The 227,086-nt window shown below is 45.4% G+C and carries 249 protein-coding genes, 1 other RNA gene and 1 riboswitch (2 of these 251 cut by a window edge); of the genes, 133 read left to right on the forward strand and 117 right to left on the reverse strand.

Translation table 11 applies throughout. The features are described from left to right. Positions 1-947 carry the 5' portion of an AbgT family transporter gene (locus BLQ44_RS01240; RefSeq protein WP_093191073.1) on the reverse strand. It extends 574 nt beyond the left edge of the window, so 947 of the gene's 1,521 nt are visible here — the first part of the coding sequence; the start codon lies at positions 945-947; its stop codon lies beyond the left edge, outside the window. A 185-nt stretch (positions 948-1,132) separates the two neighbouring features. Here BLQ44_RS01240 and BLQ44_RS01245 point away from each other — a divergent pair, with 185 nt between their 5' ends. The 4 genes from BLQ44_RS01245 to BLQ44_RS01260 are packed head-to-tail and all read left to right on the forward strand — an operon-like array spanning position 1,133 to position 3,476. After that, the gene (locus tag BLQ44_RS01245; protein WP_093191075.1) at positions 1,133-2,092 is read left to right on the forward strand and encodes an MBL fold metallo-hydrolase; all 960 of its coding nucleotides are present in this window, start codon (positions 1,133-1,135) and stop codon (positions 2,090-2,092) included. Further along, positions 2,082-2,870: an SDR family NAD(P)-dependent oxidoreductase gene (locus BLQ44_RS01250; RefSeq protein WP_093191078.1), complete on the forward strand. Its 789-nt coding sequence runs from the start codon at positions 2,082-2,084 to the stop codon at positions 2,868-2,870. Before BLQ44_RS01245 ends, BLQ44_RS01250 begins: the two co-directional genes overlap by 11 nt. Before the next feature lie 58 nt (positions 2,871-2,928). Continuing rightward, the gene (locus BLQ44_RS01255; protein ID WP_093191080.1) at positions 2,929-3,267 is read left to right on the forward strand and encodes an iron-sulfur cluster biosynthesis family protein; all 339 of its coding nucleotides are present in this window, start codon (positions 2,929-2,931) and stop codon (positions 3,265-3,267) included. Further along, the gene (locus BLQ44_RS01260; protein WP_093191083.1) at positions 3,264-3,476 is read left to right on the forward strand and encodes a DUF3886 domain-containing protein; all 213 of its coding nucleotides are present in this window, start codon (positions 3,264-3,266) and stop codon (positions 3,474-3,476) included. Before BLQ44_RS01255 ends, BLQ44_RS01260 begins: the two co-directional genes overlap by 4 nt. A 41-nt stretch (positions 3,477-3,517) precedes the next feature. Here BLQ44_RS01260 and BLQ44_RS01265 read toward each other — a convergent pair whose 3' ends face one another. Then, a complete protein-coding gene (locus tag BLQ44_RS01265; RefSeq protein ID WP_093191086.1) occupies positions 3,518-4,432 on the reverse strand; it encodes an aldo/keto reductase in 915 nt (304 codons plus the stop codon). A 78-nt stretch (positions 4,433-4,510) separates the two neighbouring features. Here BLQ44_RS01265 and BLQ44_RS01270 point away from each other — a divergent pair, with 78 nt between their 5' ends. From BLQ44_RS01270 to BLQ44_RS01425, 32 genes are all read left to right on the forward strand, one after another. Then, on the forward strand, positions 4,511-5,062 hold the full coding sequence (locus BLQ44_RS01270; protein ID WP_093191088.1) for an NUDIX hydrolase: 552 nt from the start codon (positions 4,511-4,513) through the stop codon (positions 5,060-5,062). A 54-nt stretch (positions 5,063-5,116) separates the two neighbouring features. Beyond that, complete coding sequence (spoIIM, locus tag BLQ44_RS01275) at positions 5,117-5,737, forward strand: stage II sporulation protein M (protein ID WP_093191091.1); 621 nt, start codon at positions 5,117-5,119, stop codon at positions 5,735-5,737. Positions 5,738-5,855: 118 nt separating this feature from the next. Next, on the forward strand, positions 5,856-6,320 hold the full coding sequence (gene fur, locus BLQ44_RS01280; RefSeq protein ID WP_093191094.1) for a ferric iron uptake transcriptional regulator: 465 nt from the start codon (positions 5,856-5,858) through the stop codon (positions 6,318-6,320). 76 nt (positions 6,321-6,396) lie between these two features. Continuing rightward, complete coding sequence (gene xerD, locus BLQ44_RS01285; RefSeq protein ID WP_093191097.1) at positions 6,397-7,284, forward strand: site-specific tyrosine recombinase XerD; 888 nt, start codon at positions 6,397-6,399, stop codon at positions 7,282-7,284. 96 nt (positions 7,285-7,380) lie between these two features. Next, a complete protein-coding gene (gene deoB / locus BLQ44_RS01290) occupies positions 7,381-8,559 on the forward strand; it encodes a phosphopentomutase (protein WP_093191100.1) in 1,179 nt (392 codons plus the stop codon). 12 nt (positions 8,560-8,571) lie between these two features. Next, on the forward strand, positions 8,572-9,387 hold the full coding sequence (locus BLQ44_RS01295; RefSeq protein ID WP_093191102.1) for a purine-nucleoside phosphorylase: 816 nt from the start codon (positions 8,572-8,574) through the stop codon (positions 9,385-9,387). Positions 9,388-9,562: 175 nt separating this feature from the next. Further along, entirely contained in the window at positions 9,563-10,864 is a 1,302-nt protein-coding gene (locus BLQ44_RS01300; protein WP_093191999.1) for a pyrimidine-nucleoside phosphorylase, read from the forward strand. 175 nt (positions 10,865-11,039) lie between these two features. Further along, a complete protein-coding gene (gene spoIIAA / locus BLQ44_RS01305; RefSeq protein ID WP_093191105.1) occupies positions 11,040-11,393 on the forward strand; it encodes an anti-sigma F factor antagonist in 354 nt (117 codons plus the stop codon). Continuing rightward, positions 11,390-11,830: an anti-sigma F factor gene (gene spoIIAB, locus BLQ44_RS01310; RefSeq protein ID WP_093191107.1), complete on the forward strand. Its 441-nt coding sequence runs from the start codon at positions 11,390-11,392 to the stop codon at positions 11,828-11,830. The genes spoIIAA and spoIIAB overlap by 4 nt, the downstream gene beginning before the upstream one ends. 12 nt (positions 11,831-11,842) lie before the next feature. Beyond that, a complete protein-coding gene (sigF, locus tag BLQ44_RS01315) occupies positions 11,843-12,586 on the forward strand; it encodes an RNA polymerase sporulation sigma factor SigF (protein ID WP_093191110.1) in 744 nt (247 codons plus the stop codon). Positions 12,587-12,718: 132 nt separating this feature from the next. Further along, entirely contained in the window at positions 12,719-13,306 is a 588-nt protein-coding gene (locus tag BLQ44_RS01320) for a stage V sporulation protein AA (protein WP_245688082.1), read from the forward strand. Continuing rightward, on the forward strand, positions 13,296-13,697 hold the full coding sequence (locus tag BLQ44_RS01325) for a stage V sporulation protein AB (protein ID WP_093191115.1): 402 nt from the start codon (positions 13,296-13,298) through the stop codon (positions 13,695-13,697). Before BLQ44_RS01320 ends, BLQ44_RS01325 begins: the two co-directional genes overlap by 11 nt. Positions 13,698-13,709: 12 nt before the next feature. After that, positions 13,710-14,165, forward strand: coding sequence for a stage V sporulation protein AC (spoVAC, locus tag BLQ44_RS01330; protein WP_093191118.1), 456 nt, complete (start codon positions 13,710-13,712; stop codon positions 14,163-14,165). Then, positions 14,156-15,169 (forward strand): stage V sporulation protein AD, encoded by a 1,014-nt coding sequence (gene spoVAD, locus BLQ44_RS01335; protein WP_093191121.1) that lies wholly within the window; start codon positions 14,156-14,158, stop codon positions 15,167-15,169. The genes spoVAC and spoVAD overlap by 10 nt, the downstream gene beginning before the upstream one ends. After that, entirely contained in the window at positions 15,166-15,516 is a 351-nt protein-coding gene (gene spoVAE, locus BLQ44_RS01340) for a stage V sporulation protein AE (RefSeq protein ID WP_093191123.1), read from the forward strand. The genes spoVAD and spoVAE overlap by 4 nt, the downstream gene beginning before the upstream one ends. A 6-nt stretch (positions 15,517-15,522) precedes the next feature. Continuing rightward, on the forward strand, positions 15,523-16,971 hold the full coding sequence (locus tag BLQ44_RS01345) for a spore germination protein (RefSeq protein ID WP_093191126.1): 1,449 nt from the start codon (positions 15,523-15,525) through the stop codon (positions 16,969-16,971). 93 nt (positions 16,972-17,064) lie between these two features. Next, positions 17,065-18,357: a diaminopimelate decarboxylase gene (gene lysA, locus BLQ44_RS01350; protein ID WP_093191128.1), complete on the forward strand. Its 1,293-nt coding sequence runs from the start codon at positions 17,065-17,067 to the stop codon at positions 18,355-18,357. A gap of 12 nt (positions 18,358-18,369) precedes the next feature. Further along, on the forward strand, positions 18,370-18,804 hold the full coding sequence (locus BLQ44_RS01355; RefSeq protein ID WP_093191131.1) for a peptidylprolyl isomerase: 435 nt from the start codon (positions 18,370-18,372) through the stop codon (positions 18,802-18,804). Between the two features lie 209 nt (positions 18,805-19,013). Beyond that, entirely contained in the window at positions 19,014-19,367 is a 354-nt protein-coding gene (locus tag BLQ44_RS01360; protein ID WP_093191134.1) for a GNAT family N-acetyltransferase, read from the forward strand. Between the two features lie 70 nt (positions 19,368-19,437). Next, on the forward strand, positions 19,438-20,178 hold the full coding sequence (locus BLQ44_RS01365) for a segregation/condensation protein A (protein WP_322787510.1): 741 nt from the start codon (positions 19,438-19,440) through the stop codon (positions 20,176-20,178). Then, a complete protein-coding gene (gene scpB / locus BLQ44_RS01370) occupies positions 20,168-20,725 on the forward strand; it encodes an SMC-Scp complex subunit ScpB (protein WP_093191136.1) in 558 nt (185 codons plus the stop codon). Before BLQ44_RS01365 ends, scpB begins: the two co-directional genes overlap by 11 nt. A 74-nt stretch (positions 20,726-20,799) precedes the next feature. Then, entirely contained in the window at positions 20,800-21,663 is an 864-nt protein-coding gene (locus tag BLQ44_RS01375; protein WP_245688074.1) for a D-alanyl-D-alanine carboxypeptidase family protein, read from the forward strand. Further along, the gene (locus tag BLQ44_RS01380) at positions 21,651-22,241 is read left to right on the forward strand and encodes a nucleoside recognition domain-containing protein (protein WP_093191141.1); all 591 of its coding nucleotides are present in this window, start codon (positions 21,651-21,653) and stop codon (positions 22,239-22,241) included. The genes BLQ44_RS01375 and BLQ44_RS01380 overlap by 13 nt, the downstream gene beginning before the upstream one ends. Continuing rightward, complete coding sequence (locus tag BLQ44_RS01385) at positions 22,238-22,750, forward strand: spore maturation protein (protein WP_093191144.1); 513 nt, start codon at positions 22,238-22,240, stop codon at positions 22,748-22,750. The genes BLQ44_RS01380 and BLQ44_RS01385 overlap by 4 nt, the downstream gene beginning before the upstream one ends. A 77-nt stretch (positions 22,751-22,827) precedes the next feature. Then, complete coding sequence (locus BLQ44_RS01390; RefSeq protein ID WP_093191146.1) at positions 22,828-23,556, forward strand: pseudouridine synthase; 729 nt, start codon at positions 22,828-22,830, stop codon at positions 23,554-23,556. A 53-nt stretch (positions 23,557-23,609) separates the two neighbouring features. Next, positions 23,610-24,161 carry a thiol-disulfide oxidoreductase ResA gene (resA, locus tag BLQ44_RS01395; RefSeq protein WP_093191149.1) on the forward strand — a complete coding sequence of 184 codons (552 nt, stop codon included), beginning with the start codon at positions 23,610-23,612 and terminating at the stop codon, positions 24,159-24,161. A gap of 26 nt (positions 24,162-24,187) precedes the next feature. Beyond that, positions 24,188-25,864, forward strand: a complete 1,677-nt coding sequence (gene resB, locus BLQ44_RS01400) for a cytochrome c biogenesis protein ResB (RefSeq protein WP_093191152.1) — start codon at positions 24,188-24,190, stop codon at positions 25,862-25,864. Then, positions 25,842-27,029: a c-type cytochrome biogenesis protein CcsB gene (gene ccsB / locus BLQ44_RS01405; protein ID WP_281241384.1), complete on the forward strand. Its 1,188-nt coding sequence runs from the start codon at positions 25,842-25,844 to the stop codon at positions 27,027-27,029. The genes resB and ccsB overlap by 23 nt, the downstream gene beginning before the upstream one ends. 52 nt (positions 27,030-27,081) lie before the next feature. Continuing rightward, positions 27,082-27,798 carry a response regulator transcription factor gene (locus BLQ44_RS01410; protein ID WP_093191157.1) on the forward strand — a complete coding sequence of 239 codons (717 nt, stop codon included), beginning with the start codon at positions 27,082-27,084 and terminating at the stop codon, positions 27,796-27,798. Further along, positions 27,798-29,546: an ATP-binding protein gene (locus BLQ44_RS01415; protein WP_093191159.1), complete on the forward strand. Its 1,749-nt coding sequence runs from the start codon at positions 27,798-27,800 to the stop codon at positions 29,544-29,546. Before BLQ44_RS01410 ends, BLQ44_RS01415 begins: the two co-directional genes overlap by 1 nt. Before the next feature lie 40 nt (positions 29,547-29,586). Beyond that, positions 29,587-29,757, forward strand: a riboswitch (cobalamin riboswitch). Between the two features lie 141 nt (positions 29,758-29,898). Beyond that, positions 29,899-30,303, forward strand: coding sequence for a DUF4430 domain-containing protein (locus BLQ44_RS01420; RefSeq protein WP_093191162.1), 405 nt, complete (start codon positions 29,899-29,901; stop codon positions 30,301-30,303). 6 nt (positions 30,304-30,309) lie between these two features. Continuing rightward, the gene (locus tag BLQ44_RS01425) at positions 30,310-30,822 is read left to right on the forward strand and encodes an ECF transporter S component (RefSeq protein WP_093191165.1); all 513 of its coding nucleotides are present in this window, start codon (positions 30,310-30,312) and stop codon (positions 30,820-30,822) included. A gap of 47 nt (positions 30,823-30,869) precedes the next feature. On the opposite strand, the gene BLQ44_RS01430 is transcribed toward BLQ44_RS01425, so the two are convergent. Further along, a complete protein-coding gene (locus BLQ44_RS01430; RefSeq protein ID WP_322787511.1) occupies positions 30,870-31,136 on the reverse strand; it encodes a ferredoxin in 267 nt (88 codons plus the stop codon). A gap of 148 nt (positions 31,137-31,284) precedes the next feature. On the opposite strand from BLQ44_RS01430, the gene BLQ44_RS01435 reads away from it, so the two are divergent. The 3 genes from BLQ44_RS01435 to BLQ44_RS01445 are packed head-to-tail and all read left to right on the forward strand — an operon-like array spanning position 31,285 to position 34,312. Further along, positions 31,285-32,238, forward strand: a complete 954-nt coding sequence (locus BLQ44_RS01435; RefSeq protein WP_176757385.1) for a helix-turn-helix domain-containing protein — start codon at positions 31,285-31,287, stop codon at positions 32,236-32,238. A gap of 6 nt (positions 32,239-32,244) precedes the next feature. Then, positions 32,245-33,747: a RecQ family ATP-dependent DNA helicase gene (locus tag BLQ44_RS01440; RefSeq protein ID WP_245688075.1), complete on the forward strand. Its 1,503-nt coding sequence runs from the start codon at positions 32,245-32,247 to the stop codon at positions 33,745-33,747. Further along, a complete protein-coding gene (locus BLQ44_RS01445; RefSeq protein WP_176757386.1) occupies positions 33,737-34,312 on the forward strand; it encodes a CPBP family intramembrane glutamic endopeptidase in 576 nt (191 codons plus the stop codon). The genes BLQ44_RS01440 and BLQ44_RS01445 overlap by 11 nt, the downstream gene beginning before the upstream one ends. On the opposite strand, the gene BLQ44_RS01450 is transcribed toward BLQ44_RS01445, so the two are convergent. The 3 genes from BLQ44_RS01450 to BLQ44_RS01460 are packed head-to-tail and all read right to left on the reverse strand — an operon-like array spanning position 34,306 to position 35,335. Continuing rightward, positions 34,306-34,875: a manganese catalase family protein gene (locus BLQ44_RS01450; RefSeq protein ID WP_093191173.1), complete on the reverse strand. Its 570-nt coding sequence runs from the start codon at positions 34,873-34,875 to the stop codon at positions 34,306-34,308. The genes BLQ44_RS01445 and BLQ44_RS01450 overlap by 7 nt on opposite strands. An 11-nt stretch (positions 34,876-34,886) precedes the next feature. Beyond that, complete coding sequence (locus BLQ44_RS01455) at positions 34,887-35,135, reverse strand: spore coat protein CotJB (RefSeq protein ID WP_093191175.1); 249 nt, start codon at positions 35,133-35,135, stop codon at positions 34,887-34,889. Continuing rightward, positions 35,132-35,335 carry a spore coat associated protein CotJA gene (locus tag BLQ44_RS01460; protein WP_093191178.1) on the reverse strand — a complete coding sequence of 68 codons (204 nt, stop codon included), beginning with the start codon at positions 35,333-35,335 and terminating at the stop codon, positions 35,132-35,134. The genes BLQ44_RS01455 and BLQ44_RS01460 overlap by 4 nt, the downstream gene beginning before the upstream one ends. Positions 35,336-35,468: 133 nt before the next feature. Here BLQ44_RS01460 and BLQ44_RS01465 point away from each other — a divergent pair, with 133 nt between their 5' ends. The 4 genes from BLQ44_RS01465 to BLQ44_RS01480 all read left to right on the forward strand — a co-directional run bounded on the left by BLQ44_RS01465 (position 35,469) and on the right by BLQ44_RS01480 (position 39,294). After that, a complete protein-coding gene (locus BLQ44_RS01465) occupies positions 35,469-36,191 on the forward strand; it encodes a metallophosphoesterase (RefSeq protein ID WP_093191180.1) in 723 nt (240 codons plus the stop codon). A gap of 50 nt (positions 36,192-36,241) precedes the next feature. Further along, positions 36,242-36,817 carry a genetic competence negative regulator gene (locus tag BLQ44_RS01470; protein WP_093191183.1) on the forward strand — a complete coding sequence of 192 codons (576 nt, stop codon included), beginning with the start codon at positions 36,242-36,244 and terminating at the stop codon, positions 36,815-36,817. A 147-nt stretch (positions 36,818-36,964) separates the two neighbouring features. Continuing rightward, positions 36,965-38,230, forward strand: a complete 1,266-nt coding sequence (locus tag BLQ44_RS01475) for a Glu/Leu/Phe/Val family dehydrogenase (protein ID WP_093191185.1) — start codon at positions 36,965-36,967, stop codon at positions 38,228-38,230. A 71-nt stretch (positions 38,231-38,301) separates the two neighbouring features. Beyond that, the gene (locus tag BLQ44_RS01480) at positions 38,302-39,294 is read left to right on the forward strand and encodes a YpdA family putative bacillithiol disulfide reductase (RefSeq protein WP_176757387.1); all 993 of its coding nucleotides are present in this window, start codon (positions 38,302-38,304) and stop codon (positions 39,292-39,294) included. 59 nt (positions 39,295-39,353) lie between these two features. Here BLQ44_RS01480 and BLQ44_RS01485 read toward each other — a convergent pair whose 3' ends face one another. Further along, positions 39,354-40,322 carry an asparaginase gene (locus BLQ44_RS01485; RefSeq protein WP_093191188.1) on the reverse strand — a complete coding sequence of 323 codons (969 nt, stop codon included), beginning with the start codon at positions 40,320-40,322 and terminating at the stop codon, positions 39,354-39,356. Between the two features lie 90 nt (positions 40,323-40,412). Between BLQ44_RS01485 and prsW the strand changes: the two genes are divergently transcribed. The 38 genes from prsW to BLQ44_RS01675 all read left to right on the forward strand — a co-directional run bounded on the left by prsW (position 40,413) and on the right by BLQ44_RS01675 (position 71,819). Further along, complete coding sequence (gene prsW / locus BLQ44_RS01490) at positions 40,413-41,057, forward strand: glutamic-type intramembrane protease PrsW (RefSeq protein WP_245688076.1); 645 nt, start codon at positions 40,413-40,415, stop codon at positions 41,055-41,057. 137 nt (positions 41,058-41,194) lie between these two features. Next, positions 41,195-41,878: a spore cortex-lytic enzyme gene (gene sleB / locus BLQ44_RS01495; protein ID WP_093192008.1), complete on the forward strand. Its 684-nt coding sequence runs from the start codon at positions 41,195-41,197 to the stop codon at positions 41,876-41,878. 12 nt (positions 41,879-41,890) lie between these two features. Then, positions 41,891-43,204 (forward strand): germination protein YpeB, encoded by a 1,314-nt coding sequence (ypeB, locus tag BLQ44_RS01500; protein ID WP_093191193.1) that lies wholly within the window; start codon positions 41,891-41,893, stop codon positions 43,202-43,204. 155 nt (positions 43,205-43,359) lie between these two features. After that, on the forward strand, positions 43,360-43,998 hold the full coding sequence (locus BLQ44_RS01505; RefSeq protein ID WP_176757388.1) for a flagellar brake protein: 639 nt from the start codon (positions 43,360-43,362) through the stop codon (positions 43,996-43,998). An 83-nt stretch (positions 43,999-44,081) separates the two neighbouring features. Then, entirely contained in the window at positions 44,082-44,762 is a 681-nt protein-coding gene (gene cmk / locus BLQ44_RS01510; protein WP_093191197.1) for a (d)CMP kinase, read from the forward strand. Next, on the forward strand, positions 44,759-45,343 hold the full coding sequence (locus tag BLQ44_RS01515) for a lysophospholipid acyltransferase family protein (RefSeq protein ID WP_093191200.1): 585 nt from the start codon (positions 44,759-44,761) through the stop codon (positions 45,341-45,343). Before cmk ends, BLQ44_RS01515 begins: the two co-directional genes overlap by 4 nt. A 106-nt stretch (positions 45,344-45,449) precedes the next feature. Continuing rightward, complete coding sequence (rpsA, locus tag BLQ44_RS01520) at positions 45,450-46,592, forward strand: 30S ribosomal protein S1 (RefSeq protein ID WP_093191203.1); 1,143 nt, start codon at positions 45,450-45,452, stop codon at positions 46,590-46,592. A gap of 74 nt (positions 46,593-46,666) precedes the next feature. Continuing rightward, positions 46,667-47,680, forward strand: a complete 1,014-nt coding sequence (fni, locus tag BLQ44_RS01525) for a type 2 isopentenyl-diphosphate Delta-isomerase (RefSeq protein WP_093191205.1) — start codon at positions 46,667-46,669, stop codon at positions 47,678-47,680. Between the two features lie 200 nt (positions 47,681-47,880). Beyond that, positions 47,881-48,762, forward strand: a complete 882-nt coding sequence (locus BLQ44_RS01530; RefSeq protein ID WP_093191207.1) for a YIEGIA family protein — start codon at positions 47,881-47,883, stop codon at positions 48,760-48,762. After that, the gene (locus BLQ44_RS01535; protein ID WP_093191210.1) at positions 48,759-48,944 is read left to right on the forward strand and encodes a capping complex subunit for YIEGIA; all 186 of its coding nucleotides are present in this window, start codon (positions 48,759-48,761) and stop codon (positions 48,942-48,944) included. The genes BLQ44_RS01530 and BLQ44_RS01535 overlap by 4 nt, the downstream gene beginning before the upstream one ends. Before the next feature lie 94 nt (positions 48,945-49,038). Further along, the gene (gene der / locus BLQ44_RS01540) at positions 49,039-50,349 is read left to right on the forward strand and encodes a ribosome biogenesis GTPase Der (protein WP_093191212.1); all 1,311 of its coding nucleotides are present in this window, start codon (positions 49,039-49,041) and stop codon (positions 50,347-50,349) included. Positions 50,350-50,367: 18 nt separating this feature from the next. Beyond that, entirely contained in the window at positions 50,368-51,408 is a 1,041-nt protein-coding gene (locus BLQ44_RS01545; protein WP_093191215.1) for an NAD(P)H-dependent glycerol-3-phosphate dehydrogenase, read from the forward strand. A gap of 57 nt (positions 51,409-51,465) precedes the next feature. Then, the gene (locus BLQ44_RS01550; protein ID WP_093191217.1) at positions 51,466-51,714 is read left to right on the forward strand and encodes a stage VI sporulation protein F; all 249 of its coding nucleotides are present in this window, start codon (positions 51,466-51,468) and stop codon (positions 51,712-51,714) included. A gap of 120 nt (positions 51,715-51,834) precedes the next feature. Then, complete coding sequence (locus BLQ44_RS01555; protein WP_093191220.1) at positions 51,835-52,032, forward strand: DUF2768 domain-containing protein; 198 nt, start codon at positions 51,835-51,837, stop codon at positions 52,030-52,032. A gap of 13 nt (positions 52,033-52,045) precedes the next feature. Further along, entirely contained in the window at positions 52,046-52,768 is a 723-nt protein-coding gene (locus tag BLQ44_RS01560) for a hypothetical protein (RefSeq protein ID WP_093191222.1), read from the forward strand. 134 nt (positions 52,769-52,902) lie between these two features. Then, positions 52,903-54,381: a stage IV sporulation protein A gene (spoIVA, locus tag BLQ44_RS01565; protein WP_093191225.1), complete on the forward strand. Its 1,479-nt coding sequence runs from the start codon at positions 52,903-52,905 to the stop codon at positions 54,379-54,381. A 224-nt stretch (positions 54,382-54,605) separates the two neighbouring features. Beyond that, the gene (locus BLQ44_RS01570; RefSeq protein WP_008587486.1) at positions 54,606-54,878 is read left to right on the forward strand and encodes an HU family DNA-binding protein; all 273 of its coding nucleotides are present in this window, start codon (positions 54,606-54,608) and stop codon (positions 54,876-54,878) included. A 112-nt stretch (positions 54,879-54,990) separates the two neighbouring features. After that, the gene (gene mtrB, locus BLQ44_RS01575; protein ID WP_093191227.1) at positions 54,991-55,218 is read left to right on the forward strand and encodes a trp RNA-binding attenuation protein MtrB; all 228 of its coding nucleotides are present in this window, start codon (positions 54,991-54,993) and stop codon (positions 55,216-55,218) included. A 57-nt stretch (positions 55,219-55,275) separates the two neighbouring features. Continuing rightward, on the forward strand, positions 55,276-56,025 hold the full coding sequence (locus BLQ44_RS01580; RefSeq protein WP_093191230.1) for a heptaprenyl diphosphate synthase component 1: 750 nt from the start codon (positions 55,276-55,278) through the stop codon (positions 56,023-56,025). A 15-nt stretch (positions 56,026-56,040) separates the two neighbouring features. After that, positions 56,041-56,745, forward strand: a complete 705-nt coding sequence (locus tag BLQ44_RS01585) for a demethylmenaquinone methyltransferase (protein WP_093191232.1) — start codon at positions 56,041-56,043, stop codon at positions 56,743-56,745. A gap of 24 nt (positions 56,746-56,769) precedes the next feature. Beyond that, entirely contained in the window at positions 56,770-57,744 is a 975-nt protein-coding gene (gene hepT, locus BLQ44_RS01590; RefSeq protein ID WP_093191235.1) for a heptaprenyl diphosphate synthase component II, read from the forward strand. An 80-nt stretch (positions 57,745-57,824) separates the two neighbouring features. Beyond that, the gene (gene ndk, locus BLQ44_RS01595; RefSeq protein WP_093191238.1) at positions 57,825-58,271 is read left to right on the forward strand and encodes a nucleoside-diphosphate kinase; all 447 of its coding nucleotides are present in this window, start codon (positions 57,825-57,827) and stop codon (positions 58,269-58,271) included. A gap of 127 nt (positions 58,272-58,398) precedes the next feature. Further along, entirely contained in the window at positions 58,399-59,175 is a 777-nt protein-coding gene (locus BLQ44_RS01600; RefSeq protein ID WP_093191240.1) for a CheR family methyltransferase, read from the forward strand. Between the two features lie 101 nt (positions 59,176-59,276). Then, positions 59,277-60,443 carry a chorismate synthase gene (gene aroC, locus BLQ44_RS01605; protein ID WP_093191243.1) on the forward strand — a complete coding sequence of 389 codons (1,167 nt, stop codon included), beginning with the start codon at positions 59,277-59,279 and terminating at the stop codon, positions 60,441-60,443. 1 nt (position 60,444) lies between these two features. Then, positions 60,445-61,509, forward strand: coding sequence for a 3-dehydroquinate synthase (gene aroB, locus BLQ44_RS01610; protein ID WP_093191245.1), 1,065 nt, complete (start codon positions 60,445-60,447; stop codon positions 61,507-61,509). Beyond that, complete coding sequence (aroH, locus tag BLQ44_RS01615; protein ID WP_093191248.1) at positions 61,506-61,877, forward strand: chorismate mutase; 372 nt, start codon at positions 61,506-61,508, stop codon at positions 61,875-61,877. Before aroB ends, aroH begins: the two co-directional genes overlap by 4 nt. Positions 61,878-61,879: 2 nt before the next feature. Further along, positions 61,880-62,965, forward strand: a complete 1,086-nt coding sequence (gene hisC, locus BLQ44_RS01620) for a histidinol-phosphate transaminase (protein WP_093191250.1) — start codon at positions 61,880-61,882, stop codon at positions 62,963-62,965. Between the two features lie 10 nt (positions 62,966-62,975). Then, complete coding sequence (locus BLQ44_RS01625; protein WP_093191253.1) at positions 62,976-64,073, forward strand: prephenate dehydrogenase; 1,098 nt, start codon at positions 62,976-62,978, stop codon at positions 64,071-64,073. Positions 64,074-64,095: 22 nt separating this feature from the next. After that, the gene (gene aroA, locus BLQ44_RS01630; RefSeq protein ID WP_093191255.1) at positions 64,096-65,385 is read left to right on the forward strand and encodes a 3-phosphoshikimate 1-carboxyvinyltransferase; all 1,290 of its coding nucleotides are present in this window, start codon (positions 64,096-64,098) and stop codon (positions 65,383-65,385) included. Between the two features lie 148 nt (positions 65,386-65,533). Further along, on the forward strand, positions 65,534-66,784 hold the full coding sequence (locus BLQ44_RS01635) for a tetratricopeptide repeat protein (protein ID WP_093191258.1): 1,251 nt from the start codon (positions 65,534-65,536) through the stop codon (positions 66,782-66,784). A gap of 26 nt (positions 66,785-66,810) precedes the next feature. Then, on the forward strand, positions 66,811-67,380 hold the full coding sequence (locus BLQ44_RS01640) for a ReoY family proteolytic degradation factor (protein ID WP_176757389.1): 570 nt from the start codon (positions 66,811-66,813) through the stop codon (positions 67,378-67,380). 172 nt (positions 67,381-67,552) lie between these two features. Beyond that, positions 67,553-68,005: a DUF2487 family protein gene (locus BLQ44_RS01645; RefSeq protein WP_245688083.1), complete on the forward strand. Its 453-nt coding sequence runs from the start codon at positions 67,553-67,555 to the stop codon at positions 68,003-68,005. Between the two features lie 120 nt (positions 68,006-68,125). Then, positions 68,126-68,623 (forward strand): QcrA and Rieske domain-containing protein, encoded by a 498-nt coding sequence (locus tag BLQ44_RS01650; protein WP_093191266.1) that lies wholly within the window; start codon positions 68,126-68,128, stop codon positions 68,621-68,623. A 13-nt stretch (positions 68,624-68,636) separates the two neighbouring features. Then, positions 68,637-69,311 carry a menaquinol-cytochrome c reductase cytochrome b subunit gene (gene qcrB / locus BLQ44_RS01655; protein WP_093191268.1) on the forward strand — a complete coding sequence of 225 codons (675 nt, stop codon included), beginning with the start codon at positions 68,637-68,639 and terminating at the stop codon, positions 69,309-69,311. Between the two features lie 30 nt (positions 69,312-69,341). Beyond that, positions 69,342-70,169 carry a menaquinol-cytochrome c reductase cytochrome b/c subunit gene (locus BLQ44_RS01660; RefSeq protein WP_093191271.1) on the forward strand — a complete coding sequence of 276 codons (828 nt, stop codon included), beginning with the start codon at positions 69,342-69,344 and terminating at the stop codon, positions 70,167-70,169. Between the two features lie 71 nt (positions 70,170-70,240). Further along, entirely contained in the window at positions 70,241-70,819 is a 579-nt protein-coding gene (gene lhaT / locus BLQ44_RS01665) for a lipoprotein heptaprenylglyceryl N-acetyltransferase LhaT (protein WP_093191274.1), read from the forward strand. 55 nt (positions 70,820-70,874) lie between these two features. Beyond that, a complete protein-coding gene (locus BLQ44_RS01670) occupies positions 70,875-71,105 on the forward strand; it encodes a sporulation protein YpjB (RefSeq protein WP_143004685.1) in 231 nt (76 codons plus the stop codon). Between the two features lie 39 nt (positions 71,106-71,144). Next, complete coding sequence (locus tag BLQ44_RS01675) at positions 71,145-71,819, forward strand: zinc metallopeptidase (RefSeq protein ID WP_093191279.1); 675 nt, start codon at positions 71,145-71,147, stop codon at positions 71,817-71,819. An 85-nt stretch (positions 71,820-71,904) separates the two neighbouring features. Here the strand turns inward: BLQ44_RS01675 and BLQ44_RS01680 are convergent, their stop codons facing one another. Next, on the reverse strand, positions 71,905-72,780 hold the full coding sequence (locus BLQ44_RS01680) for a YitT family protein (RefSeq protein WP_245688077.1): 876 nt from the start codon (positions 72,778-72,780) through the stop codon (positions 71,905-71,907). Between the two features lie 141 nt (positions 72,781-72,921). On the opposite strand from BLQ44_RS01680, the gene BLQ44_RS01685 reads away from it, so the two are divergent. The 13 genes from BLQ44_RS01685 to nth all read left to right on the forward strand — a co-directional run bounded on the left by BLQ44_RS01685 (position 72,922) and on the right by nth (position 85,275). Then, positions 72,922-73,254, forward strand: a complete 333-nt coding sequence (locus BLQ44_RS01685; RefSeq protein ID WP_093191284.1) for a nucleotide pyrophosphohydrolase — start codon at positions 72,922-72,924, stop codon at positions 73,252-73,254. After that, entirely contained in the window at positions 73,251-74,045 is a 795-nt protein-coding gene (gene dapB / locus BLQ44_RS01690) for a 4-hydroxy-tetrahydrodipicolinate reductase (RefSeq protein WP_176757390.1), read from the forward strand. Before BLQ44_RS01685 ends, dapB begins: the two co-directional genes overlap by 4 nt. Before the next feature lie 56 nt (positions 74,046-74,101). Continuing rightward, entirely contained in the window at positions 74,102-74,506 is a 405-nt protein-coding gene (mgsA, locus tag BLQ44_RS01695; protein ID WP_093191289.1) for a methylglyoxal synthase, read from the forward strand. A 17-nt stretch (positions 74,507-74,523) separates the two neighbouring features. Then, a complete protein-coding gene (gene bshA, locus BLQ44_RS01700) occupies positions 74,524-75,657 on the forward strand; it encodes an N-acetyl-alpha-D-glucosaminyl L-malate synthase BshA (protein ID WP_093191291.1) in 1,134 nt (377 codons plus the stop codon). Continuing rightward, a complete protein-coding gene (locus BLQ44_RS01705) occupies positions 75,647-76,846 on the forward strand; it encodes a CCA tRNA nucleotidyltransferase (protein WP_093191294.1) in 1,200 nt (399 codons plus the stop codon). The genes bshA and BLQ44_RS01705 overlap by 11 nt, the downstream gene beginning before the upstream one ends. Beyond that, a complete protein-coding gene (locus BLQ44_RS01710) occupies positions 76,822-77,808 on the forward strand; it encodes a biotin--[acetyl-CoA-carboxylase] ligase (RefSeq protein WP_245688078.1) in 987 nt (328 codons plus the stop codon). Before BLQ44_RS01705 ends, BLQ44_RS01710 begins: the two co-directional genes overlap by 25 nt. A 24-nt stretch (positions 77,809-77,832) precedes the next feature. Further along, the gene (gene dinG, locus BLQ44_RS01715) at positions 77,833-80,655 is read left to right on the forward strand and encodes an ATP-dependent DNA helicase DinG (protein WP_093191299.1); all 2,823 of its coding nucleotides are present in this window, start codon (positions 77,833-77,835) and stop codon (positions 80,653-80,655) included. A gap of 47 nt (positions 80,656-80,702) precedes the next feature. After that, positions 80,703-80,864, forward strand: a complete 162-nt coding sequence (locus tag BLQ44_RS16360) for a DUF4264 family protein (protein ID WP_143004678.1) — start codon at positions 80,703-80,705, stop codon at positions 80,862-80,864. Next, positions 80,854-81,351 (forward strand): hypothetical protein, encoded by a 498-nt coding sequence (locus tag BLQ44_RS01720; RefSeq protein WP_093191301.1) that lies wholly within the window; start codon positions 80,854-80,856, stop codon positions 81,349-81,351. The genes BLQ44_RS16360 and BLQ44_RS01720 overlap by 11 nt, the downstream gene beginning before the upstream one ends. A gap of 15 nt (positions 81,352-81,366) precedes the next feature. After that, positions 81,367-82,551 (forward strand): pyridoxal phosphate-dependent aminotransferase, encoded by a 1,185-nt coding sequence (locus tag BLQ44_RS01725; RefSeq protein WP_093191304.1) that lies wholly within the window; start codon positions 81,367-81,369, stop codon positions 82,549-82,551. 16 nt (positions 82,552-82,567) lie between these two features. Next, positions 82,568-83,863, forward strand: a complete 1,296-nt coding sequence (asnS, locus tag BLQ44_RS01730) for an asparagine--tRNA ligase (RefSeq protein ID WP_093191306.1) — start codon at positions 82,568-82,570, stop codon at positions 83,861-83,863. A gap of 67 nt (positions 83,864-83,930) precedes the next feature. Then, positions 83,931-84,617, forward strand: a complete 687-nt coding sequence (locus tag BLQ44_RS01735) for a DnaD domain-containing protein (RefSeq protein ID WP_093191309.1) — start codon at positions 83,931-83,933, stop codon at positions 84,615-84,617. A gap of 10 nt (positions 84,618-84,627) precedes the next feature. Next, positions 84,628-85,275: an endonuclease III gene (gene nth / locus BLQ44_RS01740; RefSeq protein WP_176757391.1), complete on the forward strand. Its 648-nt coding sequence runs from the start codon at positions 84,628-84,630 to the stop codon at positions 85,273-85,275. 49 nt (positions 85,276-85,324) lie between these two features. Here the strand turns inward: nth and BLQ44_RS01745 are convergent, their stop codons facing one another. Continuing rightward, entirely contained in the window at positions 85,325-87,898 is a 2,574-nt protein-coding gene (locus BLQ44_RS01745) for a transglycosylase domain-containing protein (protein ID WP_093191314.1), read from the reverse strand. Further along, complete coding sequence (gene recU, locus BLQ44_RS01750) at positions 87,891-88,508, reverse strand: Holliday junction resolvase RecU (protein ID WP_093191317.1); 618 nt, start codon at positions 88,506-88,508, stop codon at positions 87,891-87,893. Before recU ends, BLQ44_RS01745 begins: the two co-directional genes overlap by 8 nt. 345 nt (positions 88,509-88,853) lie before the next feature. Between recU and BLQ44_RS01755 the strand changes: the two genes are divergently transcribed. From BLQ44_RS01755 to BLQ44_RS01785, 7 genes are all read left to right on the forward strand, one after another. Continuing rightward, the gene (locus tag BLQ44_RS01755) at positions 88,854-89,117 is read left to right on the forward strand and encodes a hypothetical protein (RefSeq protein ID WP_093191319.1); all 264 of its coding nucleotides are present in this window, start codon (positions 88,854-88,856) and stop codon (positions 89,115-89,117) included. Then, complete coding sequence (locus tag BLQ44_RS01760; protein WP_093191322.1) at positions 89,062-89,409, forward strand: DUF1798 family protein; 348 nt, start codon at positions 89,062-89,064, stop codon at positions 89,407-89,409. The genes BLQ44_RS01755 and BLQ44_RS01760 overlap by 56 nt, the downstream gene beginning before the upstream one ends. Before the next feature lie 74 nt (positions 89,410-89,483). Beyond that, entirely contained in the window at positions 89,484-89,885 is a 402-nt protein-coding gene (cdd, locus tag BLQ44_RS01765; RefSeq protein ID WP_093191324.1) for a cytidine deaminase, read from the forward strand. A gap of 65 nt (positions 89,886-89,950) precedes the next feature. Further along, positions 89,951-90,517, forward strand: coding sequence for an SLOG family protein (locus BLQ44_RS01770; RefSeq protein WP_093191326.1), 567 nt, complete (start codon positions 89,951-89,953; stop codon positions 90,515-90,517). 56 nt (positions 90,518-90,573) lie between these two features. Next, positions 90,574-90,927, forward strand: a complete 354-nt coding sequence (gene gpsB / locus BLQ44_RS01775; RefSeq protein WP_093191329.1) for a cell division regulator GpsB — start codon at positions 90,574-90,576, stop codon at positions 90,925-90,927. Positions 90,928-90,985: 58 nt separating this feature from the next. Then, an RNA gene (gene rnpB, locus BLQ44_RS01780) (RNase P RNA component class B) lies at positions 90,986-91,366 on the forward strand. A 95-nt stretch (positions 91,367-91,461) separates the two neighbouring features. Beyond that, on the forward strand, positions 91,462-92,589 hold the full coding sequence (locus tag BLQ44_RS01785) for a THUMP domain-containing class I SAM-dependent RNA methyltransferase (protein WP_245688079.1): 1,128 nt from the start codon (positions 91,462-91,464) through the stop codon (positions 92,587-92,589). A gap of 144 nt (positions 92,590-92,733) precedes the next feature. On the opposite strand, the gene BLQ44_RS01790 is transcribed toward BLQ44_RS01785, so the two are convergent. The 3 genes from BLQ44_RS01790 to BLQ44_RS01800 all read right to left on the reverse strand — a co-directional run bounded on the left by BLQ44_RS01790 (position 92,734) and on the right by BLQ44_RS01800 (position 94,206). Next, positions 92,734-93,144 carry an RNase H family protein gene (locus tag BLQ44_RS01790; RefSeq protein WP_093191331.1) on the reverse strand — a complete coding sequence of 137 codons (411 nt, stop codon included), beginning with the start codon at positions 93,142-93,144 and terminating at the stop codon, positions 92,734-92,736. Between the two features lie 5 nt (positions 93,145-93,149). After that, entirely contained in the window at positions 93,150-93,827 is a 678-nt protein-coding gene (locus BLQ44_RS01795) for a queuosine precursor transporter (RefSeq protein WP_093191334.1), read from the reverse strand. A gap of 178 nt (positions 93,828-94,005) precedes the next feature. Further along, entirely contained in the window at positions 94,006-94,206 is a 201-nt protein-coding gene (locus tag BLQ44_RS01800) for a cold-shock protein (RefSeq protein ID WP_008587582.1), read from the reverse strand. A 267-nt stretch (positions 94,207-94,473) separates the two neighbouring features. Between BLQ44_RS01800 and BLQ44_RS01805 the strand changes: the two genes are divergently transcribed. The 16 genes from BLQ44_RS01805 to BLQ44_RS01880 all read left to right on the forward strand — a co-directional run bounded on the left by BLQ44_RS01805 (position 94,474) and on the right by BLQ44_RS01880 (position 106,820). Then, a complete protein-coding gene (locus BLQ44_RS01805; protein WP_093191336.1) occupies positions 94,474-95,322 on the forward strand; it encodes a DUF72 domain-containing protein in 849 nt (282 codons plus the stop codon). Further along, entirely contained in the window at positions 95,323-95,922 is a 600-nt protein-coding gene (locus BLQ44_RS01810; RefSeq protein WP_093191339.1) for an HD domain-containing protein, read from the forward strand. Then, positions 95,919-96,869 (forward strand): thymidylate synthase, encoded by a 951-nt coding sequence (locus BLQ44_RS01815; RefSeq protein WP_093191341.1) that lies wholly within the window; start codon positions 95,919-95,921, stop codon positions 96,867-96,869. The genes BLQ44_RS01810 and BLQ44_RS01815 overlap by 4 nt, the downstream gene beginning before the upstream one ends. A 10-nt stretch (positions 96,870-96,879) precedes the next feature. Next, positions 96,880-97,368 (forward strand): dihydrofolate reductase, encoded by a 489-nt coding sequence (locus tag BLQ44_RS01820; RefSeq protein ID WP_093191343.1) that lies wholly within the window; start codon positions 96,880-96,882, stop codon positions 97,366-97,368. 167 nt (positions 97,369-97,535) lie between these two features. Then, positions 97,536-97,724, forward strand: coding sequence for a twin-arginine translocase TatA/TatE family subunit (locus BLQ44_RS01825; protein ID WP_093191346.1), 189 nt, complete (start codon positions 97,536-97,538; stop codon positions 97,722-97,724). Between the two features lie 62 nt (positions 97,725-97,786). Then, entirely contained in the window at positions 97,787-98,521 is a 735-nt protein-coding gene (gene tatC / locus BLQ44_RS01830; protein ID WP_093191349.1) for a twin-arginine translocase subunit TatC, read from the forward strand. An 88-nt stretch (positions 98,522-98,609) separates the two neighbouring features. Continuing rightward, positions 98,610-98,831 carry a YozE family protein gene (locus BLQ44_RS01835; RefSeq protein ID WP_093191352.1) on the forward strand — a complete coding sequence of 74 codons (222 nt, stop codon included), beginning with the start codon at positions 98,610-98,612 and terminating at the stop codon, positions 98,829-98,831. Positions 98,832-98,841: 10 nt separating this feature from the next. Further along, positions 98,842-99,987: an exonuclease SbcCD subunit D gene (locus BLQ44_RS01840; RefSeq protein ID WP_093191354.1), complete on the forward strand. Its 1,146-nt coding sequence runs from the start codon at positions 98,842-98,844 to the stop codon at positions 99,985-99,987. Positions 99,988-99,990: 3 nt separating this feature from the next. After that, positions 99,991-103,119, forward strand: a complete 3,129-nt coding sequence (locus tag BLQ44_RS01845) for an AAA family ATPase (protein WP_093191357.1) — start codon at positions 99,991-99,993, stop codon at positions 103,117-103,119. Between the two features lie 29 nt (positions 103,120-103,148). After that, entirely contained in the window at positions 103,149-103,397 is a 249-nt protein-coding gene (locus tag BLQ44_RS01850) for a DUF2584 family protein (protein WP_093191360.1), read from the forward strand. 56 nt (positions 103,398-103,453) lie between these two features. Next, entirely contained in the window at positions 103,454-104,122 is a 669-nt protein-coding gene (locus BLQ44_RS01855; RefSeq protein ID WP_093191363.1) for a uracil-DNA glycosylase, read from the forward strand. Positions 104,123-104,183: 61 nt separating this feature from the next. Beyond that, a complete protein-coding gene (gene vrrA / locus BLQ44_RS01860) occupies positions 104,184-104,525 on the forward strand; it encodes a VrrA/YqfQ family protein (RefSeq protein ID WP_093191365.1) in 342 nt (113 codons plus the stop codon). Positions 104,526-104,561: 36 nt separating this feature from the next. Then, positions 104,562-105,557 (forward strand): peptide-methionine (R)-S-oxide reductase MsrB, encoded by a 996-nt coding sequence (gene msrB, locus BLQ44_RS01865; RefSeq protein ID WP_407690361.1) that lies wholly within the window; start codon positions 104,562-104,564, stop codon positions 105,555-105,557. Between the two features lie 100 nt (positions 105,558-105,657). Continuing rightward, positions 105,658-105,864: a DUF6501 family protein gene (locus BLQ44_RS01870; RefSeq protein WP_093191370.1), complete on the forward strand. Its 207-nt coding sequence runs from the start codon at positions 105,658-105,660 to the stop codon at positions 105,862-105,864. Positions 105,865-105,944: 80 nt separating this feature from the next. Continuing rightward, positions 105,945-106,484: a histidine phosphatase family protein gene (locus BLQ44_RS01875; RefSeq protein WP_093191373.1), complete on the forward strand. Its 540-nt coding sequence runs from the start codon at positions 105,945-105,947 to the stop codon at positions 106,482-106,484. A 99-nt stretch (positions 106,485-106,583) separates the two neighbouring features. Next, entirely contained in the window at positions 106,584-106,820 is a 237-nt protein-coding gene (locus BLQ44_RS01880; protein ID WP_093191375.1) for an indolepyruvate ferredoxin oxidoreductase subunit alpha, read from the forward strand. A 45-nt stretch (positions 106,821-106,865) separates the two neighbouring features. On the opposite strand, the gene BLQ44_RS01885 is transcribed toward BLQ44_RS01880, so the two are convergent. Then, positions 106,866-107,138 (reverse strand): acylphosphatase, encoded by a 273-nt coding sequence (locus BLQ44_RS01885; protein ID WP_093191378.1) that lies wholly within the window; start codon positions 107,136-107,138, stop codon positions 106,866-106,868. Positions 107,139-107,208: 70 nt separating this feature from the next. Between BLQ44_RS01885 and BLQ44_RS01890 the strand changes: the two genes are divergently transcribed. Beyond that, complete coding sequence (locus BLQ44_RS01890) at positions 107,209-108,168, forward strand: P1 family peptidase (RefSeq protein WP_093191380.1); 960 nt, start codon at positions 107,209-107,211, stop codon at positions 108,166-108,168. Between the two features lie 22 nt (positions 108,169-108,190). Further along, positions 108,191-111,709 carry a dynamin family protein gene (locus BLQ44_RS01895; RefSeq protein WP_093191383.1) on the forward strand — a complete coding sequence of 1,173 codons (3,519 nt, stop codon included), beginning with the start codon at positions 108,191-108,193 and terminating at the stop codon, positions 111,707-111,709. A gap of 37 nt (positions 111,710-111,746) precedes the next feature. Here the strand turns inward: BLQ44_RS01895 and BLQ44_RS01900 are convergent, their stop codons facing one another. Further along, positions 111,747-112,427 carry a SurA N-terminal domain-containing protein gene (locus tag BLQ44_RS01900; protein ID WP_093191386.1) on the reverse strand — a complete coding sequence of 227 codons (681 nt, stop codon included), beginning with the start codon at positions 112,425-112,427 and terminating at the stop codon, positions 111,747-111,749. Positions 112,428-112,592: 165 nt separating this feature from the next. Here BLQ44_RS01900 and BLQ44_RS01905 point away from each other — a divergent pair, with 165 nt between their 5' ends. The 7 genes from BLQ44_RS01905 (at position 112,593) to BLQ44_RS01935 (ending at position 118,890) form a co-directional block, all read left to right on the forward strand. Next, the gene (locus tag BLQ44_RS01905) at positions 112,593-112,802 is read left to right on the forward strand and encodes a cold-shock protein (RefSeq protein WP_407690356.1); all 210 of its coding nucleotides are present in this window, start codon (positions 112,593-112,595) and stop codon (positions 112,800-112,802) included. Between the two features lie 77 nt (positions 112,803-112,879). Continuing rightward, the gene (locus BLQ44_RS01910; RefSeq protein ID WP_093191391.1) at positions 112,880-114,493 is read left to right on the forward strand and encodes an ABC-F family ATP-binding cassette domain-containing protein; all 1,614 of its coding nucleotides are present in this window, start codon (positions 112,880-112,882) and stop codon (positions 114,491-114,493) included. 133 nt (positions 114,494-114,626) lie between these two features. Further along, on the forward strand, positions 114,627-115,397 hold the full coding sequence (locus BLQ44_RS01915) for a LysM peptidoglycan-binding domain-containing protein (RefSeq protein WP_093191394.1): 771 nt from the start codon (positions 114,627-114,629) through the stop codon (positions 115,395-115,397). A gap of 109 nt (positions 115,398-115,506) precedes the next feature. Beyond that, positions 115,507-116,502: a zinc-binding dehydrogenase gene (locus tag BLQ44_RS01920; protein ID WP_093191396.1), complete on the forward strand. Its 996-nt coding sequence runs from the start codon at positions 115,507-115,509 to the stop codon at positions 116,500-116,502. A 121-nt stretch (positions 116,503-116,623) separates the two neighbouring features. Further along, positions 116,624-117,004, forward strand: coding sequence for a helix-turn-helix transcriptional regulator (locus BLQ44_RS01925; RefSeq protein WP_093191399.1), 381 nt, complete (start codon positions 116,624-116,626; stop codon positions 117,002-117,004). A gap of 17 nt (positions 117,005-117,021) precedes the next feature. After that, complete coding sequence (locus BLQ44_RS01930) at positions 117,022-118,023, forward strand: LLM class flavin-dependent oxidoreductase (RefSeq protein WP_093191401.1); 1,002 nt, start codon at positions 117,022-117,024, stop codon at positions 118,021-118,023. 27 nt (positions 118,024-118,050) lie between these two features. Continuing rightward, complete coding sequence (locus BLQ44_RS01935; RefSeq protein WP_176757392.1) at positions 118,051-118,890, forward strand: CvfB family protein; 840 nt, start codon at positions 118,051-118,053, stop codon at positions 118,888-118,890. A gap of 293 nt (positions 118,891-119,183) precedes the next feature. Here BLQ44_RS01935 and BLQ44_RS01940 read toward each other — a convergent pair whose 3' ends face one another. From BLQ44_RS01940 to BLQ44_RS01970, 7 genes are all read right to left on the reverse strand, one after another. Beyond that, complete coding sequence (locus BLQ44_RS01940; protein WP_093191407.1) at positions 119,184-120,299, reverse strand: glycosyltransferase family 4 protein; 1,116 nt, start codon at positions 120,297-120,299, stop codon at positions 119,184-119,186. A 15-nt stretch (positions 120,300-120,314) separates the two neighbouring features. After that, positions 120,315-121,463 (reverse strand): NAD-dependent epimerase/dehydratase family protein, encoded by a 1,149-nt coding sequence (locus BLQ44_RS01945; RefSeq protein WP_093191410.1) that lies wholly within the window; start codon positions 121,461-121,463, stop codon positions 120,315-120,317. 82 nt (positions 121,464-121,545) lie between these two features. After that, complete coding sequence (gene parC, locus BLQ44_RS01950; RefSeq protein ID WP_093191412.1) at positions 121,546-123,984, reverse strand: DNA topoisomerase IV subunit A; 2,439 nt, start codon at positions 123,982-123,984, stop codon at positions 121,546-121,548. Between the two features lie 15 nt (positions 123,985-123,999). Then, positions 124,000-125,955, reverse strand: coding sequence for a DNA topoisomerase IV subunit B (parE, locus tag BLQ44_RS01955; protein WP_093191415.1), 1,956 nt, complete (start codon positions 125,953-125,955; stop codon positions 124,000-124,002). Between the two features lie 164 nt (positions 125,956-126,119). Further along, positions 126,120-126,533 carry a CoA-binding protein gene (locus BLQ44_RS01960; RefSeq protein ID WP_093191418.1) on the reverse strand — a complete coding sequence of 138 codons (414 nt, stop codon included), beginning with the start codon at positions 126,531-126,533 and terminating at the stop codon, positions 126,120-126,122. Between the two features lie 11 nt (positions 126,534-126,544). Beyond that, a complete protein-coding gene (locus BLQ44_RS01965; RefSeq protein WP_093191420.1) occupies positions 126,545-128,071 on the reverse strand; it encodes an ABC transporter permease/substrate-binding protein in 1,527 nt (508 codons plus the stop codon). Further along, positions 128,068-129,096 (reverse strand): ABC transporter ATP-binding protein, encoded by a 1,029-nt coding sequence (locus tag BLQ44_RS01970; protein ID WP_093191423.1) that lies wholly within the window; start codon positions 129,094-129,096, stop codon positions 128,068-128,070. Before BLQ44_RS01970 ends, BLQ44_RS01965 begins: the two co-directional genes overlap by 4 nt. A gap of 184 nt (positions 129,097-129,280) precedes the next feature. Here BLQ44_RS01970 and plsY point away from each other — a divergent pair, with 184 nt between their 5' ends. The 4 genes from plsY (at position 129,281) to BLQ44_RS01990 (ending at position 131,428) form a co-directional block, all read left to right on the forward strand. Next, positions 129,281-129,862 (forward strand): glycerol-3-phosphate 1-O-acyltransferase PlsY, encoded by a 582-nt coding sequence (gene plsY / locus BLQ44_RS01975; protein WP_093191425.1) that lies wholly within the window; start codon positions 129,281-129,283, stop codon positions 129,860-129,862. A gap of 111 nt (positions 129,863-129,973) precedes the next feature. Then, on the forward strand, positions 129,974-130,909 hold the full coding sequence (folE2, locus tag BLQ44_RS01980; protein WP_093191428.1) for a GTP cyclohydrolase FolE2: 936 nt from the start codon (positions 129,974-129,976) through the stop codon (positions 130,907-130,909). After that, positions 130,909-131,136: a membrane protein insertion efficiency factor YidD gene (yidD, locus tag BLQ44_RS01985; protein ID WP_093192012.1), complete on the forward strand. Its 228-nt coding sequence runs from the start codon at positions 130,909-130,911 to the stop codon at positions 131,134-131,136. The genes folE2 and yidD overlap by 1 nt, the downstream gene beginning before the upstream one ends. Before the next feature lie 4 nt (positions 131,137-131,140). Beyond that, the gene (locus BLQ44_RS01990) at positions 131,141-131,428 is read left to right on the forward strand and encodes a HesB/YadR/YfhF family protein (RefSeq protein WP_093191432.1); all 288 of its coding nucleotides are present in this window, start codon (positions 131,141-131,143) and stop codon (positions 131,426-131,428) included. A 24-nt stretch (positions 131,429-131,452) separates the two neighbouring features. Here the strand turns inward: BLQ44_RS01990 and BLQ44_RS01995 are convergent, their stop codons facing one another. The 7 genes from BLQ44_RS01995 to acnA all read right to left on the reverse strand — a co-directional run bounded on the left by BLQ44_RS01995 (position 131,453) and on the right by acnA (position 138,408). Next, positions 131,453-131,776, reverse strand: a complete 324-nt coding sequence (locus tag BLQ44_RS01995) for a hypothetical protein (protein ID WP_093191435.1) — start codon at positions 131,774-131,776, stop codon at positions 131,453-131,455. Further along, complete coding sequence (locus BLQ44_RS02000) at positions 131,776-132,198, reverse strand: acyl-CoA thioesterase (RefSeq protein WP_093191437.1); 423 nt, start codon at positions 132,196-132,198, stop codon at positions 131,776-131,778. The genes BLQ44_RS01995 and BLQ44_RS02000 overlap by 1 nt, the downstream gene beginning before the upstream one ends. Next, positions 132,195-134,447, reverse strand: coding sequence for an AAA family ATPase (locus BLQ44_RS02005; RefSeq protein WP_093191439.1), 2,253 nt, complete (start codon positions 134,445-134,447; stop codon positions 132,195-132,197). Before BLQ44_RS02005 ends, BLQ44_RS02000 begins: the two co-directional genes overlap by 4 nt. A 70-nt stretch (positions 134,448-134,517) precedes the next feature. Continuing rightward, positions 134,518-134,736, reverse strand: a complete 219-nt coding sequence (gene tlp / locus BLQ44_RS02010; protein WP_093191442.1) for a small acid-soluble spore protein Tlp — start codon at positions 134,734-134,736, stop codon at positions 134,518-134,520. 38 nt (positions 134,737-134,774) lie between these two features. Continuing rightward, a complete protein-coding gene (locus tag BLQ44_RS02015; RefSeq protein WP_093191445.1) occupies positions 134,775-134,906 on the reverse strand; it encodes an FbpB family small basic protein in 132 nt (43 codons plus the stop codon). A gap of 49 nt (positions 134,907-134,955) precedes the next feature. After that, on the reverse strand, positions 134,956-135,558 hold the full coding sequence (locus BLQ44_RS02020) for a TlpA family protein disulfide reductase (protein ID WP_176757393.1): 603 nt from the start codon (positions 135,556-135,558) through the stop codon (positions 134,956-134,958). Between the two features lie 141 nt (positions 135,559-135,699). Beyond that, on the reverse strand, positions 135,700-138,408 hold the full coding sequence (gene acnA / locus BLQ44_RS02025; RefSeq protein ID WP_176757394.1) for an aconitate hydratase AcnA: 2,709 nt from the start codon (positions 138,406-138,408) through the stop codon (positions 135,700-135,702). Positions 138,409-138,611: 203 nt separating this feature from the next. Between acnA and BLQ44_RS02030 the strand changes: the two genes are divergently transcribed. Then, positions 138,612-139,040 carry a DUF2621 family protein gene (locus tag BLQ44_RS02030; RefSeq protein ID WP_093191448.1) on the forward strand — a complete coding sequence of 143 codons (429 nt, stop codon included), beginning with the start codon at positions 138,612-138,614 and terminating at the stop codon, positions 139,038-139,040. Between the two features lie 14 nt (positions 139,041-139,054). On the opposite strand, the gene BLQ44_RS02035 is transcribed toward BLQ44_RS02030, so the two are convergent. The 7 genes from BLQ44_RS02035 to BLQ44_RS02065 form a co-directional block, all read right to left on the reverse strand. Continuing rightward, the gene (locus BLQ44_RS02035) at positions 139,055-139,543 is read right to left on the reverse strand and encodes a CcdC family protein (RefSeq protein ID WP_093191451.1); all 489 of its coding nucleotides are present in this window, start codon (positions 139,541-139,543) and stop codon (positions 139,055-139,057) included. Between the two features lie 11 nt (positions 139,544-139,554). Further along, positions 139,555-139,998 (reverse strand): Na(+)/H(+) antiporter subunit B, encoded by a 444-nt coding sequence (locus BLQ44_RS02040; protein WP_093191453.1) that lies wholly within the window; start codon positions 139,996-139,998, stop codon positions 139,555-139,557. 248 nt (positions 139,999-140,246) lie between these two features. Beyond that, complete coding sequence (locus tag BLQ44_RS02045; RefSeq protein WP_093191456.1) at positions 140,247-140,474, reverse strand: YneF family protein; 228 nt, start codon at positions 140,472-140,474, stop codon at positions 140,247-140,249. Between the two features lie 72 nt (positions 140,475-140,546). Next, a complete protein-coding gene (gene sirA, locus BLQ44_RS02050; RefSeq protein WP_093191459.1) occupies positions 140,547-140,960 on the reverse strand; it encodes a sporulation inhibitor of replication protein SirA in 414 nt (137 codons plus the stop codon). Positions 140,961-141,103: 143 nt separating this feature from the next. After that, the gene (gene tkt / locus BLQ44_RS02055; protein WP_093191461.1) at positions 141,104-143,107 is read right to left on the reverse strand and encodes a transketolase; all 2,004 of its coding nucleotides are present in this window, start codon (positions 143,105-143,107) and stop codon (positions 141,104-141,106) included. A 118-nt stretch (positions 143,108-143,225) separates the two neighbouring features. Then, positions 143,226-143,459, reverse strand: coding sequence for a DUF896 domain-containing protein (locus BLQ44_RS02060; protein WP_093191464.1), 234 nt, complete (start codon positions 143,457-143,459; stop codon positions 143,226-143,228). A 53-nt stretch (positions 143,460-143,512) separates the two neighbouring features. Next, positions 143,513-144,172 carry a YneB family resolvase-like protein gene (locus BLQ44_RS02065; RefSeq protein WP_093191467.1) on the reverse strand — a complete coding sequence of 220 codons (660 nt, stop codon included), beginning with the start codon at positions 144,170-144,172 and terminating at the stop codon, positions 143,513-143,515. Positions 144,173-144,474: 302 nt separating this feature from the next. On the opposite strand from BLQ44_RS02065, the gene lexA reads away from it, so the two are divergent. After that, positions 144,475-145,098 (forward strand): transcriptional repressor LexA, encoded by a 624-nt coding sequence (gene lexA, locus BLQ44_RS02070; RefSeq protein WP_093191470.1) that lies wholly within the window; start codon positions 144,475-144,477, stop codon positions 145,096-145,098. A gap of 103 nt (positions 145,099-145,201) precedes the next feature. On the opposite strand, the gene glnA is transcribed toward lexA, so the two are convergent. The 7 genes from glnA to miaA form a co-directional block, all read right to left on the reverse strand. Next, positions 145,202-146,533, reverse strand: a complete 1,332-nt coding sequence (gene glnA, locus BLQ44_RS02075; protein WP_093191472.1) for a type I glutamate--ammonia ligase — start codon at positions 146,531-146,533, stop codon at positions 145,202-145,204. 21 nt (positions 146,534-146,554) lie between these two features. Beyond that, complete coding sequence (locus tag BLQ44_RS02080; RefSeq protein ID WP_093191474.1) at positions 146,555-146,959, reverse strand: MerR family transcriptional regulator; 405 nt, start codon at positions 146,957-146,959, stop codon at positions 146,555-146,557. 110 nt (positions 146,960-147,069) lie between these two features. After that, positions 147,070-148,287, reverse strand: a complete 1,218-nt coding sequence (locus BLQ44_RS02085; protein ID WP_093191477.1) for a methionine gamma-lyase family protein — start codon at positions 148,285-148,287, stop codon at positions 147,070-147,072. After that, positions 148,280-149,530 carry a GTPase HflX gene (gene hflX, locus BLQ44_RS02090; protein ID WP_093191479.1) on the reverse strand — a complete coding sequence of 417 codons (1,251 nt, stop codon included), beginning with the start codon at positions 149,528-149,530 and terminating at the stop codon, positions 148,280-148,282. The genes BLQ44_RS02085 and hflX overlap by 8 nt, the downstream gene beginning before the upstream one ends. Next, complete coding sequence (locus BLQ44_RS02095) at positions 149,481-150,422, reverse strand: AAA family ATPase (RefSeq protein ID WP_245688080.1); 942 nt, start codon at positions 150,420-150,422, stop codon at positions 149,481-149,483. Before BLQ44_RS02095 ends, hflX begins: the two co-directional genes overlap by 50 nt. A 109-nt stretch (positions 150,423-150,531) precedes the next feature. After that, positions 150,532-150,753 carry an RNA chaperone Hfq gene (hfq, locus tag BLQ44_RS02100; protein WP_093191485.1) on the reverse strand — a complete coding sequence of 74 codons (222 nt, stop codon included), beginning with the start codon at positions 150,751-150,753 and terminating at the stop codon, positions 150,532-150,534. 38 nt (positions 150,754-150,791) lie between these two features. Further along, positions 150,792-151,730, reverse strand: a complete 939-nt coding sequence (gene miaA, locus BLQ44_RS02105; RefSeq protein ID WP_093191489.1) for a tRNA (adenosine(37)-N6)-dimethylallyltransferase MiaA — start codon at positions 151,728-151,730, stop codon at positions 150,792-150,794. A gap of 218 nt (positions 151,731-151,948) precedes the next feature. On the opposite strand from miaA, the gene BLQ44_RS02110 reads away from it, so the two are divergent. Then, on the forward strand, positions 151,949-152,305 hold the full coding sequence (locus BLQ44_RS02110) for a helix-turn-helix domain-containing protein (RefSeq protein ID WP_093191493.1): 357 nt from the start codon (positions 151,949-151,951) through the stop codon (positions 152,303-152,305). 49 nt (positions 152,306-152,354) lie between these two features. Here BLQ44_RS02110 and mutL read toward each other — a convergent pair whose 3' ends face one another. The 74 genes from mutL to flgG all read right to left on the reverse strand — a co-directional run. After that, positions 152,355-154,172, reverse strand: a complete 1,818-nt coding sequence (mutL, locus tag BLQ44_RS02115) for a DNA mismatch repair endonuclease MutL (RefSeq protein ID WP_093191496.1) — start codon at positions 154,170-154,172, stop codon at positions 152,355-152,357. A gap of 13 nt (positions 154,173-154,185) precedes the next feature. Then, the gene (gene mutS / locus BLQ44_RS02120) at positions 154,186-156,732 is read right to left on the reverse strand and encodes a DNA mismatch repair protein MutS (RefSeq protein ID WP_093191499.1); all 2,547 of its coding nucleotides are present in this window, start codon (positions 156,730-156,732) and stop codon (positions 154,186-154,188) included. Between the two features lie 98 nt (positions 156,733-156,830). Continuing rightward, positions 156,831-157,331: an outer spore coat protein CotE gene (gene cotE / locus BLQ44_RS02125; RefSeq protein WP_093191502.1), complete on the reverse strand. Its 501-nt coding sequence runs from the start codon at positions 157,329-157,331 to the stop codon at positions 156,831-156,833. Positions 157,332-157,514: 183 nt separating this feature from the next. Then, complete coding sequence (locus BLQ44_RS02130) at positions 157,515-157,934, reverse strand: RicAFT regulatory complex protein RicA family protein (protein ID WP_093191505.1); 420 nt, start codon at positions 157,932-157,934, stop codon at positions 157,515-157,517. Then, the gene (miaB, locus tag BLQ44_RS02135; RefSeq protein WP_093191509.1) at positions 157,934-159,490 is read right to left on the reverse strand and encodes a tRNA (N6-isopentenyl adenosine(37)-C2)-methylthiotransferase MiaB; all 1,557 of its coding nucleotides are present in this window, start codon (positions 159,488-159,490) and stop codon (positions 157,934-157,936) included. Before miaB ends, BLQ44_RS02130 begins: the two co-directional genes overlap by 1 nt. A 170-nt stretch (positions 159,491-159,660) precedes the next feature. Further along, the gene (locus tag BLQ44_RS02140; RefSeq protein WP_093191512.1) at positions 159,661-159,921 is read right to left on the reverse strand and encodes a stage V sporulation protein S; all 261 of its coding nucleotides are present in this window, start codon (positions 159,919-159,921) and stop codon (positions 159,661-159,663) included. 105 nt (positions 159,922-160,026) lie between these two features. Then, positions 160,027-160,824 carry a TIGR00282 family metallophosphoesterase gene (locus BLQ44_RS02145; protein WP_093192016.1) on the reverse strand — a complete coding sequence of 266 codons (798 nt, stop codon included), beginning with the start codon at positions 160,822-160,824 and terminating at the stop codon, positions 160,027-160,029. Between the two features lie 69 nt (positions 160,825-160,893). After that, positions 160,894-162,456 (reverse strand): ribonuclease Y, encoded by a 1,563-nt coding sequence (rny, locus tag BLQ44_RS02150; protein ID WP_093191515.1) that lies wholly within the window; start codon positions 162,454-162,456, stop codon positions 160,894-160,896. 200 nt (positions 162,457-162,656) lie between these two features. After that, a complete protein-coding gene (gene recA / locus BLQ44_RS02155; protein WP_093191517.1) occupies positions 162,657-163,706 on the reverse strand; it encodes a recombinase RecA in 1,050 nt (349 codons plus the stop codon). A 166-nt stretch (positions 163,707-163,872) separates the two neighbouring features. Further along, entirely contained in the window at positions 163,873-165,120 is a 1,248-nt protein-coding gene (locus tag BLQ44_RS02160) for a competence/damage-inducible protein A (RefSeq protein WP_093191520.1), read from the reverse strand. Further along, positions 165,117-165,695 carry a CDP-diacylglycerol--glycerol-3-phosphate 3-phosphatidyltransferase gene (gene pgsA, locus BLQ44_RS02165; RefSeq protein ID WP_093191523.1) on the reverse strand — a complete coding sequence of 193 codons (579 nt, stop codon included), beginning with the start codon at positions 165,693-165,695 and terminating at the stop codon, positions 165,117-165,119. The genes BLQ44_RS02160 and pgsA overlap by 4 nt, the downstream gene beginning before the upstream one ends. A gap of 54 nt (positions 165,696-165,749) precedes the next feature. Further along, complete coding sequence (locus BLQ44_RS02170) at positions 165,750-166,688, reverse strand: helix-turn-helix domain-containing protein (protein ID WP_093191525.1); 939 nt, start codon at positions 166,686-166,688, stop codon at positions 165,750-165,752. Between the two features lie 14 nt (positions 166,689-166,702). Beyond that, positions 166,703-167,506 (reverse strand): YmfK family protein, encoded by an 804-nt coding sequence (locus BLQ44_RS02175; protein WP_093191528.1) that lies wholly within the window; start codon positions 167,504-167,506, stop codon positions 166,703-166,705. Between the two features lie 137 nt (positions 167,507-167,643). Continuing rightward, complete coding sequence (locus tag BLQ44_RS02180; protein WP_093191531.1) at positions 167,644-167,898, reverse strand: DUF3243 domain-containing protein; 255 nt, start codon at positions 167,896-167,898, stop codon at positions 167,644-167,646. A gap of 65 nt (positions 167,899-167,963) precedes the next feature. Next, a complete protein-coding gene (gene ymfI, locus BLQ44_RS02185; protein WP_093191533.1) occupies positions 167,964-168,659 on the reverse strand; it encodes an elongation factor P 5-aminopentanone reductase in 696 nt (231 codons plus the stop codon). Next, positions 168,656-169,942 (reverse strand): EF-P 5-aminopentanol modification-associated protein YfmH, encoded by a 1,287-nt coding sequence (yfmH, locus tag BLQ44_RS02190; RefSeq protein WP_093191536.1) that lies wholly within the window; start codon positions 169,940-169,942, stop codon positions 168,656-168,658. Before yfmH ends, ymfI begins: the two co-directional genes overlap by 4 nt. A gap of 2 nt (positions 169,943-169,944) precedes the next feature. Further along, positions 169,945-171,231 carry an EF-P 5-aminopentanol modification-associated protein YfmF gene (yfmF, locus tag BLQ44_RS02195; RefSeq protein ID WP_093191539.1) on the reverse strand — a complete coding sequence of 429 codons (1,287 nt, stop codon included), beginning with the start codon at positions 171,229-171,231 and terminating at the stop codon, positions 169,945-169,947. Between the two features lie 105 nt (positions 171,232-171,336). After that, positions 171,337-172,293, reverse strand: a complete 957-nt coding sequence (locus BLQ44_RS02200) for an ABC transporter permease (protein ID WP_093191541.1) — start codon at positions 172,291-172,293, stop codon at positions 171,337-171,339. Next, on the reverse strand, positions 172,294-173,340 hold the full coding sequence (locus BLQ44_RS02205) for an ABC transporter permease (RefSeq protein ID WP_093191544.1): 1,047 nt from the start codon (positions 173,338-173,340) through the stop codon (positions 172,294-172,296). It lies immediately after the preceding gene. After that, positions 173,340-174,866, reverse strand: coding sequence for an ABC transporter ATP-binding protein (locus BLQ44_RS02210; protein WP_093191546.1), 1,527 nt, complete (start codon positions 174,864-174,866; stop codon positions 173,340-173,342). Before BLQ44_RS02210 ends, BLQ44_RS02205 begins: the two co-directional genes overlap by 1 nt. A gap of 125 nt (positions 174,867-174,991) precedes the next feature. Then, complete coding sequence (locus BLQ44_RS02215) at positions 174,992-176,113, reverse strand: BMP family lipoprotein (protein ID WP_093191549.1); 1,122 nt, start codon at positions 176,111-176,113, stop codon at positions 174,992-174,994. A gap of 112 nt (positions 176,114-176,225) precedes the next feature. Beyond that, positions 176,226-176,951, reverse strand: coding sequence for a GntR family transcriptional regulator (locus BLQ44_RS02220; RefSeq protein WP_093191551.1), 726 nt, complete (start codon positions 176,949-176,951; stop codon positions 176,226-176,228). A 165-nt stretch (positions 176,952-177,116) separates the two neighbouring features. Continuing rightward, a complete protein-coding gene (locus BLQ44_RS02225; RefSeq protein ID WP_093191554.1) occupies positions 177,117-179,345 on the reverse strand; it encodes an FtsK/SpoIIIE family DNA translocase in 2,229 nt (742 codons plus the stop codon). A 79-nt stretch (positions 179,346-179,424) separates the two neighbouring features. Beyond that, a complete protein-coding gene (locus BLQ44_RS02230) occupies positions 179,425-179,619 on the reverse strand; it encodes a YlzJ-like family protein (protein WP_176757395.1) in 195 nt (64 codons plus the stop codon). Next, positions 179,597-180,304, reverse strand: coding sequence for a ClpP family protease (locus tag BLQ44_RS02235; RefSeq protein WP_093191560.1), 708 nt, complete (start codon positions 180,302-180,304; stop codon positions 179,597-179,599). The genes BLQ44_RS02230 and BLQ44_RS02235 overlap by 23 nt, the downstream gene beginning before the upstream one ends. Positions 180,305-180,403: 99 nt before the next feature. Next, positions 180,404-181,273 carry a 4-hydroxy-tetrahydrodipicolinate synthase gene (dapA, locus tag BLQ44_RS02240; RefSeq protein ID WP_093191563.1) on the reverse strand — a complete coding sequence of 290 codons (870 nt, stop codon included), beginning with the start codon at positions 181,271-181,273 and terminating at the stop codon, positions 180,404-180,406. 16 nt (positions 181,274-181,289) lie between these two features. Continuing rightward, entirely contained in the window at positions 181,290-182,510 is a 1,221-nt protein-coding gene (gene dapG / locus BLQ44_RS02245) for an aspartate kinase (RefSeq protein ID WP_093191565.1), read from the reverse strand. Positions 182,511-182,535: 25 nt separating this feature from the next. Beyond that, on the reverse strand, positions 182,536-183,582 hold the full coding sequence (gene asd / locus BLQ44_RS02250) for an aspartate-semialdehyde dehydrogenase (RefSeq protein WP_093191568.1): 1,047 nt from the start codon (positions 183,580-183,582) through the stop codon (positions 182,536-182,538). A gap of 87 nt (positions 183,583-183,669) precedes the next feature. Further along, complete coding sequence (locus tag BLQ44_RS02255) at positions 183,670-184,263, reverse strand: dipicolinate synthase subunit B (protein ID WP_093191570.1); 594 nt, start codon at positions 184,261-184,263, stop codon at positions 183,670-183,672. After that, positions 184,254-185,063, reverse strand: a complete 810-nt coding sequence (locus BLQ44_RS02260; RefSeq protein ID WP_093191573.1) for an NAD-binding protein — start codon at positions 185,061-185,063, stop codon at positions 184,254-184,256. The genes BLQ44_RS02255 and BLQ44_RS02260 overlap by 10 nt, the downstream gene beginning before the upstream one ends. Positions 185,064-185,178: 115 nt before the next feature. After that, positions 185,179-187,311, reverse strand: coding sequence for a polyribonucleotide nucleotidyltransferase (pnp, locus tag BLQ44_RS02265; RefSeq protein ID WP_093191575.1), 2,133 nt, complete (start codon positions 187,309-187,311; stop codon positions 185,179-185,181). A 109-nt stretch (positions 187,312-187,420) separates the two neighbouring features. After that, the gene (rpsO, locus tag BLQ44_RS02270) at positions 187,421-187,690 is read right to left on the reverse strand and encodes a 30S ribosomal protein S15 (RefSeq protein ID WP_093191578.1); all 270 of its coding nucleotides are present in this window, start codon (positions 187,688-187,690) and stop codon (positions 187,421-187,423) included. Positions 187,691-187,821: 131 nt separating this feature from the next. Further along, the gene (locus BLQ44_RS02275) at positions 187,822-188,583 is read right to left on the reverse strand and encodes an FAD synthetase family protein (RefSeq protein ID WP_093191580.1); all 762 of its coding nucleotides are present in this window, start codon (positions 188,581-188,583) and stop codon (positions 187,822-187,824) included. Positions 188,584-188,596: 13 nt separating this feature from the next. Beyond that, complete coding sequence (gene truB / locus BLQ44_RS02280; protein ID WP_093191583.1) at positions 188,597-189,478, reverse strand: tRNA pseudouridine(55) synthase TruB; 882 nt, start codon at positions 189,476-189,478, stop codon at positions 188,597-188,599. 47 nt (positions 189,479-189,525) lie between these two features. Continuing rightward, a complete protein-coding gene (gene rbfA / locus BLQ44_RS02285) occupies positions 189,526-189,879 on the reverse strand; it encodes a 30S ribosome-binding factor RbfA (RefSeq protein WP_093191585.1) in 354 nt (117 codons plus the stop codon). Positions 189,880-189,895: 16 nt separating this feature from the next. Then, a complete protein-coding gene (locus BLQ44_RS02290; RefSeq protein ID WP_093191587.1) occupies positions 189,896-190,174 on the reverse strand; it encodes a DUF503 domain-containing protein in 279 nt (92 codons plus the stop codon). After that, entirely contained in the window at positions 190,171-192,207 is a 2,037-nt protein-coding gene (gene infB, locus BLQ44_RS02295; protein WP_093191589.1) for a translation initiation factor IF-2, read from the reverse strand. Before infB ends, BLQ44_RS02290 begins: the two co-directional genes overlap by 4 nt. Positions 192,208-192,211: 4 nt before the next feature. Then, positions 192,212-192,529 carry a YlxQ family RNA-binding protein gene (locus BLQ44_RS02300; protein WP_093191592.1) on the reverse strand — a complete coding sequence of 106 codons (318 nt, stop codon included), beginning with the start codon at positions 192,527-192,529 and terminating at the stop codon, positions 192,212-192,214. Further along, the gene (gene rnpM, locus BLQ44_RS02305; RefSeq protein ID WP_093191594.1) at positions 192,522-192,797 is read right to left on the reverse strand and encodes an RNase P modulator RnpM; all 276 of its coding nucleotides are present in this window, start codon (positions 192,795-192,797) and stop codon (positions 192,522-192,524) included. Before rnpM ends, BLQ44_RS02300 begins: the two co-directional genes overlap by 8 nt. 19 nt (positions 192,798-192,816) lie before the next feature. Then, the gene (gene nusA / locus BLQ44_RS02310; RefSeq protein ID WP_093191597.1) at positions 192,817-193,932 is read right to left on the reverse strand and encodes a transcription termination factor NusA; all 1,116 of its coding nucleotides are present in this window, start codon (positions 193,930-193,932) and stop codon (positions 192,817-192,819) included. Positions 193,933-193,949: 17 nt separating this feature from the next. Then, on the reverse strand, positions 193,950-194,423 hold the full coding sequence (gene rimP, locus BLQ44_RS02315; RefSeq protein WP_093191599.1) for a ribosome maturation factor RimP: 474 nt from the start codon (positions 194,421-194,423) through the stop codon (positions 193,950-193,952). A gap of 196 nt (positions 194,424-194,619) precedes the next feature. Further along, positions 194,620-198,909: a PolC-type DNA polymerase III gene (locus BLQ44_RS02320; protein ID WP_093191602.1), complete on the reverse strand. Its 4,290-nt coding sequence runs from the start codon at positions 198,907-198,909 to the stop codon at positions 194,620-194,622. A gap of 56 nt (positions 198,910-198,965) precedes the next feature. Beyond that, positions 198,966-200,666 carry a proline--tRNA ligase gene (locus BLQ44_RS02325; RefSeq protein ID WP_093191604.1) on the reverse strand — a complete coding sequence of 567 codons (1,701 nt, stop codon included), beginning with the start codon at positions 200,664-200,666 and terminating at the stop codon, positions 198,966-198,968. A 112-nt stretch (positions 200,667-200,778) separates the two neighbouring features. Then, on the reverse strand, positions 200,779-202,035 hold the full coding sequence (rseP, locus tag BLQ44_RS02330; RefSeq protein ID WP_093191607.1) for an RIP metalloprotease RseP: 1,257 nt from the start codon (positions 202,033-202,035) through the stop codon (positions 200,779-200,781). A 15-nt stretch (positions 202,036-202,050) separates the two neighbouring features. Further along, entirely contained in the window at positions 202,051-203,196 is a 1,146-nt protein-coding gene (dxr, locus tag BLQ44_RS02335) for a 1-deoxy-D-xylulose-5-phosphate reductoisomerase (RefSeq protein WP_093191609.1), read from the reverse strand. A gap of 18 nt (positions 203,197-203,214) precedes the next feature. Continuing rightward, on the reverse strand, positions 203,215-204,006 hold the full coding sequence (locus tag BLQ44_RS02340; protein ID WP_093191611.1) for a phosphatidate cytidylyltransferase: 792 nt from the start codon (positions 204,004-204,006) through the stop codon (positions 203,215-203,217). 11 nt (positions 204,007-204,017) lie between these two features. Then, positions 204,018-204,785: an isoprenyl transferase gene (locus tag BLQ44_RS02345; protein ID WP_093191613.1), complete on the reverse strand. Its 768-nt coding sequence runs from the start codon at positions 204,783-204,785 to the stop codon at positions 204,018-204,020. A gap of 134 nt (positions 204,786-204,919) precedes the next feature. Then, positions 204,920-205,477, reverse strand: a complete 558-nt coding sequence (gene frr, locus BLQ44_RS02350; protein WP_093191615.1) for a ribosome recycling factor — start codon at positions 205,475-205,477, stop codon at positions 204,920-204,922. 3 nt (positions 205,478-205,480) lie between these two features. Further along, positions 205,481-206,203, reverse strand: coding sequence for a UMP kinase (gene pyrH, locus BLQ44_RS02355; RefSeq protein ID WP_093191618.1), 723 nt, complete (start codon positions 206,201-206,203; stop codon positions 205,481-205,483). A gap of 85 nt (positions 206,204-206,288) precedes the next feature. Continuing rightward, complete coding sequence (tsf, locus tag BLQ44_RS02360) at positions 206,289-207,173, reverse strand: translation elongation factor Ts (RefSeq protein ID WP_093191620.1); 885 nt, start codon at positions 207,171-207,173, stop codon at positions 206,289-206,291. Positions 207,174-207,274: 101 nt separating this feature from the next. Further along, entirely contained in the window at positions 207,275-208,024 is a 750-nt protein-coding gene (gene rpsB, locus BLQ44_RS02365) for a 30S ribosomal protein S2 (protein ID WP_093191623.1), read from the reverse strand. 165 nt (positions 208,025-208,189) lie between these two features. Then, positions 208,190-208,633 (reverse strand): DUF6115 domain-containing protein, encoded by a 444-nt coding sequence (locus BLQ44_RS02370; RefSeq protein ID WP_093191625.1) that lies wholly within the window; start codon positions 208,631-208,633, stop codon positions 208,190-208,192. A gap of 39 nt (positions 208,634-208,672) precedes the next feature. Beyond that, the gene (locus tag BLQ44_RS02375; protein ID WP_093191628.1) at positions 208,673-210,025 is read right to left on the reverse strand and encodes a DUF342 domain-containing protein; all 1,353 of its coding nucleotides are present in this window, start codon (positions 210,023-210,025) and stop codon (positions 208,673-208,675) included. 20 nt (positions 210,026-210,045) lie between these two features. Continuing rightward, the gene (locus BLQ44_RS02380) at positions 210,046-210,819 is read right to left on the reverse strand and encodes a FliA/WhiG family RNA polymerase sigma factor (RefSeq protein ID WP_093191630.1); all 774 of its coding nucleotides are present in this window, start codon (positions 210,817-210,819) and stop codon (positions 210,046-210,048) included. Between the two features lie 30 nt (positions 210,820-210,849). Continuing rightward, complete coding sequence (locus BLQ44_RS02385; RefSeq protein ID WP_093191633.1) at positions 210,850-211,176, reverse strand: hypothetical protein; 327 nt, start codon at positions 211,174-211,176, stop codon at positions 210,850-210,852. Beyond that, a complete protein-coding gene (locus tag BLQ44_RS02390) occupies positions 211,173-211,676 on the reverse strand; it encodes a chemotaxis protein CheD (RefSeq protein WP_093191635.1) in 504 nt (167 codons plus the stop codon). The genes BLQ44_RS02385 and BLQ44_RS02390 overlap by 4 nt, the downstream gene beginning before the upstream one ends. Continuing rightward, positions 211,666-212,298, reverse strand: coding sequence for a chemotaxis protein CheC (locus BLQ44_RS02395; RefSeq protein WP_093191638.1), 633 nt, complete (start codon positions 212,296-212,298; stop codon positions 211,666-211,668). Before BLQ44_RS02395 ends, BLQ44_RS02390 begins: the two co-directional genes overlap by 11 nt. Beyond that, on the reverse strand, positions 212,295-212,759 hold the full coding sequence (locus tag BLQ44_RS02400; protein ID WP_093191640.1) for a chemotaxis protein CheW: 465 nt from the start codon (positions 212,757-212,759) through the stop codon (positions 212,295-212,297). The genes BLQ44_RS02395 and BLQ44_RS02400 overlap by 4 nt, the downstream gene beginning before the upstream one ends. An 18-nt stretch (positions 212,760-212,777) precedes the next feature. Continuing rightward, positions 212,778-214,805 carry a chemotaxis protein CheA gene (locus tag BLQ44_RS02405; RefSeq protein WP_093191643.1) on the reverse strand — a complete coding sequence of 676 codons (2,028 nt, stop codon included), beginning with the start codon at positions 214,803-214,805 and terminating at the stop codon, positions 212,778-212,780. Between the two features lie 15 nt (positions 214,806-214,820). After that, positions 214,821-215,858, reverse strand: coding sequence for a protein-glutamate methylesterase/protein-glutamine glutaminase (locus tag BLQ44_RS02410; protein ID WP_093191645.1), 1,038 nt, complete (start codon positions 215,856-215,858; stop codon positions 214,821-214,823). 6 nt (positions 215,859-215,864) lie between these two features. After that, the gene (locus BLQ44_RS02415) at positions 215,865-216,719 is read right to left on the reverse strand and encodes a MinD/ParA family protein (RefSeq protein ID WP_093191648.1); all 855 of its coding nucleotides are present in this window, start codon (positions 216,717-216,719) and stop codon (positions 215,865-215,867) included. Beyond that, positions 216,712-217,797: a flagellar biosynthesis protein FlhF gene (flhF, locus tag BLQ44_RS02420; protein WP_093191650.1), complete on the reverse strand. Its 1,086-nt coding sequence runs from the start codon at positions 217,795-217,797 to the stop codon at positions 216,712-216,714. Before flhF ends, BLQ44_RS02415 begins: the two co-directional genes overlap by 8 nt. Then, complete coding sequence (gene flhA, locus BLQ44_RS02425; RefSeq protein ID WP_093191653.1) at positions 217,794-219,827, reverse strand: flagellar biosynthesis protein FlhA; 2,034 nt, start codon at positions 219,825-219,827, stop codon at positions 217,794-217,796. The genes flhF and flhA overlap by 4 nt, the downstream gene beginning before the upstream one ends. A 21-nt stretch (positions 219,828-219,848) precedes the next feature. Then, entirely contained in the window at positions 219,849-220,934 is a 1,086-nt protein-coding gene (flhB, locus tag BLQ44_RS02430; RefSeq protein WP_093191655.1) for a flagellar biosynthesis protein FlhB, read from the reverse strand. Between the two features lies 1 nt (position 220,935). Beyond that, positions 220,936-221,715, reverse strand: a complete 780-nt coding sequence (fliR, locus tag BLQ44_RS02435) for a flagellar biosynthetic protein FliR (protein ID WP_093191658.1) — start codon at positions 221,713-221,715, stop codon at positions 220,936-220,938. A 4-nt stretch (positions 221,716-221,719) separates the two neighbouring features. Next, positions 221,720-221,989, reverse strand: a complete 270-nt coding sequence (gene fliQ / locus BLQ44_RS02440) for a flagellar biosynthesis protein FliQ (protein ID WP_093191660.1) — start codon at positions 221,987-221,989, stop codon at positions 221,720-221,722. 12 nt (positions 221,990-222,001) lie between these two features. Continuing rightward, positions 222,002-222,667: a flagellar type III secretion system pore protein FliP gene (gene fliP, locus BLQ44_RS02445; RefSeq protein ID WP_093191663.1), complete on the reverse strand. Its 666-nt coding sequence runs from the start codon at positions 222,665-222,667 to the stop codon at positions 222,002-222,004. Then, entirely contained in the window at positions 222,660-223,265 is a 606-nt protein-coding gene (locus BLQ44_RS02450; RefSeq protein ID WP_176757396.1) for a flagellar biosynthetic protein FliO, read from the reverse strand. The genes fliP and BLQ44_RS02450 overlap by 8 nt, the downstream gene beginning before the upstream one ends. A gap of 10 nt (positions 223,266-223,275) precedes the next feature. Next, on the reverse strand, positions 223,276-223,638 hold the full coding sequence (locus BLQ44_RS02455) for a response regulator (RefSeq protein WP_093191667.1): 363 nt from the start codon (positions 223,636-223,638) through the stop codon (positions 223,276-223,278). A 21-nt stretch (positions 223,639-223,659) separates the two neighbouring features. After that, entirely contained in the window at positions 223,660-224,880 is a 1,221-nt protein-coding gene (gene fliY, locus BLQ44_RS02460) for a flagellar motor switch phosphatase FliY (RefSeq protein WP_176757397.1), read from the reverse strand. Next, positions 224,873-225,874, reverse strand: a complete 1,002-nt coding sequence (gene fliM, locus BLQ44_RS02465) for a flagellar motor switch protein FliM (protein WP_093191670.1) — start codon at positions 225,872-225,874, stop codon at positions 224,873-224,875. Before fliM ends, fliY begins: the two co-directional genes overlap by 8 nt. Before the next feature lie 33 nt (positions 225,875-225,907). Then, a complete protein-coding gene (fliL, locus tag BLQ44_RS02470; protein ID WP_093191673.1) occupies positions 225,908-226,324 on the reverse strand; it encodes a flagellar basal body-associated protein FliL in 417 nt (138 codons plus the stop codon). After that, the gene (locus BLQ44_RS02475; protein WP_407690357.1) at positions 226,317-226,559 is read right to left on the reverse strand and encodes a flagellar FlbD family protein; all 243 of its coding nucleotides are present in this window, start codon (positions 226,557-226,559) and stop codon (positions 226,317-226,319) included. The genes fliL and BLQ44_RS02475 overlap by 8 nt, the downstream gene beginning before the upstream one ends. Before the next feature lie 18 nt (positions 226,560-226,577). Beyond that, positions 226,578-227,086: the 3' portion of a flagellar basal body rod protein FlgG gene (gene flgG / locus BLQ44_RS02480; protein ID WP_093191675.1), read on the reverse strand. Its footprint extends 421 nt past the window's final position; 509 of the gene's 930 nt are visible here — the last part of the coding sequence; its start codon lies off the right edge, out of view; it ends in the stop codon at positions 226,578-226,580.

Consider the following 227,086-nt stretch of genomic DNA (forward strand, 5'->3'; position numbering starts at 1 on the left):
AAACCTGGAACGAAGAAGACGATCAGGATGACCGGTACCAGGCTTTGGAAGAACGGACTGGCCAGGAATTCATCCGGATTTCTGAGAGGTCCCCAACTCGGAAGAATCAGGAGCGAGAGAAGCCCAAGGGTGATGATCAGGGCGATAAATGCTCCCCATAGTCCCTTTTTCTCGATTTTCGTCAAATAGTTGATTTCATCATCTTCTGTACTTCCCTGGAATGAACCGAGTCGTGGTTCGACCAGTTTATCCGTGATCAAGGTTCCGATAATCGTCAGAACGAATACAGAAGCGATCATGAAGTAATAGTTCATCGTATAAAGGATCGAATCTGCATATCCGGGATCGATCGTAGCTGCTGCCTGGATCGTCAAATCAGCGAGCAGCGGATCCAGCGCAGTAAGGAACAAGTTCGCACTGTATCCCGCCGATACACCTGCGAAAGCTGCTGCAAGTCCTGCCAGAGGATGTCTTCCGAGACCTGCGAACAGAACAGCTCCGAGTGGTGTCAAAACGACATATCCGGCGTCTGAAGCCATGCTGGACATGATACCTGCAAAGACAAGAGCTGCCGTCAATAGGGATTGTGGGACGGAAGTCACAAGCCCACGTAACATAGCACTGATCAGTCCGGAACGTTCGGCTAATCCTATCCCGAGCATCGTAACAAGCACGGTGCCGAGTGGTGCGAAGCCGACGAAGTTCTCTACCATCGATTCAAACATGTATTGGATGCCCGAAGCGGAAAGCAGGTTGACTACTTCGAGCTGCTCACCGGTAGCCGGGTCTTCTACTTGAACGTTAACAGCCGCAAGAACAGCGGACAGAACGACGACAAGCAATGCAAACAATGCAAATAACGTAATCGGGTGAGGGAGTTTGTTTCCGACTTTCTCGACCCAATCGAGGGTTTTCATAAGAAACCCTTTGTTCGCCTCTTTTTCCATAGGTAACTTCCTTTCTTATCTAGGTTGCCTTAATACTTGAGAAGTATAGTAAACGAATGGGTGGAAAGAAAGTCTTTTGCTAAAAGTCTAACTAGCAAGATTTTTAGCACAAGAAAGAATATTAGGAAAAGAAAGTCACTCGTGCTACAATAATGAATAATCATTCATTTATCGGGGGAGAAACTATGAAAACTTTGGAAGATACGGTTTGTATGATAACAGTGCCGACCCCCTATGCCGTCGGTGATGTTCACTTATATATATTGAAGGGTAAAAAGATCACTCTGATAGACGCCGGGGTTCGTACAGAAGAAGCTTGGACAGCGTTCCATCGTCAGCTGAAAGAATACGGCATGAAGCCGGAAGACATTCAACAGGTAATACTTACTCACCATCATCCGGATCACATAGGTCTTGTGGAATATCTGCCTAACGTGGAAATGATTGCGGCACACGAGAAGAGTCTGCCTTGGTTGATCAGAGACGAGACATTTGTGTCCCGCTATATATCTTTCTTCAAGGATTTTTATCTGAGAAACGGGGTGCCGGAGAAGTTAGTCGAGAAGCTAGATCGGTCTCCGGGCAAATTGAAAGACTTTCCTTTCGTCAGAGTCACTGATACGTTAGAGGAGGGAGATGTTATTCCTGATCATCCGGAATGGAGTGTCATTGAAACCCCAGGGCATGCCCAGAGCCATCTCTCTTTCTTCAGAAAAGAAGACGGCAGCCTTATCGGCGGGGATCACTTGTTGGCACACATTTCTCCCAATCCGATCATAGAACCGCCGTTTAGATCTTCTGAAAGGGCTGAACCGATGATGCAGTATCGTTCTTCTTTGAAGAAATTGAAGCACATCGGCGTCCGGCGTGTTTTACCCGGCCACGGAAATGTCTTTCATAATGTGAAAGAAGTGATTGATATCAGACTGAGACAACAGGAGGAACGGGCTGAGAAAGTGTATAGATTCATCAAAGAGCAGCCCGCTCACGCATTCGATATAAGTAAAGAACTGTTCCCTAACCAACATATAAAGCAGTATGCGTTGACGATGTCAGAAACGATCGGACAGCTCGATTACTTAAGGGGAGAATCACGAATAAAGATGGAAGTTACAGGAGGACAAGAAATATATTATGTTAACTGAAAAAATGAAGAACAAAAAAGTATTAGTGACCGGAGCCTCCAAAGGGATGGGGATGTTTACTGCTCTTCATTTAGCGAGAGAGGGGGCTGTTCCTATTATCGTTGCCCGCAATGAAAGCAGGCTTGAAATCATCAGGGACTATGTAGAGGAAGCTTTCGGGGTGAGTTGTATAACGTTTCCGGCTGATCTGTCCAACGAAGCTGAAAGGGAAAAATTGCTCACGGAAGTGAAAGAGAAGCATCCGGATCTGGCAGGGCTTGTGAATAACGCCGGTTTCGGCAGTTTCGAACGGTTGAGTGAGGCTTCCTGGGAAAAGTCGAATAAAATGATACAACTGAATGTCACGGCTCTGATTCATCTCACTCAAGAATTATTACCTCTACTTGAAAGCAACAAGGGGCATATCATCAATGTCGCTTCCCAGTCCGGGAAGATAGCTACGCCGAAAGCGGCAGTATATACAGCAACGAAGCACGCGGTTGTCGGTTTCACGAACTCCCTGAGGATGGAAACGGATCAGGTTACCGTGACGGGCGTGAATCCGGGCCCGGTAGCTACTTCCTTTTTTGAAGAAGCGGATCCCAGTGGAGGTTACCAGGAATCAGTCAAAACGATCATGCTAGATCCTAATACTATCGCACGACGAATGGTACGGACCTTTTACACGGGCGAAAGGGAAATCAATGCACCTGTCTGGATGGAAGCAGCGAGCAAGCTCTACCAGGCTACTCCCGGGATCATGGAGAAAGCTTTCCGTTCCCAATTCGACAAAAAATAAGCGTAGTTGTTGCTACACGTGCCACGTGTAGCTACTATAGGGAGGAGAGGTGAGTATCATGCGTATGGAATTTACGGACGAAGCAAAGGAAAAGCTTCAGCAGCTAATGAAGGATTCTGACGCTTCGATGCTGCGACTTGTTTACGATACGGACGATTGCGGATGTGGGGTGAATGGGATCCCTCTCATCCGTCTCGAAACCGAACGGCAGATCTCAGATGAAGACGTGGAAAGTGATGTCATGCCGGTGGTAGTGAACAAAGAGCAGTCACTGTTTTTTGAAGATTCGATGAAGGTCGAAGTGTATAAAGGAGCTTTCCGTTTCAAAGGTGCCGGTGGAATTCTGAATCCGATGATTTCTCCGAGGCAGGTATGTGAAAGGGGAGAACGTCTATGAAAGACCAAAAGCCGTCCTTGAAAGATCAAATGGATGAGGATCTGGTGAAGCAATTACAGAATAAGAAGAAACAATGGAAGCAGCAGGAATTAGAAGCTGAAGAACGAGAAAGAAAACGGCGCCTGGAAGAAAAACGGAAAAGTGAAGCGAATAAAAGTTTCGAAGAGCTTCTTGAAGAAAGCGAAATGGACTGGAAAAAGTATAAATAGTGCTGCCGCATTTGCGGCAGCACTAGCTTTTTTACAGGGAGTCACCGATGATTCGCATACGTCAACGCTTTGGTGAGAGACTGCATCTGTTTGTAGTCGGCGTCGGTTAGGGGCGTCGCTTTTTTGAAGGCATTGATATTCTCTTTAACCTGCTCCGTACTGCTTGCACCGAACACACAGCTTGCGACTGTCTCATTATGGAGGATATATTGAAAACTTTTTGCGTTTTCTTCTCCGCTGGTCATGTCTTTCCATTTTTCAGAGATGTCAACGAGATCATTGTAATCGTAGGAGAGGAACCCATCTTTTCCTTTGGACGCTACTGCCTGCTCGGCTTTGCTTGATAGCATCCCTTTCGCGAGCGGACCCCTGGCCAGTACAGACACATCGTTTTCACGAAGAAGTGGCAGAAATTCTTCAGGTCGACGATCTAGCAGGTTGTACTGCATCATGACAGAAACGATATTCGATTTCTGCAGGAATTGTCGGAGTACATTCGGTCGGATGGAGGAAATACCGTATTCACGGATCAGTCCTTCTTTTTTCAATGCTTCGAAAGTATCGATGACTTCATCAATAGGGTCGTCGATCGTTCCTCCGTGCAGCTGATATAAATCGATGTAGTCGAGCCCCGTACGGTGAAGGCTGTCTTTCAACCCTTGTTTGATATGTGCCGGAGAAGGGTCCCATGACCATGTCCCTTTTTCTTTATCGAAATTATTTCCGACCTTTGATCCGATGATCACCTGATCACGAATGCCTTCGGTCGCTTTGCCCACAATCTTTTCATTTTCTCCGAACGAGTACAGATCTGCGGTGTCCAGATAATTGACTCCGTAGTCGAGGGCGGTATGGATGATATCTTTCGCTTTATGTTCTTCTGTACCCAGGGACATACACCCGAGGCTCAGTTCTGATACGTATAAATCGGACGCACCTAATTGTCTTTTTTGCATAATTGCTTCATCCTTTCTGAAATGATTCTTTCTCCTGTGATAGAATGAACCTATCTTTACATACAGAGGTGATAGAGAATGACAGATAGATTCGAAGAAAAAACAGTGTCTTCCACATCCATATACGAAGGGAAGATTATCGATGTAAAAGTCGATACGGTTCAATTACCCGACGGCAATCAATCGAAACGTGAGATTGTAACACATCCCGGGGCAGTAGCGATCCTTGCGATTACAGATGAAAATAAACTCGTGATGGTAGAGCAGTACCGGAAGCCTCTCGAAAAATCTCTCATAGAGATCCCTGCGGGAAAACTCGAAAAAGGGGAAACTCCTGAGGGCACAGCTATCAGGGAACTGGAAGAAGAAACGGGCTACACGACAGACCACATCAAATTGATCAATTCCTTCTATACATCGCCCGGGTTCGCTGACGAGATTGTTTACATCTATTTGGCGGATAATCTCCAGAGACTCGAACAAACAGTGGAAGGAGATGAGGACGAATTTGTCACGATGAAAGAAGTGACGATAGAAGAAGCTGAGGAACTCGAGAAGAACCGGCGGATCCACGATGCGAAGACGTCTTACGCTCTTATGTATGCAAAACAATATTTATCTGAATACTAAAATCTGTCTCCTCTTCATAGTTTAATAGTAAGATGATGAAGGAGGAGGCGCTACATGTCGAAAATTTTATGGGACCCCTTCCACTCCTCGGTCCAATGGAACAGTTTAGTTTTCTTTACTGTCGTTTTTGTTATGGGTGTGGTATTCGGTTCTTTGACAGTCAATAGCCTGGCTTTTGTACAGAAGCAGGATCTGTTTTTTTATTTGGAGCAATTTTTCCAGTCGTGGAACAACGACCCCGGTCTTCTGAAATGGGAACTTTTCCGGAACAGTTACTTGAATCATGTGCTGCAACTGAGTCTTATATTCATCCTTGGTTTGTCGGTCATCGGTCTTCCGGTGGTCATTATTCTCCTCTTCCTTAAAGGGGTGTACTTCGGTTTTTCGGTAGGGTTTCTTGTGCACCAGATGGGGTGGAAAGGACTGGGGATTGCCTCCCTTACGATAGCTCCTCATAATATTATTACGATACCTGTGTATATCGTAACCTCCTGGATGGTAGGGATGTTCGCTGTATATTTAAGCAGTCCTTTATGGAGCGGGGAGCGGCTGCATTCCATCAGAGCTGATATGGGAAGGTATGGCTTCGCTTACTTTCTTGCACTTGTGCTTCTGCTCGTGTCCTCTGTTGCAGAAGTATTTCTTTCCCAACCGTTGCTGGAACTATTGCTTTGAACATCGATAATAATCATTTTTTTAAAATGATTATCAATAACAGATAATAATCATTTTAATTTGACAGTGAGAACGACTTTGCTATAATTAAATTGAAACAGAGGGAGGGGTGAGTTCCATGGAACATCGTTTAGAAAGAATCAAAAAGCAACTGCATTCTCAAAGCTATAAATTGACTCCTCAACGGGAAGCGACAGTCCGTGTCCTTCTTGAGAATGAAGCTGATCATCTCAGTGCAGAAGATGTATACCTCCTGGTAAAAGAAAAAGCCCCGGAAATCGGGCTCGCCACTGTCTACCGGACGTTGGAATTATTATCAGAATTGAAAGTCGTCGATAAAATAAACTTTGGAGATGGCGTTTCCCGCTATGATCTCAGAAAAGAGGGAGCTGAACACTTCCACCACCATCTAGTGTGCACGGAGTGCGGGGCCGTAGAAGAAGTGGAGGAAGATCTTCTTGAGGAAGTGGAAAAGATCGTAGAGAAGGATTGGAAGTTCCAGGTGAAGGACCACCGCCTCACTTTTCATGGTATTTGCAAAGTGTGTCAGGAAGTAACGGTGACAAGCGGGAACTCCAAATAGAAAACGGTTTACAAATCACGCTATCTATTGTAATTTCTAAGTGAAGCATAATATACATGGAACAGGGGTAGAAGCTATGTGGGATGATTTTGAGGACTTTTTGCATTATCTTACCGTCGAAAGAGGTCTTTCAAAGAACACGGTGCAGTCTTATAAAAGGGACCTCAGACAATATTTAAGTCATTTGGAAAAGGAAGAATCTGTGACCGGATTTGATCAGGTGAACAGACAACAAATAATGAACTATTTGTATACATTGAATGACAAAGGAAAAAGTCCCTCTACCATTGCCAGGCTATTGTCTTCTATTCGGTTGTTCCATCAGTTCCTGGTGAGGGAGAAGAAATCCGGGAAAGATCCGAGCCTACATATAGAAACTCCCAAGAAAGACCGGAAACTTCCGAAGATCCTATCCTCCACAGATGTAGAGAAACTGTTGGGGCTCCCGGTGAAGGACGACTTGACGGCACGCAATAAAGCGATGCTTGAAATGCTTTATGCAACAGGTCTCAGGGTTTCTGAGATGGTAGCGCTCAAGGTGTCCGATCTTCATTTGACGATGGGATTCGTAAGGTGTATCGGGAAAGGCAACAAAGAAAGGATCGTACCTCTAGGGGACATGGCTAAAGAAGCTATCAGTGAGTATTTGAATGGACCGCGGCAACGGTTGGTGAAACAGAAGAGTACAGAAGAATTGTTCGTGAATCACCACGGAAACCCGCTATCCAGGCAAGGGTTTTGGAAGATATTGAAAGCGGTTGCGAAAGATGTGGGAGTGACAGAAGAGATCACTCCGCACACGTTGCGTCACTCCTTTGCGACCCATCTCCTGGAGAATGGGGCAGACTTGCGAGCTGTACAGGAAATGCTGGGCCATGCGGACATTTCCACCACCCAGATCTATACACATGTGACGAAAACGAGGCTGCAGGATGTATATCGCTCGTTTCATCCGAGAGCCTAATGGTATACTATAATTATAGTTGTCTGACATCCTACAACATGAAGGTAGCTTATAATGATGGAAATATGGGAAAGAAATGTACAGGAGGGATTTTAGATGAATAGTTTTAAAAGAGTTTTTCTGATTGTAATGGACTCCGTAGGAATCGGGGAAGCACCGGATGCGGCACGTTTCGACGATAGTGGTGCTGACACACTAGGACACATAGCGGAGAGAATGAACGGGTTGAATATGCCTAATATGGGAAGCTTAGGTCTCAGCAATATCCGACCTATACAGGGTATTGAGAAGGCTGATAAACCGAAAGCCCACTATACGACTATGGTCGAAGCATCGAATGGGAAGGATACGATGACGGGACACTGGGAGATTATGGGTCTTTACATCGATCAGCCTTTCCGCACGTTCCCGGAAGGATTCCCGGATGAATTGCTGGACCAGATCAAAGAGAAAACGGGTCGTGGCATCGTAGGGAATAAACCTGCTTCCGGCACGGAAATCATCAAAGAACTCGGCGAACATCACATGGAAACGGGGGATCTGATCGTCTACACCTCCGCGGACTCCGTGATCCAAATTGCAGCTCATGAAGACATCATCCCACCCGAAGAGCTTCACGAAATCTGTGAATATACAAGAGAACTTACGAGAGATGAGAAATATATGGTAGGAAGAGTCATCGCCCGTCCATTTATCGGAGAGCCGGGAGCATTTGAACGTACCTCGAATCGTCACGATTATGCATTGAAACCTTTCGGCAGAACAGTGATGAATCATCTCGAGGATGATGATTATGATGTCGTGGCTCTCGGTAAGATTTCTGATATCTACGACGGAGAAGGGGTAACAAAAGCGATCCGTACGGACGACAATGATGATGGCATGGATAAATTCATCAAATCCATCGATGATGATTTCAATGGTCTGAACTTCCTGAATCTCGTTGATTTCGATGCGAAATTCGGTCATCGCAGAGATCCGGAAGGTTACGGCAAAGCACTTGAAACCTTTGACAAACGACTTCCAGAAGTGCTTGAAAAGCTAAATGACGATGATCTGCTGATTATTACGGCGGACCACGGGAACGATCCGATACACCATGGAACCGATCATACAAGGGAAATCGTTCCACTGATCGTTTATCACAATGGAATCGAAGCTGGAAAAGAGTTGGAACAGCGCCAGACCTTTGCGGATATCGGCGCAACGGTAGCTGATAACTTTTCCGTCAAAATGCCGGAGCATGGCAAAAGCTTTATGGATGACATCAAATAGGGGGAGAAGCAGATGAATGTGGAAACAGTAAAAGAAGCAGCGACATTTATTGAAAGTAGATTATCAGCGAAACCATCGATCGGATTGATCCTGGGATCCGGTCTCGGAGTGCTCGCAGATGAAATCGAGAACCCTGTGACGATTTCCTATAAGGAGATTCCTCATTTTCCGGAATCCACCGTATCCGGTCACAAAGGGCAACTGGTTATAGGTGAGTTGGAAGGTAAGCATGTAGTGGCCATGCAGGGTCGCTTCCACTATTACGAAGGATATACGATGAAAGAGGTCACCTTCCCGGTCCGCGTCATGAAACAGCTCGGAATCGATGATCTCTATGTGACGAATGCTGCCGGTGGAATCAACGAGGACTACGATCCTGGACAGCTTATGATCATCAAAGATCATATCAATCAAATGGGGGATAACCCGTTGATCGGACCTAATGACGAATCGATGGGCGTACGCTTCCCGGATATGTCGGAAGCTTATGACCGTGACCTTATCCAATTGGCAGAACAGATAGCGGACGACATTGAACTGAATGTCGAAAAAGGTGTGTATGTCGGTAATACCGGTCCTGTATATGAGACGGCGGCTGAAATCCGTATGCTACGTACGCTTGGAGGAGATGCAGTCGGAATGTCTACGGTACCTGAAGTGATTGCGGCGAACCATGCGGGCTTGAGAGTTCTGGGGATTTCCTGCATTTCCAACATGGCTGCGGGGATTCTTGACCAGCCATTGACACATGATGAGGTTATTGAGACGACTGCCAGAGTGAGAGAAGACTTTCTGAAATTCGTGAAGTCGATAGTGAAGAGTGCCTGAGCCAGTACCAAAGGCAGCACTGTTGATCATCCCAGTGAATAGGTGACACAAGTAATTTCCTCAAAAGAGGGGAGTGTTCCTTCGGTGCCCCCTCCTCTTCTTGAGGACCGGCTTCGTGCTTTTCTTAGTGAACGGGACGAATCGTCCTGAATTTTTTATCGAAAAGGTGATTCTTATGAGAATGTACGATATTATAGTGAAAAAACGGGAAGGTCAGGCATTGACAGATGAAGAAATCAGGTTCTTCATCGAAGGCTATACGAAAGGGGATATCCCTGATTACCAGGCATCCGCTCTGGCTATGGCAATATACTTCAAAGGAATGAACGGGAAAGAAACAGCTACCCTTACACAGGCGATGGTGGATTCAGGAGAAACGATCGACCTTAGTGCGATCGAAGGGCATATCGTGGATAAACACTCCACCGGCGGTGTCGGTGACAAAGTGACATTCATTGTAGGACCGCTTGTCGCTTCAGTCGGCGTACCTGTAGCGAAGATGTCCGGACGTGGCCTTGGACACACAGGAGGTACCATCGATAAACTGGAAGCGATTGATGGCTTCACGACAGAAATCACGAAAGAAGCATTTGTCGAAAACGTCAACTCACATAAACTGGCGGTTGCCGGACAGACAGGGAACCTTGCCCCTGCCGATAAGAAATTGTATGCGCTCCGTGATGTCACCGGTACAGTGAACGCACTTCCTCTGATCGCAAGCTCTATCATGAGTAAGAAGCTGGCTTCCGGAGCTGATAGCATCGTCTTGGACGTAAAGACAGGGTCGGGAGCATTCATGAAGACCCTGGAGGATTCTGAAGCACTAGCCCGTGAAATGGTGACGATCGGCAAGGAACTCGGCAAGAACACAGTCGCTGTCATCAGCGATATGAACCAGCCTCTCGGTTTCGAGGTGGGGAATGCGAACGAAATCAAGGAAGCCGCTGAAATTCTTCAGGGAAGTGATGTGAAAGACTTGAGAGAGCTTTCCCTGGAAATCGCTTCTCACATGAGCGTGCTGGCGGGTGCTTTCGAGAAGCCAGAGGAAGCGAGAAAAGCGCTTGAAGAGAATATTTCCAATGGGAAGGCTTTTGCTAAGCTGAAAGAATTCATTGAAGCACAGCACGGAGATGGATCGATGATTGCTGATTTGAATAAATTGCCGAAAGCCTCCCATGAGGTAGAAGTCAAAGCTTCCAAAAGTGGGTTCGTCTCCGAAATCGATGCAGAGTCGATCGGTGTGGCTGCCATGTATCTCGGGGCAGGGCGCCAGACGAAAGATGATGCGATCGATCACAGTGTAGGCATAACTCTTAAGAAGAAAATCGGGGATAAGGTCGAAGAAGGGGAAGCGTTAGTCGTTCTTCACAGTAATGAATCTAACCCTGTAGATTCCATCAACAAAGTGGAAGAAGCTTACACTATTTCCGATGAAGAAACACAAGCCCCAACACTTATTCACAATATCATTACGTAATCAAGGAAACTGTCGCTTCAGGCGGCAGTTTTTTTATATAGAAAAGTGGGAGGTGCGTTACCTCCCGCTTTTTTTGTATGAATATGTAAGCTTTCCACTAGTTTTGCGATTGGAAAGGCGATGAGAAGAATACGGCGAATGAAGTACTATAGGAGTTCTCAAGGAGGGAAACGAAATGGCATTAGCTACGGCATATGAGGTTCACGATAATCTGCTTATCATAAGACTGGAAGGGGAGCTTGATCATCATGAAGCTGATAAATTAAGGAAGGAATGGCAATGGTGGTTGAAGGAAAAAAGAAAAAGGCATGTATTGTTAGAGCTTTCCGGGCTGGATTTCATGGATAGTTCAGGTCTCGGAGTGGTCTTGGGAAGATACAAAGAAATTCAGGCGAATGAAGGGATGCTGATGATCAGTGGGGTATCGAGTGAGGTGGATCGACTTTTCGAGCTTTCCGGCTTGAAGAAATTACTGCCATTTGCGGTTACGGAAGAAGAAGCACTACAAAAATTCGGGGTGATGATATGAAAAATCGCATGACATTGACGTTTGATAGTCGAAGTGAAAATGAATCACTGGCGCGGGTGACGGTGTCCGGATTCATGGCACCGCTCGATCCAACGATGGAAGAAATGATGGATGTGAAGACTGTAGTATCAGAAGCGGTGACCAACGCTATCATTCATGGCTACGATTCGGAGGATGGAAAAGACATCGAACTGCATTGTGCTTATGAAAATGATGAGTTGGTGATTGTGATATCTGATAACGGAAGTGGAATCGAGGACGTCGAAATGGCAAAAGAGCCGTTATACACGTCGAAACCGGAGCTGGAGAGGTCCGGCATGGGTTTTACGATCATGGAGAATTTCATGGACCATGTCCTCGTAACTTCCTCTCCGGGTAATGGAACTAGGGTGGAGTTGAGGAAAAAAATGGTTGCCAAAGATAGAGTCTGTCATTGAGGGGGACAGGTGATGGCAAAAACGTCGCAAGTCTTAACAGATGAAGAAGTGAAGCGGCTGCTGAAAGAGAGTCAGGAGGGCTCCACCCGTGCCCGGGACGAACTGGTGGAAGCGAATACGAAACTCGTCTGGTCCGTCGTACAACGATATATGAAACGGGGATATGACGCGGAAGACCTCTTTCAGATCGGGTGTATCGGTCTTATGAAGTCCATCGATAAATTCGACTTGTCTTATAACGTTAAGTTCTCGACCTATGCCGTTCCGATGATCATCGGAGAAATACAGCGGTTTATAAGAGATGATGGAACTGTGAAAGTCAGTCGTGGACTGAAAGAGCTGAACCATAAGATCAAAAAGAAACGGGAAGAGTGGATGAAGGAGTATGGAAGAAGCCCGACCATGAAAGAACTCGAAGAAGAGCTCGATATTTCCTCCGAAGAATTAGTACAGGCGGAAGAAGCGGGACGCATGCCTAAATCCATTTACGAAACCGTTTATGAGCACGACGGGGACGCTTTGACTCTTGCTGATCAGATGACGGAGGAAGAGGAAGATTGGTTTCATCATATCGCAATCGAGGATGTAATGAGCCAGCTGAAGAAACGCGAGAAAGTCATCATATACTTGCGGTATTATCAGGACTATACACAAACGGAAGTTGCGAAACGACTGGGTATTTCCCAGGTCCAGGTCTCAAGGCTTGAGAAGAATATACTGAAATCCATGAAGGAAATGATGAAAGAGAGGACATGACAGGGTCAGGGTTACATACCCTGGCTTTTTTTGTGCGCAAATGATTGCTTTTAGTATAGAACATGCATTCTTTCCCATACTAGAACTATCTCTCTGTAAAGGGACGATTCTATGACGCTCATCTATATACGAATGAAGCATGAAGTTCAGAAAGCGAAAGAGGCCCCCCTGTATTTTAAGGATGTAGCTTATGTGAAGTCAGATACGACAGGAATAAGCAGACTTGAATCGGTGCAACTTGATACGAAGGATCAGTCGGAAACTCCGGTGGTCATCGATGGATATACGCTTCTTCAGAAGGTGCTTGAATTGTTTCCGGAAGCGGAAGTCAGGTTCCTCGGTCCTGTAAGTACATTGATCAAAGAAGACCAGCAGAAGAGGAAGCGCTCCATCTTTCTGCTTTTCTCGGTTTGGATTCTGTTATTTATAGGCTCCGGTATGGCGATCATGAATTTTCACTACGACGTAAGTATGTCGGAAGTTCACCAGAGGATCCATTTCTTATTTACGGGAGAAGAAGTGGAAAGACCGTGGCTGATCCAAATTCCATATTCGATAGGATTGGGCCTTGGTATGCTGTTGTTTTTCAACCGATGGCCGGCACGAACGGTGAAGAAAGAACCCTCCCCTTTAGATGTGGAAGTCTTTAAATATCAGGAGGATCTGGATCAGTACGTCACCCTTTACCACAACAGTCTGGAAAAAAAGAATGATTCTTGAAATCATCATCGGGTTTGCAGGGGGAGTGGCGGTCGGAGCCGGTTTTGTGGCTTTTATAACTGTGCTGGGACTGATACCGAGATTGATTCTGATGACAAGGATGAAGCCGCCAGCAGGCGAAACGGCTGTAGTGGCCGGAGCTCTCGCGGGTGTGTTTCTCTCGGGGATGTCTCCTGCAGTATCAGGGTTGGAAGTAGCTCTTCCTATTATAGGCCTTTCTCAAGGGGTGTTCATCGGTATGCTTGCAGCAGCTCTGACAGAAGTTCTGAACGTGTTCCCACTGCTATTCAAAAGGATTCAGGTGGAGGACTATCTTTTCGCTTTGATGTATGCCCTTGTGTTCGGGAAAGTGGCGGGGTCATTATTTCATTGGGTGATTTTTACGCCCTGATACGGAGGTCGAATGATGAAGAAAGAAGATTACGAACAGTTGGTGAATAAAACAGTACAACCGCCTGCTTATTTCATGAACATGGCGAAGGCGTTCCTCGTAGGGGGGCTTATCTGTGTGTTCGGAGAGGGGCTGATGAATATGTATACCTCGTGGTTAGGGTTCAGCCGGGAAGAAGCGGGAGACCCTATGGTAGCGACGCTTATATTCATCTCCGCTTTATTGACGGGATTCGGTTTGTATGACCGTTTGGCACAGTTCGCAGGTGCTGGTACTTCAGTACCGGTTACCGGGTTCTCGAACTCCTTGACATCAGCAGCTATGGAACATAAGAGTGAAGGGTTCGTCCTGGGGGTAGCCACGAATATGTTCAAGCTGGCGGGGTCGGTGATCGTGTTTGGTGTAGTAGCTGCCTATATCCTGGGTGTTCTCCGTTATGTACTGGTCGAGATGATACCGTGGGGGTGAATAGAGTGAATACATGGACATTTCAAAACGATATTTATGTACAGGCTACAGGGACCGTTGTAGGGCCCCTTGAAAGCCAGGGGCCCATTGGTGATGCGTTCGATGAATCCCTGGACGATCTTCATGATAACAAGAAAAGCTGGGAGGAAGCGGAACGGACGATGATGGAGAAAGCTATCGCCCATTGTCTCCGCAAAGACGAAACCTCCATGAAAGAGGTAAATGTATTTCTTACCGGAGATCTGATCAATCAGAACGTTATCGGAAGTTATACTGCCCGAGATCTGAACGTACCTACGCTCGGAATCTTCGGAGCCTGCTCCACTTCTGTTGAAGGAATCTCCATCGGAGCTGCGTTGGTAGACGGAGGTTTCGTTTCCAATGCTCTCACTGCTGTCAGTTCCCATAATGCTACGGCGGAGCGGCAATACAGGTATCCGACTGAGTATGGCAGTCAAAAACCTTCCTCTGCGACGTTCACCGTTACGGGAAGTGGGGCTCTCTTTCTTTCCCGTCAGAAAAGTGACCTTCGGATAGAATCGTCTACGATCGGCAGGGTCGTCGATTTTGACCGGTCGGACCCTTGGGATCTCGGCTCTGCTATGGCTCCGGCTGCCGCCGATACTATTAAGACCCATCTCGAAGATAAGGGTAGAAGCCCGGAGTATTATGATCTGATCGTGACTGGAGATCTGTCTTCGGTGGGGACTCCTCTCGTACGGGAATTATTGAAGGAGGATGGGATTGATATTACAGAGAACCACAGGGACTGCGGGTTATGGATCTATTCGAAGGATCAGCCTGTATTCAGTGGAGGTAGTGGATGTGCCTGTTCCGCCGTTGTAACGTACGGGCATATTTTTGAGCAGATGATGAGTGGCGTGTATGAGAGAGTCCTGTTAGTAGCTACAGGAGCGCTTATGAACCCGCTCATGATTCAACAGAAAGAATCGATTCCTTCTGTAGCTCATGCGGTGGCTTTTGAAAGGGTGAAACACGAATGACTTATCTGTGGGCTTTCATTCTGGGCGGGGCGATTTGTGCTGTCGGACAGTTTTTGATGGATCGTTTCAAGTTGACACCTGCACATGTGATGTCTTCTTTTGTGGTAGCCGGTGCTTTTCTGGATTTCCTGGATATTTATGACCGGATGATTGAAGTGGCCGGAGCTGGTGCGATGGTACCGATTACGAGTTTTGGACATTCGTTGCTGCACGGAGCCATGGAGCAGGCTGATGAGCATGGACTTATCGGGATTGCGATCGGTATTTTCGAACTTACCTCCGCCGGGATCGCTTCTGCTATTCTGTTCGCTTTCATTGTCGCTGCAATATTTCAACCGAAAGGATAATTATCTATGGAGTCAACACCTATTGTCATGAATCTCGATCAGAATAAAAGGATCCTTGAAGACAGGCTGAAAATCAGTGCCTCTTTCGACCTCGGAAATCGGGAGCTGCTGGTGTCCGGGAAGAAAGTCATTCTTTATTACGTAACCGGCTTGTGTGATGCGGCGGTAGTCGTAGACTTACTTCGGGGCATGCAGGAAGAAAGCATACCGGAAGATTCTTTCTTCTCTAACCTTTATCATACAATCTCCCACCAGCAGGTGGAAGTCATCGATACCATGGAGGAAGGGATCACGCCGATGCTCTCCGGTTTGCTCCTGATCCTTGTCGAAGGCGAAGCGAAAGGGATTCTTGTGGATGTACGTTCTTATCCCGGAAGAACACCGGAGGAGCCGGATACAGAGAAAGTAGTCAGAGGGTCCAGGGATGGGTATACGGAGAACATAATCGAAAATACAGCGCTGACAAGACGCAGGATACGAGATAAGAGGTTAAGGAATGAACTGATGCAGATAGGGGAACGTTCCAAGACTGATGTGTGTATTTCTTACATTGAAGATGTAGCCAATCCCGATCTGTTGAAAGTGATCAAAGACAGGCTGGAAAAAGTGGATGTTGATGGGCTGACGATGGCTGATAAAATGCTGGAAGAATATATCGTGAAACAGGGGCGTACCCCTTTTCCTCTGGTCAGATACACAGAACGTCCGGACGTAGCTGCTTCTCATCTGCTGGAGGGACATATCTTGGTCATGGTGGATACGTCACCGAGTATAATGATAACTCCTACAACCTTCTTTCATCACGTACAACATGCTGAAGAGTACAGGCAATCACCTGTAGTGGGGACATTCGTCCGTTGGGTCCGTTTCTTTGGTATGCTCACTTCCGTCTTCTTACTGCCGATGTGGCTGCTATTATCGATTCAGCCGGAGCTTACCCCTGAGGCTTTATCGTTTATAGGACCGAAAGAGGAGGGGACGATTCCCCTCGTGGTTCAGATCCTCATTGCCGATATCGGAATTGAACTGCTCCGGATTGCCGCCATCCATACACCGACCCCGTTATCGACATCCATGGGGCTGATCGCTGCCGTGCTGATCGGCCAGATCGCCATCGATGTAGGTCTTTTCGGACCGGAGGCGATACTGTACGTGGCAGCAAGTGCTATCGGGACATATTCCACCCCGAGTTATGAATTGTCCGTCGCTCATAAAATCAGTCGTATTCTTTTACTGATCATGACGGCGCTCTTCGGAGTGAAAGGGTTTTTTATAGGAGTGCTCATCTACACGTTGTCCCTCATTTCCACCAAATCATTCCGTACCCCGTATCTTTGGCCGTTTCTGCCTTTCAATGGAAAAGCTTTTATACAGATCCTGTTCCGCTTCACGAACCCGACTCTGAAAGTAAGACCGAGCATCGTCCGTCCGAAGGATACAGAGAGACAGTCCTGATATGTTGTAGGTCAGGAAAGATTGTGATAAATTAATAAATATTCTGTATGTTCCTTTAAGAAAGGGACATTTTTTTCGGAAAGGCGGATCTAAGTGAAGCATTCAATAAATGAGCAAGGTGTACTTGAAGTCGGAGGTGTTGATGTATCTACCCTCAAAAAGCATTATGGAACGCCTCTATACGTATATGACGTAGGACGGATAAGGAAAAATGCCAGAGCCTTCGTAGAGACATTCGAAAGGGAAGGGATTACAGCGCAAGTCGCTTATGCCAGCAAAGCGTTCTCTTCCGTTGCGATGGTTCAGGTTGCAAAGCAGGAGAAACTGAGCCTTGATGTCGTTTCGGAGGGGGAACTACATACCGCACTTCAAGCGGGTTTTCCGCCTGAGAAGATTCATATGCACGGAAACAACAAGAGCAGGAATGAGCTTGAGATGGCTGTGGAAGCACGGATCGGATGTGTGGTTGTCGATAATTTCTTCGAGATAGAAGTACTGAAAGAAATACTTGAGGAAAAAGAAACGTCCATGGACGTACTTTTACGGGTAACTCCTGGAATCGAAGCTCATACCCATGATTATATCCTGACCGGTCAGGAGGATTCGAAATTCGGATTCGATTTGACGAGTGGACAGGCCGATGCTGCTTTTATCACTCTTCAAAAGCTCAGCAGGCTGAGAGTAAAAGGTCTGCATTGTCATATCGGGTCTCAAATATTCGAAACGAGCGGGTTTTTGATGGCTACTAGGAAATTATTTGATATAATGGATAAATGGAAGAAAGATCACGACTTTGTAGCGGATGTGCTCAATCTCGGAGGTGGATTCGGGATTCGTTATACGGACGAAGACGATCCTTTGAGCCTTGATGAATACGCGGCGGCGCTGGTGAAAGAAGTGAAGCATCAGGCTGCTACCCGTGACTATCCGTTGCCGGAGATATGGATAGAACCCGGAAGAGCAATCGTAGGAGACGCCGGTCTTACCCTTTATGAGGCTGGTTCCGTCAAAGATATCGATGGAGTGCGTACGTATCTTTCAGTAGACGGCGGAATGACCGACAACATCCGCCCGGCTCTCTATGACGCCAAGTATGATATCGTAGCTGCCGAACGTATGGATGAAGCGGATGAGAAGACGTATTCCATTGCAGGAAAGTGCTGTGAATCCGGAGATATGTTGATTTGGGATGCGGACCTTCCGCATATTCGTCCAGGAGATCTTTTGGCTGTATTCAGTACAGGAGCTTATGGATATTCCATGGCTAATAACTACAACCGATTTCCGAAAGCGGCCGTTGTCTTTGTGGAGAATGGAACTCACCAACTGGCTGTCCGTAGAGAAGCGTATGAAGAAGTTACAAGATTTGACTTAAGTATAGAATAGGAGAGAGTAATCATGAAAAAAGGATATATCGAATTCGAAAACGGAGAACGTATGACACTGGAACTTTACGAAGAGGATGCCCCGGGAACCGTCGAAAACTTCGAAAGCCTGGCGAACAAAGAGTTCTATGATGGACTGACGTTTCATCGGGTGATCCCGAACTTCGTTATACAGGGAGGCTGTCCTAAAGGGGATGGCACCGGTGGTCCTGGATACACGATCAAATGTGAAACGGATGACAACCCGCATCGACATGAGCGGGGGACTTTATCAATGGCGCACGCAGGGAGAGACACCGGCGGAAGCCAATTCTTCGTCTGTCATAGCCCTCAACCTCACCTGGACGGCAGACACACTGTTTTCGGTAAAGTGATTGACGGAGTGGAAAGTGTCGATCGTGTACGTCCCGGGGATGTTATGCATAAAGTGAGGGTGGAAGAAGAGTAAAGAAGGTTTTCTGCTTCCACTTGAATAATGTAGGCAAATGGAGTATGCTATTTCCTAGGCAATCCGGGAGGAATAAAAGTGCGCATGCGTAACAGTACACTATTGATCATATTTTCGACTATCAGTTTAATTTTCGGTTTGTATGTCTGGTTCGGAATAGCTGTCCAGTAATCCAGCCTAATCAATATTATAATAATTGAGGGGTCGCTATGTTAATCAGGTTTAAAAAATCTTTTGAAAAGATAGCTATGGGACTCTTGTCCTTTATGCCGGAATCAAAAGATGTAAAAAAACTGCAGGATATCATTAAAGAATATGAGAGTAACAAAGACTGGCACCTTTATCTTTGGAAAGAAGGAGAAGATATCATAGGTGCTGTCGGACTAAGGATTGAAGGTCGTGATGCCATTGTTCAGCATGTCTCCGTCAACCCCTCTCATCGGAATAGTGGCATCGGCAAAGAGATGGTGAAAAAGGCGACCGAAAAATACCAGGGAGCATACGCTGTGTGTGCAACAGAAGAAACAGAAGCTTTCGTTGAAAAGTGCAGCAGTGCAAAATGAAAGAGCGCGTAGATAGCGCTCTTTTTTTCGTGATAAGATGGATGAGGAAAATAGAACAAAAAGGCTGATGATGATGGAAAATAAATATCATATAAAAGTGGATGGATTCGAAGGGCCCATGGATTTGTTGCTTCACCTTATCCAACGTCTTGAAATCGACATTCATGATATACCCGTAGCAGAAATCACAGATCAATACATGAATTATATACACCGTATGGCAGAACTCGAACTGGATGTGGCAAGTGAGTATCTGGTAATGGCAGCGACGCTTCTTGCCATCAAGAGTAAGGTGTTGCTTCCGAACCAATCCCTCGAACCCGAAGAAACGGAAGTGGAGGAAGATCCGAGAGAAGAGCTCGTGGAGAGATTGAAAGAATACCAGAAATATAAATCAGCGGCACAAACATTGAGGGAGAAGGAAACGGAAGATAATGAAGTGTATACGAGGGACCCAATGGAAGTGGGAGGGGAGACTCTTGAACAGGAAGCGACGGTTTTCGATATGGTAGACGCCCTCTACCGTATGTTCAATAAAACGCCCCCATCCCCTGAAAAGGACCGGGAGACAAGTGTGAAAAGAGAAGAGATGCCAATCCAGCTTACGATGGACCGTATCATGAAAGAAATGGACGCGAGAACGGACGGGGTGCCTTTTGAACAGCTGATTTCAGTCAGGTCGAGGACAGAGACCGTCACCACCTTCCTCGCTATGCTGGAGCTGATCAAAAACCACCGTATCACCTGTGTTCAGAACAATCATTTCGAAGGTTTGTATGTATATAAGTGGGAGGATAATGATGAAAGATAATCAAATAGCGATTCTTGAAGGGCTTTTGTTTGCCGCCGGGGGCTCCGGGATGACGAAAGAACAGCTGGCGAAAGTGTTGGAAGTTACGGAAGCTTCGATCGATGAGATCATGGATGAATGGAAAGAAGAACTCGGACGTCCCGAGAGAGGACTTCGGTTGATGGAGTCGAAAGGGGTTTACCGGCTGACGACGAAGCCACGTTTTGCCGCTATCTATAAACAGTGGTTATACCAGCAGAAAAATACCAGGCTGTCTCAAGCTTCGCTTGAAACTTTGGCAATCATCGCTTACAAACAGCCGATCACCAGAGTGGAAATCGATGATATCCGGGGCGTGAAGAGCGATCAGTCTGTGCAGACGCTCGTAGGAAGAGGTTTGATTGAAGATGCCGGACGGAAAGAAACGATCGGACGTCCCATACTTTATGCAACGACAGAAGAATTCCTCATCTACTTCGGACTGGAGTCCCTGGATCAGCTTCCTGTCCTCGAAGAAGCTTGGGAAGATGACTTGACTCAAGCTGAAACTTTTTTTGATAACTTGTAGAAGGAGAAACAGGCTTGTTTTCATAACCGTACCTCCCTTCACATAGGATGAAGGTGAAGGGAGGAGATGGACCAGTGGGGCGAAACGTATTCGTGCTTATAAGTATGGTGATCCTGATGCTGATTACCAACACAACGGTCAGCGCTGATCCCTATGTTTCTGCAGAGAGGGCCGTTTTAATAGATGCAGGCACCGGTGATGTCCTTTATGAAAAACGAGCCGGCGAGAGAGCTTTGATAGCGAGCACGACGAAAATAATGACGGGTCTTATCGCAAGTGAGCACGGGAACTTGTCCGATATCGTGGAAGTGAGTGTGGATGCAGCTACCACAGAAGGCTCATCTCTGTATCTCGAAGCGGGCGAAAAAGTGCCACTTGAGGATCTTATCCATGGATTGATTCTCCGTTCAGGGAATGATGCTGCTGTAGCTATTGCCGAGCACGTCGGAGGAAGTATTCCCGGGTTTGTATACCTTATGAATGAAAAGAAAGACTGGCTGGGACTCACCGATACACATTTCGCCAACCCTCATGGTCTGGATGATCCGATGCACTATTCCAGTGCACTGGATTTGGCCAGGCTTATGAGACATGTTCAGACGAATGAAACGATGGAAAAAGTCATGGAGAAGACCTCTTATAAATCTTCCATCAGAGACTACCCCTGGAGAAATAAGAACAAATTACTTACCACGTACTATGACCCTGCTACGGGAGGGAAGACTGGCTATACCAAAGCCGCAGGACGTACGTTCGTCTCTTCTGCCGAGAAGGACGGGGTGACCTTGATCGCCGTTACCCTGAATGCCCCTGATGATTGGGAGGATCATCGGATGCTCTACGAATACGGTTTCGAGAAGAGGAAGGACGCATCTGATTCTTCTTTCCTGGACCGTATCCTCGCGGTTTTTGAAGGTGTATTCTCATGGTCAACCTGATATGGGTCTTCCTTTCGGCAGTAGGTATTCTGGTAGCAGCTTTTAACGGCAGGATGCAGGAAGTGAATGAAGCTGTATTCCAATCACTGGAAACAGGTGTTGAGATAGCTATTCAGCTTCTCGGAATCCTGATGTTCTGGCTCGGTATGATGAAAATCGCGGAAAAGTCAGGACTCATCGAGAAAGTATCGGATGTATTCACTCCGTTTGTCACACGGATTTTTCCGGATATTCCGAAAGATCACAAGGTGACCGGCTACATCGTTTCTAACATGACAGCGAACATTTTCGGTCTCGGCAATGCGGCTACCCCTCTCGGAATCAAAGCGATGAAGGAACTGCAGACGCTTTCCGGTGACAAAGAAAGAGCGACACGTCCGATGATTACGCTCCTTGCTTTGAACACGTCTTCCTTGACGCTTATCCCCACCACCGTTATAGCTATCAGGATGAAATATGATTCCACAGATCCCACCAGCATCATTCCTGCAACTATAATGGCCACCGCTATTTCGACGATTGCAGCATTGTTGATCGATCGGTGGCTCAATTACCGGAAAAGCGTGGACAGTCTATGAGCAGTTGGATCATTCCGCTGGTACTTCTCATCATACTTCTGACTGCTTTGAAAAGAGGCGTTCCTGCCTTCGAAGTTTTCGCGGAGGGAAGCAAGGAAGGATTGCAGATAACGTTATCCCTCCTCCCTTTCCTGCTCGGAATGATGGTGGCCATCGGCATATTCAGGGCATCCGGAGCTGTTGAATTACTATTATATATCCTTGAACCCGTGTTTCATCTGGTTGGAATTCCTGGAGAAATCCTCCCGCTTGCCCTGGTCCGTCCTATATCCGGAACGGCGGCACTGGCCGTAACTACGGATCTCATAGGTACGCATGGACCGGATTCATTCATCGGTACATTGGCATCTGTGATGCAGGGAAGTACAGACACGACGTTGTATATACTTACTGTTTATTTTGGCGCGATACAAATCAAAAAGTACGGAAATGCCTTAAAAGTTGGACTACTGGCTGATTTTGTTGGTATAATAGCCTCGATAGCAGTGGTTACACTTTTATTAAATTAATATACAAACAAAGTTGGGCCACGTTGATGTTGCAGCGTGGCTTCCTATTATGCTAGAAAACAAGGAGTTGGACAGATATGGAAAGATTGCAAAAAGTGATGGCGCAGGCCGGCGTAGCCTCCAGGCGGAAATCCGAGGAATTGATCAGACGAGGAAGAGTGAAGGTCAATGACGAAACGATTACAGAACTCGGTACGAAAGTATCCCCACAGGATGAAATCGAAGTGGACGGGGTACCGTTAGAACGGGAAGCACCTGTCTATTATCTGCTTTACAAACCGAGGGGAGTCATTTCGAGTGTGAAAGACGATCGGGGAAGAAAGGTAGTCACGGATTATCTTCCGGAGATACAGGAGCGCCTGTTTCCTATAGGACGACTCGATTACGATACTTCAGGGCTACTTTTACTTACGAATGACGGATCGTTTGCGAATAAGCTTATGCATCCGAAACATAAAATCGACAAAGTGTATGTTATCAAATCCAGAGGAATTCCGAGTAAAGAACATATGAAGCAGCTGAGAAAAGGGATGGAAGTCGACGGTGAATTCCTGAAAGCCGAGAGTGCCCACATCCTTTCTACAGATGGCAAGAAGAATAGCGCTATCATCGAAATTACGCTTCACCAGGGAAAGAACAGACAGATCAGGAAGATGTTCGATGCTCTCGGAGTACCGGTGGATAAACTGAAGAGAGAACGGTATGGATTTCTCGATCTGCACGGATTGAATGCCGGCGATTCTCGCCCTCTCAAACCTCACGAAGTGAAGCAATTGCGACAGCTTGCTGATGAAAATGTTAAATAATGTTCAATAAATCATGAAAGCGCTCATGTTATAATAGTCGGGGAGTGAATGAAATGAGCGAACAGACAGTAAACAAAAAGAAAAGAAGACTGATATTCCGTACAGTCCTGCTGCTTGTCATGCTGAGTCTTATCACATTTGCAGTAGTTTCAGCCCTGCAGGATGAGGATGTAACGGTAGCTGAAGGGAGCGAAGCACCAAACTTCTCTCTTAAAAAGTTCGGCAGTGATGAAACCGTGGAGTTGAAAGACCTACGCGGAAAGGGAGTCATGATCAACTTCTGGGCCACCTATTGTGAGCCGTGCAAAGAAGAGATGCCTTATATGGAAGACCTTTACCCGGAATACAAAGAAAAAGGGGTAGAAATACTGGCTGTAAACCTTGATACGACGGATATCGTAGTCAGACAATTCATGGAAGAATATCAATTGACCTTCCCTATCCTCCAGGATAAAGATGGTCAGGTGATGAATTTATATGGCATTAAACCGATTCCGACTACGTTTTTCATCAATCCTGACGGAACGGTGGAAGAAAAGGTTATAGGTCCCTTGACGTTAAGCAAACTCGAAGGTCACCTGCAGGATATCGCTCCTTCTTCTTAATACGTATGAAATTGTGAGGTATTTTTATGAGTAGAATTACATGCGAATGCGGGCATGTGAACCCGGAAGGAACGGTGCTTTGTGAAGCGTGCGGTAAACCTTTCGAAGAAAACCAGCACCTGAATGACAACAAACCGGAACAGCTTTTGAATATGAGGTATGATGGAAGCGCCCGTAGGTCCCAGACGTATCAGCGTACCTTCGTGGATAAGGTATGGAACTTCTTCTCTTCCGTGAAGATAGGGGTTTCCATTATAATCCTGCTGGTCGTCGCATCAGCTGTCGGTACGATTTTTCCTCAGGAGATGTACTTACCACCCGGCTCCGATCCTACTACGCATTATGAAGAGCAGTACGGGATGCTGGGGCAGATCTATTATCAGCTCGGATTCCACAACCTGTACAGTTCCTGGTGGTATCTGCTTATCATCGCAATGCTTGGAGTGTCGATTGTAATTGCAAGTATCGACCGCTTTATCCCTCTTTATAAAACATTAAGGAAACAAAAACCGAAGCGACATGTGAATTTTATGAAGAAACAGCGGATTTTCGGGGAAACGATCAACGAAAACATAGACTATAGTAAATTGAGGAAGAATCTCAGGTCGAAACGTTATAAGCTGTTCGAGGAGGACGGACACCTCCTTGCTGAGAAGAACCGTTTTTCCAGGTGGGGGCCCTATGTCAATCACATCGGACTGATCCTCGTGCTTCTAGGTTCAATGCTCCGTTTCGTGCCTGCGATGTACATGGATGAGTTCCTATGGATCCGGGAAGGTGAAACGAAAGAAATAGCCGGAACGGAAGGAAAATACTATATAGAGAATGAAGACTTCATTCTTGAAACCTATGATGCGAATGACGAGAACAATTCACAGTTCCAGGAATCTTTACAAAACCAGGCGAATCCGGTGCCTGAGAATTATCAGACAAACGCGGTCATCTACAAGCGGACGGACCTCCCGATTGTTCCAGGGAAAGAACCGGAGCTTGAGAAAGTGAAAGATGCCGAGGCCAGAGTTAACCATCCCATACAATTAGAGAACGGAATATCTTTGTATCAGGCGAGTTATCAGCTGAACGAATTCCAATCCATGACCTTCAAACTTCATGATAAAGGAAACGAAGATACCAATTACGGAGAGTTTACGGTGGATCTGACGGAACCTAAAGATGAATACACGCTTGATGATGGCACAGTTGTAAGACTCGACCGGTACTATCCGGAGTTCGAGCTTGATGACGGCGTCCCTACACAAGTATCCAAATTCCCGAGAAATCCTGCTTTCATCTTTGAGGTGCAACGTCCAGGAGAAGAGCCGGAAGTCAGTTTCGCAGGTATCGGTGTGAACATCGATGCTACCGGTGAGAATGATTACAAGGTGGGTCTCGTCGACTTCGGTGTTCGCGATGTCACAGGCCTTACCGTAAAGAGAGATTATACCCTTCCTTTCATTGCATTCGGTGCGGCCATTTTCATGATCGGGGTCATCCAGGGGATGTACTGGAACCACCGAAGAATATGGATACAGCCGAAAGAAACAGGAGTGTGGGTTGCCGGACATACCAATAAGAACTGGTTCGCTTTGAAGAAAGACATCGATCAGACACTGGAGGACACCGGAATAGAACCTCCTGTGGATCAGCAGGAAGAGAAGGATAAACGCGAGAGGGGGAAAGATGATGGAATTAGCACAGATTAGTAGCAATCTGCTATATGCTTCCTTTTTCATCTACTTGGTTGCCACCTTCATTTTTGGAGCTACAATCAAAGTTTCTAATGAAAATAGAAATAAGAAAATAGCGAATGTCGGAATCGGACTGACTATTGTCGGGTTTTTGACGCAGGTCGGATATTTTTTCACACGCTGGTTTGCTGCGGGACACGCTCCTGTAAGTAATTTGTTCGAGTTCATGACGTTTTTCGGTATGATGCTCGTATTCGGGTTCATCGTTCTGTATTTCATCTATCGAATCACGTTGCTCGGATTGTTCGCTCTGCCGGTGGCGTTACTGATCATCGCATATGCCAGTATGTTTCCGACAGAAATCAGCCCGCTTGTACCTTCGCTTAAGTCTCATTGGTTATACATTCACGTAACTACGGCAGCTCTTGGTCAGGCGATCCTTGCCATCAGCTTTGCTGCCGGTCTGATCTACCTGATTCGTCAGGTTAATCAGGAGAAGGCGACCAAGCGTACCCGCTGGTTGGAGTTCATCATTTTTTCCATTCTGTGTGTCGTCGGTTACATAGCTGTCGGTACCACGTTCGGTGCGATGAATTATGAAACAACTTTTGAAGCGCCTGTAAATGGTTCAATGACTCAGATAACGTACGAAATGCCGGCCATCGCCGGTCCGAAAGATGGCGAGCTGCTTACGGATCATGCGTTTGGACCACTGTTTGAAACGCCCGGATGGATGCAGGGAGTGAATGCTCCGGTGAAGTTCAATACGGTCATCTGGTCGCTCTTGGCCGGGCTTGTGATTTATGGTCTCTTGAGGGTATTATTGAGAAAGAGGGTAGCGAAATCCATCCAACCTTTCCTCAGAAGTGCCAGCCCGAGACTCGTGGATGAAGTATCTTATCGCGCAGTAGCGATCGGCTTCCCTGTATTTACACTAGGGGCACTTATTTTCGCTTCGATCTGGGCACAGGAGGCATGGGACCGTTTTTGGGGGTGGGACCCGAAAGAAGTGTGGGCCCTCATCACCTGGTTTTTCTATGCAGCGTTCCTGCATCTGAGACTCACGCGAGGATGGGAAGGAGAACGTTCCGCCTGGCTTGCCGTTATAGGTTTTGCGATAATCATGTTCAACCTGATCGCGGTCAATCTAATCATATCGGGACTTCATTCTTATGCATAAATGAAAGACAGGAGGAGCTACTCCTGTCTTTTCTTTTAAGGAGGGAACAGCTATGAATCAGGAAGCAAAAATTTTAGTAGTGGATGATGAAGAAAGAATTAGACGACTCGTGAAAATGTACTTAGAACGCGAAGATTATGAAATCGAAGAAGCAGAAGACGGGGAAGAGGCACTTCATAAAGCTCTTCAGAATGACTATGATGTGATACTGCTGGATTTGATGCTCCCTGGTATGGACGGGATCGATGTCTGTAAGTCTTTACGGGAGAAGAAAGCCACACCGGTGATCATGCTTACGGCCAAAGGGGAAGAAGCGAACCGTGTAGAAGGCTTCGAAACCGGGGCGGACGATTATATTGTAAAACCGTTCAGTCCACGAGAGGTTGTACTGAGAGTGAAGGCTCTTTTACGTAGATCTTCTACAACGAAGTTCCTGAATACGGATACAGAGACGAAAGATGTCATCGTTTTTCCGCATCTGACCATTGATAATGACGCTCACCGGGTTACTGCAGACGGCAAGGAGGTACCTTTGACTCCGAAAGAATATGAGCTCCTTTTATATATGTCCGAGCGACCGGATAAAGTATTTGACCGGGAACAGTTATTGAAAGAAGTGTGGAAGTATGAATTTTTCGGAGACCTGCGTACGGTAGACACCCACGTGAAGCGGCTGAGAGAAAAGCTGAGCAAGGTGTCACCTGAAGCAGCCAGAATGATTGCGACCGTCTGGGGAGTCGGATATAAATTCGAGGTCAGCGGCGACTGATGTTCTGGAGAAGCGTCGTAGTAAAATTGTGGTTCACCATCCTTCTGCTGGTCTGTTTCGTACTAATGATTCTTACTGTACTTCTGCTTGAATTTTTCGAGAATTTCCATGTGAACAAAGCAGAAGAAGAAATGCTTCAGACCGCCTCTGTCATATCAACACTGATCACAAGTCATCAGGATGAGGAAATCGTAAGGTCAACCGCAGAATCGGTGAAAGCTCCGTCGAGTCACGTGCTCATTACAGACGGGGAATCGGGTGCGTGGACATTGGAAAGCAATGTGGAAGGTTTCGCACAGCTCGACAGCCAATGGTTCCGGAGTGATCCTGATTTGTCCAAAGTAGAGGACGAGAGAGTGGAAGTGAAAAAGGTAGCTTCCACAGAAGGACGGAACTTCCTGGCGGTTGGGGCACCGCTTGAAAGGGAAGAAGGTGCGGTGTTCGTTTACAAACCTCTCAATTCTGTAGAAGAAACGACGCAGCAAACGACGAAAACCGTGTTTCTCGGTGCAGGAATTGCTATCGTACTGACTACTATTTTTGCTTTCTTTCTGTCTACACGGATTACAGCACCTCTTATGAAAATGCGAAAAGGGGCCCTGGAGTTATCCAAAGGGGAATTCCACACGAAGATTCCGATTCTCACCCATGATGAAATCGGAGAGTTGGCGATCGCGTTCAATCGTATGGGACGTCAACTCAAGCAGAATATCGATGCTTTGAACCAGGAAAAAGAACAGCTTTCCGGTGTATTGAAATCGATGGCAGACGGCGTGATCACACTGAATCATAAAAAGAATATTCTCGTGACCAATCCGCCTGCAGAACAATTGTTGGAATGGTGGAGGTATGAAGAAGAGTTGTCCAAGGCTGAACTTCCTTCCCCTCTCCAGGATCTGTTTGAATCGGTAATAACGGAAGAGAGAGAGGCGATGACGGAAGTGACGGTCCAGGGAAGAACATGGGTCATCATCATGACGCCCCTCTATAGCAATACGACTATCAGAGGGGTCGTAGCTGTCTTCCGGGATATGACTGAAGAGCGCAGACTCGACAAATTGAGGAAAGATTTCCTGGCGAATGTTTCACATGAACTTCGTACACCGATTTCGATGATGCGAGGGTATAGTGAAGCAATCGTAGATGGGGTGGCAGCCTCACAGGAAGAGAAGAATGAACTGGCTCAGATTATCCTGGAGGAATCCGAACGGATGGGTCGTCTCGTCAATGAGTTGCTCGATTTGGCGAGAATGGAATCAGGAAATATTCAGCTATATGAAGAACCCGTAGAGGTCGATCTATTCGTAGACCGTATCGTGAAGAAATTCCACGGCGTTGCGGAAGAGAACCATGTTCACTTGAGGTGTGACTATCCTGAGGGAGCGGTCGGCGTCTCCCGTATAGATCCGGACCGCATAGAGCAAGTGATCACCAACCTGCTTGATAATGCGATAAGGCATACGAAAGAAGAAGGGGCCGTTTCCGTCGAAGTATACCGGGAGAACAACAACTGGATCACTACGATAGAAGACACCGGTTCCGGTATACCGGAAGAGGATCTCCCGTTCATTTTTGAACGTTTCTATAAAGGGGACAAATCCCGTAAGAGGGATCCTTCTAATGAAAAGCAGGGCACCGGTCTCGGGCTCGCGATCGCAAAAAATATCGTAGAAGCTCACGGAGGAACCATTTCCGCCCAGAGTAAACTCGGGGAAGGGACGACATTCCGGATCATCCTGCCTACCTGAGGACTTGTCAAAATAAAGCAAGTCGTGTAATCTGTTAGATAACTGAATATGCTTCATAGGTGCATAGGGAATCCGGTGTGAATCCGGAGCTGTCCTCGCAACTGTAAGTGTAACGAAACGATGCAATCCACTGGGGTCTTTAAGGGACCTCGGGAAGGAGTCGGAGTAGGACGACACAAGCCAGTAGACCTGTCTGTGAAGGTTTTCAAAGCTTCGAGGATTGAGCGTTTGAGATGATCGGTCACGTATGTACGTCCGTCTCAAACCCGTCCTTTTAAATGGACGGGTTTTTTTTAATGGCCGGTTGTTTCTATGCTCTTTACTTCTATTTCAGGAGAAAGGGTGGAAATCAATGAAAAGATTGAAGAATGTTTTGGGGACGAGTTTGATCGCGGTCGCTATTCTCTCAGGATGTCAGGCAGAAAGCGGTTCATCGGAAGGGCAGGAAGAACAAGCCCAGGTGGAAGAAGGGGTAGAAGCGACTATTGAACTTACGAAGAACGAAGGCGCAGAAGAGATCGCTGAAAAAGATATCACTGTAGAAGAAGGTACGGTGCTTCTTGAAGCGATGGAAGAGAACTTCGACCTGGAAACACAAGATGGCTTCATCACAGGTATTGAAGGCGTGTCTGCCGAAGAAGGAGAACAGATGGCCTGGATATATACGATTAACGGGGAAGAAGCCATGGTAGGAGCCGGAGAGTACGAGATTGAGGAAGATGACGAGATCCGTTTTGATTTCCAGGCTTGGGAATGATCGGTTATGAGATGGAATACGTATAAAATGACGCTTGTGACCATGCTGGCAGCAGTTGCAGTGGTCGGGAGAATAGCGTTTGCTCCTGTACCCAACGCTCAGCCGGTCACGGCTATCATCATTCTGACAGGATTCTGGATGGGTCCCTTGGCTGCAGTGATCATGGCTTTTTTGACGACATTTCTCACGAACATGGTTCTTGGTATGGGGATCTGGTCATTATGGCAGATCATCGCCTGGGGAGCGATAGGAGTGGGGGCCGGACTCCTCGGAAAGCTACTTCCGAAAGTTCCTGTATGGGGGCTAGGGATATACGGATTTATGTCCGGCCTTTTTTTCGGAGTAATTATGGCTTTAACGATGAGAGCGATCGGTCAGCCGTTCTGGGGCTACCTTTTGGCCAGCCTGCCTTTTGATCTTATGCATGCCGTTTCCAACTTTGTCTTCATCCTGGTTTTTTATGCAGTGTTCGAGGCATTGTTCGTCCGCTATGAAAAGAACCTGCAGCTCGCTTCCTGAGTTTTATACATGCTATAATAAAAGAAGGTGCTGAGCAGCACCTTCTTTTATCTTTTTTCCGGTATTTTTCCTTCGAAACTGACGTCCGCCAATTTGATTGACCCTGTCGGACAGCCTTCCTGCGCATCTTCCGCATCCAATTTCAAGTCTTCAGGAATAGGGGTATTCCCTTTATTATCATCCAATAAGAAGTAGGCCAGGCCTTCTTCGTCGTAATTGTATAATTCAGGCGCAGCCATTCCGCATGCACCACATGCGATACAGGTATCTTTGTCTACGATGGAGTAGAGTTTCAAACTTTTCCCTTCTTTCATTAGCGGGTGTTACCATCAGTTTACGTGTTACTCGTAATGAAATCAACTATCTTACTGAAAGGATTCGTGCTGCATGTTCCGATACATACTATTAGATTGCCTCCATTCTATGAATGCCGAAAGAACAATTTCAGGTGTTTTCCATTTATTGAGAGGAAAGAAATCCTCCCAGACATTCCAGGATGCGAAAGTTTATGGAATCGATCAGTATTACGGGGTGTATCCTGGTTTAAGAAGAGAGATGATCACTCGTGTCCTACACAGGCTCGAAGAAGAGAAGGCTATAGAGCGCGTGGACGAATCAAGGGTTACGATCACTGGTGTGGGACGGCAGGAGCTGTCGGATTCCGATTTTTCTCTTTACTTTTCCGGAATGGAGTACTCCGAGGCGGTCAATCAGTTCCAGGATCGACTTTTATTGTGGGTTCAGGTTTTAAGCAATGCAGCCCATCGGCAGGATCATTACTTTCCTGTGGTGGAGAAAACTCCGGTGCAGCAGTGGGTGAAAACTTTTTATAACAGGGAGAAGCGACATCTTCAAAGTGACGCAGCAGCACTCTTCCGGGAATTGAACCTTACTCTTCAGCCGTTCACTGATATGGAAAAGAATTTATTCGTCAGACGCTTTACGGGCGGAGACGGCACAGGATGGACTTATGATCAGCTTGCTGAGACCGGCGATATAGAGCCGATTGACGTACCTTTGTACATTAAGAACATGCATTATTACTTGTTTTTCACTGCTGCCGAAGACAGGACTCTTCATCTTCATAAACTGACGGGAGACCTCGTTAAAAAAGAAACGTTGACGGCTTCATCTAAGAAATCGATTCAACTGTTCGATCAATATCAATCGATCGAAGATGTGGCAGCCGTCCGCGGATTGAAGACCAGTACGATCGAAGATCATCTCGTGGAGGCAGTGCTGGTAGATCCGGGACGTCCTGTGGATGCCTTCATCAGTGATTCGGGATTTGAAGAGATTCGTCAGGTCGTCCGAAAAACAGGAACGAAACGACTGAAGATCATTCATGATCAGCTGAACGGCGGCTACTCATATTTCCAATTGAGAATCGTGCTTGCCAAGTTGCAGAAAGGATAGATGATAATGATCCATCCCTTGGATTTGGAAGTACCATTAGAAAAATATTTCGGTTTTACAACATTTCGTCCAGGTCAAAAAGAAGTGATCAGCAATGTGCTGGATGAAAAGGATTCTTTGGCTATCCTTCCGACCGGGAGCGGCAAATCACTTTGTTATCAGCTTCCTTCTTTGATGAAACCTGGAATAACCATCGTCGTTTCTCCGCTCATTTCATTAATGATCGACCAGGTGAAGCAGATGAAAGCGCAGGGCATGAAGCGTGTGGCTGCCCTTCACAGCTTTCTCACAACAGAGGAACGACGATTCATCTTTCATAATCTCCGGAGTCTGGATTTATTGTACATCTCCCCGGAAATGCTGCTTATGCCGAAAATGAGGGAGGCGCTTCAAAATGTGAAGGTCTCTCTATTCGTCGTAGATGAAGCTCATTGTATCTCTCAGTGGGGGCATGAATTCAGAACAGATTACCTGAAGCTCGGCCGGATTTTAGAAGAACTCGCGGATCCCCCTCTTCTGGCTGTGAGTGCGACAGCGACTCCTCAGGTACAGGAAGATATACTTTTTCAACTGGGCAGGACAAAGGCGCAAAAACTCATCTATCCTATGGATAAGCCGAATATCCAATTGAGTATGTCGATAAGACGGAATGAATCGGAGAAACTCGAATTTCTCAAAGAATATTTGAGCCGTCAGCAAGCTCCGGCAATGATTTATTTCTCCAGCCGTCAGACGGCTGAGAAGGTTTGTTATGAATTGAAGGAGCACAACCTGGGAAGGATCGGTTTTTATCACGGGGGGATGGAACCGGTGGATCGTCAGCTTGTCCAACAGCAGTTCATGAGAAATGAACTGGATGTCATTTGTTGTACGAGCGCTTTCGGTATGGGAATCGATAAGCCGGATATCCGGTTAGTCATTCATTATCACCTGCCACCGAGAATCGAATCCTTCATCCAGGAAATCGGAAGAGCCGGCAGGGACGGGAGAGAATGCACAAGCCTTCTTTTGTATTCTCCGGGAGACGACAGGTTGCCGCGTATGTTCATCGAATCGGAATTGCCTTCCGATCATCAGGTGGAAGATTTCGTTTATTTAGCATCCGCTTATAAGAAGATTCCTGCCATAGAAGAGTGTGCAACTCTCGAATTATCTGAGTCTCAGTATAACTTTCTCAAGTATCAGATGGAGAGCTCCAAAGAGGCAGGGGTGATCGACCCGCAGACCTTACTGACAAATATGAAGCGTACTAAGAATAGAAGAGAAGAAAAAAAGCAGACACACCTGCAGCGTATGCTGGAAGTTCTTCATACCGAGGGATGCCGGAGAAACGAGTTGTATCGTCATTTCCAATCGCACGTCCAGCCACCTGAATATATCTGTTGTGATAAGTGTGATCCATCGGTGTTTGAAGTGACCTATCAGGAAAAGCAGAATCGAACGACTACGATGTCCTGGCATGAACGTTTGCAGGCCCTTCTTTTACCTGGAGGTTTCCATGACGGATAAAGAGAAACTGATCCAACAGATGTCGACGAAAGAAATAACGAAGCAATTACTTCTCTCTCAAATATTTCTTTTCCTTCTTGGAATAGTGATCAGTGCCATCTTCATGGAGTCTTTCACCGAGCACTGGAAAAGCCAGTGGGATTTTACGTTCTCAGAAGGTGTATGGTACGGGATCGTGCCTGCCCTCTTCATTATAGGCATGGACCTTTTACTTATGAAAACACTTCCTGAAAACCATTATGATGACGGGGGCATCAACAGGAAAGTATTCGAAAAGCAGTCCGTGTCCATGATTGTACTTCTTACAGCAATCGTCGCGATCAGTGAAGAAGTTCTTTTCAGAGGCGTCCTTCAGCCGATGTTCAGTTATGTAACAGCAAGTCTGCTTTTTGCGCTCGTCCACATCCGTTATTTGAAGAAACCGGTACTTTTTCTATCCGTCCTTTACATAAGCTTTCTACTCGGGTTTGTATATGAACAAACCCAAGTATTGACTTATGTTATTATCGCTCATTTCTTAGTTGACGTGACATTGGCATTGATGATCCGCTATGGAACTCAATAGTGGGAGGGGCTGCTCTGGTCATCTTTCAGGATCTCTACAGCTTCTCTGAATCGCTGGGAGTGGACGATTTCCCTTTCTCTCAAGAACTTCAGACTGTCGTTCAGGAACGGGTCATCGGACATGTTGATAATCCACTGATACGTCGCTCTCGCTTTTTCTTCGGCTGCGATGTCTTCATACAAGTCGGCGATAGGGTCGCCTTTCGCCTGAATATACGTAGCGGTCCAGGGGGAACCGGCACTATTGTTATAAAACAGAGCGTGATCATGGCTGGCATAATGGGCGCCCAGCCCCGCTTCTTCGAGTTCCTCCACAGATGCATCTTTCGTCAATTTATAAATCATCGTTGCGATCATTTCCAAATGAGCGAATTCTTCTGTTCCGATATCAGTGAGCAGTCCAATCACTTTGTCCGGGATCGAATACCGCTGATTCAAATAGCGCAGGGCTGCCGAAAGCTCTCCGTCCGCCCCGCCGTACTGCTCCACCAGAAATTTGGCGAGCCTCGGATTGCATTCACTCACCTGTACCGGATATTGAAGTTTCTTTTCATATAGCCACAAAGATATCCCTCCTAAATTTGCCAGGGCCACGGAGAATTGTTCCACGTCCATGGGTACCCCGAGTAACTTCCTCCATATTGAAGAAGTGGTCCGTAATGTTCTTCATAGTTCCGTTTCGCCATTCTGCTTTCGTAAGCGAGTTCGTTGAATTGACGAATCGCCTCCATGTCATCAGGATGAGTATCAAGATAAAGGGTCAGTTCGACGAGGGCGAAATCGATTTCCTGGATGTGTAACAGCAAATCCTTCTGTTCCTTCATTCTTCTCTTCCTCCCTCTGGCGAAAAGATCGGCCACAACGTGCCGCGCATCAAAGCTTTATGAAGCGGAAATTGAGGTAATCCTCGTGGTTGGAATCCTATGAACAACTGCGGGGGTGTGGCATAATATTTCTTTTTGACGGGAGGGCAGGGGTCGTTCGGACTGATATAAGGGTGATAAGATCTGACGAATGAATTCATGTGTCTTCCTCCTTCCGTCTGTATTTTATGAATGGCGGTGGTTGTCCTATGAACAGAAGTAAGAGCCCCTGATTTTTCTTTGCTATATTTTCTGGTATGATGAGTTAGGATTCATGAAGCTGAGGTGAATAATGTGAGAAAATTTTGGATCACTTTCCTTTTAGTGGTAGGTATCCTCCGGTATATGGGAAAGAGAGCTGTCACACCGGTAAGAAGAGAAGAGACGATACGATTGAAGCACCTGAAAGAGTCATTCACTGTCCTGTTCGTCTCAGATGTGCACAACAATCGGATAGAGGACCGAATGACAAAAGAAGATGTGGACATCGTAGTGATAGGTGGAGATTTCGTCGACAAACGTGTGTCTGACGCTACAATGAAACATAATTTAGAGGCATTGACCAAGCTGAATAAACCTATTTTTTTCATCCCTGGCAACAATGATCGGGAAAAAGAGACGCTATTTGAATTGCTGGCGACTTACGGGGTTATAACACTTTCTAACGATACGTATACGGGCGAAACGTACAGCATTACTGGACTAGATCCCTATCGGCCGGAAGGAACGACCCTCCCGCAGAAATCCAATGTCAGGCCATCTATTTTGATCGTGCACGACCCTTTCTTCATCCATGAGTGGCAGGATTACGCCGAAGATTACGATCTTGTGCTTGCCGGTCACACCCATGGCGGTCAAGTAAGATTCATGGGTTATGGTCCTTATGAACGCGGAGGATGGAAAAAGTTCGGAGGGAAATCGGTCTTTGTCAGTGAAGGGTATGGCACTTCTCTGTTGCCGATCCGCTTAGAAACCCATTCAGAATATCATGTGTTCACCATGCAAAATGAAAGTTAGCCGTTTCTTCCTATAAAGAGATGCATATATAAAGGTAAGGGGGGATGTATATGCGCGTTGAACGTTTATCCACTCATAAGTTCAAAATATTTCTGACTTCGGATGACTTGATGGAACGGGGGTTGGAGAAAGAGGAGATATGGAAAGACCTTCCTAGGGTTCATCAGATTTTCAGCGATATGATGTTAGAAGCGCAGGAAGAACTGGGAGAAGAGCTCGCTGGTGTCCTTACTGTTCAAATATATCTGCTGCAGGCTCAAGGCATGCTTGTAGTCGTTACAAAATCTGAGGAGTCTTCCACTGATGAAGACGATTTTCTGGAGATGAAAGTGACCTTGGATGAGCATAGAGAACTTATGTACAGATTCGAAGATATAGAAGATGTGATTAGTGTGACGAAAACACTCCATCGATTAGGAATGACCGGAGGTACCCTGTATTCTTATGATCATTCGTATTACCTCATCCTCGAGGACTTCGAACTGGAAGACCAGGAGAAGGATGATGTAATTGCGCTTCTCTCTGAGTTTGGAGGAGCATCGACCATGACCTCGGTCTGGCTTCAGGAATATGGAGTGCGAGTCGCTTTTCGCGAGACGGTGGAGAAATTTCATTCATTCTTCTGATGAAGAAGAATGAAACTTATCTGAAAACGCTTTCTTTTTTGGGGCGATTTGTTATGATGAAAACGGAATGGTTCCTTTTCAATCCCTTTGATTGAGTGTATACTATTCACTGAAGATGGCGTGAATTTCATATAGGAGGTTTATGTGATGGTAGCCGACAAACCAGGAGAGAAAGATAAAACGAATGTATTGACTTCTACTAGGACAGTTATTCAGGCAGCCCTTGATAAACTCGGGTATCCGAATGAAGTGTATGAACTACTGAAAGAACCTGTGCGTATGATGACGGTTCGGATACCGGTCCGTATGGATGACGGTTCAATAAAGATATTCACCGGTTATCGTTCCCAGCATAACGATGCGATAGGTCCGACCAAAGGTGGCGTAAGGTTTCACCCGAACGTCTCGGAGACAGAAGTGAAGGCTCTTTCCATCTGGATGAGTCTGAAAGCAGGCATCGTCGATCTTCCTTATGGGGGAGGAAAAGGCGGAATCGTCTGTGATCCGAGGGAAATGTCCTTCCGTGAGCTTGAAGGGATAAGCAGAGGATATGTTCGGGCGATCAGTCAAATTGTAGGGCCTACGAAAGACATTCCTGCTCCTGACGTATTTACGAATTCGCAGATCATGGCATGGATGATGGATGAATACTCCAGAATTGATGAATTCAATAACCCAGGTTTCATAACAGGGAAACCCATAGTACTTGGTGGTTCTCATGGAAGAGAGACTGCTACAGCCAAAGGTGTAACGATATGCATAGATGAAGCTGCGAAGAAAAAGAACATAGATATCGAAGGTTCACGTGTTGTCGTGCAGGGATTCGGAAACGCCGGGAGCTTTCTGGCGAAATTCATGTATGACAAGGGCGCAAAAATCGTAGGAATTTCTGATGCTCTCGGCGGTCTTCATGACCCTGAAGGATTAGATATCGATTATCTTCTCGATCGGCGGGACAGTTTCGGTACCGTCACGAATCTTTTCGATGATACGATTACGAACGAAGAGCTGTTAGAACTGGATTGTGACATCCTTGTACCTGCAGCTATCGAAAATCAGATTACAGAAGAGAATGCACACAATATCAAGGCGAGCATCGTCGTAGAAGCTGCGAATGGACCTACGACGTTAGAAGGGACGAAGATCCTGTCTGAGCGCGATATTCTCCTCGTTCCGGATGTGTTGGCTTCTTCCGGTGGAGTGACTGTCTCTTATTTTGAATGGGTACAGAACAACCAGGGTTTTTACTGGACAGAAGAAGAAGTGGAAGAGAAACTGCATAAAGTGATCGTGAAAGGGTTCGATAATGTCTATACGACAGCGGAAACAAGAAGGGTAGACATGCGCCTTGCCGCATACATGGTCGGTGTACGTAAAATGGCGGAAGCCGCCCGTTTTCGCGGATGGGTATAAGTTGATAAAGAAGAGGAAATCTCCTATCATAACGTTGATAGGAGATTTTTAACGGACGGGGAGTGAAAGATTTGCAACAAGAACAGGTGATCATCATCGGAGCCGGCCCTTGTGGTATGAGTGCTGCGATAGAAATGAAAAGGAAAGGGTTGGATCCCCTTTTGATAGAGAAAGGGAATATCGTGAATTCCATTTATCATTACCCGACGCACCAGACGTTCTTCAGTTCCAGTGAGAAACTGGAGATTGGGAATATCCCGTTCATTTCTGAGCGTCAGAAACCGGTACGGAACGAGGCTCTTACGTATTACCGGGCTGTGTCCCAGCGTGAAGATCTAAGGATCAACACGTTCGAGCGGGTGGAAGAAGTGTCGAAAAAAGATCACGGGTATGTGCTCGAGACCAGGGGTGAAGTGACTGGAGATAAGAAAAGATATACCGCGGATTATCTCGTTGTGGCCACCGGATACTATGATCAGCCGAACTACATGGGGATTCCGGGAGAAGAGAAGGAGAAAGTCAGTCATTATTTCAAAGAAGCCCATCCTTATTTCGACAAAGAGGTCGCGGTCATAGGTGGAAAGAACTCTGCAGCTGATGCAGCATTGGAATTGGTGAAAGCTGGGGCACACGTGACGGTCCTTTACCGGGGTAGTGATTATTCGGGAAGCATCAAGCCCTGGATCCTTCCGCAGTTCTCTTCCCTGGTGGACAAGGGAATCGTGACTATGGAATTCGAAGCGGACGTGAAAGAAATCACAGATGATGAAATCATTTATGCTGTGAACGGAGAAGAGAAAAGAGTGGCGAATGATTTTACGTTTGCGATGACAGGGTATAAGCCTGATCACCCTTTCATAAAAAATATCGGTGTCGATATTGACGGGGATACGGGTAGACCGATGTTCAACGAAGAGACGATGGAGACGAATGTAAGCAGGGTATACGTAGCCGGAGTGATTGCGGCGGGATACAACAACAATGAGATCTTCATCGAAAACGGCAGATGGCACGGAGAGAAGATCGCTGCAGATATATGTAAAGAAAAAGAGCTCACCACTTAATGGGTGGCACTATTAAAAAGGCAGAAGTCCCCTTCCTTGTAAGGGACTTCTGCCTTTTTTTACTGGAACATCGAGATGAGTTCCGGACGGTTGGTTGTCATTTCAAGAGCAATCATCAGTTTCAGTCTCGCTTTCGGTCCGTTCAATCCGTTCGCAAAGATAAGTCCGAGATCCTCTAAGTGTCTGCCTCCTCCTTCATAAGCATACGTCGGCTGTACAAAACCCTGGTAACATCTTGAAACGATCAGAACCGGAACTTCCTGCAGAACAGACTTCTCGAGAGAAGGGACCATAGCAGGAGGGAGGTTACCCTGACCGAGGGACTCGAGGACGATTCCATCTACGCCGGTCTCAAGAAGAGACTCGATCATCGTTCCATCCATCCCTGCGAAAGCTTTGAGCAATACCACGTTTTTGGAAAGCTTTTGAATGGGATAGGATTCTCTGTATGTCATCTTGTGGTGGAAAAACACCTGCTGTTTTGTCGTGATTCCAATAGGTCCGTATTGTGGGCTTTGGAAAGTCGCTACATTGGAGGTGGAGGTTTTGGTCACATTTTTGGCAGTGTGAATTTCATCATTCATGACCACCAGGACTCCCTTCTCGTGCGCCTCATCGCTGCTGGCCACTCTCACTGCAGTGATGAGATTGTAGAGGCCGTCCGCACCGATTTCATTCGCGGACCTCATGGCCCCTGTAACGATGACCGGTTTTCTCGTTTGCAGAAACAAGTCGAGGAAGTACGCAGTCTCTTCTAATGTATCTGTGCCATGAGTCACGACGATCCCGTCGTACTTCTTTTCACTGAAACGCTCGTGGATCAGCTGCCCGAGTTTCAGCATATCTTCCGGTTTCATATGAGGGGAGGGGAGGTGGAAGACGGCTTCGTCCGAAATATTGGCGAAAGGGCTCACATGCTCCATAGCTTTCGAGAGAGGGTGGACGTCCGTCGTGTCCACTTCTCCGGTATCAGTATTTTCTTCCATGGATATGGTGCCACCTGTATGCAGAATTAATATATTTTTCAACTGAATCACTCCATTTCCCGAGGTCTCTACCTTTTCCTACTTTCTCATGATAATATGGAAGGGATGGAAAGGAAAGTGGGGCTTTCAAGAGTGGCGATATTAATTACAGCTGTGGCACCTATCGTGGCACTTATGACATACATATATCTGAATAAGAAAGTTGAATTAGAGCCGCTTAATCTGATCTTCCGTGTGTTCGTCGTCGGAAGTCTGTTGGTTTTTCCTATCATGTTCGTGCAGTATGGCCTCGAACAGGAGGAAGTGCTGATGCAATCGGTGTGGAAACCGTTTTTATTTGCAGGTTTTCTTGAAGAATTTTTCAAGTGGTTCTTTTTTATGTTCATTGTCTATAAACATGAAAACTTCGACCATCACTATGACGGTATCATCTACGGTGTATCCTTGAGCCTTGGATTCGCTACGGTAGAGAATATCATCTATCTCTTCTCGAACGGGATTGAAATAGCCTTTTTCCGTGCGGTATTTCCCGTGTCTTCCCATGCTCTCTTCGGTTTGATTATGGGGTATTACATGGGGAAAGCAAAGTTTCGTACCAAGAAGAAGAGGTTGAGTATAGCTCTTGCGCTTATTGTGCCGGTTTTTCTGCACGGGATATATGGGTACATGGTCAACCTGCAATCCTGGTTATATGGGCTCTTACCGTTCATGATAGTTCTATGGGTGTTGAGTATCCAACTGATCCGACTTGCCAACAAACATCATATCAGACCTTGAAGATCGTGGACCGTCAATGGAATTGGCGGTTTTTTTCATGGGAATGAAAATAATTCAAATCTCCCGAATAAAGCGGGCACGTAGACGCATGATAAGAGAAAGAGAGCGAAGGGGTGAACGGATTGAGAACCATAGCTATGTTTCTGCTGTTATCAGCACTTATGAGTACCAGTGCCAGCGGGTTCAGCGACCAAATCATTCAACAGGGAGCAGTAGGAGAAGATGTCATCGAGCTTCAGGCAAGATTGAAACACGTCGGCTATTACACGGGGGAGGTCGATGGAATATTCGGATGGGGTACCTATTGGGCCGTGCGGAATTTCCAATATGAATTCGGGATGGAAGTGGATGGGCTGGTAGGTCCTGATATGAAAGCGAGATTGGAGAGAGTAAGTACTTACGACCCTGGAAAGTACAAAAATCGAGGTCAGAATGCCGGTCATTCGATGAGTACTCCGAGCGGATATTCTGCGAATGACATCCAGCTGATGGCGAATGCGGTCTACGGGGAAGCGCGAGGGGAACCTTACGAAGGTCAGGTGGCGGTAGCTTCCGTCATTCTGAACCGTGTGGAATCAGCGGCTTTTCCCAATTCGATTTCCGGTGTCATATTCGAACCGCGCGCTTTTACAGCTGTAGCGGATGGGCAGATATGGCTAGAGCCCAATGAAAGAGCCAGAGAAGCTGTTATTGATGCTCTGAATGGATGGGACCCTACCGGTGAAGCGATCTATTATTTCAATCCGAACACAGCAACATCAGATTGGATATGGTCCAGGCCGCAAATCAAACGAATCGGTAAGCATATTTTCTGTTATTAAAGGAGCGTACCTATGAAAAAGTGGATTATTCCTATCCTGATCACTGCTCTTTTGGCTGTAAGTTTTTGGGGATTCAATCAATACAGGGAAAAGCAGGCAGTATTAGTACAGGCAGAGAACAATTATCAAAGAGCTTTTCATGAATTGACCTATTATATCGATTTACTGAATGAAAAAATCGGGTCGGCCCTGGCAATGAATTCACGGGCGAGCCTCTCCCCTCAACTTGCAGAGATCTGGAAGGTGACTTCAGAGGCCCGTGCTGATGTAGGGCAATTGCCGCTGTCACTGCTCCCTTTCAATAAGACGGAAGAGTTCTTATTCGATATCGGGGATTTCGCCTACAATGCAGCTGTGAAAGATATGGATCAGGAACCTTTGAGTGAAGAAGAAGTGAAGAGACTCGAACAGCTATTCAAGCAATCGAAGGAAATCAAAACGAATCTGAGAGAAGTACAGAATGTCGTATTAAACGATCATCTGCGATGGATGGACGTCGAACTTCAACTTGCTACGAATGAACCCGGAGACAATACGATCATAGACGGATTCAAAACGGTCGAAAGTACTGTGGATGGTTATGATGATAGTATAGTGGAGAATGATTTAGACGATGAATTCTCCTATATTACCGGGGAGGAAGTATCAGAGGAACGGGCGAAAGAGATTGGTGCTAAGTGGCTAGGGGACGAGGAGGATTTAACGGTGACGTCTTCGAAAAAAGGAGCTAAACTTCACACATTCACCGTCTCATTTCATCAGGAGGATTCCGGCGGCTATATGGACGTCTCTAAAAAGGGTGGTCATATATTGAATCTCATGAAAACCAGGGATATAGGAGAACCGGAATTGAGTCTTTATCAGGGAGGGGAGAAAGCGGCCGCATATTTGGAGGATCTCAAGTTCGACAATGTCGAAATCGTTGAAAGCAGCCAGTTTCAACGGGTAGGGGTTTATCGTTTCGTATATAAAAAGGACGAGGTCCGCTACTATACGGATGCCATTCAAGTGAAAGTAGCACTGGATGATGGAGAGATGCTGGGTTTGACAGCGCTTGAATATATGAAGAATCACGGAGAGGACGGTATGGAAGCACCGGCGATCGACCGGGAGGAAGCCAAGAGTATGGTAAATGGCAATGTCGAGATTTTAGAAGAGCATATGGCGGTGATCAACGACGAACAGGGAGAGAAAGTATTGTGCTATGAATTCATCGGCAGAAGAGGAGATCAGACGTACAGAATCTTCATCAATGCTGATGACGGTCAGGAAGAAAAAGTGGAAATGATGAAGAGAGTGGAAGAGCAGTTCACGTCATCATCGTAATAAGCAGCTATGCTGAAGGGTTTTCTTATTGTTCTATGTGATTCGACAATAAATGAACCCTTACAGCAGGCTGCTTTTTTCCATTTTTATCTTCTCATTCCTCGCACTCTTTGCGATAATAAACATAGGAATGTTCAAGAAAGGGTGCAGAAATGGTGGAAATAGGATCGGAATTGACCCTGACTCTGGAATCCGGAGAGTCATTTTACTGCAAAGTGCACGAAAAAGAAGAAACAATGATTTACGTTGATTATCCTATACATAGAGAAACGAGAAAGACATCCTTTTTTCTCGATGGAACGGAGTTCACAATCAGTTATGTAGGAAAAGACGGAGCGGTCTATAAATTCGACTCCGAAGTGGTAGGTCGGAAAAAACTAACGATTCCTGTCCTCGTCTTCACGTTTCCCGGAGAAGAATTCCTGAAAAGGATCCAGCGTAGAAGGTACGTACGGATAGAGACGAGTATTGATGTTGCAATAGCTACGAAGAAAGAGAGCTATCACACAGTAAGCCTCGATTTGAGTGGGGGAGGAGCTTCTTTGCTGCATCCTGAGCACGCCAGGCTGATAGAGGGGAAGCGACTTCATCTGACGCTTGTCCTGCCAATGAACTCGGGAGTTTACCATTACATAAAGACTGAATCCAAAGTAGTCAGGATCAATGAAAGAAAAGGGAATAAACCCAGTACGCTGTCCGTCAAGTTCGAAGGATTATCCGAAAAGGATCGACAGCTGATTATCAAGTATGGGTTTGAACAGCAGCGGTATATGAAAAAAAGAGAGTACAGTTGACCTGCATAGCTACTCCCCCTTTTTGTATGTTATTCTTACTTACGATAAACAGATAAATATAGAAGCAAATGGAGGAACGGGTTATGTCCAAGACGATATCAATCGCGATAGATGGGCCTGCTGCAGCAGGAAAGAGTACGGTGGCCAAAAAGGTGGCACACGCACTCACTTATATATATGTGGATACAGGAGCGATGTACAGGGCTTTGACGTATAAAGTTCTGGAAGACGGCGTAGAACTATCTTCCGAAGATAATGTGTACAACGTGTTACAGAATTGCGACATTCAGTTTGAGCAATCGAAAGAAGGTCAACTGGTGTTCGTGAATGGTCAGGAAGTGACGAAAGCGATACGTACACAAGGAGTTAATGATCACGTCTCCGTTATAGCGAGTTATCCGAGCGTGCGTCAGGAAATGGTGAATCGTCAGCAGACCATGATCAAAGGAAGAAACGTTGTCATGGACGGAAGAGACATCGGAACGAAGGTGATTCCGGATGCAGACTTGAAGATTTTCATGATCGCTTCGGTAGCAGAACGGGCCAGACGCAGGCACGAAGAGAATATCCTCTCCGGTTTCGAGAGTGATCTCGAACAGTTGAAGGAAGATATCAAAAGAAGAGATGATATAGATTCGACGAGAGAAGCATCGCCGTTGGTGAAGGCTCAGGATGCGGTCGAACTGGATACGACTAGCATGTCGATTGATGAAGTCGTACAGCAGATCATAACGCTTGCTGAAGAGAGGGCTGATCTACGATGAAATTATATAAGCTCGCCAAATCTTTAGTAGCCGTAGCTTTTTATCCTCTGTACAGAATCCAGGTGGTGGGCAAATCGAACATTCCTAAAAACGGGCCGGTGATCATTTGTTCCAACCATATCTCGAACATGGATCCTCCTGTCGTAGGTATCACTTCACCAAGGACGATCCATTTCATGGCCAAGGAAGAGCTGTTTCAAAAGAAAGGTATAGGAGCGCTTCTTAGAAACATCCACGCCTTCCCTATCAAAAGAGGGATGAGAGACAGGAATGCTTTGAGGAATGGTTTGGATATACTGAAGCAGGGAGAAGTTCTCGGTCTCTTTCCTGAAGGATCAAGACAGAAGACCGGAGAGATAGGAGAAGGGTTGACGGGTGTAGGTTTCTTCGCTCTGAGGTCTGAAGCGGTCGTCGTCCCTTGTGCCATCATCGGACCGTATAAACCTGGAAAAAGATTGAAAGTAGCTTATGGGTCCCCTATAGACCTCACTGAGTTCCGTGAGAATAAATCTTCCGCAAAAGAAGTGACGGATTACATCATGGAAAGTATCAGACAATTGCATAAATTTCATCAAGAATAGCTAGGTATTACTTGACAAAAGCGCTCAAATATTAGAAGTTAGATGAAAGGATATTTTTAATAAGCAAGATTAAGTAGTGTCGGAAATTGAAGGAGGTAGCCGTAGTATGGATGAAATGAATCAAGAAGTTTCTGGTATGAAGGAATTCAACGAAGGAGATATCGTGACTGGTAAAGTAGTCAAAGTGGAGGACAAGCAAGTCCTCGTTGACGTCGGATATAAAGTGGAAGGTATCGTTCCTATCAGTGAGCTTTCCAGTCTTCACATCGAAACGGCATCAGACGCTGTGAATGAAGGAGATGACATCACTCTGAAGGTCAAAAAGATCGAAGATGATGAAATCGTTCTCTCGAAACGCGCCGTGGATGCGGATAAAGCCTGGGAAGACCTTGAAGCTAAATACGAGAACCAGGAAGTTTTCAATGCTGAAGTGAAGGATGTTGTAAAAGGCGGACTGGTCGTTGATATCGGACTGCGCGGTTTCATACCTGCATCTCTCGTGGAAACGTATTACGTGGACGATTTCGAAGAGTATAAAGGGAAAGAGCTCAGCCTGAAAGTCGTAGAGCTCGATCGTGAACAGAATCGCGTAATCCTTTCTCATCGTGCAGTAATCGAAGACGAAGAAAAAGAACAAAAACATCATGTCCTGCAATCTCTTGAGGAAGGACAGGTTGTAGAAGGTACGGTTCAACGACTGACGGACTTCGGTGCGTTTGTTAACCTCGGCGGAATCGACGGACTTGTGCATATCTCTCAACTTTCCCACGAACATGTGAACAAAGCGTCAGATGTCGTGGAAGAAGGTCAGGAGATCAAAGTCAAAGTTCTTTCCGTGGATCGGGACAACGAACGAATTTCTCTATCTCTTAAAGAGACACAGCCTGGACCATGGGAAGGCATCGGGCAAAAAGTGAGCCAGGGAGATATTCTCGAGGGTACTGTTCAACGTCTCGTTAATTTTGGTGCGTTCGTGGAAGTGTTCCCTGGAGTCGAAGGACTTGTTCACATTTCTCAAATATCCAAGCGTCACATCGCTAATCCTCAGGAAGTTCTTGAGGAAGGTCAGACAGTGGACGTTAAAGTGCTTGACGTTGATGAACAGCAGAAGCGTCTGTCTCTGAGTATCAAAGAACTTGATGAAGATCAGGAACAAAGAGAAGTAGAATCTTACCAGAAAGAAGAAGATTCGAACGGATTTTCCTTAAGCGATATGATCGGAGATCAACTGGATAAATACAAGAAATAAGAATGATAGAAGGCAAGGGGGCATGGTGCTCTCTTGCCTAAATTTGTATCTTTTAGATTTAGAGGAGTGTGTTCATGAGAGCAGAGAGAAAGCTTGATCACATCCGTCATGCACTTACTCATTCAGAAGGGCCTATCCACTATTTTGACGAGGTTCAAGTGGTTCATCAGAGTCTTGCCAGGTTGGATTGGGATCAACTGGATGTGTCTGCCCGTATAGGAGAACTTTCTGTGAGTTCTCCTCTTTTTGTGAATGCGATGACAGGTGGCGGCGGTATCAAAACGAAAGAAATCAATCAGAGCCTTGCTAAAATCGCAAGAGAAAAAGGAATAGGGATGGCAGTCGGTTCTCAGATGTCTGCTTTGAAAGACGAATCAGAAAGAGAGACGTATGAAATAGTGCGCAAAGAAAACCCTGAAGGTATCATCTTCTCGAATGTAGGAAGTGAAGCAAGCGCAGAGCAGGCAGAAAGAGCTGTTGCCATGCTCGAAGCGGACGCGCTTCAGATTCACCTGAATATCGTTCAGGAACTCGTGATGCCTGAAGGGGATCGGGATTTTTCTTCAAGGATTGAAAATATAAAAGAAATAATCCACCGTTCCACCGTTCCGGTGATTGTGAAAGAGGTCGGATTCGGCTTATCTTCTGAAACAATCGATGAACTGAAAGAGCTTGGATGTCAGTATGTTGATGTCGGTGGGAAAGGTGGGACCAACTTCTCAAGGGTGGAAAATGAAAGAAGAGAGGACCGGATCGAAGGGTTTGATCCGTGGGGAATTCCCACTCCCGTTTCAATCCTGGAGAGTCGTTCCATGCAACATGTCATCGCTTCCGGAGGGATACGTTCAGGGATTGACGGGGCTAAGGCATTGATCCTCGGAGCGGAGGCTTTCGGTATGGCCGGTCCGATGTTGAAAGCCCTGATGGAAGGTGGAGAAACAGCTTTACACCGAAAAGTCGATTTGATCCATGATGAGCTTAAGGCGGTTATGATGGTGATGAATGCTCGAACTGTGAAGGAACTGCAGGGAAAACCGTACGTTCTTCACGGGGAAACGAAGGATTGGATGAACCAGCGGAACATCTGATTTGAGAAAAAGATGAAACCAATAATGATTATCGGACAGAAGTGCATCTGCAGGACACAGGTGCCTTCTGTTATTTTTAGTGAATAAGGCCTCTCAGAAATCGTGATATTTAATCCTGACGCGGATGAAGAAATAGGTCGTTTATTCCTGCTATTCTTTGCCTATGCTAGAGAAAAAGGTGAGGAAAGGTAGGGATACATATGAATGAGTATATTCCGGCAATCATTTACGGCGTCCTTTTCGGGACAGCGCTTCGCTTATTTATGCTTCGGATCGATTACAGGCAGTACCCCACTTATTTACATGGGAGAATCATCCATCTTTCACTGGGGTTCATTGCCGCATCGCTTGGGACACTGGCTATTCCTTCCGTGATGGAAGAACAATATACAGCCGTAACTTTCCTTACGATAGCTGCATCTCAGTTCAGAGAAGTGCGTAATATGGAAAGGAATACGTTGAACGAAATGGATGCTTTCGAATTGGTTCCACGTGGGAACACTTATATAGAAGGGATTGCTATCGCCTTTGAGAGCAGGAATTATTTAGTGATTGCAAGTTCGTTGCTGGTTACCTCGTTCTATGTTTTCATCGGCTGGTATGCTGCGGTGATCGTGAGTATCATTTGTATCATCGGAGCTCAAGTTCTTATGAGTGGCTCTTCTTTAGGAAAAATCACCGAAATAGAAAGGGCGGAGCTGACTTTTAAAGGAGCCGGGCTGTACGTAGATAGTATTTATATAATGAACATCGGTCTCCCCGAAAGACAAAAAGAAATTCTTGAATATGGCATGGGCTTCATCGTCACCCCGAAATCGTTCAGCGTCCGGTCGACGATTGCGAATTTGGGACAGCGCCAGGCGATTTTACATGATTTATCCGTGACTCTGGGTGTCTTCCGCGATTCAGGTACTCCTGCTCTTGTACCTCTCATCAAAAGGGACTTGAACGATGGTCGTATCGGAGTGTTCATCCTTCCTCAGGAAAAGAATCTGGATACCGCTCTGTCGGTCCTTGCCAAAGTGCCTGTTCTTGAACATGCCGTGCAGAAACCTCATTTCAAAAAGGAGGCTTCTTCATGAAGATGGAAAAAGTGATTCTGGGAGCTGTGACTACCGAGAAATCAAGTGTGCAGGGGGGGACTCCTGTGTTTTATTGTGAAGGAAAAAAGGAAATGGAATCTATAGCTGCCAATCTTGAAGCTATTCTCGACGGGATTGCACATCGACTGACAGATGAGTTGTACATCATCGTCAAACACTAAAAGCGATTGTCAGTGACCGGAGGGTCTGCTAAAATGATAAGGTTAAGGTAAGTCAAAGTAATTATAGGGAAAGAGAAGAAAGGATGTACCTTTCATGAGGAAATCAGTTGTAGCAATAGTCGGAAGACCAAACGTAGGAAAATCTACAATATTCAACCGCCTTGTCGGAGATCGGATTTCAATTGTTGAAGATACTCCCGGGGTGACGAGAGATCGTATCTATGCACAAGCGGAATGGTTGAATCACACATTCCATGTCATCGATACGGGTGGAATTGAGCTGGGAGATGAACCTCTTCTGGTACAAATGAGAGCTCAGGCTGAAATTGCGATCGATGAATCTGATGTCATCATTTTCATGGTTAATGGAAGAGATGGAATTACTGCAGCGGATGAAGAAGTCGCTAAGTTGTTGTTCAAGTCGAACAAACCTGTAGTGCTTGCCGTGAACAAAGTCGATAATCCTGAAATGAGAGAAGCGATCTATGAGTTTTATTCTCTCGGTTTCGGAGAACCTCATCCCATTTCCGGAACACACGGCTTAGGTCTCGGGGACCTGCTGGATGAAACCGTGAATCATTTTGTGGACCTTCCGGAGCCGGAGGAAGATGATGAGACGATAAGATTCAGTGTCATCGGACGACCGAATGTCGGGAAATCTTCGTTGATCAATAGTCTTCTCGGTCAGGAGCGGGTGATTGTAAGTGATCTCGCAGGTACGACCAGAGATGCCGTTGATACCTCGTTCACAAGAGATGAGAGAGACTTCGTCATTATCGACACCGCCGGCATGAGAAAACGGGGGAAAGTATATGAATCTACGGAAAAATACAGCGTCATGCGTGCTCTTAAGGCGATTGAGCGCTCCGATGTCGTATTGACGCTGATCGATGCGGATACCGGCATCCAGGAACAGGACAAAAGAATCGCCGGGTACGCTCACGAAGCAGGGAAAGCGGTCGTCATCGTCGTGAACAAATGGGATACGATAGATAATGATGAAACATCCATGAAAGAATTCGAAGACGAAGTGCGTTCAGGCTTTCGTTTTCTCGATTACGCTCCGGTCGTCTTTCTTTCAGCCAAGACGAAGAAACGGATCCATACGCTGCTTCCTGCTGTGGTACAGGCAAGTGAAAACCACTCGAAGCGGGTATCGACGAATCTGTTGAACGAAGTGATCGTCGATGCGTTGGCGATGAATCCGTCTCCTTCCATCAAAGGACAGACGCTGAAAATATTTTATGCTACACAGGTGGCTGTGAAACCACCTACGTTTGTAGTATTCGTAAACGATCCGAACCTGATGCACTTCACGTATGAAAGATTTCTTGAAAACCGGATAAGAGAAGCATTCGGATTCGTCGGCACACCGATAAATATTTATGCAAGAAAAAGAACCTGATTACCGGGAGGGAACGTTATGGCGAAAATTGCAGTGCTCGGTGCAGGGAGTTGGGGTACCGCTCTAGCTATCGTACTGGCTGATAACGGACATGACGTAAGATTGTGGGCACATAGGCAGGACCACGCAGAAACGATGAAAGAAACGAAAGAAAATGAAAAATATCTTAAGGGTGTACAACTACCGGAGAATATTTTCATTACGCACAAGCTCGAAGATAGCTTAGAGGGGATCGACTATCTTCTGCTTGCTGTACCTACTAAAGCAGTGAGAGACGTGTGCCAAACCATGAAAAAGAACCTTACAACAAAAGTTCCGATCATTCATGCCGCTAAAGGGATTGAACCTGAGACGTTCAAAAGAGTTTCTGAAATCATCGAAGAAGAATTGCCTGAAGAACTTTACCGGTCCATCGTGGTGCTTTCGGGACCTTCTCACGCTGAAGAGGTAGGGCTCCGTCAGCCCACGACTGTTACTGTTTCCTCGAGAACACTAGAGGTTGCAGAAGAAGTTCAAGAGATTTTCATCAATAAGCAGTTCCGGGTATATACGTCTCCTGACCTTGTCGGGGTTGAGCTTGGGGGTTCCCTCAAAAATATCATAGCACTCGGAGCAGGGATTTCGGATGGTCTCGGCTACGGGGACAATGCTAAAGCCGCACTGATAACGAGAGGCCTTGCTGAAGTCGCTCGACTCGGAACTTCTATGGGAGCGAACCCGCTTACCTTTTCCGGTCTGACCGGCATCGGAGATCTGATTGTCACCTGTACAAGTTCCCACAGTCGGAACTGGAGAGCCGGTTACAAGCTCGGCAAAGGTGAACCTCTTCAGAAAGTGTTGGACGATATGGGGATGGTCGTCGAAGGTGTACGAACGACGAAAGCGGCGTATCAGCTGGCCGAAGAGCATGGGATTGATATGCCGATAACTTCCGGTATTTACCATATCCTGTTTGATAATGAGAATCCGAGAGAAATCGTAGAACAATTGATGACCCGGGTCCGTCGCCATGAAATGGAGGACCTCGTGAATATTCTCGATCAGAAAATGAAAGACTGACATCTTTCTTCCTTCTTGCATAAGATAACTATTATCCCTATGCAAGGAGGTTTTTTAATGAGTGAAGGAATCTTTGACTACCTGAAAAATCAGGCGAATATTGATAAGAGTGAAATTTATCAAATGGTCGATGCCGTCCAACATGCAGATATGAATGATGAACAGACAGTCAGACGTATCGTACGTCAGCTTTCCCGCCTCGCCAATAAACGGATCTCTTCATCGAAAGAAGATAAAATAGTCGAAGCGATAGTCAAAAACCAGGTACCGATGGACATGAAAACGCTCGAGAATTATTTGAAGTAATCTCATGAAGGGGATTATTTAGTCGCCCGGGGCCGCTTGAAGGGGTCCCGGTTTTTATTTTGACCAGACCTTCTGCTTATGCTACTATTCTTTTGACGAGTTACATAGGAGTGGAGAATAATGTCATTATCGTTGTTGAAAATGTGGATTTCCTTTGCAGGAATAATATTGATGTTTTTGGCAGTAGGGCTGATTCTGTTGAGTCGACATAAATTGAACGGTGTCTTTTCAGTGATCACAGCGTTTCTTGCTTATGCATGTATGATTGTCGGAGGTATTATTATTATGTATATTGTGCTTAGCGGTCCTACTTCATAAAGGAGAATAACAGATGAATCGAATCAAATACTTGGGGCTATTTCTGATTGTCCTATTCTTGAGCGGCTGTATGTACCCGCAGTCCGAGAAGGCTGCCAACAATCTTCCTAATGAAGCTCAGTTGGCTCAAGTCCAGAGTGCAGTGAATCAGTTCAAGGAACAGCAGAACGGATTATTACCTATTAAAACCAAGCCGAATGAAACGCCGATCTTCCAGAAGTACCAAATCGATTTCACCCGTTTGAAGGAGACGGGTCTCCTGACGACGATTCCCGGCACAGCTTTCGAGAACGGTGGCTATTTTCAGTACATTATTATAAAACCTGAGACAGAGGCTGAAGTGAAAGTCATCGATCTGAGATTGACGGAGAGGGTCAGGGACCTGGAAACGAAGTTGCACTTCTATGAACAGGGGAATACGTATACTCCTTATGATGAACAGATTGTCCCTGGAGTTTATACGCTCGACTATGAAAAGCTTAACCTGGATGCCCCTCCTACAGTCAAAAGTCCCTACACCGGGGAATTATTGCCTCTTTACGTGAACGGAAGTGGGGATGTGATTATCGATTACAGGAAAGATTTGAATACATTCCTTAAAGAGACGGATCACTCTTATCAGCCAGGGGACGACATTCGGTATTTGTTGACGGATGAGACTTCCCTTGCCCCTGCTTACAGCCCACCCTATACGATAGAGAACGGAGAACCCGTATTTATGAAAGAAGCATCGTGAAAAGCGATGCTTCTTTTTTTATAGGTAAGTTTCGTAGTAGGGTTCTTCCGTTTTTGGGCATAAATCATTTTTATATTCATAGACTAGAAGTGTCCAAGCATGGGAAGAACGGTTTCTCTTAAGGAGGGAATAGGGTGGAAAGAGTTGATATCTTTAACGACATCTCAAAGAGGACGAATGGGGACATTTACCTTGGAGTAGTAGGAGCAGTTCGTACTGGAAAATCGACGTTTATTAAAAAATTTATGGAACTTGCGGTATTGCCATACATGGAAGATGAAGCGGAAAGGGAAAGAGCGCTTGATGAATTGCCGCAAAGTGCAGCCGGAAAAACGATTATGACTACAGAGCCGAAATTTATTCCGAACCAGGCCGTGGAAATCACTGTAGATGATCATCTCGATTTGCGGGTCCGGATGGTCGATTGCGTAGGGTATGCGGTTTACGGAGCGAACGGGTATGAGGATGAAAAAGGGCCCCGCATGATCCATACGCCGTGGTACGAAGAAGCCATTCCTTTTCATGAAGCGGCAGAAATCGGTACGCAGAAAGTCATCCAGGAACACTCTACCATCGGGGTGGTCATGACTACGGATGGGACAATCGGTGAATTGCCGAGAGAACGTTTCATAGAACCGGAAGAGAAAGTGGTAGAAGAACTGAAGGAAGTCGGCAAGCCTTTCATTCTTGTGATCAATTCTGCCAAACCACATAACAGAGAAACTATTGAGCTGAAAGAAGAACTCGAAGAGAAGTATGAAATACCGGTTGTCGCTTTATCCGTCGAAAATATGAGGGAACACGATATTCACAAAGTGTTGAAAGAAGCGTTATTCGAATTTCCTGTGCTTGAAGTGAACGTGAATCTTCCCAGCTGGGTGATGGTACTTGAAGAAGAGCACTGGTTAAGGAATCATATGCAGCAAGCCATTGAGGAAACAGTCAGGGAAATCAAACGGCTGAGGGACGTGGACGGGGTCATCGGACAATTCAGTGAGTATGATTATATTACCGGTGCCCATATATCGGGGATGGACCTTGGTGAGGGGATTGCCGAAATTGATGTAGAAGCACCCGAACATCTATATGATGATGTCCTGACGGAGATTATCGGAGAAGAAATCAGAGGAAGGGATCATTTGCTCGAAATCATGCAGGAGTTCTCTCACGCGAAGAGAGAGTATGATCAGGTAGCAGATGCCCTGCAGATGGTGAAACAGACAGGGTATGGCATCGCTGCTCCATCACTCGAAGAGATGGCGCTTGATGAACCGGAAATCATTAAACAGGGGTCACGGTTCGGTGTCCGTCTGAAAGCTGTCGCTCCTTCGATTCATATGGTGAAGGTCGATGTCCAGTCGGAGTTCTCTCCGATCATTGGAACAGAACGTCAAAGTGAAGAACTCGTCAGGTATCTGATGCAGGATTTTGAGGAAGATCCGCTCTCGATCTGGAATTCTGATATCTTCGGAAGGTCTCTCAGTTCTATTGTGAGAGAAGGTATTCAGGCAAAATTGGCGTTGATGCCGGAAAATGCCCGGTATAAATTAAAAGAAACATTAGAACGCATCATCAATGAAGGATCAGGAGGAATGATTGCCATAATCCTTTGACAAAGCCCGTCATGACGGGCTTTTCTTTATGTTCAGAAATATGTGGATTTGTAACGAAAACTCCTTCGAAAGTCATGAATTTCAAAAAAACCCCGTTATATCAAGGGTTATCGTGTGTTTATCTATTGAAAAACGAAGAGAAGTCGTTTAATATTAAGCATGTCATCCCTTATTTGAAGGGATTTTGATGAAAAATAACCTTCTTCCGAGAGGAGGTGAATATCATGAACAAAACAGATCTGATTAATGCAGTTTCTGAACAGGCTGATCTGTCCAAGAAAGATGCGACAAAAGCAGTAGACTCTGTGTTCGAATCTATCATGGATTCACTTAAAGATGGTGAAAAGGTTCAATTGATCGGTTTTGGGAACTTCGAAGTACGCGAGCGTTCTGCACGTAAAGGACGTAACCCGCAAACTGGGGAAGAGATTGAAATCCCAGCAAGCAAAGTTCCTGCCTTTAAACCAGGTAAAGCCCTTAAAGATGCTGTAAAATAAGCTACATAGGGCTTAAAAAGGGTGCCACAAGTGCACCCTTTTTCTATGAGCTTATATCTTTGACATGGTATGCTTTATAAGCGATAGTAACATATAGAAAGGTGGTAAGAAGATGAGTACCAATGACTTCTTTGTAATTAAAGCGATGGAGGACGGAGTTAATGTCATCGGTCTGACCAGAGGCAGTGATACAAGGTTCCATCATTCCGAGAAGCTCGATAAAGGAGAAGTGATGATCGCTCAATTCACCGATCACACCTCAGCAGTTAAAATCCGTGGAAAAGCAACGATTCAGACGAGCCACGGAGAAATTACGAATGAGGGCGAAATGGATTTATAACTAGTAGTTAAGGGTATAATACATCCGTACCCGAACTGCAAAAGAAAGGATCAAGTGATGAAAGTGAATGACTTGAAAAGTCGCATCACCTACTACAAAGATAAAATTTCCGAATATGCTTATCATCCTTATTTGAGCCGGTATATAAAAGAACCGATCATCGATGAAGACAAACTTCTGACATACATACATTTGTTCGATTATGTTCGTGTGGAGGAAAGCTCTTATGACAACTATTTGATGGCTGTGATGTTTGTTCAGATGGCGCTTGACACCCATGATTATGTCTCTCATGACAATCGGGAAACGGAAGTGGATGTAGTTCGTAAAAGGCAGCTTACCGTCCTTGCCGGTGACTACTACAGTGGACTTTATTATCATTTGCTTTCATTGATACATGACTTGCCTTTCATTCAGGTGTTAGCGAAGACGATCAGGGAAGTGAATGAACAGAAGGTACGGCTTTACTATGGCAATCATCATTCTCAAGACTCCATGGTCCAGACGTTCAAAAATGTAGAGACACTTCTCGCTTATAACGTCTGGTGCCACTTCATGACCGAAGAAGATAGTGAAGTCATCGTAGAGAGTATATTCGTAAAGAGCCTGAGGAAATGGAAAGAGAACAAGGAACGCTACTTTCCGCAATCTGCACAGGCGATTGCTTTTGCTGAAAAGATGGATGAAGAGGCTTTGCAGCTTACGGAAGAAGCACACCGGCTCTTTTTGTCCAAATGTGAAGAGAGTAGTGTAGCTCCCTCGTTGTGCAAACGACTCGAGAATGGATCGGATCAAGAAATCAGTTGAAAGAAGAGGATTGTTATGGAAGAAAAAAAAGAAGAGCGCGTACATCGTGTGTTCGAAAATATCTCGACACGCTATGATAAAATGAATTCAATCATTTCGTTTCGGCAGCATAAGCTGTGGCGCAGGGATGTTATGAAACGAATGAACGTCGAAGAAGGCGCACAGGCCCTGGACGTCTGTTGCGGAACGGGAGACTGGACGATAGCGATGGGTCAAGCCGTTGGTCCTGAAGGGCACGTCACAGGTGTCGATTTCAGTTACAACATGCTTTCAGAAGCTGTTAAGAAGAAAATGACGCACAAAGGCCCCGGAAATATTGAATACCAGCATGGCAATGCTATGGCTCTCCCTTTTGATGATGATACCTTCGACTATGTCACCGTAGGCTTCGGTCTCAGGAACGTACCTGATTATTTCCAGGCGTTACGTGAGATGCATCGCGTATTGAAGCCGGGCGGTATGGTAGTGTGCTTAGAAACAAGTCAACCGGAGCGCCCTCTGTTTCGCCGAGTCTATTATACTTATTTTGAGAAAGTCATGCCTATGTTCGGTAAATGGTTTGCGAAAAGTCTGAAAGAATACCAATGGCTTCACGAATCAGCGAAATCTTTTCCCGGAAAACAGGAGCTTCGTCAGTTGTTTGAAGAGGCTGGCTTCAGAGACGTTGAAGTGAAATCCTATGCAGCCGGAGTTGCAGCGATGCACATGGGCAGAAAGTAATTAATTCACCAAGGATGAAGGTATATGAAATTAACCAAGCTTTATTCATTTTTAAATAAAGATTTAGATGCAGTGGAGAACGAGGTCCTGCATTCGGTTACTACTGAAGAACAAGTACTTGAAGAAGCGTCCAATCAATTACTTGAAGCGGGAGGTAAACGGATCAGGCCTGTATTTGTTCTGCTTTCCGGGAAGTTCGGTAAATACGACTTCGACAAGATGAAGAATTGTGCAAAAGCGCTCGAACTCATTCATACCGGTTCTCTCGTACATGATGATGTGATTGATGATGCCAAGCTCCGTCGGGGTGATTTGACTGTAAAAGAACAATACGACAATCATATTGCCATGTATACCGGCGACTACATGTTTGCTCTTGCTCTTGAGGCTATGGGCAACATCGAGAACATGAGAGCACATCAGGTCTTATCCAAAACGATGATGGAGTTATGCATCGGGGAGATTGAACAGATCAAAGATAAAGGACGAGTGGATCAGAATCTACGTACATATCTGCGCAGAATCAAACGGAAAACGGCCATACTGATCGCGGAAAGCTGCCGTCTCGGAGCGATTGCCGGCGAGGTGCCACGTAAAAAGGAAGTTGCCCTATACAACTATGGGTATAATGTCGGGATGAGTTATCAGATCATCGATGATGTGCTCGATTTCACGGCTTCTGAAGAAGAGCTTGGTAAACCGGCGGGAAGTGATTTGATGCAGGGGAACATCACCCTTCCGGTTCTTTATGCGATACAGGAAGACGAAGCTTTCCGTGATAACCTGCGTGCCGCTTTCTCCGAGTCTTCCACGCTCACGAAAGAACAGGCTGAACCATTCATTAAAGTGGTGAAGGAGGGAGACTATATCGAGAAGTCTCTGCGCTTAAGTGAAAGGTATTTAGAGAATGCCTTTGATTCTTTGCAACACCTGCCGACAGGGCGACCGAAACAGGCACTGAAAGCCATAGCTAAATATATCGGAAAAAGAAACTCTTAATTGTTGCCACCCCTGTCCATTTTTGTTAAACTTTGAAATGGCGTTAAAACGCTTACATAACACATACAGAGGTGGTCAACATGGAAAAAACGTTCGTTATGGTAAAGCCGGATGGAGTACAGAGAAATCTGATCGGAGATATTCTGTCCCGCTTTGAAAAGAAAGGGTTCAAACTGGTACATGCAGAATTGAAACAGGTTTCGAAAGAGCTGGCAGAGGAACACTACGGGGAACATAAAGAAAAGCCGTTTTTCGGGGAACTCGTTTCCTTTATTACTTCCGGACCTGTGTTCGCAATGGTACTCGAAGGAGAAAATGTCATCGCAACTTCCCGTAAAATGATGGGTGTCACAAATCCTCAAGAAGCTGCTCCTGGAACCATTCGTGGCGACTTCGGACTGACGGTAGGGAAAAACGTCATCCACGGGTCGGATAGTGAAGAAAGTGCCGAGCGTGAAATCGGGCTTTTCGTCGGCGACAAGCCCCTCGTCGAATACAAAAAAGATGACAGTACATGGGTATACTAGATTTTACAACCGCTTTCATTTGATGAAGGCGGTTTAATTTATGTTTTCGACGCTTCGGCACTTTACAGCAACAAATTATTTGATTATTGTTATAATATAAGCGATGCAGAAACAGGGAGTTACGTTTATGAAAAATGATTTCGAAGCATTTATAGAATCTCTCGATCGTAAGACAGGGATTGACTTATCCAAATACAAAGAAGCGCAGATGAAACGGAGATTAACGACGTTGCGTGATAAACGAGGTTTTTCCACGTTCCAGGATTATTTCAGGGCTCTTGATAAAGAGGAGTCGTTATTGAACGAATTGCTTGATCGGATGACGATCAACGTATCGGAGTTCTATAGAAATGCGAAACGATGGGAAACACTGAAAGAAAAGGTGTTGCCACTATTCCGTTCGAAAAATCAAAAGATCAGGCTTTGGAGTGCTGCCTGTTCTACAGGGGAAGAGCCATACACACTTGCCATACTTCTCGAGGAAGCGGGTATGAAGAATTATGAAATCATTGCTACGGACATAGATAAAAAGGCGTTAGAGAAAGCGAAGCGAGGCGTATATCCAAAGCGTGCACTTCGAGAGATGCCGGAGCGATTATGTCAGAAGCATTTTGATCAATCAGGTGATATGTATGAGGTGAAACAGGAGATCAAGGAGAAGGTGGTATTCAAACATCATAATCTTCTTTTGGATTCTTACCCGTCTTCATGTCAACTGATTATATGTCGTAACGTACTCATTTATTTTACCGAAGAGACGAAGGCATCGATCTACAAAGGTTTCAATCATTCTCTTGTTGATGACGGGATTCTGTTTGTGGGAAGTACAGAACAGATTTTCACCCCACAGCAATATAACTTCTCCGTCTTTGATACTTTTTTCTATCAGAAAGAACAAGGATAACTATTTTTTCATCTTTTTAAAATGTTTTGACATTTCAGGGATACAAACAACGAAGTATATGATATAGTATTACGTAAAATTCTAGAAAGGGTGCGGTGTCGATGCGTTATTTAACAGCTGGAGAATCACACGGAAAGCAACTTACAACAATTATTGAAGGAGTCCCTTCCCATCTGCCGATAACTCAAGAACAGATCAACGATTCACTGAGAAGGCGCCAGGGCGGCCATGGCCGCGGGAAGCGTATGCAGATTGAGAAAGATACAGCTGATATGACGGGAGGGATCCGTCATGGGTATACACTCGGATCTCCGATATCGCTCGTAATACATAACGATGATTTCAAACATTGGACGGATATTATGGGCGAAGATCCTTTTCCTGAAGGTAAAAATATTAGAAGGACAGTAAGCAGGCCAAGACCTGGTCATGCAGATTTGAACGGTGGCATGAAGTATGGTCATCGGGATCTGAGAAACGTTCTTGAACGTTCCTCCGCACGAGAAACGGCAGCCCGGGTAGCTGCAGGTGCTGTGGCAAAAGTCATGCTTGAAGAACTCGGCATCAAGGTAGCAGGCTATGTCCGTGAGATCGCAGGGATCGTAAGTCCTTTCGATGAGTCGATGTCCATCGAAGAGAGAATCGAAAAGTCTCATGCCTCTCCGGTAAACACGTTGGATGATGAAACGACGGAAGAAATGAAAAAAGCGATTGATGATGCCAAGAAAGACGGAGATTCCATCGGCGGTGTCGCCGAAGTGTATGTAGAAGGGATGCCGGCAGGACTCGGCTCTTATGTACAGTATGATAAGAAGTTAGATGCAAAAATCGGTTTCAGTGTCATGAGCATCAATGCCTTCAAAGGTGTGGAATTCGGTATCGGTTTTGAAGCTGCGAAGAGAAACGGAAGTGAAGTCCATGATGAAATCGGATGGGACGAAGAACGGGGATACTACCGGAAAACCAATCGCCTTGGCGGATTCGAAGGCGGGATGACCACCGGCATGCCGATCGTCGTCAAAGGTGTCATGAAACCGATCCCTACATTGTATAAACCTTTGCAGAGCGTCGATATCGAATCGAAGGAGCCGTTCTCCGCAAGCATCGAACGTTCGGATTCCTGTGCTGTACCGGCTGCTTCAGTCGTAATGGAGCACGTGGTGGCATTTGAGATTGCCAAAGCCATTTCAGAAGAATTCCCTTCGGACTACTTCCCTCGCTTGAAAGAAGCGTTGGATAACTACAGGGAAGAAGTGAGGAACTTTTAGTATGGAACGGTTGCACGTACAGACGCCAGGGAAGTCTTACGATGTCGTGCTCGAAGAAGGGTTGCGACATCGACTGAGTGACTATATAGAATCGACGTACAGCAAGATCCTTATCATTACGGATGAGAACGTTGCCGAACTATACCTTGAAGATGTCAGGAAAGCATTAGGCAAGAGAGGTCATGTATACGAAGCAGTCATTCCTGCCGGTGAAGCTTCGAAAAGTTTCAGGCGGTATGAAGAACTGCTTGATCATTGCGTCGAGGCGAAGCTTGACAGGAACTCGCTTATCCTTGCTCTCGGTGGAGGGATGGTCGGAGACCTGGCTGGCTTTGTCGCAGCCTCCTACCTTCGGGGGATAGCTTTTATACAGGTGCCGACGAGTATTTTGGCTCATGACAGTAGCGTGGGAGGGAAAGTGGCGATCAATCATTCTAAAGGGAAGAACTTGATCGGAGCTTTCCACCATCCTGAAAAAGTTCTGTATGATACGGAAACGACGGACTCTCTACCGGAGAAAGAAAAGCGTTCCGGCTACGGGGAAGTTGTGAAACATGCTCTTCTGAGTGATGAAGGTTGGTTCAGGGAAGTCATGAATCGAACCATCAAAGACCTCGATACAGAAGAAGTGAAGAAAGACCTCATCCAGGGCATTCGACTGAAGGCGAGGATTGTAGGTAAAGATGAAAAAGAAAGAGGAATACGCAAACACTTGAATCTTGGCCATACGCTCGGTCACGCCATTGAGTCAGAGCTTCACTACGGGTCTATTACACACGGGGAAGCTGTCGTCATCGGAACATTGTTTGCGCTTCGTCTCAGTAACCTGGACGAACCGTTTGCCCTACTTATGGAATGGGCGAAGGATAATGGCTATCCTCTCGGAATAATGGAGGAGCTCGAGGAAAGGAATCTCGTTGATCGGATGAAGGTTGATAAAAAAGCGCAAAATGACCAGATTCACTATTGTCTTTTATCAGAGATCGGGTCACCGTTTGTAACGGAAGTCGAAGAAGAAGAGCTGCTTCAATCGTTGCAGCAGTTCAAGAGTGAGGTGATTCAATGATTCGGGGGATCAGAGGGGCTACGACCGTTGATAAGAATGAAGGTTCTGAGATTGTCGATAGAGCTTATGAATTGATGAATGGTATTGTTGAAGAGAATGATCTCGAAGCTCGGGATGTAGCGCAGGTGATGTTCAGTGCAACCTCGGACATCAACGAAACGTTTCCAGCGAAGGCTCTTCGCAAGCTTGAAGGATGGAAGTATGTTCCTGTCATGTGCATGCAGGAAATAGAAGTCCCTTCAGGTCTTGAGCGATGCATTCGTGTGATGGTTACGGTCAATACTTCGAAAGAGCCGCAGGAAATAAAACATGTCTACCATTACGAAGCAGTTAAACTGCGTCCTGATTTAACAGAAGAAGGTGATTGAAAATGAAAACAAAGACTGTTTTGACAAAAATGAACCCTTATAAACCTGGGAAACAGATCGAAGAGGTGAAAAAGGAATACAACCTGGAGAGAATCGTGAAATTGGCTTCTAATGAGAACCCGTTCGGATTCTCTGGAGAAGTCAGAAGTAAGCTCCCGGAAGCGATCGATCAGCTTGAGTATTACCCTGACGGTTATGCCCGTGAGATTCGCGAAGAACTGGCTTCCTTTTACGATGTTGATGAAAAACAGCTCATTTTCGGGAATGGATCGGACGAAGTCGTGCAGATTCTTTGTCGCGCATTTCTCGAAGAAGGCAGCAATACAGTCATGGCGACACCTACGTTCCCGCAATACAAACATAACGCGTTGATTGAAGGAGCGGAAGTAAGGGAAGTGCCTCTTACTCAAGGGGGGCATCATGATATTGAGACGATGCTTCAAACCGTGGATGAAAAGACGCGGATTCTCTGGCTATGCTCACCGAACAATCCGACTGGTGTTCTCATGGATAAGAAGACCATTGATCGGGTGATTGAAGTCTGTCCGGATGATGTCCTGATTGTAATGGATGAGGCTTACTATGAATACGCGGATGAATCCAGAAGATATCCATCTGTTGAAGCGGTGCAGAACCATAAGAATGTCGTCGTGTTGCGTACGTTCTCCAAAGCGTATGGGCTTGCAGGGCTTCGCATCGGATATGGTATAGCTGATGAAGCATTGATCAGTGCCATGGAGCCGGCTCGAGAACCATTCAACACATCCGTCATTGCCCAAAAAGCGGCTGTCCTTGCCCTTCAAGACCAGTCATTTCTGCACCGGACGGTTGAAGAAACGAAGAAGAACAAACAGGACTTCATGGAGTTCTGTGAAGAAATCGGTATAGGTTACGACCAGTCGGAAGCGAACTTTGTGCTCGTACACTTGCCGATCAGTGGTGATGACATGTTTGAATTTCTCCTCACGAAAGGGTTCATCGTTCGATCAGGGGAAGCGCTCGGATTACCTAATTCCATAAGGCTGACTATAGGCTCTGAAGAAGACATGAACGAGATCAAGGAGTACATGAGGGAGAAGTTGACGTAGGAGGATGACTATGAAGACAACTGTTGCAGTCGCCGGTCTTGGTTTGATCGGCGGCTCGATTGCTATGAACGTAAAGAAGAAAGATGATGTGAAAGTGATTGGCTTTGATACAGATCTGCAAAGCCTTGAGCTCGCTTACCGCCAGGGAGTCATCGATGAAAAGGCGGAAAATCTTCTGGAGGTAGTTCCTGAAGTGGATGTGCTGTTCATCGCTCTCCCCATTGCTTCGACCATCGATGTGCTCAAGGAGCTGGATGGTGTCTCCTTACATAAGAAATTGTTAGTGACGGACGTCTCTTCTGTGAAAAACGGGGTAATGAAGGAAGCTGCCAAGTTGACCAATGAAAACATCAGCTTCGTGGGAGGCCATCCCATGTCTGGTTCTCATAAAAATGGGTTCACAGCAGCGAAGCCTCACTTATTCGAAAATGCGATTTATGTACTTACTCCAGGGTCCGATGAAGAGGATGGAGTCGAGGAGCTCAAAAATATCTTAAGTGAAACGAAAGCCAGATTTCTGACGCTTTCTACGAAAGAACACGATGAAATGACGGCAGTCATCTCCCACTTTCCACACTTGATCGCTTCCTCCCTCGTGCACCAGGCGAGAAAGTGGCAGCAAACCCACCCTGAACTGAAGAACCTTGCTGCAGGGGGCTTTCGGGATATTACCAGAATCGCTTCAAGCAATCCTCCATTATGGCAGGATATTTTTTTTCAGAACAACGATCAGCTGATCCATATGCTCGAAGACTGGATCAAAGAGATGACAGAACTGAAAACCTACTTACAAAACGGTCACGAAGAAGATACGTTGAGGTATTTGACGGAAGCGAAAGTGTACAGAGACGGGTTGCCTGTGAAAGAGAAAGGTGCCATACCAGCCTTCTATGATATATTTGTCGACATCTATGACCAGCCGGGAGCAATCCATAAAGTTATCGAAATTCTGGCTACAGCTGATATCAACATCAAGAACATCGAAATTCTTGAAATCCGCGAAGGCATCACGGGAGTATTGCGGATCAGCTTTCCGACCGGTACGGAACAGGAAGATAGCGCAGCTCTATTGAGAAAGAAAAATTATGAAGTGGTGATAGAACAATAATCGTTACGTGAGGGGGATATATATGAAAAGGACTCCAGGGACTGATGGTTTAAGAGGAAGCTTGCGTGTACCAGGCGATAAATCGATTTCTCACCGTTCTGTAATTTTCGCTTCCCTGGCGGATGGGGTATCGAATATCAGAGGATTTCTCGACGGAGAGGATTGCTTGAGAACCGTTGAAGTTTTCAGGAATATGGGAGTGCAGATCGATCGGGATGGTACAACTTTAACAATTCATGGGAGAGGGATGAAGGGACTGAAAGAACCGGAAGTACCCCTGTACTTCGGAAATTCTGGAACGACAGCCCGCCTGATGAGCGGAGTGTTGGCTGGCCTTCCATTTTTCACAACGGCTTATGGTGACGACTCCCTGAGCAGAAGACCGATGGACAGGGTAGTAGTGCCTTTACGAGAGATGGGGGCTTCGATCTACGGAAGAGAAGAGGCGAAAAAATTGCCGCTCGCTTTTGATGCTTCGGGGTTAAAAGGGATGACATACGAACTTCCTGTGAAAAGTGCGCAGGTGAAATCCGCCGTTCTTTTAGGGGGATTGCTTGCAGAAGGTACGACGACGGTCATCGAAAAGGGGAGAACCCGGAACCACACGGAAACTCTGCTGCCTGAATTCGGAGTGGATATACGTCAGAAAGGACTTGAAGTTTCCATCGAAGGGGAGCAGCCATTGAAGGCGTCTGACATCAATGTACCGGGAGATATTTCATCTGCGGCCTTCTTTCTCGTTGCGGCTGCTATCACCAAAGGCAGTGATATAACGATTGAACAGGTCGGTCTGAATGAAACGAGAAACGGAATCGTCCAAGCTCTCGAGAAAATGGGAGCGGAGATCTCTTATACAGTGACCGAGTATATCGGCAAAGAACCTGTCGGAGACGTCTCTGTCCGATACAGCAACCTGAAAGGAGCCACGTTCGAAGGGGAAATAATCGCGAACGTCATCGATGAGATCCCTATTCTTGCGCTTGCTGCTACCCAGGCTGAGGGACAAACGATCATCAGAGATGCCAAAGAATTAAAGGTGAAGGAAACGGATAGGATCCAGGCGGTATGTGATAATTTGAGAGCGATGGGGGCAGAGATCACCCCTACCGAGGATGGAATGATCATTGAAGGAGGGACACCGCTTCATGGAGCAGAAGTAAGCTCTGAAGGGGATCACCGTATAGGCATGATGGAGGCCATCGCTTCTTTGATCACATCAGGAGATGTTGTCATCCACCTACCGGAAGCAATTAATATTTCCTACCCGAGTTTCTTCTCAGACCTGGATCAATTGCTGGAAAAAAAATCATAGCTGAAAAAACGTCTTCATAAGATATAATAATACATGAAGGCGTTTTTCATTGGATAAAAAAACGGTGCACTTGAATACAGCTACGTATTCATATATCATAGTTCTGTTATGAATGAATAAAACCCAGGACGTTGGAAAGGGTGAAACCATGGAAGAGATCCAGAAGGCTGTCCATCAGATGGAAGAGAACCAGACAGAGGACGCCTTGCAAACACTACAGGACTATTTACCGGTAGCAGATGAAGACGAAAAATTCACGATAGCAGAGCTGTATATCCAGTGGGGAATGCTGGAAGAAGCCAAAATGATTTTAAAGGAATTTCTACAGCAGTACCCGAAAGAACAGGAAATCATAGTTATGCTCGCAGAGATTCATATCGATCTCGAGGAAGATATGGAAGCGATCGATCTTCTCAACAAGATTCAGCCGGAGGATGAGATGTATTTACAGGCGCTTATGCAAGTAGCCGATCTATATCAGTCCCAAGGGCTCTTTGAAGTATCGGAAAGTAAATTGCTGACAGCAAAGCACTATGCTCCGAATGAGCCGGTGATTGACTTTGCTCTTGGAGAACTTGCTTTTTCAAATGGGGAATATAACAAAAGTATCCCTTATTATGAGAACGCCATGGAGCACTCGAGAGTGATCGGAGATATCGAAGTTGCTACAAGACTCGGGGAGGCCTATGCGGCTACCGGAGGATTCGAAGAGGCGCTTGGCTATTTTCAGGATGTCGAGGAAGAGAACCCGGATGTTCAGTTCCGATATGGCTTCATAGCGAATAAAGCAGGGCGGAATGACATTACCATCCAGGTATGGGAGGACCTTCTCAAGAAAGATCCTTATTACCAGTCGGTTTATCCTCTACTTGCCAGGGTATATGAAGAAGAGGGAATGGCGAAGGAAGCACTTGAGAAAGCTCAGGAAGGCTTGAAGAAGGACGAATTCAACAAAGACCTTTATTATATGGTAGGTTTTCTTTCCCATAAACAGGGCGATAAAGAAGCAGGTTACCAGGCAATGAAGGAAGCGGTAGCCATAGATCCGGGATATAAGGAAGCGGTTCTGTTTCTCCTCGAGAATTATAAATGGGATGAAAATTACGAAGATATCATTTCCCTCCTTGAAGATATCCAGAGCTTAGGCGAAGTGGATCCCCTCTACGACTGGGAGCTGGCAAAGGCTTACCGGGAAGAGGAGAACTTCGGGAAGGCTTCCGAGTATTATGATCGTTCGTATGCTCCATTCAAGGAAGATGTCGATTTCCTTGAAGATTATGGGTATTTCCTGGTGGAAAACGGTCAGGCTACTGAGGCCATTGCTGTATTCAAAGAGTATTTGCAGCTGGAACCTTCCAATACGGAAATCGAAGAATTTCTCGAAAGACTGAATGCTTAATTTCGCACTCGGAGGAGGCGCGGCACGTGGAAGTATCTGTTTCCCTTACAGAGAAAAAACGTTTTTTGCGATGGTTTTTGAAAAGTCATAAATTGAAAAAAAGAGAAGGACGATGGATTCTCAACTATCTGCTCGGGGAAGACCGGGCTCTCAAGAATGTAAAATTCATTGAGCACGCCGAATTCTGTCCGAGAGGTTTGTACCTATCCTGTCATGGAACCAAAGGAGCTCCCCTTACCTTTTTCAAAGGAAAAATCCGTACGACGGACGGGGATAAGTCGTTTCATGATCTTCGGATGAACCTTGCAGACCCTATCTACCTAGAGCTTGATTATAAAGAAAGTCAGCGCTGTTCGAGGCTTGCCCTGGTAAAAGAAGAGAACCCTTATTTACCAGAAGATTATTATGTCAACGAAGAAGAAAAAGGGAAGGCCAGTCAGTGGCTGGATCTTCAACTTTTGATCCAGCAAAAAGAACAACTGTCGATTCAAATCGATCAGGCGATCGACAATAGGGATGAAACGCGTTTCCGGGAACTTTCGACTCAATACGTCGAAGTGGAAAAACGGATAAAGAACCAGGAAGCACTCGGTTGAGCTCACTTATAGAGAACCCAGGTTCCTGTCATCAACATACCTCCTTCGCTGAAAAAGTGAAGGGGGTTTTTGATATACCGTGGATATTCATCTCCCTCAGCGAATTTCCTTGCCAGCGTATTGGCTTGTTTTGTAAACTTGAGTTCAGAGAGGAGGTACGAATGTGAAATGGATGAAAAAAGATCTTGAGCAATTTGTAGAAGAGAAAGCGTACATAGACACTTTATTCATTCCGGTTATACCTGTTGCCACTTCAAGTGATGACAAAGTGGTGAGTTCAGGCTTTCAACTGGAATTGAACGAATTGTTTTCACGGATCATCGAAGAACAGTTCAAAGGAAGGATTGTTCTGGCGCCGAGCTTTTACTACATGGATGAAAAAGTCGAAGGTGAAAAAGATCGGCTCAACGAATGGATCGATGCTTTTTCAAGACAACCCTTCAATCACGTTTTTCTTTTCAGTTTTGACAGAAGCTGGAGAAAAGTGGAGGGGGAATTGAACGGTGAACTTCTCTGGTTCCCCGGTCTTCGTAATGGAGATTTGCAGTCGACAGAAACACAGTCTTTCGTCAAAGAGCAGGCGAAAGAAATCATCGAAATCATCAAAGATAGCTGGAAGTCATAATTCCTCTGAATTCATGGATATTTTATTGACCGAACAGGCTGTTTGCGCTATCATGGTAATGTCCTAGTAAAGTATTTGTAAACTATCCATGAATCAGGTCAGTATAGAGGGGGGAAAAGGATGAGCGAACCAAAAAAAGTATCCCGTCGTCAATTTTTAAACTACACACTTACAGGGCTGGGAGGATTTATGGCTGCAGGAATGGTGGCACCAATGGTCAGATTTGCTATTGATCCTGTGTTCAAACCTTCAGCAGCAGGTGAATTTGTCTCCGTTGCGGACGTTGAAGAACTGTCGAATGAACCGCAACGCTTTGAATGGGAAATAGAACAGGTGGATGCCTGGTATGAATCTAAAGTTCAAAAGACAGCTTGGGTGTATAGAAGTGAAAATGATGAAATCGTTGCGTTGTCGCCTGTGTGTACGCACTTAGGATGTACAGTAGACTGGGCGGCCAGTGAAGAATATCCGAACCAATTCTTCTGCCCATGTCATGCGGGACGCTATACGAAGGATGGTGTCAACGTTCCGGGAACACCACCGACGGCACCACTACCGAAGTATGAAACGAAAGTCGAAGAAGGCATGTTGTATTTAGGGGAAGCAATAGCGAGATAAGGGGGCGTAATTCATGCTGCAGAAATTATATGATTGGGTCGATGAGCGTGTAGACGTCAACCCGATATGGCGCGACATTGCGGATCACGAAGTACCAGAACACGTGAATCCGGCATACCACTTTTCAGCGTTTGTTTATTGTTTCGGGGGATTGACTTTCTTCGTCACAGTCATTCAAATTCTTTCCGGTATGTTTTTGACAATGTATTACGTGCCAGATATTGAAAATGCTTGGAACTCGGTTTATTACTTACAAATGGAAGTTGCTCATGGACAGATTGTACGTGGGATGCACCACTGGGGTGCCAGTGTCGTTATAGTCATGTTATTTTTACATACACTACGTGTTTTCTTCCAGGGGGCTTACAAGAAACCCCGGGAGCTGAACTGGGTCGTAGGTGTGCTGCTATTTTTCGTAATGTTAGGGTTAGGCTTTACCGGTTATCTCCTTCCGTGGGATAACAAAGCATACTTTGCTACTCAGGTAGGCTTGGAGATCGCAGCGGCTACACCGGTGATTGGTGATCAGATACGAACGTTGCTGGCAGGAGACCAGTCGATCGTAGGTGCACAGACATTGACAAGGTTCTTTGCCATCCACGTCTTCTTCCTTCCGGCCGTGCTGTTCGTTCTGCTCGGGGCTCACTTTATACTAATCAGAAGACAAGGTATTTCAGGACCGCTATAGAATTATAGCGTAACAAAAGGAGGGATAGCTGTGCGAAGAGGTAAAGGAATGAAATTCGTCGGGGACTCACGAATTCCCGCGAACAAAACGAGAAATGTGCCCAAGGACTATTCGGAATATCCGGGCCGTACAGAAGCCTTCTGGCCTAACTTCCTTATCAGAGAATGGTTGACAGGGTCTGTATTCCTCATCGGGTTTCTGATTCTGGTTGCTGCTCACCCGTCACCACTGGAGCAACAGGCGGATCCGACAAACGCTTCTTATATTCCACTCCCGGACTGGTATTTTCTATTCATTTACCAAATACTTAAGTATCAGTTCGCCGGAGGAGATTACATCGTAATCGGTGCATTGGTCATGCCTGGACTGGCATTCGGGGCTTTGCTTTTGGCTCCATTTCTGGATCGTGCTCCTGGCAGAAACGTTTCCAAACGACCGATCGCTACTTCTTTGATGCTACTTGGAACGGCTGTTACTATCTGGCTCACTTACGAGTCCGTTTCAGCGGTTGATTATCAGCAGCGTTCAGAGCAGTATCTTGTGGACGTAGAAGCACAGGAGACAGAGGTCGAAATCGATACGGAAGCTGCCGGGTATGCTGCGTATGAATCGAGTTGTATGCAGTGTCACGGTGAACAACTGCAGGGATCAGGTAATAATCCATCTCTCTTGGCAACGGAGAAATCCGTTGAAGAGATAAAAGATATCGCTGTAAATGGTATTGGCAGTATGCCTGCTGATATGTTCGGTGGTTCTGAGGAAGAACTTCAGCAACTTGCTGAGTTCATCAAGCAGACAGCAGAAGCGAACGGCGGTGGAGGATCCGGAGGCGGAGACTCTGGCGGCGGATCTCATTAATTAAGAGAATGGACATACAACAAGTCGTGCTGAAGGGCACGGCTTGTTTTTTTACAAGGAGTGAAAACCGGATGGCGTTTATCAGATACTTTTTAGATTCGCGTTTGTTTTTGACGATGTTACTTCTCGTCAATTTCCTCGGAACTGTTTATGGGTACATATGGTATATCCCTCAACTCACCAGAACAGAGCCGATTTTTTTATTGTTCGTTCCGGATAGTCCTACGGCGAGTCTCTTTTTTACGATAGCAATCGCCGGGTGGCTTATGGGAAAACATTTCCGGTTGATCGAGGCCCTGGCTCTGATTACTTTAGTCAAATACGGGTTATGGGCAGTGGCTATGAACTTGCTGACTTTAGCTGTGGAAGGAGCACTCCCGTGGCAGAGTTATATGCTCATCGTCTCTCATGGTGCGATGGCTTTGCAGGCGCTTTTGTATCTTTTCAAATATACCTTTACGTTTCTGCACCTATTTCTCGCTGCTGTATGGACCCTCCATAACGATGTGATCGATTACGTGTTTGAGCAGATGCCGGTTTATCCTTCAATCAATCAATACATGAATGAAATTGGGTACGGAACATTCTGGCTCAGTATTGTCTGTATCGGTATAGGGATATGGAGCGTGCGACAAGCGCGTCTTTCATAGGAAACGGCAGAGGAGCATAAGATAGAAAAAAGAGGAGAACAATGAGGTGGAGCTGATGAAATTCCTCGTCGGTTGCGGGTTTATGCTGAAGTGGAAACCCGCTTTTTCTTTCTTTCTATTTCCTTCTGATGGTTATTTTTTGACCGGTGTCCCGCTCGATGCATTGTTATGGACAGGAATCGTGATTATGGGTACAATAATAGTGACACTATTATATGTGGGGGTAAAGAAATATCGAGCAGAAAAAGACAAAGCACCTGCTTATAAACAGTACAAAGATTACTAAAAGAGACACTAAGGTTAACGACAGGGGGACTACTAACAAATGGAATTTCTCATCTACTTTGCGATTATCCTGATTCTGCCACTATGGGCACAATCTAAGGTGAAGAGCACGTATAAAAAGTATTCGAAGGTCGCAACTTCTTCTCATATGACAGGGGCTGAAGTAGCGCGTAAGATTTTAGATGACAATGGGTTATACAATGTCAGTGTCGAAGAGGTGAAAGGGAGCCTTACCGATCACTACGACCCGCGTAAGAAGGTTGTACGACTATCTACGCACAACTACCATGAGGCTTCCCAGGCAGGCGCAGCCGTCGCAGCCCACGAGGTCGGGCATGCCATCCAGGATGAACAGGAGTATGCCTTCCTGAAGTTCAGAAGCGCTCTTGTCCCTGTTGCAGGGTTTGGATCGAATGTCTCCATCTTTCTCATACTTGGAGGACTTCTTCTTGGGATGTCGCAGCTCTTCCTGTTCGGTATCATTTTCTTCGCAGCAGCCGTATTGTTCCAACTCGTTACGCTTCCTGTGGAATTTGATGCTTCGAATCGGGCAATGACCCAGCTGGTGTCGACGGGGATCATCCGGAATGACGAAGAGAGAAGTACGAAGAAGGTTCTGAATGCTGCAGCGATGACTTATGTAGCGAGTGCATTGGTAGCACTGGCCGAACTGCTTCGCTTCGTGTTCATGTTCATAGGTATGAATGAAGACTAAAATGAAACGCCAATAAAAAAGTAGCGGGAATGATTCCGCTACTTTTTTTGATCAAATGGCCCGGATTGTTATCCTGAGTGGAAGGTCAAGGGTCAATCGGATTTTTGTTCTCATCCAAAGTGAATCCTTCCCCGATGACATCGTGGACGTGGCTCACTGCTACGAAAGAGTGAGGATCTACGGATTCGATGATCTGTTTCAAACGCACGATTTCCGTTCTGCCTACGATACAGTAGAGGACATCCCGTTTTTCCCCTGTAAAGGTTCCGCGTCCTTCGAGGGTTGTCACACCCCGGTCCATGTCAACGAGTATCTTGTTGGCGATAGCATTGCTTTCATTGGAAATGATGGTGACGCCTCTGGCTGCATAAGCCCCTTCCTGGATAAAGTCGATCACCCTCGCGCTCAAGAAAACCGCGACGAGCGTGTACATCCCGGGAACAGGATTCAGGTATGTAACGATAGACGTGAAGATGACCACACTGTCGAAGACGAACATGGCCCGTCCCATGCTCCAGCCGAAGTGCTTGTTCACCAATCTCGCGATAATGTCGACGCCACCCGTCGTCCCGCCATAGCGGAAAATAAGCCCGAGCCCGACACCGATGAAGACTCCGGCGAATAAAGCAGCGAGTGTCAGGTCCGACGATAAGTCGATGACGATCATATAGGACTGGGCTATCCAGATGAAGACGGAGACAGCAAGAATACCGATCAATGTGTAATAAAAAGTCTGTTTCCCGAGCATTTTCCAGCCTATAAGAAGGATCGGTATGTTAAGAATGATGTTCATAAGTCCGGGATCCCAATCGAACAAATAAAGCAAAAGTAGAGTAATACCTGTAAAACCGCCTTCTCCCAGTTCATTTTGTATATTAAAATGAACGAGACCGAAAGAAAAAATGGCAGAGCCGATAAGAATGAAAATTATATTCTTCCATTTGATTCCTATTTTCTTCAATGGAATACCTCCTTTTTTTATGTTCATTCTCTTCAATTATAGGGAAAGGGATGTATACTTACAATTACGAAGAGAAAGATTTGTCAAAGCGGTAACTTTTAGCTACCATTTAAGAAGATATCTCGAAAGGAGACGGGAACGATGAGTGCAACTACGAAAGAAATGCAGGAACGGGTGGACCGGTACATATCACAATTCAAAGAAGGATATTTCTCCCCTTTAAGTATGCAGGCAAGACTGTCAGAAGAAGTGGGGGAGTTGGCAAGGGAAATCAACCATGTGTATGGGGAAAAGCCGAAGAAAAGCTCAGAACCTGAAAAGGCGCTCGAGGAAGAACTCGGTGACGTGCTGTTTGTGCTGATGAGTTTCGCCAATTCACTTGACATTGACGTATCCGAGGCTTTCGATAAATCGATGAGCAAAATTGAAACAAGAGATAAAAACAGATGGACGAAAAAGGAGAGCGAATCATGATTAATGTAATTGTCGCAGGCCCTAGAGGAAAAATGGGGAAAGCAGCACTTGAGATGATAATGAAAGAAGGAAACCTTACTCTCGTCGGTTGTATCGACAGGAAGAATGACAGAACTATGGTGAAAGATATCGAAGGACTTCCCGCTTTCGATGCGCTGATATACGAGAACATAGAAGAATGTCTCACGGAGACGAACGCAGATGTACTTATTGATCTGACCACACCGGAGCATGGGTATAACCATACGAAAGCATCCCTCAATCACGGGGTCAGACCCGTAGTCGGTACGACCGGATTTACAGAAGACCAGCTACAGGAAATCACGGGTATCTGTGAAGACAAAGGGATAGGTGCAGTCATCGCTCCGAACTTCGCTACCGGCGCCGTTCTCATGATGCAATTCGCCAAGTGGGCAGCGAAACACTTTCCGGATGTGGAAATCATCGAGAAGCATCATGATCAGAAGCTTGATGCCCCATCAGGTACAGCAGTGAAAACGGCACAGCTCATCAAAGAGGAGCGGACGTCGAAAGTTCAGGGACACCCCGACGAAAAAGAAACGCTTGAAGGAGCAAGAGGGGCGGACGTGGACGGTATGAAAATCCACAGCATGCGGCTTCCGGGCCTTGTAGCACACCAGGAGGTCGTTTTCGGAGGAGAAGGACAGACGCTCACCATTAAACATGATTCCATGAACCGTGCTTCTTTCATGTCCGGGGTGAATTTATCGTGTGAGAAGGTCATGGAGATCGATACGCTTGTTTATGGCCTGGAACATCTACTGGAATAATTGAGAGAATGGACGAAAGGAATGTAATTGAATACTCATAAAGGGAGATGAGCGTTATGCACATAGCATTGATTGCACATGATAAAAAGAAAGATGATCTTGTCCATTTTGTACAGGCATACTTGCCTGTGTTCGAAAAACATACCCTGTATGCTACAGGTACAACAGGTTCTCGGATAGCTGAAGCCACGGGTCTTGAAGTCGTCCGGTTCCAATCGGGCCCACTTGGTGGAGACCAGCAAATCGGAGCAAAGATTGCAGAGGACGTCATGGATGTCGTGTTGTTTTTCCGGGATCCTCTGACTGCTCAGCCCCATGAGCCGGACATCAGTGCTCTCTTGCGATTGTGTGATGTTCATCAGGTCCCTCTGGCTACCAATATGGCCGGTGCGGAAATGATTGTCCACGGTATTCAAAGAGGTGATCTCGATTACCGAATGATCAACAAAGATTATGACTGAAATTGAAGGTGACGTATATGTCAAAAATAGGTATAACATGCTATCCGACGGTCGGCGGATCGGGGGTATTGGCAACGGAATTGGGTAAATTTCTTGCCGAAAAAGGACATGAAATCCATTTCATTGTGACTCAGGTCCCCTTCCGATTGAATAAAGTATACCCGAACATTTATTTTCATGAGGTGGAAGTGAATTCCTACCCCGTATTCCAACACCCCCCTTACGACTTGGCTTTAGCCAATAAGATGGCGGAGGTCGCTAAAAGGGAAGAGCTGGACTTGCTTCATGTTCACTATGCTATGCCACATGCCGTGTGTGCTATTCTGGCAAAACAGATGTGTGAGGAACTGAATCTTAAAGTTGTAACTACGTTGCACGGCACAGATATCACTGTGTTAGGTATCGACGACAATCTGAAACAGCTCATCAAATTCGGAATAGAAAAATCAGACGCAGTCACTGCTGTCTCTCACAGCCTTGTGAAACAGACGAAAGAGATGCTCGAAACGGAGAAAGATATGCATGTCTTATATAATTTCGTGGATGAGCGCGAGTATCATCAGATAGAAAGTCACGATCTCAAAAGGCAGTTCGGTATACGTGAGGAGGAGAAAGTGATCATTCACGTGTCGAACTTCCGCAAGGTGAAAAGGGTCCAGGACGTGGTTCGCTCGTTTCACCTGATCCGGGAAGAAGTCGCATCCAAACTGATTCTTGTTGGAGATGGACCGGAGTACAATCAAGTTTATGATCTGGTGCAGCGTCTCGGTTTGGAGGAGGATGTCCTCTTCGTCGGAAAGCAGGAGCGCGTTCAGGAACTGTATTCGATTGCGGATGTCAAGTTGTTGTTAAGCGAAAAAGAAAGCTTCGGCCTTGTCTTATTAGAAGCAATGGCCTGTGGCGTTCCGTGTATTGGTACGAACATCGGCGGCATCCCTGAAGTTATAGAAAACGGGAAAAACGGATACGTCGTGGAAGCCGGAGCCCTTGAAGAAGTGAGTAGGAATGCTGTTCGGTTATTGACGGATGAGGACCATCGCAACGAATTGAAAAAGCAAGCTATGGACACTGTGAATAAAAAATTCTCCGCTGCAAGAATCGTCCAACAATATGAAGAGCTCTATGATCGGGTGTTGAAGAATGAACTATGAACATATGCCTCTGTTTCAGCTAGCGAGAGAAGTGATGGAGCGGATCGAAGCGTATGGGGGGGAAGCTTATATCGTAGGTGGTTGCGTACGCGACCTTATTCTTCAGCACGAGGTGGGAGATATTGATATTGCAACTTCTCTCGTGCCGGAAGAGGTGATGGAAGTGTTCGATAAGGTCATCCCGGTTGGGGTGGAACACGGAACCGTCATCGTGCGTCATCGATCACATTCGTTTGAAGTAACGACATACAGAATTGAAGAGGATTATAGGAATTATCGTCATCCGGAACGGGTGTATTTCGTTTCTTCTATTGAAAAGGATTTGTCACGCAGAGACTTCACGATGAATGCAATCGCGATGTCCGGAAGTGGTGACATCATCGACCCGTTCAACGGCCGTGAGGCGATCAGGGAAAAACGGATAACGACGGTGGGAAAAGCCGAAGACCGTTTCGAAGAAGACCCCTTACGGATGATGAGAGCTCTGCGGTTTTCAGCTCAACTGAACTTTTCGATTGACGAGGAAGTCTATAGCGTCATCAATGAGAAGAAGGGCTTGTTGGAACATCTGTCTGTAGAACGAATTGCTGAGGAGTTTATCAAATTGATGACCTCGTATTCATATCTCGAGGGTTGGAGAAACTTGAAACTAACGGGGGTATATCACTATTTTCCGATTTTCAGGAATCGTCCTTTCCTGATCGACGCACGCCCGGCTACCAGGCTAACTGATTGGGGCGAGCTGATCAGTTTCTACCACCTTCAAGCCAGGGATACAGATGTGAAGGAATGGATCACTTCATGGAAATTATCGAACCGTATCAGAAAGAAAGCAGAAAAACTTATTGAAGCATTCCATCTGTTCGAAGAGAATGAAACGATTAACTATGCGATGTACCAGCTCGGTGAGGATTATTTGCATAGTTTCCGTAATCTAACTAGCAGTCTTGGCATCGACCTGTCATTTGATCCGCGAGATACGTATGATAACCTTCCTGTCCATGCCAGAAACGATCTGGCTCTGAAGACGAGTGAGTTAATGGATGTGTTTCCGGAGCGGAAAAAAGGGAAGTGGATCGGTGAATACCTTCATGCTATGGAAGAAAGTGTCGTACAGGGCACCTGCCGAAACCAAAAGCATGAATTGATAGAATGGGTGAAAGAATGGGATCAACAAAATCGAAACTGATTCAATTATTCAAAGAACAAGAGGATTATTTATCCGGTCAGCGACTGGCAGAGAGACTGAATGTGTCAAGGACGGCGGTGTGGAAGAATATCAAGGAACTTGAAAAGGAAGGTTTCGTTTTTGAATCGCTGAAGTGGAAAGGATACAAACTTCTGGAGTCCCCTGTGTCTATATCTCCATCCGAAGTGCAGCAATCCCTGGATACGATCGAACTTGGGAAGAAATTGTTCTATTTTAAGGAAGTGACGTCTACACAGGAGAGGGTTCATGCTCTCGCCAAAGAAGGGTATCCTCATGGAACGGTAGTACTGGCCGGAGAGCAAACCGCCGGTAAAGGAAGAAGAAAGAGGGAATGGAGCTCTCTCAAAGGGAAAGGGATGTGGATGAGTCTTTTGCTGCGGCCTCCCTTTCCCCCCGCAAAAGCTCCGCAGTTGACGCTTGTGGCAGCGACCACGGTAGTACAAGTTCTACGGGAATTCGGAGTCACGGCGAAGATAAAATGGCCGAACGATATTATGATCGGGGACAGAAAAGTGTGTGGCATTCTGACAGAGATGCAGGCAGAACAGGACTGGATCGATTACCTGGTCCTTGGCATCGGGCTGAATGTGAATCAAAATGAAACAGAGATGCCCGGGGAACTTAAAAAGAAAGCTACTTCCCTCTATATCGAAACGGGAGTGGAGAGTGCTATCGAGGATATTGTTAGCTGCCTTCTTAACCGATTCGAGGTAGAGCTCGGTCGCTTCTACGATAAGGGTTTTCTTCCTTTTCAGCAGGAATGGCAGTCATCTGGCTATAAGACCGGGGAATGGGTCGATGTGTCCACTTGGAAAAAACCGTGGCGAGCCAAGGTCACTCGTATCGAAGAGGACGGAGCACTAACAGTGCTTGATGAACAAGGGCAAGAACAACGCTTATATTCAGCCGAAATTTTGTGGAATGATCATTATTACGGCTGATTATGAAAGAAAGTAGGAAGAGAAATGAGTACATACGCTGTCATTGACTTAGAGACAACAGGTAACTCTCCCGGGCGCGGGGACAAGATCATTGAAGTGGGGATAGTAATTATGAAGGAAAAGGCGATCGTCGAAGAATTTTCGTCGTTCATTTACCCGGAAACTCCTATCCCTTCCTTCATTACTAGACTGACGGGCATCACTGATGAAGATGTCATCGACGCACCGCTTCTCTCTGAAGTTGTCCCTGAGCTGAAAAGACTGCTCGCTCAGGATTATATAGTAGCGCATAATATTGATTTTGATATGAAATTTATGAATGATGCACTTGCCGCTATGGGAGAAAGTCCTATTGATGCGAAGGTGCTTGATACCGTGGAACTGTCACGAATCATGCTTCCGGATGCTCCGGGTCATAAACTCTCTGATTTATCCGAGTCGCTTTCTCTTACGCATGATCAGCCGCACCGGGCTATTTCAGATGCACTGGTCACCGCTGACCTCTGGTCCATCCTTTATACGAAAATGGAAGATCTCCCTGAAAAGACACTCACTTATTTACTGAAACTATCGTCTGCTTTGAAAAGTGATGTGAAGGGTCTTATAGACGAATTCCTGCTGGAAAAAAGATACAACGGGGAAAACGCCCGTGCAGCCGATTACGAGGTATGGGAAGGGATTCCGGTACGTCCCCAAAAAAATTATACCCTACAAAGGGAAGATCGGAAATCTCTCCTGGACTGGGAGGATTGGAAAGCTTATCTGTTCCGTTCGCCGGAGGGACTCCCGATAGTCATCGATAAATACCGGGAACGGGAAGAACAGGAAAGGATGGCCGACTCCATCCATCAGTCATTTTCTCAAAATAGGCTAGCATTCATAGAAGCCGGAGCGGGAATAGGGAAATCGATGGCAAGTGCTGTCTCCGCCTTACATACCTCTTTGTTGAAAGAGAAGAGGGTTCTGATTTCCACGTACACGAATGCTCTGCAATCACAGATAATGCAAAAGGAATTGCCACAGTTACAGGCTGTAAGTCCTGTACCTTTCACATTCGCTTCCCTGAAAGGGAGTGAGCATTACTTGAGTCTGGCCCATTTCCGCTATGAGATGGAGTATGGCACCCTTGACAACTATGACGATGTCCTAACAAAAGCCATGCTTCTCATTTGGGTACTGGAGACGGAAACCGGTGATGTGGAAGAGGTTCAACTCCCTTCGAACGGGTATAAATTCTGGCGCAAAGTTTCAGCCGATCAAAAAGGGAAAGCAATCTCCCTTTCAATGGGGAATTATTCTTATTACCATAAGGCGTATGAAAAAGCGAAACGCTCCGACATCGTCGTAACTACTCATGCTTTATTCTGTTTTGATCTGCTGCAGGAGGAAGAATTTATTCCTGCCTGTCAGTATGCTATTATTGATGAAGCGCATCATTTAAAGAAAGTAGCATCCAAATATTTCGGAACCCGCCTTTACTATCCAGCGGTACAGCAGCTTTTCTCGCAGTGGAGAGAATTATTCGAACCGGGATACTACCGGAAGTCCGCTTCGGATAGAAAGGAAGTGTCCACTCTACTGCAGTCGTGCTATACCCATTTGGATAACGCGAAAGCAGAATGGACGGAACTTTCCGCTTACTTCGCCAACTATGTGGTAAAACATCGACCTTCCGTTTCTTCGGACACCGGGAAAGTCATGTTCGATTTCCGGAAATACGGATCGAAAAGATTTTATCAGACGCTTATGGAGATGTGTGAACGTCTCCTTCAGGAAATGAAGCAATTGATCCGGAAAACGGAGAGTCTGATGAATGAGATGCTCCTGCAATTGCAGATGAATGAAGATAAAGATCTTACCATCCTAATTACGCGTCTCGATTATCAGGTGGGGTATTACAAAGAATTTGTGAGTTCTGTAGAGACTGTCTTCATAAAAGAGGACACCAATCCTGTGTGGGCGGAACTCGATATCAAACATCCGCAGGGTACGCTTACCATCGAATGTGAAAGTTATACGTATTCCGATCAACTTGCCGAGCGTCTACAAACTCAGAAGGATAGTATTGTATTTACGAGTGCTACACTTGCCGCCCAAGGTTCTTTCGATTTCATGAAGAAGAGTCTAGGTCTTGAAGAAGGAAGAGAGGTAATCATCCCTTCCCCGTTCGATTTCGAGAAGCAAATGAAAGTAGTCGTTCCTACAGATATGCCGCATATCAAGCAGGAGAGTGAGGACTTTCTCTACGCTGTCGCTGAAACCATCCTCTCCATTGCGATCAAGACGCACGGAAGAATGCTCGTATTATTCACTTCCTATGCTATGCTGAGAAATGTTTATCATTTACTCAAGGAATTCCAGGAACTTGAACAGTATCAGTTGATTGCCCAGGGGATCACAAGCGGAAGCAGAGATCGCCTGAAGAAGGAATTCCAGACACTCGACCATGCCATTCTTCTCGGCACGAATACGTTCTGGGAAGGGATCGATATTCCCGGAGAAGACTTGAGTTGTCTGGTGATGGTAAGGCTTCCTTTCGACCCTCCGTCACATCCCGGTCAACAAATAGAAGAAAATCTGTGGAAATCGAGCAATGGAAATCCGTTCATGGAAATGGTTCTTCCGAAAGCTATTCTCAGGTTCAAGCAGGGGATCGGCCGGTTGATCAGAGGAGAAGAAGACAAAGGTATCGTCGTAATTCTGGATAAAAGAATCGTAGAGACCAGCTACGGCAAATACTTTATTGAAGCACTTCCTACCTCATCCATTCAACAATGTACGACCAAGGAATTGCTTGCGAATTTTCATGAACTTCTTCCCATTGACGACGATGAAAGAAACAATTAATCTTTAAATGGCGAACGTTTTTCTGATAAAGGAACGGGGAGTGTACTATGAGTCAAAAACGGGTGATTTCAAGTTTGGAAATTTCGTATTGTGAAGATTTATACAAAGTGACGGATGGATTGAATAAAGCTTTGAAAACAAAAGATGTTATTGTAGGGTTGTCGTTGAAAGATGATGAAACGGCAATTTTGACCGTGTATGAGAGCTAACTATTTATGGTGGGCCGCAGGTATTCTGTCTGGTGTCCTCCTGCTGGGGCTTATTCTGTATGTTATTTCCTATCAGGTGCTGGATGACAGAAGAACAGAAGGGATCCAGGAGTCCATTGACTTTCTTGAAGAAGAAGCGGGGGATATACAAATCACCGACAGTTTCTCATTTACAGGAAACATACCAGTTCATATCCTATATACTTCCTCAGGAGAAGAGGAGAAGGTATACTATATAAATAAAAATGAGAAAGCGATCGTTGATACGATGGATACCGAAAATCAAGTAAGCGAAGAGACTGTAACCGAATCCTGGCGAGCCAATTGTGGGTCGTGCACGTTCTCAGGCATCCAGCCTGCCTATAAAAATGAACAGCCATTATGGGAAATCACTTTCACCGATGGCGAAGGCAGGTATGGGCTGAGTTATTATCATGCTGAAACCGGTGAACAATATCAGCGATTCGCTTTCAAAAAAAATGAATAGAGAGGGGAAGATCGAATGGAACTCGCACAAAGAGTACAAGCACTGACACCATCAAGTACACTGGCTATCACCGCTAAAGCGAAGGAATTGAAACAAGAAGGGCATGACGTAATCGGGTTGGGGGCAGGTGAACCCGACTTCAACACGCCTCAATACATTCTCGAAGCAGCTAAGAAGGCGATGGATGAAGGAATGACTAAGTATACTCCATCCGGCGGTATCCCTGAACTCAGAAAAGCGATTGTTGATAAACTTAAGAGGGATCAGGACTTGACGTATGAAGAGGATCAGGTCATTGTCACCACAGGTGCGAAGCATGCACTCTTCACTCTTTTTCAAGTTCTTTTGAACCCGGGCGATGAAGTGGTCATCCCTGCACCTTATTGGGTCAGCTATCCGGAACAGGTCAAACTTGCAGGTGGCAAACCGGTATTCGTAAGTGCGGAGGAGAATAATGATTTTAAACTTACGAAAGATCAGTTGAAATCAGCAATTTCTCCGAAGACCAAAGCGGTTATCATCAATTCACCGAGTAACCCTACGGGAATGATGTATTCCCGCGAGGAGTTGGAGGCTCTCGGAGAAGTTGCGAAGGAAGAAGATCTTCTTGTCGTCTCCGATGAAATTTATGAGAAATTGATCTATACAGAAGATCCGCATGTGTCCATGGCACAATTGTCGGAGGATCTATACAATCGTACGATCATCATCAATGGAGTTTCGAAATCCCACTCCATGACCGGCTGGCGGATCGGGTATGCTGTAGGTGACAAAGCCATTATCAAGGCTATGACTAGTATGGCTTCCCACTCGACATCAAATCCGACGTCCATCGCTCAATACGGGGCGCTCGCTGCTTATACAAACAGCGAAGAAGAAGTGGAAAGAATGCGGGATGCTTTCAGTGAAAGGCTGGATGCCTTCTATGAGAAGCTTACCCGTCTACCGGGAGTCAGTTGTGTGAAACCTAAAGGTGCTTTCTATCTGTTTCCTAACGTTAAAGAAGCGGCAGTGAACTGCGGATTCAGAGATGTGGACGACTTCGTCAAAACGCTTCTCGAAGAAGAGAAGGTCGCTCTTGTCCCCGGTTCAGGTTTCGGAGCAGAAGAAAACGTACGCCTTTCCTATGCGACGTCCATGGATAATCTGGATGAAGCAGCGGAGAGAATCAAAACATTTATCGAGAACCATCAAAAGTAAGGAAGGGAAGTCGATTATGGGTAAAACGACAATTCAGGACGTATCTAAACACCTCGGGGAAGAGGTGACGATCGGTGCTTGGATTCATAACAAGCGTTCGAGCGGAAAAATAGCATTTTTGCAACTCCGGGACGGTACGGGGTTCATCCAGGGTGTCATCAGCAAAAATGATATCGGAGAAGAGAAATTCGATCAGGCGAAAGGACTGACGCAGGAGACTTCACTTTTTGTGACGGGAACTATTGTAGAAGATACGAGATCCCCACTTGGGTTTGAAATGCAAATCAGTGATTTCACCATTATCCATGAAGCGGAAGATTATCCGATTACACCGAAGGAGCACGGTACCGAATTCTTGATGGATCACCGTCATCTGTGGTTACGTTCGAAGAAGCAGCATGCGATCATGAAAGTGAGAAACGAAATCATCCGTGCTACGTATGAATTCTTCAACGAGCAGGGGTATGTCAAAATCGATCCACCAATTTTGACAGGATCTTCAGCAGAGGGGACGACGGAACTTTTCCATACGAAGTACTTTGATGAAGATGCCTACTTATCTCAAAGTGGTCAGCTGTATATGGAAGCGGCAGCTATGGCTTTCAACAAAGTGTTCAGTTTCGGGCCCACCTTCCGGGCGGAAAAGTCGAAGACGCGCCGTCATCTTATCGAATTCTGGATGATCGAACCGGAAATGGCGTTCATGGATCATGACGATAGCCTCGAGGTGCAGGAGCAGTATGTATCCCACATCGCAAAGTCTGTGCTTCAGAACTGTAAAGTAGAGCTCGAAGCACTCGATAGAGATCTTACATCGCTTCAGAAAATCGAAGCACCTTTCCCTAGAATCACTTATGATGATGCGGTCAAATTATTGCACGAAAAAGGCTTCGAAGATATCGAGTGGGGGGAAGATTTCGGTGCGCCGCATGAAACGGCAATTGCGGAGAGCTTTGACAAGCCGGTATTTATCACCCATTATCCTTTGGATATCAAAGCCTTTTATATGAAACCGGACCCCGAACGACCGGATGTCGCTTTGTGTGCGGACCTAATCGCTCCTGAAGGGTATGGAGAGATCATAGGGGGCTCTCAGCGGATCGATGACCTTGAGCTTATGGAGCAAAGATATAAGGAACATGACCTGACCGGAGATGCTTATCAGTGGTACCTTCAATTAAGGCAATATGGTAGTGTACCTCACTCAGGATTCGGATTGGGACTGGAAAGAACAGTAGCATGGATTGCAGGGGTAGAACACGTACGGGAGACGATTCCATTCCCACGTCTTCTTAACCGTTTGTATCCATAAAGTAGAAAGAAACAAACAGACACCGGGCCTCTCGGTGTTTGTTATTTTCAAAAAGAGAGGGATCATCGTGACGAACCATCCATCTTATGAAAGTATGTTGCAAAAGCAACTCATCCTTCCTCAGGGGTTACTCACCTCCTACAAACGAATGGGTATGAATGAAACAGAATTAGCCATCGTGCTGCAGCTTTGGAGGTTTCAGCAGGAAGGGGTGAATTTTCCGACGCCTGCAGAACTCATCCATTTTTTGACGATTTCAGAAGAAGAGTGTTCCATGCTTCTCCGTGCCCTTATTCAAAAAGGACTGATAGAAATCCTCGACGAGAAGGGTCCGGATAACATCATTCAGGAAAAGTATTCTTTGGAGCCGCTCTTCGCCCGCCTTTTCCAACCGGAAACGAAGCCGAAAGAAAAGAAAGATGTACCGAAAGAGTCACTTTTTCCTCTATTCGAAAAGGAATTCGGACGTCCACTGTCTCCATTTGAAATAGAAACGATCAACATCTGGCTCGATGAAGAGCATTACCAGGAAGATTTGATCAAGGCAGCCCTTCGAGAAGCGGTTTTGATGGGAAAGATGAACTTCAAATATATCGATCGCATCCTGGCGGAATGGCAGAGAAAAGGGATAAAATCAGTGAAAGAAGCAAAGAACCATGGAAAACAGTTCAGGAATCATCAGAAATCGAATACCGTACCGGCCAGTCCGAAGAGAGATGTCTCTCTTTATTACAACTGGCTTGAAGATGAATGAGGGTGATTCTATGCTTACGTTAAAAGAAATCAGGTATTGTCTGGATGTATTAGAGGAGATGTACCCGGATGCTGACTGCGAACTTGTTCATGAGAATCCGTTTCAATTGCTCGTTGCGGTGATCCTGTCGGCGCAGGCAACGGATAATCTCGTCAACAAAGTGACGCCATCCCTTTTTGAGAAGTACCATCGACCGGAAGATATAGCAGAAGTGAACGTAGAAGAATTGGAACAGGATATCAAATCCATAGGATTGTACCGCAGCAAAGCGAAAAACCTTAAAAAAATGGCAGGCACACTTCTGGAAAAATTCGATGGGGAAGTCCCTCAAACGAAAGAAGAACTCGAAACGCTCGCAGGGGTAGGAAGGAAAACGGCTAACGTCGTTGCTTCTGTGGCATTCGGTGAACCGACCATCGCAGTGGATACTCATGTCGAGCGTGTGTCCAAACGACTTGGCATATGCAGGTGGAAAGATTCTGTTTTACAAGTGGAAAAAACCCTTATGAAAAAGGTTCCGAGAGAAGAGTGGAGTGCGACCCACCATCGACTGATTTTCTTTGGCAGATACCACTGTAAAGCGAAAAATCCGAACTGTGAATCGTGTCCGATGCTGTCTTTGTGCCGGGAAGGTCAAAAAAGAATGAAACGAACATGAAAAAATCCGCTCTCCCAATATGGGATAGCGGATTTTTTCATGTTTTGGATTACTCTTCACTGTCTTCTGACGAAGAATCATTCGTTTCTTCGCCGGAGCCATCATCAGAAGTACCTCCGGAGTTATCCTGGTTGTTTCCGTCGTCGTTTTGCTGATCGTCATTGTTATTATTATCTCCGGTATTGTTGTCCCCGGAATTATCCCCATTCGAGTTATTGTCCTGATTGTCGTTTTCGTTGCTGTCGTTGTCGTTCTGATTGTTACCTTGGTCATTGTCATTATTGTTTTCATCATCTTCATTATTGTCTTCGGAGTCTTCTTCATTCTCTTCCTCTTCGGAAGAGTCATCGCCTGGAATCTCAACCGAAACGGAGCGTGCCTCACTGTCTGATGCTCCATCAGACCCTGAAGCGATGACAGATATGTCATACGTCTGCCCTGCTTGCGGATTATTGATTTCTAGACTCGTCTGTTCTGTCGTCGACAGCGTGCTTCCGTTTGCAGATACGATGAACTCTGTGTTTTCAGGATAGGACCATTCAACACTGATCGTATTGGATGCTTCGTTATAATTCGCCGTCAGGTTCGTAACCGGGTCCATGCGCTGGTATTGGCTGGAGACATTGGACGGTTGATTGTCGGCATGGAACAACTCTGTGACGATTTGAGAAGAAGGAGTATAAGCGCTCGGTAATTTCGCCGGGCGGGATCCCTCTTCCACATCGACCCAGACTGCACTACTTGGTCTTTCGAAATCTGCCGTTTCCACATCAGCCGATAGTTCGCCCATCAGATGACGGAACATTTCTTTCGGTATATTCTTGCCGCTCTGGATAGAGCTTCTATCCTGATTTCCTGTCCATACGGAAATGGAGTAGTTCGTCGAATATCCGTTGAACCACGAGTCCACGTCTTCATCCGTAGTACCCGTTTTTCCGGCCATAGGGAGTCCTGGGACTTTCGCAGCTGTACCGGTACCATAAGATACCACAGATTCGAGCATCGATGTGACCATGTAAGCCGTGTAGTCTTTCATCGCAGAAACCGGTTCAGGTGTAAGATCGACCGTCCCTCGGTCAGGCGATTCAACTTTGCGGACCGTGTACGGTTCGTTGTAGACACCTTCATTTCCGAAGGCGGCGAATGCTCCAGCCATCTGGATCGGTGTTACTTCCTGTACTCCAAGCGCATCAGAGAGCACCATACCATCTTCACCGAAAGTGATGCCCAAGTTATTGGCAAATTCACCTGCACGATCTGTTCCGATTTCATTCAAAGTCTTAACAGCCGGAATATTGATGGAATTGGCCAGGGCATCACGCATGGACATCCATCCAAGATGAGTGTTGTTCCAGTTACCCGGGGAGTACCCGTTGATGTCGATCGGCTCGTCTTGAAGTTGGTGATACGTCGACCATCTCTCGTATTCGATCGCCGGCCCGTAAGCGGTGATCGGTTTCATCGTGGAACCGGCCTGGCGGGGATCGTCGGATGCATAATTGAGCCCTCCTGAGACATAGTCCCGACCGCCTCCAATCGCCCTTATAGCACCTGTTTGTGTGTCCGTTACGGCGACAGCTGTTTGAAGCTGATCATCCGGCCAACTTATCGGTCCTTCACCGGCTAAAGCCTGCTCCGTAAGTTCCTGAGCTTCAGGGTCGAGAGTGGTGTAGATCTTTAATCCATCTTTATAAATATCTACATCGCCCATTTTATTTTTGACTTCTTTTCTGACCTGGTCTATGAAAGCCTGGTACTGCTTCGTTTCTTCGGTTCGTTCTTCGAGCATCGAAGAGATTTCCGTCTGTCTTGCTTCTTCGGCTTCCTGTTCACTGATCTTTCCGTGGTCCACCATTAAGTGAAGAACCGTGTTCATTCGATCTTTCGCGAGCTCAGGATTTTCATAAGGATCGTACCCGCTCGGACGCTGAGGGAGACCGGCGAGCAGAGCAGACTCGGCTAACGTCAGTTCACTCAAGTCTTCCTTATTGAAATAAGTTTCTGCAGCTTCTGCAACTCCGTAAGCTCCCTGTCCGAAATAGATCTTGTTTACATACATTTCAAAGATTTCTTCTTTGGAATATTCACGATCGAGTTTGAAAGCGAGGTATTGCTCCTGCACTTTCCGCTCGATAGTTTTCTCGGAACTTAGTACAGATTGCTTGATCACCTGTTGAGTGATCGTACTAGCCCCTTCCGCACCGAACCCTTCCGTAATATTCGCCCAGACCGCTGCTACGATACGGCGCGGGTCGATCCCGGTATGTTCGAAAAAGCGGACGTCTTCTGTCGCGAGTACAGAATCGACATAAACTTGGGGAAGATCGTTATAACTTACTTTCGTCCGTCTCTCTGTACCTGCGAGATCAGCGAAAAACTCATCATTCATCGTGTAAAGCTTGGAAGAGAAGGGCTCCTTTAGATCTTCGGCACTGAGTTCAGGAGCGTTCGAAATATAATAGGCGAATAATCCGGTGACTCCGAGAAAGACCAAAAGACCTGTCATTAATAAGATGGTTATGATTTTCTTCATTTTCGAAGGGGTTTTTTTCGATTTCTTTTTCTTTCCTTTTTGACTGTCAGCTTTCCTTCGTTCTGTACGGGAATTGTATTCTTTAGACATGTTCATCTTCCTCCAATTTTGCTAAAACCTTGTCCAGGGCCTTCAAGTAATCCACCCTTGCCTGGAAATGAAACGGAATGTGGTACCCGTTTTCTTTTATAAATGCATGGGGGATGGATTTCCGCCCGCCTTTCTCTTTGGATTTCCAAAAATCCAACACGTACTTGCTCTCAAGTAAGTATGTTTCTTCGAGTGGGGAAAATCGTATAATGATAAAGCTGAGTCCACAATGATTCGTCACCTGTTCCATATGCGTTACTTGATGTTCATGGATATTACTTAGAGGGAACGAGGTTTTGTTTCTCGTTTCTTTTGCTTCGAAGTCTACGTGATACCCTTTGTACACTCCATTATAATCTGTAGTAGATGCCTGTTTGAAATATGCTTCTTTTATTACTGCAGCACTGCGCTTCGGATAATCGACGTTGACGATCTGTACCGGTGTCGGTTTCTTATGGACACTGGCCAGATTACGTGCAACATAATACATGTTCGCCGCATTGATATCTTCTTCGAGAGTCATTCCCCGGTTGCTGTAGTCCTTTTTCGAAGAAGGAGGGCTCGTGCTGGTATTCGCAGTTCTTTTTCGACTTCCATTCGGATATCGCAACCTGATGTTCCTCCTCTTAGAATTCTCATCTTATTATACGTTCTTCCGCGTAAAACGACAAATGATTATCCTTTCATATGTATTCGATCACACGTTTTGTATTTTCGTCCGTATATCAAGAAAAAACTACTGCTAAAGTAGCAGTAGTCAAGTGGCCGGACGGTTTTCTCCGTTTCTTTTCGGGTCTTTCAGAGGGGTTTCTTTTTTCCTCTTTTCCTCTTTGTTCATTTTCTCACCTCCTGTCACTTTCTGAGCTTTCTCCACTTCTCCTCACTAGTTTTGTCTAAGCCGTAGGATATATTCATCTGGTGACGAATAGAAGAGAGTAATAAGGAGGGAGCGGCTTTGAATAGAGAGACGGAATGGGAGCAAAGAATCCGGCATTTCAGGAAAAGCCTTTCGACATTGGAAACGACTATGGATGAATCCGTTCATGAAGAAATGGAAGGATACAGGGAGAACCTTCGCTATATGGTGAAAGAGACGAAAGAAAAAGGACGTTTTACTACTTCTTTGCTTCATGCTACGCTTGATGTTGAGGGAGAGGATGACCATGGACTTACAACAATCGACAATTCAATTGAAGGAAGCTATAGATACTCTACATGACAGGTACCTTGCGCACTCGGAACCTGCAGACCGCACGGATCACGAATTTTTCGAAAAAGTGAAAAGGGAAACGACGCCTCATTTCACACTGGCACAGGAATGGTTTGAACAAGCGGAGGTGTTCGTCAAGAGCAGGGAAGTAAGTGTACATCCCAACCAGATTCAATCGACACACGAAAATATAGAAATGCTCATCTTGCATTCCTACTACCTGGATGTCGATAAGAACAGGTATAAGAATCTGTACAATTCTTCTCATTATGTGCTGGATATGGTTCTCGATAATTTGTAGCATCGTGTGTAAACGCTTTACATGTGAGGGATTGTTTAATATAATGAATATCCCATCAAAGGAGGGAATACACGATGAATAAAGAAGCATTGATAGAGAAAGCCAGAAATATAAGAGAAAGAGCCTACGTTCCTTATTCGAAGTTTCCGGTAGGAGCAGCATTGCTGACGAAAGGCGGGAAGCTTTATGAAGGAGTCAATATTGAGAACGCTGCTTATCCGACCACTTGTTGTGCAGAGCGAGTAGCGATTTTCAAAGCGGTTGCAGACGGATATCAGACGTTTGAAGCCCTGGCGGTTATTGCGGATACCGATCGTCCTGTTCCGCCGTGCGGATCCTGCAGACAGGTCATGAGTGAATTTTTCACGAAAGACACTCCGGTACATACAGCCAATCTGAGCGGCCAGAGCAAAACGATGACGATGGAGGAATTGCTTCCGTTTTCATTTACACCGGAAGACCTATCGAAAAAATAAATCGTTTCCCTGGAAACTCACTACACCTTATACTAGTTGTAGTGAGTTTTTTTGAGGTGATGACAATGACGAAAAGAATGGCTGTAACAGGGTATAAATCACATGAACTCGGAATATTCTCTGATAATGATCAGCGCGTTTCCTATATCAAAGAAGCAATCAGAAAAAGGATTCTCGCTTTTATCGAAGAAGGAGGCGAATGGATTCTGCTCTCCTGTCAACCCGGGGTCGAATTTTGGACGGCAGAGGTTGTGCTCGAGATGAAGCAGGAGTATGATATCTCTCTCGCTGTTCTGCCTCCGTTTGAAGGAGTGGAGGAACGTTGGCCGGAGAACGTGCAAATGGCGTATCAGGAAATTTTATCAGAAGCCGATTTTTTCAAAACGATCTATAAAGGCGGGTATCAGGGGCCTTTTCAATTCAAAGCGAAAGACCGCTTCATCATCGACCATACGGATAAAGCCCTCGTGTTATATGATGAAGAGACGCCTGGAACGCCGAAGTTCTTTCTCGAGATTGCCCGTTTAGCAGATGGATACGAGGTGGAATGGATCACTCCTGAAGATCTGCAGGATGTGGTGGAGGAACTGGAATGGACCGACCCCGGCATGTTCGATGAAGATGCACATTGACAGACGTAGTTAGTTTTGAAAGAATATAGGTACTTGCTGGATAAGAGGTGAATGGAATGACGGAGGATCGATTTCATTTAACAGGAAAAGAAATATTGGAGAAAGATTTTAAGACTTCCATGAGAGGTTACAATCAGGAAGAAGTGGATGAGTTTCTCGATTTGGTGATAAAGGACTATGAGCAGTATGATGAACTGATTAAGGATCTGAAAGCGGAAAACGAGCGGCTGAAAAAGAGTAGATCTGTATCTGCGGGACAGGGACAGGTGGAACGACAGGAAACGAGATCGAGACAGTCGACTCCGACCAACCAGTCCAATCCATCGAACCACCAGGTCAATTACGATATCCTGAAACGCCTTTCCAATTTAGAAAAAGCGGTGTTCGGTAATCGTTACGCAGATGAATAATATTTCCAGGTGACAACACGCCGTTTTTTTGGTAAAATGTCTTTTCGGATGATTAGAGATGCTGAGGTAATCGCTGCTTGTCATAAGCAGAGGAAAGTCCATGCTCGCACAAGCTGAGATGCTTGTAGTGTTCGTGCCAGACGAAATCATAAGTCTGGGTAGTGCGCCATGCGCACTAACGGCAGAGAAAAGACCTGTGTCCTTCAGGATATGGTCTGATTATCTTGAAAGTGCCACAGTGACGAAGCTGGAGTAGAAATACTCCAGGTGGAACGAGGTAAACCCCTCGAGCGAGCAACCCAAACGTAGGTAGGGGCACTCTTTCGAAGGAACGAAACGGAGAAAGAGGCTGAATTCTTTCAGCAGATAGATGATTACCACCGGAGTACGAGGCTGACCACCGTTTGCAGTACAAAGGTACAGAACATGGCTTACCAAGCATCTCTGGGTCTTACATAAGATTTGTCCCCTCCTTTATGGTAGGATTACCGTAATGGAGGGTTTTTTACTATAAATATCAGGGATGTGAGAAGTGTGCAGAAAATCACGTTAATAGCGACAGCCGCCATGGGGCTTGAAGGAATCGTCGGTCAGGAGTTGAGGGACCTCGGCTATGAAAATGTGCAGGTGGAAAATAGCCGCGCCATTTTTGAAGCGACTCCGGCCGATATTCCTCGTGTCAACCTCTGGCTCCGTTCCGCCGATCGCGTGAAACTTCTTGTGGGTAAATTCAATGCCTACAGTTTTGATGAATTGTTTGAAGAAACGAAAGCTCTACCTTGGGAGAAATTCATTTCGGAAGACGGAGAATTTCCGGTTGTAGGAAAATCGAAGAAATCGAAACTTTATAGTGTTCCTGATTGTCAGGCCATCGTCAAAAAAGCGATTGTAGAGCGTATGAAGCAGAAATACGGGATTGCCAACCGCCTGGAAGAGACGGGAGCCTTTTACCGCGTTGAAGTGGCGATCAATAAAGATGAGGCCTGGCTCACGATCGATACCTCGGGAGCAGGACTGCATAAACGTGGATACCGGATCGGACAGGGGGAAGCGCCGCTCAAGGAGACCCTGGCGGCTGCTCTCATTCAGGTCACGAACTGGCGCGGAGATACGCCTTTTGTCGATCTTTTCTGCGGTTCCGGTACCATCCCGATCGAAGCGGCGCTCATCGGCCAGAATATCGCTCCCGGTTTCAACAGGGAGTTCGCTTCTGAACAATGGTCTTTCGTTTCAGACAGCTATTGGGATCAGGCTTTCCAGGAAGCGGAAGATAAGGCGGAGTATGACAAGCCGATTGATATAACAGGGATGGATATCGACCCGAAAATGATCGAAATCTCAAAAGCCAACGCTCTCGAAGCGGGGCTCGGGGAATTGGTCCCTTTCAAACAGATGCAGGCGAGAGACTTCAAGCCTCGTGATAAAGGGGGCTACCTCGTTTCCAACCCACCTTACGGAGAAAGAATCGGTGACAGGAAAGAGGTGGAAGAGATATACCGTCAACTCGGTGGTGTCATGAAGGATCATCCGACATGGAGCGTCTATCTTCTGACCGCGCATCCTCAGTTCGAAAAAGTTTATGGGACGACAGCAACGAAGAAGAGAAAGCTGTTCAACGGGTTCATTGAAACGACCTATTATCAGTTCTTTGGTAAAAAATAATGGAAAAAACCGTTTTTCTGATCGGCATCAGGAAAACGGTTTTTTAATACCTGGATTATTCATATTTATACTTAGTAGCAACTCCGAAATATAAATGAAAAAATTCTAAACATCATCATAAAAAAAGAGCTGATACCGATTCCATTAATCAGCATCGCTCTTATATACATGTTGCCGCAAAGCAGCTTTCGACAGATCATCGGCATTCTTGTTTTCCTTTTCGGGAATCCATTTCATGAAAACGAACGAGAAATGGTCGCTCAACTGCTGCAATTCAGTTAAATAGGGGAGGAACCGCTTATTTTTCGAGGAATTCATCTCGAATGTATCCACGACGATCTTGGAATCGGTTCTGAGGGATATGATTTCTCCCGGGTAGAGATCCCTGCAGATTCTGAGAGCATAGCAGGCACTGGCGAATTCTCCTTCATGGTTCGAAAGCTCCCCCATGTAGGCAGAATAAGAGTTTTTCGCTGTGCCATTTTTAATGAAGACTCCGGCATAGCTCGGGCCGGGGTCTCCTTTTGTAGCTGCATCTGTGTAAACCTCTATCATTGCTGTCACTCCTTAATATTAAAGGACTTCGCTGCATATAAGAACGGGGTGTCGAGTGCCGAAACGATGAATTTGATGAAATACGTCGTCCAGAAAATCTCGAGCCATACGCCGAAAGGATATAACCCGTAGAAGGCGATACCACAAAACACGGCCGTATCGAGCAGCTGACTGATCATCGTACTGCCGTTGTTCCGGATCCACAGCTGGTTGTCGTTAGGGAAAACTTTTTTAAGAAAAGCATAGAGCCAGACGTCGAAATATTGACTGACGATATAAGCGAGCATGCTTCCGAGAGCAATCTGTGGGACGATTCCGAACAGGGTTTCAATCGCTGATTGTGCGATGTCACTCTCTGCGGGTAGAAACCTCAACGCAAACTGCATCATAATGGTCATTGTGACCAAAGCGGAGAAACCTAGCCAGACGGCTTTTTTGGCTGAGGACTTTCCGTATCTTTCATTGAGTATATCCGTAGCAAGGAAGGCGGTACCATATATGATGTTTCCGAGCGTGGCAGTCAATCCAAACAGTTCTACTGTTTTGACGACCTGGATATTCGCTACAACCGTAGCCATGCCAATCCAGACGAAAAGACCATATTTTCCGAATAGACGGTAAATGATGAGCAACAGACTGAAATTGACGAGAGCAAAGATGATCCATAATAATTCGTTGAACATGTTTTAATCCTCCTTAGTTTTGATGACGCGGGAGTTTGCGAACCGCGAAAACTCTGACAAATGGACATTATACGGAGGAAAGGCGGAAGTTGCAACAGCTTTCTCTTTTATCCGATGGGGCAGCAGTACGAAAAAAAGGCGACAGCTTGTAAGCTGTCGCCTTTGTCGTTTGTTTTATTTATTGTTTAACAACGTTAGCCGCTTGTGGACCACGGTCGCCTTCAACGATTTCGAAAGTTACTTCTTGACCTTCTTCAAGAGACTTGAAACCTTCTTCTTGGATAGCGGAGAAGTGTACGAATACATCGTTTCCTTCTTCTACCTGGATGAAGCCATAACCTTTTTCTGCGTTAAACCATTTTACTGTACCGTTTTGCATTTTAAAAATCCTCCTAGAACTTGCACGTAACACGTGATTTTACAAATAAAATACGGAATAAAACCCAAAAAAGTCCCTAAAAAGAGTGCGGAATATAAAATCTAAGCACTTCTTATAGGAACTACCTTTGTTTTATGATTCCGTTCTTATTTGCTTATTCTTAATATATCTTATCTCCATCCATGAGTCAATATGTACATAGAAATTAATTTTATTTTCTATTCAAAAACATTATAATAAAAGCATGGAAGAGGAGGAATAAGGGAGATGAATATAAATATAGGTCTTACGGGATGGAGTGATCATCCGTCTCTGTATGAAGAATCTGTGCGCTCTCATGAAAAGCTTCAGGCATATGCTTCTCACTTTCCGGTCGTAGAAGTGGACACGGCCTTTTATGCCATTCAAAAAAAAGAATACTACGAGAAATGGGTAAGGGAGACGCCGGAGAGCTTTTCTTTCGTCGTCAAAGCTTTCCAGGGACTCACTGGACACGACAGGGAAACGAGAACGAAGAAAGAAGCCCGCGAGCTTATAGAGGCATACATCGATTCCGTGTCTCCGGTGGTGGAGGCCGGTAAATTGAATGCTCTTCTTTTTCAGTTTCCTCCATGGTTTGATGTAAAAAAAGAGAATATCCAAAGAATGAGGCAACTGAGAGAATGGCTCGAAGACTATCCGGTAGCCATCGAGTTCAGGAACCAAAGTTGGTATAGAGATGCTTACCGCAAGAAGACGTTGCAATTTCTCGAGGAGGAATCTTTCATTCATACGGTTTGTGATGAGCCACAGGCCGGGGAAGGTTCGGTACCGGCAGTCGTAGAGGCGACCCATCCGGAAAAGACATTGATCCGTCTCCACGGAAGGAATGTTCACGGGTGGAACAAGAACGGCAACCAGAATTGGAGAGCCGTAAGGTTTTTGTATAATTACCGGGAAGAAGAATTGAAGGAGTGGATTCCTTCCATTCATCGCTTACTTGACCAATCTAAGGCTGTAACGATGCTTTTCAATAATAATTCAGCTCACGATGCTGCCCCGAATGCCAAGCAGATGATGGAATATCTCGGCGTCTCCTACGAAGATCTGAACCCCAGACAGTTGGGATTGTTCTAAATGGTCCTGTCTCCTGAGGCAAGAAATCGTATAAAAGTGTATGTATCAAAGTGGCACTCTCACGATAATACTGGCCACGATACAAGTCACGTACAGCGTGTCGTAGCTAATACTCGGGTAATAGCGGAATCAGAAGGGGCCGACCTTGAAAAATCGGAGCTGGCTGCCTGGCTCCACGACATCGACGACCCGAAACTGACGGCAGATCAGGCAGAAGCAAGAAAGAGTCGGAATAATATGCTACGGCGCTTAGGTTTTTCTGAAGAGAGGATTACAGATACAGAAAAAATTATAGCTTCCGTCTCTTTTTCAAATGGAGAAAACGTTGTATCCTTAGAACAGAAAGTGGTGCAGGATGCAGACCGTCTGGACGCCATCGGAGCGATAGGGATCGCCAGAGCGTTCAGCTACGGTGCAGCTAATGGACAAAGCATGGATGAGACGCTTCGCCATTTCGAGGAGAAACTTCTTCGTGTAAAAGCGTTGCTTTGGACGGATGCAGCTAAAAAAGAAGCTGTAAAGCGCCACCAGTTCATGAAGGCGTACCTCATGCGTCTTGATGAAGAGATGAATTTCGGTGAAGGGGAGTTTCGATTATGAGTGAACAGGCATACCTGGATCTTTGCCGGCATGTTTTACATAATGGGAAGGATAAGGAAGATCGCACAGGTACAGGCACACGTTCTATATTCGGTCATCAGATGAGATTCGATCTCGAAGAAGGGTTTCCGCTGATTACGACGAAACGCGTGCCATTTCGGTTGATATGGAGTGAACTTCTCTGGTTCATCAAAGGAGATACGAACATCCGTTTCCTTCTGGAGCATAACAATAACATCTGGAATGAATGGGCATTTGAAACATGGGTGGAAAGTGAAGAATATGATGGTCCTGATATGAAGGATTTCGGGTTACGGAGACTATCGGATGAAGCATTCGCTGAAGATTATAAAATACAGATGGATAACTTCAAACGGAATATACTTGAAGATCAGGAGTTCGCAGAAAAATACGGAGACCTCGGCAATGTGTACGGAAAACAGTGGCGAGAATGGATGACGGCAAGAGGAGAAACGATCGATCAGCTGAAAGATGTGATCGAAGCCATCAAACATAACCCTGATTCGAGAAGACATATCGTCACAGCGTGGAATCCGGAAGATGTTCCGGGTATGGCCTTGCCGCCATGCCACACGATGTTCCAGTTCTATGTCCAGGATGGAAAGCTTTCCTGTCAGCTCTATCAGCGGAGCGGGGATATCTTTCTGGGGGTTCCGTTCAATATTGCAAGCTACGCCTTATTGACCCATCTGGTGGCCAATGAGTGTGGTCTCGAGCCGGGAGAATTCATCCATACGTTCGGAGATGCCCACATTTATCACAATCATTTTTCTCAAGTGGAAGAACAGTTGGCGCGATTACCGAAGAGGCTGCCGCAGGTATCTCTTCGTGCTCCGCATAAAACGATTTTTGAATTATCGTATGAAGACGTCACGATAGAAGATTACGACCCGCATCCGGGAATAAAAGCCCCGGTAGCTGTATAGGAGGAATTCGATGATTTCGTTTATTTTCGCTATGGATAACAACCGATTGATCGGGAAAGACAATGATTTACCCTGGCATATCCCGAGAGACTTTCAATTTTTCAAGGATAAAACGATGAATAAGACGATCATTATGGGCAGGAAAACGTTCGAATCGTTTGACGGCCCGCTCCCGAAAAGAGAGCACGTCGTCATTACCAGTGATCAGGATTACGATGCGAAAGGGCACAAGGTCGTGCATACGGTAGATGAAATCCGCGAGATGACAAGTGAAGACCCTGAGAAAGAATGGTTTGTCATCGGGGGTACGGTCCTGTTCGAGTCGATGCTCGAAGATGCGGATCGTATGTATGTCACTCATATCGATGCTGCTTTTGAAGGGGATACGTATTTTCCGGAAGTGGATTGGTCTGATTGGGAACTGATTGATAAAGATAAAGGGATCAAAGATGACAACAATCCCTATGACTATTATTTCTGTATTTACGACCGGAAGTAATTTGTTAAATCAGTAGAGACATCTGCCGGAATCCGTGATATGATGAGACAAGAACATATGGATACTCATCGTTTTGAACGATGGCTTCTTTTCGGGATGAGAGCAACAAGTCGCAAGAGGAAAGAAGCATTTCATGATAATTTTACTTACGTAAAGAGGTGAATCACGTGGCATCTATCGGTGTACCAGGTTTAATTCTGATCTTAGTCATCGCTCTGGTAATATTCGGTCCTTCGAAACTCCCGGAAATCGGAAAAGCTTTCGGAACGACGTTGAAGGAATTCAAGCAGGCCACTGGCGATATCATGTCTGACGATTCGAAGAAATCATCGGATAAAGAAAACAAACAAGAATAAGTGTAGATGTAAGGTAGCCCCTTACATCTACTTTTTTGTGCAGGTTACAGGGAGGGTAGACATTGGCAGATCAGGACATGAATTATATAGATCATTTAAGTGAATTGCGAAAGAGAATCATCCTGACGCTGGTGACGTTCATATTATTTTTCGTTGTAGGGTTTCTCTATCATCGACCGATACAGACGTTCTTTTTGGATGATGTAGCCTTTGAACTTCATATGACGAGCCCGGGAGAGATTATATGGATTGTTTTCACGATTGCTGCCATCATAGCAATTGCGGCGACCCTTCCTATGCTTTCCTTTCAATTATGGCTGTTCATCAAGCCTGCATTGACGAAGAAAGAGAAACGTGTGTCTCTCATGTATATTCCGTTCATTTTCCTCCTGTTCCTCGGAGGGCTCGTGTTCGGATATTTCATATTCATTAAGTTCATCATGCCGTTTCTATTGAATTTGAATGATGGAATGTTCACCGAAATATACACGGTCGAAAGGTATTTCAAGTTCCTGTTCCGTGTTACGGTTCCGTTTGCCGTGTTCTTTGAGATTCCGCTTCTCTTGATGTTCCTTACGAGTCTGGGAATTGTGAACCCTCAATTTCTCGTAAAGGTAAGGAAGTATGCGTATCTGATCCTCGTCATTATCGGAACGATTTTATCCCCTCCGGACTTCATACTTCAATTGGTGGTAGCGATTCCGCTGATTCTACTGTATGAGATCAGTATCATCCTTTCACGGATTGTATTCCGGAAACGTATGAAACAACAGAGGGAAGGAATGGAAGAAGAATGAGCGCCGACTGAGGAGTCGGTGCTTTTTTTTGTAAGAATAGAAGAAGCATGATAAAACTGTAGTAGGATGACGAAAAAGGAGTGCTACGATGAAGCGATCATTTTACCACTATATGATGAGATATAGAGGCGACTTGCGCCAGGGAGAGGAGAAGGAACTCGCAGATTGGATGTTCCGGGAACATAGCTTCCCGAAACAAGCTACAACTTATGATGAGATCAGTGACTATCTGGAATTTCATAGTCCTTTCCCCGGGTCTCTTGCCACTTTTGATACATTGTACGAGCATTACCTGGAAGAGGAAGGATAGGGGGAGGAAAATGAAGATCATTCATACGGCCGATTGGCATTTGGGCAAAATCATTCACAAGCATCATTTCACGAAGGACCAGGAACAGATCGTCAGTCAGTTTCTGGATATATGTATGGAAGAGAAACCGGACGCTGTCGTTATAGCGGGGGATCTTTACGATCGTTCGATTCCACCGAAGGAAGCGGTCCATGTATTGAATGACGCATTCCTGAAGCTTAGTCGTGAAGGGATACCTGTGCTTGCCATAAGCGGCAATCATGACAGCAGTGAAAGGCTCGCTTTCGGATCAGAACTGTTTGAACTCGGTGGTATCCATTTACATACGTCTCTCGACAAGAACCGGGCTCCTGTCATTCTTCATGATGAAGAAGGTCCGGTCTATTTCCACTTGATTCCGTATATCGAACCTGCAGAAGCGAGCGCGGCGTTCGAAACAAAAATAAGTTCGCATCAGGAAGCCTATGAAGCTATTGTCCAGGATATAAAAGATAGGTTCGACATGGACGAGCGTCATGTACTGGTGGGTCATGCATTCATTCAGGGGGGCATGGAATCAGATTCTGAAGAACGTCTGACGATGCTCGGAGGAACTCCGTACATACAAGAAGAACTCCTCCGTGCCTTTTCCTATGTGGCTCTGGGTCATCTGCATCAACCCCAGCAAGTACATGTTCCCCATATCAGATACAGCGGCTCTCCGCTGAAGTATTCGTTTTCGGAAGTGAATCACCGGAAATCTGTAACGGTTGTAGAACTTAAGAAAGATGAGGTGCGCACGGAGAGTCGCTCATTGACACCTGAGAAAGACCTTGAAGTGGTGGAAGGGTATTTCCATGAACTGATGAAGGGAGAGGGCGCTCATCACAGGGAAAACTACCTGAACATCCGACTGCTAGATGAAGGGGAAATCCTTGACCCTGTAGGGCAGTTGCGGACCGTCTACCCTAATATTCTCCACTTGGAACGTAAAAGCATATCCGGCACTTTCTTAGAAGAAGAAGTCGCCAAAGTGAGAGAAAAGAGGAACAAATCCCCTCTTGAAGTCGTGGAGGATTATTACCACCTTGTGAAAGAGGAAGCGTTGAACGAAGAGAAGAAACGGATTATTCAAGAAGTTTTGGAAGAAGTCAGAACTTCTGAAAGGGAGCGGTGAACGATGGAGATCGTGGAATTATCGATGCAGGCTTTCGGTCCTTATCTGAAAAAACAGACCATCCCGTTCGAAACACTTCGGGAGTACCCTATATTCTTGATTACCGGAGCGACAGGAGCAGGAAAAACGTCCATATTTGATGCGATCTGCTTTGCTCTGTATGGAAAAGCAAGTGGGAGCGATCGTGATCAGGAAACGCTCCGAAGTCAGATGGCTACGCCGGAAGAGAAAACATATGTTTCTTTCCGCTTCCGCATCAACAACCATACGTACCAACTGCTGAGACAGCCGAAGCAGATCATCATGAAAGAGCGGGGGGAAGGGACGAAAGAGGAGCCGGCTAAAGCTGAGCTGTATGCGGACCCGGATAATGAGAATCAGCTGCTTGCTTCGAAAGTCCGGGAAGTCGATCAGATGATAGAAGAGATGCTTGGACTGAATTATGAACAGTTCCGCAAGATGATGATGATCCCTCAAGGGGAATTCAGAAAATTGATTTCTGAAAATAGCAGGGAAAGAGAGGAGGTACTGCGTAAAATCTTTGATACCTCCCTCTACCTGGAAGTGACGGAACAGTTGAAAAATCGGAAGTCCGCCATCGAAAAGGACATCCAGAGCTTCCGCTCCAGGGCCACGGAAGAACTCGACCGCATCCACCTCGAAAAAGAAACAGAATTGCCGGAGAATCCCCGCCAAGCCATGCCTTTTGTAGAACAGGATCTTAAAGAAAAAGAAACGCTCATCAATGAAGAGAAGAAAAAAAGGGAAAAAGTGAATGAAAAAGTTACTACCTTGCAAGAAAGAATCCGTTCTATCGAGAATCATAACTCGCTTGTCCAAGAATGGCAGGATTATCTTAAGAAACAGAAATCCTCTGAGCAATATAGAGGGGAAATCGAAAGAAAAAGAGTGGAGGTAAAACGAGCTGAGGAAGCGGAAAAATTGAAAGCTTATGAATCCCAGGTGGAAGAAGCCGAAAATCATTTGCAGGACCTCGGCAAACGTGTGAAGCGAACAGAAGAAACGTTCCACCGTAAAGCTCATGAGCGGACCACCAAACAAGAGGAACAAAAAAAAATCGAAGAACAGGAAGAAGAACGGCTCGGTTTAAAAAGAAGACTCGAAAGCCTTGAAGAAGCGATGGAACGCCTGTCAGAGATCAAAAAGAAAGAAGAAGAAAGGGAAGCCTGCAACAAAGAGTTAGAAAGACTGGATGTCTCCATCGAGCAAGCGGAGCGTTCCTCGGTATCGTCCAGAGAAACCATGGAAACGCATAAAAAACGGTTGAGCGAGCTGAAAAACATCGAAGAAACCTACTACGAGAAAAAAGAGGCATGGAATCGTTCCAAACAAGCGTTCCAGGTCTTGAAGCGATTGAACGAAACCACGAAAGAAAAAGAAGATATACAGAAGCGCTTGGAAGATACGCGCAAGCAATTGAATAAGGCGGAAGAGACCCTTGCCGGAAAGAAAGAACGGCAAAAGAAGGCAGTAGAGGCGAAAACGAGTGATCAGGCGTATCAACTATCCTTGACCCTTCACTCAGAAGCTCCCTGCCCTGTTTGCGGTTCTGTTCATCACCCTTCCCCCGCATCTCCTCCAAGAGAAGTCGTTGATGAAGAAGAAATAGAATCCATCGGTGATTCCATCGAAAAATCATCGGAGGAGAAAGAACGACTGTTGTCACGGGTATATCAATTACAGGCAGAAGAGAAGGCTAAATCTGAAACGATCGACTCGTTGATCAGGGAATTGGAAATAGAGGCCCCTTCGTCCGATAGGGAGACATGGACAAATCTTCTTAGCCGATATCAGGAAGAGATGAATCGATTAGAAAATGATATGAAAGAGCTTAGTCACCTGAAACACGAGAAAGCCTCCACAGAGAAAGAATACGAACGGTTACAGCAGGACCTGGAAAAGACCCAGGAAACCATTACCGTTGCGAAGGAAAAAAAGGGGAGGCTTTACCAGTCAGCGGCTACAGCAGATGCAGAGATCAAAGAGTTCTACCGAAACCTTCCTGTGCTCGAACCTATGGAAGAACCATCTGCGACTGATCTGGAAAACCTATACTCGGATATAAAAACGACATTCGAAGCGATGACGAAGCGAAAGAAAGAGATGGAAGATACGCTGGCCGCACTATCAGAAGAGATTAGTACGATTCAGGGGACGTGGAATCAACTAGTGGAGACACAAAAAGAGACGGAAGAACGTTGGAAAGAGAAGAAACAAGGGTTTGAACAAACGTTTGAACAGCTTTCTTTCACCGATAAGCAGGAGTATGAAGACAGCAAACGTACGCAGCAGTACGTGGAAAGTATAAGACAGGAGATCGATTCTTATTTCCAGAATGAAGCGATCATCAAAGACAGAATCGCTCGCTTGGAAAACCAATTGGGAGATGATACCTCGATCCTGCCAACCGAAGAAGTGAAGAAGGAGAAAGAAGCATTTGAAGAGGAAATGGAAGGATTGCGGGAAATCATCGTGCAAAAGGAATACGAATATAAACAGAACCTCGATTCTGTCGATAAGTTGAACCGACTGCTTGAAAAACAGGATACCAGTGAACAGTTGTTTTATGATATCGGAGATCTATCCAGTACGACGAGCGGAGATAACTCTTTGAGGCTTTCTCTCGAGAGGTATGTATTGGCTTCGTATCTTGATGAAATTCTACTTCAGGCGAACCATCGTCTGCAGACGATGACCGATCATCGCTATCAGCTCAAGAGAAGTGAAGGAATCGCCAAACGCGGAGCTCAAAGCGGTCTTGATCTCGAAGTGATGGACCAATATACAGCACAGGAACGTTCCGTGAGAACCCTTTCCGGTGGTGAAGGATTCAAAGCCGCCCTTTCCCTCGCCTTAGGGATGGCGGATGTCGTTCAGTCGTATGCCGGCGGGATCCAATTAAATACATTGTTCATAGATGAAGGATTCGGGACACTCGATGATATTTCCCTGCAACAGGCGATTGAATGTCTAAAAAACCTCCAGGACGGGAATCGTTTATTGGGTATCATTTCACACGTCTCGCAACTGAAAGAAGAGATACCTGTACAAATGCAGGTTCAGACCGATGGCAGCGAGTCTGCTATCACCATCAGACATTTAGGAAATTGAATTCTCAATTCAAGAGGGAGGAAACGCATATGGCAACACCTTTTTCCATGACATGGGTTTTGATCACAGAAGGGAAAGAAAAGAGGCTCGATCCGAACGATAACCTGTTTGAGGTCGTCTTTGACGGCTATCAGTTATTTCCCATGAATGAACATCTGGAAGTGAGGCGACATGAAAAATCGGACCAGATCGGAACGGCGGACATTGAACAGCTGACGCTGAAAGACGGAACGACGATCTGCCATTACCGACTCATTTCTCTCTATTCCGTCAACTAGATTGTCATTTATTGCGGTTACCCGGGAAATAATTAGAAGTATTAGGAGGGCTTAAGTTGATCGATTTGGGAAATGACTGGAACGCGTACTTGCAACCGGAATATGAAAAAGACTACTACCAGAACCTGAGGTCTTTCCTGAAACAGGAATATAGAGATAAAGAAATTTTTCCTCCGATGGACGATATTTTTAATGCCCTTCGTACGACCGCTTATGAGGATACGAAGGTGGTCATTATTGGTCAGGACCCATATCACGGTCCTGGTCAGGCACATGGTTACAGTTTTTCCGTGCGACCCGGTGTCCCTATCCCTCCATCTTTAAGAAATATATTCAAAGAATTACAGGAGGATATAGGCGTCTCCCCTCCTTCTCATGGTCATCTCATCTCCTGGGCGAAGCAAGGGGTCCTATTGATGAACAATGTGCTTACTGTACGGAGGGGGGAAGCACATTCCCACCAGGGGAAAGGATGGGAGCATTTTACTGATAAAGTACTCGAATGCCTGAACGAAAGAGAGGTGCCTGTGGTGTTCCTCTTATGGGGGAAGGCTGCAAGAAAGAAAGCGGAAGCGGTGGACAGAAAGAAACATTACGTGATTGAGAGTTCTCACCCCAGTCCTTTCGCGGCTCATCGTGGTTTTTTCGGTAGCCGGCCGTTCAGCAGAACGAATGAAATCCTTGAAGAAATGGGACAGACACCCATCGACTGGAGACTCGACTGAAGCCTATACGATTTGGCATAGGCGGGCATACGCTGAATACAGAGAGGAGAGGTGTCAGCCTATGTTCCCTTATCGTAATGAGAGAGTGATTTCCCCTTTTTCTCCCGGACCTCCCGGAAGAAGTAAGTTGGACCATATCCGTTTGCTGCACGAATGGATGCCGAAAATACAGAAGACCGCTTCATATCTGCAGCACTACACGCCTTTGGTCCAGCAATACCTGCCTTTCATGAAACAGTTACCTATGCTTATCCAAATGGCTAAACTGATGAATGAACCCGACGAGGAGAAAGAAGATCCTCAGAAGATCGAAGGTATAGTAGAAGCGGGAGAAGAGAAAAAGGAGAAATCTGCATCCCCCCGGAAACGGAGTGGAGAATCGAAGCCGAAATTATTCATTTAAGCGGGAAAATTGATATTTTTGCCCTTTTTCGAAACAATGGATGAACCAGTACTTAAACTTGGAGGGGTAAGATTGACACAGCATCTAAAGACAGCAACGTTTGCAGGAGGGTGTTTCTGGTGCATGGTCGAACCATTTGATGAACGGCCAGGCATCCATGGCATCATTTCAGGATATACAGGAGGGCATACGAAGAACCCCACGTATATGGAAGTCATCACGGAGGAGACCGGTCACAGGGAGGCGGTCCAGATTACGTATGACCCCGAAATTTTCCCTTACCATCGTCTTTTATCCATTTTTTGGCAGCAAATAGATCCGACCGATGATAGAGGACAGTTCGCTGATCGTGGGTATTCGTATACGACAGCGATCTACTACCATGATGAAGAACAGAAACAGCTGGCAGAAGAGAGTCGGAAGGAACTGGAAGCTTCCGGGAAGTTCAAAGCACCTATCGTGACTCAGATTCTGCCTGCTGAGCCTTTTTATGAAGCGGAAAGAGAACATCAGGATTACTACAAGAAAAACCGCTTTCATTACAAAATATACAAAAAAGGATCAGGGAGGGCGAAATTTATCAAAGATCACTGGAAATATGACAAAGATAAAGAAGATTTGAAGAAACGCCTGACAGATATTCAGTACAAAGTTACGCAGGAAAATGCAACAGAAAGACCGTTTCAGAATGAATATGATGATCACACGGAAGAAGGGATCTATGTGGACATCGTATCGAAAGAGCCGTTGTTTTCTTCTACGGATAAATACGATGCCGGGTGCGGTTGGCCGAGCTTTACGAAACCGATTGAAAAGCAGCAGGTGGCTGAGGAAGTCGACCAGTCCCATGGTATGATCCGTACGGAGGTACGCAGTTCCCGTGCAGATTCTCATCTAGGTCACGTATTCGAAGATGGACCTAAAGATGAAGGTGGATTGCGTTACTGCATCAACTCGGCAGCACTTGAGTTTGTTCCGAAAGAAGAAATGAAAGAGCGTGGATACGAAGACTTTCTGTATTTATTCGACTGACTGTCGCCACAAGAGAAAAGAGGTTCTCTTTTCTCTTCTACATAGACAGGTTGTTCACTGCTCCTTGTTCGGTGTAGAATAGAACGGTAGGAGGGATAGCATGATTCACAAGACGTGGTATGAAAATGAAACTATCAAACAAATCAAATGTGTACACAATAACGCAGAGAAGTTCGTCGTCGATGACGTACTGACACCCGGAAAAATCTATGATGTGAAAAATGAAAGTGAAGAGTTTTATTTCATCGTCGATGATTCCGGTCGGATGGGTGGATTTTACAAGAACTATTTCGAAGAGCAGAAGTAGAAAGAATCATATATTCACGTGTGAAAACCGGATGATTCGGGAATACTTGTACTATTCACACACAAAGTGAGGTTTTGTAGATGGATCGAGTGATAGTCGTCAGGCATGCAGAAGCGGAAGGACAGCACCGGGATTCACCTTTGAGCCATAGAGGTCTTGAGAACACAAGAAGGCTTGTGGACGTGCTTAATGAACACCGTTGTTGTGAGGTCATTTTCTCCAGCCCGTTTTTACGTGCGGTCGAAACGATTAAACCATTTGCAGAACATCACGAGCTTCCGATTCATACAGATGAACGCTTGAAAGAAAGAATTTTGAGCGAGACTCCATTGAATGATTGGGAAGCTATTTTAGAAGACAGTTTCGAAGACAGGGAGATGAAAGTCGGAGACGGGGAATCGTCCCGGGAGGCGAAAGAAAGAGTCAGTTCTTTCCTGGATGAGCTTGAGCCTTATTCGTATCCTCTGATCGTGACTCACGGGAATCTTCTCGCTTTTATTCTGGAATACTTCGGGAAGTCTGTTTCCTTTCAGGAATGGAAGAACTTTTCTTATCCGGACGTCTTCTTGCTCGAAAAAGAAAACGGAACGTGGAATTTTAATAGAATTTGGGAGAATTAATTGCAGGCTATGCTCATTATCGGTATGATGAAACATAGTGCTTCTTTCTAATTTAAGATAGAGGGAAGGTTTATCTTATAAAAAGGAGGAATGAGAACGATGGCATTTGTCATTACATCTCCGTGTAAAACGGAAAAATCAGGTGAATGTGTAGAAGTATGTCCTGTTGATTGTATAGAAGAAGGGAAAGATATGTTCTATATCGACCCGGCTATTTGTATCGACTGTGGAGCTTGCGAAGCAGTTTGTCCGGTAGAGGCTATCTATATTGAAGATGAAGTACCTGAAGAAGAAACACCATACATCGAGATGAACCGTAAGTTCTTTGAAGAATAAATAGCATAGTAAAAGCTGCCTTTCTATAGGCAGCTTTTTTCTTCATCATCCGATAATTTTGAAGCCATTGAAGCGCGCAGGTCCATCCAGGTCTATCATATCCACATGCTGGACACGAGCGGCCGGTGAAGGCCCCTCTTTGATTTTAGCTATGAAGGAATTCATATTATCTTCCTCGCCATTTGCTATGATTTCAACCGTACCATCCTGTTTGTTCTGGACCTGTCCTTCAATATGGTAAGTATCTGCTAGTTGCTTGGCGGTCATCCGGAAACCGACTCCCTGGACCCGGCCGTGTACAATCATCTGTTTGATCATTAGCTCACTCCTTTCTCTCGTGTTTGTCTTTACCTGCTAAGGAGTCAGTTTAAACCTGGAGGGATCTTTTATGAAGAATATCGATATTCGAGATGTAGGATCGTTCAAATATGGTCATTATACGAATGAAGAAGGTGGTACAGGTACGACAGTAATCATCCATGAACACGGAGCTGTAGGAGGAGTGAGTGTACAAGGGAAGGCGCCGGGGACGAGGGAAACGGATGTTCTTCGTTCGGAGAACACGGTCCAGGAAATCCATGCCGTCACTCTGAGTGGAGGAAGTGCTTTCGGATTAGATGCAGCCGGGGGAGTAATGAGATACTTGGAAGAGAGGAATATTGGATTCGAGGTCATGGATCATCGTGTGCCCGTAGTGCCTGCTGCAATACTGTTCGATTTCTTTCCTGAGAAACCTGCTATTTATCCGGATCTAAGCTATGGCTATGAAGCAGCGAAGGAAGCATTTGCCGAATCTCCCTTTTCATCCGGCAATTATGGGGCCGGAACAGGGGCGAGTATAGGGAAAATAAGTGGTTTCCCCTATGCTATGAAAGGAGGGATCGGTGTATATGCTGTAGAATCGGACGGGGTGAAAGTGGGGGCGTGTATTGCAGTGAACGCTTTCGGTGATATAATAGACCCGAATACAAATCGGATCATCGCCGGTGCTTATGAGAAGGGCACGGGCTTTCTGGATACGGAAAGAATTTTGAGAAATTCCCCGGCTCTGGAGCAAACGCCGGAGGGAAATACGACGATCGGTTGTATTACCACGAATGCACGCTTACATAAATCAGAAGCCAATCAGTTAGCTGCTTCCGCCCATGACGGTCTTGCCAGAAGCATCCGTCCGGTCCATACGCCGATGGATGGGGACGCTCTTTTTGTAATGAGTGAAGGGGAAGTGGAAGCCCCCCTCGTTTCCCTTACGTCGCTTGCAGTCTATGCTATTGAACAGGCGGTGACAGATGCGGTCAAACATGCCCATACGGCCTACGGACTGACCGCTTATCACGATATCGAATGATTGGCAATAAAGGAGAACATATATGACGATGGTACAATCTACTTCTTACACAATGAAGCAACTCTACGCGTTTCTTAAGCAGGAAGGTCTGCATCAGCAGGCGGAGAAAGTATTGGATCTGTACGAAAAGGAAATCACAGGTACGTTCGCTGTCGGGTTCGCGGGACACTTTTCCGCCGGAAAATCTACGCTGATCAATTTTTTGGCCGGTACAGACGTTCTCCCTTCAAGTCCGATTCCGACGAGTGCGAATATCGTCCGTCTGAAAAAAGGAGACGAAAAGGCGATCGCCTATAATGATGAAAAGCAGCCGATTGCCGTAGAAGAATCCCGAGATATCGAGCGGCTGAAAGAGATGTGCAAAGACAACCGTCAAATCTCTTCTCTTTCTATATATAAGTCTGACGCTACCTTCCCTGAAGATGTGGAGTTCATTGACACCCCCGGCGTCGATTCCACAGACGATATGGACCGGACGATTACGGAAGGGTCGCTGCACGTCATCGATCATCTCTACTATGTGGTCGATTACAACCATGTCCAATCAGAAGTCAACAGCAGTTTCCTTCAGGAAATGGAAACGAAACAGCTCCCCTTCACCCTGGTCATCAATCAGATGGACAAGCACAGGGAAGAGGAAGTGCCGTTTGAGGAATTTTGCGCTTCGGTTCTTGAATGGCTCGATAGCTATGGGTTGGAGCCGGACGGGATTTTCTATACGACGATGCATCCCTCATTCTCGGCTTCCTGGGAAGGGAATGAACAGCTCCGTAACCACCTGCGACGCAAAATGGAAACCCGTGTACGACAGGATCATCTGGCATCTTTGTTTGATGAATTCAGCGAAGCTTTCCGGATGAAATATGACATCGAGGCCTATGAAGAGCAGCTGAAAACCTATGAGGGTTCTCCAGTGGAAGAAGCGGAAAATAAGATTCAGAGCGTACAGCATACGTACGAAGAGAAGAAGATACGTCTGGAGGATTTATACAAAAGACGAGTGAGAGGTTTTCTTAAGAATGCGTACATTACTCCTGCCGTCTTGAGAGATGATGCAGCGTCTTACCTCGAAGCGATGCAGCCGAACTTCAAGAAAGGTTTTCTTTTCACCAGGGAAAAAACGAAAGAAGAACGGGAATTCAGGACGAAGACTTTCCGTGATCACCTGCAACAAACGCTTGAAAAGAATCTGGAGTGGCCGCTCCGGGACAGGCTGCGAGAGCTCACAGAAGAGAGTTCCCTTACGAGTGAAGAATTGGAAGAAGAAATCCGTCATTTTCACCTGGATGTCGAAGAACAGGTGTTGGAAGATGCGATTGCCCGGGGAGCGGGTGTGACCGGAGAGTATGTGCTGCGGTATATGGAGGATTTAAGTAAGCGGATTCTACAGTTGTATCAGCAGGAGACCGAGCGGATTTACAGGAAGATGAAGCTGCAGCTGGAAGAACAGGAGACGAGAGAGCATTCACTTGTCGAAGAAGGTACGCAGGAAGATGTGAAGCAGAAACAGGAGATAGAAGCTGAACTTCAGCAGCAAATAGAGAAATGGAAAGAAAAAGAGAAGCAGCTACGTGATGTTTACAATGACACGGGTATATCATATGACGAGGAAGTTATTGAACAGGGCCTATCTCGACGGGAAACGATCGACGAGTCTGCGACGCTTGATATAGAGACGGATCAGCGTATGGAGAAGGCGGAGAGTGTGGAAATCCGGGAGTCTGAAGATTATAACCTGGACCATACACGGACCAGAGCCGATCGACTGTTGCCGCTGATAAAAGATTATGAGTTTCTGAACACGTTCTATGAATCCATCACAGAGAAGAAAGAGCGATTGGACAATCAGCAGTTCACTGTCGCCCTTTTCGGAGCATTCAGTGCCGGGAAATCCTCTTTCATCAACGCGCTGTTAGGGGATGATTACTTGCCCACATCTCCGAACCCGACGACGGCTTCCATCAACCGTGTCATGCCTCCTGATGCGAGTCATCCGCATGAGACCGCTACGGTTACGTTTTATTCCGAAGAAGAGATGCTTGCTGCGTTTTCTTTTCTGGAAGCCTCTTCCCTCGAAGATGTAATGGATAAGGACGCTTCGCAACTCGAAACCAGAAAAAAGACGATGCTTGAAGCGTTCCAGTCCGGTTATTCTTCTATGGGAAACCTCCTGGACAGCCAGCAGCAGGTATCACGGGAAGAATTTGCGGATTACGTCAGTGTAGAATCGTATTCCATCTTTGTGAAAATGATCGATTTTTATGTAGACTCTTCCTATACGAGACAGGGCATCACTTTTGTAGATACGCCGGGAGCGGATTCCGTCAATGATCGGCATACCGACGTATCCTTCAATTATATTAAAGAAGCGGATGCGATTCTTTTTCTGACATACTACAATCATCCCTTCACAAAAGCCGACGCCCGCTTCCTGCGGCAGCTCGGTCGAGTGAAAGATTCATTCGCTGTCGATAAAATGTTTTTCATCATCAATGCCAGCGACCTGGCACAAAGCGAGGAAGATCTCCAATCCGTACGTACGTATATCCGATCTCAGTTGACGTATTATGGGGTAAGGCGCCCACGACTGCATACCGTTTCAAGCCTTCTGGCGAGAAAAGGACGAAGGGAGGAGAGTGACCTTCCCCCGTTCGAAAAAGAATTTGAAACCTTCATACATGAAGAGTTGCAGTCGATGGTTTATCAGTCCATCGAACAGGACATGAAAGAATCCCTCACATTCACCGAAGAGCTGATCGACTATGCGAAAGCGGATGAGACAGAAAAACAAGCACGGATGAAAAAGTGGCAGGAAGAAGAAAGGAAGATCTCTGAAGTTCTGCAAGCTGAGAAGACGAACGTGGATGCTACTGTCATTGTCCAGAAATTGAGGAAACAGTTCCATTACATGAAGGAGCGGCAACAATTGCAGCTGACGGACAACTTCAAAGAAGAAGTGAATCCTGGTACGATCAAGGGGAACAAGTTCGAAGTGAAAGAACAGCTGGATAGTGCCATCAAGCGTCTTATCCAGGGGTATGAGGATGAACTGACGAATGAATGTCAGGCATTGACCCTCCGTATGGAACACTTTGTGGCGGCTAGTGTAAAAGAAAGAAAGAACAAAGTGACCGAACAGGTGAAACAGATCACCGATTCCAAGCCGTTCGGTGCGGATGATCCTCGAACGGATTTAGAAACACCGTCGTTCCGCGTAACTTTTCCTGCTTATACTGAACTGACTGGTAACATCGGAAATTATACGAATACGAAGCAGTTGTTTGAAGCGAATAAAAAAGAGCAATTGAAAGAGGAGATTTCCGAGGAGCTACCCGCAATGTTCGATCAGGCACTTGGGTCTGTCGAGCAGACGTTCGAATCCTACTATAGCAATGGTTACGAACAGGAGATAGTAAAAGAGATGCAGACTCTACAAGAAAAACTCAGTCATTACTATGCGAATCTCAGAGAAAACAGTACGACGTCCCTCTCCACGCCACAGCTGGTGGAATTGAAAAAGCGAATGGAAGACATCATATAAAAAAACCCCCGGAAAGCCGGGGGTTTTAATTTACATATTATACATTTACTGTGATGTCCGCTTCTTCGCGAAGTTGTTTGATGTGGTCGTTGACGGCCTGGCTTTGTTTCTGAGAAGACAACTGCTGTTTGATCTGGTCTTTCATCTCTTCGAACTTACCGATATCTTCCTGCTGTTCAGCCATCTTATCATATTGTTCTTTCGCTTCTTCATCCGTTACTTCCGGTACGTCTACGTTGTTTTCAACGTACTTTTGGACTTTCGCACTCGTTTTCAACTCTTCTTTTACTTCCTCTTCGGTCATACCATTTTGTTCGAGGAATTTATCCCATTGGTCGTTTTCCGAGTATTGTTTCTTCATTTGATCGAATTGCTTGTTCACTTCTTCTTCTGTCACTTCAATATCTGATTCGTTTGCTTTCTGGATCACCAATTCCGTACCGATAAGCTGATCGATTGCTGTCTGGTTGATTTGTTCTTCCTGTTCGGAAGGGTCCATACCGAATTGTTCATATTGTTGTTTGACACTTTCTACATTGGATTCGAATTGCTGCTGGGAGATTTCTTCTCCGTTTACAACGGCAGCGGCTTCGCCTCCATTTCCACTTCCATCGGACTGTTCATTATTGTCGGAACCTCCGTTACTGCTGTCGTCTGATGAGCATGCAGCCAGAAGTGTCGCTGTCAGAAATAAAGCGATGACGATTACTTTTTTCATGAAAAAGCTCCTTTCGGTAAAGCGTTAATTGGAGTGTAGCATACAGGTATTTCCGTGTAAAACGTGCAGGAGGATTTACACATTTATGCCACACTCTTTTGACTTTATCGAAGAAAAGTAGTAAAATTAAAATAATTGTTTATTCTCTAGAATGAGAGGTGAAGCATGATGGCGTTCGGAAGACAGAACCAGGAAAAAGCCCCGGAAGAAGAAACATCCATATGGGAATGTACAGCAGAGGATTGCAACTGCTGGATGAGAGACAATTTCAAAGACAAAGAAGAACACACGTGTCCGATGTGCAACAGTGAAATGAAGAGATCGACGAAAGTTCTTCAAGTCGTCGAAAATAAAAGTTTATACTATAACCAATAAGAGACGCGGGATTCCGCGTTTTTTATTTTGCTATTTCCTGATATAATGGATAGGAATTTTGGAATGGAGGATGAATTATGCTACAAGTACAAAACGTCAGTTTGCGTTACGGAGATAGAAAACTATTCGATGATGTAAATATCAAGTTCACAGAAGGTCACTGCTACGGTCTCATCGGTGCGAACGGAGCAGGGAAATCGACGTTCCTTAAAATATTGAGTGGAGAGATCGAAGCACAGACCGGAGATGTAGCTCTTGGGAAAAACCAGCGGCTCGCTGTGTTGAAGCAGGACCATTTCGCCTATGATGAATACAATGTCCTTGATACCGTAATTATGGGATATGAACGCCTGTATGAAGTGATGGAAGAGAAAAATGCCATTTATGCCAAAGGCGACTTCACGGAAGAAGATGGCATGAGAGCAGCAGAACTCGAAGGAGAGTTTGCTGAAATGAACGGGTGGGAAGCTGAATCGGAAGCGGCTCGTCTATTGACAGGGCTCGGTGTGGACGATGCCGACCATGATAAGAAGATGAGTGAACTCGCTGCTAATGATAAGGTGAAAGTTCTTTTGGCACAGGCCCTTTTCGGCAACCCGGATGTATTGCTTTTGGATGAGCCTACCAACCATCTGGACATTCATGCGATACGCTGGCTTGAAGAATTCCTTATCGAATTTGAAAATACGGTCATCGTTGTTTCTCACGACCGTCACTTCCTGAACAACGTATGTACCCATATCGCTGATCTGGACTATCAGAAGATCCAGGTATATGTAGGGAACTATGATTTCTGGTATGAATCCAGTCAATTGGCAAGAAAGATGGCCGAAGAACAGAACAAGAAAAAAGAAGAGAAAGTGAAACAGCTGAAAGAATTCGTTGCACGTTTCAGCGCCAATGCTTCGAAATCCAAACAGGCGACATCCAGGAAGAAAATGCTCGATAAGATTACCCTCGATGATATCCAGCCTTCTTCAAGGAAGTATCCTTATATCTCGTTCCAGGCTGACCGTGAAATAGGAAACGATCTATTGACGGTGGAGAATCTGTCGAAAACGATCGGTGGAGAAAAAGTGCTCGACAATGTAAGCTTTACGCTTAATAAGGATGACAAAGTAGCTCTCGTCGGTTCTCATGAGTCTTCGAAAACCGTGTTGCTTGAAATCCTTGCAGGAGAAATGGAACCGGATGAGGGGACGTATAAATGGGGAGTAACCACTTCTCAAAGTTATTTCCCTAAAGATAATGCGCGTTTCTTTGAAGGAAATGAAAAAACGCTGGTGGAGTGGCTCCGTCAATATTCACCGGAAGACGAAACAGAAACCTTCCTGCGCAGTTTCCTTGGCCGGATGTTGTTCTCAGGGGAAGAAGCACTCAAGAGTCCGAACGTATTGTCCGGAGGAGAGAGAGTACGTTGTATGCTATCTAAAATGATGCTTTCCGGAGCCAATGTGCTTATTCTCGATCAACCGACCAACCACCTGGATCTCGAATCCATTACGTCGTTGAACAAAGGAGTGGCGAATTTCAAAGGTTCCGTAATCTTCGCTTCCCACGACCATGAATTCATTCAGACGGTGGCTAATAGAATCATAGAAATATCTCCAAACGGCATCGTGGATAAGGAAATGTCCTACGATGAATACCTGGACGATGCGAAAGCACAGGCGGAAGCCGCGAAAATCTAGTGGTTGTAACATCAGTGAAACATGAATGTTAGATTTGCAAACTCTTTGTTAGCTCCTTGTTCTTAAATTATCTGTTGTACCTGTTATTATGGGTATTGTGCAGATGAGATAACTCGCAAGGAGGAATTAGGAAATGAAAAAGCAAATCGTAACACTAGCAACTACAGCAGCACTTACAGGTGCATTCGCAACGACGGTAAGCGCTGAGGATTATAACGTAAATAAGGGAGATACACTTTGGAGCATCTCTCAGAAATATAATGTATCCGTAAGTCAATTGAAATCTATGAACGGGCTTAGCTCTAACATCATCTATCCAGGGCAGAATCTTTCTGTTGATGGACAAGCTTCTTCCGGAAGCACAGCAGTCAAAGCGGAATCCAATGTTTATACAGTCAAGTCCGGAGATACGCTTTATTCCATCGCTCAAAGTCATGGCGCAAGCGTTTCTCAGGTGAAAAGCTGGAACAACCTTTCCAGTAACTTGATCCATCCCGGAGATCAACTTGCTGTAGGAAGCGGCGCAGCAGTCAAAGCTTCTACTAGCAACTCCAGCAGTGCAAGCCAAAGCAGTAACACTACGCAGTCGACAGAAAGCAGCCAGGACGACGTTGTAAAACAGTTCACAGCTGAAGCGACAGCATATACAGCTTATTGCACAGGGTGCAGTGGCGTTACCGCAACAGGACAAGACTTGAGAGCGAACCCTAACCAAAAAGTGATCGCGGTAGATCCTAACGTGATTCCACTCGGTTCTAAAGTATGGGTTGAAGGATATGGTACAGCTATCGCCGGAGATACTGGTGGTGCCATCAACGGTAACCGCATCGATGTCTTCATGCCTAACAGAGGCGATGCACTAGACTTCGGTCGCCGTTCCGTAACTGTTAAAGTTCTAGATTAATAGAGCGTTTTATCAGAAAGCCTACCTCACAAGGTAGGCTTTTTATTTTATTTTGTGACATTTATTGATAAGCTAGTTATATATTTTCCCACAGAAAGGAGTTTGAAACATGAAAGCGATTGTACATGAAAATAAATCGGGCATCCCTGGACTTTCCTACAGAGAGATGGAGAAGCCTGAGATAAGCTCTGAAGAATGCCTTTTAAAGGTGAATGTAGGAGGATTGAACAGAAGGGATGTAGCAGTCATCGAAAACAAACATGACCCTGACAGCGGGCCTTTCATTCCGGGTTCAGACGCTTTCGGTGTGGTAGCAGAAGCAGGAGAAGGCGTTACGAGTGTCAGTGAAGGAGATGAAGTCGTTGTTTACCCAGGGCTTGGTTGGGATGAGAAAAGTGATGCTCCCCCTAAAGGATATGAAATCGTAGGTTTTCCGGATGATGGGACTTTTGCTGAGCATATTAAAATTCCAGCGAAGAACTTGGCGAAAAAACCCGGCCATCTAACATCGGAAGAAGCGGGTGTCCTTTCCTTGGCTGCATTGACGGCTTACCGCGTCTTATTCACACGGGCCAACATCCAAAAAGGGGATACTATTCTTTTGCCGGGAATAGGCAGTGGGGTACTTACGTTTGCCTTGAAGTTTGCGAAGGCTATCGGAGCAAGAGTCATTGTGACATCAAGGTCTGAGGATAAGCAGAAACAGGCGCTTGAACTGGGAGCAGACAAGGCCATTGATACTTACGAAGATTGGAATGCTGCTCTCGCTGAAGAGACTGTCGACGTTGTAGTGGAGAGCATCGGAAAGCAGACATTCCAGAAATCCATTGACATAGTGAGAAGAGGCGGTACAATCGTCACTTTCGGAGCTACGACGGAGGATATCATTGAACTTGATATTCGCAGTTTCTTTTATGGGCAATACAACCTTCTCGGTTCAACGATGGGCAGTATGGAAGAATGGAAAGAAATGCTGCAATTCGTGGAAGAAAAAGATATCCGTCCTGTCATGGATAAGATCTTTGATGCAACAGACTGCCAAGAAGCGTTTGCTTACATCAAAGAATCCAAGAACCTGGGGAAATTAGGACTGAAATTTAATTAATCTTCATACTTAGTAGTAACTCCGATACCCAAAAATAATAAAAACCAATATGTGAACAGATGTTCTTATTTGTTTCTTTCCCCTCTTCGCTATTGTAAAATATAGAGAGGAGGGGAGTTTTATGAGCCACAAAAATAATCCGAAAAAGTTTGCACTGAATATGAGTGCAGCTCAATTCACGAAATTTTATATCATGCATTTATTGCAGGTAAGCCAACCTATGATCAGTGAACATTTCAAAAAAGAATTCAAAACATTGACGAAAAATTGGATTCCAGCTCCTTCAACATTGCTTGATACACTACATGAAATGACAAAAGAAGGTCTGTTGCATAGAAAAGAAGATTACAAATCATATGAAAAGAAAAGACAAAAAGTGTACTGGTACTATTTGACTGACTCCGGAAGAGAAGAATTTGAAGTGTTGAAGAAAAGATATAAAATTTTATTTGAAGAACAGCAGCAAATATTAAACAAAATTATGAGAGATATCTATAAGTAAGGAGTAGGAGATCAACAGTGAAATTAAGCGTTCTTGATCAGGCACCGATTTCTATAGGAGAGCACGCTGAAACCTCACTGAGGTGTTCAGTAGAGTTGGCTATGCATACAGAATCCCTCGGTTTCCATAGATACTGGATGGCTGAACATCATAATACGAATGGGCTCGCCAGTTCTGCACCTGAAATAGCTATAAGTCAGATATTGCATCATACTGAGACTTTAAGAGTAGGCTCTGGGGGTGTCCTTCTTCCACAATACAGCCCATTAAAGGTGGCCGAAACGTTCAGAATGCTCGAGGCATTTTACCCCGCGCGAGTCGATCTCGGATTAGGGAGGTCTCCGGGTGGTGGGCAGAAGACGAGGGCTGCATTAACCGATGGTCTCAACAAGCCACTGAGTTCTTTTTCCAGACAAGTGAAGGAGCTCCAGCAATTTTTACACGATGAATTACCCAAAGGGCATGATTATTTCGGGGTAAAAGCGAAACCTGCGACACAAAGAAACCCTGAAGTATGGGTGCTTGGCCTTTCGGAACGGGGAGCAAAGCATGCAGCGCTGAACGGAACCGGGTTCACGTATGGATATTTTATAAGCCCCTCTAAAGCGAGAGAAGCAATAGATACGTACAGAGAACGTTTCACGCCCAAATTCGATATGAAACACCCTAGAGTGACGATGTGTATTTTTGCAGTATGTGCAGACACTGAGGAAGAAGCTGAATTTCTTGCCAAAAGCCAGGATCACTGGTTGCTACAAGTAGAACAAGGGTTGGATACCCGGGTGTATCCGCCTGAAGAAATTGACCTCAGTGATGTAACAGATGAACAGAGAATAAAAATAGAAACCAATCGCAAAAGATGCCTGATAGGGACTCCTTCGCAGGTAGCTGAACAACTGAAGGACTTGTCTGAGGAATATCAGGTTGATGAGTTTTTACTTATCACTAACATTTTTGACTTCGAAAAGAAAAAGATGTCTTACAAAAAAATTAAACAGGCTGTAGATGCTTTACAGTAAGCATCAGCAAGCAAGAAAGGAATTAATATGAAAAACATAGGTACCATCCAAAAAGGAACGATAAATAGCAACAACATGGTTAATATCGGAGGGCAGACAATTCCGATTGAAACGTCAGAGAGCACTTTTAAAGAAAACGAAGAAGTACAAGTGTTTCTTTATTTGAACAAAGAAGGAAATCTCGTGGCAAGTGAAACACTTCCAGAAGCGACCGTCGATTCATTCGGGTGGGCGGAAGTAGTAAGTATCCTGCCTCATTTGGGAGCTTTTGTGAACATAGGAGTCGAAGGTAAAGACATTCTTGTCTCAAAAGATGAACTTCCTGCGTTCAAATCCGTTTGGCCGAAAGAAGGAGACCATTTGTTCGTTTCTTTGGAAAGAGATAAAAAAGGAAGGCTTGAAGCGAAACCTATTACGGAAGAAGAAGTTATGGAGGATTTAGAGAAAGCTCCAGAAGAGTTACTGAATAAAGAAGCTGCCGTACGGGTTTATAAAGCGACAAAAGCTGGGACAGCAGTACTCACGGAAGAAGGGTACCGTGGATTCATTCACCCTGATGAACGAAAAGAAGAACCACGCTTAGGAGAAGATCTGACTGCACGTGTCATTGCTGTCAAAGAAGATGGAACATTGAATCTATCTTTGCGACCGGTAAAAAAATGGAGTCAGAAAGAAGATGCAGAACTCATTTATGAATATCTGGAAGATAACGATGGTGTTATGTATTTCACGGACAAAAGTGATGCTACGGAAATCCGGGACACATTCAACATCAGTAAATCAGCATTCAAACGAGCGCTAGGTAAATTGATGAAAGAAGATAAAGTTATACAGGAACAAGATCGGACCGTCATTAAGCACACATAAATTCAGCAGCAGTGATTTCTATATTACTGCTGTATTTTATATCTAAAGATTAAGAAGAGAAGAGTGTAAGCAACAAAAAAGCACCTTGTATGTTTTAATAAATTTCTTAGTTTACATAATATATATTATAGGAAGTTATACTGAAATGTGTTCACTCATCTCAAAATGCAAGTTTACTCTTGATAGTGAGACAAAGATTAATTAATGATGGTTTTGTTTTTGATTTCGGAGTTACTACTATGTATGAAGTTAAATAAACAACTCCCTGATACATTTGTAACGGGAGTTGTTTTTTATTTGGATATTGAAATTGTTTTTCTATACAGTTCTAAAATCTGTTCGGATGGTTTATCCCACCCGTATTTCTCAGCTTCGTTTCTCGCGTTTTCACTTAAAGACTGAAGCAAGTCTGGATCTTCCAGTTTCTGTACGGCATCAATCATGCTTTCGGTGTTTTCATTTTCGAATAACAATCCTGTCTCACCATCGACGACTTGTTCCTGGGTCGGTCCACTATGTGCGGCAATTACAGGTAGTCCTGAAGCCATCGCTTCTAGTATGACTAGACCGAGCGTTTCCGTTATCGAAGGAAAAATCATCGCATCTCCTGTAGCAAAGGCTTCTGCGAGTTCTTCCCCATGTAGATTCCCGGTAAATATCGTTTTGGTTCCCTCGAACTGCTTCTCGAGTTGTTCACGGATTGGTCCATCTCCGATTATAGCTAGAGATATATCATCTCTTTGTTCTAACAACGGTTTGATTTTATGGATTTCCTTTTCAGGAGCAAGACGTCCGACGAATACGAGCAGCTTATCATCGACATTCCCATTGGATAAACGACTTCTCATCTGCTCAGACTTCCGTTCAGGATGAAAATGATCGATAGCTACACCACGTTTCCATACTTCGAGGTTATGGAACCTCTTCTGCTGTAATTCTTTGAGTATGGCATGTGAAGTGCATACGTTCACGTGTGCATAACTGTGAAGCTTTTTGAAATACCACCAGAAAAGAGGTTTGAACGGATACAGGTTATAAAAATCCAGGTATTTCGGTACGTGCGTATGATAAGAAGCAAGCAAAGGCAAACCGAGTTTATTGGCATAATAAACGCCTGAAACGCCGACGAGCGCAGGGTTTACTACGTGTACAATATCCGGGCTATGTTTTTTCAGAAGCGCTTCAACCTTTTTGGAAGGAAGAGAAAAATACTTCGAAGAATACACCGGAAGTTTCGTCGGTTTTATCCCTTCCACTATAGCCCCGTCAAACTCTTTCACTCCGAGATCCGGAGCAATAACTACTACTTCATGGCCTTGTTTGTGTATATACGTAATAGCCTCCTTCAGACGGGTTACAACCCCGTCTGTAGAAGGCAAAAATGTTTCTGTTACTATAACAATTTTCAAGTGAAATACCCCGCTTTACTTCCAGGAAATAGACGGAAGCACGTTGTCCTTGATGATACGTCCCTTATGGTCGACAACTGTACGGAGAATATCACGAATGACATCATCCGTCAGCAAGTGAGGTTCAAGGCCAAGGTCACGAAGTTTCGTATTCACTGCATTGTAATAGTGCTCTTCTTTTTCCACACGAGGGTTTTCCAAATGATCGATGGAAATATCGATTCCCTCTTCTTTTGCTACCTTTTGAACTTTATCAGCCAGCTCTTTGACGGAGAACCACTCTGTAAACTGGTTGAATACGCGGAATTCACCCTGGTCGGCAGGGTTCTCAGCAGCGATTTCAACGCAGCGAACGGTATCTTCAATGTTCAAGAACGCTCTCGTCTGCTTACCTGAACCGTACACAGTAAGGTCATGATCGATAGCAGCCTGAGTGATGAAACGGTTCAGCGCTGTTCCATAGACGCCGTCATAATCAACGCGGTTGTTCAGGACAGGGTCTTTCTTCGTTTCTTCGGTATGTAAGCCATACACGACGCCCTGGTTCAGATCAGTTGCACGGATGCCCCAAATTTTACATGCGAATTGAATGTTGTGGCTATCGTGAACTTTAGACAAGTGATAGAAAGAACCAGGCTGTTTAGGATAAGGAAGTAGATCCTTACGACCTTTATGTTCTATTTCAATATAACCTTCTTCAATATCAATGTTCGGTGTTCCGTACTCACCCATCGTGCCCAGTTTGATCAGATGACACTCAGGCGCAAGTTCTTTGATCGCGTAAAGGACATTCAAGTTCCCGATGACATTGTTTGATTGCGTGTAAACGGCATGGTCACGGTCAATCATGGAATAAGGAGCTGAACGTTGCTCAGCGAAGTGAACGAAAGCGTCAGGTTCGAACTGCTTGAAAACCTGAGTCAGGAAGTCGTAGTGATTCAAGTCCCCTACAAACGTTTTTATTTCTTTACCCGTCAACTCTTTCCACTTCTCCACTCTCTCTTCAAGAGAAGCGATCGGTGTTACTGAGTTCGAATGCAACTCATCATCGATTTTTCGTCGTACCAGGTTGTCGAGGATAGCTACGTCATGGCCTTGCTTAGATAGATATAAAGCGGTTGGCCAACCACAGAAGCCATCGCCTCCGGCAACAATAATTTTCATAATTCTTTCCCTCCTAAATCAACATACATTCATAGAATAACATTATCGTGACATAAAGCGCCATTATTTCGAGAAAAGACATTTATTCCCACGTAGGTTTTTCATACTCTACTTTACGTCGCGCACCTACTACTTCCCCATTTTGTTCGGTATCAACCACAAAAGTTCCATTACTATATCTATCTTTCGTGCGATACTGGAAAGGCTCTACCTGCAGCATGTCCCTCTCAGTAAATATATCTACCACCGATTTTTTAGGAAGAATAAGCAAGCGGACCAGCTGGTGCGGGTTTTTCTTAAGTTCTCTGAAAACGATGATGCCCCGATTCGCCCTGGATCCTTTCTCGAATTCGTTCAGATCCATCCGTTTGACAGCTCCTCGTTGCGAAACGACAAAGACGATGTTCGCTTCCTCCGGATCGAATACCTGGCCGGAAACGACGGCTTCTCCGTCTTTCAAATGAATTCCTTTAACCCCAGCAGCTCTGGGACCGACAGGATTCACTTCGTTTTCTTCAAACCTTAAACAGTAGCCCTTGTCGGAGGCTATCATGATATCTTTTCCACCGCCGGATCGTTGGACGGAAACGACTTCATCATCTTTTTTGGTGTTGATCGCCACTAATGGTTTGGAGTGACGTTGAGCCTGATATTCTTTCAACATGGTTCGCTTAACCATCCCGTTTTTCGTGACAAAAACAAGATAGTCCTCTGTATCAAAGTGACGGACAGGGACTGCTTCGATGATTTTCTCTCCCACTTCAATAGGTACGAGGTTCGCTACGTGCTGTCCAAGATCTTTCCACCGGATATCAGGCAATTTGTGAACTGGAATATACAGATATTTCCCGAGGTTGGTAAACAACAGCAACGTATCTGTAGTATTTATTTCTATCAGCCTCTGCAAATGATCTCCCTCTTTCAGTGGGAGGTCCTCTTCCTGGGAAGCAGTATAGGAACGGAGACTTGTTCTCTTCACATAACCGTCTTTTGTAACAGAAGCTAGCACATCTTCACTTGCCACGGTCACTTCCAGGTCGACTTTCAGCTCTTCCACCTTCTCTTCGATCACGGTCCGTCTTTCATCTTTATATTCTTTCTTTATTTTGCGTAGATCACTCTTGATTTCTTTCAAGAGCTTGTTTTCATCTGCGAGAATCTCTTCTAATGTTTTGATGGTCTGCTGAAGTTCTTCAGCCTCTTGTTCGAGAGAAGTGATATCAGTATTCGTCAATCTATAAAGCTGCAAGGTTACAATCGCCTCAGCTTGAGCCTCCGAAAAGGAATAGGCATTCTTCAGTTTTTCTTTTGCATCGCTCTTATCTTTGGAGGCACGGATCGTACTGATCACTTCATCAAGGATAGAAATCGCTTTGATGAGGCCTTCTACAATATGAGCTCTGTTTTTCGCTTTCTCCAAATCGTAATTCGCCTGATTCGTGACTACCTCTTTCTGATGAGTAATGTAAGAATCAAGGATCATAGGAAGAGACATCAGCTTGGGCGAACGATCAGAAATCGCTACCATATTAAAACTGTAAGATACCTGAAGGTCTGTATGCTTATATAAATAGTTCAGGATGCCTTCACTGTTCGCTTCTTTCTTCAATTCGATGACGATCCTTAGTCCGGTACGATCCGTCTCATCACGAACTTCTGCAATTCCTTCGACTTTCTTATCTATCCGCAACTCATCCATACGCTTAACCATCGTCGCTTTATTGACATCGTAAGGCACTTCATCGATCACAATTTGTTCTTTACCGCCCTTGATCCGTTCAATTTCGGCTTTACCACGGACAATGATTTTCCCTTTTCCGTTCTCATACGCTTCCTTAAGGCCTTCTTTTCCCTGGATGATTCCACCTGTCGGAAAGTCAGGTCCGGGGAGCTTCGTCATCAGCTTATCCACAGAAGCCTCAGGGGAATCTATCCGCATAATAACAGCATCGATAACTTCCTCCAGGCGATGAGGTGGAATTTCGGTAGCATAACCGGCAGATATACCGGTGGAGCCATTCACTAATAAATTGGGGAACTTAGCTGGCAGGACCGTAGGCTCTTCAATGGTATCGTCGAAGTTCGGGATATGCTCGACCGTATTCTTCTGAATATCCCTGAGCAATTCCGTGGAGATCCCTGCGAGCCTCGCTTCCGTATAACGCATTGCGGCCGGTGGGTCTCCGTCGATACTTCCATTGTTGCCGTGCATTTCAACGAGGGGATATCTGACTTTCCAACTCTGACTGAGTCGGACCATCGCTTCATAAACCGAGGAGTCTCCGTGAGGGTGATAGTTCCCGATGACGGTACCGACCGTCTTCGCCGACTTTCTGTATGGTTTATCCGCTGTATTCTTTTCCTGCTGCATAGCATAAAGAATTCTTCGCTGAACAGGCTTCAGCCCGTCCCTGGCATCAGGGAGCGCGCGTTCCTGAATAATGTATTTACTATATCGTCCAAATCTGTCTCCTAATACTTCTTCAAGTGGTAGATCTAAAAGCCTTTCCGTTTCAGCCATAAAAACTTCCTCCTGTTAATCGTGCAATTTTTCATTTTCTAATATATTAGCACCGTCTTCGAGACCGAATGCAACGTGGGATTCGATCCACTTTCTGCGAGGAGCCACTTTGTCCCCCATAAGTGTTGTAACCCGCTTCTCCGCCATGGCCACATCATCAATCGTGACACGGATAAGTGTCCGGGATTCAGGATCCATCGTCGTTTCCCAGAGCTGTTCAGCGTTCATCTCACCCAGACCTTTATACCTCTGGATATTATATCCGTTCTTGAACGTACTCAACACTTCTTCGAGTCCCTCTTCATCCCAGACATACTCCTCCTGGGCTTTCTTTCCTTTGCCTTTGGAAATCTTGTAAAGCGGCGGAAGAGCGATGAATACTTTTCCTTCCTCGATCAGCGGTTTCATGTAACGATAGAAGAAAGTGAGCAAAAGAACCTGGATATGAGCACCGTCGGTATCAGCATCCGTCATTATGATGACTTTATCGTAGTTGCATTCATCGATCGAGAAATCATTGCCTACGCCGGCTCCTATGGTATGAACAATCGTTGAGATTTCTTCGTTTTTGAAGATATCATCGATTTTCGCTTTTTCTGTGTTGATCACTTTTCCGCGTAACGGCAATACAGCCTGGAACCGCCGATCTCGCCCCTGTTTCGCGGAACCTCCGGCAGAATCCCCCTCTACGAGATACAATTCATTCTTGTTAGGATTGCGGGACTGGGCTGGTGTCAATTTTCCGCTTAAGAGGGCGTCTTTTTTCTTCCGTTTTTTCCCGCTTCTTGCATCTTCTCTTGCTTTTCGTGCCGCTTCTCTGGCAGCTTTCGCTTTGATCGCTTTTTTAATCAGCATGGTGCCTGTTTCCGGGTTCTCCTCGAGGAAATATGCAAGACGTTCCGCCACTACGTTATCGATAGCAGAGCGGGCTTCCGGTGTGCCTAATTTACTCTTGGTCTGACCCTCGAACTGAAGCAGCTCTTCAGGGATACGTACAGAAATAATAGAAGTGAACCCTTCACGTATGTCGTTCCCCTCAAGGTTTTTGTCTTTTTCTTTAAGGAGTTGTGTTCTGCGAGCATATTCATTAAACACACGGGTAATCGCTGTCTTAGCTCCTGACTCGTGAGTACCTCCATCCTTCGTACGCACATTGTTGACGAAAGAGAGAATATTCTCCGTATACCCGTCGTTGAATTGGAAGGCCGTGTCGACTTCGATTCCGGAATGTTTCCCCTCAAATGAAACAACCGGGTGCAGTGTCTCCTTCTCTTCATTCAAATAGGCGACGAATGATTCGATACCATCTTCATAATGGAAGACTTCTTCAACATGAGGGGTTTCCCTTTCGTCGATCAGTTTGATCTCGAGACCTTTCAGAAGAAAAGCGGCTTCTCTAAGCCTTTCCATCAGCGTCTCTGTGTGGAAGTTGACCGTTGAGAAAATGGAAGTATCCGGTTTGAAAGTGATCGTTGTACCTGATTTTTTCGTATTCCCTATTTTGTCCAGGGAAGTGACCGGAAGTCCGCCATTTTCAAAACGTTGCCTGTAATGGGTCCCTTCCCGGTAAATATCAACGACAAGCCATTCCGCCAGAGCATTGACCACACTTGCGCCTACGCCGTGCAGACCACCACTGGATTGGTAACCTCCCTGACCGAATTTACCTCCGGCATGGAGAACCGTCAAGATGACTTCAGGAGTCGGTTTTCCAGTCTGATGCATCCCTGTAGGCATTCCTCTACCATTGTCACTTACAGAAACACTTCCATCGTTTTTGAGCGTCACTGTGATAGTTTCCCCATGTCCTGCAAGAGCCTCATCCACGGAGTTATCTACAATTTCGAAAACGAGGTGATGAAGACCACGATGATCGGTCGATCCGATATACATCCCGGGTCTTTTCCTCACAGCCTCCAAGCCTTCTAATACCTGAATCGAACTATCGTTATAATCCTGCTTTGTCGCCATACGTAAGTTCTCCTTCCTACCGTTCCTTCTTTATACTTCTATATTAGAACAAACGTTCGTAAATGTAAACGTAAACCTTATCGCTCGTTATATTGTAGCTTTTTTTGGATGATAAAAAAAGTTATTTATTGCTAAATAAGAAAAACCCCCTAGGAGAAAGGGGGTTATACCATCATAGCATGGGCTACTTTAATGCACGTATCCATGATAACAGTCTGATTACTGTTTTTAAGGATTTTGTCGGCTTCGGGATGAAAAACTCCCTGCTGTGCCCAAAATGCTTTAGCATTCTTCTCTTTTGCTTCTTCAGCGACCTCAGGCAAAAACTCAGAACGTCTGAATACATTGATGATATCAATATCTTCCTCCACTTCCTTGAGCGAGGAGACTGCTTTTTCACCTAAAGACTCGCTGATGTTGGGATTCACGGGAATGATTTTATATCCCGCTTTCTGCATTGCTTCACTGACTTGATAAGACGTCCTGTGCGGCTGATCGGATAACCCGACAACCGCTATGGTCGAGGACGACTTCAACACTTCAGCAATCACTTCCTGATCGGGGTTGGTAAAACTCATGACATAACCTCCTATTCATTCAATAATCCTTCTTCGATAAGGAATTCTCTGGCAACCTCCGCTGGATCTCTATCTTCATAGTCCACCTGATAGTTCATTTCCCTCATCTGATCTCCTGTAATCTTACCACCGAGCTGATTTAAAACTTCTTCGATTTCAGGGTACTGATCAAGAGTTTCCTGTCTCATAAGCGGAGCTCCCTGGTACGGAGGGAACAGATTCTCAGGGTCTTCAAGAACCTTCAAATTCAATTCAACCATGTAACTATCCGTCGCATACGCATCGATGATATCCACTTCTCCGTTCTCGATAGCTCCTTGACGCAATCCGGGATCCATCGTTTTCACTTCTCCGAATTCAAGATTGTACAGTTCCTTCATTCCTTGGTAACCATCCTGTCTATCGTTGAACTCGAGCGTGAACCCGGCGGTTACCTGGTCGTCGATCGGAGCCAAGTCGCCGATCGTCTCGAGGTCATGCTGCTCTGCAAATTCCTGAGTCGTAGCAACGGCATACGTATTGTTATATTGCATAGGCTCGAGGTAAGCCATATCATATTCTTCAGCCATACCTTCTTTCGCCTGCTGATATACCTGCTCTGCTTCGTAACTTTCCGGTTGTCGATCAAGCAGGGATACAAGGGCGGTCCCTGTGAATTCAGGATAGATATCGATACTACCCTCCTGAAGCGCACTGAAGACGAGATCCGTTTTTCCTAAATTAGGCTCGAGTCCTACTTCAATATCCGTCTCTTCCTCGATTAATTGTTCGTACATGTTAATCAGAATCGTCGGTTCTGCGTTCAGCTTGGCACCGATGACAAGATCATTTTCTGTTTCTCCGTTAAATACGAGTGGTGTGGTTGCTATCAATACAGCTACCGCTAACAATATACCCATCGTACGAATTCCATTTTTTGCTGATGATTTCTCCAGCACACGCAAAATGACATCCAGGAAAATCGCCAGCAATGCCGCCGGAATAGCTCCGAGCAGAATAAGGTTCGGATCTCCTCCACGGTCCAGACCTAAAAGGATAAGATCTCCGAGTCCTCCTGCTCCAATCAGGGCGGCAATCGTAGTTGTACCGACAATGAGTACCATCGACGTTCGAATACCAGCCATGATGACCGGCATAGCCAATGGCAATTCCACTTTCGATAGACGCTTGAAGGAGTTCATCCCCATCCCTGTAGCAGCTTCTAGCAGGGAATTATCGACTTCCTTGATTCCCGTGTATGTATTTCTGAGAATAGGTAATAGTCCATATGCGGTCAGCGCGATGATGGCCGGGGTCTGGCCGATGCCGAAAAACGGAATGAGAAATGCCAGCACTGCAAGACTTGGAATCGTCTGCAGAATGGCAGCAACCTGTATGATCGGTTCCGCAGTACGTTCACTTCTTGTCAATAAAAGTCCCAGAGGAACAGCAATCAGCGTAGCGATCACGAGAGAGATGATCGAAATCTGAAGGTGCTCCCATATCTTGATCCAAAATTCATCCTGCCTCTGTTCGAACACTTGTATGAATTCATTCATCCTTCTGTGACACCACCATTTCTTTCTGACGTATCTTTGAGGTAACGCACGATATTCTCATACGTAACGTAACCGAGGTATTCTCCATCCTTCACGACAGGAAGTGAAGGATGCTTGCTGTATTCGAGACGATCCGCCGCTTCCTTCAGCGTGTTGCTATTAGCAAGGATAGGCATGTCCACTTCTTGTCCGTCTTTTTTTCCATTTTGCCACCGTCCCTGTTCATCTACGATGAATTCCGTCCCTTCGGGTGAGGTATGACCTTTGGACATGACAACATCTACAGCCGTCTGCCAGGGACTTTTGCGTTCTCCGATGAAATCTTTCACAAAATCATTGGCAGGATTCAAAATCAGTTCCTGTGGGGTATCCACCTGGACTATTTCGCCTTCTTTCATCAGACAAACGCGGTCCCCGAGTGCCAATGCCTCATCCATATCGTGGGTTACGAAGACGATTGTTTTTTGAATTTCCTGCTTGAGAGCCTGTATATCTTTCTGCAATTGTTCCCTGCTTATCGGATCGAGAGCACTGAACGGTTCATCCATCAAAATGATATCAGGATCTGCGGCGAGTGCTCGGACGACTCCGACCCTTTGTTGCTGGCCTCCGGATAATTCTGAAGGTTTTCTTTTCCGGTACGTGGCTGCATCCAACCCGACCATATTCATCAATTCATCGATTCGGGAGGAGATATTCTGTTTCTTCCATTTCTTCATTTCTGGTACAATCGCTATGTTTTCCTCGACAGTCATGTGAGGAAATAGAGCAATCTGCTGCAGAACATATCCGATATTCCACCTTAATTCATGGACGGGGTGATCTTTCACTTTTTTACCGTTTATGTATATGTAGCCTTCGGTCGGTTCAATAAGACGATTGATCATTTTCATCGTCGTCGTTTTCCCGCAACCACTGGGTCCGATAAGAGTAATGAACTCCCCTTCTTTTACTTGTAAATCGAAATGGCTGACTGCTTTTGTTCCGTCAGGGAATTCCTTACCTACGTTTTCGAATGTGATCATCCAATACCTTCTTTCTTCATTGTAAATATAATGATTATAAAGTACCCTTTATAATCATTATGAAACGTGTTTTAAATCTTATTCGGAGTTGCTACTAAGTAATTAACTATCTTAATTTCGCGTTCTTTTTTATTTTTAGGCATGATAAACTAGAGATATCTTTCTTGATTGGAGGAACAAAGAAATGGAGTTCGTTTTATTCGCAATCATCGCATATTTGCTCGGTTCTATTCCTTCCGGCCTCCTCGTCGGTAAAATCGGATTCAATATAGATATCAGGGAACACGGCAGCGGGAACCTTGGAGGGACCAATGCTTTCCGTGTCCTCGGCATCAAAGCCGGTTTGCTCGTTACAGTCGCCGATATTTTGAAGGGGAGTCTCGCCGCAGCTCTGCCTTTATGGATGGGTACAGAGTTGAACGGGGTGATCATCGGGATCGTTGCCGTCATCGGTCATATGTATCCGATTTTCGCAAGATTCAAAGGCGGAAAAGCCGTAGCGACATCAGGAGGGATCATTCTCGGTGTTAACCCGCTTCTGTTCGGTATTATGTTGCTTACTTTTTTCATAGTTCTTTACCTCAGTAAATATGTCTCTCTGTCTTCCATGGTCACCGGTATCGTTACGCTCGGCGTTACGATTATCCAACAGGAATATTTACTCACGGTAGTAATCGGAGTCCTCACTGCTTTTGTGATATATCGTCATCGTTCGAATATTAAAAGAATCAAGAATAAAGAAGAACCGAAAATCACATGGATGTAAAATCAGGCAACGTTCACTTCTTCGAACGTTGCCTTGAAGCATTTATATTGTAAATGAAAATTACGATAAGGTATACTTCTTTGTAGAAATGTCCGGAAAGGAGTCTCAGTTATGCACAATACCTATAAACAACAATCAACTTCTCTGCCAACGAAAGAAGAACGTCATAAACTATTCGGATCTGTAGACCCTGGTCCGAAATATAAACCTACCGATAAATCTGAAATGCCTGACCTGCAGAATTCGAAACAGGATTTCCTCTTTTCTATAGACGTCGTGGGCATCAACAATGTCAAACATCCGATCAAGGTAAATAGTTCGCTTACACCACATGAGCAGACGACTATCGGCACATTCACCTTTTCCTCTTCCGTTGCCAGAGGAAGCAAAGGAACGAATATGAGCCGCTTCACCGAACAATTGACGAAATACAGCGAGAACGGTTTCACCGTAGATATGGAGACATTGAAAGAATTCACTCAGGAGCTGGCCGGACGCCTGAAACAGAATGATGCGTTCGTGCAGGTGGAGTTCCCCTGGTTCTTCGAGCGTAAAGGACCATCTTCAGAACTCGCAGGAATGAACCATGCCGATGCTTATATCACCGTTTCATACTCAGCAGATACCGGATTCGACATCGAAGCAGGGTTGACGGGTAAAATTACGACCCTATGCCCATGTTCCAAGGAAATAAGTGAATACAGCGCCCATAACCAGCGCGGAAATGTATCTATGTCTGTTGAACTCTCCGACGACTTCGATGAGACGACGATGGACTGGAAAGAAGCACTCTTAGAAGCTGCCGAATCGAATGCCAGTGCCAGAATCCACCCGGTACTCAAACGTCCGGATGAAAAAATGGTGACAGAACAGGCTTACGAAAACCCACGCTTCGTCGAGGACATGGTCCGCCTTGTAGCCGCAGACCTTTATGAATACACATTCGTCGAAGCTTTCGAAGTGTCCTGTCAAAACGAAGAATCCATTCACTTGCACGATGCGATTGCAACGATTTCGTTCGACAAACGGATAGATGAACTGGGATGATGAGCAGAATGATGATCGGACTGATCACCTTCTACCGGAAAGGGATCAGTCCCTTTACCCCTCCGACGTGCAGATTCTACCCGACGTGCTCGGAGTATGGACTCGTCGCCTTCAGGCGGCACGGTTTCCTGAAAGGTTTCTACCTTACAGGGAAACGCATTCTGAAATGTCATCCGTTCCATCCGGGTGGTGTCGATCTGGTACCGGAGAAAAAACAGAAGGAGTGATGACATGGATATTACAGTGACAAACGACGCAGCAAAGTGGTACAAAGAAGAGCTCGACCTAAGTGAAACAGATGCTATGCAATTTTATGTAAGATACGGAGGCGTCGGTGGCCTGCAGCCAGGATTTTCGCTCGGCATCAAAGTCGACACGCCCTACGAAGCTGTCGCAGAAACGAATGTCGAAGGCATCACTTTTTATGTGGAGAAATCCGATGAATGGTATTTCGACACCTATTCCCTGCACGTCTCGTACGATGAGAAATGGGAAGAACCGAATATCTCTTATGAATAATGAATAAATAGAAGAGAGCCCTATTCAAAAATAGCGGCTCTCTTTTTCATGCAGACGGAAACGACGTATATGGCTGTCTTTCCCTTCAGCTTTCAAGATCTCGTATTGATATTTTCCGAACAGATCAAAGTGTGGGAAGTTTTCATTGTAATCGATCCACTCCGGCTTCAATCCATAATTTCTTCCCCATGCCTTCAATTTGTCTACATCCGCACATCCTACCTTCGTCACGGTATCACAGCCAGGGAACCGCTCATCTACCCAGAAATGGGTAAGAAAAGCGATCCTTCCTGCACGTACTTCCGCTTTCCAACGTGTCAGCTCTTCTTTTCCTACACCAAACGCCATCAGGAATGCTCCACCGCTTCTTTATAAGCTTCATGCCAAGCAGGAAACGCTTTTCTAAGGGATGTAGGACGGAACGTGTCCCGCTTCACCAGTACATGGTCGGATGCTCCTGTGACGGCGACGGATCCATCCTCATGAACTATCTCATAGCCATATGTCGTTTTCACGCCGTTGTATTCCTCAATCCAAGTTTTGATGTGTACGTCATCTCCGTATCGGACCGGCTTCTGGAAAGATACCTGTACATCGGTCACAGGAGAGACGATCCCCGCCTCCTCCATCTCTTTATAACTGAAGCCGAACTCTTCGATAAGGGAAGTCCTCCCTATTTCAAACCAGACGAGATAGTTCGCGTGATAGACGACCCCCATCATATCCGTTTCCTGATACCTTACCTGAATGTCTGTCGTATTTACCTTCATGCTTTTGACTCCCTTCTGACGGCTTTCCAAGCTTCTTCTATATCTTCTTTCGAGAAAACATGCTCCGGTTTCTCTTCCATCTGAAGCCAGGCATGGTATTGAACCGCTTCATCCATCAGATTTCCGATGAACCGTCCATTTCCTTCCACTTCATTAGCTTCGAGCTGTCGTTCCAAATAGTTCCTGGCCTCTCCTGATAGTTCATACTGGTATGCTCCTGCAAGCTTCTCCATCATTTCAAGCATTTCCTGAGGAGAATAGTCAGGGAAATGGAAGAACTTTTTGAATCTCGAAGACAAACCCGGATTACTCTCGATCAGCCGCTTCATTTCTTTTTCGTATCCGGCAAGGATGACCACAAGATTTTCATTGTGCTTCGTCATTTCATCGACGAGTGTTTCTATCGCTTCTCTACCGAAGTCATCCCTGTTCCCGCTATGGAGCGAATAAGCTTCATCGATGAACAGTACCCCTCCGAGTGCTTCTCTGATCTTTTTCTTCGTCTTCATGGCAGTCTGACCGACAAACCCTGCAACAAGATCGCTTCTGGACGCTACTACGACGTGCCCCCTCTTCAAAAGGCCGCATTCTTTCAGCACCGAAGCATAAATTTCCGCCACTGTCGTTTTCCCCGTTCCCGGGTTTCCGCTGAACACCGAATGGAGCTGGATCGGCACCGTCGGGTAACCTTCCTGCTTACGTTTTTGCTGCATTTGTACGAAAGAGGATAGTTTCTCCACTTCTTCTTTAACAGCATAAAGTCCTATCAGATTCTGGAGACGTTCCATGCCGCTCCCTGTATCTTTGCTTTCTTCCTCCTCCCACCGCATATCACTCTCTGTGATACGCATATGGGAAAGCCAGTCGTCAGAAGTACGGATGACTTCCCGTGAGCCTTTGTAGAAGATAGTCTTGGTAACGAGATTCCTCACACTTCTGGCATTTCCGAAGGACTCATCCACCTGTTCTTTTTCGATAAGCGCCTCCAAACGACGAAGTGCCGCTCTTGTAAAGAAAAAGTCGTTCTCGAGAGCCGCTTTTTCCCCAATTTCGAGCAATTCATCCAGAGAATAATCCGGAAGGTCGACCCGGTTCTGGTCCGGAATCCGACTCCGAAGTCCAGGGTTCGCCCATAGAAACTGACGCATTTCCTCCGGATAGCCGGCAAGTATAACCGCGAACGTACCCCCGTACTCTTTGCTTGTCATGGCAGAGACGAGTGTATCGATGACTGCCTGTCCATAATCATTGCCGGATTGCCCTTCCCGCTTCAGGCTGTAGGCTTCGTCGATGAATAGAATGCCTCCTGCCGCTTCTTTTATGTAATTCATGGTATTCTCTTCACTCTGCCCCATATACGATCCGACCAGATGGGAACGGTTCACCTCTACGACTTCTGTCGATTGAAGAAGTCCGAGTTCATAATAGATCTCCGCCAGCAGTCTTGCCAGTGTCGTCTTCCCGGTTCCGGGGTTTCCGGTCATAATCATGTGCAGGGATGGGGCATCTACCATGGAGAATCCATATGTTTTCCGGTCCTGCTGATACTTGAGAAAGTGATAGTACTGATGAATATAGGTCTTCACTTCCTCCAACCCGATCATATCCTCCAGGGCATCAAGAGCAAAACGTTTCTCCTCCTGAAGAAAGGACTGAGGGATATGCAGCTTAAGCTCATTCGTCTTTTCCTTCACTTGTCGGAGAAGAAGGGTCACATCGGTGACGGAGAGTTTCATACGCTTCCCTTCCCGCGTTTCCAGCGCTTCCCGAACAATCGATTCTAATTGACGAATGATTTCATAAAGCTCCTGATACGTTTTCCATTTGGATGCAGCGTCCACCACGGTATGGTTCAAGTACCCTTCATCAAAATACTTCAAAAGAAGATGTAAGGAGTCGTGAAGATCCGCTGTCTTTTTCATTTTTTGAGAAATGTGATCCGTTTCATGAATCATCGGTGCTTCCTGTACGGCGGTTCGTGTATGATGAACGACGGACAGGAGATGTTGCACAACTTCCATATCTCTCGCCAATTTCAGGGTCTGTTTCTTTTCTTTGGCGCGTTTCAATATATATGGCGATAAGGCATCTCCTTCCGGATACCGCTGCAGACGATAATAAGCGTAGGCGACATAAAGGAGTGCCTCTTCTGCGGGTTCCAACGAATGCTCATCAAGCATACGAAGAATCTCCGTTTCGCTCCAGGGAGGGGCCGTTTCTAGAGACGTCCACTGATGATCTAATGCCATAGTTGTTCACTTCCTTCCTTTTCATATTTTATCACAGCTTTCTCCATAAAAGAAAAAGACCACTATCCGATTAGTGGTCTTCTGCTTCATCCTTGATTTCTTCCCTCATTCCCTCAATCGCTGCTTCGCGTTTCTCGTTCTTCTGTCGTAATAGCTCTTTTTCTTTGTCTGTCGAGAATTCATAAGCATCATGCGACTTTTCAATGTTACGAATCGTATTCTGCACGTTTTCCTGCAGCTTCTCTACGTTGTCGGAACGATCGTCAGGGCTCGGTCGTCTGTTTGTCATGGTATCCCTCCTCCATCCTAGAATGGTTCGGTCTCCCATTATTTATGCAGACGTCTCATATGTTTCGTATCAATCCGCTCCTCGATTTTCTTCACGATTGATGCATTCTTCCATATGGCTTCGCGATTCTCTTTCACTAAAGCAGAAAACGACGGTGCTTTTCTACGCATGTTCGCCCTCCTTTTTTTATCAGGATGGGCAAACGTGTGAATAGTTATACTAGTCGAGGTTTTTCATTTTTTCTGTCATATACTCGTATGTCATCGGTCCGAATTTTCGTGACTGGATCGTACCGTCACTATGGATGAAGTAAGTCGTCGGAATTGAGAACGTCTGATAAGCATCAGACAGTTCACTGTTGGTATCGAGCAACGTTTCAAACGTGAACCCTTCTTTGTCAATGTAACGGGCGGCATTTGCCGGGTCATCTTCTGTCTGTGTGGCATTGACTGCCAGGATGGTGACGTCTTCTCCGTGTATTTCATGAAACCGCTGCATCTCAGGCATTTCCTCTTTGCAAGGAGGACACCACGTAGCCCAGATGTTTAAAATGATCGGTTGTCCTTTGTAGGCATTGAGGTCCGTCTCTCTGCCATCAAGGGTTTCTAATGAGATGTTCGGTGCCTGTTCCCCTACTTCCGTCCCTTCACTCGCTTCCGGAGGTATGATAGCTGTCCCCTCCTGCTCAGGATTCCCTGACACATCATATTCACCTCCCGTGTTCCCTTGTTGTTCGGTTTCATCTTCGAACAATTCAAAGACACTATATAGGATAAGAGCGAGAACGATAGAGAAAACAGCAAGTGTCGTTATTTTTTTCATAGCGTGAGTCATTCTCCTTTGCACCTTCTTTAGAAAAGTTTATCACATGAGAAAGAAGAGCTGAACGACAACAACGGATTGTCAAAAGAATGACAAAAAAGAGAGGTGCTATCAAGGCACCTCTCTTTCATATCTATTCCATTATTTTTTCAGTTTGTTTCTCAGCACCATTTGCAGAATACCACCGTGACGGTAGTAATCGATTTCCACGTCACTGTCGAAACGGGCGATTACATCAAATTCTTTCTTGTTGCCGTCCTCGTCCGTCGCCGTCACTTTGACAAGATCGTGAGGCTTCACGTCTTCCCCGATCTCTACATCAATCGTTTCACGACCGGTAAGACCGAGCGATTCGATTGTATCGTCTTTCTGGAACTGCAGAGGAAGCACTCCCATCATGACGAGGTTGGAACGGTGAATCCGCTCGAAGCTCTGAGCAATGACCGTTTCGATTCCGAGAAGATCCGTACCTTTGGCTGCCCAGTCACGGGAACTTCCCATACCGTAATCATCTCCGGCGATTACCGCAAGAGGCGTGTTGTCCTCTTTATATTTCATCGCAGCTGTATAAATCGGCATGACTTCTTCGGTCGGCCAGTACGTCGTATACCCGCCTTCTTTTCCTTGAGCCAGCTGGTTACGAATACGGATGTTCGCAAACGTACCACGCATCATGACTTCGTGGTTACCACGACGGGACCCGTAGGAGTTGAAGTTACGCGGAGAAACTCCTTTTTCCTGCAGATACTCCCCTGCCGGCATATTCCGGGCGATGGCACCAGCTGGTGAAATGTGGTCGGTCGTTACGGAATCTCCGAACTTACCGATAACCCGCATGCCACCCAGTGGTTTTACAGGGTTGGAATCTTTAGAAAGTCCATCGAAGAACGGAGGGTTCTGGATGTAGGTGGACTCATCATCCCAGTCATACAGCGGCTCATCCGTCGTTTCGATTTCGTTCCATTTTTCGTTCGAGTTGAACACGTTCTCATACTCTTTACGGAAGATCTCAGGCGTCACCACTTTAGCGACTTGCTCCTTGATCTCTTCCTGCGTCGGCCAGATATCGTCGAAGAAGACGTCATTTCCGTCTTTATCCTGACCGATCGGTTCGTTCTTCAAGTCGATATCCACAGTACCTGCAAGGGCATAAGCCACAACCAATGGCGGAGATGCCAAGTAGTTCGCTTTCACGAGTGGGTGGATACGTCCTTCGAAGTTACGGTTACCACTTAACACGGAAGACACAGTCAGATCCGTGTCGGCGATCGCCTTCTCGATTTCAGGAAGTAGCGGACCGGAGTTACCGATACACGTGGTACATCCATACCCGACGAGGTTGAACCCTAACTGATTCAGATGATTCATCAGACCCGAGTCTTCGAGGTAGCGAGTAACTACTTTAGAGCCCGGTGCGAGAGATGTTTTCACGTATTCCGGTACCTCAAGGCCTTTGTCTACGGCATTTTTCGCCACCAGACCGGCACCAAGCATTACATGAGGGTTGGACGTGTTCGTGCAGGATGTAATCGCTGCAATCGCAAGAGCCCCTGTACTCATATCAGCTGTATCACCGTTTGCAAATTCGACGGTAGCTTTTTTATTGAATTCAGATTCATCAAGACCGAATCCCTGGTTCCCTTCCGGAGCAGTGATCGCTTCCGTGAACGATTGCTTCATTTCGGAAAGAGGAATCAAATCCTGAGGACGTTTCGGTCCGGATAGGTTCGGTTCAAGTTCTTCAAGATCGATTTCAATCAGTTGGCTGAATTCCGGATCTTCAAGTGAAGGATCGTACCAAAGGTTGTTCTCCTTGCAGTATTTCTCCACAAGATCGATCTGCTCTTCGGAACGGCCGGTAAGGCGCATATAGTCAAGAGCTTCTCCATCTACAGGGAAGAAACCGCAAGTAGCCCCGTATTCAGGAGCCATGTTGGAGATGGTAGCACGGTCCGCAAGCGGCATTTCCTGAAGACCAGGACCGAAGAATTCCACGAACTTTCCAACAACATTCGCCTCACGAAGACGCTGTGTAACTTTAAGAGCAAGGTCTGTAGCTGTTGTTCCCTGAGGGAAGTTTCCGGTAAGCTTGACACCGATAACCTCCGGTGCCGGGAAGTAGGATGGCTGTCCAAGCATTCCTGCTTCCGCTTCAATACCGCCAACACCCCACCCGAGAACACCAAGACCGTTGATCATCGTCGTGTGGGAATCTGTCCCCACAAGTGTGTCAGGATATGTATCGACACTGCCATCTTCGTTTTCTGTCGCATGCACGACATTGGCAATATACTCCAGGTTCACCTGGTGGACGATTCCCGTCGCAGGTGGCACCGCACGATAGTTATCGAAGGCTTTCTGAGCCCAGTGGAGAAATTCATAACGCTCTTTGTTACGCTCAAATTCAAGCTCCATGTTCGCCTGCAGCGCAGTATTGGTTCCATACTGATCAACTTGAACAGAGTGGTCGATGACGAGGTCTACCGGTACTTCCGGATTGATCTCTTCCGGTTTACCACCCATATCCACCATCGCTTTTCTCAGGCTTGCAAGGTCTACGACAGCCGGTACCCCTGTGAAGTCCTGCAAAATAACGCGGGACGGTTTGAAAGGTACGTCTTCCCCTTTGCTGTCACTCTGGCCCCATTTCGCCAGGCTTTCTACATGATCATCACCGATTACGCGTCCATCATGCTGACGCAGGAGTGATTCAAGCAGAATACGGATAGAAAAAGGCAAACGGGATATTTTCCCGATTCCTGCTTCTTCTAAAGATTTCAAGTCATAGTAATTGTACGTTTTTCCGTTCGATTCAAATTGCTTTTTCGCATTAAACGGATGGTTTGCCATATCTGTTATCCCCCTTATCAATCTTTCAAGAAGAGAGGATGATCCTCTTCCTCTACAAGAATACTATAATTCTGCCATTTACATTGTAAATGAAAACGATTTTAAAGTAAAACGAATGAGCCAATTTTTTGAACTCTGAAACGTTGTGTTTCTTCCCTATATTTTTTATAATGAAAGATGACCACAAAAAGATAGGTGATAATATGACATTAGGATTTTCCCTATTCATCGTCGGCTGGGTAATCATAATGATCGGACTCATGGGTATCGGTGGATTCTTCATGTTCCGCAAATTTTTGAAACGGATGCCTAAAGAAGACGGCAAATCCACCATCGACTGGGAAGAGTATTATATTGAACATACGAAACACATGTGGAGTGAGGACCAGAAAGTCTTCCTCGAGGAACTGACCTCCCCTGTCCCCGAGTTGTTCCGCGATGTTGCCCAGCAGCGGATTGCAGGGGAAATCGGAAGACTCGCCTTGAACAGACGACTTCGCCACATGACTCAGGATACCATTATCGAAGGTTACATCAGAGCTACTCCGAAGCGGGACCATAAATTTCTTATCAGAAAGCTCGAGGAGAAGAAAATCGATATGTCCCCTTACGAGAATCTTCTGGAAACATAACGAAAGCACCGCTGCTACAGCGGTGCTTTCGTCGTTTCCATCTCTTTTTCGAGTTTCACGTATTTGTATAGCATTGCCAGTCGCCATGAGATAATCATGCCGAAAGCGAGAACGAAGAACATTCCGCTCGTTTCCCCGAAAGAAATCGTCTGACCGATGATGAGTTTAAATGTGATTCTCAGGAGGAGTAGCCCTGCCAGGACACCAATGAATAACTTGGACGGTTTCAAGTAGATACTACCGCCTTTCACTTCGAAATTTGATGTCACGATCAGAAATACAGAAAATACTATTCCTACGGCAAGCGCTTCGAGTACCTGAGAGAAACTTATCCGAAATATAGGGAAAATGAACATGAAAGCTCCGGTACTCATGAACAACGGAGGCACTATGATTTTCTTTACGCTTGCAGGGCGTTCAGAGGCTTTCTTTCTTACAAAAATCATTACAGTAGCCATCATGGCGCCTACAAAAGTAGAACCGACTAATAGAAACGTATTCATAGATTATCTCCTTACTGTGAAACTTCTTCCCGGTCTTCAGCTATGGATAAGATGATCGTCATCGTCACACCAATGACCGTGAAATAAACACCAAGATCGAAGAGAAGCGCCGTAGCAAGTTCTGTACGTCCAAGAATCGGTAACTGGAAGTACGCAAACGTCTGACTCAGGAACGGCTCATTGAAGAGAAAAGAACCGAAGCCTGTTCCAAGAGCGATGATCAGTCCCAGTTTGAATAAGAAACGGAAGTTGACAGGCAGTGAATTCCGTGTAGCTGACTGCCCGTAAGCCATATTCAACAGTACGATAGCCGCTGAAGTCATCAATCCCCCAATAAACCCGCCTCCTGGTGCATTGTGACCGGCAAAAAACAAGTACAAAGAAAATCCCAGCAGTATAAATGCAATGATCGACGTCATTGTTTTCAGTATCAAATCATTCGTATTTCCGTTCATCAAATCCCTGCCTTCATCATGTATGTAGTCTGCACCTTACATTCTAACAAAAAAAGAAGAAGAAAACGACTCTTAATCCCTGCGCCGCTGAAGAACCCTAGCACGTGCATGTTTGCTTAGAGCACCGGCAGGTCATTCGGCAACACCTAACTTTGCAGGACGGATCAGTGCAAAAAAGTCTCCTTTTCAGTGACACCGCCACAAAAGGAGACTTCATACATTCATTATTTACAATCATGGGATGGAAATTATTTATCCATCTGGTTGTTCATCTGCTTCATCATCTGATTGATCTTCTTCTGCGATGGCTTCTGTCCCATCTGCATCATAAGCGTGCGCAGCATCTGTTCGTTAATAGGAGGGTTCTTTTTCAAATAGTTCATCATATATTTTCTTGCGATGAAGAATCCTAGTGCCGCTCCACCGATAAGCGCGACGAGCGCGATCAGAATAATCCATATGATTCCAAGTTCCATAGTCTGTTTCCCCTTTCGTATTATATCCCATAACAGTATAGTAAATTGGGCCGGGGATTACAATAGGTCACTTCAAGACAAAGCGTGATGTTTCTTTCTCGAAATGATCCATCCGTAATGCATTCCTTCTTCAGAAACGACGAAAAAGGGTTTTGCCATAGCTTTCAGTAAGGGAAAAACGGTTCGTTCTGCTTCCGATAAACTATTGCACCCCACACACCAATACTGCTTTTCTACTGCCATTATATCATACCAGTCGTTTTCAACTGAAACGAGAAACTCGGTATGCGGCCAGGGGTTTGCTCTACCTTTTCCGATCGCAAGCAGTCCGGCAGGTATGTTACGGGTTATGTAATCCATTTGTCGCTTCAATAAAGGATTACCGGGGTCTGCACGCCATTCTCTGAAAAAACGGCGCAGCATGTCTCCCCTGTAGTAATACCTCTCCAGCACTTCCTCTGTCATACAAAAAATATACAACTTCATACTCGCCGCCTCCTTTGTTTTATTGTAAAAAACAAAAGGAGAGGAATATGTCGTTTTCTGAATGGAAAGTTCCTACATCTCTGTCGAAACTTTTGCAATAAACAAGAACTCCGAGGCTCACCCGGAGTTCTTGAGGTAACAGGTTACTTCACAAAACTTTCGACTTGTTCCACTACATTATCGACGGTGAATCCATAATTTTCGATGACCGTGTTTCCTGGAGCAGAAGCGCCGAAGCGGTCGATGCCGATCACTTTTCCGTCGAGACCGACGTAGCGATCCCAACCGAAGGAAGAGGCCATCTCAATAGCTACGCGATTACGTACACTGTTTGGTAGCACTTCTTCTTTGTAACCGTCATTCTGCGCCTCAAAACGGTCGAAGGAAGCGATGCTTACGACTCGCGCGTCCACATTCTTCTTCTTCAGTTCTTCTTTGGCTGCCATAGCGAGCTGAACTTCAGACCCGGAAGCGAGAAGAATCGTATCCGGTGTGTCTTTGTCAGAGTCGCTTAGTACGTAAGCTCCTTTTTTCACACCTTCATACGCTTTCTCTTTCGTTCCTTCAAGCGTAGGTAGCCCCTGACGCGTAAGCACAAGTGCTGTCGGTTGAGACGTGGATTCAAGAGCAAGCCTCCACGCAGCGCTCGATTCGTTCCCATCTGCCGGGCGAATGACGGAAAGGTTCGGAATAGCGCGCAGTGCAGCTAAGTGTTCCACCGGCTCGTGGGTAGGTCCGTCTTCGCCTACCGCAATCGAATCATGGGTGAACACGTAGTTCACAGGCAGGTTCTGAATAGCTGATAGACGCAAGGAAGGTCTTAGATAGTCACTGAATACGAAGAATGTCCCTCCGTACACTTTCAGGCCTCCATGAAGAGCCATACCGTTCAGAGCAGCTGCCATCGCATGCTCTCTGACACCGAACCAGACATTGCGTCCAGCGTAGTTGTCTTTGGAGAAATCGTCTTCTCCTTTGACTGTCGTCTTGTTGGAGCCGGCGAGGTCGGCACTTCCTCCGAAGAAATAAGGGATCTTCTCGGAAAGAGCGTTGATTGCTTCCCCGGAAGTGGCGCGTGTAGCCGCTTTATCGCTCGATGTGTCATACACAGGAAGCTCTTTCTCCCACCCGTCAGGAAGTTCGCCGTTGATGGCTTTCTCCAACTCTTCAGCGAGTTCAGGGTTAGAGCTCTTATAATCTTCAAACTGCTTGTTCCACTCTGATTCTTTTTCTTCTCCGCGCTTTTGAATCTTTTCTTCAAAGTCGCTGTAAACTTCGTCCGGTACATGGAATGGCTCATGTTCCCAGCCGTAGTATTCTTTCGTCTTCTGAGCTTCCTCTTCTCCGAGGGGAGCACCATGAGAATCGGATTTTCCGGATTTGGTAGGTGCACCGTATCCGATAACCGTCTTCACCTCGATCATTGTCGGCTGCTCAGTGTTGTCTTTCGCCTTCTTGATTGCATCTGCAATGGCTGTTGTGTCGTTCCCATCTTCGACACGTAGAACCTGCCAGCCATACGCCTCATAACGTTGTTCTACACTTTCACTGAACGCGCGGTTCAGATCTCCATCGAGGGAAATGTCGTTGGAATCATAAAGAGCGATGAGCTTTCCTAGCCCCAGATGTCCCGCGAGAGAAGCGGATTCCTGGGAAACCCCCTCCATAAGATCCCCATCACTACAGATTACGTACGTATAGTGATCGACGATATTGTGCTGATCTGTATTATACTTGCTGGAAAGATGAGCTTCTGCCATAGCCATACCTGTAGCCATGGAAATACCCTGTCCCAGTGGACCTGTAGTAGCTTCCACTCCGTCTGTATGTCCTACTTCCGGGTGTCCCGGTGTCTTCGAATCCCACTGACGGAAATTCTTCAGATCATCGATTGTCACGTTATAACCCGCTAAATGCAACAGGCTATACTGCAACATGGAACCATGTCCTGCGGAAAGTACAAAGCGGTCTCTGTTGAACCAATTCGAATGTTTCGGATTGTGATTCATGAATTCTGTCCATAGAGTATAAGCCATCGGAGCCGTCCCCATCGGCATTCCAGGGTGTCCGGAATTCGCTTTTTCGACTGCATCGATCGTGAGCGTTCTAATCGTATCGATAGATTGCTGTTCAATATTTTTTGTCAATGTCATTCCCCTTTCTGGTGCGGAATATGTAACAAGTACAATCCTATAATGAAATCCGTTTCATCGCAAGTTAGTAAAGCGTTTTCAACGAAAAAACCTGCGGAAATACGCAGGTTTTTTAATGTTTCTTCTCATTTTCTTGCATACGTTTCACTTTATCCGGAGTGACATCTTTGCCGTTCGGATCGACGACGGTCATTCCTTTCAAGTGGTTTTTGAATGATTTACGAACGTTTTGCAAATATTCCTGTCTCAACTCCTGCTGTTCACTTGCTTCTTCAGACGTGAGACCTTCTTCTTTCTTTTTGTTGGCCAGTACATTTATACGGTCCAGTTTATCTTGGGATAACACGTTTCCATCACCTCTTCTTTCATCCTGGTGCTAGGACAGATTCTTCATATATGTTAACGTGTGTCATTCTCATTTTCAACTAATTGATACTCCTGATATCTCCGGTGGACGGTCGCTTTTGACACATCATACCCGAGGCCCCTCAGGGTAGCAGCTATCTCCTGGAACGTAAGTTTTTTATGTTTCAGGCGTACGACTTCTTCGATCGGAAATTCTTTTCTTTCCCGTCCCTTCGCCTGGTCGATATTCTTGAGGTTTTCTGCGGGGTTATATCCTTCCGCTACAGCTTTTCTCATTCCTCTGCGTATCTTCATATTATGGAGATGGCGTTGATATTCTTCGACAATCCCTACAATTTGAAGCACCATGGAGTCCGACTCCGATACTTCAAGCTCTCCTTCCGTCGAAACGGTATAAATCGAGACCCCTAGCTTTCTTAAATGATGTAGCAGAGCGATCTTCGTGTTCCCACGCCCGAGTCTCGTTTCATCCTGTATGAGCAACGTGTCCGCTTCTTCAGAAGAAAAGTGTTCCAGAACTTTAAGTATACCTTCTCTCTCGATGGAATAGCCGCTAGCTTTCTCTTCAATACGATCTATGATTTCCATTCCCCGCGCCTTCGCCAGCACGTCCAGTTCCTGTTTCTGTCTCTGTATCGATGATTCCTGCGCTTCTTTTTCTGTACTTACCCTTGCATACAACACAGCTTTCATCCCATCACCTCTTTCACTTGGATGATGATACAGGATTTAAAAGCTCGAGACCATAGAAATATAGAGAAAAACAAGGCTCAATACAAATAGAATCAAGTGCGTTACGTCTTGTTTCGACAATTTCTGAAACATGGAATCCCTCCGTGTAAGAACTTTTGTTCCTTAGAACTAATGTTCGTGTATACGTATCATTATATACGAACTATTGTTCTTGTCAACCCTTTATTCGAACGCGTGTTTGCACTTTCCCACCTGGCGTGCTACAATGTATGCAATAAATCTTATGTACAAGGTGTGAGAATATGACCAACCTATCAAAAAGACAGCAGGAAATATTAGATTTCATTAAACAAGAGGTAGTAGACAAGGGATACCCGCCTTCCGTAAGGGAAATCGGCAAATATGTAGGTCTTGCTTCGAGCTCTACGGTACACGGGCATTTGGCCAGGCTCGAAAAGAAAGGATTTATTAGAAGAGACCCTACGAAGCCCCGCGCGATCGAAGTGATAGAATTGGAGAAAGAATCCAGCATCCCGAAAAGCGAAGCTACGTTCGCCCCTGTTATAGGTAAAGTAACAGCAGGTACCCCTATTACAGCAGTAGAGAACATCGAGGAATACTTGCCGGTCCCTGACACCATAAGCAGTACGGAGGAAGACACATTCATCCTTGTCGTCCAGGGACAGAGTATGATCGAAGCAGGTATTCTGGACGGGGACAAGGTCATCGTCCGTAAACAGAATACGGCTCAAAACGGAGATATCGTGGTAGGTATGACGGACGAAGGAGAAGCGACAGTAAAGCGTTTCTTCAAAGAAGCGGATCATGTCCGCCTTCAACCGGAGAACGTTACGATGGAACCTATCCTTTTGGATGACGTCACGATTCTTGGTAAGGTTGTCGGTCTTTTCCGTTCCGTTCATTAAAATAATAATCGCCGCGCCCTTCTATGGGCACGGCGATTATTATTTTATATAGCACGTGAAATCAAAAAAGCACCGACACGATTCGTGTCGGTGCTTCTTCTTATTAATATGTTTGCAGGTATTGTTCTCTCTCCCAAGGGTGTACTTGGGTACGGAACATATCCCACTCGATTTCTTTCGCTTCGATGAAGTGCTCATACAGGTGTTCCCCAAGAGCATCTACCATAATCTTGTCTTTTTTCAGTTCCTGAAGCGCATCATATAGAGTTGCAGGAAGATCTTTGACTCCTGCCTCTTCACGCTCCTCTTTGTCCATAACATAAATGTTACGGTCTACAGGTTGTGGAACGCTTAGCTTATTCTCTACGCCGTCCAGACCTGCAGCAAGAAGCGTCGCCATACCAAGGTAAGGGTTCGCCGCAGGGTCTACACTACGCACTTCAATACGTGTACTTACACCACGGGATGTAGGAACGCGGATAAGTGGACTTCTGTTCTGAGCAGACCATGCTACGTAACAAGGTGCTTCATACCCAGGAACCAGACGCTTATAGGAGTTTACTGTAGGGTTCGTTACAGCAGTGAACGCCATTGCGTGCTTAAGAATTCCGGCTGTGAACTGATAAGCCACTTCAGAAAGCTGTTCTTCTCCGTTTTCGTCGAAGAAAGCATTTCCGTCTTCCGTGAACAGGGACATGTTCGCATGCATACCGGAACCGTTCACACCGAACAGTGGTTTAGGCATGAATGTCGCATGCAGGCCGTGTTTACGGGCGATCGTTTTTACAACCAGTTTGAATGTTTGGATATCGTCACAGTGCTTCACTGCATCTGAGTATTTGAAATCGATCTCGTGCTGACCTGGAGCCACTTCGTGGTGGGAAGCTTCAATTTCAAAGCCCATCTCTTCAAGTTCAAGTACGATGTCACGACGGCAGTTCTCACCAAGGTCCGTCGGAGCAAGGTCGAAATATCCACCCTTATCGTTAAGTTCAAGGGTCGGCTCCATCTTCTCATCAAGTTTGAACAGGAAGAATTCAGGCTCTGTACCAAGGTTGAACGCAGAGAATCCGAGCTCTTCCATCTTCTTCAGGTTACGCTTCAGGTTATAGCGTGGGCAGCCTTCGAATGGGGTGCCATCCGGGTTATAAATATCGCAAATGAAACGTGCCACTTTCCCTTTTTCAGACGTCCAAGGTAGTACAAGGAACGAATCATAATCAGGAACTAAGTACATGTCAGACTCTTCGATACGTACGAAGCCTTCGATGGAAGACCCATCAAACATCATTACTCCGTCTAACGCTTTATCTAGCTGACTGAATGGAATCTCTACGTTCTTGATGACTCCAAGCATATCAGTAAATTGTAGTCGGATGAATTTTACGTTTTCTTCCTCGATCTTTTTGTAAATTTCTTCTCTAGTTAATCCCATGAATGTGCCTCCTGTAGATTTTTAGTGAAAGAACCTTGATAGTTCTCCCTGCCTAAGTCCAAATTTTCCTTTTCCGGCTTCGTGCATAATTTCATTACGAAGCATCTTTCGCAACTCTTTCTCGGAGAGCTGGCGGTGCACCTCTTCGATTTCTTCCGGCTTGTAGGCCGGCTGCTCCTTGTCCTTCTGCAAATCGAACACCTGTTTGATCCCGGCGAGATTCACGCCTTTTTCTATGAGAGACTTAATCTCAAGAAGACGATCCACATCGTTGAAGGAAAAAAGACGTTGATTTCCCCTGGAGCGAGCAGGAGTTACCAATTCATGCTGCTCATAGTAACGAATTTGCCGAGGAGTGAGATCGGTCAGAGATTGAACGATCCCCATTGGAAATAGCGGCATCGAGCGTCTAATATCATCACTCACTGTTGCCACCTCCTCTAAAAATTCTTACTATTATTATAATTCAAAACAGATAATTGTCAAGGCATGTTAGAAAAGTTTACACAAAAATAAGAGTCAACCGAAGTCGACTCTTATTCCTGGATAGCCTGAACGGCCCTTTGCACAGCAATTTTGACGTGTTCATATGTCAGCCCACCCTGAACAAAAGCCATGTAAGGTGGGCGCACCGGACCGTCCGCTGTCAATTCGAGACTCGCCCCCTGCACAAACGTTCCTGCAGCCATAATCACTTCCGACTCGTACCCCGGAAGCGGACTCGGTTCGGGTCGAACGAAAGCATTGACCGGGGAGGCTGCCTGGATTTGACGGCAGAACTCCACCATCTGTTCGGCTTCATCAAAATAAACGGCCTGGATCAAGTCTGTCCGTTTTTCATCGAATGATGGTTTGGACGTGAACCCTTCTTCTTCTAAGTATTTCGCAGTAAACAGCGCACCCTTCAAAGCTTCCCCTACCATATGAGGAGCAAGGAAAACCCCTTGATACATTTCCTGCAGGACAGATAAACTTGCCCCGATCCCCTTACCAAGCCCAGGAGCCGTCAGTCGATGTGCGCATTTATCTATCAAATCCTTACGCCCCGCTATGTACCCACCTGTTCGTACAATCCCTCCACCAGGATTTTTGATCAGAGACCCGGCGATGAGATCCGCTCCGACTTCCGTAGGTTCTTGTGTCTCTACAAACTCTCCGTAGCAATTATCTACGAAGACGATGACATCCTCCCGGACTTTTCTCACTTCAGCAATCATGCCCTCGATTTCATCTATGGTAAAAGAAGGACGATCTGCATACCCTTTGGAACGCTGGATAGCTACCATTTTCGTTTCGGGGGTGATGACTTCGGAGAAGCGATTCGAATCAACACTCCCCTCGACAAGAGGCATGGACTCATAGGATATTCCATAATCATATAAAGACCCGTTATCTTCTCCATCAGATGAAGCAATCACTTCTTCTAACGTATCATATGGGTCCCCGGTAATATAGACGAGTTTGTCCCCTGGACGGAGGATACCGAAAAAAGCCGTTGAAATAGCATGGGTTCCGGAAACGAATTGAGGCCGGACGAGGGCATCTTCTCCGCGGAAAATTTCTGCATAGACACGCTCAAGAGTCTCTCTGCCTTCATCGTCATACCCGTAACCTGTTTCAGAATGGAAATGACGGTCAGAAACACGCATCTCCTGAAAGGCATTTAAAACTTTCTCCTGGTTGGCAAGAACGACCTTCTCTATATTTTCTTTGTATGTTCGTAATTGTTCTTCGATGTTTGCTTCTTTATTCATCACGCGACTCCTTTGGTATAACTTTATTTCTTAATGGATGTTCGGGATCAACATATCCACGAACAACATAACTATCTTTTTCTTCCATATATTCTCTTACTTCTATAAGCGTGTTCAATTCAAGTGTTTTGAGGAATTTTCCCTCCACCGCACTCACGTACGTATGATAAGGCTCCCAGACATCACGTAAGACGTTTTCGATAGCCGACAAAACGTCCCCGGTCCCCGATTCCTTGAGAAACGATGTATTTACGGATGGCTGCTCCATTGGAGTAAATGGTCCGGACACTTTATCCTGTTTGTTATACACGGTCAGCCTCGGTATGCCCTCAGCCTCAAGTTCTTCCAATAAAGAAAGGACCGTTTTCTCATGATTCTCATGATCCGGATGAGAAGCATCGACGACATGCAATATGAAATCCGCTTCCGTCACTTCTTCAAGCGTTGAACGGAAAGCGGCAATAAGCGTGGTAGGTAAATGCTGGATGAACCCTACGGTGTCCGAAATCAAAACTTGCAAGCCTGACGGTAACCTGGTTTGCCTGGTCAATGGATCCAGTGTAGCGAATAGCTGATTTTCCTGAAGAGCTTTTGCTGTAGTGATTTTATTAAAGAATGTCGTTTTTCCTGCATTCGTATACCCGACAATCGCTACCTGGAACGCTTTATTTTCTTTTCTCCGCTCCCTGTACTGATTCCTGTGCTCCACTACCTGTTGAAGCCGTCTTTTGATATCATTGATCCTTCGTCGTATATGCCGCCGATCGGTCTCGAGCTTCGTTTCCCCGGGCCCGCGTGTTCCGATTCCACCGCCGAGACGTGACATCTCAGCACCCTGACCAGCTAGTCGAGGGAGCAAATATTGAAGCTGAGCGAGTTCGACTTGCAACTTCCCTTCTTTCGTTTTCGCTCTATAAGCAAAAATATCAAGAATCAGTTGACTTCGGTCGATAACCCTTACTTCCAATTTATTTGTAATGTTACGAAGTTGCGTCGGAGAGAGCTCATCATTGATCACGACGAGGTCCAACTCCTCCTGATCGATCAACTCTTTCGCTTCCACAAGTTTCCCGGTCCCTACGTAATGCCCCGCATGAGGCTTTTCAAGTTGCTGGGTGAGAACATGCTTCACTTCTCCCCCTGCTGTATCCGTCAGTGCCTTTAATTCATCCAGGGAATAACGGAACCTTTCCTTATGAAAAGGGTCTACCATGGCTAATATAAGTACTTTTTCTCTTTCCAAAAGCTGCTTCCTCCTTCATACAAGCTAATACATCATCTTTTTCAATCGTCATCAGATGCTCTTTATCTGTATAATCATAGGCGATCATACGAAGAGACTGCTTACGAACGATTTCTTCGACAAGGTTTCTCGAGTATCTCGCATTAGCCCTGTCGGCGTTCCCTTCCTCTAATAGCTCTTTAATAACGACCGAGGCACCTTTACTCAAATAGTAATCCCTTTCTTTGAGCATTTGCACAATAATAGAGAAGAGTTCTTCCGAGCTGTAGTCTTCGAATATCAAATAATAAGGGAAACGCGAAGAAAGCCCGGGGTTCATCTTCATAAACATACGCATCTCCCTAGGATAACCAGCCAGAATGATTACTAAGCGATCCCGGTAATCTTCCATACCTTTCACGAGTGTATCAACCGCTTCTTTTCCGAAATCATTGTCTCCTCCACGGGCAAGAGCGTATGCTTCATCAATGAATAAGACACCATCGACAGCTTCTTCGATCTTCTCGCGGGTCTTCTTGGCGGTTTGACCTACATATTCGCCGACAAGCCGAGAACGGTCGACTTCTACCAAGTGTCCTTTACTTAGAATATCGGTCTCTCTCATGATTTCTCCGAGGAGTCTTGCAACAGTCGTTTTCCCGGTGCCGGGATTCCCCTCGAATATCATATGCTTTGACTGAGCCTGAGACTTCAACCCTTTCAACCGCCGCTTTTTAGCTACCAGTTCCTGGGCATAAATCTCTTTCAGCTCTTCTTTTACTTTATTCAAACCGATAATGGATCGAAATCTTTGATCGATAGAAGGAAATGTAGGCTTCTCCACATAAGAGATTGCCGTTTTCCTGTTCAAGGTAACGTTGATGGATCCATTCGTGTTACGTACTGAAACCATGCGCACCCCTCCTCATTATCTCATAATACGGGCAAAGAAGAAAAAGTGTGCATGAAACAAAGAAAATTGGACGCTCATAAAGCGCCCAATTTCAGCTTGCTGCCGTATTTTAATCTTCTATAGATACGTTCTTGGTTGGAGCGAAAGTTGATATAGCATGCTTGAAGATGAGTTGCTGCTTCCCTTCAGTTTCTACGAGAACCGTGAAATTATCAAATGCTTTAACAGTCCCTTTCAACTGGAAACCGTTCAATAGAAAAAGGGTGACCGGTATTCTGTCCTTACGCAACTGATTTAAATAAGTATCCTGGATATTAACTGTTTGAGCCATCGATTGATCCTCCTCTATTCTATCTCTCTACAATAGTACTACTTCTCCTTATTATGAAGAAATCCTTCTAAATCTGATAAAATCTTCACTTTTTTTTCTGAAAAAGTTTCTTCCGTAACCTCGTACCAGTCTACCGGTAGTTTATTTTTGAAATACGTATACTGACGCTTCGCATATCTGCGGGAGTTTCTCTTTAGTGTCTCCAACACCTCTTCAAAACTTGCCCCTCCTTCCAGGTAAGGAATGATTTCTTTATAGCCGATCGCCTGCATGGCTTGAGATTGAGGACCGTTTCTTTCCAGCAAACTTCTCACTTCTTCAACCAACCCTGACGTGACCATAGAATTGACTCTTTGGTCAATTCTGTTATACAACAATTTTCTGTTCATTTCCAACCCTATAATTTTGAAATTGTAAGAAGACTCCCTCCCTCCATTGTGCTGTTCTGTTTTTGTGCTTCCGGTCGTTTCATAAATTTCAAGAGCCCTGATGACTCTCTTCGTATTATTAGGGTGGATTCTTTTCGCTTCCGCCGGATCGACAGTCTCCAAGTATTGATGAAGAGCATTTTTCCCTTCATTTTCAAGTTTCTCCTCAAGTCGCCTTACTACATCCATGTCTCGCGGATTTTGGGAGAATGAATAATCGAATAAAAGGGACTGTATGTACATTCCTGTTCCTCCGACGACTACAGGCAGTTTCCCTCGTGAAGTGATATCGGCGATCAATTCCCGCGCTCTTTCCTGGAATTCCGCTGCAGAGAAACCCTCTTTCGGATCTTTGATATCAATCATATGGTGAGGGATTCCTTTTTTCTCCTCTTCTGTCACTTTGGCCGTCCCGATATCCATCCCGGTGTATATCTGCATGGAATCGCCACTGATCACTTCCCCGTCAAATACTTCACAAACCTCTACCCCTAACTTCGACTTCCCCACCGCTGTCGGTCCAACGATGGATACTACTTTCGGCTTCATCCTGGCCCCTCCTTCTCTCACCACCATTATACACATGTTTCACACTAAACTACATAGGTATCGGATTTGGTTATAAAAGACTAACGCATATCGATACAATTAAGTAACGTATTCCGTTATACATTAGTAACGTAACCCGATACATTTTATAAAATAATTCGTTAGTTTCTCTTTCTAAATCCGTTATTTTTTAGTATCATAGGGATAGAGGTGATGACATGTTAGACGAGAGGATCAAACAATTACGAAAAGAAAACAAATATACGCAGCAGGGTCTGGCTGATGAAATCGAAGTTACTTCCCAAGTAGTTTCCAATTGGGAACGCGCTTATACATTCCCTGATGTGAACGATCTCCGAAAATTGGCTGCTGCTCTACATACAACTTCTGATTATCTATTAGGGCTTTCCGATACGTCAATTGACGAATTCTCTAAAATCAATCATCATGTGAAACAGTTGAACTTATCCCCTCCGCTTTTTCTGAAATATGAAGAGATTGTCAAATTGGAACCCGCAAACATCCAGCAACTTGAAAATTATTTTCAATTTCTCCTTCAGCAGCAACAAACGTAGCTATCATTTAAATCTATGATCAAAAAAAAGCAGACTGCATGCAGTCTGCTTAATTCATAACTCTTTTGAACATTTTTTCTATATCGTACTGAGAGAAAAATATTAGAATCGGTCTTCCATGAGGACAAGTGAAAGGATCTTCCGATGTAGCAAGATCTTCAAGCAGAACTTCCATATCATTCATCGTCAAGTGGTGATTCGCCTTAATAGAACCTTTACAGGACATTAGTGCGGCTGCATCGTCTCTCAATTCTTCAAGATCCACTTTGTTCTGTTGCTCTAACTGCTCTACAATTTCCTCAATAACCTCCCCTTCATATCCCTTAGGAAACCAACGTGGGTGCGAACGGATAATATACGTATTCGTCCCGAATGATTCAAAAAATAAACCTACCTGTTCCAATATACCCTGATTTTCCTCTATTTTCATCGATGTTTTCGCAGGGAACGTGAACGTCAAAGGGACAAGCAGTTCCTGCACTTCATTTTCGGGGCTCCCGATCTTCTGCTTGAACTGCTCATACTTGATCCTTTCCTGCGCCGCATGCTGATCCACCATATACATCCCATCTTCATTCTGAGCAATGATGTATGTTCCGTGCAGTTGTCCTACAGGATAAAGTGTCGGTACTCTTCTCTTTATCTCCTTATCATCAACCTTGGGCGTGTCTTGAAAACCCTCATTTTCAGGTTCTTCCCCGGAAAGCGGAAGTTCTTCCATATGATCCAGCACTTCCGTCTGGTTATTTCTATACGCTTCCTTTTCAGGGTAGGATTTTTGCGATTCCGGTTCTTTTGCAGGTCGTTCGAAAATAAGAGAAGTTTGCTCATTCCATGGTTTCTTTTTAGATGGTTGCTCAGTGGCTGCCTTCGGAATAAGTGTCTCTGAACGAAAAGCATCACGAATCGTTTCCTGTATCAGATCGAACAGTTCCTGCTCTTTGCTGAACCGGACTTCCAGTTTTGCAGGGTGGACGTTCACGTCGACCAGCACAGGATCCATATCAATATTAATCACTACGACAGGATATTTGCCGATTGGTAAAAGCGTATCATAACCTTTCAAAATAGCCTGAGTCAATTTTGAATTTCGTATAAATCTTCCGTTTACAATGAGTGACATATACTGCCGGGAGGCTCTGGTGACTTCAGGTTTTGCTATATATGCTTCCAGGCGAAAGTCTTTGTTCTCCGAAGATATTTTCTTCATGACTTTTGCCACCTGATTCCCGTAAATTTGCGCAATGACCTGCAGCTGGTCCCCTCTTCCACTCGATTGGAAAATAGTTTTACCCTGATGGTCGAGCTGAATTTTTACAGAAGGATGGGCCAAAGCCATTCGATTCACTACATCTGTGACATGGCCTAGTTCTGTGTGGATCGTTTTCATATATTTCAACCTGGCAGGTGTATTGAAAAATAACTCTTCCACTTTGATTTCCGTTCCTTGTCTGGCATCACTGATTGTCTGTTCTTTCACCACCCCACCTTCCATATACAGACTGGTGCCAGAAGTTTCACCAGTAGACGTTTGTACTGTGAGTTTACTTACAGCCGCAATACTTGCCAGTGCTTCTCCACGGAAGCCTAGCGTCCTTACGTGGAATAAGTCATGTTCATTCTGGATTTTAGAAGTAGCATGTCGATCGAATGCCTTCTCTGCATCCTGTTTCTCCATCCCTTTTCCGTTATCCGTCATCCGTATCAATTCAAGACCGGCTTCCTTCAGCTCGATCTTTATCGATGAGCTCCCTGCGTCCATACTGTTCTCCATCAATTCCTTGACGACAGAAGCTGGACGTTCGACTACTTCCCCAGCCGCGATTTTGTTTGCTAACGCATCAGGCATGACGTGAATCGAACTCATACAAACAGACCTCCTAACGTTTCACTAATTTCTGTAATCTATATAATTCATTCATCGCTTCGATAGGCGTCATCTCCATAAGTTCCATCTGACCTAATTCTTCTTCGATAGGTGAAGAGGCTTTTCGTTCCACGCTTGGCTCTTTTAATTGCTCAGGTTCAAATAGTGACAGCTGTCCGCTGAGATCCTCTGCATCATTATTCTCGAATTCATCCAATAAAAGCTGAGCGCGTTTGATGACTCCTTGAGGTAATTCAGCCAACTCAGCGACATGGATACCGTAACTTTTATCCGCGGCCCCCTCTTTCACCTGGTGGAGGAAAACAACTTTGCCATCGACTTCCTCCGCCCTTACGTGAACGTTCTTGAGGGTAGGCAGCTCTCTTTCTAATGCAGTCAATTCATGATAATGGGTGGAAAATAGTGTTTTGGCTTTGATATTCGCATGAATATACTCGACGATCGACTGAGCGAGCGCCATACCATCATAAGTGCTTGTTCCCCTGCCGATTTCATCAAACAGGATCAAACTGCGATTCGTGGCATGCTGTATGGCATGATTCGCTTCCAGCATTTCGACCATGAAAGTACTCTGTCCAGATATAAGATCATCAGCAGCACCGATTCTGGTGAAGATCTGATCGAAAATAGGCAGTGTAGCTTCGTCACATGGAACGAAACAACCTATTTGAGCCATGATAGAAGTCAATGCCAGCTGTCTCATGTACGTACTTTTTCCTGACATGTTAGGTCCTGTAATCAGAAAAATATTCGTGTTCTGATCCATGATTATATCGTTCGGCACGAATTCATCCTGCATCACCTGCTCTACTACCGGATGTCTTCCACTCTTGAGACGGACGATTCGTTCAGTGGAAAATCCCGGCTGTTCATACCCGTTTTTTTCAGCTATAAAGCTGAATCCCTGTAATACGTCCAATTCACTGATATCTTTAGCCAATTGTTGAAGTTTGTTTACATAACTTTTTACCTGTTCCCTTATTTCCAGGAACAATTCATATTCCAGGTCGATACTCTTTTCTTCTGCTTCTAGAATCGTCGTTTCTTTTTCTTTTAATTCAGGGGTGATGAACCGCTCCGCATTTGTAAGGGTCTGTTTTCTTTCATACCTTTCCGGTACGTGGGTAAGGTTGGCTCGGGTTACTTCGATAAAATAGCCGAACACTTTATTGTACTTGATTTTCAGCGACTTGATTCCAGTGCTTTCCTTTTCTTTCTGCTCTAATTCAGCGATCCATTTCTTCCCGTTCGTCTGGGCATTTCTATATTCATCAAGTACGTCGGAATATCCATCTTTAATGATATTCCCTTCTTTTATAGAAACTCTTGCGTCCTCATGAATGCCCGCATCCAGTAGCTGTTCCAGCTCCTCCAGTGGATCTATTCGTTGAACAAACGTTTGAATAACTGGTTCTTCGAAGTGGGACAGCAGGGATAGAATAGATGGAATCTTTTGGAGCGAAGCTTTCAGTTGAATCATGTCTTTGGCATTGATATTCCCGAATGCCACCCTGCCAGCCAGACGCTCAAGGTCATAAACGGAAGTCAGGTCATCCCTGAATTCATCTCTATATAGAAAATTATTCAAAAATCCTTGCACAATAGACTGACGGTTCAAAATCGCATCTTCCTGAAGAAGAGGACGATCAATCCATTTTTTAAGCAGTCTTGCTCCCATAGCCGTTACGGTTGCATCGATCACAGAAAGCAGGCTCCCCTTTTTGCCTTTTTTCATGAGGGTCTCCGTAAGCTCCAGATTTTTCTTGGAGAACATATCCAGTTTCATATATTCATTGAGTTCAATGACCTGAACCGGTTGTAAATGATCCATCGCCCTCTTCTGAGTTCGTTTAATATAATGAAAGAGCCTGCCGAACACAAAAACGAGGTCCTGAGGCATATCCTTGATCAAGTAACTTTCTTCACGAGATATACCGGTCTCGCCTTCAAAAGATACCGTGCAATTAAGCCGTTCTTCAATTTCGGTCTGCTTTTCCTTTGCCAGTTCTTCACATACAACAATCTCTTTCACCGGACGATGGTAAAGTTCGCTGATGACAGAGTGGAAATCCCTTCCTACATAGGCCGCGCTTGTCTCTCCTGTTGTAAGGTCCGCGTAGCTGACTGCGTACGATGCATCATTAAGCTGTGAGATCGAAGCCAGAAAGTTGTTCTCTTTTTCATCCAGCATCGAACCTTCCATAACAGTTCCGGGCGTGATCAACTGAACAACTTCTCTTTTTACGACTCCCTTCGCCTGTTTCGGATCTTCCACCTGTTCACAAACGGCAATTTTATACCCTTTAGCCACCAGCTGCCTGATATAACTTTCTGAGGAATGATAAGGGACCCCGCACATCGGAATCCTTTCTCCTCCCCCGTCTCTTCCGGTAAGGGTGATTTCAAGTTCTTTTGCGGCCTGCAATGCGTCTTCGAAGAACATCTCATAAAAGTCGCCGAGCCTGAAAAACAGGAAAGCATCTTTATGTTCTGCTTTTATCTTTAAATATTGTTGCATCATTGGTGTATATGTAGCCATATCTCTTCCTCCAACACGTTCTCTTTTTTCGCATTCATTATAGCACAGTTGATTCGACTAATAAAAAATCCCTTCTTGGAAACCAAGAAGGGATAAGGTTAATCGTGATGCCTATCTTCTCTGTAGAAGTCATGATCATCCTTCGATATTTTAACGGATAATTTCGTTTCACCGATGACATTAACCAGAAATTCTTTCTCCACTTCCACCTCGATCTTATTCCCTTTCTGGTGGATGTGACAGCCCAGGCAGTTCGGTTGCTGAATGACCTTCACGATGACTTCCAAATCGTCACTGATACACGTGTCATCTTTCTCTTTCAATTCAATGTCCTCTTCGTAATGCACACGTTCTGTGATAACCTCTGTTTTTGTGTTGTCATTAAATGAATACCAGATATTCACTTCGTAACTACCGGATATTTCTACATGGTCCTTCTTCTTTTTCGCTTTATAAACATGATTGATGACCCAACATCCCAGAATGCTGTCCGGTTTGTTTCTTGCTTCGACAGTGTGTTTCGATTCGATATACTCTTTTCCTTTTCCACATACGGCTTTGGTTACGATTTCTCTGAATTCTCCATCAAAATATTTCATTCCGCTTCCCTCCTTGTTCTACCACCTATGCTATGCAGTATCTGGGCAGATGTTACAAACGAGGTTGGATGTTGGGGATATGTTTTTATTAATTTCGGAGTTACTACTAAGTATGAAAAAGAATACATTCATGGTGCGTTGTGTTGCCATATAAAAAAGCCCTCTTAAAAGAGGACTTTTCCATTAACAGCTACTATTCGCTTCTTTGGATCCGGTTTCTCCACTTAAAATGTTTCCACCCGTGGATTTGATCACTTCGTTCGTCACTTCCCTTGAAATTGTGCGGGAAATCATCTGAAGCAAGTCGTTTACGATGACTTGAGAGTGTTTGAATTCTGCTACCACCGGAATCTCATCAAGTTCATCTTGCAGACGGTCGATTTCTTTCTCCACTTTCTCCAGCGCTTCGGTTTTTCCGTAGGCCTGGAAGTTGACAGCCTGTTTCTGCAGTGCTTTGATTTTTTTGATATATAGTTGGACCTTATCGTTTTCGTTCAGCTTCGCTTCCAATTGTTTGAAGCGGTCGATTTCTTCAATGTCCGCAATCATTTTCGCTAAATCCTTCGCTTCATCCAGTACTTGTTCTCTTGTATACTCTGCCATTATTCTTTCACCCCTGTTGTTGTCTCTACCATTTCCCCGTCGAGAGACCATGTTTTTGCTTTAGTTATTTTGACCGGAACAATTTGTCCGATTGCCGAGTCAGGCCCTACAAAATTCACAAGCTTATTTCGCTTCGTATATCCGGCCAGAACCTCTGAATTGTTCTTACTTTCTCCTTCGACAAGAACGTGAACGACTTCTCCTTCATATTTCTCCATCGTCTCTTTGGATTGTTTATTAATGAGAGCATTCAGTCGCTGTAAACGATCTTTCTTCTCCTCCATGGAGACTTTGTCTCGCATCTTAGCAGCAGGTGTATTCTCTCTAGGGGAGAATATGAACGTATAAGCTGCTTCAAACCCTACTTCCTCTACGAGCGAAAGAGTCTCCTGGAACTGTTTTTCCGTTTCATTCGGAAACCCTACGATAATATCAGTAGTAAGGGTGGCATTCGGCATCGCTTGCCGGATTTTACGGACAAGTTCGAGATAATCTTCCCGGGAATACTTCCTCCCCATAATCTTCAGAACATCACTGCTTCCTGATTGTACGGGCAGGTGGATATGGTCAAGCATATTCCCGCCTTTTGCCAGAACTTCTATCAAGCGATCATCAAAATCCCTCGGATGAGACGTTGTGAAACGCACACGCGGAATATCTATTTTGTGAAGATCATCCATGAGATCTCCAAGACCATAGTCAAGATCAAGGTCCTTCCCGTACGCATTCACATTCTGACCGAGGAGTGTAACCTCTTGATACCCTTGGGCGGCTAAGTGACGCACTTCCTGGATGATATCTTCCGGAAGACGACTCCTCTCTTTCCCGCGGGTATAGGGAACAATACAGTATGTGCAGAACTTATCACAGCCATACATGACATTGACCCACGCTTTGATTTTCCCTTTTCTGGAACGAGGAAGGTTTTCAATGATGTCCCCTTCTTTGGACCAGACATCGACGACCATTTCTTTACTGAACATAGCTTCTTTCAGAAGTTCAGGTACTTTATGGATGTTATGGGTACCGAAAATCATATCGATGAATGGGTGTTTTTTCAATATTCTATTGACGACGGCCTCTTCCTGAGCCATACAACCACATACACCCAGGATGAGATCCGGATTCTCTCGCTTCAATGATTTCAAGTGGCCAATTTCGCCGAACACTTTGTTCTCAGCGTTTTCACGGATCGCACAGGTGTTCAGAAGAATGATGTCCGCTTCTGCCGCTTCTTTTGTCGATTCGTAACCCATCGCTTCAAATATGCCTGCCATCACTTCTGTATCGTGCTCGTTCATCTGACAGCCATAGGTGCGAATGAGATATTTGCGATCTTCGCCTACTCCCTGCATTTCTTCAGGAATGTTAAAGTCATAATGTACATCTACGTCCTGCTTTCGACGTCTCTGAGCATCCCGCATATTCGGGGGCTGGTATGTCGTTTCAAAATATTTCATGAAGTCTTCGGAGCTTTTATCTTTGATTCGTTCAAGGTTGCTTTCAGGATCCTTTTCACGTACCTGATCCATTTCTTTTCTCTGTTGCTCGTTCATTGCTATCCCCTTTCAACCGTACAAGGTAACTATACAATTATATCAGGTTTTTTGCTGAATTATAAGTAACTATTTGTATCGTACTAAAGATTTCCTGAAAAATAAACGGTAAAATCCTGTCGCTCGGTTTTATTAAAAAAGTGCTTCCCCTGTAAGGAGAAGCACCTATCTCATCTCGGTTCCACAATTAGTTTAATAGCTGTTCGTTCATCCTCATCAATCATAATATCCGTAAATGCAGGAATGCATATTAGATCCATCCCACTGGGAGCTACAAAACCCCTGGCAATCGCAACCGCTTTCACAGCCTGGTTCAAAGCACCAGCTCCGATAGCCTGGATCTCAGCAGTCCCTCTTTCACGCACCACGTTCGCTAATGCACCGGCTACAGAGTTTGGTACGGATTTGGCTGAAACTTTTAAAACATCCATTACTAGCTCCTCCTTCATTTACTAGTCTTCATACATTACTGTATTCCCTGGGATGACAAGTTATTCTCTTTTCATTATGAAGGAAGTTTTTACAAAATTCAAACTTTAGCTAAAAAATGGATGATCTTCATTGATGAGGATACGCTTGATTTTTTTCGCTTTTCCAGTCTTCTCATCAATATCTGCCAACACTCCGCTCAATTGCGTGCGACCGTCTTTCGGAACTTCGAATCGTACAGGGAGCTGAGTGAGAAATCTCTTCATAACCGCCTCTCTTTCCATGCCAAGAATGCCATCATAAGGACCGGTCATTCCTACATCTGAAATATATGCCGTACCATTCGGTAAAATGCGCTCATCTGCGGTCTGTACATGGGTATGAGTACCGACATTCACGCTAACTCTTCCGTCGACGTACCAGCCCATGGCTTGCTTCTCACTGGTAGCTTCTGCGTGAAAATCCAGAAAAATGATATTTGTCCGCTTTTTCGCTTCCTTGATCAGTTCGTCGATTTTTCTGAAGGGGTCATCCAGGGGGGCCATGAACGTTCGTGCCTGCAAATTGATGACCGCCACTTCCGCGTGAGGAGTTTTCACGAAAGCCAACCCTTTTCCTGGTGTACCTTCAGGCATATTTGCAGGACGCACCAGGTGATCAGCATCATCTATGAATTCAAAAATCTCCTTTTTGTCCCACGCATGATTTCCTAGCGTTACAGCCTGGGCTCCTTTCTCAAGAAACCGGCGATAAATCTTTTCTGTGATCCCTTTGCCGGAAGCTGCGTTTTCCCCGTTTACAACCGTCATCGTCGGCTGGTATTTCTGTTTCAATTTGGGTAAATATGTATCAACCATTTCTCGTCCCGGAGATCCTACGACATCTCCAATGAATAATATTCTCATGATAAGCATTCTTCCCTTCTTAAGTATGTACATAAAGAAAAGCGGCTCCCGGCCGCTTTTCTTTATCATTTATTTTGCATATTCCACTGAACGAGTCTCCCGAATAACGGTGACTTTGATATGTCCAGGATAGTTCAATTCATCTTCAATACGGCTTCTGATATTTCTAGCCAGCTTGGTTGCCTCTAAATCATCAATTTCATCAGGGCTTACCATGATTCTGATTTCGCGACCAGCCTGGATTGCAAAAGATTTTTCTACTCCATCGTATGATTCCGAAATTTCTTCAAGTTTTTCCAATCGTTTTACGTAGTTCTCTAGCGTTTCACTTCTCGCTCCCGGTCTTGCAGCAGAAAGTGCATCTGCCGCAGCTACTAAGACTGAGATGACTGAGGTTGCTTCTTCATCTCCGTGGTGGGAAGCAATAGCATTGATGACGGTGTCGTTCTCTTTATACTTCACTGCCAACTCTTTCCCGATTTCCACGTGGCTGCCTTCCACTTCATGGTCGATCGCTTTCCCGATATCATGAAGCAAACCGGCCCGCTTGGCAAGCGTTACATCTTCCCCGAGCTCTGCAGCCAGCAATCCGGAGAGGTGAGCTACTTCGGTTGAGTGTTTCAAAACGTTTTGACCGTAACTCGTCCGATATTTCAGACGGCCGAGTACTTTGACGAGATCCGGATGAAGACCGTGGACCCCAACTTCGAACGTTGTTTCTTCCCCGATTTCACGGATGTAATCGTCGACTTCTCTACGGGATTTTTCCACCATCTCTTCAATTCGAGCCGGGTGGATCCTTCCATCCTGCACAAGTTTTTCAAGAGAAATCCGTGCAATTTCCCGGCGTACAGGATCAAAGCCTGAAAGAATAACCGCTTCCGGAGTATCATCAATAATAAGATCGATGCCTGTAAGCGTCTCGAGCGTACGAATGTTCCTACCTTCTCTACCGATGATCCTTCCTTTCATTTCATCATTAGGAAGGTTAACAACAGAAACTGTCGTCTCGGCAACGTGATCGGCTGCGCACCTTTGCATAGCCAGAGATAGGATATCCTTCGCCTTCTTGTCAGCTTCTTCCTTCGCTTTGTTTTCCGCTTCTTTCACCATGAGTGCCGTTTCATGGGAGAGATCGTTCTCTGTACGATCCAAAATAACCTGTTTCGCTTGGTCGGACGTAAGTCCTGATATTCGCTCCAACTCGGTCTGCTGCTTCTCTACTAGTTGCTGCATAGCGACTTCTTCTTGTTCGAGTTGTGTCTGCCTTTCTCCCAGTGTTTCTTCTTTCTTTTCTAACGAAAGTTCACGCTGGTCAAGCGTCACACTTTTACGATCCAAGTTCTCTTCTTTTTGATTCAAACGATTTTCAAACTTTTGCAGTTCCATGCGCCGTTCACGAATATCATTTTCCGCTTCCTGACGAAACGTCTGGTTCTCTTCTTTCGCTTCAAGAAGAGCTTCTTTTTTAGCTGATTCTGCATTCCTTCGACCTTCTTCAACAATTTGCTTTGCGAGATCCTCTGCACTGGAAATCTTCGCTTCGGCAATGGACTTCCGGACGAAATAACCTGCAGCTAAGCCGATGATCAGGGCAAGCAAGATGAAGATGATCGCGGATACAATACCCATAGTTTCACCTCCTCATGCTTCAACAGCCCATCTTTTGTTTTACCATTACTAAATGTCTCATCATTTCGTTTCGTATCGAAATCATAGGTAAAATAAATGGAATGATACATATCCATTTTATGCTTGCCTATAAAGGATGTCAAGATACTACCTCTATCCAGGGTAGAAAGAAAAAGCAAGGCCCAAGGCCCTGCTTTTCATCAGACATCCAGTGATTCCTGATTTTCTGCATCTTTTTCTTCTTCGCTAGCCGCTTTGGTTTCCCCGTCCATCCCATAATGTTCACGGATCAACCGCTTCAGCTCTTCATATACTTCCACGTTTTCCTTAAGGTATTGCTTCGCATTCTCCCGTCCCTGACCGAGACGGTCTCCATTATAGGAGTACCAGGAACCGCTCTTATTGATCAGGTCGAGTTCTGTAGCTATATCGACGAGTTCCCCTTCTCTCGAAATACCTTCACCGTACATGATGTCGACTTCCGCTTTTCTGAATGGAGGGGCCACTTTGTTCTTGACGACTTTGATTCGTGTCTTGTTTCCGATCATGTCATTCCCCTGTTTCAGTGTTTCTGCTCTACGGACCTCGAGTCGTACTGAGGAATAGAACTTAAGCGCACGACCTCCTGGCGTCGTTTCCGGACTGCCGAACATGACTCCGACTTTTTCACGGATTTGGTTGATGAAGACAGCCGTCGTCTTGGACTTGTTGATCGCCCCGGAAAGTTTACGAAGGGCCTGGGACATCAGTCGTGCCTGAAGACCGACGTGAGAGTCTCCCATTTCCCCCTCAATCTCTGCTTTAGGTACAAGTGCAGCTACGGAGTCTACGACGATCATGTCCACCGCTCCACTACGAACAAGAGCTTCCGCAATTTCAAGAGCCTGCTCTCCGGTATCCGGCTGAGAAAGGAGAAGTTCTTCAATATCTACCCCGAGGGCCTGTGCGTACGTTGGATCAAGGGCGTGCTCTGCGTCTATGAACGCAGCTTGTCCTCCGGCACGCTGCGCTTCTGCAATCGCATGAAGGGCAACCGTCGTTTTACCGGAAGATTCAGGGCCATAAATCTCTACGATTCTACCTCTTGGATATCCTCCTACACCAAGTGCCACGTCCAGGGCAAGAGAACCACTCGGTACTGTGTTTATTTTGCGCTCCGCCTGCTCCCCGAGCTTCATGATGGATCCTTTACCAAATTGCTTTTCTATTTGTCTTAATGCCATATCTAGGGCTTGCTTACGTTCACTCATGAAATTCCCCTTTCTTTATTTCTATACCTATCATAACTTTTTTTTCTTCATTTGCCAACTGAAATGCGAATAAATGTTCCCTTTTTTTTAAAAGAAAAAACATATAGAAAATACAAAAAGTATAAGAAGAAAATTGTATTTTCTACATGTCTGAAGCTGCAACTATTCAATTTTTGAGAAGGTGAAATAAAAGCTGGTACGCTTTTTTCACAGCGCGTTTCCTTATCTGCTCTCTTGAGCCCTGGATATGGTAGAAGTGATGATAAGCCCTCTGTTCCCCGACTTTCACTCCTATATAGATCGTTCCAGGCTCATGTCCTTCACTTGAGGAGGGACCTGCTACACCTGTGAAACTGATACCGATATCCGAGCGGAACATTTGCTGAATCCTTTCAGCCATCTCTTCCGCGCATTCTTTGCTGATCGTTCCATAACGATTCGTAACATAAGGAGAAACTCCTAGTGATTTTTCTTTCGCTTCTTTCGTATAGGAAACCATTCCTCCCGCACAAACGTGGGAAGCACCTGGAATACGGATCAGCTCATTTATGAATTCACCGCCTGTCAGACTCTCAGCAGCTGCTATCGTAGATCCATTTGATTTCAGTAGTTCACAAACTTTTTCTTCGATCGTGATGTCGTCACTACCGTAATAATAATCACCGAGACGTGATAAGACGATTTCTTTCTCTTTAGAAATGATCTCCTTCGCTTCTTCAATCGTATCAGCGGAAGCTGTCAGTCTCAGTCCGACTTCACCCATAGAAGCGAGCGGAGCAATGGTAGGATTGTTCTGGACTCTGATCCGATCAGAGAGACGATCCTCAAGTGCCGATTCGCCGATACCGATAAAATGAAGCATTTCCGATTTGATTTCTGTGGGAAGATCGTATCTTTCTTTCAAATACGGAAAGAAGCCTTCTGTCATCAGATACTTCATTTCCATAGGAACTCCGGGGAGAAAGACCCAGATCACTCCGTCGTGTTCTACGATTTGCCCGGGGGCCATCCCTTCTTTATTTTCAAGGACATACGCCTCCTCAAACACCTGAGCCTGTTTATAGTTATTGGAAGTCATCGTCAGCCCGTTTTTTTCATAATAAGCTTCGATGATCCCTTTCGATGTCTCATCCATACGGAAGGACTGCCCAAAGAGTTCATTGGCAGCCTCTTTCGTCAAATCATCATCCGTAGGTCCAAGACCCCCTGTTACGATGACGAGGTTGGATCTGGATTGAGCCGTTTGGAATATATCCGTGAGCCTTTGCATGTTATCACCGGCGGCTATGTGATAATAGACGGAAATACCATGCTGGGCGAGTTGTTCCGATAGCCACTGGGCATTTGTGTTAGCGATCTGACCGAGCAATAGTTCGGTACCTACACCTATCAGTTCCGTTTTCCACTGTTTCATTTCGAATCCCTCATTACATGCCAATTTTTCTTAAAGTAATCGTACCCGGAATACACAGTAATCAGTAGAGCTAGATACAATCCTATGATTCCTAAAGGAAACCCAAGAAAAGCGAAAGGGAAGTTATGTAACAGCAGAAGGGAAATGGCGACAATCTGAATCCACGTTTTCAATTTTCCCATTTGACTCGCCGCAAGTACTGCTCCTTCACCTGCAGCAACAAGTCGGAGACCGGTAACTGCGAATTCCCTACTGATAATTAAGATGACGATCCATGCCGGAGCGAGACCGATTTCAACAAGAAGGATCAGGGCCGCACTGACGAGAAGTTTATCAGCCAGAGGGTCGAGGAATTTCCCGAGGTTCGTCACCAAATTGTGCTTCCGTGCCAAGTGTCCATCAATCCAGTCTGTGGTAGATGCGATGATAAACAGAATCGCCCCTAACAGATGGGAAATCGGAAGCTCCCGCTCTCCCATCTCAAGTGTTCCCCACCCGAAAGGTACAGACATGAGAATGATAAAAATAGGAATCAAAAAAATGCGTGATAGCGTAATCTTATTCGGCAGGTTCATAAAATACCCCTTTTCTAACAAAAAGCTGCCTCATCCCTAAGACAGCTTTTTGTTCTATTTGAAGTTGATCAGAAGTTTCTGTGTTGTCAAATCCGCCGGGAACTCCAGCGGCTGACCGTCCACGGAAACCGTAAGTGCACCGGCAGAACCGGTTTTCAGGAAAACTTGATTATAGGAAGAGACGTCGATCGTCAAAGGACTGTCCGCTGCTGTGTAAATAATGGGATCAATCAGATTCTCTCCATTTTTAGGTGCAGTCACTTCTAAATAGGATTCCCCTGCCAGTTCGATGGACAGTTGTTTTTCTTCAGCTCCCGTAACCTGATACGTATGTTCAGGAAAGCCACCTGTCCCTGTCTGTTGAAGTTGCACTTGTGCTTGCTGCTTTTCCTCAGGTTCTTCTGCAGCTTTCTCCTGGTCTTGTTGCTCTTTTGAGTCTGGCGTTTCACCTGATGATTCTTGCTGATCTTCACCTGCTGAATCTTCTTCTGGCGCTTCCTCCTGATTTTCTTCGTCCCCGGAGGTTTCCTCCTCATTCGAGATTACCACTTCATCTTGAGGCTCCTCTGTCTCAGGTCCTGTCTCTGAAGGAGTCGACAACTGCTGAGTAAAGAAATAAATGACGAAAGCGATGATGATGACGAGTGCCACCGTAATGATTGCGGGGAATATTTTCGACGGTTTCCCCGAACTCTTCTGTTTCGAAGTATCCTTCTTAGCTTTCTGCACTCTCGTATACGGAATCGTCGTCTCCTCATCCATCGAAGGGAGTTCACTTCTATGCTCTTCCATGACCTCTTCCGGATTCAAGCCTACCGTAGAGGCATACTCCCTTATGAACGCTCTCGTATAAAACTTGCCGGGAAGCGTATCGAAATTGTTGTCTTCGATCGCCTGTAAGTATCTTTTTTGAATTTTTGTTGAAGCCTGAACTTCCTCCAAAGACATTCCTTTGGCATTCCGGGCTTCTTTGAGTCGAGCTCCAAGTTCCATTTTCTCACCAACCTTTAAAAGTCAAACATATTAAATCCATCACCGAAATCATTGAACCCGTGATTCTTCTGCTTTTCTGCCGTTTCATAAGTGATGACCTGGTCTTCATCACTTCTCAGTTCGATGATATAGTCGAAATCGTCCATTTTGTATTCCGTCTCCTGTACGAAGATATCCGGATGTTCAATGACCTTCATCGCAGGTAACCGCATAATTTCGCGCACCAGTTGCCAATGCTCTTCCGAAGCCTTCCTCGCCGATACCATCCCATCGATGATGTATACGTTATCCGGACTGAATTCTTCTTTGATCAGTTTGCTCCTTACGGTCTGCTTCAGCAGCGTACTTGACAAAAACAGCCACCGCTTATTGGCACTGACACTCGCAGCCACAATCGACTCAGTCTTTCCTACCCGCGGCATTCCCCGGATCCCTACCATCTTATGACCTTCTTTCATAAACAATTCGGCCATAAAATCAACAAGCAAACCGAGATCCTTTCGTACAAAACGGAACGTCTTCCTGTCATCCACATCACTATGTATATACCTTCCGTGTCGTACAGCCAGGCGATCCCTGAGCTTGGGCTTTCGTAACTTCGTGATTTCAATCGTATCCATCGTCCTCAAAATCGAGCGAAGACGATTAATCTGGACTTCCTCTTTACATAAGAGCAGCATTCCGCGATGAGAATCCTCCACTCCGTTGATCGTGACGATGTTAATAGCCATCATACCTAAAAGCGAAGCGATATCCCCTAGCAATCCGGGGCGATTATACTGAATTTGATATTCCAGATACCATTCCTGTTTCTCCATTCGGAAGCTCCTTAGAAAATCGTTTGATTAGACAATTTCTGCTCTCCTACTATCATAAATGATTTTTTCCTATTAGGAAAGAAAATCTCGCCCAAAAAATAGAAAGGCCGCCCAGAAATTCTGAACGGCCAGGTGTTTCATCGATTACTGTTTTGTACCATTTTAATCATGGCATTAGCAATCGCATGCTGTTCTTCTTTGTTCGAAGCGTTCCACAAATCTCTCAGCGTCGCTTCTTCTTCATTCTTCGGATCAACGTGGCCAGCCAGATAATCGCCGATTTCATAGGCAAGCTCAGAAGCTGCACCTTCCTGTAATCCTTTGGATTCCGCCTGATTCAATCGACTTCCGAGAAACTGTTTCCATGAGTCAAAATTGTCCATGACAGACATCGAAGCCCCTCCTTTTTCATATAGTCGTTACCTAGTATGAGGAGGAATTAGAAAAGTATGCATAATCATTTCCAGCCACCGGAAACATTAATGATTTCACCGGTCACATAAGAGGCTCTCTTTCCGAGCAGAAAACGCGCAACATCGGCAACTTCTCTCGTCTGCCCCTGTCTATGGAGCGGAATCTCTTCTTCGATCGCCTCGATGTCCTCTTTTTCGAATATCCCATTCATCTTCGTATCAATCATCCCTGGGGCAATCCCGTTCACCCTGATGCCGCTACGTCCCACTTCCTTGGAAAGGGCATGGACAAAAGCACGCTGTGCTCCTTTAACTGAACTGTACAGCACTTCCATACTCGCTCCTCCCTCTCCCCATACCGAAGTGACGACGACAAGATTGCCGTGTTTTTCAGAAATCATTCCAGGAAGTACGTGCCGGGTGATCTTCCAGATCGACTTTACATGAATGTGATAAAGCTCATCCATCTGTTGATCCGTCGCTTCTTGAAAAAGTCCATACAGAGACGTCCCTGCTGCAAATATGACAGCATCCCACGTCGTCGTCAGGTTTCCCAGAAACGCATCAATTCCGTCTGGAGAGGATAAATCTCCCTGAATGTAAGTACAGGACGAAGAAGGATGAAAATCGGGCCGGTTGGAATTGTAATGGACTCCGATCTCCCAACCGTCCTGCAGCAGTTGGTCGCAGATGGCACGTCCAATATCTCCACTGCCACCGACTACGAGGCACCTTCTCATTGCTTCGGTTTTACCTGGAATGTCGTCATTTGACTTTCCTGAATCCAGTTCTCGATAAAGGCTTCCATTTCTTCTTTTTTCAGGGATTCAATAACCGGAAGTACATCAAATAAATTGATACCGAGCATATGGTAATGAGTGTACTGGTTTGCAATGAACTCCAGGGAATTCAACGCTCTCATGAATTCTCCGATTTTCTTCCGTTTCATGCGGGCGAAGTCTTCATCACCGATCGATTCTTTTCTGAGAGTGTGCATCATAGTTTTCAAACGCTTCAGGAAAGCCTCCGGATCCCGGGAATCTCCGCCGAGAATCGTGAATCCGAATTCTCGTTCCCATTCCGTTTCAAAATGGAAGCTGTCATCAATCAATCCGCCCTGATAAAGCTCATCGTAGTATTTCCCACTTGTGGAGAAGTAATAATCGAGCAGCATGTCAGCGAATAACTCCGAGCGAAGGAGTTCCTCCCCGGAAAGATCCTTCACTTTCTCTTTCATCCCCACATAGGCCTTCGGCGTCGATACTGCCATTTCAATTGCGTCCTCCGACTTGAATGCTGAAACAGGTTCACGCGGGAATCTTCTGTTTATCTCCGGGGCCTCCGGGAACGTTTTATTATTCTGATTTTCACGGACATACGCCATCATCTCCTCAGCGTCTATATTCCCCGCAATAAACAGAACCATGTTCGAAGGATGATAGAACGTTTCGTAACACGTGTACAAGTCGTCTTTCGTTATGTTCTGAATGGAATCCACCGTACCTGCAATGTCTATTTTTACTGGGTGTTTATGATACAGGCTTCCGATAGTACCGAAGAACCCTCTCCAGTCCGGTTGATCATCATACATACGGATCTCCTGGCTGATGATCCCTTTCTCTTTCTCTACGGATTCCTCCGAGAAATAAGGATCCTGAACGAAATCCACTAATGTTTTCACATTCTCATAAATATGTGAGGTTGCTGAAAACAGATAGGCCGTTTTCGTGAAGGATGTGAAAGCATTCGCAGACGCTCCGAGCTTCGTAAAATCCTGGAACACGTCACGATCTTCTTTTTCGAACAATTTGTGCTCGAGAAAGTGCGCTATCCCTTCAGGCACCGTAACCTCTTCATCCTTGCCAAGCGGCGTGAAGGTCTGATCGATGGAGCCATAGTTGGTTGTGAAGATACCGTATGTTTTCACCATTTCAGGCTTCGACAGTAAAAACACCTGGAGACCATTGTCCATCTTTTCTTCATAAATCGTTTCATTGATATGCTTGAATTCCCGACGCTTCATAATTAGGAATCCCCTTTCTCTTTACTCGTTAAGAAATAGATTGTATCGAGTTGGATTTTCTTGGCTATTTGAACGACGTCTTCTTTAGTTACGCGTTCCAAACGGTCGAATATCTCGTCTGCTGTGATTTTCTTTCCGCTCAGTTGCTGGTGATAGAGGATTTCCACGAGCCCATAAGGATGTTCCATTGTTTCTTTCAGCTGGTGGACGATCTGCTGCTTGGACTCCTCCACTTCTCCCTCTGTGAATTCCCCGTTTTCAATCGCTTTTTTCTGATCAAGGATGATCGATTTCGCCTGGTCATAATCATTCGGGTCAATCCCGCTGAACACGAATAGAAGCCCTTTGTGGCTTTCGAACCTGGAGGCGGCGTAATAAGCCAGGCTGTGTTTTTCACGGACGTTCATGAACAGTTTCGAACTCGGGAACCCTCCGAAAATACCATTGAATACTTGAAGCGGATAGTAATCATCTTCACCGAATAAAGTATGAGTCCGAAAACCGATGTGAAGTTTCCCCTGACTCATTTCTTCGTGTTCAATGATTTCACGGGAGGCTTCGACTTGTTTATCTGATGCTTTCCAACCTTCTCCTGAAGCCTGGAGACCATCTCTCGAGAAATATTCACGGGACAAATCTTCCACTTCCTTCTGAGACACGTCCCCGGTGACATAGACATCCATATCATCGCTTTCCACCAATTCTTTATAATAAGAGAAGAGATCCTCGTTCGAAAGGTCCTCGAGATCTTCCAAATGCCCGTGGGCGTGCACACCATATGCTTCTCCCTCGCACATATGATCCATCAGCCTTATATTCGCATAGCTCATTTTATCGTCTTTCACCGAATGGATCCGCTGTTTGAGCGTATCTTTTTCCCTTTGAAAGATTGATGGCAAAAACCCGCCCTCTTCCTCTTTAGGGTGATAAAGAACTTCATTCAAAATTTGAAGCGCCTTTTCCAGAAGGGATCCTTCTTCTTTTAAGTAACGATCATTCACGACTTCCATCCGGAATGTAAGTATATGACTTTCTCCTTTTTTAGCCGCATCTGCACTTAAAGCCGTCCCGTACAGATCCTCCAGGGCTCCCTGCAATTTACGGGATGAAGGGTAACTTGAAGTGGCTTTTTGTAACACATTCGGCAACAGAGCGCGTTTCGTGATGGTTTCTTTCGAAAGGGCTGCTTTCAATTTCACTACAATAGAAATCGTTTTATACTTATTGCTTGGTAAAACGTGAAGGCGATACCCTTTCATTTCTTCTGTATATTGTTTTGCGATTTTCATTTTGTTCCTCCTATAATCCGGCAATGTCTTCCTTCTTTATCTTATGCTAAATGATGCTTTTACAAAAGTAAAAACATATAACCCGGCGTCGGCCGGGTTATATGCTTAACGACTTCCTTTGATATAAGGTTCTCCGAGTGATTTTGGCGCTTCCGCTCTGCCGATGAATCCTGCGAGTGCAAGTATCGTCAGCACGTAAGGAAGAATCAGTAGGAAGACCTGAGGTATATTGGATAACAGCGGCCAACTGGCACCATTGATACTGATTGCCTGGGCGAAACCGAAGAATATCGCTGCCCCAAGTGCTCCGAGTGGATGCCATTTACCGAAGATGACTGCGGCGAGTGACATGAACCCTTGCCCGACAATCGTAGCTTGAGAGAACGCCTGAGCTACCGTCAATGCATAAGCAGCTCCTCCGAGTCCACCCATCGCACCTGAGATCATAACAGCGATGTAACGCATACGGTACACTTTGATCCCGTTCGTATCAGCCGCCATCGGGTGTTCCCCTACAGCACGAAGGCGTAAACCGAAGGAAGTCTTGAATAAGACGAACCAACCGATGAGTGCGACTGCAATAGCAAGATACGTCGATGGATAGTTCTCAAAGAACATCCTTCCGAGAATCGGGATATCAGACAATAAAGGCACATCCCACGTATAGAAAGGTTGACTGATGATATCCGTCTGACCACGGTCATAGAACTCGCGGGTCAGGAACAATCCTACACCAAGTGCCAGGAAGTTGATCGCTACCCCGCTCACCACCTGGTCGGCTCGGAATGAAATCGAAGCGACCGCGTGAACGAGAGCGAATATGGCGGAAAGAACCATAGCTGCAAGCATAGAGATCCAGGGTGTCATGGAACCGAACGTATCAGCGAACGTAAGGTTGAATACGATACCTACGAATGCCCCCATAACCATTAAACCTTCCAATCCGATGTTGATGACCCCGGACCTTTCACTGAATACGCCGCCGATCGCCGTGAAAATCAGAGGGGCAGCAAATACCAGTGCAGATGAAACCATAATTGCTAACGCTTCAAAAAATCCCATTTATTTCCCCTCCTTGCTGAATTTCAGGAATGCCCAACGGATAATGTAACCGGATGCTACGAAAAGAATGATCAGAGCGATTACAATATCAACGAGCTCCGTCGGTACCCCGGCTTCTGTCGGCATGTTGAGTGCACCGATTTTCAGTGTCCCGAACAAAATAGCCGCCAACACGACACCGATGGCAGTGTTCGCACCAAGAAGGGCTACAGCGATCCCGTCAAAACCGATATTCGTAAACCCGGAACTTACGGAAGCATATTGGAACGTACCAAGACCTTCCATAGCCCCTGCAAGTCCTGCGAAACCACCGGAAATGACCATAGCGATTATGATATTTCTTCCTACTTTCATACCCGAATACTCAGAAGCGAACGGGTTACTTCCGACCGCTCTCAGCTCGAAACCACGCGTCGTTTTGTTAAGGACGAACCACATGGTGAAAGCCATGAGAAGCGCTACGACAAAACCGTAGTGGATCCGGGAGAAGAAAGTGATTTCCCTCAGCCAGGGGGCTGCAAGTGAAGCTGTTTCAGCTACGTTATCCGTACGGTCTGAGCCGTCAGTCATTAGACTTCTGATGATAGAATTGGATAGATAAAGAGCTATGTAGTTCATCATAATGGTAACGATAACTTCATGAACTCCGAGCTTCGCTTTTAACAGACCAGGCACAAATCCCCATAAACTTCCGGCTACAGCAGCTGCCAGCAACGCCACAATCACATGAACAACCGGAGGCATGCCGAATGCTGTACCGACCCATACCGCCGCAAGCCACCCTACGATGACCTGACCTTCAACACCGATGTTCAAGAGTCCTGCCCGCATGGCGAATGCCACGGCAAGTCCCGAAAGAACGTATGGCGTGACCTGTCGAACGGTTTCTCCAAGGAAGTAGGCATCTCCAAACGCTCCATTCCACATAGCTGCATAACCGGCCACAGGATTGTATCCGAATGCAAGCATAATCAACGCTCCTGCCAGAAGACCCAGTACGACAGAGATGAGCGGTACTACGATATTAAAAGTTCGATTGCTGAACATTATGCTTCACCTCGCTTTTCCGACTTTCTTCCGGCCATCAAAAGACCCAGCTCCTGTTCGTCCGTCTCTTCCGGTTTCACTTCTGCAATAATCTGTCCGTCGAACATGACAGCGATTCTGTCACTGACGTTCATGATTTCATCAAGTTCGAAAGATACGAGCAATACAGCTCTTTGCTTATCCCGTTCTTCGATAAGCTTACTATGAATAAATTCGATGGCACCGACGTCCAAGCCTCTCGTAGGCTGAGCAGCTATGAGAAGATCAGGCGAGCGGTCCACTTCCCGGGCGATGATCGCCTTTTGCTGGTTACCACCGGATAAAGCCCTCGCCTTTGTATATTCATCAGGCGTTCTTACATCATATTCTTTGATAAGTGAACGGGCTTTTTCATAAATCTTTTTGAAGTTCAAAATGCCGTTCTTCGAATTGGGCTCCATGTAATAATTCTGAAGCACCATATTTTCCCCGATCGGAAAGTCTAGGAGCAATCCGTGTTTGTGACGGTCTTGCGGAATATGAGCTACTCCAGCTTCTGTCACTTTTCTCGGTTCAAGATTGTAAATCGAATTGTTGTTCAGAGAAACTTGGCCTGAAGAGCTTTTCTTAAGACCGGTAAGCGCTTCGACGAGTTCTGTCTGGCCATTTCCATCTACGCCGGCGATTCCCAGGATTTCCCCTTTTCTGACATCCAGGTTCAACCCTTTAACCATTTCCACCCCGCGGCTATCTTTCACCCTGAGATCCTTGATGCTTAATGCGGTTTCTGTAGGAGAACCGGGTGTTTTATCCGTCTTGAAGTTGACTTCTCTTCCAACCATTAAGGAAGCGAGTTCTGTAGGGTTCGTCTCGTTTACATCGACGGTACCGATCCCTTTCCCTTTACGGATAATTGTACATTTATCACACACCTGCATAATCTCTTTCAGTTTGTGTGTGATAAGAATGATCGATTTCCCTTCTTTCACAAGATCCTGCATGATCTGGATCAGTTCCTTGATTTCCTGAGGAGTCAAGACGGCCGTAGGTTCATCGAGAATAAGAATCTCCGCGCCTCTATAAAGCGTTTTCAATATTTCCACCCTCTGTTGCATACCTACGGAAATATCGCGGATCTTCGCTGTGGCATCTACGTTCAACCCGTATTTTTCAGACAAAGCCTGCACTTCTTTTTCGGCAGCCTTGATATCGACCGTACCTGCTTTACTCGGCTCACTTCCCAGTACGATATTCTCCGTTACGGTAAACGTATCTACGAGCATGAAGTGCTGGTGCACCATTCCGATACCCAGTTCATTCGCTACGTTCGGGTCTTCGATATTTACCTCTTTCCCATTGACTTTGATGCTACCTTTTTCGGGTTTATAAAGACCGAAAAGGACGTTCATCAGCGTCGATTTCCCTGCACCGTTTTCTCCTAAAAGCGCATGGATTTCTCCTTTTTGTACCTGCAGCGTAATATCATCATTCGCCACTATTCCAGGAAACTCTTTCCTGATGTTAAGCATTTCTATTACATAGTCCATGAGATCCTCCCCCACTCTTGCATTTTTTCTATGTTCAAAATCATCAAAGGAAGCACAGATGAGTTCCTTTGATGATTTTGAGATAGAAAGAGGCCGGGTTGTGCCGACCTCTCCTCTCATTACCATTAAAGGGAAGAGATGTATTCTTCCGCACCTTCGCGAGTCTGCGGTACTTCTACTTCGCCGTCGATGATTTTTTGCTTCCATTCTTCGATAGCAGAAATGATTTCGTCTCCAAGCGCTTCTTCGTTCGTGCGCGCAAGGCTGACACCATCATCCTCAAGTCCATATTCAACTACTTCGCCACCAGGGAATTCGCCTTCCATCGCTTGTGTGGAAACGTCCTGAACAGCGATATCTACACGCTTAACCATAGAAGTAAGTGCAACGTTCTGGTCGTTGATCTGACCTTCATCGTGCTGGTCACGGTCTACACCGATGACCCAGACTTCTTCTTCTCCACCACGTACTCGGTCTTTCGCTTCAGAGAATACACCGTTACCTGTTCCGCCGGCAGCGTGGTAGATAACGTCGGCACCCTGGGAGTACATGTTAGAAGCAATCAGTTTACCCTGGTCTGCAGAGTTGAAGCTTTCCGCATACTGAACGTCGATTTGAATATCAGGGTTTACTGTTTTCGCACCAGCACGGAAGCCGGATTCGAATTTGTTGATCAGTTCACTGTCGACACCGCCGACAAAACCGATATGGTTGGACTGTGTCTTATGTGCAGCTGCTACACCGGCAAGGAAAGAACCCTGATGCTCTTTGAACGTGATACTCGCAACGTTATCACCTTCAGCAACCGCATCAACAAGAGCGAAGTTCGTCTCAGGGAACTGAGAAGCTACCTTTTCAACATCAGGTTGAAGAAGGAAACCGATACCGAAAATGAGATCATACTCTTCACGAACTAGACGGTTAAGGTTCGTTGTATAGTCCGCATCACTCTCAGACTGTGCATAGTCGAACCCTTCTCCTTCTTCGAGCCCTTGAGCTTCACCGAAAGCCTGAAGTCCTTCCCAAGCAGATTGGTTGAACGATTTGTCGTCAACCCCTCCTGTATCTGTAACCATCGCAACAGAGAAGTCACCGCCACTTTCACCTTCACTACCGGACCCTTCTTCCTGGGAACCCGTATCTCCGCCGGAGTCTTCGGAATCTCCACCTTCATCGGAAGAACCGCAGGCAGCCAGGAAAATACCAAGTGTTAATACTAGAGTTAACAGAAATAAAACACGACGCATAGTTATAAATCCCCCTTCAAATTTTTGAAAATACTACCTTGTACACCTGAAGACTTCTTACCCGTAAGGGCCTCACCTCCCCCAATGGAATATATCATACAATTGAAAACCCTTACACTCTACGTCTTAAAACATGGAAACTGAACTTGTCTGCCCTGAAGTAATTCAATGATAGAAGCAGCGGTTCATCATCTGCTGTGTAATGCATTTGCTTCAGAAGGAGCAAAGCTTCTTCCGGAGCACTTTTCAATACGGGAGAAACGATATCATGGTACCCGATTGGCTCTATATGAGTAACTGCGTACGTAATCGTCTTCTGAGTGTATTCTTCAATTAAGTTGAACAGGGAATCCGTTTCTTTCACATCTTTTAAAGGGATGACGCCCTCCGGCAACTTATCGACACAGTAAACGACCGGTTCTCCATCAGCTGTTCGTACACGTTCGAGTTTCGCAATCTTATGTAATTCTATCGGATGGAATCTCTCACGATCCTCTTCAGTAGGTTCCACCAGTTCAGCTGATAAGTACTGGGAACCTGGCTTTTTCCCGAATGCAGCTATCATCCCTGTCACACTATCGAGTTCTTCGATACCTGCGGAGAACATAGGTTTCGGGTTCACAAAAGTTCCGACGCCATGTCTTCTCGTAACGAGATTCTCTTCTTCGAGAATCCTCAAGGCTTCCCTAAGGGTAGCACGAGATACTCCCAATTTCTTAGAGAGTTGGAATTCCGAGGGTAATTTTTCCCGTTCTTTGTAGACGCCTCCTTTGATATCCTTCTTCAATTGTTCGATGACTTGTAGATATAAATGTCTGGGATCCTGCTTAATTGGCATTTACCCACCTCCTCTACCTTCTCTCATGGTTCGAATGTTGGAGATCTGACCTCTGACGTTCGACACATATTATTTGAGATAAATATAACACTTTTTCGTCGATAAATAAATAGTCTTGTGACAATTTTGATATTTTTTCGAATTCAAGAAAAAATTCCCGAGGATTTAATTCTCGGGAACTTCTTCCTTCTCTTCTACCTGGGATACGAGTACAGCTCTCGGCTTGCTACCTTCAGAAGGTCCGACGATCCCGTTCTCTTCCATGGCATCAACGAGTCGGGCGGCTCTTGTATACCCTACCCGGAACCTTCGCTGAATCATTGAGGCACTGGCACTCTGCATTTCCACCACCATTTGCACGGCTTCCGGATAAAGATCATCGTCCACTTCCTGTTGTACTTCACTTTCTTCTTCAGGAATCATCTCTTCCTGATATTGGGCTTTTTGCTGCTCGACACAGAAGTTCACCACTTTCTCTACTTCTTCATCAGACAGAAAAGCTCCCTGGACACGCGTAGGCTTATTGGCCCCTACTGGTGTGAACAGCATATCTCCACGGCCGAGAAGTTTTTCTGCCCCACCTGAGTCGAGAATGGTTCTCGAGTCTGTCTGAGAGGAAACACTGAAGGCAATCCTTGAAGGAATATTCGCCTTGATCACCCCTGTAATGACGTCCACGGAAGGACGCTGTGTAGCGATAATCAGATGTATACCTGCAGCTCTGGCCATTTGAGCCAACCTTGTAATGGACTCTTCCACTTCGTTCGAAGCGACCATCATGAGGTCCGCAAGTTCATCAACCAGCACGACGACGTAAGGAAGGGTAGGCTGATCATCTCCTTCATATTCATTATGTCTCTTAATATAATGATTGTATCCCTCGATATTCCTCGTTCCACTTTCAGAGAAAAGGTCATACCGTCTTTCCATCTCACTGACGACTTTTTTGAGTGCTCTGGAAGCCTTTTTCGGGTCTGTCACTACCGGAGAAAGCAGGTGTGGAATCCCGTTATATACGTTAAGCTCCACTTTTTTGGGATCGATCATCATCATTTTTACTTCATGAGGTTTGGCACGCATCAGGATACTTGTGATGATTCCATTGATACATACACTTTTCCCGCTTCCGGTCGCGCCTGCTACAAGGAGGTGAGGCATTTTATTCAACTCCGCCATCACGGCCTCCCCGGATATATCTCTTCCGAGAGCAAACCCTAGTTTCTGTTCTTTGGAGAGAGAGGTCGTTTCCAAAACCTCTCTTAATGTAACCATGGAAATCTCCTGATTAGGAACTTCAATACCCACGGCTGATTTCCCCGGGATCGGAGCTTCTATCCGGATATCCCGGGCAGCCAGAGACAAAGCAAGGTCATCATGCAGATTCACGATTTTGCTTACCTTCACTCCGGTATCAGGATTGATTTCATATTTTGTAACGGAAGGTCCTACGTGCACTTTCGTAACCTTCGCCTTTACGCCAAAACTTTCGAAAGTCGCTTCAAGCTTTTTCACGGTACGTTGAATATGACTCCTATCCTGACTCTGCGGCGTGCCCTCTGGAGCTTTCAGAAGTTCATAGCCCGGCAGTTCATAATCATGATTCTCCATTTCCGCTGTAGCAAGGGAAACTTCCTTCTCTTCCTGCTGAGGGGGAGATTCCTTTTCTTCAGTAGGTGTAGACTCCTTAGCCTTCCCAACCTTCGCCTGCTCCGTGAAATCCTGAATGATCGGCTGATCTACTCGGTGATCCATTTCCTCTTCAACAGTCACCTCATTATCTTCAGATTGGTCCTGCTGTTTGTCAGGTTGTGGTTTCTTACGCTTTCGTTTTTTGAGAAGCTTCTTCCTTCTTTCCCACAATGCTGTCAGTTTTTCAGCCGGAGACCATTCTCTTATCATCATGCTTCCTATGACTACCAGGAACACAGCTACAATGATCGATCCTACCTGGCCGAACAAAAAGTATGTAAGGCTGTATAAAATGGCTCCGGTGAACCCTCCCCCCAGTTCAAAGAAAGGTTCTCCCGTACGATATAATTCCCAAGTGGAAGAAAACACTCCTCCCGCACTTTGAGAAAGGGCCTGTGCATGGCTGACAAGCAGCACTCCAAGCGCCACCATGACGATCCCTCGCTTTTTCTGAATAAGCGGCCACTTGCGTCTGATCATCAGATACACTCCGATTATCAGTAATCCGACCGGGATGACGATATACCATAGACCGAGGATCAGTCGGAAGAAATATGTCAAAAACCCGGGGATTGCACCTGCGTTCAATAGAGGAATCCCACTGCCGAAGATAGATAAAGCTATGAATAACAGCCCGATCAACTCGAAGCGGATTTGATCATTTATTTTCGATTTCTTTTTCTTGTTCCTTTTTCTGTTTGCCATATGGTCCTCCCCAGATTTTACGAAAAAACAGGATGCCTTCAACCCTGGGCACCCTGCATTCTTACTCTATCTAATTATATCATACATCCGTCGATTTCAACCACAGACCTGGTTGTAATTCAGGATTCATGAAATCATTGGGATCCGTGGAAATCAAACGTTCCATCCTGTTCCCCCGGAAAATGAGAAACTTCTCCCCAAATGCCTTCTCTTTCTCATGGATTTCTTCCTCTTCAAGAATATCCTCGGGATCAAGTGGAGTGTAATGCATCATTCTCCGCCTCCTTCCCGATCCACTCATTCATCACACTCATCGCTTCTTTCACTCCGCCCACTTCATCAATGAGACCATATTCAACTGCTTGTTTTCCAACAACGTTCGTACCGATATCCCTTGTGAGGTTTCCTTTTGCAAACATAAGCTCTTTGAATGTTTCTTCTTCTATACGGGAGTGGCTCGTAACGAAGTTGATTACCCTGTCCTGCATCTTATCCATGTATTCGAACGTTTGCGGAACACCGATCACGAGGCCATTCAGTCGAATCGGATGAATCGTCATCGTAGCCGTTTCTACAATGAAAGAGCGATCCGTCGCGACCGCAATCGGAACACCGATCGAGTGACCGCCACCAAGAACAATAGATACCGTGGGTTTGGAAAGGGAATGGATCATCTCTGAAATGGCAAGCCCTGCTTCCACATCTCCTCCCACCGTATTCAAAATGACGACCAACCCTTTGATTTTCGGGTTCTGTTCAATGGCTATCAATTGAGGAAGAATATGTTCATATTTGGTCGTTTTGTTTTTGGAAGGAAGCTGGATGTGTCCTTCGATCTGTCCGATGATGGATAACACATGAACCGGCGATGTACCGGGATCCGGGACATTGGACTGTCCCAATTCCTTGATTTTCTGGACGATTGAACTTTCCTGATTATTTTCATTTTCTTCTGCCATACAATCCACCCGCCTTTTATTGCCTAGTATGGCAATCAAAAGCGAGTAATATACTTTTGCACCTAAGAGAAAAAGCCTGCGGGATTTATCCGCAAGCTTCTACAAACGATCGACAAGATCGTGCACAAATTTTTCTTCTTCAACTGTCAGCGGGACCATCGGTAAACGGACGCCGCCAATATCAAGCCCTTTTCTTTTCACGGCTGCTTTGATAGGTGCAGGGGAAGGTGCAATGAACATCCCTTTGCATACAGGAACAAGTTTTCGATGAAGTTTCGCTGCTTCTTTCGTTTCCCCTTTATCGAAATGATTCAGCATTTGTTGCATCATACTCCCTGCCACATGAGCGGAGACAGAGACGACCCCATGAGCCCCTATGGCATAAGAAGGATAGGTCAGATGGTCATCTCCGGTGTAAACATAAAAATCATCAGCGGTTTCTTCCACCATCTGAGCCATCGCACTCAAATCCCCGGTCGCTTCTTTCACAGCCACGATACTAGGTACCCTGGAAAGATTTATAACTGTTTCGGGCGTCATTCTTACGACCGTTCGCCCCGGTACATTATAAACCATGATCGGTAAGTCTGTTCTCTCAGCAATGGTCTTAAAATGAAGATAGAGCCCTTCCTGATTCGGTTTATTATAATAAGGGACCACAAGCATAAGACCATCTACCCCTGTGTTTTGAGCCCGAAGAGAGAGTTCGAGAGACTCCTGCGTACCATTCGTTCCGGATCCGGCGAGCACCGGCACCCTTTTATCCGCAGCTTTCACGGTTCTGCGCCACACTTCAACTTTTTCATCAAAGGAAAGAGTAGCCGACTCTCCCGTCGTTCCTGCTACGACCAATCCCTCCGTTCCATTTTCAATGAGATGATCGACCAGTTCATCTATTTTCAGGAAATCGACTTGCCCATGTTCATCAAACGGAGTAGCCATAGCAGTCAACACGCGACCGAAATCCATTTATATCTCCCCTTTTTTATCTGTTTTCGTTCAATTGAAAAATCGAATGGAGAGCATTAACAGCCTCTTTGATGTCATCCTCCTTGATCAACACCCATATCGTCGTGTGAGAATCGGCGGACTGGAGAATCTGGACCCCGGCCGTCGTCAGAGTATTGACGATTTTCGCAGTAACACCAGGCACACCAGCTATACCGGCTCCTACCGTTGATACTTTCGCACAATTTCGCTTAACCATCGGATGGAACCCTTCATCTTCAAGCAATCCGACAGCTTTATCGGTGAACGTAGCATCGACAGTATAGACGATCGATTGCGGGGAGATGTTGATAAAATCTACAGAAATCCCTGCATCGGCCATCATTCCGAATACTTTGGATTGTACCCCACCATTTTCATTCTCCACAGGAATCGTAAGCTGTGTGATTCCGGTCATGTGAGCGATGCCGGTGACCAACCGATCATCGATATCACTGCCTTTCTCTCCTTCCACAGAAGCGGACACGAGAGTGCCAGGGAGATCGGAATAGGTCGATCTTACACGCAGCGGTACCTTTGCATGCATCGCTATCTCTACCGCACGGGGATGTATAACTTTCGCTCCCTGATAAGCGAGATTGCTGATTTCATTATAAGTAATTTGTTCCATTGTACGAGCAGACTCTACGATTCTAGGATCTGCTGTCATTATACCTTCGACATCTGTAAAAATATCAACGTACTCCGCATTAAGAGCCGCTCCTAGCGCAGCCGCAGTCGTATCGCTGCCTCCGCGTCCGAATGTCGTCGTTTCTCCGTCATCATTCTTCCCCTGAAAGCCGGCTACAACCACGACATCCAGATCTTTTAACTCCTGAAGAATTCTGTCCGGTTTCATGTCGACGATTTTCGCTTTGGTAAAATCACTGTTGGTCAAAAATCCAGCCTGAGCTCCGGTCAGTGCTGTAGATTTCACCCCACTCTTAGAGAGTTCATCCGAGAAGACGACCGACGAGATCACTTCCCCGCATGACATGATAAGATCCTGTTCCCTTGAGGAGAGGGTGGTGTTCGGATAGTCGACGAGACTGAGCAACGTATCCGTTGCGTAAGGCTCTCCTTTACGTCCCATGGCAGAGACAGTGACGACTACCTTGTACCCTTCCTTCACTGCTTTTTCAATATGGGACATCGCCCGGGCACGGCTTTCTTTATCCCGGACGGAGGTCCCTCCAAATTTCTGAACTACAATTTCCATTCTTTACACCTCAATAATCCTTGGATTATAACCAGTTATTAGCTACGACTCTTTCTGCAATCTGTACGGAATTCCAAGCTGCCCCTTTTAGAAGGTTATCCGATACGACCCAAAGGTGGAATCCATTTTCTACATCAGGGTCTTTCCTGATTCTTCCGACGAACACATCTTTTTTGCCTGCAGCTGATAGCGGTGTAGGGTATTCCTGTTCGGAAGGATTATCCTGAAGGGTCACACCTTCACCGGCACCGATGACTTCTTTGAAATCCTGAGCTGTAACTGTTTCGTCATCAATTTCCACATATACACTTTCAGCGTGTGACACAGCGAAAGGAAGACGGACACAAGTTGCAGAAACAGGCAGGGTATCCATATGCATAATCTTCTTCGTTTCATTGATCATTTTCTTTTCTTCAAACGTATATCCGTCGTCTTCGAACATGTCGATTTGCGGAAGCGCGTTGAATGCAATCGGGAAATGTTTCTTATCTCCTTTGACAGGAAGAATGGAAGCATCGTACTCTTCTCCGTTGAGCATAGCTTTCGATTGTTCATTCATTTCATCCACCGCTTCATTTCCTGCACCGGAGACCGCCTGGTAGGTGGAAACGAGCACGCGTTTCAGCCCGTAACGATTTCGGATCGGCTGAAGAGCTGCCACCATTTGGATCGTAGAACAGTTAGGGTTGGCGATAATCCCTTTATTTTCTTTGATATCTGCTTCATTCACTTCAGGGACCACAAGCGGAACTTCCGGATCCATGCGGTAAGCACTCGTATTATCTATAACAAGCGCTCCACGTTTTACTGCTTCAGGTGCAAGCTTTTTGGAAACGCCACCCCCTGCAGAGAATAGAGCGATATCTATATTTTCAAAACTCTCCGGTTGCGCCTCTTCTACGGTATACTCCTCATTTTTAAAGGTGACTTTGGAGCCCGCTGAGCGACTCGAAGATAAAAGTTTCAGTTCATTTATCGGAAAATCACGATTTTCCAATGTTTCAATCATTTTTTGTCCTACCGCTCCGGTAGCACCGACAACGGCTACATTTACTGCTGTTTTGTTACTCATAATAATCCCCTTCCCTGGTACAAATAATTTTGAAAATAGACTACAGTGCCACTATTTTGTTATTTTATCATACTTTTCCGCTTATCGTCAGAGGGAATAACGTTCAATTAAGACCGGCTGTCGTTGCTTTCCTTCGAGTGCGTGTTCGACTGTTTCCGGTACCAGACTCATGTCTGACACGAGAGAATTCGGTTTCTTGAACGGGTGATCCTGACCAAAGGGAACAAAGTATATGTTCTTGGTTGCCATAAGTTTCATAACATTGACACCATTTAATCCTAACGCATCGTTTGTGGAGATGGCTAATACGATAGGGCGCCCAATTCGGAGCGTAGCTTTCGCTGCCATCAATACAGGGGAATCAGTTAACGCATTCGCCAATTTACTCGTCGAATTGCCCGTCAGCGGCGCTATGATCATACAATCAAGAGGGGTTTTTGGTCCGAAAGGTTCCGCATCAGGAATAGTCCTCACCGCTTTTCTACCAGTGATCGTCTCTATCTTCTCCACATGCTTTTTAGCTTCGCCGAATTTGGTGTCTGTAGATTGCATCGTAAACGATAAGAAAGGAATGACTTCCGCTCCTTTTCTCACCATCTCTTCAAGAACTGGAAAGATTTCGTCATACGTACAGTGGGATCCCGTTATCCCGAACCCGATTCGTTTCCCTTTCAATTCCATTCCTCCGACCTCCTTGTAGTCTTTTCCAATAAGCGTTCTACAGCTCTGCAAATGACTTCTCCAGCTGTCACCGGGGATGTTTTTTCTGGTATCCCAAGAATGTGAAAGGTTTGTATCTCCTGTTTTTCCGCTTCTTCCCTATCTACTCCCCCAGGGGCAGAAGCCGCATCAAAAATGACCGCTTCACCTTCCAGAAAATCCATCAGCCGTTTATCGACAGTCAAAGCAGGCGCCGTGTTAATGACGACATCATATGGCCCAGGGGAAAAGGAATCAGGTTCCCTTGCATCGGCCCCTCTTTCTTTAGCTCTTGCAATATCTTTCTCTTCTTTGGTGAGTACTGTCACCTTCGCCTGAAGAGCCAAAAGCCTGTGAACCAGCGTTTCCCCCACCCTGCCATACCCGACGACCAGAATATCAGACCGATGGATCGTTTTCTCGGTATGCTCCATGACGTACTGAAGAATCCCTTCTGCAGTAGGGATTGAATTTTCAATAGCCACACTATCCATTTCCATAAGAGGAATAATCGTTTTTCCTGTCTTCTCTTGCAACCGGTTCATTTCCTCGGTCAGTATTCCCGTACACACAATACAACTTGCTGAAATTTTTGATAGCAACTTCACATATCGATCTGTATCATGAGTGACCTTCACCGGAAATACGATAGCTGCCAATTCTTCAGGAGAGAAGGAGTCCTCTTCGTTCCAGACGGTAACTCCCCTTACCTTCCAATACTTCCTCATTTCTTTCTGTCGTTTTCCATCACCAAGAACGAGTATTTTTTCAGGACAGACCATAATAGAGTGCTCCTTTACCTAACTTTCTGCATCTTATGAGAAAAGTAGGCGAAGTGCTACACCTAAGAGGCTTTAAACAAAAAAATGAACTGGATTCCTCCAGTTCACTTCTGAGTTATTCGGATTGCTGCGGTTCACTCTTTTGCTCTTTTTCTTTCTCGTCGAGCAGAATGGCTTTTCTGGAAAGATTTATTCTTCCCTGCTTATCGATTTCTTTCACTTTCACTGTGAGCTTGTCTCCTACATTGGCCACATCTTCCGTTTTCTTGATGTGTTCCTCTGCAAGTTCAGAGATATGGACAAGGCCTTCTTTTCCTTTGAACAATTCGACGAAAGCTCCGAATTTCTCTACGCGTTTCACTGTACCATCGTATACTTCTCCGACTTCCACTTCACGTACGATATCTTCGATGACTTTCTTAGCGTTTTCATTCATTGCACTGTCTTCAGAGGAAATGAACACCGTTCCGTCCTGCTCAATATCAATTTTAACACCGGTCTCTTCGATGATCTTATTGATCTGTTTGCCGCTCGGTCCGATTACGTCACGAATCTTATCCGGATTGATGGACATCTTCATGATTTTCGGAGCGTATGAGGACAGTTCGTTTCTCGGTTCGGAAATAACACCGAGCATATGACCAAGAATATCCATGCGTCCTTTCTTCGCCTGCTCTAGTGCTTCTTTAAGAATCTCACGGGAGAGTCCTTCGATCTTGATATCCATCTGAAGAGCCGTTACCCCTTTTTCCGTTCCTGCCACTTTAAAGTCCATGTCCCCTAGGAAGTCTTCCATTCCTTGAATATCAGTTAAAATCGTATAGTCATCTCCGGATTTCACCAGACCCATGGCGATACCTGCTACGGGAGCTTTGATCGGTACACCTGCATCCATCATAGCCAATGTACTTGCACAAATACTTGCCTGGGATGTGGAGCCGTTGGACTCGAGTACTTCGGAAACAAGTCGGATTGTATACGGGAATTCTTCTTCAGAAGGAATAACAACCTCAAGAGCACGTTCACCGAGTGCTCCGTGACCGATTTCACGACGACCAGGTCCACGGATCGGCCCTGTTTCTCCTACAGAGAAATTCGGGAAGTTGTAATGGTGCATGAAACGCTTAGACTCTTCAAGGTCTAGCCCGTCCAGAATTTGCACTTCCCCTAGCGCGCCAAGAGTACACACGCTGAGCGCCTGCGTTTGACCTCTTGTGAACATCCCGGAGCCATGTGTTCTCGGTAGTACATCGACACGTGAACTCAAAGGACGGATTTCGTGAGGAGCACGGCCATCCGGTCTCAGTTTCTCTTTTGTGATGAGACGGCGGACTTCCGCCTTTACGATATCGTCGAGGATGGATTTCATTTGTTCAAGTTCTTCCTCTTCCATCTCTTCTGCCTCGAGTTTTTCGAGGTACTCTTTTTTGGCTTTATCAATTGCTTCTTCGCGTTCTTTTTTATCGTTGATTTTTATGGCTTCGACGATGGATGCTTTGGCTTCTCTTTCAGCCTTCTGTTCCAGCTGCTCATCGTTTGAGAGAAGTTCCACTTCCATCTTCTCTTTTCCTACGGCCTGAACGATTTCTTCCTGGAATTCGACAAGACGTTTGATTTCTTCGTGACCGAACATGATCGCTTCAAGCATATCTTCTTCCGGTACTTCGAGAGCGCCTGCCTCTACCATGTTGACCGCATCCTTAGTTCCGGCGACAGTCAGATCGATGTCACTCGACTTCTGCTGTTCGATCGTCGGGTTAATGACGAATTCTCCGTCTACACGACCGACTACGACGCCTGCTATCGGACCGCCAAATGGGATGTTAGACACACCAAGAGCAATAGAAGACCCGATCATTGCCGCTATCTCAGAAGAGCAGTCCTGGTCTACGCTCATAACCGTATTGATTACTTGCACATCGTTTCGAAAGCCGTCCGGGAACAACGGTCTGATCGGACGATCGATCAAACGGGCAGTAAGTACCGCCTTATCGCTCGGGCGCCCCTCACGTTTGATGAAACCTCCGGGTATTTTTCCTACCGCGTAAAGTCTTTCTTCATAATTGATCGTCAAAGGGAAAAATGGCAGGTCCTTCGGCTCTTTAGAACCGGTAGCTGTCGACAGGACGGATGTATCCCCGTAACTGATCATCGCAGCTCCATTCGCCTGTTTTGCCATTTCGCCTATTTCTACGGACAACGTCTGTCCGGCAATATCGATTGAAAATACTTGTTTTTCAGCTGTCATAGAAGATTGTACTCCTCTCCATTTTATGGATATTGGTTAACATCAGCTTAACCAAAACCTATGTAAACATACAGAAAAAGCGGGATCTCTCCCGCTTTTTGACCATACGTTAGCGACGAAGTCCAAGACTCTGGACTACCTCACGGTAACGTGTAATATCTTTGTTACGTAGATAGTTCAACAAGTTACGACGCTTACCAACCATTTTCAGCAAACCACGACGGGAGTGATGATCCTGCTTGTGGTAACGCAAGTGATTGTTAAGAGTAGTGATCTGTTCTGTCAATACAGCGATTTGAACTTCTGCAGACCCCGTATCATTCTCGTGAGTCTTGTACTGTTCAATAATCTCATTTTTACGTTCTTTAGTTAAAGCCATTATAGCTCCACCTCCTAAATTCTTTTACATTCCCTATCCCCAAGCGCACGTCGGTGAATCGCCACGCCCAGCGAAGGTTCAATTTAAATCGTACACAAAACCAGAGAAAAATGCAACCATTTGCTTCATTTTCACAATTTTTCGAGGAAAGCTATGTTTATTTCTTCGCCTTCCTTTGAAAGCGACTCATCCAAGAATATTTGATTCTGCCTGATTGTCACAGTCACCGTTTCTTCCTCTGCGTTTGCCTGATACATTCCTTCAAGAGGCAAGTGATAATACGAAGGGATATCGATGACCCCGTCGACTGAATGTGTTCCTCGGACTTCATACGGACGTCCTAAGAGCTCATTGACCTTGGAGATCTCCCCTGCATCGAGCAAGTGGCGGATACGCGTGGAGCTTATCTTCTCAGCACTCTCCTCCACTTTTTTTACGGTCGTAGTGGAAAACTGATTATCAGCCAATTCGTCGATGATTTCCATGCTCCCTTTGCCTTTATGACCAAAAGAGAAGTCGAAACCAGCTACGACATGAGAAATTCGTAACCCTGCAAAGAATTCATCGACGAAACGTTTAGGGCTAAGAGAAGCAAGCTCTTTAGTGAAAGGCACGATAAACAAATAATCAGCGCCAAGATCTTCGATTAGTTTCTCTTTTACAGGTAAAGGTGTCAAGTAACGGGCGTTGGAAACGCCTTTCAGTACTACAGAGGGGTGAGGATCGAAAGTCATGACCCCCCATTTTTCCCCTGTTTGTTCCGCAATTTCTTTTGCTTTCAAAATCACGTGCTGGTGTCCTTTATGCACACCATCAAAGAAACCGACGGCCACTACGCTCGGCTCCACCAATTCCCTCGTTCTTCTGTAATCATTAATCCTCAATACCTTCATTATTTCACCCGCTTCATTGTTTCCTGCCAAATACACGAACCGGCTTTATCAAACCAGGCTTTTCCGGATGATCCTGATACAGAGCCAAAAGCTCACCATTAAAAACGGCAGAATGAACGGTTCCTTCTTTCCAATTTTCCGGAACAGAAAATCTTTGTCCATTCTCGATCAATTCAGCTTCTTCCTCTGTCACTTCCCATTCCGGCAAATGGGAAACAGCTCGTTGCATTGGCATTAACTCTTTTGTAATCGTTGAAACGTCCAAATCCTCGAGTCTGATGCAATCTTTTTCCTGAAAGTCCCCTGTTCCTGTTCGTACCAGCTCTTTCATATGTGCAGGAACTCCGAGAGCTTTCCCTATATCAACACAAAGCGTTCGTATGTACGTGCCTTTCGAGCAAACCACTCTTATTTTAAAGGTATGTTCCTCTTGCTTTCCAAGAAAAGAAATTTCATGAATGCGGACGACCCTTTCCGGTCTTTCGACTTCTAAACCTTCTCTTGCATATTCATATAAACGACGCCCTTTGACTTTAACAGCCGAATACATAGGAGGAACTTGAGTTATCTCTCCAGTGAAAGAAGATAATACATCCCTGAGGGATTCCTCTGAGAACACTGGAACTTCCGCTCTTTCTACCACTTCTCCAGTGGCATCTTCTGTTTCTGTAGAAGTTCCGAGACTCACGACAGCCTCGTACGTTTTCAAGGTATCCGTGAGAAATGGAACAAGCTTCGTCGCTTTTCCAAGACACAAAGGGAGTACGCCTTCCACTTCCGGGTCAAGGGTCCCTGTATGACCGACTTTCTTTGTTTGAGCGATTTTCCTTACTTTAAACACACAATCATGAGAGGTCAGACCCTTTGGCTTCCACAAAGGCAGTATACCATCCATCTATAATAACCCCCTAATAAAAGGTAACCCCGGGTCGGAAACCAGGGTTACGCTTCATTCGTATCATTCAGTTCTTTCAACAGGGACTCGATACGGTTCCCTCGCTCTACAGCTTCATCAACTTCGAACATAATCTCAGGTGTCTTACGAAGCCTGATTCTCCGTCCGATCTCTGAACGGATGAAGCCTTTTGCTTTTGCAAGGCCGGCAAGCGTATCGTGGGTTTCTTCTTCACTTCCGAGCACCGTTATAAATACTTTCGCCTGCTGTAAATCTCCGGTAACATCTACGTCCGTTACCGTTACAAAGCCTATGCGGGGGTCTTTGATCTTTTTACTGATAATATCCCCGAGCTCTTTCTTTATCTGTTCCGCTACGCGGTTTGCTCTTAAATCACTCATACTTTCACCTGCCTTCTTACAATCGTTCTACCACCGTGTCCGTTCGTTCAAACTCTGGAAAAGAATCAATGAAGTGAAGCACTTTCTGTATTGTTTGCTCCGCTTTCGTATAATCGTGAGAAACATTGACGATTCCCAGCCTCGTACGTTGCCAGACGTTTTGAAACCCGATTTCACTGATGGAAACATTGAACTCGTTTTGGACTCTGGATTGAATGCGGCGCAGAACCGCTCGTTTTTCTTTGAGCGACTGCGCACCTGTAACCATTCCATCCACTTCCGCGCTTACGATCACGCGCGCTCGACTTCTTCCAAGACGTATGGTTCGATAATGTCCCCTACTTTAAGATCATTGAAGTTCTTGATTGTGATTCCGCATTCGTAGCCCTGAGCTACTTCTTTTGCGTCATCCTTAAATCGTTTCAACTGATCGATTTCTCCTTCGTATATGACAACCCCGTCACGAATCACTCGGATTCCGGCATTTCTGGATACTTTTCCATCCGTTACGTACGAACCTGCGATAGTACCGATCTTAGAAACCTTGAAGATTTCACGCACTTCGACCTGACCGATGATCTTCTCTTCGAATTCAGGGTCGAGCATCCCTTTCATTGCCGCTTCGATCTCTTCAATCGCCTTGTAAATGACGTTATGAAGTCTGATCTCGACATTCTCGGACTCTGCAGATTTTCTGGCGTTACCATCAGGGCGTACGTTGAACCCGATGATCACACCGTTGGAAGCGGAAGCAAGAGAAACGTCTGATTCCGTAATAGCTCCGACACCAGTATGAATGATATTCACCTTGACGTCTTCCACCTCGATTTTCTCGAGGGAACCGGCAAGAGCTTCGACGGACCCTTGTACGTCAGCTTTCAGAATGAGGTTGATTTCTTTCAGTTCCCCTTGCTGGATCTGATCGAACAAATCGTCGAGGCTCACTTTTTGAGTAGAGCGTCTTTCCTCTTCGATTTTCTGCTGCTTTCTGGCTTCCCCTACGGACTTGGCTTTCTTCTCGTCTTCGAAGGCGAGGAAGCGGTCTCCGGCATGCGGGACATCATTCAACCCTGTCACCTCTACCGGCATGGAAGGTTCAGCTTCTTTCACCCGACGTCCGATATCATTGACCATCGCACGGACACGCCCATATGTGTTACCGACAACCACAGAATCCCCTACATGAAGGGTACCGTTTTGTACGAGCAGTGTAGCTACAGGACCTCTGCCTTTATCGAGTTCTGCTTCGATTACAGTACCGAATGCAGGGCGGTTCGGGTTAGCCTTCAGTTCTTCCATCTCTGAAACCAGCGTGATCATCTCAAGTAAATCATCGATGCCTTCTCCCTGGAGGGCAGACAATTTCACAAAAATCGTTTCCCCACCGTAATCTTCAGCTACGAGTTCAAATTGCATTAACTCCTGCATAACACGGTCAGGGTTGGCACCTTCTACGTCCATCTTATTCACTGCTACGATAATAGGAACTTCAGCAGCCTTTGCGTGAGAAATCGCTTCTCTTGTCTGAGGCATAACTCCGTCGTCTGCCGCAACGACTAGAATAGCAACATCCGTAACCTGTGCTCCTCGAGAGCGCATGCTTGTAAAAGCAGCGTGTCCCGGTGTATCAAGGAACGTAACCTTCTTGCCGTTTTCTTCAATCTGATAGGCACCGATATGCTGGGTGATACCCCCTGCTTCTCCGGCTGTGACCTTAGTATCACGGATAGAGTCGAGAAGCGTCGTTTTCCCGTGGTCGACGTGCCCCATGATCGTTACGACTGCCGGACGTTCTACAAGGTCTTCCGGGTCATCATCAAACGTAAGGTTTTCAATGTCCGTTTCATCGACCGTTTCTTTCTCTTCCACTTCTACACCGAACTCATCACCGATCAATTCGATCGTATCACTGTCGAGTGTCTGGTTTTTGTTAGCCATGACTCCCATAAGCAATAGCTTCTTCAAAATCTCGGAAGAATCCTTGTTCAGCTTTTCGGCAAGTTCACTGACCGTAAGTGTACCCTCATACGTAACCTTCGAAGGGGTTTCTTTTTTCTTCGGTTTTCTCTCCTGCTGCTTATTCGCTTCCTGCTTATTTTTCGCTTTCTGGTTGTTGCTTTTCTTTTTCTTCGCCTTTTTCTCTTTTGGCGGTTGTTCTTCTTTCTTTGTGGACGGATTGAAAGTTTCATCCAGCTTGCTCTGAGTTTCTTCAGTGATGGCGGACATATGGTTAGACACATCCACACCCATTTCCTGAAGTGCTTCAATCACTTTTTTATTTTCCACGTTGTTCTTCTTGGCGTATTCGTAAATTCTCATTTTACTCATACTTTCACCCCCGATTAATTTCATCGAGTAACGACTGCATTTTCTTTGCAAATCCCACATCTACTACTGCGATCGCGACTCGTCCTGATTTCCCGATAGCTTGAGAGATCGTTTGACGATCATCCACTTCAAAAATCGGTATATGATAATAGCTGCATTTATCCATCAGCTTTTTTTTGGTTTGTTTGCCTGTGTCTTCGGCAACTAAGACAAGTTTAGCACGTTTACTTTGAATATCTTTGACAATGGATTCTTCACCGAGCGTCAGCTTCCCTGCCCGCATTGCCAGACCTAAAAAATCCAGATACGTACTTTTACCCATCGCTGTTCACTTGTGTCCTCAGTTCTTCGAACACTCCGGCGTCGATGCTCGCGTTCAGATGACGGGCTAACATCCCCTGATCTTCGGCTTTATTTATGGCATCGATGCTTCTTGAAATATAAGCTCCACGTCCATTTTTCTTGCCGGTAGGATCCACGAATACTTGCCCTTCTTTGTTCCGGACTACGCGGATCAGCTGTTGTTTCGGTTTCATTTCCTGTGTGACTACACATTTGCGTAAAGGAGTTTTCTTTTTCTGCTTAGGCATGACCGTTCCCCCTTTTAATTCAATCTTCTTCAGGGATGTCGGTTTCTTCTAACAGTTCCTCTTCCTCAAGATCCTCATCCGAATCATTGAGCATACCTTCTTCCCTGGCTTCCGTTTCACTCTTGATATCAATCTTCCATCCCGTCAGTTTAGCAGCCAGTCTGGCATTTTGCCCCCGTTTTCCGATAGCGAGAGAGAGCTGGTAATCAGGTACGATCACTGTCGTAGCCTGCTCTTCTTCGTCTACAAGTACCTTCATCACTTTAGATGGGCTGAGGGCATTGGTAACGTAAGCAACCGGATCTTCTGACCACTGTACGATATCAATCTTTTCTCCCTTCAGTTCATCGACGATCGTCTGGACACGTTGTCCGCGTTGTCCTACACACGAACCGACCGGATCGATTTCCTGGTCCTCCGCATATACGGAAATTTTGGACCTGTCTCCTGCTTCACGAGCTACAGAGATCACTTCTACTGTCCCGTCGTAAATTTCAGGAACTTCCATTTCGAAGAGACGTTTCAACAAATTGGGATGAGTCCGTGAAACGTAGACATGAGGTCCTTTATTGTTGTTTTCCACTTTCGTCACGAATACTTTAAGCCTGTCATGAACGTTATACGTTTCTGTAGGCATCTGTTCACCCTCAGGCAGACGTGCTTCCAACTTACCAAGGTTGATATAGACAAACCGGTTGTCTTTTCTTTGGATGATTCCTGTCATGATATCTTCTTCACGATCTGCATATTCGCCGTAAATGATGCCCCGCTCGGCTTCCCTGACGCGCTGGGTGACAACCTGCTTGGCTGCCTGAGCAGCTATTCTTCCGAAATCTGCAGGTGTCACTTCCACTTCCACTACATCATCAACATCATAATTGACATTGAGCTGTTTGGCTTCTTCGACTGAAATCTCCTGCTGGATATCCTCCACTTCAGCCACTACCGTCTTCTGAGCAAACACTTTCATGCTTCCTTCTTCTTCATTAATGCTCACACGCACATTCGTAGCCGAGTTGAAATTCTTTTTATAAGCAGAAATCAATGCCGCTTCTAATGCTTCTAATAATAGATCTTTATCGATGCCTTTTTCTTTTTCCAAATAATTCATGGCATCAAACAACTGTTGACTCACCTGAATCCACCCCTTTATTAATTGAACGTAACGGCCAAATGAGCTTTTGCTATCTTATCAAATGGCACTTCTAATGTTTTTCTTCTAGTTTTAATTCTAATCTCTACTTCTGCAATGTCTGCCGAAAAAGAACGAAGCGTTCCTTCAAATTCTTTTTCACCGTCCACAGGTTCATAAAGCTTCATATATACGTATTCTCCGACGTACTTGAGGAAATCTTCTTTCTTTTTTAGTGGCCTTTCTGCTCCTGGTGAAGACACATCGAGAAAATAAGGATACTCAATGGGATCCTCTTTATCGAGTTGTTCACTTAATCGTTCAGAAACAATACCACACTCTTCAATATCAATTCCTTCTTCTTTGTCGATGAACACACGGAGGAACCAATTCTTCCCTTCCTGTTCAAATACGACATCCACTAATTCAGCATCAAGATCCTGTAAGATCGGCATGACTAATCGCTCTGCAACTTTGATAACGTCCTGGCTCAATCACACGACCTCCTTACGACTTATTTTCTTTTATTCATGAGAAACCGCTATGATCATTATCATAGCGGCAGCATTAAGCAAGGACCGTTCAAAATAGAAACAAAAGAGTGGGCGTTTCCCCACTCTTTCTCCTCACTTGCTATCACGTTTCGAACCATAATTAATATATCACAGATTTTACCTTCACGCAACTGGACTAGAACAGAGAGAGCTGGTTCTCGTCCGGCATACCGGAAAGGCAGCCATGATCGTCGAGATATTCCAGAACGGTTTTCGAAATTCTACTTCTTTCTCTCAAATCCTGCTTCGATAGAAATTCGCCGTCTTCTCTCGCTTTCACGATGTTGAGCGCTGCGTTCGTACCAAGACCGTCTACTGCGTTGAAAGGGGGAATCAGGGCATCTCCATCAACAAGAAATTCTGAAGCTGTGGAACCGTACAGATCCACACTCTTGAAGCTGTATCCCCGCTCACACATTTCGAGTGCAAGTTCAAGAACGGTCAGGAGACTCTTCTCTTTCGGCGTCGCGTCCAGTCCCTTCTCCTGGATGTTGTCGATCCGGGACCGGATGGCTGCTGAACCTTTCACCATCGTGTCCAGTTCGAAATCACTGGCTCTTACAGTAAAATAGGCAGCGTAAAAGTAAATCGGATGGTGGACTTTGAAATAAGCGATCCTCACAGCCATCAGCACATACGCAGCAGCGTGAGCTTTCGGGAACATGTACTTGATCTTTTTGCATGATTCAATGTACCAATCAGGTACTCCGTGCTTTTTCATCTCTTCAATCCACTCATCTTCCAGACCACGCCCTTTACGGACGAACTCCATGATCTTGAAAGCCAGTCCCGGCTCGAGACCTTTGTGCATAAGATAAACCATAATGTCGTCACGACAACCAATCACCTCAGGCAATGTACATATGCCGTCACTGATCAGTTGATCGGCGTTCCCGAGCCAGACATCCGAGCCGTGGGAGAGGCCGGATATGATGACAAGTTCGGCGAAGGTTTTCGGTTTCGTATCTTCGAGCATCTGACGCACGAATTTCGTCCCGAACTCCGGAACCCCGAGCGTACCCGTTTTACAATTGATCTGATCGGCAGTAACACCGAGAACTTCAGGACCGCCGAAAATCTTCATCACTTCTTCATCATCTACCGGAATGTCATCCGGCTCGATCCCGGATAAATCCTGAAGCATACGGATCATCGTCGGGTCATCGTGACCGAGAATGTCCAACTTCAGAAGGTTATCATGGATAGAGTGGAAGTCGAAGTGAGTGGTACGCCAATTCGATTCCGTATCATCGGCTGGGAACTGGATAGGAGAGAAATCATAGATCTCCTTGTCATCAGGCACAACGATGATACCACCAGGGTGCTGACCGGTCGTACGCTTAACGCCTGTACATCCCTGAACGATGCGATCGATTTCCGCGCCTTTATATTGCAGTTGGTGATCGGAAGCGTACCCTTTCGCATACCCATAGGCCGTTTTTTCCGCGACAGTACCGATTGTACCTGCACGGTACACTTTTTCTTCTCCGAACAGTTCTTTCGTATAATCATGTGCTATTGGCTGATATTCCCCGGAAAAGTTCAAGTCGATATCCGGTACTTTATCTCCTTTGAAACCGAGAAACGTTTCAAAGGGTATATCCTGACCATCATTGTTATAAGTCGTCCCGCATTCCGGACAGTTCTTCTCTGGCAGGTCGAACCCACTTCCCACGCTGCCATCCGTGAAGAATTCATGATGGCGGCAATTCGGGCATACATAATGCGGAGGAAGCGGATTCACTTCCGTAATGTCGGTCATCGTTGCGACAAAAGAAGAGCCTACAGAACCACGAGAGCCGACAAGGTAGCCATCTTCCAGAGATTTTGTAACGAGTTTCTGGGAGATCAGATAGATGACAGCAAACCCGTTCCCTATAATACTCTCCAGTTCACGCTCAAGGCGATTCACGACGAGATCCGGGAGATCATCTCCGTACAGCCCTTTCGCTTTGTTATAGGACATATCCCGTATCTCCTGATCGGCCCCTTCGATATTCGGAGTGTACAAGTCTTCTTTCACAGGATGCACTTCTTCCATCAACTCTGCAATCTTTTGGGTGTTGGTCACTACCACTTCTTTCGCTTTCTCTTCCCCTAAGAATGAAAATTCTTCAAGCATGTCTTCCGTCGTTTTGAAATGGACATCCGGTAACGTCTGACGATTCAGCGGATTTCCGCTTTGAGAAGCGATCAGGACCTGTCTGTACAGTTTTTCATGTTTATCAATGTAATGTGTATTTCCAGTTGCCGTCACAGGCTTATTCAACTTCTCGCCCAGCTTCGTCAATTTCTTAAGGATATCGTAGATTTGCGCTTCGGTCTGAATGATATCCTTTTCGATCAGATGGGCGTAATTACCGACCGGCTGAATTTCAATGTAATCATAAAAATCCGCTACTTTTTCCGCTTCTTCTTCCGACTTCTGCATCATCGTTTCGAAGAGTTCCCCTTTGTCACAACCAGACCCTACAATCAATCCTTCTCTGTGAAGCGTGAGACGGGAGCGCGGAATCCTCGGTACACGGTAAAAGTAATCGATGTGAGACTCTGAAATAAGACGGTATAAATTCTTCAGTCCAGTGTCGTTTTTGGCAAGAATGGTACAGTGACTGGGTCTCGAGCGCTGATAGGCTTTCCCCTCGCCCATATAATCATTCAGATTAATGTGATTCTCGATCTGTTTTTCCTCGATCGCTTTCTTGATCAGCTTCCACAATAGATAACCAGTGGCTTCCGCATCGTAAATCGCACGGTGGTGCTGTGTCAGTTCGATATCGAATTTCTTACAAAGTGTATTCAGACGGTGGTTTTTCAGTTCGGGAAGCAGGAATCTAGCAAGTTCGAGAGTATCGATGACCGGGTTCGTCGATTTTTCAAGCCCGACAGATTCATATCCGGTATTCAAAAAGCCCATGTCAAAACTTGCATTATGAGCGACGAGTATATCGTCGGCTGTCCATTCCTTAAAGTCTTTCAAAACCTCGTCTATCTCAGGTGCATCTTTCACCATATCATCCGTGATTCCTGTCAATTCAACGGTCGTTTCCGATAACGGCTGGTGGGGGTTGGCGAAAGACTCGAAACGGTCCATGATTTCGCCTTCCTTCACCTTCACCGCAGCTAGTTCGATAATTTTATCATATACGGCAGATAGGCCTGTAGTCTCAACGTCGAATACGATGTATGTGGCATCTTTCAAAGGACGATCTTCCGGCTCATAAGCGATAGGCACCCCGTCATTCACGAGGTTCGCTTCTAGTCCATAGAGGATCTGAACCCCGTGTTTCTCTCCGGCAGCATGGGCTTCCGGGAAGGCTTGGGCTGCAGCATGATCTGTGATGGCAATGGCTTGATGGCCCCAATCAGCTGCTTGTTTTATTAGTCGTGATGGAGATACAGGAGCATCCATCTGGCTCATCGTCGTATGAGCGTGCAGCTCTACTCGTTTTTCCCCTTCAGGAGCCTTGTCCATTCGTTTGACGGCTTTCACTTCATTGATGTCATTCGCCATCATGGTAAGTTCATTGGTGAAGTTATCGGTTTGGATACTACCACGCATCTTCACCCACATACCGGATTTCACCTGTTTAAAAGATGCCGCCTGGTCATCCCCACGGGAGAACATTTTCACCGAGAAAGAGTCGGTGTAATCCGTGACTTTCAATAATAGCAGGTGACGTCCGGAGCGAAGTTCTTTGATTTCGGCATCAAAGATATACCCCTGAAGAATGATCCGGCGTTCTTCTTCCTCAATTGAAGTCATCGGAACTGCCTCATCCTGAATCTTGTAACCGATCTCCACAGGACCCTGAGGAGCTTCCGTCTCCTTCTCTTTCTCCTTCTCTTCTTTTTCTTTTACAGCTTTCTGCATAAGAAGCTGGTCTTCCTGTTTGCGTTCCTCTTTGAACTTATGGACGGCTTCTCCCTGTTCTTCGAGACGCACAAGAAGTTGACAGGAAGGAAGACCGGCAGCCCGACAAAAGGAGCGGAACGGTTCTTGTAGTTTCTTCTTAATCGCTTCGCCTTCCGCTTCATTCCTGCATGTTAACATAATCTTATTACCGTCAATTTCTGGTTTTTGTTCGCATACGTAATCTTTATAGGCTGGAGACATGGAAGTCATCATCCGCGTGAATAAAAGCCAGTAGTCCAGCAATGTATCTTTGTCAAAGGAAGAAGCCACTTCGCTTTCCCAAGTTACGGAAGCGAGAGATTTGAAAGTAGCCTCCAGGCTATTAGTAAAGAGTTCATAAACAGCTGCAGGTAACACGCCTGGAAAATAGAAATGAAAATGCCATCTCTTTTCCGCTTTGTAAACCGAAAGCTTACGCAATTCACTGTCTGTAAAATACTTACGTGCATCCTCCGGTAGCTGCAGTTGCTCAATCAGATAATGCATTTTCTCCTGATTGCCGACGCTCAACGTGTTTTCCTCCCTAACGGCAACAATACCCCTGCTGCAAGAGCAAGGGTATACATTTATGCCAGTTGATTTTTTATTTCTTCCACCACAGAGTCATAAGATAGTTCTTCTTTTGAATCACTATCTCTTCTCTTCATTTCTACAATTTCTTCTCCGGCCTTTTTACCGACAATGATCCGCACAGGGATTCCGATCAAGTCACTGTCCGCAAATTTAACGCCTGCACGCTCCGGACGATCATCATATAATACCTCAAGGCCTTCTGCCAAGAGATCAGCATAGATTTTATCCGCGAGAACGCGCTGCTCTTCTTTTTTCGGATTGAGAGAAAGTACATGGACTTGATACGGAGCGACCTGGTTCGGCCAGACAATGCCCTGGTCATCATGAAACTGTTCAACCATGGCTGCAAGAGTTCGGGAGACCCCTATTCCATAAGAACCCATGACCATCGTCTGGGATTTACCACTATTATCAAGGAACGTCGCGCCCATATTTTCCGCGTAGAAAGATCCCAACTTGAACACATGGCCTACCTCGATTCCACGTGCGAACTGTATAATCCCTTTCCCGTCCGGAGATGGATCTCCTTCTTCGATAAATCTCATATCTGCGTACCGATCAGGTGCAAAATCGTTGCCTGGTGTTACATTTTTATAATGGAAGCCTTCATCATTCGCGCCACAAGTAATGTTGACCATTGCTTCTACCGCATGGTCTGCAACAACCTCAACTTCTTCAGGCGCATCAATAGGTCCAAGGGATCCGAACCCGGCACCCATCAGTCTTTTCGTATCTTCTTCGGATGCAAGTTCCACGACTTTGGCATCATAGAGGTTCTTCACTTTAACATCGTTTACTTCGTGGTCTCCCCGAGTGACGACCAATACGTACTTATCATCCACTTCGAACATGATGGATTTCAGACCCTGATCAAGACCATGGTCCAAATAATCTGCTACCTCCTGCATGGTTTTCTGGTCAGGGGTCGCTACTTTCTCTTTCTCCAAAGGAGTTTCTGCAGATTTCTCATAAGTTTGTACCACTGGAGCCATCTCCACGTTCGCAGCATATTTCGACGTATCCGAATAAGCGATCACGTCTTCACCAACGTCAGACAGCACCATGAATTCATGGGTTTCTTTCCCTCCCATTGCGCCGGAGTCAGCGATTACAGCACGGTAATTCAGACCAAGACGTTCAAATATACGGCAATACGCATCGAACATCATCTGGTAACTTTCATCCAGGCTTTCGTAAGACTCATTGAAAGAATAAGCATCTTTCATGAGAAATTCACGACCACGAAGCAGTCCGAACCTTGGACGTTTTTCATCTCTGAATTTATTTTGAATCTGGTAAAGTGTCATCGGCAACTTTTTATAGGACCCTATCTCATCGCGGATGATGCTTGTCATCGCCTCTTCATGCGTCGCACCTAAGGCGAATTCCCGGTTATGCCGGTCATTCATACGCATCAACTCCGGCCCATACGTATACCACCTACCACTTTCTTGCCAAAGTTCGGCAGGCTGAAGGGCAGATAACAGCATTTCCTGAGCACCGGAACGATCCATTTCCTCCCGGATCACTTTTTCGATTTTCGACAATACTCTTTTGCCTAAAGGTAACAATGTATAGATTCCAGACGCCAATTGCCTTATGTAACCAGCTCTCACTAATAGTTGATGACTGGCAATATCCGCATCAGACGGATTTTCTTTCAACGTAGGAACCAGCATTTTACTTTGTCTCATTCCTGACACCTCTCCTCACTTGAAAAAGAGGAAGGGGCAAAAGACCCCTTTCCCTTTTTATTATCATTGCACAAGTCTTACTTAAATACTACTACTCTCTCTTCGGGGTACATCAAAGAAAGAGACGCTGTATATCATTCCAGGTCACGACGATCATCAGAAGTAACAACAACGCAAAGCCGATGAAAGTAATAGCTCCTTCTTTTTGGGGATCGACCGGCTTTCCTCGGAGTAATTCCACTCCGATAAACAATAACCTGCCACCATCGAGGGCAGGGATCGGCATAAGATTGACGATTCCCAGGTTGACGCTCAGAACAGCCGTCCACATCACAAAGTTCGTAAGCCCTGTTTTCACTACCTGATCCGTCGCATCGTAAATCCCCACAGGACCTGACAGCATATCTATAGAGAATTGTCCCGTGACAAGTTTACCAAGATTCGTGAGTATGAGCGTTGACCATTCATATGTTTGTGTGAAACCAAAAGACAGTTTCTTTACGAATGAATCCTCAAAAGCTCTCGTCACACCGACCTGACCGATTGTCTGGTCTTGAGCTTCAATAGCTCTCGGTGTAACTTCCACTTCTTCCGTAGAACCATTTCGACTTAAAGTGACATTCATAGTTTCTCCTGGATGATCCTGCACGATCATCGTGAAGTCTTCCCATGTCTTCACCTGTTCCCCTTCGGCCTGAAGAACTTCATCGCCGGGCTCGAATCCTGCTTCACTGGCAGGAGAATTCTCCTGGACTTCTCCGAATCTGGCTTCCTCCGCAGGTACCCCCTGGATAAATCCGAGAATAGTGAAGAGAACGATAGCCAGTACAAAGTTCATCATCGGTCCCGCGAAGAGTTGCATGGCCCGCTGCCTCTTAGGTTTGGATGCGAATTGTCTGTCGTAGGGAGCAATCTGTGTTTCTTTTTCATCCATCACGAACAGTGCTTTCGGATCCACCTCGAAAAACAATTTCTCATCCTCATCGATTTCGTACCCTTCGATAACTAATCGATGATCAAGGTCGGCGTGTTCGACTTCGATGATTCTAGCTGCGGGATGTTTCGTTTTATTGTTCACGATGATCTTTTTCACTTTCCCCGCTTCATCGAATTCAAGACCGATATGATGACCAGGTTTCAATTCGATGATCTCAGGGTCTTCTCCTGCAACACGCACGTATCCACCTGCGGGTATTAAACGGATGGTATACAATGTTTCATTCTTCATGAAAGAGAACACTTTCGGACCAAAACCGATAGCGAACTCACGGGCCAGCATCCCTGCTCTCTTAGCAAAGATCAGATGCCCCCACTCATGGACGAATACAAGAAGACCGAACATGAGTATGAACGCAATAACCGTTGTCACATGAAGCACCTTCCTTTATTTAACATAACGTTTGACACGTTCCCTCGTTTCTTTATCAATCTCCATTATATCTGATAAAGAGGGGGTTGAAACACTTTTATGCTCTTGTAGAGATTTTTCTACGAGTGTTTCAATATCGAGAAACGAAATCTCTTCTTCTAAAAACATCGCTACTGCCTGTTCATTAGCGGCGTTCAGTACCGTAGGCATGGAACCACCAGCCCTGCCGGCATCAAACGCCAGTTTTAAGCACCGGAAACGCTCCATATCCATTTTCTGAAAATTAAGCTTGGATAATTCTTCTAACTCCAAAGACTCTGTGTCATCAAAACTCAACCTTTTGGGATAGGTCAAAGCATATTGAATAGGTACTCGCATATCCGGCGACCCAAGCTGAGCCATGACGCTCTTATCCTTAAATTCCACGAGAGAGTGTATGACACTTTCTCTATGCTGAAGTACGTGGATCTTATCATAAGGCATATCAAAAAGCCAATGCGCTTCAATTACTTCAAGACCTTTATTCATCATCGAAGCGGAGTCGATGGTAATCTTTGCTCCCATACTCCAGTTGGGATGATTCAGCGCATCCCTTACTGTTACACCTTCAAGTTCTTCCCTTGAATTGTCTCTGAAACTTCCACCGGAAGCGGTAATGATCAGTCTTCTTACATCTTCCTGTCTTTCTCCATTCAATGCCTGAAAGATGGCGGAATGTTCACTATCTACTGGGATAAGTGGCGTATTATACTTCTCCGCTTCCGCCATCACGATGTGTCCGGCAGTCACCAGAGTTTCTTTGTTTGCTATGGCTATCGTCTTCTGTGCTCTTATCGCCGCTAACGTGGAAGGAAGTCCTACACTGCCCATCACTGCGTTTACTAACACATCCACTTCTGCCGCTGTACTAGCCGCCTTCATTCCCTCTTCGCCGATGAAGATGGAAGCATGCCCCGTAGCTTCGGCTACTTCATTTCTGACTTGTTCGCTGCCGACAACAACTATTTCCGGCTGAAACTCCCGGATCATCGGAATAGCTTTCTGGCTGTTTCTTCCGAATGCCAATGCAAAAAGAGAGAATTGATCTTTATGCTGACGGATGACGTCTATCGTTTGTTCCCCTATCGAACCAGTAGCCCCTAATAATGCTATATTTTTCATAAAAACGCTCCCTGTTACTTATGGTATGAAATTAATTAAGTGTAAGACCGGCAACATGAAGATAAGGCTGTCAAAACGATCCAGAACCCCGCCATGCCCCGGCAAGATTTTTCCGGAGTCCTTCACTAGATAATGACGCTTAAATGCGGATTCTACCAGGTCCCCTATTTGCCCAGTCACAGATATTAAAATAGTTACGAGAATCAGCAGGAACATCGAAGAGTGCAGAGGATGTACGAGCTGGAATACTACAGCTACGACACAGGCCAAAGCAACTCCTCCGAGAGCTCCTTCCACCGTTTTCTTGGGACTGATTTTCGGCCAAAGCTTTTTCTTCCCGAACAATCTGCCGAATATATAAGCTCCTGTATCTGTCGCCCATACAACGAACAGGGCATAAAAAACGTAAGCAAGACCTCCATCCAGCCTTGTCTCAATCAGATAGTAAAAGCCCATCCCAACATAGATGGCTGAAATAAGTACAAAACCGGCATCATCAAAGCTGAAGCGATTATTCACCAGCACCGTGTAACTTAACAACAGCAACACTGCGAGTAAAGAGAGCTCTGATTTTGAAACGAACACATTCAGGTGATAAGGCATCGCTTCGGGCAACATCAACGACCACATGAATAGGAGAGTGATAAGAGAAGATACCGAATACCTTGCGATTTTTTTCATTCTCATCAATTCAAATATTGCTATGCTTGCCAGTAAGTATACAAATAAAGTGAAAGGAGTTCCTCCCAGAAGTACGATGGGAATAAAGATAAGTCCTGCAATAATTGCTGTAATTGTACGTTGCTTCATCAAATCACACCTTATACGCCGCCATAACGACGCTTCCGATTTTGATAGTTTCTGATTGCTTCTTCAAGCGTGTCTTCATTGAACGATGGCCAGTACACATCCGTAAACCAGAACTCCGCATAAGCCAGCTGCCATAACAGGAAGTTGCTTAATCGCTGCTCACCACTTGTGCGAATCAACAGGTCAGGCTCATGTAAGTGAGAAGTGTAAAGGTGCTCCTCGAACAGGTCTTCGGTGATATCCTCAGGATCCAGCTCTCCCTCTTTCACTTGACCAGCTAATTGTTTCGTCACTTCCACGATTTCATGACGACTCCCATAGTTCAATGCAAAGTTCAATACCATTCCTGTGTTATGCTTCGTTCGATATATAGCTTCATCTACCGCTTGTTGTGTATGTTTTGGCAATAAATCTTTCGTTCCTATCGTCTGAACCCGCACGTTTTTTTCTATCAGTTCCGGTAGATAGGTCTGCAGAAAATCGACGGGAAGTTTCATGAGGAAATCCACTTCTTTTTTGGGCCGCTTCCAATTTTCTGTCGAAAAAGCATAAAGTGTCAGTACCTGCACTCCCAAATCTGAAGCGTGGCGGACAACTTTCTTGACAACGTCCATCCCTTCTTTGTGGCCGGCAATGCGAGGAAGATTTTTCTCTTTTGCCCACCTCCCGTTTCCGTCCATGATGATGGCTATATGGTTCGGTACTTTTTCTATTTCTATATCTTGATGCTTTTCGTATTTTGGAAGTTTTCGATTCATAAATGGAATCTTCAGTGGCATCAGTACCATCCTTTTCTTAAATCACTATATGTACTAGAAGGGTACGGTAACCCTTCCTAACAAAACTACCATAGATGCCAACAAAACAAAAGCCGTACTGCCAAACAATTACAGCACGGCTTGTTCTATGATTTTCACACTTCCATGATTTCTTCCTCTTTTTTCTTCGCAAGATCATCGATTTCTTTCACATGATCATCTGTCAGTTTCTGAACATCATCCTGATAGGAACGAAGGTCGTCTTCTGTCAGTTCTCCGTCTTTCTCATCTTTTTTCAGTTGATCATTCGTGTCACGGCGAATATTTCTGATTTGGACTTTCGCTTCTTCTGTATACTTTCCTACGACTTTCGTCAGGTCTTTACGTCTTTCCTGCGTAAGAGCCGGGATGTTGATACGGACAACATTACCATCACTGGAAGGAGCAAGGCCAAGATCCGCTTTCTGGATAGCTTTCTCAATTTCTGAAATCGCAGACTTATCATATGGTGTGATAACCAGAAGTCTCGGCTCCGGAGCAGACACCTGCGCCAATTGATTCAATGGCGTAGACGCTCCATAATAATCGACGTATACAGCATCGAGAATATTAGGATTGGCACGGCCGGCGCGAACAGTAGCCAGTTGCTTGGAAAAAGCCTGTACCGCTTTTTTCATTTGATCTTTTGTTTCTTTGATTAACTTGTCAGACATGGTTCATTTCCCCCTCACTAACGTTCCTATATCCTCACCGAGGACAGCTTTTTTGATGTTTCCTTCTTCCATAATCGAGAATACCAATAAATCGATATCGTTGTCCATACATAAAGAAGAGGCTGTAGAATCCATAACCCCCAACCCTTCATTCAAAACATCCATGTAGGAAAGGCGATCGTATTTTTTGGCATCTTCGTTCAATTTCGGATCGGAAGTGTAGACCCCGTCCACATTATTCTTTGCCATGAGTATGACATCCGCTTCTACTTCGGCAGCGCGAAGAGCAGCTGTTGTATCTGTAGAGAAATAAGGATTTCCGGTTCCTGCAGCAAAAATGACGACCCGTTTTTTCTCAAGGTGACGCATCGCCTTTCTTCTGATGTAAGGTTCAGCTACTTGACGCATTTCGATGGATGTTTGAACACGAGTAGGAATATCGATGTTTTCAAGGCTATCTTGAAGGGCCAGGGAATTCATAACGGTCGCAAGCATACCCATATAATCTGCATTTGCACGATCCATCCCCATTTGACTTCCGACTTTTCCGCGCCAGATATTTCCTCCACCGACTACGATAGCTACTTCTACACCCAGTTCTGCAACTTCTTTCACCTGTTTGGCGACAGATTGGATGATATTCGGTTCAATCCCGAATCCTTCTTCTCCACTAAGTGCTTCTCCACTAAGCTTCAACACGATTCTTTTATAACGAGTAGTTTCCATAATAACCTCCATAGAAGTAGTCCACTTGATTTTTCACTTTCGAAAATAGGGAACACAGCGTGTCCCCTATTTCAACTGAATGTTATTATTTTTTCACCTGACTCATTACTTCATCAGCGAAGTTTTCTTCGCGTTTTTCCATTCCTTCACCGACACCGAAACGAGTGAAGTTAGTGACTTTCGCACCTTTAGATTCAACGAACTGCTTCACTTTCTGATCAGGGTCTTTAACAAAGTCCTGTTCCAGCAGGCAGATTTCCTGTAGGAACTTATTAAGACGGCCTTCTACCATCTTCTCTACAATGTTTTCAGGCTTTCCTTCGTTCAGCGCTTGTGTTTTAAGTGTTTCACGCTCCGCGTTAAGTTCCTCTTCAGGCACTTCATCACGGGACGTGTAGCGTGGATTTACTGCAGCAATGTGCATAGCTACATCTTTTGCTGCCGCTTCATCTGTGGAACCTTCAAGTACCGTAAGCGCTCCGATAGAACCGCCCATGTGAAGGTATGCACCGAATGCATCGTTATCTGTTTTCTCTTTGATTACGAAACGGCGAAGAGAAATCTTCTCTCCGATCTTAGCGATAACATCTGTGATATAATCGCCCAGTTTTTGACCATCTCCGTTTAGAGGCTGCTCAAGAGCTGTTTCTACATCAGCAGGCTTCTGGGAAACGATGTGGTTCGCAAGCTCCTGAAGAAGAGTCTGGAACTGTTCGTTTTTCACAACGAAGTCTGTTTCGCAGTTCACTTCGATCAAAGCAGCAGTGTTTCCGGAAGTAGCGATATACGCAGAACCTTCTGCTGCGATACGATCAGCTTTTTTAGCCGCTTTCGAAATACCTTTTTCACGAAGCCAGTTCTGTGCTTCTTCCATGTCACCGTCTGTTTCTGTCAAAGCTTTCTTACAATCCATCATTCCCGCGCCTGTCAATTCGCGCAATTCTTTAACCATTTTCGCATTAATAGCCATTCTATTTCCTCCTTATTATCTTTCATCTGTTCGCTTTATTCTCGATTCTTCTTTAAAAAAGGTGATAAAAGGTTTCCCTCTTATCACCTCCTGAAACCTGCTTACTCTTCTACAGTTTCTGTTTCTTCTTCTGTTTCTTGTGCTTCTTCAGCAGCTTCTGCTTCCTCTTCACCCTGTTTAGCTTCAAGGATCGCATCCGCCATTTTACCTGTAAGAAGTTTCACAGCACGAATAGCATCGTCGTTCGCAGGAATTACATAATCAATTTCATCAGGATCACAGTTTGTGTCCACCATGCCTACAATTGGAATGTTCAATTTATGAGCTTCCGCAATAGCGATGCGCTCTTTACGAGGATCGATTACGAAAAGTGCGTCCGGAAGTTGTTCCATGTTACGGATACCACCTAGGAACTTCTCAAGCTTTTCTCTTTCTTTGTTCAGTTCCATAACTTCTTTCTTAGGAAGAACATCGAAAGTGCCGTCTTCTTCCATACGCTCGATATCTTTCAAACGATTGATACGTTTGCGGATTGTTTTGAAGTTCGTCAATGTACCGCCCAACCAACGCTGGTTGATGTAGTACATACCGGCACGGTTCGCTTCATCACGAACAGTGTCTTGAGCTTGTTTTTTCGTACCTACAAATAGTACTTTGCCGCCATCTGCAGCAAGGTCGCGTACGTAATTAAACGCTTCGTCTACTTTCTTGACCGTTTTTTGAAGGTCGATGATGTAGATTCCGTTACGCTCCGTAAAAATATACTTTTTCATTTTCGGGTTCCAGCGACGTGTCTGGTGTCCGAAATGAACCCCTGCTTCAAGCAGTTGTTTCATAGAAATTGCTGACATAAATAAATCCTCCTGTTTGGTTTTTTTTAGTATCCTCCGTTCCCTTCATTTCCCGATTGCGAACTTTCCGATTAAGAAAGCAACCCACAATGGGATCCGGAAACGTGTGTATTGACACCGAAAATTAATATATCATACTCACCTTCTAATAGCAAGTCCTTCCTACTAACTTTGTCCGAATTTAACGATCAGTTCCACTTCCGTTTTTCCCTTGCCTAACTTTTTGGCAATTTCCTCTATTGATAGCCCTTCTTCATACATCTGCTTCGCTTTTGTTTCATCTGAGAATTCTACGACATCATTTTCCTCAATCTCGGGGGGACTGTATATGCTTTCCTGCTCTTGGCTGTTGTCCCTATTTCTATAAATCTCCTGAACAGGGGAAGCGACATTTGGAGAAGAGTCCATGTTCATGTTCTGTTCAAACCGTTTATTTTCTTCTTTAATCTCTTCGAGGTATGCCTGAAACGTTCCTTCAATCTCTCTTGCCATCCGTTGATGCTTCATAAGGTTATCCTCTCTGCCCTTCATTTTCGTGAACAACAGAAAAAGTCCGAGAATGATTACACCATCAATGATAAAATTAACGACTAACAGAAATATAGTCATATGAAATTCACCAACCAATTTCATTACCCGCCTTGACGCTCAAGACCTGGGCATTATTTTGATTTCGCCTTTCTCGAGGTAGATATGAACGTGTTTCTGTTCTGACTTCAGTTGACGTTCATATTTACCGAAACCTATCTGTACATTTGAATAGAGCGTCTGATCGACTAAAACCGAGGTCTTTTCAATATTACCCAGCGAATCATTCAACAGCTTCAATTCTTCTTCTATGGCCTGAAGATCATCATCTATATAAGACGAGGAGTTCCTCTGCTTATGTAGTAGCGCTTTTTGCTTGTCTGTAAGCACTCCTTTTTGTTTATAAAGATTTACAAGCTTTTCACCTATGGCTAAAAGCTTCTGCTTTTCTTCTTCCTTCATCGTTTTCGCCCGGTCGTACTGCTCCAGCTTTTCTTTGATTTTTTTGTTCACTCCCATGTATACACTTGTAGGGGTGTTCATACGATTCCCGATTTCTTTGGATTTCACCTGGAGACCTGAAGAAGTATTCCCTCCGATAATCCCTCCGTTGCTACAAAGGACATATCGTTTTGCCACACATTCACTATGTACAATGGATCTTTCTACGATAATATCCTGCCCTGCCTCTACGTTCCCCTGATTAATATAGGATGCTTTTACATCGACCCCGGCTTTCAATAGGCATTTTCCCATACCAGACACACCGCCTTCGATATAAATAGAACCTTTCGCCTCAAGAAATGCACCTTCCACCAGGCCTCTCACCGTTATATCTGCATCAGATTTCAACGTATATCCGGTGGGGACATCTCCGGAAATGACGATTGAGCCAACGAACTCCAAATTGCCTGTTTTCATATCGATGTCTCCATCTACCTGATATACCGGTTGAACAGACACCCGGACTTCATCATAACTTACCTGTCCATCAATATCAGCGTATAAATTCCCCGTGGAAGATTCGAAAGTTATATTTTTCCCTGGTCTGATTCTGCTAGGTTTCCCTGGCCTCGGACTTATTTCTTCTCCATAGACATCCCGGCCCTTTTCCCCCAGAGTGGGTTGATGAATCGTCCCCAGCTTCTCCCCCTCATGAACCGAAGGGATATTCATAATCTCACGGAAATTTTCTTTATCTTCCATACCCTTTTGTACAGACAAATCTATATCAAACGAAATGTATCCGTCCTCTCCATGGACAGGACCGGAACCTTCAGCTATACAAACAGGAAAAGAGGCAGACTGTTCCTCTATAGCTGCAAGACTATCTGCTCTCAGCCCATGCGTGACTCCTTTTCCTTGAAGAGCAGCTTCCACGTCTTCTTTTCCTATTTCTGCCGTCTCATCTTCTAAATGAATAAAAGCCTTCAAACGATCTTCACTGATTCGAACTTCCATGGTGGATATCACGTAAGCGTCCCCCTCTATGGTTACCCCTGGTATTTGCTGAGAGCGTCCCGCAATTTAAAAATAGCCCGGGCGTGGATCTGGGATATCCTCGACGTGGTCAGCTCCATTACTTTCCCTATTTCCGTAAGGGTCAACTCTTCTTCGTAAAATAAACTTAACACCAGCTGTTCTTTCTCATTTAAGTGTTTGATTTCTTCAACCATTTCCTTGATATTCTCGCTTTTCACGAGAGAATCGTCAGGCAATTCTCCCTGCTCGTCAGGAATCATGTAGCCGATCCCTTCTTTATGTTCATCCCCTGCATCTTTCGGCTTTTCTTCCACAGAGAGTACATTCGAAAAATACGCGTCTTTCGTTACTTCTTCCACCTCTTGTGGAGTCATATGAAGAACTTCGGCAATTTCGTGAGAATCGGGGTTTCTTCCAAGCGTCTGTTCAAGTCGTTCTGACGTCTGTTCTATTTTTTTCGACTTATCCCGAACTGTCCTCGGAAGCCAGTCTTCTTTTCTGAGTCCGTCGATTATAGATCCTTTAATCCGAAACGAGGCGTACGTTACGAATTTCAGATCCCGATCCAAATCAAATTTCTTCAGCGCATCATATAGACCTAAATAAGCCAGACTTTTGATATCATCCTTACTTACACTCTTAGGTAAATGCTGAGAAATACGCTGGACCTGATAACTCACGAGGTAATCATACTGTACGATCAACTCATTTGCTGCTTCTTTGTCATCATGATTCAGCCAGCGGTCCCACAATTTCTGCTCCTCGGGAGAAATTGAATTCGACATCTTACCCCTCCCTGTTCTGCCGGATTCGTACTAGTTTCTCTCATTTTCTTCATTCATTAGTTCTCTTATTACTTTTGAAGTCGCCTCTGCATCTCCTTCAGCAGAATCCTCATCTGATGAAAGCTCTTCTGCTTTTTCATGGGCTTCGTTGCGTCCTTCCCGGATTTCCTCGTTTCCTGAGAAGCCTGCAAACGACAATACAGCCCGAAAAATGAAAACAGCCAAAAAAAGTATGAGAAATGCAATCCCCCCGCGCCAAAGGGAGGTGTCCGCAGGATTCACGCGTAAGCTGATTAAAAAAGCACCTAGCGAAGCGATAACAGCAATCCAAACGTTCCAACGAATCGATCCTATCATCGGAGTGTCTTCGCTCCTTTGGCCACCGTTTTCACGGACAGTTCGGATGATCCGATGTCGAATTCGATGGTTCTCCCGTTCGTGCCCCCGGTATCTTCAGCTACTAGCGGAATCCCTCTGCTCGAAAGCTCCTTTTTGACTGCTTCTACGTTTCTGGGTCCTATACGCATCATTTCATTCGCACTTTTCGACTGGAACATTTGGGCACCTCCTGCGATCATGGCCTTCATCGCCTGCTTTTTCATCCCTTTTGTTATCAGTTCCTCATAAACATACTCGATAGCTGTATCTGCATATTTATGGAGGTTGAGATCGCCCCTTCTTGCCATTGTTGATTCCGGAAGCATAATATGAGCCATGCCGGCCATTTTTCGTTGATTGTCGTAAAGGACGATCCCCACACAAGAGCCAAGTCCTGTCGTGCGAAGTCTGTGGGGATGGTTCGCGACTTTCGCATCAGAGATACTGACTTTTATAATCGACATGGTTTCAGTCCTCATCGACCGGAACCCCCAAAGCATGGAAGATTGTCTTATATGAACCAGGATCCGGGAGCAGAAGAAAGTAGCCGTTGATTTCTTCATCTTTTTCAGGATCTACAAGAATGGTTTCAATGATGATAACTTCGTCTGTAACATTGGATACTTCTATAAGTCCGGAGCTCACGATTGCCCCAAACATATCAACGGCAAGTTCAGGAACACTCGGCTCTAAATCGAGTTTCGTAAAATCAGACAGTGCGCTTAAATAGGACCCTGCGAGTATATTACCAAGTTCCTGGGCTGCGGAAACTTTCATGGTGCCTGGATTCATTTCTTTGAAGGACCCGTCACGGATTCCCGTCATCTCGCTTGTGAAGTAATCTGCCTGATCCGGTGGCAATATGAAAAACATCGTCGCAGGAGCATCGCCTGTCATTCGTAAATAAGTGGTGACGACGATCTCCTCAGCTCCACCTGTCATCTCTGTCACCTCGTCGAACCCGGCTACTCTTACCTCCGGCACTTTCATATCAATCGTCCGGTCCAGTAAGCTTGAAAGAGCCGTGGCACCATGCCCAGCCCCGATATTACCGATTTCTTTCAACACATCTAAATGGAATTTCCCCAATTCAGCAGTCATTTAGGTCCCTCTGTCGCTTCAAGTTTCAACAGCTCTTCTTTGGACAACACTTTCTCGAGACTCAGAAGTACAAGAAGACGCTTTCCTACTTTCGCTACTCCTTGAATATATTCAGCTTCAACATTCCCGACCACTTCCGGTGGAGGTTCTACTTGACTTTCGTTCAAATCAAGAACATCGTTTGCATGATCTACTACGAGCCCTACACTCATTTGCTCGATCGCTACAATAATCACCCTCGTATGGTCACCATTTTCTTTTCTTGAAAGACCGAAACGTTCACGCAAATGAATGACTGGTGTGACGACTCCCCGAAGATTCATCACACCTTCGACAAAGTCCGGTGTCCCCGGTACTCGCGTAATAGGCATCATTCTCTCAATGGCATGTACCTGATCGACCGGTATCGCATACTCTTCATCTTCAACTTGAAAAACAATCACTTTGAAATCTTCCGCCATTCTTCATCCTCCTTGCTTTTACTTAATCAAAGCATTACTGTCGATAATCAGCGCTACCTGACCGTCTCCTAAAATGGTCGCACCCGAAATCGCGAACACATTGGAGAGGTAATCTCCGAGAGACTTGAGTACGACTTCCTGCTGACCGATAAAGGAATTTACTACGAGTCCGGCCATTTTGTCACCTTTTCGTACCATCACTAGCGAGTAGTACCCATCATCCTCGAGTTCTTCGGGCACTTCAAAAATATCCCCGAGAAATACGAGCGGCACAACTTTCCCGCGGAAATCAATGACCTTTTTGTTGTGGGCATGCATAATATCTTCTTTACTGACGATAGCCGTTTCAATAATGGAAGAAAGCGGGATTGCGTACTTTTCCTTCTGTACTTCTACGAGCATGACAGAAATAATGGAAAGGGTTAACGGCAACTGTATAGAAAATGTGCTTCCTGCATCGAGCTCCGACTGGATCGTGATAGTTCCTCCGAGTGATTCGATCGTGTTTCTTACCACATCAAGACCTACACCGCGTCCGGATAAGTCAGAAACTTCATCTGCTGTGGAAAAACCGCTCGCCATGATGAGCTCATTCACTTTGTCATTGGACATGTTGTCTGCCTGTTCTCTCGTCACTACCCCGTTGGAAATCGCTTTCTGCACCACTTTTTCACGATTGATTCCAGCCCCGTCATCGCTGATTTCGATGAATACGTGGTTGCCGCTATGGTAAGCTTTAAGCTCCAAATTTCCCTCGGGAGCTTTCCCTTTTTCTTTTCGAACTTCCGGAGTCTCGATTCCATGATCAAGAGCATTACGTATTAAATGGACAAGCGGGTCCCCGATTTCATCGATGACCGTTCTATCCAGTTCTGTTTCCTGTCCGATGATCTCAAGATTGATATCTTTCTCAAGGTCCCTGGAAATCTGACGCACCATTCTCGGAAACCTATTGAATACTTGTTCTACGGGGACCATACGCATATTCAGGATAATCGACTGCAAATCTCCTGATACTCTCGACATCCGCTCTACCGTTTCAGTCAATTCTGAATTATTCAGATCTGTTGCAATCTGTTCCAGCCGCCCGCGATCAATCACGAGTTCTTCAAACAAATTCATCAAGTCATCAAGCCGGTCGATATTGACTCGAATCGTTTTATTGGCAACTTTTTTGTTTTTATCTTCCGCCTCTTTTTTAGGTGGTTCAGCCACTGCCTTTTCTTTCTCAGACTGTTTCGCCTCTTCTGACTGCTCGGCTTTTTCTTCGGTTTCCGGTTCACTAGGAGGAAGAGAATAATTCTGAACTTCAACCTTATCAATCTCTGAAACTTTCATGATTTTCGTCTTGATTTCCTCTATATCTTTATCCGTCACTATCAATACATCGAACGCATGATCGAACTGTTCATTTTCAAGGGCTTCCGCATCCGGACGACTTTGAACAACCTCCCCTAGCTGTTCCAACACTTCAAACACCATAAACACACGTGCTGCTTTCAACATACAGTCGTTCCTGAGTGTAACGGTAACGTGATAATTATGTAGCCCCTGTTCAGATGATTCAGCTAAAACCGCTTGAACGAATTCGTCCAGTTGAAATTCCTGCGATGGTACAGAAACGGATTCTTCTCCACTTGAAGAAGCAGCCGAAACAGAAGGGTCCCGTCCCTCTTCGATATTTTGAAGTTTGACTACAACTTTTTCCACGTTCTTAGCACCATCTCCTCCTTCCTGCACATCGACCAACATCGCTTCAAGATCATCCACTGATTCAAATACGACATCAAGCATAGATGAATCGACTGAAATTTCTTCTTTACGCACACGATCGAGAACATTTTCCATCTTATGGGTCAAATTCGAAATATCCTGGTACCCCATAGTCGAAGACATCCCTTTCAACGTATGAGCTGCCCGGAAAATCTCTTCTACGATTGTAATATCCTGGGGAGTATTCTCTAATTGAAGCAATTGATCGTTGATCGTCTGTAAATTCTCTTTACTTTCATCGATAAAAACCTCTAAATACTGATTATTTTCCAATGTCCTGCCTCCTTGTTAGCGATTCGTCGTTTCATAGATTCGTTTAGCGATTTCTTTCAGAGGAGTCACTTCATCAGCAAGGCCTGAAACCACTACAGATTTAGGCATTCCATATACGACGCAACTATGTTCGTCCTCAGCAATCGTATAAACCCTGGATGACTGTCGCTTAAGATTTATAAGACCCTCTGTTCCATCTGCTCCCATTCCCGTCATTACAACAGTTATTATATTGTAAGAACGTAGCGGAGCCAGGGTTTCAAACAAGTAATTGACCGACGGCCGATGTCCGAAAACCGCTTCTTCTTTATTTAATTCAACCGTAAGCTCACTGTCCATCTTCACGCCTAAATGATAACCACCCGGAGCTATGTAAGCAGTGCCCTTTTGAATAGATTCCCCGTGTACCGCTTCTTTCACTTTTATCTGAGAGAGACGATCAAGCCTTTCAGCCAGTGATTTCGTGAACCCTTCAGGCATATGTTGCACAACAAGGATAGGGCTCCCGAAGGTTTCAGGCAGGCTCGTAAGCACTTCCTGAAGTGCTCTCGGACCTCCCGTAGAAGTTCCTATCGCTACCAGGGAGTTCGAGGATGAAGTGGAAACGGAAGGAATTCTTTCATCCCTTGAAGCATCCACTTTTTTCGAGATTTTTGCTCTAGAAGCAGCCACAACTTTTTGCAAAAGTGTTCTTTTCACTTTGTTAATATCCAGCGAAATGGCCCCCGAAGGTTTAGGTACAAAATCCACAGCACCTATACTAAGCGCTTCGACCGTACTCCGGGCTCCTTCCTGTGTAAGACTTGAAAGCATTACTACCGGTCTCGGGAAGTCCTGCATGATTTTTTCCAGAGCGATAAGGCCATTCATCTTAGGCATTTCAATATCCAGCGTAATTACATCGGGGTCTAATCGCTCCACTTTGTCTAAAGCATCCTCCCCGTTACGTGCAGTCGCTATCACATATAAACGAGGGTCTTCCTCAATCATATCGTGGATCATTTTCCGCATGAATGCGGAATCATCCACGACAAGAACAGAACGCCTATCCATACACATCTACCTTTCTGAAACCAGTCGCTTTAATTTTTGTAAGAAAGACGAATCTTCGTGTGTCGGTTCTTCATTGATATACTGATGAACAATACTTTTCAATGATCTGCCTGCTTTACTCGAAGGAAACTCTTCTATGAAAGGACTTTGGCGGTGGACCGCTTTCAATACTGCTTTGTCTTCTGTAACAACCCCCAGGGCTTTCACCTCTTTGTCAAGGAACCTTGAAATCACAGCTTGCATACGTTCCATCGCTTTTTTCCCCTGCCGTTCATTCAATGTTCTGTTCATCAGAAGGGAAATATTCATCTGAGGGTCTTCAGCGTAGATATGTTTGATCATGGAGTAGGCATCTGTCAAAGAAGTCGGTTCTGAGGTTGTCACAATAAATGTTTCATCAGAAGCAGAAATGAATTGAAGACTCTCTTCACTCGCCCCCGCTCCCATATCAAAGAAGATGTAATCATATTCATACAATAAGGAGTCGAACTCTGCGAGGAAATAGGAGAACTCCGCCTCCTCCACATGAAAGAATTGATTCAGACTAGAACCCCCTGCAATGTAAGAAAGGGACTTTGGTCCTGTCTCTATCATATCACGGATCGATATTTTATCGCTGAATAAATCCGCCATATGGTAACGAGGGGTGAGGCCTAGTAATATATCGATGTTCCCCATGCCGATATCCAAATCGATGATCAGAACCCTTTTCCCTAGAGAGCTTAGTTCCAGAGAGAAATTGATGGTTACATTAGACTTGCCTACCCCGCCTTTTCCGCTGGCCACGGCTATCACTTTCGCCTTTTTTCCGTTCTGTCTCTGGCGTAATCTTCTTCGCAATTTCTCTGCCTGATCACTCATCGGAAAGCTCCGTTGTCAATTGGTCGATGAGCACCGGGAAAGAAACGGTTTCGATATCATCAGGTACACTCTGCCCTCTGGTCATATAGGAAATACCTATCTGATGATTCATGCATAGACTGATAGCGGCTCCGTAGCTGGCGGATTCATCCGCTTTCGTGAAGATAAGGGAGTGGATCGGTACAGAAGAAAACTGATGGTAGACTGCCTCTATATCCTTGAGCTTACTTGTCATAGAAAGGACAAGGATCGTTTCTGCATCTTTCCTGAAGTCGATCACCTGCTCAAGTTCACGAACGTAGGAGGGATCTTTATAATTTCTTCCTGCTGTATCCACAATCACAAGATCCTTATCCTTCAATTTTTCTCTGGCATTTAGGTAATCACCAATGTTATAAGCGACTTCCATAGGCACATCAAGCAATTTTGCATAAGTTCTCAGCTGATCGATAGCAGCTATTCTGTACGTATCCGTCGTAATGAATGCTACGGAAAGTCCTTCGTTCAACGCAGCATCAGCCGCTAGCTTTGCGGCCGTTGTCGTTTTGCCAACACCAGTAGGTCCGATAAGGTGAATGAACTGTTTACTTTTGTTTATACTCGCTTCCGGCACCTGTGCAGCCTGGTCCGACAAATACTTTTTCGTTTCTGCTTTAAGCGAAGACCCCTCGCTCATTCGAGAGATGATTTCTTCTATAATAGGAGAGGAGAGTTCCTGATCGGAAAGTTCCATATAAGCACCTTTCACCTCGGACGTATCGACTTTTTCTGATTTGATTAGCGCTTTCAGATCTTCCAGTCCTTTCATCAGTGCCGTTTCCTGTGTGCTATTCTCCGTCATCTCCATAGGTTCTCTTTGAAACGAAGGCTTCGCAGGATTCGACCTTTTCGGCGGAGCTTGAGGAGTATCAGGGTCTTTCGCTGCGATCACTTCAATCCCTTTCTTCTTGAAAAGTCCAAGGAACCCTCCACTCTTCACTTCTTTAGAGTTCAGTATTACTGCATCCGTTCCCAGTTCCTGCTTAACTTTTTTCATAGCTTTAGGCATCGTTTCCGCCTGGAATTTTTTCACCTTCATTCAACATTCACCACCCCTACACTTTGAACTTCCACACTTGGATCGATTTCGTTGTAAGATAGCACTACTACTTGAGGAAGAAAACGATCGAGCAGCTGCTTTACATACATCCGGATCGCAGGAGAGCATAATACAATAGCCGTCTCCTCCTGAAGGGACAATTGCTCAGCGAGTTGCGCAATACGTTGGGTGACGATCTGCTGCTTCTCAGGGTCGAGAGCGAGGAAACTTCCGTGCTCTGTCTGTTGAACATTATCAGCTATCAGCTTCTCTACTTGACCGGAGATCGTCACGACTTTGACGGTACCATCTTCTTTCTTGTACTGATTCGTAATCTGGGTAGCGAGTGCCTGTCTGGAATACTCTGCGAGTAGATCTGTATCGTTGGTCATTTTCGAAAAATCTGCAAGTGTTTCAAAAATGACAGGGAGATTCTTCACAGATACATTTTCTCTAAGTAATTTAGCAAGCACTTTCTGTACGTCCCCGACTTGCAGAGGTTCAGGTGTCACTTCATCCACCAGAATAGGATAGGATTCTTTCAGATGATCGATGAGTTTCTGTGTTTCCTGACGACCCAAAAGCTCATGCGAATACCGTTTGATCGCTTCAGTGATATGTGTAGAAACGACGGATGGAGGATCGACGACTGTGTAGCCGCTAAGTTCCGCCTCATCTTTCATATCCTCTGTCACCCATTTTGCCGGCAATCCGAAGGCTGGCTCAACCGTATCAATCCCTTCGATCTCTTCGTCGTCATCCCCCGGGGTCATAGCCAAATAATGATCGAGCAGAAGTTCCCCTGAGGCTACTTCATTCCCTTTCACTTTCAAGCGGTACTCGTTCGGATTCAACTGTATGTTATCCCTGATGCGCACCACCGGAATGACAATACCCAACTCGATGGCCAGTTGTCTGCGGATCATAACGATTCTGTCAAGCAGATCACCACCCTGGTTCGCATCGGCTATGGGAATGAGCGCATAACCGAATTCAAATTCAATCGGATCCATGCTGATAAGATCCACAACATTATCGGGGGATCGCATCTGCTCACTTTCTGTTTCATCCTCTTCTTCCGGTTCTTCTATATCAGGTTCCATAGACTCTCTCGACAACCAGTAGCCGCCGAATATAAGGAAAGAAGCGATCATTGTTGTCAGCATGATCGGTATCGGAGTCAACCCGAGTAGAAATATTGCTCCACCGGCTACGTACAATAGCTTCGGAAAACGAAGCAGCTGATCCGTTACGTCATTTCCTAGATTACCCTTGGAAGCGACCCTCGTTACAACAATACCTGTGGCAGTAGAGAGAAGAAGTGCCGGAATTTGACTGACCAGACCATCTCCGACTGTCAGTCTCATATATGTATCGATGGCTTCTTGGAAACTCAGCCCCATTTGCACCATTCCGATGATCAGTCCAAAAATGATATTCATAATAACGATGATGATCCCGGCGATCGCATCCCCTTTCACGAACTTACTCGCACCATCCATCGCTCCGTAGAAGTCCGCTTCCTGTTCTACTTTATCCCGCCGCTCTTTCGCCTGATGTTCATTGATCATTCCGGCATTCAAGTCGGCATCGATACTCATCTGTTTACCTGGCATCGCATCAAGAGTAAATCTTGCTGCGACTTCGGAGACACGTTCCGCTCCCTTTGTGATAACGAGAAATTGAATAATGACCAGGATGATGAACACAACGAAACCGACCAGCGGGTTTCCGCCTATAACGAATGTTCCGAATGTATCAATTACCTGACCGGCTTTCGCTTCGGACAAAATAGAACGGGTGGTGGAAACGTTCAACCCCAACCTGAACAACGTCATTAATAGCAGAAGGGTCGGAAAGACGGCGAATTGCAGAACATCATCCATATTCATAGAAACGAGTATGACAACAAGAGCCAGCGTAATATTCACCAATATCAAAAAACTTAAGAGCCATCCGGGCAGTGGGATGACCAACATGACTATGATTAATATGATTCCTAATAGTACGGATAAATCTCTTGCTGACATGACTGTCTCTCCTTAGTGAATTCAAACTTTTTTCTGCAATTTGTACACGTACGCCAGTACTTCTGCCACCGCCTGGAAAAATTCTTCATCGATCGGCTGGTCTACATCCGTCTGATTGTAAATCCCTCTCGCCAAAGGTCGATTCTCTACTGTAACGACTTCATTGGCCTTCGCTACCTCTTTGATTTTCAGTGCTACAAAATCGACACCTTTTGCTACGACGAAGGGAGCGTCCGATTTTTCTTCATCGTATTTTATGGCAACAGCGTAGTGGGTAGGGTTAGTAATGACGACATCCGCCTCTGGAACTTCGCTCATCATCCGGGCAGCAGACATCTGTCTTTGTTTTTCCTTGATTTTCGCCCTGATCTGCGGGTCCCCTTCCATGTTCTTATGCTCATCCTTCACATCTTTTTTGGACATCCGTATATTTTTTTCATGATCATATCTCTGATAGCTATAATCGATGACAGACAACAGTAATAATGCCAGGGCGGAAGCAAGTCCCATGATCATGGTGGTATTTCCAAAAAAAGAAAGAGCTGCATCCACGGATTTCTGAGCGGCCATGACCATCTCATTTTTATTGATCCATATGATGGAGAAGGTAATGATTCCCACCATAGAAATTTTCAATAAAGACTTCAGCAGTTCCACGAGGGCCCGGGGAGAAAATATTCGTTTGAACCCCTGAATAGGATTGATCTTTTTGGGATCGATCTTCAAAGGTTCTCCTGTGAACATCACTCCTACCTGAAGAAGGTTAGCGGCAATCCCGGCGACTACAGCGATCCCCATGATCGGCGCAAGTGCTTTAGCTACCTCGACAGTCATTTCATTCAACACGCGGCCTACGGTATGCTCTGTCACTTCCAGATGAATGTATTCCGTAAAAGCATGTTCATACATCGTAAGCATCGTGTCTTTCAATAACGGTCCGATCAGATAAAGAGCACCAAACGTAAGAAGTAAAAGGAAGCCTGTATTTACATCCTGACTCTTGGCCACCTGACCTTTTTTCCTTGAGTCCTGCCTTTTCTTCGGAGTCGCTTCTTCTGTTTTTTCATCAGCAGCAAAGAATTGTAAATCAAGTCGCAGCCTTTTCACTTTACGTCCTCCCCAATACGTCTAGAAACCCTCTCATTGTTGTAAGCATCAAATCGAACAACTGCTCAATCATCATAATGTAGAAACCCATAACAATCGTAAGTACAGAAAGCGCTACAAAGATCTTCAACGGGAGACCTACAACGAATACGTTCAGCTGAGGAACCGACCTAGCGATGATCCCTAACGCCACATCTACAAGAAACAGGCAACCTACAAGGGGAATCGCCATCAGAAAAGCAGCGATGAACATTTCGTTGAACGTATATATTACGTATTCAATCCAGTTTTCACTTTGAAATGCAATGAACTGATCGATTCCGATCGCTTCATAACTGTAGAACATTCCGTCAATCATTAAATGGTGTCCGTCTACTACAAGTACAAATAAGAGCGTAATGGTGTAAAAGTACTGTCCGATCAATGGACTCTGTGCACCTGTCTGAGGATCGACGACGTTAGCGATAGCGAAACCCATCTGGAAGTCTATGAACCCGCCTGCTACTTGCACAGCAGTAATGACTATGTAAGCCAGAAGACCAACGAATAAACCTACAATAGCTTCTTTCAACATAAGTAAAAAATACGTATGGTCAATCGTAAAAACTGGTGGTTCAATCGTTATATATAAGATCAGCGCCAGAAAAAAGGAGAAACCCACTTTATGTTGGTTGGGAACATTCCGATAAGAAAACAAAGGCAAAGTCGCAAAGAACGCTGTAATTCTTATGAAAACCAATAGAAAAGCCGGAATATTCGCAAATTCCATCCACTCTGTCATGTCACTAACCTACTAACATATTCAGATTTTCAAAGACGGAAGCTGTGAACTCGACCATATTCGTCAGCATCCATGGCCCGAAAAACACGAGACCTATGAGCACGGCTACAATTTTCGGAACGAAAGCAAGCGTCTGTTCCTGAATTTGTGTAGTAGCCTGGAAAATACTCACGATCAACCCTACAGCTAGAGCAAGAATCAAAAGCGGTCCCGTCACGAGAAGGACGGTATATATTCCATCTTTTGCGAATTGGATGACCATTTCACTGTTCATTATCTTCTCCTCCTAGAACCCTTCGAGCAACGAGTGTGTGATGAGATACCAGCCGTCAACAAGGACGAACAATAATATTTTAAATGGAAGGGAGATCATAACGGGCGGTAGCATCATCATCCCCATCGACATCAGAACACTGGCAACCGCCATGTCTATGACCAGAAACGGAACGAAGATCATGAAACCCATTTGAAACGCGGTTTTCAATTCACTGATAGCATAAGCCGGCACCAATGTGGTCATAGGTATTTCCTGAACCGTCTCAGGTGTCTCTGCTCCTGAATAATTCAGGAACAATTCCAGGTCTTTCTGTCTCGTATGGGTAGACATGAACTCCTTCATCGGAATGCTGGCCTGCTCGTATGCTTCATCCAATGTAATCTCTTCTTCGAACAAGGGGGTAAGAGCCTGCTCGTTAACCTCGTTGAAGGTAGGAGCCATAATAAAGAACGTCAGAAACAAGGCTAGTCCGATTAATACCTGATTCGGTGGCATAGTCTGCGTAGCAAGGGAAGTCCGGACGAAAGACAAGACAATGATGATTCTTGCAAAACTTGTCATCAGAATGAGAATCCCCGGAGCGAGGGACAATACAGTAAGGAGTAAAAGCAGTTGAACCGAAGTGGAGATATCTTCAGGGTTGGTTCCTGAAAACAGATCGACGAATTCATTCATCTGATTGATCCCCTTTTCGCCTGCTCTTTTCCTTCGTATGTTTCATGTCACTCAAATGTTTGGAAAACAACTGCTGGAACTGTACCGTAGATTCTCCTTCTTTTTCCTGTTTTTTGGTCAAGGAGAAATTCGTAAGATTCCCTTCGTTGTCTTCTTGTACCAATTGATTCTTTGTTTGTTCGTCAGTGACTTCTGTCAACATCTCTACAGTGTCTCCAACACCAAGGAGGTACACCTTATCCCCGACTTTCACTGCCTGCACAGATCGATTCTGTCCCAAAGGAATGCCTCCCAGATTCTCCATCTTCCTTGTCCTCGAAAAAAGTTTGTTTTTCCTTTGAACGAATTTCAATATTCCGTAGATCAACAGAAGCACGAAAGCTAATGCAAGCACCAGTTTCGTAGCACTCCACCACAAAGGTTCAGAACTATCCCCAGAGGCTTCCGTATCTTCCTGATCCGTACTTGCTCCACACCCCTCAAGGTCCGGATTTTCAGCACATTCACTAACACTCGGCCCCCCTGTTGCATGAACAGATGTGGGGCTGAGGAAAGTAAGGGCCGTCATTAAACATAAAATCATTTTCAGGTACTTCATATACATCCTCTTAGCTTAATGCTTTTTGAATCGCTTCGATTACACGATCAGCCTGGAACGGCTTAACAATAAAGTCTTTGGCTCCTGCCTGGATTGCATCAACGACCATGGCCTGTTGTCCCATCGCTGAACACATGATGACGTTGGCATCTGCATCCTTTTCTTTGATTTCTTTCAGAGCCTGGATCCCGTCCTTTTCAGGCATCGTTATGTCCAGAGTAACAAGATCAGGTTTATGTTCTGAATACATATCCACTGCCTGCTGTCCATTCTCAGCTTCTCCTACCACTTCATATCCATTCTTGGTCAAGATATCTTTCACCATCATTCTCATAAATGCTGCATCGTCTACTATCAGTACGCGTTCTGCCATTTTCCTGACACTCCTTTTTCCTTATCGTAATTTCTTCAGACGATCCTGTTGACTTAAAATATCTGTCACCCGGACGCCGAAGTTTTCATCGATAACAACAACTTCTCCTGTTGCCATCAGCTTTTCATTCACATAAATGTCCACCGGCTCCCCGGCCAATTTATCCAGCTCAACGATAGAACCGGAACTGAGATCGAGAATATCCCGGATGGTCCGCTTTGTTCTGCCAAGTTCCACAGTCACATTAAGCGGAATATCCATCAACATATCCAGATTGTTGCGCTCTGTTTCCGACATGTTCACCGGTTGGAAACTTTCGAATTCGGCGGCTTCCACGGTACTGTTTTCATTTGCTCCCTGACCAATCATCTGAGGTCCTCTGTTCGTTTCTTCTGTTTGAGCCTGTGGAGCTGGTTCTCGCCTCTTTTCAGGCTGTTGATGCTCCTTCTTTTCAGGCTGCTTAGTCTCTCTTTTTTCCGGTTCCGGTTTCTTCTGTGCTTGTTCTGCAGGAGCTTCATATGCCGGCTCACTACTTCCTTCCGGATTCATCAGCTGTTCGACTAATTCTTTGGAGAAACGAACCGGAAGCAATTGCATAATTTCAGAATCGATAAGTTCTCCCACTTTCAAACGAAAAGAAATTTGAGCGAGCTTATCATCTTCCGGGATGTGTTCCACCCCCTCCTCCTGCTGGATATCCAGCATCGTGATTTCAGGTGGAGAAATGTCTACCTTTTTATTAAATATGGAAGACATGCTGGTGGCAGCGGACCCCATCATCTGGTTCATCGCTTCCTGCACAGCACTCAAGTGAATGTCATTCAGCTCCTCTTCAGGGTTGGCGCCGTCTCCCCCGAGCATCAGATCAGCAATAATAGCCGCATCTTTCGTCTGAAGCACGAGAAGATTCTCCCCGGAAAGACCTTCCGTATATACTACCTGGATCGCGACATATGGATGCGGGAATTCCTGATCCAATCCACTTCTATTAATAGTCGAAATCTCAGGAGTTGTAATCTCCACTTTCTGATTAAGAAGAGAAGAGAGCGCTGTGGCAGAATTCCCGAATGAAATATTACCTATTTCCCCCAACGCATCTTTTTCTATATCTGAAAATGATTCTGAATCATCTCCACTCTCTCCCTCTTCTTTTTCATCCATGAACTCATCATCATCAAGATCATCGTCACTGGCATTCAGAAGAGCATCGATTTCATCTTGCGACAGCATATCATCATTCATAATCTTCATCCTCCCCCCGGACCGTTTCCAATACTTGCACAGCCACCTTATTCTTCACTTTTCCAGGCTGTATTAAAAATTTGTCTTCATTATCTACTCTCAATGTCATCGGATCTTCCACCAGTTGATCGAGGTGAATAACGTCCTCTTTTGAAAGATGAAGAAATTCTTCGATGGACATATCGGATTCTCCCAATATTGCCCGCACATCCACTTTCGTTTTTTCCACTGTCTTCGTCAATGCTTCATATTCCTCGTCGTTCCTTTCTTTCGTCTGCTGTTGCTGCATCCAATAGTGGATAGAAAGGTTAGGAATGATCGGCTCTAATACGACATGTGGAATACATATATTCAACATTCCACTGGTCTCCCCGATGGTTGTATTCAATGAAACTACGATAACTGTTTCATTCGGAGAAACCATTTGCAGAAATTGAGGGTTCACTTCGAACTCTTCGAGCATAGGGTCTATCTCTACGACAGATCCCCAGGCTTCCTGATAATTTTCCAGCGCTTTTTCAAATAGCCGGGACATAAGCGTGGTTTCAATCTCTGTCAGGTTCTCTACCTTATTCACACTTTCCCCGTGTCCCCCGAGCACTCGATCAAGCATCGCATAGGCAATATTAGGATTAGCTTCAAGAAGAATTCTCGACTCGAGGGGTTGCACACTGAAAATATTCAGAATCGTCATGGAAGGAATGGAACGGATGAACTCCTCATATGGCAGCTGGTCGACAGAAGCTACGTTAATATTTACATAGGTCCTGAGCTGAGCAGAGAAATAGGTTGTCAGTAACCTGGCGAAATTCTCATGGATTCTCGACAAAGAACGGATTTGATCTTTGGAAAAGCGTAAGGCTCTTTTGAAATCATAAACTCTTACCTTCTTCTCTTCTTTCTCCGCTTTCAGTTCTTCCGCATCCATTTCCCCTGTAGAGATTGCAGATAATAAAGAATCTATTTCGCTTTGTGATAAGACATCTTCCGCCAATGTTCCACCTCCCTCATCCTGTTAGATCTCCTGTTATTGTAAAACTTTGCTAATCGTATAAACATCTGTGATGGTACCCTCTTCCATAAATTCATTGAGTCTTAGTTTTATCGTCTCTTCGAGGGTAGTCAAATCGGATTTGAACGCTTTTTCGTCCATTTGAGCCAATTGTTTGATGATGACATTTTTCATCTGAAAATCTCTCTTTTCAAGCTCCTCGAGACCATCCGTACTGTCCGTAATGATACGGAAGCTGATACGTACAAACCCGCCACTCTCGAGATCCGTAGTCATTTCTTCCGTTTCCAGAGAAGCTTCTCTTATTTCATCGATGCTTCGCTCCCCGTCCGCCTCGGAACTGTTTAAATTAAGTACGATTATAATAGCCGCTACTCCTAGAACAGTGAGAGTAATTAGAACAATGAGCATTGTTTTCATCAATTTAGACATCGTCCTCACCTGCCTTGTTAACCACCTGTAATAAACCTATTTCTCTGTAAAACTTCTTCATCTTCTGGACGACCTCTTTTTTACTTTCTTTGACTACGAAGGTTTTCCCTCTTGTAGTGGTAATCGTCGTATCAGGAGTAGATTGGACCTGTTCTATATAAATAGCATTGAACGTAAATGTCTCTCCATTGAATTTCGTAAGTTCGACCATGTTATGTATAGGGGGACCAAGCATCCCCCTTCCCCCTTATCCTTAACGCTTCAGATTGACAAGTTCATTGAGAATTTCATCGGATGTAGTGATGATTCTCGTGTTTGCCTGGAAGCCACGCTGTGCTGTAATCATTTCCGTGAATTCCTCAGAGAGGTCTACGTTCGACATTTCAAGTGCCCCTGAAATCATTGAGCCTGTCCCATTCTGACCTGGAATATTGAAATTCGCCGCTTCATATCCGTCCCCATCTTCAGGTCCGTTGATCCATCCAGCATTATCAGTATTTTGAAACTCATTTCCCCCAATTTTTCTAAGACCTTCCGGGTTAGAGAAATTGGCAAGTGCAACCCTTCCTGCAACTTGAGTAGTACCGTCTTCATCAATATAGTTAACCTCACCATTCGGCTGAATATTAAAGCTCTGGGCTCCATTCGGAATAGTTATTGTCCCTATTCCTCCCAACTCATCAGTTTCAGGTTGTACATCAAGCCCTGGTGTAGACTGACCAACGAGATACTTTCCATTTCCATTTACTATTGCTCCATCAC

The organism is Salimicrobium halophilum (assembly GCF_900100295.1).
Taxonomy (GTDB): Bacteria; Bacillota; Bacilli; order Bacillales; family Halobacillaceae; genus Salimicrobium; species Salimicrobium halophilum.

What these genes read in the sequence shown, in the direction of transcription:
- BLQ44_RS01245 (WP_093191075.1), top strand. Translation starts at nt 1,133, where the DNA reads ATGAAAACTTTGGAAGATACGGTTTGTATGATAACAGTGCCGACCCCC.
- BLQ44_RS01250 (WP_093191078.1), top strand. Translation starts at nt 2,082, where the DNA reads ATGTTAACTGAAAAAATGAAGAACAAAAAAGTATTAGTGACCGGAGCC.
- BLQ44_RS01255 (WP_093191080.1), top strand. Translation starts at nt 2,929, where the DNA reads ATGCGTATGGAATTTACGGACGAAGCAAAGGAAAAGCTTCAGCAGCTA.
- BLQ44_RS01260 (WP_093191083.1), top strand. Translation starts at nt 3,264, where the DNA reads ATGAAAGACCAAAAGCCGTCCTTGAAAGATCAAATGGATGAGGATCTG.
- BLQ44_RS01265 (WP_093191086.1), bottom strand. Translation starts at nt 4,432, where the DNA reads ATGCAAAAAAGACAATTAGGTGCGTCCGATTTATACGTATCAGAACTG.
- BLQ44_RS01270 (WP_093191088.1), top strand. Translation starts at nt 4,511, where the DNA reads ATGACAGATAGATTCGAAGAAAAAACAGTGTCTTCCACATCCATATAC.
- spoIIM (WP_093191091.1), top strand. Translation starts at nt 5,117, where the DNA reads ATGTCGAAAATTTTATGGGACCCCTTCCACTCCTCGGTCCAATGGAAC.
- fur (WP_093191094.1), top strand. Translation starts at nt 5,856, where the DNA reads ATGGAACATCGTTTAGAAAGAATCAAAAAGCAACTGCATTCTCAAAGC.
- xerD (WP_093191097.1), top strand. Translation starts at nt 6,397, where the DNA reads ATGTGGGATGATTTTGAGGACTTTTTGCATTATCTTACCGTCGAAAGA.
- deoB (WP_093191100.1), top strand. Translation starts at nt 7,381, where the DNA reads ATGAATAGTTTTAAAAGAGTTTTTCTGATTGTAATGGACTCCGTAGGA.
- BLQ44_RS01295 (WP_093191102.1), top strand. Translation starts at nt 8,572, where the DNA reads ATGAATGTGGAAACAGTAAAAGAAGCAGCGACATTTATTGAAAGTAGA.
- BLQ44_RS01300 (WP_093191999.1), top strand. Translation starts at nt 9,563, where the DNA reads ATGAGAATGTACGATATTATAGTGAAAAAACGGGAAGGTCAGGCATTG.
- spoIIAA (WP_093191105.1), top strand. Translation starts at nt 11,040, where the DNA reads ATGGCATTAGCTACGGCATATGAGGTTCACGATAATCTGCTTATCATA.
- spoIIAB (WP_093191107.1), top strand. Translation starts at nt 11,390, where the DNA reads ATGAAAAATCGCATGACATTGACGTTTGATAGTCGAAGTGAAAATGAA.
- sigF (WP_093191110.1), top strand. Translation starts at nt 11,843, where the DNA reads ATGGCAAAAACGTCGCAAGTCTTAACAGATGAAGAAGTGAAGCGGCTG.
- BLQ44_RS01320 (WP_245688082.1), top strand. Translation starts at nt 12,719, where the DNA reads ATGAAGCATGAAGTTCAGAAAGCGAAAGAGGCCCCCCTGTATTTTAAG.
- BLQ44_RS01325 (WP_093191115.1), top strand. Translation starts at nt 13,296, where the DNA reads ATGATTCTTGAAATCATCATCGGGTTTGCAGGGGGAGTGGCGGTCGGA.
- spoVAC (WP_093191118.1), top strand. Translation starts at nt 13,710, where the DNA reads ATGATGAAGAAAGAAGATTACGAACAGTTGGTGAATAAAACAGTACAA.
- spoVAE (WP_093191123.1), top strand. Translation starts at nt 15,166, where the DNA reads ATGACTTATCTGTGGGCTTTCATTCTGGGCGGGGCGATTTGTGCTGTC.
- BLQ44_RS01345 (WP_093191126.1), top strand. Translation starts at nt 15,523, where the DNA reads ATGGAGTCAACACCTATTGTCATGAATCTCGATCAGAATAAAAGGATC.
- BLQ44_RS01355 (WP_093191131.1), top strand. Translation starts at nt 18,370, where the DNA reads ATGAAAAAAGGATATATCGAATTCGAAAACGGAGAACGTATGACACTG.
- BLQ44_RS01360 (WP_093191134.1), top strand. Translation starts at nt 19,014, where the DNA reads ATGTTAATCAGGTTTAAAAAATCTTTTGAAAAGATAGCTATGGGACTC.
- BLQ44_RS01365 (WP_322787510.1), top strand. Translation starts at nt 19,438, where the DNA reads ATGATGGAAAATAAATATCATATAAAAGTGGATGGATTCGAAGGGCCC.
- scpB (WP_093191136.1), top strand. Translation starts at nt 20,168, where the DNA reads ATGAAAGATAATCAAATAGCGATTCTTGAAGGGCTTTTGTTTGCCGCC.
- BLQ44_RS01380 (WP_093191141.1), top strand. Translation starts at nt 21,651, where the DNA reads ATGGTCAACCTGATATGGGTCTTCCTTTCGGCAGTAGGTATTCTGGTA.
- BLQ44_RS01385 (WP_093191144.1), top strand. Translation starts at nt 22,238, where the DNA reads ATGAGCAGTTGGATCATTCCGCTGGTACTTCTCATCATACTTCTGACT.
- BLQ44_RS01390 (WP_093191146.1), top strand. Translation starts at nt 22,828, where the DNA reads ATGGAAAGATTGCAAAAAGTGATGGCGCAGGCCGGCGTAGCCTCCAGG.
- resA (WP_093191149.1), top strand. Translation starts at nt 23,610, where the DNA reads ATGAGCGAACAGACAGTAAACAAAAAGAAAAGAAGACTGATATTCCGT.
- resB (WP_093191152.1), top strand. Translation starts at nt 24,188, where the DNA reads ATGAGTAGAATTACATGCGAATGCGGGCATGTGAACCCGGAAGGAACG.
- ccsB (WP_281241384.1), top strand. Translation starts at nt 25,842, where the DNA reads ATGATGGAATTAGCACAGATTAGTAGCAATCTGCTATATGCTTCCTTT.
- BLQ44_RS01410 (WP_093191157.1), top strand. Translation starts at nt 27,082, where the DNA reads ATGAATCAGGAAGCAAAAATTTTAGTAGTGGATGATGAAGAAAGAATT.
- BLQ44_RS01415 (WP_093191159.1), top strand. Translation starts at nt 27,798, where the DNA reads ATGTTCTGGAGAAGCGTCGTAGTAAAATTGTGGTTCACCATCCTTCTG.
- BLQ44_RS01420 (WP_093191162.1), top strand. Translation starts at nt 29,899, where the DNA reads ATGAAAAGATTGAAGAATGTTTTGGGGACGAGTTTGATCGCGGTCGCT.
- BLQ44_RS01425 (WP_093191165.1), top strand. Translation starts at nt 30,310, where the DNA reads ATGAGATGGAATACGTATAAAATGACGCTTGTGACCATGCTGGCAGCA.
- BLQ44_RS01430 (WP_322787511.1), bottom strand. Translation starts at nt 31,136, where the DNA reads ATGAAAGAAGGGAAAAGTTTGAAACTCTACTCCATCGTAGACAAAGAT.
- BLQ44_RS01440 (WP_245688075.1), top strand. Translation starts at nt 32,245, where the DNA reads ATGATCCATCCCTTGGATTTGGAAGTACCATTAGAAAAATATTTCGGT.
- BLQ44_RS01445 (WP_176757386.1), top strand. Translation starts at nt 33,737, where the DNA reads ATGACGGATAAAGAGAAACTGATCCAACAGATGTCGACGAAAGAAATA.
- BLQ44_RS01455 (WP_093191175.1), bottom strand. Translation starts at nt 35,135, where the DNA reads ATGAAGGAACAGAAGGATTTGCTGTTACACATCCAGGAAATCGATTTC.
- BLQ44_RS01460 (WP_093191178.1), bottom strand. Translation starts at nt 35,335, where the DNA reads ATGAATTCATTCGTCAGATCTTATCACCCTTATATCAGTCCGAACGAC.
- BLQ44_RS01470 (WP_093191183.1), top strand. Translation starts at nt 36,242, where the DNA reads ATGCGCGTTGAACGTTTATCCACTCATAAGTTCAAAATATTTCTGACT.
- BLQ44_RS01475 (WP_093191185.1), top strand. Translation starts at nt 36,965, where the DNA reads ATGGTAGCCGACAAACCAGGAGAGAAAGATAAAACGAATGTATTGACT.
- sleB (WP_093192008.1), top strand. Translation starts at nt 41,195, where the DNA reads ATGTTTCTGCTGTTATCAGCACTTATGAGTACCAGTGCCAGCGGGTTC.
- ypeB (WP_093191193.1), top strand. Translation starts at nt 41,891, where the DNA reads ATGAAAAAGTGGATTATTCCTATCCTGATCACTGCTCTTTTGGCTGTA.
- cmk (WP_093191197.1), top strand. Translation starts at nt 44,082, where the DNA reads ATGTCCAAGACGATATCAATCGCGATAGATGGGCCTGCTGCAGCAGGA.
- BLQ44_RS01515 (WP_093191200.1), top strand. Translation starts at nt 44,759, where the DNA reads ATGAAATTATATAAGCTCGCCAAATCTTTAGTAGCCGTAGCTTTTTAT.
- rpsA (WP_093191203.1), top strand. Translation starts at nt 45,450, where the DNA reads ATGGATGAAATGAATCAAGAAGTTTCTGGTATGAAGGAATTCAACGAA.
- fni (WP_093191205.1), top strand. Translation starts at nt 46,667, where the DNA reads ATGAGAGCAGAGAGAAAGCTTGATCACATCCGTCATGCACTTACTCAT.
- BLQ44_RS01530 (WP_093191207.1), top strand. Translation starts at nt 47,881, where the DNA reads ATGAATGAGTATATTCCGGCAATCATTTACGGCGTCCTTTTCGGGACA.
- BLQ44_RS01535 (WP_093191210.1), top strand. Translation starts at nt 48,759, where the DNA reads ATGAAGATGGAAAAAGTGATTCTGGGAGCTGTGACTACCGAGAAATCA.
- der (WP_093191212.1), top strand. Translation starts at nt 49,039, where the DNA reads ATGAGGAAATCAGTTGTAGCAATAGTCGGAAGACCAAACGTAGGAAAA.
- BLQ44_RS01545 (WP_093191215.1), top strand. Translation starts at nt 50,368, where the DNA reads ATGGCGAAAATTGCAGTGCTCGGTGCAGGGAGTTGGGGTACCGCTCTA.
- BLQ44_RS01550 (WP_093191217.1), top strand. Translation starts at nt 51,466, where the DNA reads ATGAGTGAAGGAATCTTTGACTACCTGAAAAATCAGGCGAATATTGAT.
- BLQ44_RS01555 (WP_093191220.1), top strand. Translation starts at nt 51,835, where the DNA reads ATGTCATTATCGTTGTTGAAAATGTGGATTTCCTTTGCAGGAATAATA.
- BLQ44_RS01560 (WP_093191222.1), top strand. Translation starts at nt 52,046, where the DNA reads ATGAATCGAATCAAATACTTGGGGCTATTTCTGATTGTCCTATTCTTG.
- BLQ44_RS01570 (WP_008587486.1), top strand. Translation starts at nt 54,606, where the DNA reads ATGAACAAAACAGATCTGATTAATGCAGTTTCTGAACAGGCTGATCTG.
- mtrB (WP_093191227.1), top strand. Translation starts at nt 54,991, where the DNA reads ATGAGTACCAATGACTTCTTTGTAATTAAAGCGATGGAGGACGGAGTT.
- BLQ44_RS01580 (WP_093191230.1), top strand. Translation starts at nt 55,276, where the DNA reads ATGAAAGTGAATGACTTGAAAAGTCGCATCACCTACTACAAAGATAAA.
- BLQ44_RS01585 (WP_093191232.1), top strand. Translation starts at nt 56,041, where the DNA reads ATGGAAGAAAAAAAAGAAGAGCGCGTACATCGTGTGTTCGAAAATATC.
- hepT (WP_093191235.1), top strand. Translation starts at nt 56,770, where the DNA reads ATGAAATTAACCAAGCTTTATTCATTTTTAAATAAAGATTTAGATGCA.
- ndk (WP_093191238.1), top strand. Translation starts at nt 57,825, where the DNA reads ATGGAAAAAACGTTCGTTATGGTAAAGCCGGATGGAGTACAGAGAAAT.
- BLQ44_RS01600 (WP_093191240.1), top strand. Translation starts at nt 58,399, where the DNA reads ATGAAAAATGATTTCGAAGCATTTATAGAATCTCTCGATCGTAAGACA.
- aroC (WP_093191243.1), top strand. Translation starts at nt 59,277, where the DNA reads ATGCGTTATTTAACAGCTGGAGAATCACACGGAAAGCAACTTACAACA.
- aroB (WP_093191245.1), top strand. Translation starts at nt 60,445, where the DNA reads ATGGAACGGTTGCACGTACAGACGCCAGGGAAGTCTTACGATGTCGTG.
- aroH (WP_093191248.1), top strand. Translation starts at nt 61,506, where the DNA reads ATGATTCGGGGGATCAGAGGGGCTACGACCGTTGATAAGAATGAAGGT.
- hisC (WP_093191250.1), top strand. Translation starts at nt 61,880, where the DNA reads ATGAAAACAAAGACTGTTTTGACAAAAATGAACCCTTATAAACCTGGG.
- BLQ44_RS01625 (WP_093191253.1), top strand. Translation starts at nt 62,976, where the DNA reads ATGAAGACAACTGTTGCAGTCGCCGGTCTTGGTTTGATCGGCGGCTCG.
- aroA (WP_093191255.1), top strand. Translation starts at nt 64,096, where the DNA reads ATGAAAAGGACTCCAGGGACTGATGGTTTAAGAGGAAGCTTGCGTGTA.
- BLQ44_RS01635 (WP_093191258.1), top strand. Translation starts at nt 65,534, where the DNA reads ATGGAAGAGATCCAGAAGGCTGTCCATCAGATGGAAGAGAACCAGACA.
- BLQ44_RS01645 (WP_245688083.1), top strand. Translation starts at nt 67,553, where the DNA reads ATGAAAAAAGATCTTGAGCAATTTGTAGAAGAGAAAGCGTACATAGAC.
- BLQ44_RS01650 (WP_093191266.1), top strand. Translation starts at nt 68,126, where the DNA reads ATGAGCGAACCAAAAAAAGTATCCCGTCGTCAATTTTTAAACTACACA.
- qcrB (WP_093191268.1), top strand. Translation starts at nt 68,637, where the DNA reads ATGCTGCAGAAATTATATGATTGGGTCGATGAGCGTGTAGACGTCAAC.
- lhaT (WP_093191274.1), top strand. Translation starts at nt 70,241, where the DNA reads ATGGCGTTTATCAGATACTTTTTAGATTCGCGTTTGTTTTTGACGATG.
- BLQ44_RS01670 (WP_143004685.1), top strand. Translation starts at nt 70,875, where the DNA reads ATGAAATTCCTCGTCGGTTGCGGGTTTATGCTGAAGTGGAAACCCGCT.
- BLQ44_RS01675 (WP_093191279.1), top strand. Translation starts at nt 71,145, where the DNA reads ATGGAATTTCTCATCTACTTTGCGATTATCCTGATTCTGCCACTATGG.
- BLQ44_RS01685 (WP_093191284.1), top strand. Translation starts at nt 72,922, where the DNA reads ATGAGTGCAACTACGAAAGAAATGCAGGAACGGGTGGACCGGTACATA.
- dapB (WP_176757390.1), top strand. Translation starts at nt 73,251, where the DNA reads ATGATTAATGTAATTGTCGCAGGCCCTAGAGGAAAAATGGGGAAAGCA.
- mgsA (WP_093191289.1), top strand. Translation starts at nt 74,102, where the DNA reads ATGCACATAGCATTGATTGCACATGATAAAAAGAAAGATGATCTTGTC.
- bshA (WP_093191291.1), top strand. Translation starts at nt 74,524, where the DNA reads ATGTCAAAAATAGGTATAACATGCTATCCGACGGTCGGCGGATCGGGG.
- BLQ44_RS01705 (WP_093191294.1), top strand. Translation starts at nt 75,647, where the DNA reads ATGAACTATGAACATATGCCTCTGTTTCAGCTAGCGAGAGAAGTGATG.
- BLQ44_RS01710 (WP_245688078.1), top strand. Translation starts at nt 76,822, where the DNA reads ATGGGATCAACAAAATCGAAACTGATTCAATTATTCAAAGAACAAGAG.
- dinG (WP_093191299.1), top strand. Translation starts at nt 77,833, where the DNA reads ATGAGTACATACGCTGTCATTGACTTAGAGACAACAGGTAACTCTCCC.
- BLQ44_RS16360 (WP_143004678.1), top strand. Translation starts at nt 80,703, where the DNA reads ATGAGTCAAAAACGGGTGATTTCAAGTTTGGAAATTTCGTATTGTGAA.
- BLQ44_RS01720 (WP_093191301.1), top strand. Translation starts at nt 80,854, where the DNA reads ATGAGAGCTAACTATTTATGGTGGGCCGCAGGTATTCTGTCTGGTGTC.
- BLQ44_RS01725 (WP_093191304.1), top strand. Translation starts at nt 81,367, where the DNA reads ATGGAACTCGCACAAAGAGTACAAGCACTGACACCATCAAGTACACTG.
- asnS (WP_093191306.1), top strand. Translation starts at nt 82,568, where the DNA reads ATGGGTAAAACGACAATTCAGGACGTATCTAAACACCTCGGGGAAGAG.
- nth (WP_176757391.1), top strand. Translation starts at nt 84,628, where the DNA reads ATGCTTACGTTAAAAGAAATCAGGTATTGTCTGGATGTATTAGAGGAG.
- BLQ44_RS01745 (WP_093191314.1), bottom strand. Translation starts at nt 87,898, where the DNA reads ATGTCTAAAGAATACAATTCCCGTACAGAACGAAGGAAAGCTGACAGT.
- BLQ44_RS01760 (WP_093191322.1), top strand. Translation starts at nt 89,062, where the DNA reads ATGGACTTACAACAATCGACAATTCAATTGAAGGAAGCTATAGATACT.
- cdd (WP_093191324.1), top strand. Translation starts at nt 89,484, where the DNA reads ATGAATAAAGAAGCATTGATAGAGAAAGCCAGAAATATAAGAGAAAGA.
- BLQ44_RS01770 (WP_093191326.1), top strand. Translation starts at nt 89,951, where the DNA reads ATGACGAAAAGAATGGCTGTAACAGGGTATAAATCACATGAACTCGGA.
- gpsB (WP_093191329.1), top strand. Translation starts at nt 90,574, where the DNA reads ATGACGGAGGATCGATTTCATTTAACAGGAAAAGAAATATTGGAGAAA.
- BLQ44_RS01790 (WP_093191331.1), bottom strand. Translation starts at nt 93,144, where the DNA reads ATGATAGAGGTTTACACAGATGCAGCTACAAAAGGAGACCCCGGCCCG.
- BLQ44_RS01795 (WP_093191334.1), bottom strand. Translation starts at nt 93,827, where the DNA reads ATGTTCAACGAATTATTATGGATCATCTTTGCTCTCGTCAATTTCAGT.
- BLQ44_RS01800 (WP_008587582.1), bottom strand. Translation starts at nt 94,206, where the DNA reads ATGCAAAACGGTACAGTAAAATGGTTTAACGCAGAAAAAGGTTATGGC.
- BLQ44_RS01805 (WP_093191336.1), top strand. Translation starts at nt 94,474, where the DNA reads ATGAATATAAATATAGGTCTTACGGGATGGAGTGATCATCCGTCTCTG.
- BLQ44_RS01810 (WP_093191339.1), top strand. Translation starts at nt 95,323, where the DNA reads ATGGTCCTGTCTCCTGAGGCAAGAAATCGTATAAAAGTGTATGTATCA.
- BLQ44_RS01815 (WP_093191341.1), top strand. Translation starts at nt 95,919, where the DNA reads ATGAGTGAACAGGCATACCTGGATCTTTGCCGGCATGTTTTACATAAT.
- BLQ44_RS01820 (WP_093191343.1), top strand. Translation starts at nt 96,880, where the DNA reads ATGATTTCGTTTATTTTCGCTATGGATAACAACCGATTGATCGGGAAA.
- BLQ44_RS01835 (WP_093191352.1), top strand. Translation starts at nt 98,610, where the DNA reads ATGAAGCGATCATTTTACCACTATATGATGAGATATAGAGGCGACTTG.
- BLQ44_RS01840 (WP_093191354.1), top strand. Translation starts at nt 98,842, where the DNA reads ATGAAGATCATTCATACGGCCGATTGGCATTTGGGCAAAATCATTCAC.
- BLQ44_RS01845 (WP_093191357.1), top strand. Translation starts at nt 99,991, where the DNA reads ATGGAGATCGTGGAATTATCGATGCAGGCTTTCGGTCCTTATCTGAAA.
- BLQ44_RS01850 (WP_093191360.1), top strand. Translation starts at nt 103,149, where the DNA reads ATGGCAACACCTTTTTCCATGACATGGGTTTTGATCACAGAAGGGAAA.
- vrrA (WP_093191365.1), top strand. Translation starts at nt 104,184, where the DNA reads ATGTTCCCTTATCGTAATGAGAGAGTGATTTCCCCTTTTTCTCCCGGA.
- msrB (WP_407690361.1), top strand. Translation starts at nt 104,562, where the DNA reads ATGGATGAACCAGTACTTAAACTTGGAGGGGTAAGATTGACACAGCAT.
- BLQ44_RS01870 (WP_093191370.1), top strand. Translation starts at nt 105,658, where the DNA reads ATGATTCACAAGACGTGGTATGAAAATGAAACTATCAAACAAATCAAA.
- BLQ44_RS01875 (WP_093191373.1), top strand. Translation starts at nt 105,945, where the DNA reads ATGGATCGAGTGATAGTCGTCAGGCATGCAGAAGCGGAAGGACAGCAC.
- BLQ44_RS01880 (WP_093191375.1), top strand. Translation starts at nt 106,584, where the DNA reads ATGGCATTTGTCATTACATCTCCGTGTAAAACGGAAAAATCAGGTGAA.
- BLQ44_RS01885 (WP_093191378.1), bottom strand. Translation starts at nt 107,138, where the DNA reads ATGATCAAACAGATGATTGTACACGGCCGGGTCCAGGGAGTCGGTTTC.
- BLQ44_RS01890 (WP_093191380.1), top strand. Translation starts at nt 107,209, where the DNA reads ATGAAGAATATCGATATTCGAGATGTAGGATCGTTCAAATATGGTCAT.
- BLQ44_RS01895 (WP_093191383.1), top strand. Translation starts at nt 108,191, where the DNA reads ATGACGATGGTACAATCTACTTCTTACACAATGAAGCAACTCTACGCG.
- BLQ44_RS01900 (WP_093191386.1), bottom strand. Translation starts at nt 112,427, where the DNA reads ATGAAAAAAGTAATCGTCATCGCTTTATTTCTGACAGCGACACTTCTG.
- BLQ44_RS01905 (WP_407690356.1), top strand. Translation starts at nt 112,593, where the DNA reads ATGATGGCGTTCGGAAGACAGAACCAGGAAAAAGCCCCGGAAGAAGAA.
- BLQ44_RS01910 (WP_093191391.1), top strand. Translation starts at nt 112,880, where the DNA reads ATGCTACAAGTACAAAACGTCAGTTTGCGTTACGGAGATAGAAAACTA.
- BLQ44_RS01915 (WP_093191394.1), top strand. Translation starts at nt 114,627, where the DNA reads ATGAAAAAGCAAATCGTAACACTAGCAACTACAGCAGCACTTACAGGT.
- BLQ44_RS01920 (WP_093191396.1), top strand. Translation starts at nt 115,507, where the DNA reads ATGAAAGCGATTGTACATGAAAATAAATCGGGCATCCCTGGACTTTCC.
- BLQ44_RS01925 (WP_093191399.1), top strand. Translation starts at nt 116,624, where the DNA reads ATGAGCCACAAAAATAATCCGAAAAAGTTTGCACTGAATATGAGTGCA.
- BLQ44_RS01935 (WP_176757392.1), top strand. Translation starts at nt 118,051, where the DNA reads ATGAAAAACATAGGTACCATCCAAAAAGGAACGATAAATAGCAACAAC.
- BLQ44_RS01945 (WP_093191410.1), bottom strand. Translation starts at nt 121,463, where the DNA reads ATGAAAATTATTGTTGCCGGAGGCGATGGCTTCTGTGGTTGGCCAACC.
- parC (WP_093191412.1), bottom strand. Translation starts at nt 123,984, where the DNA reads ATGGCTGAAACGGAAAGGCTTTTAGATCTACCACTTGAAGAAGTATTA.
- parE (WP_093191415.1), bottom strand. Translation starts at nt 125,955, where the DNA reads ATGGCGACAAAGCAGGATTATAACGATAGTTCGATTCAGGTATTAGAA.
- BLQ44_RS01960 (WP_093191418.1), bottom strand. Translation starts at nt 126,533, where the DNA reads ATGAGTTTTACCAACCCCGATCAGGAAGTGATTGCTGAAGTGTTGAAG.
- BLQ44_RS01965 (WP_093191420.1), bottom strand. Translation starts at nt 128,071, where the DNA reads ATGAATGAATTCATACAAGTGTTCGAACAGAGGCAGGATGAATTTTGG.
- BLQ44_RS01970 (WP_093191423.1), bottom strand. Translation starts at nt 129,096, where the DNA reads ATGATCACATTCGAAAACGTAGGTAAGGAATTCCCTGACGGAACAAAA.
- plsY (WP_093191425.1), top strand. Translation starts at nt 129,281, where the DNA reads ATGGAGTTCGTTTTATTCGCAATCATCGCATATTTGCTCGGTTCTATT.
- folE2 (WP_093191428.1), top strand. Translation starts at nt 129,974, where the DNA reads ATGCACAATACCTATAAACAACAATCAACTTCTCTGCCAACGAAAGAA.
- yidD (WP_093192012.1), top strand. Translation starts at nt 130,909, where the DNA reads ATGAGCAGAATGATGATCGGACTGATCACCTTCTACCGGAAAGGGATC.
- BLQ44_RS01990 (WP_093191432.1), top strand. Translation starts at nt 131,141, where the DNA reads ATGGATATTACAGTGACAAACGACGCAGCAAAGTGGTACAAAGAAGAG.
- BLQ44_RS01995 (WP_093191435.1), bottom strand. Translation starts at nt 131,776, where the DNA reads ATGGCGTTTGGTGTAGGAAAAGAAGAGCTGACACGTTGGAAAGCGGAA.
- BLQ44_RS02000 (WP_093191437.1), bottom strand. Translation starts at nt 132,198, where the DNA reads ATGAAGGTAAATACGACAGACATTCAGGTAAGGTATCAGGAAACGGAT.
- BLQ44_RS02005 (WP_093191439.1), bottom strand. Translation starts at nt 134,447, where the DNA reads ATGGCATTAGATCATCAGTGGACGTCTCTAGAAACGGCCCCTCCCTGG.
- tlp (WP_093191442.1), bottom strand. Translation starts at nt 134,736, where the DNA reads ATGACAAACAGACGACCGAGCCCTGACGATCGTTCCGACAACGTAGAG.
- BLQ44_RS02015 (WP_093191445.1), bottom strand. Translation starts at nt 134,906, where the DNA reads ATGCGTAGAAAAGCACCGTCGTTTTCTGCTTTAGTGAAAGAGAATCGC.
- BLQ44_RS02020 (WP_176757393.1), bottom strand. Translation starts at nt 135,558, where the DNA reads ATGAAAAAAATAACGACACTTGCTGTTTTCTCTATCGTTCTCGCTCTT.
- acnA (WP_176757394.1), bottom strand. Translation starts at nt 138,408, where the DNA reads ATGGCAAACCATCCGTTTAATGCGAAAAAGCAATTTGAATCGAACGGA.
- BLQ44_RS02030 (WP_093191448.1), top strand. Translation starts at nt 138,612, where the DNA reads ATGACATTAGGATTTTCCCTATTCATCGTCGGCTGGGTAATCATAATG.
- BLQ44_RS02035 (WP_093191451.1), bottom strand. Translation starts at nt 139,543, where the DNA reads ATGAATACGTTTCTATTAGTCGGTTCTACTTTTGTAGGCGCCATGATG.
- BLQ44_RS02040 (WP_093191453.1), bottom strand. Translation starts at nt 139,998, where the DNA reads ATGAACGGAAATACGAATGATTTGATACTGAAAACAATGACGTCGATC.
- BLQ44_RS02045 (WP_093191456.1), bottom strand. Translation starts at nt 140,474, where the DNA reads ATGGAACTTGGAATCATATGGATTATTCTGATCGCGCTCGTCGCGCTT.
- sirA (WP_093191459.1), bottom strand. Translation starts at nt 140,960, where the DNA reads ATGAAGTTGTATATTTTTTGTATGACAGAGGAAGTGCTGGAGAGGTAT.
- BLQ44_RS02065 (WP_093191467.1), bottom strand. Translation starts at nt 144,172, where the DNA reads ATGAAAGCTGTGTTGTATGCAAGGGTAAGTACAGAAAAAGAAGCGCAG.
- lexA (WP_093191470.1), top strand. Translation starts at nt 144,475, where the DNA reads ATGACCAACCTATCAAAAAGACAGCAGGAAATATTAGATTTCATTAAA.
- glnA (WP_093191472.1), bottom strand. Translation starts at nt 146,533, where the DNA reads ATGGGATTAACTAGAGAAGAAATTTACAAAAAGATCGAGGAAGAAAAC.
- BLQ44_RS02085 (WP_093191477.1), bottom strand. Translation starts at nt 148,287, where the DNA reads ATGAATAAAGAAGCAAACATCGAAGAACAATTACGAACATACAAAGAA.
- BLQ44_RS02095 (WP_245688080.1), bottom strand. Translation starts at nt 150,422, where the DNA reads ATGGTTTCAGTACGTAACACGAATGGATCCATCAACGTTACCTTGAAC.
- hfq (WP_093191485.1), bottom strand. Translation starts at nt 150,753, where the DNA reads ATGGCTCAAACAGTTAATATCCAGGATACTTATTTAAATCAGTTGCGT.
- miaA (WP_093191489.1), bottom strand. Translation starts at nt 151,730, where the DNA reads ATGAAGCCGAAAGTAGTATCCATCGTTGGACCGACAGCGGTGGGGAAG.
- BLQ44_RS02110 (WP_093191493.1), top strand. Translation starts at nt 151,949, where the DNA reads ATGTTAGACGAGAGGATCAAACAATTACGAAAAGAAAACAAATATACG.
- mutL (WP_093191496.1), bottom strand. Translation starts at nt 154,172, where the DNA reads ATGAGTTCGATTCACGTCATGCCTGATGCGTTAGCAAACAAAATCGCG.
- mutS (WP_093191499.1), bottom strand. Translation starts at nt 156,732, where the DNA reads ATGGCTACATATACACCAATGATGCAACAATATTTAAAGATAAAAGCA.
- cotE (WP_093191502.1), bottom strand. Translation starts at nt 157,331, where the DNA reads ATGAAATATTTTGATGGAGAATTCAGAGAAATCGTAACCAAAGCCGTA.
- BLQ44_RS02130 (WP_093191505.1), bottom strand. Translation starts at nt 157,934, where the DNA reads ATGGCAGAGTATACAAGAGAACAAGTACTGGATGAAGCGAAGGATTTA.
- miaB (WP_093191509.1), bottom strand. Translation starts at nt 159,490, where the DNA reads ATGAACGAGCAACAGAGAAAAGAAATGGATCAGGTACGTGAAAAGGAT.
- BLQ44_RS02140 (WP_093191512.1), bottom strand. Translation starts at nt 159,921, where the DNA reads ATGGATGTTTTAAAAGTTTCAGCCAAATCCGTACCAAACTCTGTAGCC.
- BLQ44_RS02145 (WP_093192016.1), bottom strand. Translation starts at nt 160,824, where the DNA reads ATGAGAATATTATTCATTGGAGATGTCGTAGGATCTCCGGGACGAGAA.
- rny (WP_093191515.1), bottom strand. Translation starts at nt 162,456, where the DNA reads ATGGGTATTGTATCCGCGATCATCTTCATCTTGCTTGCCCTGATCATC.
- recA (WP_093191517.1), bottom strand. Translation starts at nt 163,706, where the DNA reads ATGAGTGAACGTAAGCAAGCCCTAGATATGGCATTAAGACAAATAGAA.
- BLQ44_RS02160 (WP_093191520.1), bottom strand. Translation starts at nt 165,120, where the DNA reads ATGAAACAGTGGAAAACGGAACTGATAGGTGTAGGTACCGAACTATTG.
- pgsA (WP_093191523.1), bottom strand. Translation starts at nt 165,695, where the DNA reads ATGAACCTGCCGAATAAGATTACGCTATCACGCATTTTTTTGATTCCT.
- BLQ44_RS02170 (WP_093191525.1), bottom strand. Translation starts at nt 166,688, where the DNA reads ATGGAACTTGGAGCTCGACTCAAAGAAGCCCGGAATGCCAAAGGAATG.
- BLQ44_RS02175 (WP_093191528.1), bottom strand. Translation starts at nt 167,506, where the DNA reads ATGGAGAAACAGGAATGGTATCTGGAATATCAAATTCAGTATAATCGC.
- BLQ44_RS02180 (WP_093191531.1), bottom strand. Translation starts at nt 167,898, where the DNA reads ATGTCTGTCATGGACAATTTTGACTCATGGAAACAGTTTCTCGGAAGT.
- ymfI (WP_093191533.1), bottom strand. Translation starts at nt 168,659, where the DNA reads ATGAGAAGGTGCCTCGTAGTCGGTGGCAGTGGAGATATTGGACGTGCC.
- yfmH (WP_093191536.1), bottom strand. Translation starts at nt 169,942, where the DNA reads ATGAAGCGTCGGGAATTCAAGCATATCAATGAAACGATTTATGAAGAA.
- yfmF (WP_093191539.1), bottom strand. Translation starts at nt 171,231, where the DNA reads ATGAAAATCGCAAAACAATATACAGAAGAAATGAAAGGGTATCGCCTT.
- BLQ44_RS02200 (WP_093191541.1), bottom strand. Translation starts at nt 172,293, where the DNA reads ATGGGATTTTTTGAAGCGTTAGCAATTATGGTTTCATCTGCACTGGTA.
- BLQ44_RS02205 (WP_093191544.1), bottom strand. Translation starts at nt 173,340, where the DNA reads ATGTTCAGCAATCGAACTTTTAATATCGTAGTACCGCTCATCTCTGTC.
- BLQ44_RS02210 (WP_093191546.1), bottom strand. Translation starts at nt 174,866, where the DNA reads ATGGACTATGTAATAGAAATGCTTAACATCAGGAAAGAGTTTCCTGGA.
- BLQ44_RS02215 (WP_093191549.1), bottom strand. Translation starts at nt 176,113, where the DNA reads ATGCGTCGTGTTTTATTTCTGTTAACTCTAGTATTAACACTTGGTATT.
- BLQ44_RS02220 (WP_093191551.1), bottom strand. Translation starts at nt 176,951, where the DNA reads ATGCCAATTAAGCAGGATCCCAGACATTTATATCTACAAGTCATCGAA.
- BLQ44_RS02225 (WP_093191554.1), bottom strand. Translation starts at nt 179,345, where the DNA reads ATGGCAAACAGAAAAAGGAACAAGAAAAAGAAATCGAAAATAAATGAT.
- BLQ44_RS02230 (WP_176757395.1), bottom strand. Translation starts at nt 179,619, where the DNA reads ATGATGCATTACACTCCACTTGATCCCGAGGATATTCTTGAAGAGGAA.
- BLQ44_RS02235 (WP_093191560.1), bottom strand. Translation starts at nt 180,304, where the DNA reads ATGGCAGAAGAAAATGAAAATAATCAGGAAAGTTCAATCGTCCAGAAA.
- dapA (WP_093191563.1), bottom strand. Translation starts at nt 181,273, where the DNA reads ATGGATTTCGGTCGCGTGTTGACTGCTATGGCTACTCCGTTTGATGAA.
- dapG (WP_093191565.1), bottom strand. Translation starts at nt 182,510, where the DNA reads ATGGAAATTGTAGTTCAGAAATTTGGAGGGACCTCCGTCCGGGATAAA.
- asd (WP_093191568.1), bottom strand. Translation starts at nt 183,582, where the DNA reads ATGAGTAACAAAACAGCAGTAAATGTAGCCGTTGTCGGTGCTACCGGA.
- BLQ44_RS02255 (WP_093191570.1), bottom strand. Translation starts at nt 184,263, where the DNA reads ATGGAATTGAAAGGGAAACGAATCGGGTTCGGGATAACGGGATCCCAC.
- BLQ44_RS02260 (WP_093191573.1), bottom strand. Translation starts at nt 185,063, where the DNA reads ATGGTCTGTCCTGAAAAAATACTCGTTCTTGGTGATGGAAAACGACAG.
- pnp (WP_093191575.1), bottom strand. Translation starts at nt 187,311, where the DNA reads ATGACAGCTGAAAAACAAGTATTTTCAATCGATATTGCCGGACAGACG.
- rpsO (WP_093191578.1), bottom strand. Translation starts at nt 187,690, where the DNA reads ATGGCTTTAACTAAAGAACGTAAAAATGAGATTATTGAACAGTACAAG.
- BLQ44_RS02275 (WP_093191580.1), bottom strand. Translation starts at nt 188,583, where the DNA reads ATGAAGGTATTGAGGATTAATGATTACAGAAGAACGAGGGAATTGGTG.
- truB (WP_093191583.1), bottom strand. Translation starts at nt 189,478, where the DNA reads ATGGATGGTATACTGCCTTTGTGGAAGCCAAAGGGTCTGACCTCTCAT.
- rbfA (WP_093191585.1), bottom strand. Translation starts at nt 189,879, where the DNA reads ATGAGTGATTTAAGAGCAAACCGCGTAGCGGAACAGATAAAGAAAGAG.
- infB (WP_093191589.1), bottom strand. Translation starts at nt 192,207, where the DNA reads ATGAGTAAAATGAGAATTTACGAATACGCCAAGAAGAACAACGTGGAA.
- BLQ44_RS02300 (WP_093191592.1), bottom strand. Translation starts at nt 192,529, where the DNA reads ATGGGTAAAAGTACGTATCTGGATTTTTTAGGTCTGGCAATGCGGGCA.
- rnpM (WP_093191594.1), bottom strand. Translation starts at nt 192,797, where the DNA reads ATGCCTAAGCAGAAAAAGAAAACTCCTTTACGCAAATGTGTAGTCACA.
- BLQ44_RS02325 (WP_093191604.1), bottom strand. Translation starts at nt 200,666, where the DNA reads ATGAGACAAAGTAAAATGCTGGTTCCTACGTTGAAAGAAAATCCGTCT.
- dxr (WP_093191609.1), bottom strand. Translation starts at nt 203,196, where the DNA reads ATGAAAAATATAGCATTATTAGGGGCTACTGGTTCGATAGGGGAACAA.
- BLQ44_RS02340 (WP_093191611.1), bottom strand. Translation starts at nt 204,006, where the DNA reads ATGAAGCAACGTACAATTACAGCAATTATTGCAGGACTTATCTTTATT.
- BLQ44_RS02345 (WP_093191613.1), bottom strand. Translation starts at nt 204,785, where the DNA reads ATGCCACTGAAGATTCCATTTATGAATCGAAAACTTCCAAAATACGAA.
- frr (WP_093191615.1), bottom strand. Translation starts at nt 205,477, where the DNA reads ATGTCTGACAAGTTAATCAAAGAAACAAAAGATCAAATGAAAAAAGCG.
- pyrH (WP_093191618.1), bottom strand. Translation starts at nt 206,203, where the DNA reads ATGGAAACTACTCGTTATAAAAGAATCGTGTTGAAGCTTAGTGGAGAA.
- tsf (WP_093191620.1), bottom strand. Translation starts at nt 207,173, where the DNA reads ATGGCTATTAATGCGAAAATGGTTAAAGAATTGCGCGAATTGACAGGC.
- rpsB (WP_093191623.1), bottom strand. Translation starts at nt 208,024, where the DNA reads ATGTCAGCAATTTCTATGAAACAACTGCTTGAAGCAGGGGTTCATTTC.
- BLQ44_RS02370 (WP_093191625.1), bottom strand. Translation starts at nt 208,633, where the DNA reads ATGACTATATTTCTGTTAGTCGTTAATTTTATCATTGATGGTGTAATC.
- BLQ44_RS02380 (WP_093191630.1), bottom strand. Translation starts at nt 210,819, where the DNA reads ATGTCGAATTCAATTTCTCCCGAGGAGCAGAAATTGTGGGACCGCTGG.
- BLQ44_RS02385 (WP_093191633.1), bottom strand. Translation starts at nt 211,176, where the DNA reads ATGATAGGATCGATTCGTTGGAACGTTTGGATTGCTGTTATCGCTTCG.
- BLQ44_RS02390 (WP_093191635.1), bottom strand. Translation starts at nt 211,676, where the DNA reads ATGAGGACTGAAACCATGTCGATTATAAAAGTCAGTATCTCTGATGCG.
- BLQ44_RS02395 (WP_093191638.1), bottom strand. Translation starts at nt 212,298, where the DNA reads ATGACTGCTGAATTGGGGAAATTCCATTTAGATGTGTTGAAAGAAATC.
- BLQ44_RS02400 (WP_093191640.1), bottom strand. Translation starts at nt 212,759, where the DNA reads ATGGCGGAAGATTTCAAAGTGATTGTTTTTCAAGTTGAAGATGAAGAG.
- BLQ44_RS02410 (WP_093191645.1), bottom strand. Translation starts at nt 215,858, where the DNA reads ATGGATAGGCGTTCTGTTCTTGTCGTGGATGATTCCGCATTCATGCGG.
- BLQ44_RS02415 (WP_093191648.1), bottom strand. Translation starts at nt 216,719, where the DNA reads ATGAGTGATCAGGCAGAGAAATTGCGAAGAAGATTACGCCAGAGACAG.
- flhF (WP_093191650.1), bottom strand. Translation starts at nt 217,797, where the DNA reads ATGAAGGTGAAAAAATTCCAGGCGGAAACGATGCCTAAAGCTATGAAA.
- flhA (WP_093191653.1), bottom strand. Translation starts at nt 219,827, where the DNA reads ATGTCAGCAAGAGATTTATCCGTACTATTAGGAATCATATTAATCATA.
- fliR (WP_093191658.1), bottom strand. Translation starts at nt 221,715, where the DNA reads ATGACAGAGTGGATGGAATTTGCGAATATTCCGGCTTTTCTATTGGTT.
- fliQ (WP_093191660.1), bottom strand. Translation starts at nt 221,989, where the DNA reads ATGAACAGTGAAATGGTCATCCAATTCGCAAAAGATGGAATATATACC.
- fliP (WP_093191663.1), bottom strand. Translation starts at nt 222,667, where the DNA reads ATGAATGAATTCGTCGATCTGTTTTCAGGAACCAACCCTGAAGATATC.
- BLQ44_RS02450 (WP_176757396.1), bottom strand. Translation starts at nt 223,265, where the DNA reads ATGAAGTACCTGAAAATGATTTTATGTTTAATGACGGCCCTTACTTTC.
- BLQ44_RS02455 (WP_093191667.1), bottom strand. Translation starts at nt 223,638, where the DNA reads ATGGCAGAACGCGTACTGATAGTAGACGATGCAGCATTTATGAGAATG.
- fliY (WP_176757397.1), bottom strand. Translation starts at nt 224,880, where the DNA reads ATGAATGATGATATGCTGTCGCAAGATGAAATCGATGCTCTTCTGAAT.
- fliL (WP_093191673.1), bottom strand. Translation starts at nt 226,324, where the DNA reads ATGTCTAAATTGATGAAAACAATGCTCATTGTTCTAATTACTCTCACT.
- BLQ44_RS02475 (WP_407690357.1), bottom strand. Translation starts at nt 226,559, where the DNA reads ATGCTTGGTCCCCCTATACATAACATGGTCGAACTTACGAAATTCAAT.